Here is a 219679-nt window from a genome sequence, read left to right as displayed (position 1 = left end):
AAGGTGTAGCGCTTCTGCTCGCGCGAGCGGGCGGCCCAGATCAGGGTCTCGTGGGCGTTGGTGAACCGGGTGCCCTTGAAGTTCGGCATCGGGTTGGACTTGCGCCAGATGATGTCGTTCAGCACCCAGAAGCCGAGGTCCTGGATCGCCGCGCCGAGGCGGAAGACGTTGTGATAGGAGCCGATCACCCAGATGGAGCCTTCCGGCTTCAGCACGCGGCGGCATTCCGCCAGCCAGGCGCGGGTGAAGGCGTCGTATTCGGCGAAGCTGCCGAACTTGTCCCAGTCGTCATCGACCGCGTCGACCTTGGAGTTGTCGGGACGCAGCAGGTCGCCGCCCAGCTGGAGGTTATAGGGCGGGTCGGCGAAGACCATGTCGACGGACGCGTCGGGCAGCGAACGCAGCACCTCGATGCAGTCGCCGCGATGGATGACGTCGGTCTTGAGTTCGGACATGGAAACGCGGCCCCTACAGATCAGGCCGACAAGGTGAATCCTTACGGTTAAGGCGGAGTAACCGGTCTCGATGTGCGCCGGACGGCTGTCATCGGAATTGATCCCGCGGCGGCGGATGGGCCGGAACCGTCACACGGGCTCACGTTTTGTTACGCGCTCAGGGTCGCCTTGCCGCTCCGGGAGAGGTAAGCGGGGCGGATACACAGCGAGCGGAGCGAATCCGCCGCGCGATCACTACGGTTCAGGGGCTACTGATGACTCAGTGGGTGTACGGCTTCGGCGGCGGTTCGGCCGACGGCGATGCTTCGATGAAGAATCTTCTCGGCGGCAAGGGTGCGAACCTGGCCGAGATGTCGGCGCTGGGGCTTCCGGTCCCGCCCGGTTTCACCGTCACCACGGAAGTCTGCACCTGGTACTACGCCCACGGCGAGACCTATCCGACCGATCTGGCCGATCAGGTGAAGGCCGGTCTGGCCAAGGTCGAGGGCATTGTCGGCAAGACCTTCGGCGATGCGAAGAACCCGCTGCTGGTCTCGGTCCGCTCGGGCGCCCGCGCCTCGATGCCGGGGATGATGGACACGGTTCTGAACCTGGGCCTGAACGACGAGACGGTGGAAGGTCTGGCCGAACTGAGCGGCGACCGCCGGTTCGCCTTCGACAGCTACCGCCGCTTCATCACCATGTACTCGAACGTGGTGCTGGGCCTCGGCCATGATCACTTCGAGGAAGTGCTGGACGACCACAAGGACCGTCTGGGCGTCACCGTCGACACCGATCTGACCGCCAGGGACTGGGAAAAGGTCGTCGCCGACTACAAGCAGGTGGTCGAGCGCAACCTGGGCCATTCCTTCCCGCAGGATCCGCATGACCAGCTGTGGGGCGCCGTCGGCGCCGTCTTCGCCAGCTGGATGAACGACCGGGCCAAATTCTATCGCCGCATGCACGACATCCCCGAGAGCTGGGGCACGGCCGTGAACATCCAGTCGATGGTGTTCGGCAACATGGGCGAGACCTCGGCCACCGGCGTGGCCTTCACCCGCAACCCCTCGACCGGCGAGGCGCGCCTGTACGGCGAGTTCCTGATCAACGCCCAGGGCGAGGACGTGGTGGCGGGCATCCGCACGCCGCAGTCGCTGACCAAGGCCGGCCGCGAGGAGATGGGCGAGACGGCCCTCTCGATGGAAGAAGCCATGCCAGAGGTGTTCGGCCAGTTCGTGGACGTCGTGAACCGGCTGGAGAGCCACTATCGCGACATGCAGGACATCGAGTTCACGGTCGAGCAGGGCCGGCTCTGGATGCTGCAGACCCGCAACGGCAAGCGCACGGCCAAGTCGGCGCTGAAGATCGCGGTCGAGCTGGCCGCCGAGGGCGTGATCTCGCAGGACGAAGCGGTCAGCCGCGTCGAGCCCGCCGCCCTGGACCAGCTGCTGCACCCGACGCTGGACCCGGACGCGCCGCGCACCGTGGTGGCGCAGGGCCTGCCGGCCTCGCCCGGCGCGGCGACCGGCAAGATCGTCTTCGACGCCGATGAGGCCGAGCATCTGGCCCAGCTGGGCGAGGCGGTCATTCTGGTGCGTGAGGAAACCAGCCCGGAAGACATCCACGGGATGCACGCCGCCAAGGGCATCGTCACGGCGCGCGGCGGCATGACCAGCCACGCGGCGGTGGTCGCGCGCGGCATGGGCCGTCCCTGCGTCTGCGGCATCAACGAGATGTCGATCAACGACAAGGCCCAGACCTTCACCGCCCGTGGCCGCACCTTCAAGGCCGGTGAGATCATCACCATCGACGGCTCGAAGGGCGAGGTGCTGGACGGCGCCGTGGCCATGATCGAGCCCGAGCTGACCGGCGACTTCCAGACCCTGATGGGCTGGGCCGACAGCGTGCGCCGCCTGAACGTCCGCGCCAACGCCGAAACCCCGCTGGACGCCAAGACCGCGCGCGGCTTCGGCGCCGAGGGCATCGGCCTGTGCCGGACCGAGCACATGTTCTTTGACGACACCCGGATCGCCGCCGTGCGCGAGATGATCCTGGCGGACGACGAGGCCGGCCGTCGCGCAGCCCTGGCCAAGATCGCCCCGTTCCAGAAGGCGGACTTCGTCGAACTGTTCACGATCATGAGCGGCCTGCCGGTGACGGTGCGCCTGCTGGACCCGCCGCTGCACGAGTTCATCCCGCACACGGAAGCCGACATCGACGCCCTGGCCGCCGGTTCGGGCCTCGACGCCGCCAAGCTGAAGCGCCGGGCCAAGGAACTGCACGAGACCAACCCGATGCTGGGCCACCGCGGTTGCCGCCTCGGCGTGGCCTATCCGGAAATCTACGAGATGCAGGTCCGGGCGGTTCTGGAAGCCGCGCTGGAGGTCAAGAAAGCCTCGGGCCTCGCTCCGATCCCGGAGATCATGCACCCGCTGGTCGCCCTGGGTCTGGAGATGAAATACCTGCGCGAGCTGACCGACCGCACCGCGAAGACCGTCTTCGAGGAAGCCGGCGATACGGTCGAATATCTGGTTGGCACCATGATCGAACTGCCCCGCGCCGCCCTGCGCGCCGGGGATCTGGCCGAGTACGCCCAGTTCTTCAGCTTCGGCACCAATGACCTGACCCAGACCACGTTCGGCATCAGCCGCGACGACTCCGGCCGCTTCCTGCAGGCCTATATGGACAAGGGCATCTTCGAGACCGATCCCTTCGTCCGTCTGGATCAGGATGGCGTGGGCGACCTGATCCGCATCGCCGCCGAGCGGGGCGGGGCGGTTCGCGCTGACATCAAGATGGGCATCTGCGGCGAGCACGGCGGCGATCCGTCGTCTATCGCCTTCTGCGAGGAGGTGGGCCTGAACTACGTCAGCTGCTCGCCCTACCGCGTGCCGATCGCCCGTCTGGCCGCGGCCCAGGCCGCCCTGCATGCGCGGGCCGGGACGGAGCGCGAAAAGGATCGGTAGGCCATGACCCCCAATCGCGCCGAGGCCTTCCGCGCGCTTGCGCAGGCGGCATTGGTGATGATCGGTCTGTGGGCGCCGGGGGTCGGTTACGCGCTGTGGATCCGGGGGCAGGCGACGCCGAATGCCGAGTCAGCCGTCCCGGGCCTGTTGTGGGGCGCGGCGGCCATTCTTCCTCTGGGGATCGTGTTCGCCCTCGTGAGCAAGGGCGGCGCGAGGACCAAGGCCCTGCGCGGGGTTCAGTACGCCACTGTGGTCATCGCCGTTTGGCTGCTGTTCCTCGCGGTGAGCCAGCTCAACACCTGAGGCGTGGCTCCCTGAAATAGCCACCCTTCGGCCGCTATTAGTAAAACGGTGTATGTGCCTGCGAACGCACAGTTGAGGTCCAGTTAACGGATGGGTCTGGAACTCGTCCGTCTGCGACCCATTTTGTAATCCGCTGGATGGGGCCGGTGACCACAGAAGTCACCGCATCTAGAGGATACAGAAACAATGCGTAACATTCTTCTCGCTACTGCCGCCATTACTCTGATTGCTGCGCCCGCCATGGCTCAAGAGCCGGCTTCGCGCGTCACCGGTTCGGTCGGTTACACCCAGCTGGACGCTGACGGTGGCGACCTGGGCGCCATCACGGGCCGCGCCGGCTATGACTTCACCCGCAATTTCGGGGTCGAGGGCGAAGCCTCGATCGGGGTGAGCGACGACGACATCACCGTCGCCGGCGTTCCGGGTTCGGTCGAGCACAAGTATGACGCCGCCGCCTATGGCGTCGCCAAGCTGCCGATCAACGAGAATTTCGAGCTGTTCGGCCGTCTCGGCTACGGCACCACCCGTCTGACGGCTGAGGTCGCCGGCGTGCAGGATTCGGCCAGCACCGAGAGCATCAACTACGGCGTCGGCGGCAACTACTTCTTCGACGGCCAGAACGGCGTCCGCGCCGACTGGACCCGCCGCGACTTCCGCGGTGACGCCGGTGAAGCCGACACCTACGGCCTGAGCTTCGTGCGCCGCTTCTAAGCCGCCGCGGTCGTGAGACAGAAGGGCCCGCCGATCCGTCGGCGGGCCTTTTCTTGTTCAGGTTGAACGCGTTGTGACGTACGCGGCACACCTCGGGCGCCAAACGCCGGCGCGGACCACGGCCCTGAACAATATGGCTACGCTTCCGGCGCCGGATGGGGCAAGGAGCGCCGCCCGCCAGTCCGGCGGGAATTTCGGGGGAAATACCTTGCGTCTCTTCATCGCTGCGGCCGCCCTGGCCGCCACCACCGCCATGGCCGCTCCGGCCGCCGCCCAGTCGGTCACCCAGCCGCAACTGACCGCCTCGGCGGGCTACACCCGCTTCGCCGACGGCAGCGAGGACTGGGACGGTCACTCGGCCACCATCCGCGCCGGCGCCCGCGTCCACCGCTATTTCGGCGTTGAGGCCGAAGGCAGCCTGGGTCTCGGCTCGTCGGACATCGACGGCGTCGACATCGGCATGAACCACACCATCGCGGCCTTCGCCGTCGCCTACTGGCCGGTGTCGGAAAACACCGACGTCTACGTTCGCGCCGGCTTCGGCACGACCGAGTTCGAAGTTGAATTCGCCGGCATGAGCGTCACCGACAGCTACAGCGGCCCGGCCATCGGCATCGGCGGTCAGCACTTCTTCGACGGCAAGAACGGCGTCCGCATGGACGTGACCCGTCACGAGTATGACGAACTGGAAGGCGGCTTCGACGCCGTGTCCTTCGCCTACGTGCGCCGCTTCTGATCCCCGTGATCGGTTGAAACGACGAAGGCCCGCGGCGAGCGCCGCGGGCCTTTTTCGTGGGTCGGCCTTCGGTTCAGGCGACGCCGGGCTGCAGCGCCCACCGCATCGAGCCTTCGCCGAAGGGGCGGAAGAACAGGTCGCGGTAGTGTTCGAACACCTCGAGAATGCGCGAGGCCAGATCCTGGGCGACGGTCTCGCCCCGCTGGCGCTTCATCGCCGCCACGCACTGGACGACATCCTTCTGGTGCGCGGAACCGCCCATGCTCTTGAGCACGGTCGCGATATCCTCGGCCAACGGATCGATGGCCTTGCTCCAGGGATTGGTGTTCTGAGTCATGCGGGCGCCCCCTTGTTCTCGTACACTGACGAAACGGGTCGCAAAAACTTGCGGACGATGCAAGCGTGACCGCGATTTCGTGATGCAGGAGAATTCGGAGCCTTGGTCGGCGATCCGCGTTCCACGCGGATGAAACGATCCATCCTTCCGATCGCGGTTCTGCTGCTGGGCCTCGCCGCCTGTGACCGGGCGGGAGTGAATCCGCCCACGGAGCCCGCCAATCCCATTCAGACGACCGAGGTGGCCCCGGCCGCGCCCACGCCGCCGGGGGTCGGGCCCGCCATGCCCGGCGCGGGCCCGGCCAGCTTTGTCGGTCTCTGGGCCGGGAATGCGGCCTGGTGTGCGAACACGACCGGGCCGGAGCGGCCCATCACCATCAGCACCCTGCGCTTCGAAGGCTATGAGAACAGCTGCGCCATCACATCGCTGGATCAGGTGCAGGACGGCTATGAGCTGACCCTGGCCTGTCAGGCGGAGGGGGAGGCGACGCGCGAACGCGTGCGCCTGTCCGCGCAGGACGACGTGCTCAGGCTGACCTGGCTGAACCGCCACGATGCGGTGGTGCTGCTGGCGCGGTGTCCCGCGCCCGCAGCGACGGCGGCTCCGACGACGCCGGAGCCGGCCGGTTGATCAGTTGAACAGGAAGTTCATCACGTCGCCGTCCTTGACGACATAGGACTTGCCTTCGGCGCGCAGCTTGCCGGCCTCGCGGGCCTTGGCCTCGCCCTTGAACGCCACATAGTCCTCGAAGGCGATGGTCTCGGCGCGGATGAAGCCCTTTTCGAAGTCGGTGTGGATCACGCCGGCGGCCTGCGGAGCGGTGTCGCCGACGTGGATGGTCCAGGCGCGGGCCTCCTTCGGTCCGACGGTGAAGTAGGACTGCAGGCCCAGCAGGGCGTAGGCCTCGCGGATCAGGCGGTTCAGGCCCGGCTCGGCCAGACCCAGGGTCTCCAGGAACTCGGCCTGTTCCTCGGCGTCCAGCACGGCCAGTTCGGAATCGATCTTGGCCGAGATGACGACCGACTTGGCGTTGTCGGCGGCGGCGCGTTTGGCGACCAGATCGGACAGTTCGTTGCCCTTGTCGGCCGAGCCCTCGTCAACGTTGGCGACGTACAGGGCGGGCAGGGAGGTCAGAAGCTGCAGCATGTGCCACGCCTTCTGGTCTTCCTTGGAAATCTCGGCGACGCGGGCGGGCTTGCCGGCGCGCAGCTGCTCCAGCGCCAGGTTGATCAGACGCAGGGTGTTCTGCATCTCCTTGTCGCCGGTCTTGGCGCGCTTCTCGACGTTGGCGTAGCGCTTCTCGAGGCTTTCCAAGTCGGCCAGCATCAGTTCGGTCTCGATGATCTCGAGGTCGCTGATCGGGTCGATGCGGTTCTCGACGTGGGTGATGTCGTCGTCGACGAAGCAGCGGGCGACGAAGGCGATGGCGTCACAGTCGCGGATGTTGGCCAGGAACTGGTTGCCCAGACCCTCGCCCTTGGACGCGCCGCGCACCAGACCGGCGATGTCCACGAAGGTGATGCGCGACGGGATGATTTCCTTGGAGCCGGCGATTTCGGCCAGGGCGTTCAGGCGCGGCTCGGGCACGGCCACGTCGCCGGTGTTCGGCTCGATGGTGCAGAACGGATAGTTGGCCGCCTGGGCCGCCGCCGTCTTGGTGAGGGCGTTGAACAGGGTGGACTTGCCGACGTTGGGCAGGCCGACGATCGCGACTTTCAGGGCCATGGTGTTCTGGAGCTTTCGAGTGAGCGCGAGCCTTTAGCCGGTTCGATCCGGTTTGTCAGGCTCGCGCGTGTGCCGAAGCTCTCAGTGACCGGTCTGCGTGCCGTATTCGTTGACCGGCGGCTGGCCGATGGTTGCCTGAACCGTCACCGGCTCGGCGGCGGCGAAATTCAGGGTCAGGGGGATGGTCTGGCCTTCCGTCAGCGGATTGGCGACGGCCAGCAGCATGATGTGGTTGCCGCCGGGCTTCAGTTCGACCGCCTGCCCGGCCGGGAGGGAAAGGCCCTCCGTCAGCTCGCGCATCATCATCATATTGCTCTCCACCTTGCTCTCGTGGATCTCCACCCGCCCGGCGACGGGGGTCGAGACGCTGACCAGACGGTCGGCGGCGGTCGAGGTCAGGGTGACGTAGCAGCCGGTGGCCTGACGGCCGACGGGCGTGGGGCGGCACAGGGCGCCGGTCGCGGCGACAGCGGCCTGCGGGCCTTCCGAAGCCGCCCGGGGTTCGTTCGAACAGGCGGCCAGCAGGGCCGCGGCGGCGGCGAGGGGGATCAGGGCGCGGATCATGGTTCGGGTGTCTTTCAGGCTGTGGCAGGTCTGGAACGGAAGACGGCGCGGATCAACCGTTCGCCGACAAGCGCGACGACCAGACTGGCGCCGGTGAGGGGATAGAGCAGACAGAGGGGCAGGACGATGGCGAGGACGGCGAAGCGCAGCTTCAGCCCGTCCGGCGCCGGCGGCGCGCCGATCAAGCCCTTCGACAGCTTCGGCGGGCGACGCTTCCACCACATCATCACGCCGCTGATCGCCAGCAGCCAGACGCCGATACAGCCGGCCAGCATGACCCAGCGGTTGATGGACCCGAACTGCGTGCCCTGATGGGTGTAGATGCCCCATTCGATGGCTTTCGCTCCGGCGCCGAATTGATCGTAGCCGATGTCGGCGACGACCTTGCCCTGTGCGGGATCAATGTAGAGGGCGCGGGTGTCCTGAACGCGGGTGACCTGGGCGGTAACCGTCCAGGTCGTGGCGTCCGCCTTGGGTATGGAGACGGCGTAGGGGCGGGGCAGGCCCGCTCCGTCGCTCAGGGCGATGACCTCCGACAGGCCTGCGGAGGCCGGCGTATGGGCATGGCTGTGGGCGGGCAGGGTGACGCCCTCCATGGTCCAGCCGGCGCCCTGCGGATGGTCGGCATGCTCCGCCGTCTGCCAGGCGCCCGCCACCGGAGCGGGCGGACGGCCCAGACCGCTGGTCTTGACCGCCGTCATCACCTGATCGCCCCAGACGGCCGACCAGGGCATGCCGGTGACGGCGAGGAACAGCACCACCCCGCCGACATAGATCCCGACCAGGGCGTGCAGGTCGCGCCAGAATGGCCGACGGCGCGTGTCCGTGGAGGTCAGGGCGACCACGCCGACCTTCCGCCGGCGCGGCCACCACAGATACAGGCCCGTGGCGAACAGGACGATGGTCCATCCCGCCACGATCTCGACCAGCAGGTTCATCATCGGGCCGAACAGGGCCAGCGAATGGATGCGTTTGATGACCTCCATCACCCCGCCGTAGTCGGTCACGCCGGTCACATGGCCGGTGTGGGGATCGACGAAGACGGTGCGTTGCGCGCCGTCCGGGCGATCCACGCGGATGCGGGCCGCCTGATCCGGTTCGACGGGCAGGATGACGCTGGCCGCCCGGCCTTCCCCGACCAGGGCCGCGGCGGCCGCCCAGGCCTCGGGCGGGGCCTGATGGGTGGAGGCGGGGACCTCGATCATCCGCCGATAGACGGCGTGGTCGATCTCGTCCTTGAACAGATACAGCCCACCGGTCAGGGCCAGCAGCATCAGTACCGGCATGACCAGCAGGCCCGCATAGAAATGCCAGCGCCAGACGGCGCGGTAGGCGCCGGACAGGGTGTCCGGCGCCGCCTTCGGATGACCGCTCATCACCATGCCACCCGCACGCCGACGAAGGCCGCGCGGCCCTCGCCGGGGGTGAAGACGCTGGTGGTTGCCGTGCGGGAGTCGGTGACCGCATTGGCGTTCGAGACGTAACGTTCGTTGGTCAGGTTCCGCACGTCCGCGAACAGGGCCACGCCATTCGGCAGGTCGATGCCGGCATTGAGCGAGAGGACCGTGTAGCCGGGGTATTTCATGGTGTTGGCATAGTCGACATAGACGTCGTTCGGCGTCCACTCGACCGACGGCGCCACGAACCAGCCAGCCGAATGCTCGAACTTCAGTTCGGCCCGATAGGCGTGTTCCGGGATGATCGGCAGGCGATTGTCGCCATAGGTCGCGTCGCCGTCGAAGTGGAAGTCCGACCAGGTCCAGGTCTGGCGAAGGGTCAGGCGACCGGGCTCTCCCTCCAGCAGACGCCAGTCCAGCCCGGCCTCGACGCCCTGGTGGATGGTGTCACCGGCGTTGAAGGTCAGGGGCGGAGCATCCGGCGTCAGCGTATAGTTCAGGAACTCGCCCTCGATCCGGGCGTGATAGAGCGAAACATCATAGAGGAAGGGCCCGCGACGGCCGCGGGCGCCGATCTCGCCGGTCCAGGCCTCCTGGGCCTCCAGATCGACAAACTGCGGGATCGGGCTCTGCACCAGTTCCTGGAAAGTCGCCGGTTCGACCGAGCGGGTGACGTTGGCATAGATCTGGTCGCCGCCATCACCTTCCCACAGCAGGCCCAGCCGGGGCGAGAACCAGTCATAGTCGCGGTCCGCGCTATTGACCGGGACCAGACGATTGTCGACGTCCCGTTCGGCGCGGCCCCATGAGCCGCCGGCGACCAAGGCCAGACGGTCGGTGACGAACAGCCGGCCTTCGGCGAAGACATCCACGCCGGACGCCTTCTGCACCGTGCTGCCGATCAGGGGGCCAGTATTGCCTGAACCGATGTTGACGAAGGTCAGGGCGTCATTCTCGCCGGTGCGGAAATAGACCCCGGCGAAGGCGTCGGCGCGCAGGCCCGCGATCTGCCCGGACCAGTCCAGCCGCCCGAATGCGCCGTAGTAGCGGTAGTCGTTGTCAACGACGACCGGCACGGGGTGGTACAGCCGCTTGTCGACGACATAGACCCCGCCTTCGAAGATCAGGTCGTCGGTCAGGCGATAGCGGGTCTGTAGCGTGGCGCGGACCGATTGGACGTCCCGCCCGAAGCCCATCTGCCGGGCATAGGGCTGTTCCAGCTGCGGCGACTTCAGGGCGTCGGTCAGGCTGCGGGCGCCCGAGATCTGCTGATCCAGGGAATTGGCCTGGACGATCAGGCGCACCTCGCGGTCCTCGCCCAGTTGCCGCCCGAGGTTGACGGTCAGGCGGCGGCTGTCGGAGTCCTGATGGTCCATGAAGCCGTCGCTGCCCGCCCATGTACCGGCGGCATAGAGGTCCCAGTCGCCGTGTTCGCGGGCGATGGCGACGTGGGCCCGGCGGGTGTCGTAGGAGCCGCCCTCGATGCGGACCAGATAGTCATGGGCCGCGTTTCGCCCCGTCGGGGTCAGGATGTTGACCGCCCCGCCCAGCGCCGCGCCGCCGAACCTCAGGGCGTTGCCGCCCTTGTAGACCTCGGTGTAGCGGGCGATCAGCGGGTCGAGCTCCTGGAAGTCGCCAAAGCCGTCCGGCGCGTTGATCGGCACGCCGTCCTGCGCCAGCAGCACGCCGCGCAGGTGAAGGCTCTGGCCGATGCCGGAGCCGCGGATCGACAGGCGCACTTCCTCGCCCCAGCGACGCTGGGCGAAGACGCCGGGCACCGACCGCAGGGTGTCGGACAGGGCCAGGGCGTAGCGGTCTTCATAGCTTTCGGCGGAGACGACGGCGACGGCGCCGGGGGTGCGGCTCAGGCGCTCGCGCGCCTCGGCCACCACAGCCGGATCGTCGGGGTTGCGTTCACCGGTGACGATGACGGTGTCCAGTTCGGTCGCGGGGACCGGATCCTGGGCGAAGGCGGGGGCGGCGACGGCCGCGAGCAGCAGGGCGCAGGGCGCCGCGGAGGTCCACAGGGACATGAGGGATCAATCCTGAAACAGAGAAACGAATCCCGCGTCGCCGGATGGCGCGCGGGTTCGGGCGCGGGAGGGCGCTCCGGGTCTGGTTCAGGCGTGGGGTGGGGCGGTGGACGGCGGTCGCGGCGGACCGCGCGCGGGTGGCGGCGGGCTGGCGATCAGGGCGGTGAAGGTCGAGGCGGGGGTGACGGTCGGCGCCGGGCAGGGCTGCGGCGCCGGAGGCGTCGGCAGGACGGCGGCCGGAGCCATGACGCAGGCGGCGCATTTGGGCGGCGGGACGCTGCGGTCCGGATTGCCGTCGGCATCGACCCGGAGGGTCTGCTGCCCCTCGGCGGAGCAGAGCACCAGCGTCCAGCCCGGTCCCGAGGCGGCCATGGCCGCATAGGGCAACAGCGTCCCGAGCACGATGGCGAACGTCGCGGCCATCAAGGCCAGCGCGCGCCAGATCGACCAGGACTCTGTCTGCGGACGGGTCACATTTGAGGCTTAGCTTGCCCCGGGGCGGACGGGAAGCGGGTCTATTCGCCGCGCGCCGCCTGGCGTGGGCTGAACTTCGGGGCGGGGGCCAGACGCATGACCTCCCCCTGATAGCGCTCGTCGTCGCCGGCGAGGGCGAAGGGCAGGGCGTCGGCACAGGCGTCCAGCAGGGCCTGCAGCCAGGCCTGATCGGCCTTGGCGAAATCGCCCAGCACATGGGGCATGACCAGATGGCTCTCGCCCGGATGACCCACGCCCATGCGGCCACGGCGGAAGTCCGCGCCCAGATGGCTGATCAGGCTGCGAATGCCGTTCTGGCCCGCGGCCCCGCCGCCGGTCTTCATGCGGAAGCGGCCGGGGGCCAGGTCGATCTCGTCGTGGAAGACGATCACCTCTGACGGCTTGATCTTGTAGAAGCGCGCGGCCTCGCCGACGGCGCGGCCGCTCTCGTTCATATAGGTCTGGGGCTTCATCAGAAGCACCTTCACAGGCCCGTTGGCGGTCTGGACCTCGCCGTCACGGATGACCGACTGGAACTTGGCCTTCTCGGGACCGAACGACCAGCGGCGCGCGATCTCGTCCACCGCCATAAAGCCGATGTTGTGGCGGTTCTTCTCGTATTTCGGGCCGGGATTGCCCAGGCCGGCGACGATGATCATGGCGGTGGTCCAGACAAGGAAACGGCCCCATCCGTAAACGGAAGGGGCCGCTCCAGAAACAGTCGATCGAGGGCGATTTAGCCTTCGGTCTTTTCGCCCTCGGCGGCGTCGTCCTCGGACGATTGCTCGGTGGCGGGAACTTCGTCGGCAGCAGCCTCGGCGGCGGCGGCCTGTTCCTCGGCGATCGCTTCTTCGATCTCGTCCGCAGCCTTGGCGGCCGACGACGACTTGATCGAGGCGATCACGAAGTCACGGTCGGTGATGGTCGGCTCGACGCCCTTCGGAACCTTGATGTCCGAGAAGCGGATGGTGTCGCCCAGCTTGTGACCGGCCAGGTCGACGATCAGGTCTTCCGGGATGTGGTCGGCGCGGACCGAGATCTCGACCGAGTGACGGACGATTTCCAGCGAACCGCCCTGACGGAAGGCCTTGCACTGGTCTTCGTTGATGAAGTGAACCGGCACTTCGATCTTGATCGTCTGCTTTTCGTCGACGCGCATCAGGTCGAAGTGCAGCGGGCGGTCCGACACCGGGTCGAACTGCACGTCACGGGCGATGACCGGCTGGGTCTCGTTGCCGTACTTCAGGGTCACCAGGTGGCCCAGCAGCTTGCCGGTGTAGAGCGACTTGCGGAAGTCCTTCTCGTTCACCGAAATGGCGACGGGGGCCTTGTCGCCGCCGTACAGGATGCCGGGCACCATGCCGGCGCGACGGGCGGCGCGGGCGCCACCGGTGCCGACGCCGTCGCGGACGTCCACGTTCAGGATGATCTCGGCCATCTGGCTCGCCTCAAATAACAACAGAAACGCCGCGCCAACCAGGGCCTGCGCGGCGGGGGTGTGAACCCTCGAAATCAGGAGCGGGGGCTATTACACGCAAGCGCCCCGGTGCGCAACCGCTGTCGACTCTTTGTCGTCAGCCGCTGGTGTTCAGGGACGCGGTGGCCGAGGCGGCGGCCTCGGCTGCGACCGGCGTTTCGCTGCCGGCCACCGCGGTCGGCGCGGCGTCGACCGGCGGCGGCGGGGTGATGTTCTGGGCCGTGCAGGTCGACAGGTCGCGGGCGATGTGGCGACCGACGCAGAACATGTCCTCATAGCTGGGGCGCGAGGCCGCCAGGCATTGGAACAGCATCAGCTTGGACATGTTCAGGCAGAATTCGCTGTTCTGGTCGATCGACAGGGCGTCGGTGTTGGCGCGGAAATCCTCGCCTCCGGCGCCCAGGGCCGCCAGGGCGGCCAGCGCCAGGGAGCGGGTCACGGCCGGGGTGTAGGGCGGGCCCGAGCGCGCCGTGCCGAGCTCCAGACCGGTCCCGGCATGGGCGGCGGCGAACAGACGGGCCGATTCGTCGGCCGACGGCAGCATCTGGGCGACCGACAGGGTCTTGGCGCTCTGCAGGCGGTCTTCGCGGTTGGCGATGGCGGCGGTGGCCCAGCGACGACGGGGGTCGCGGCGCTCCTGGATGGTGTAGGCGTCGTTCTCGACCCCTTCGGCGATCGCGTGCAGGGCGGCGACGTCGCGACCCAGCGTGTCCACGATCAGGCCCGCGGCGGCGTCCGCGCCGGGCAGGGTGGCGGCCACGGCCGGGTCGGCGATGATGCGGGCGATCAGGTCCTGACGCGCGGCGGGGTCCACGCTGTAGGTGCGCACGCCCTGCACGAACTCCGGCGACTGGAGGGCCAGGATCGAGCCGTAGGCGATCATGCCGCGCGACAGCTGGGCGGGCTCATAGGCAGCGCCCTTGCGGATGGCGGCCTGGATGGATTCGGCGTCGGTGAAGCCGCCCGGCGGGATGGCGCCGACCTCGCGCATGAAGGCGACGTAGATCGAGGCGGCCTGGGCCACGCCCTCGTTCAGCGACACCGCGGGCGGCGGGGGCGGAGGCGGCGGCGGGGCCGGTTCAACTTCCTTGGCGCAGCTGGCCAGAGTGGCGGCGATCGCCAGTGCGGCGAGCGTCAGCCCGCGACGCATTTGACCCTTGAACATGACACAACCCCGGCCCGGCGCGCCCTCGGGGCGCGGATACAGAACTCCCTCTATATCGCGGGCAAAAGGGTTCTCCGAGGGTTAACGAAAGCTTGGCGGGAAGCCTTCGGATCACAAGCTGATGATGTCGGCTCACCCCGGCGAGCGATTGAGACGCTCCGTCGCCGACTGGGCAGCGGAAGGGGCCGGCGACACGACCGGCGGCTGCGGAGCGGGCCTTGCAGGGGGCGTGACGGGAGTCGCCGCCGGCGCCTGCGGAACGGGCGCAGGCGTGGGGGCAGGGGTGGGGGCAGGCGTCGGGGCGATGGTGATCCGGGGCTCATCCGGAACCACCTCAAGGCCGGACACGCGCGTGATCGGCGCGGGCTGGGCGGCGCCCCGGGCGCAGGTGGCGATGTCGCGCACGATGTGGCGGCCCAGGCAGAAGACGTCCTCATAGTTGGGCCGCGACGCCGCCAGACACTGGAACAGGTTCAGCTTGGACTCCGCCAGACAGTTCTGGCTGACCCCGTCGTTCTGCAGCGGGGAGGTCCGGGCGCTGTCTCCGCCCTGTCCCAGGGCGGCGAGCGCGGCGATGGCGAGCGCCCGCTCAACGACGGGCGGGTAGGGGCCCTCCCTGCGCCGGTCGCTGCTCAGGCCAAGACCGGTCCCGTCATGGGCGGCGGCCAGCAGGCGGGCGGAATCCGGTCCCGAGGGCAGCATGGCCTGAAGCGAGCGGGCCTTGGCGTCCTCCAGCCGACCCACGCGATTCGGCACGGTGGCCGCCGCCCAGGAGCGACGGGCGTCGGACTGGATGGCGTAGGCGTCGCTCTCGATGGCGCTGGCGGTGCGGTTCAGGGCGTCGATGTCGGTGCGAAGGGTGGCGATGATCAGGCCGGCCGCGGCGTCCGCACCCGGAAGCTGTCCGGCCCAGCGGGGGTCGGCGAGGATGTTGGCGACCAACTGGTCGCGCGCGCCGGGGTTGAGGGAATACTGGCGGACGCCGCTGACGAACTCCGGCGACTGCAGGGCCACGATGGAGGCGTAGGCGACCAGTCCGCGGGACAGCTGGACCGGATCATAGGCCGTTCCGCGACGCACGGCGTCCTGGATGCTTTCGGGCGTGTTGAAGCCCGGCTGGATCGCGGCCATGTCACGGCTGAAGGCGACATAGATGGAGGCGGCCTCGACCACCTCCTGATTCAGGGTGATGGGCGGCGGGGTGCGGGCGGCGATTTCGGCGGCGACGCGCGCGGCCTCGGCCTCGGCGGCCTTCTGGGCCGAGCTCTGGCAGCCGGCCAGAACAAGGGCGACAGCGACGGCGGCCAGTGCAAGACCGCGGCTCCGGAAGGCCGAACTCATCAGAACTCCTTGTGACAGCTGACGCCCCGCGCCACAGCTTCGGAGCCTAATGAGGCCGGATGAAGGACGTTCCCTCGATCAGTCGAAGAGTTTTGACACGGACTCTTCGTTGGCGATGCGGCGGATGGCCTCGCCGATCAGCGGGGCGACCGAAACACGACGGATCTTGGAGCAGTTCAGCACCTCGTCCGGCTGCTCGATCGAATCGGTGATGACCAGCTCCTTCAGCGGGCCGTCGTTGACGCGCTGGACCGCCGGGCCCGACAGGACGCCGTGGCTGATGTAGGCCGAGACCTCGGTCGCGCCCTTGTCGATCAGCGCCTTGGCGGCGTTCACCAGCGTGCCGCCCGAATCGACGATGTCGTCGAACAGGATGCAGCGACGGCCTTCGACATCACCGATGATGTTCATGACCTCGCTCTCGCCCGCCTTGGGGCGGCGCTTGTCGACGATGGCCAGATCGGCGTCGAGGCGCTTGGCGAGCGAGCGAGCGCGCACAACGCCGCCGACGTCGGGCGAGATGATCATCAGGTCATCGCCCTTGGGATAGTTTTCCTTGATGTCCCGGGCCAGCACCGGCGTCGCCACCAGATTGTCGGTCGGGATGTCGAAGAAGCCCTGAATCTGGCCGGCGTGCAGGTCCATGGTCAGGACACGGTCCGCGCCGGCGCGGGTGATCAGATTGGCGACCAGCTTGGCCGAGATCGGGGTCCGGCCGTCCGTCTTCCGGTCCTGCCGGGCGTAGCCGAAATAGGGAACGACCGCCGTGATGCGCCGGGCCGAGGCGCGCACCAGCGCGTCGGTCATGATCAGCATTTCCATCAGGTTGTCGTTGGCCGGGTAGCTGGTCGACTGGATGATGAAGACGTCCTCGCCGCGGACGTTCTCCTCGATCATCGCGAAGACCTCGTTGTCGGCGAAGCGCTTCACCTGGGCCTTGGTCAGGGGCATGTCCAGGTGGGCCGCGATCGCAGCGGACAGGGTCCGGTTCGAGTTGCCAGAGAGCAGCTTCATGTCCGGTCATCCTTTCGCCGTCATCGCCCGGCTGCATGCCCGCCGTGGCGTTGGCGCGCTACATATCAGGGGACGCGGGGGCCACAAGGCGCGATCGTCGCTTTTTGCAGGCTTCTTCTCGCATTGGCGCTGCGAAGTTCGCTGGTATAGAGAACGCGTCACGTTACCGGGGGCGCCGACGGGGTCGGCCCATCGGCATGCTTAAACTGAGGTCGTCCTTGTCCGCTTCGAAGATCCGCACCGGCCTTGTTCTGGCGGCCGCCGCCCTTTCGGTCCTGGTTGTTTCGGCCTGTAACGGCGGGGCCAGGCGCCCGCGCCTCGCCTATGAGGAGCGCCCGGTCGAGGCGCTGTACAACACCGGCTACCAGCGTCTGCAGTCCAAGCGCTGGGCCGACGCGGTCGACTACTTCCAGGAAGTGGAGCGTCAGCACCCGTATTCGGAATGGTCGCGTCGCGCGATCCTGATGCAGATCTACGCCTACTATCAGAACAACAATTATCAGGACGCGATCGCCGCGGCCGACCGCTTCATCGCCCTGTTCCCGGGCAATCCGAGCGCGCCCTACGCCTTCTACATGAAGGCGATCTGCAATTTCGAACAGATCACCGACGTGGGCCGTGACCAGGGCTATGCCCAGGCGGCGCTGACCGGCCTGCGCGACGTGGCCCGCCGTTACCCCGGCACCTCCTACGCCATCGACGCGACCGTGAAGATCGACATGGTCAACGATCAGCTGGCCGGCAAGGAAATGGCCATCGGCCGCTACTACCAGCGCGCCAACCAGCCGCTGGCCGCGCTCAACCGCTACAAGTCGGTGATCGACAATCAGGCCTACCAGCGTACCTCGCACACGCCGGAAGCCCTCTACCGACTGGTCGAGGTCAATCTGCAGCTGGGTCTGAAGGAAGAGGCCAACCGCAACGGTTCGGTTCTCGGCTACAACTATCCGGGCAGCCCCTGGTACGCCGAGGCCTACGCCCTGCTGACCGAAGGCGGCGCCGCCCCCGAGGTCGCCCCGACCGGCCAGCGCGAAAGCTGGCTGCGTCGTCTGATCCCGGGCTGACGTTTTCGATTTGTTCCGCTATCGTCGGGTCCGTCGACGCATATCGCGCGTCGGGTCGATTTGGAGCTTTGGCTAGATGAGCATCTGGGGCCTCGTCGCCGCAGCGGTTATCGCTGTCCAGGGCGATCCTGCTGACCGGGGTGTCGTTGAGATCAACAGCCTGTCGATTCCCTTCACGTTTGATCGGGAAGCGGTCGAACGCCTGATTCCTCGCCTGCCACAGGGAGCCAGCGTCTATTTGCAATGCATGGGCTATGGGGCGGATGGGCGGCTGACGGACTGCACTGTTGATCTGCAGCCGCAGGGGCAGGGCTTCGAGGCGGCGGTTGACGCCTTTACGAGCAGCGTTCGAGTTAATGGCGAGAGAGTTGATCTGAGCCGCGGCGATAAGGTCGGCTTGTTGTGGATTCAGCTCACTTTCTGGAATTGGAGCCAGAAGCCGTCTTCGCCATGTCGTCCTCCCGGATGCACTGGAACGCCAGCTCCTCCACCGCCTCGCGATCATTGAAGTGACGCCGGCAACATCGGCTCTCCATTTGCGCACTGTCGGCCTGCCCGGGACCGTGTTTGTCTGCTGCTCTCCGGATCCGTCTCTGGAAATGATTCGCCTTGCTTGATCCCGTCCAACGCCAGAACGGCCTGATGATCCCGCAAGGGAGCCTGCCGTGCTGACCGCGCTTTCGATCCGCGACATCGTTCTGGTGGACGTGCTGGACCTCGAGGTCCGGGACGGCCTGACCGTGCTGACCGGCGAGACCGGGGCGGGCAAGTCGATCATTCTGGACGCGCTGGGACTGGCGCTGGGCGCGCGCGGCGACGCCGGGCTGGTGCGGGCAGGGGCGAAACAGGCCAGCGCCACCGCCGTCTTCACCGCCCCTGACGACGCCGCCCTGATCGAACTGATCGCCGAGAAGGGATTCGAGGTCGCGCCAGGTGAGGACCTGATCCTGCGCCGCACCGTCGCCGCCGACGGCCGCAGCCGCGCCTTCGTCAACGACCAACCCGCCGGCGTCACCGCCCTGCGCGAGATCGGCCAGGCCCTGGTCGAGGTGCATGGCCAGCACGAGACCGTCGGACTGCTGGACTGGAAGACCCACCGCGCCCTGCTGGACGCCTATGGCGGCCTGTCGCCCCAGCTGGACGGCGTGGCTCGCGCCGCAGAGGCCCTGAAGACCGCCGAGCGCAAGGTCGCGGACCTGAAGGCCGCCGCCGCCGACGCCGCCGCCCACACCGAAGAGCTGACCCAGAACCTCGCTGATCTCGACGCGCTGGATCCCCGCGCCGATGAGGAGACCGAGCTGGCCGGCGAGCGGGCTCTGCTGGGCGCGGCGGAAAAGGCCATGGCCGATCTGACCGACGCCCGCGCCTCGCTGGGCGGGGACAAGCTGTCGCGCAATCTGTCGGCGGCCCTGCGCGCCGTCGAGCACGCCCGCACCCGCGCGGCCCAGTCGGGCGCCGAGGGCGACCATCCGCTGCTGCTCAAGCTGACCGCCGCCGCCGAGGCCATCGACCGGACGCTGGTGGAGGCCGAGGAGGCGCTGGCCTGCGTCGACGCCGCCGCCGACGCCTTCGACTTCGAGCCGGGCCGCCTGGACAAGACCGAGGAGCGGCTGTTCGCCCTGCGCGCCGCCGCCCGCAAGCTGAACACCTCGGTCGAGCTGCTGCCGACCCTGCGCGAGCGCTACCGCGAGCAACTGCGCCTGATCGAGGATGGCGCCGACGCCATCACCGCCGCCGAGCGCGAGGCCTCCGCCGCCCGCGAATCGTACGACCTGGCCGCCACCCTGCTGACCTCGGCGCGCGAGGCCGCCGCCGAGCGGCTGACGACCTCGGTGATGGAGGAACTGGGCCCGCTGAAGCTGGAGCGCGCCCGCTTCCGCGTCGCCTTCGAGCCGGTGGCCGACGGCCGTCGCGGTCCGCTGGGCGTCGAGACCGTCCGCTTCGAGATCGCCACCAACGCCGGCACACCCTTCGGCCCGCTGGACGCCATTGCGTCGGGCGGCGAATTGGCCCGCTTCGCCCTGGCCATGAAGGCGGCGCTGGCGGGGCGCGAGGACCAGCGCCAGCCGGTGATGATCTTCGACGAGGTCGATCAGGGTGTCGGCGGCGCCGTGGCCGAGGCCGTCGGCACCCGCCTGCAGCGCCTGTCCCAGGGCGCCCAGGTGCTGGTCGTCACCCACAGCCCGCAGGTCGCCGCGCGCGGCCACGCCCATTGGAAGGTGCGCAAGTCCGACACCGCCGGCCAGACGGCCACCACGGTCGATACGCTGGACGAGACGCAGCGGCTGGAGGAGATCGCCCGCATGCTGTCCGGCGCGACGATCACCGACGAAGCGCGGGCGGCGGCGCGGGCCCTGATCGGCTAACCGGCTTCGGGCGGCGGGAAGTCGTCCCAGCTCACGCCGTTGCAGACCGCCTGCGCCGAGCGGGCGACGCCGCGGCGTTGCAGGCGGGACATCCGGTCCCGGCGCAGCACCGACGCCCTCAGGTCCGCCTGATAGGGGACGATCTCCACCCCAGGCAGGCAGGCGCGGGCCATCGGCTCCTCGACGATGAACATCCGCGTTTCCGCCGTCTCGCCCTCGAACACGCCGTCCAGCGCGCGTGTTCGCGCCTCGCCCGGCAGTCGGTACAGCAGCCAGCCGGGATGGATGTCATTGCGCCGGGCGAAGGCCATCTGGCGCTGGGCGGTGCGCGAGGCGTTCACCGCCGCGACGGTCTCCCCCCGCGCCCGCGCCTCGGCGATCAGCAGGGGATCGATGCTGCCGTGCAGGCCGATGATCGCCCCGCGCTCGACGATCAGTCGCCCGGCCAGCGGCAGGAAATAGTTGGCGCAGGACGAGTTGCACTCCTCGCGCACCCGCATCGTCAGGCCCTTGCCCTCGAACCGTTCGGCGATATCCAGCGCCGGCCCGACAGAACCGCCCTGACTGGTCAGGATCACCTCGCGCGTGGTCGGCTGCAGGCGCTCGGCGACGCAGTCCGCCATGGCCTGATCGGTCTGGCCGTTCAGCACGAACACCTCGGGCGTCTGCTGACGACAGGGGACATCCAGCGCGGCCGAGGTCGAGGCGGAAACCAGCCACAGCCCGGCCGCCGCCAGGACGGCGCTGGCGATGCGATGGATCATCCCTCCCTCCGCTCAGGCTGCGCTTACGAGCAACCTAGAGGCGATCAGGGGATTCGGCCAAGCTTGACGAGAACCGGGGGCGTCAGGCCCCCTGCAGCACCTTGCGCAGGGCGGTGTGGATGTCCGGGTTGGCGGCCAGCACCTGCTTGCCGTTCTTCGGATCGCCGTCGATGTCGATGGTGGTGACCAGACCGCCGGCCTCGGTGACCAGCAGGATGCCCGCCGCCACGTCCCAGGCCTGCAGATTGCGCTCGAAGAAGGCGTCGTAGCGGCCCGCGGCGACCCAGGCGAAGTCCAGGGCGGCCGAGCCGAGGCGGCGGATGCCCGCGACCCGCTGGCCGACGGCGTGGATGTCCTTGATCGACTGGGCGTGGCCGGTCTTGCCGATGAAGGGCAGGCCGGTGCCGATCAGGCTTTCCGACAGGTCCTTGCGACCCGCCACGCGGATGCGACCGTCGTTCAGGTAGCAGCCCTTGCCCTTCTCGGCCCAGAACATCTCGTTCATGACCGGGTTATAGGTCACGGCGGCGACGATCTCGGACGAACCGTCCGGCGCGAAACGCTCCAGACCGACCGTGATCGCGAAATGCGGCATGGCGTGGATGAAGTTGGTGGTGCCGTCGATCGGGTCGACGATCCAGCGGTGCGACTTGTCGGTGCCTTCGACGAAGCCGCGCTCCTCGCCCAGGAAGCCATAGCCCGGGCGCGCCTTCATCAGCAGTTCGTACAGGGTGTCTTCCGCCTTGATGTCGGCGGCGGTGACGAAGTCGCCCGGACCCTTGCGCGAGGTCTGCAACTGGCTGACTTCACCGAAGTCGCGCAGCATCGGGCGAGCGGTCTTGCGGACCGCGTCCATCATGACGGTGAGCAGGGCGGAGGCGAGGGCCATCGGGAATCTCCTGGTCCGCGTGTCCTGAAAAGCCGGTGGCCGGACAGGCGGAGAAGTTCAAACGCTAACCGGCCCCGACGGAGCCGGTGAAGTGATTAGTGGACAGTGATTAGTGGATGAGAGCGGGGCGCCGTCAGAGCGGCGGCCAACCACTAACCACTAATCACTAACCACTGCGCGCAGCGCTTAATCAGCGCGGCGGACGTATTCGCCGGTCGTCGTGTCGACGACGATCTTCTCGCCGGCCGACATATAGGGCGGGATCATGATGCGGACGCCGTTGTTGGCGACGGCCGGCTTGTAGGACGACGAGGCGGTCTGGCCCTTCACGGTCGGCTCGGTCTCGACGACTTCCAGCGTGACCTGATCCGGCAGCGACAGACCGATCGGACGGTCCTCGTGCATTTCGATCACGACCTTCATGCCTTCCTGCAGGTAGGGGATGCGTTCGTCGCCGACCCATTCCTTCTGCAGTTCGATCTGCTCGTAGTTCTCGTCGTTCATGAAGACGAGGGTCTCGCCGCCGTCATACAGGTACGAGAAGTCCTTCTGCTCCAGCGTGACGCGCTCAACCTTGTCTTCCGAGCGGAAGCGTTCGTTCAGCTTGTTGCCGGTCTCGAGGTTCTTGGCCTCGACGTTGGCGAAGGCGCCGCCCTTGCCGGGCTTGACGTGGCTGGCCTTGGTGACGACCCACAGGCCGCCGTTGTGCTGCAGGACCATGCCGGGCTTGATGGTGTTGCCGTTAATCTTGGCCATGATGTCTCGGAAGGATTGAGGCGCAGCCCTTGCGGCGCGCGCGAACGGGCGCAGTCCCTAACGGAAGCCGGGGCTTACGGCAAGCTGGGGCGGTTCAATGCAGCGTCGCCTGCGCCTCATCCATCTTGCGGTCGAGGGTGTTCAGCACCCGCGTGCCGCCGCCGATGGGGGCGGCCAGCTTCCCGGCGTCGGGATCCAGCCTGCGGGCTTCATGGGCGAAGGCGGCGGCCAGTCCGGCGGACGCCATCGCCGCGCCGATCTGCAACAGCCGCCCGGCGGGACGCGCCGCCAGCCACAGGGCGTTCACCGCCTGCGTCGCCGCCCACAGGCCGAGCGCGGCGTTCCGGCGCGGCTGCGAGGGCGCATTCCACACCCGCACCGCCGACAGGCTGGTGGCGGAGAACACCGCAGGCACGATCATGCTCATGGGGCCGCGCGGTCGCTCCGTCACCGGGCGGGCGCCGCTGCGCAGTTCCTCCGCCGACAGGCGCGGCTTGAGGGCCTTCTGGGCGAGGAATGTCGCGGCCAGCGCGAACCCCGCCGTGACGGCCACGCCCAGCAGGACGTGGCCCATGCTCCGATCCTCGCCATTGACGAAATCCAGCGCCGCGTCCTTCGCGTCGTCGAACACATCATCGATATCGGTCATCAGCGGCTCCTCCAGCGTCCGGAGGGGAATGAGCCGGAAGGGGCGGGGGTTCCGCCCCTTCCTGAAAGCGATCAGTTCCCGGTCGCGCTCTTGTCCGGGGCGATCTCGGTCATGGCGGATTGCAGGTAGTTCTGCTCGCCCAGTTGTTCGATCAGCTTGTGCTGGGCCTCGAGGAAGTCGATGTGCTCCTCGGTGTCCGACAGGATGCGCATGGCCAGGTCGCGGCTGACGTAGTCGCGGGCGGCCTCGAACTGGGCGACGGCGGCGATCACGGTGTCGCGCGAGCCCAGCTCCAGCTGCAGGTCGGCGCCCAGGCATTCGAAGACGTTCTCGCCGATCTTCAGCTTGTGCAGGTCCTGCAGGTTCGGCAGGCCGTCGAGGAACAACACGCGCTTGATCAGCATGTCGGCGTGACGCATCTCGCCGATCGATTCGTCATAGATGATCTGGCCCAGGTGCTTCAGGCCCCAGCTTTCGAACATGCGCGCATGCAGGAAATACTGGTTCACCGCGGTGAGTTCGTTGGTCAGGATCGCGTTCAGCGTCCGGATGATCGCGGGGTCGCCCTTCATGGCATCAGTCCTCGGCAAGTCATGGGCGTCCGGAAACGGTCGCGCCTTCAGTCCCGCCGTACATAACACGTCAGAACGCCGTGTGTTCACTTGCGAACACTTATCACTACATTGAAATTGCGAGTAAAAATCGCACTCAGCAGGGGCTGAGAATGCTACTCAGCAGCCAGGGCGAAGGCCTGCTGCGTTTCCTGGATCATCTGGCGCATTTCACAGACGCATTTGGCGCACTGGGCCTGGCACTGGTGCCGGGCGAAGACCTCGCGCGGACGCGTCGCGCCCGCCTCGATGGCCGAGGCGACGTCACGCTTGCGAAGACCGTTACAGTTGCAGACGTACAAGGACGCAGAACCCACCGACTGAGAATGGTTCGCTATAGCAGGACGATTAAGGCGACTGCAAGTCGTTCGCATGCGCGGTCCGGATTGACGCGGCGCGCGCATCGTCGCACTCCCCGCCTATGGCCAAAGCACCCGTTGTTCCGCCGCGCCCGCCGTGCGCCCTGTATCTGATCACCCCGCCGGCGATCCCGGACCTGTCCGCCTTCGCGAAGACGCTGGGCGAGGCGCTGGATGCGGGCGCCGTGGCGGCGCTGCAGATCCGGCTGAAGGATGTCGATGACGCGACTGTTCTGGCCGCGGTCGAGGCGCTGCGGCCGGTGGCGCAGGCGCGCGGCGTGGCGGTGATCCTGAATGATCGGCCCGATCTGGCGAAGCGCTCGGGGTGCGACGGCGTGCATGTGGGCCAGTCGGACGCCTCCTATGACGAAGCGCGGCGCACCATGGGGCCGGACGCCATGATCGGCGTCACCTGTCACGATAGCCGCGAACTGGCCATGGACGCCGCCGAGGCGGGCGCCGACTATGTCGCCTTCGGCGCCTTCTTCCCGACCACCACCAAGGAGACGGAGCATCGGCCCGAGCCCGAAATCCTGACCATCTGGCAGGAGACGGTCGAGACGCCGTGCGTCGCCATCGGCGGGATCACGGCCGAAAACGCCGCCGGGCTGGCCCGCGCCGGGGCCGACTTCGTGGCTGTCAGCGGCGCCGTCTGGAACCACCCCAAGGGTGCGGCCGAGGCGGTTCGTCAGCTTGATCAGGTGCTTGCGACGGCCTTCTGACCTTCAGGGGATATTAGGAAGCCCCCGTCTAGGTAGTGCCGGTAAACGTTCGTTCGCCGGACCCGACCATGACCATGAGCCGCGTGCTCGACACTCAGCCCGCCGCCGTGGCCGACAAGGCGCCGCCTCCGCGCGCCTTGCCGTCGGGCCCGTCGCCGACCAGCGGCATCGGCCAGCCCATGGCGCCGGTCTTCACCGCCATGGCGGTGCTGGTGCTGACGGTCCTGTCGCTGGCCTTCGCCCGGTCCACGGATGCGGTCGCCGCCCTGTGGGGCGCGGGCGGCGTGGCGGTGGCGGTGTGGCTGCGCACCTCTCGCGGCCCCCTGTACGACATGTGTTTCGCGGGGCTGATGGTGTGCGGCCTGGCGGCGGGCAATCTGCTGGGCGGGAATACGAAGGGCTCCACCTTCCTGTTCACCATCGCCAACATGCTGGACATCTATGTCGCGGTCCTGATGGCGCGACGGTTCGCCCCCACCCTGAACCTGGCCAGCGTCGCCGGCTGCAGCCGTTTCCTGATCGCCGCCGCCATCATCGCCCCGCTGCCGGCGGCGATCCTGGTCGGCGGAACGCTCTGGTTCGGTCATGGGGCAAACTTCTTCGACACCGCCCAGACCTGGTGGTTCGGTCACGCGATCAGCATCGCCGTCATCGGCAGCTTCGGGCTGACGGTCACCCGGCGCGAGATCGTGCGGCTGCGGGCGCCGGCCAGGGCGGCCGAGGCCGTCGTCCTGCTGGGCCTGTTGCTCGTCGCCACCCTGCTGATCTTCGGCATGCAGTCGCTGCCGATCAGCTTCGTCATCCTGCCGCTGCTGCTGTTGATCGCCGTGCGTCTGCGCCTGCTGGGCGTGACGACGGCGTTGGTGATCATCGCCATCGTCGCCATCGGCGGCAGCATGATGGGGTACGGCCCCTATTCGAAGGTCTTCAACGCCACCGACCGGGCCATGATGGCCCAGTTGCTGGTTCTGTTCGGCTATCTGCCGATCCTGCTGGTCGCGGCCCTGCTGGAGGAGCGTGACCGCCTGTCGGACCGCGCCAAGGCCGGTCAGGTCCGCGCCGAGCGGGCGTCCGAGGCCAAGTCCCGCCTGCTGGCCAACGTGGCCCACGAGATCAAGAGCCCGGTCGGCGGCATCATCGGCATCGGCGAGCTGTGGCGCGCCGGCCAGCTGGGCGCCACCACCCAGACCCAGGCGGAGATGGCCGACATGCTGGTCAAGACCGCGCGGCAGGTCGAGGCGCTGGCCCATGACCTGCTGGACGTGGCCCGCGCCGAGTCCGGCGCCGTGAAGGTCGAGCTGCGCCCGACCGACGTGCCTGGCGTGCTGGATGACGTGCGTCGCGCCACCGCCCTGCGGCCCGAGGCCCAGGGCATCCGGATCGATGTGGTCAGCGAAGGCGACGGGCTGGTGGCCCTGACCGATTCCCAGCGTTTGGCCCAGGTGGTCAGCAACCTGACCTCCAATGCGGTCAAATACGGCGGGGCGGGTGGCGTCGTCACCCTGCGCGCCAGCCGCATCCATGACGGCGTCCGGGTCGAGGTCATCGACCGCGGCCCCGGCCTGTCGCCCGAGAAACAGGCCCAACTGTTCGAGCCCTTCAACCGCCTCGGTCTGGAGCGCTCCACGGTCGAGGGCCACGGCATCGGCCTGGCGCTGGCCAAGCGGCTGGTCGAGCTGCAGGGCGGGACCATTGGCGTGACCTCCACCCCGGGCGAGGGCGCGGTCTTCTGGGTCGAGCTGCCCGCCGCCTGATCCGGCGCCATTGGGGCCTTGCCGTCGCCACGCTCAGGGGTGATGGTCGCGGCATGAAAGCCCTTGTCGCGTCCGCCGCCCTCCTGACCCTCGCCGCCGCACCCGTCGCGATTGCCCAGACGGCATCGCCGCCGCCCGCGGCCCAGACCCCGCCGCCGGCCGCTGCCCCCGGCTCGGACTTCACCCGGGATCTGAACGGCGGCCCGCCGCGCCCGGCAGAGTATCTGGCTCCGGCCCCGACACCGGCGCCCGTGGTGACGCCGCCGCCCGCCGCTCCAGCCGCCGAGCCGCGCCCCGCTGTCCCGGTCGCCCCGGCCGCGCCTACTGAAACCACGCCCCGGCCGGTGCCGCGCCTGTCGACGCCTCCGATGACGGCCACGGCCCCGGCGTCGCCGAGTCCGGCCGCGCCTGTGATCGCGCCGACCCCGCGTCCTGCGGCGCCTACGCCTACGCCTGCGCCCGCCACGGTCGCGCCCGCCCCTGAGCCGGTCGCACCGCCACCGCCGCCCAGCGTCCCGACGGTCACCGTGCTGGACGCCGCGGCCCGCGCGGCCCTGCCGTTCACCGCCGAGCTGCCGTCCGGCTTCCAGATCGTCACCGGCCGCCCCGGTCCGGACTTCCGGATCTATACGATCCGTCGCGGCGAGCAGTCGTTCGTCATGGTCTATGTCGGCCCGGCCTCGCAGTTCCCGATCTATTCGGGCGAGCAGGTCGAGGCGGGCGGGCGGACCAGCGTCGTCGTCACCGAGAACGGCCAGCGCCGCGCCCTGGAGCATCTGTTCCAGCGTACGGACGCCCCGCGCGAAGTGCACATCTGGACCATGTCCCTCGACGGCGCCGATCGGGCCCTGGCGGAACGGATCGCCCAGTCGGTCGACCTGCGATAGCGATCAGGCCCGTCTCACCGGCGTGTCGGTCAGGCCCAGCCTGACCCCGCGCGCGCCGGCGAAGACCAGCACCTCCAGTCCCGGATCGGCGGCCCAGCGACGCAGGGTCGCCTGATAGGGCTCGCGCCGCCAGTCGTGGGGGCGGGCGGCGTCGCACTCGACGATCAGCCGCGCGCCGCCCTGTTCGCTGTGCAGGACGAATCCCGCCCGCGACGGCTTCCAGTTGTCGTCCAGCGCCTCGGTCAGCAGCCACAGGCAGTTGAACACCCGGCAGTCGTCGGGGCGGTCTTCATAGATCGCGCAGCCCCGCGCCTTGCTGAAGTGACGGCACCATTTGCCCGCCGGCTTGGCCAGCGCCGTCACCCCCATCAGCTTGCAGCACAGGCCGCAGTCGCCGCAGGTCTTGTCCGCTGACGACTGCGCCAAGTCCGTCAGGTCTCCGACCAGACGGCCAGTTCATTCCCGGCCGGATCGCGGAAGTGGAAGCGGCGTCCGCCCGGGAAGTCGAAGATCGGCTTCACGATCACGCCGCCCGCCGCCTCGACCTTGCCCAGCATGGCGTCGAGGTCATGGGCGTAAAGCACGGGCAGGGGCGTCTTCGTCGCCTCGGCGGCGTCGGCGTCAAAGCCGCCGTCCAGCCCTTCGTTGAAGGCCGCATACGACGGGCCATAGTCCACGAAGCTCCAGCCGAAGGCCGCCCCGTAGAAGGTCTTCACCGTCGGCAGGTCGCCGCCGGGCAGTTCGAGATAATCCAGCTTTCCGTCTTCACGCATGGGTTTGATCCTGTTCCGGGAAAGCCATCCGACCCGCCATTACTGCCGGGCTGTCCGGTCTGGCGGAAGAGGCGACCGCGACCGTCCGCCGCTTTTTCCACCGCGCCGCTTGCCAGCCGTCGGGATTCGCGCAAACCTGCAAATTGTTCGCAATCGCAAGGCTGCGCAGGATGATCATTCTGACGACAGGACAGGCCTCGCTCACCCGCCTCATGCAGGCGGATGCGCCGTCGCGGTCACAGCACCTCGCGCCGCGAAAGGTGAACGGTCAGGGCGACCAGCGCCAGCAGGCCGACACCGCCGCCCAGCCCCAGCGCGGTGGTCACGCGCCACGGTTCTGAGGCCATCATGTTCACCGGCATCTGCCAGGGCAGGAAGACGCCCTGCTTCGCCGCGGTCGCCACGACGGCGAAGAAGGTCCCGCCGATCCCGATCACCAGTCCCGGCACGAAGCTGGCGTAGCGCAGCGCGGTCCACAGCTGGACGGCGACCATCAGCAGGGCCGCGCCGAACATCATCGCCAGCACCTTGATCCACCGCGCCAGCTCCATCGGCCCGGTCGGCGCGACCGCCGGCTTGATCGCCGCCGCCAGCTTCACCGCCAGTATTGTCAGCCCCAGGGTCGCGGCGCTCATGATCGCCACCACGGCCAGCACGCAGATCGCCTTGGCGGCGTAGATCTTCCAGCGGGGCAGGGGTAGGGCCCGCAGATGGTCCCAGCTCTTGGGCCCATGCTCCATGTGCGCCACCAGCGCGGTCAGGGCCGTCACGCTCATCGGCAGCATGAAGAAGGCCCAGATGCCTGCCGCGCTGCCCAGCCACATTTCCCACGGCTGGGGCCTGTCGCCCCGTAGCACCATGAAGAAGGCGAAGACGGCGATCAGCGACGGCGCCGCGACCGCCAGCAGAGCGGCCAGCGAGCGGTTCAGCTTGCGCGCCTCGACGGAAAGAACGGTCAGCATCAGGCGGCCTCCTGCCGGGATTGGGGTTGCGAGACCTCGCGGTAGATGCCCTCAAGCGAGCGGGCGCGCGGCCCGATGGCGAAGACGTTGAGCCCGGTCTCGATCAGGGCGCGGTTCAGGGCGGCGGCCGCCGCGCGGGCGTCCTCGCCGGGCCTCAACCGGGCCACCGCCTCATCCTCCATCATCTCTAGGGTGAAACCGCGCGCGGTCGCCAGCGCCGCCGCCCGCGTCTGGTCGTCGGTCTGGAACACCACCTCAGGCGCCAGATCGGCCTTCAGCCGGTCCAGTTCGCCCTCCAGGACCAGCTTGCCGTGGCTCAGGATGCCAATGTGCGTCGCCGTCTGCTCGATCTCGCCCAGCAGATGGCTGGACAGCAGGACCGTCGCCCCGGTCCGCTCGGGCAGGGCGCGCAGGAAGCGGCGCATGTCGGCGATGCCGTCCGGGTCCAGCCCGTTGGTCGGCTCGTCGAGGATCAGCACCGGCGGCGCGCCCAGCATGGCGCGGGCCAGCCCCAGCCGCTGCCGCATGCCCAGCGAATAGTCGCTGACCCGGCGCCCGGCGTCGCCGGTCATCTCGACCACCGCCAGCACCCGGTCGATCTCGGTCCTCGGCAGGCCCAGCAGGGTGCGGGTCAGGTCGAGGTTCTCGCGCCCCGACAGATTGCCATAGAAGCCGTGCGCCTCCAGCAAGGCTCCGACCTTCCGCGCGGCGCCCAGTCGATCCCGCGCCACGTCGATCCCGTCGATCAGGGCCTGCCCGCCGGTCGGGGCGATCAGACCCAGCAGCATCTTCAGCGTCGTCGTCTTGCCCGCGCCGTTGCGGCCGAGGAAGCCATAGACGGCCTTGTCCGGCACGGTCATCGACACGGCGTCCACGGCCAGATGCCGCTTGAACCGTCTCGTAAGCGCGTGGGTCTCGATCGCGGCGGCCATTCGGCGCTCCCGTTGCGTTTAAGTCTTATTTAAAGTTGCGAAGCCTGCGTCTTTAAGTCAAGATTAAAGACAAGACAGGTTTCCAACCCGCCGGAGCGCGCCGTGAGCCAGACCGAAACCGCCCGCTTTCGCCTGATGTGCCGCCAGTTCAACTGGCTGGCGATCTTCATGGTGTGCAGCGTGGGGGCGCTGCTGGTCCTGGCCAACGGTGTCGGTCCCTTCGTCCACTGGATGCGAACCGATGCCGCCGCCTATGAGCCCCGCTATCTGAAGGGCGTGATCTGGACCGTGCCGGCCGTCTGCTACCTGTTCGGCGTCTGGGCCATCGGCTCCGCCATGGGGCAGTTGGCGAAGGGACGGCTGATCCAGCCGACCCTGTCCGATGCCCTGCGGAAGGTCGGTCTGGCGCTCGGGATCGGTGGCGTTTTCAGCGTGTTCGTGATGAGCAACCTCATACGGCTGGTCGAAGGCGGTCGCGGCGGCTACCTGCATTTCGACGTGGCGAGCATGACGCTCGGCATGATCGGCGGGGCCCTGTTCCTGCTGGGCCGAGTCATGGAACAGGCGGACCGGGTTCAGGCCGAACTCGATGAAATGATCTGATGCCCATCCGCGTCACCCTCGACCAGCTGATCGTACGCAAGGGCCTGAAGGCCCGCGACCTGGCGCAACAGGTCGGCCTCAGCGAGACCCAGCTGTCCCTGTTCCGCTCCGGCAAGGTGAAGGGCATCCGCTTCCGCACCCTGGCCAAGCTCTGCGCGGCGCTGGAGTGCAAGCCGAGCGACCTGCTGGATTACGACTTCGACGCCGCGGACCTGTTGGGGGATGAGGAGGCGTAGGGGATCACCCTGTTGCTATCGTCATCCCGGGGGCGCTCGCAGAGCGAACCCCGGGACCCAGCGGCGCGCGCGAGCGCGAAGCTGTCGGGAGCGCAGGCGCCAAGGTCGCGATTGCCAGTGTTTCGCCGCCGTCGCGGCGCCGCTGGGTCCCGACTTTCGTCGGGATGACGATAGCGGAGAGGAAAGTTCATCCCCCCGCCTCGCACTTCTCCAGCACCATCAACTGCCCCAGCGCCCGCACGCGGATCGAGCCGCCGTCACGCGCCAGTTCGAAGCTGTTCACCTCCGTCCAGCGCCGCCCTTCGCCCTCATAGGCCATGTCGGCCAGCAGCAGGATTTCGCTCTCCTGCGTCAGCCGTGTCGGCGTGCCGGTCGCCTCATAGAACTGCACCGCCGTCGGGGTGATCCGCATCCCGGTGGTGTCCTCCCGTCCGCAGTTGGCCGGATCGTCGGTCCACTGGCCCAGCAGCTTGTCGGGAAAGGTCGGGCCGGGGTTCAGCAGCAGGCCGAGGGCCAGAACGGCGGACGACAGCATCGGCGGGCTCCATCAGGGTTCAGAGGCTCGAATGCCGGGACGCCGACCCGGTTCCGTCCCCCCTCGCGTCAACCCGTCGCGGCAACCATCCGCCGCGCCGACCCATATCAAGGCCATGCACAGACGCGCCCTTCTGGCCTCCTCTCTCGCCCTGATCCCCGCCGCCGGCTGCGGCGAGACCGCCTCGGCCCTGCTGCCGCAGCGCCCCACGACCGGGCTCGATCCGACCCGGCTGGCGGCGGCCATGACGGCGGCGGAGCAACTGCCGCGCCTGCACAACGTCATCGTCGCCCGCGACGGTCAGGCGCTGGCCGAGCAGGTCTTCCGCGGCCCCGGCCTAGACACGCCGGTCAACATCAAGTCCGCCTCCAAGTCGGTGCTGGCGGCGCTGGGCGGCGTCGCCATCGGGCAGGGCGTGTTCGCCGGCGTGGACCAGCCGATCTCGGCCTTCCTCGGCGACCGCTTCCCGGCCAGTCCCGATCCGCGCCTGTCGCAGGTCACCCTCGGCCATCTGCTGTCGATGCAGGCCGGGCTGGGCTCCACCTCCGGCCCGAACTACGGCGCCTGGGTCTCCAGTCGCGACTGGGTCCGTTACGCCCTGGCCCGGCCGTTCGAGGCCGAGCCGGGCGGGCGGATGGTCTATTCGACAGGGACCTCCCACCTGCTGTCCGCCGCCCTGACCCGCGCCGCGGATCGCTCGACGCTCGCCCTGGCCCGCGACTGGCTGGGCGAACCGCTGGACATCGAGGTGCCGTCCTGGCCCGCCGATCCGCAGGGCGTCTATTTCGGCGGCAACGAGATGCGCCTGTCGCCCCGCGCCCTGCTGAAGTTCGGCGAACTCTATCGCAATGACGGGATGCACGCCGGCGTCCGCGTCCTGCCCGAGAACTGGGTGCGGGACTCGTGGAACGGGCGGGGCACGTCGCGCTGGAGCGGCAATCCCTATGGCTATGGCTGGTGGCTGCGCAGTTCAGGCCGGCACGAGGTGCGCTTCGCCTGGGGCTACGGCGGTCAGATGGTCTTCGTCGTGCCCGATCTGCGCCTGACGGTGGTGATGATCTCAGACCCGTCCCCGGTCGAACAGCGCGACGGCCACGTCGACCGGCTGCACGCCCTGCTCGACGACGGTTTCATCCCGGCGGCGGAGATCGGGGCTGGTCAGGCCTGAAGCCAGCCGTGCCGCCCGCCCCAGCGCAGCACCAGCTCCGGCCAGACTGCCGCCGGTCTCCCCGCGATCAACCGGATCCCGAACCCGTGCCCGCCCTCCTCGAACAGGTGCGCCTCGCTCTTCACCCCCGCCGCCTTCAGCGCGGACAGCAGCGACAGGCTGTTCTCCACCGGCACCGAGGCGTCATCCATGGCGTGCACCAGCATCACCGGCGGACGCCCGCTCCAGTCCATCCGCTCCAGTGAATAGCGGACGATGGCCTCGGCTGAGGGCGTCTCGCCCAGCATCTCCCGCCGCGAGCCCGCATGGACGAACGGATCGCTCATCGTCGCCACCGGATAGAGCAGGATCGACAGGTCGGGCCGCATCGACACCGCGTCCACCGCATCGACCGCCGCATAGGTCTGGTCCGTTCGCGCCGTCAGCATTCCGGCCAGGTGCCCGCCCGCAGAGGCGCCCAGCACCGCCACCCGCGCCGGGTCCAGCCCATCGGCGACGGCCCTCGCCCTGACGATCCTCAGCGCCCGCTGCGCATCCTGCAGCGACACATCCGGCCCCGCCGCCCAGCCGTCTCCCGGCAGCCGGTAGCGCAGCACGAAACAGGTGATCCCCGCCGCTGCGAACACCCGCGCGCAATCCAGCCCCTCCTTGTCCACCACCGCCCAGCGATAGCCCCCGCCGGGGATCAGCAGCAGCGAGGCGCCGTTCGGCCGCTCGGGCCGCATCACGGTCAGGATGGGATCGGTGGTGTAGCGGGCGAAGCGGTCATGGAAGGCGGGGTCGGTCGAGCGCTCGGTCACTTGCGGGGTCACGGTCACCCGCTCCCCGCCCGGCGCCGCGCCGGGCCACAGGCGGATCGTCTCGCTCGGGTCCGGCGGTGCGATCTGCGACACCGGTGTCATGGCGCGGGCTGAAAGCGGCGTCGCGGCGGCTGCGGCCAAGCCCAGCGCGCCTCTGCGGGTGGTGATCATGAGGAGGCCTCCGGAAGGGGAGGCTAGGGCGAACAAGGCCAAACCAGCAAGCGTGCTTCCTTCTCCCCTCGGGGGAGAAGGTGGCCCGGAGGGCCGGATGAGGGGGCTCTATCCGCACCGCAATTGGAAAGGGGGAAGCCGTTTCCGGCTTCCCCCTCATCCGTCTCGCTTCGCGATCCACCTTCTCCCCCAAGGGGAGAAGGGCGCCGTCAGGCCAACTCCACCGCCATCGCCACGGCTTCACCGCCGCCGATGCAGAGCGACGCCACCCCCTTCGTTCCGCCGCGCGTCTTCAACGCCGCCAGCAGGGTCGCCAGCACCCGTGCGCCCGAGGCGCCGATCGGATGCCCCAGCGCCGTCGCGCCGCCGTTGACGTTCAGCTTGTCGTGCGAAATGCCCAGCTCGCGCATGGCGATCATCGGCACCACGGCGAAGGCCTCGTTGACCTCCCACAGGTCCACGTCCTCGACCGACCAGCCGGCTTTCGCCAAGGCCTTCTGCATGGCGGGGACCGGCGCCGTCGTGAACTTGGCCGGCTCATGGGCGTGGGCGGCCTGACCGACGATGCGGGCCAGCACCGGCAGGCCCAAGGCCTTGGCCACGCTCTCTCGCGTCACCACCACGGCGGCGGCGCCGTCCGAGATCGAGGCGGAGGAGGCCGCGGTGATGGTGCCGTCCTTGGCGAAGGCGGGCTTCAGGTTGGGGATCTTGGACGGATCGGCCTTGGCGGGCTGTTCGTCCTCGCTGACCGTCACCGGGCCCTTGCGGGTCTGCACCTCGACCGGAACCACCTCGCCGCCGAAGGCGCCGCCGCTGACCGCCGCATTGGCGCGGCTCAGGCTCTCGATGGCGTAGGCGTCCTGGTCCTCGCGGGTGAACTGGTACTCATTGGCCGTGTCCTGGGCGAACGACCCCATCGGCTTGCCCGGCGAATAGGCGTCCTCCAGCCCGTCCATCATCATCGAGTCGACGATGACGTCGTGGCCGATCCGGGCGCCGCCGCGGTGCTTGTTCATCAGATAGGGGGCGCCGGTCATCGACTCCATGCCGCCCGCCACGATGATGTCGGCCGAACCGGCCTTGATCGCGTCGGCGGCCATCATCACGGCCTGCAGGCCCGAGCCGCACATCTTGTTCACGGTGGTCGCCTCGACGTGCTGGCCGAGGCCGGCGCCCAGCGCCGCCTGACGGGCCGGGGCCTGGCCCAGACCGGCGGGCAGGACGCAGCCCATGTAGATCTGCTCGACCTTCTCCGGCGCGACGCCCGCGCGCTCGACGGCGGCCTTCACCGCGACGGCGCCCAGCTCGGTGGCCTTCACGCCCGACAGGGCGCCCTGGAAGCCGCCCATCGGGGTGCGGGCGAAGGAACAGATGACGACCGGATCGGACATCGAGAGCATCCTTTATAAAAACCTTTGGCGGCCCAATCGTCGCTTTCGTCGCCGGACGCAAGCGGCTTCGTCGAGCCCGCGATCACTCTGCCGTGGACGAAGCCTCGGGAATCCAGCCGGGGCGGCGCACACGCACCGGACGCCCGTCCACGGTCAGCTGGCCCTCCAGCCGGTCCACCCGCACCAGCGCCATCGCCGCGCCGTCACGTCCGCTCAGCACCTCGCCCGCGCGCAGCTCGCCGTTCAGGATTTCCGCCCCGAAGACCGGCGCCGGGCCGTCGAACTCCAGCGGCATCATCCGGTTCTTGATCGTGCCCCGCCGCTTCATGCGCGAGGTCGTCTCCTGACCGATGAAGCACCCTTTCTGGAAGTCGATGCCGTTCAGCAGGTCGAAATTGGCCTCGATCGGATAGGTCTTGTCGGCGGGCGCATCCGCCGTCGGATCAGGCGCCCCAACGGTCAGTCGGTGCGCCTGCCAGTCGTCCTCGGATGCATTGGTCTCGACCTCGCCGCCATAGCGCCGCCCGCCCAGCGCCGGCTCGCGCGGATCGACCGCAAAGCCCTGGACCGCGCCGTTCCAGCCGACGAAAACCGGCCGCTCATCCGCTTCGACGGCGACATTGGCCCTGAGCTTGTACATCGACAGCCGCTGGATCTGGGCGTCCCGCCGCTCCGCCGCCACGTCCAGCAGCACGTCTTCGGCCTCGCCATAAATGAACAGGTCGAACAGCAGCCGCCCGGGCGGGGAGAGAAGGGCGCCGAACCGCAGCTCGCCCTCCGCCAGCGTCTCCACATCCTGCGTCAGCAGATTGTGCAGGAAGGGCCGGGCGTCCGGGCCGCTGACCCGGATCAGGGCGCGGGAGGTCAGGCGGGCGATACGGGTGCTCATGACGGGGTAGATAGGGGGCGGGGCCGCCTTCGTCACCCGTTGTAGGCGACGATCACCAGCCGCTCGGCGGGGGCGACGATCACGACCCGCCCGCCCCGGGCGCGCGCGACGAAGGAACCCGGCGTTAGCAGTAAGCGGTTGGCCCGCGCGATCTCCTCCGGATCCACCCGACACCGGAAATCTGCATAGTCCAGATAAACGCCCAGCCCCGGCTCCTGCCCGCAGTTATGCTCCCCATGGCCAGCCCAGAGCTCTGCCAACGGCGTCATTCGCCAGTCCGAATAGGTGCGTCTCATGCGGCGATCCATGGCCGGACGCCGAAGTGGAGCGACGGAACGGGTCGCCTCGTTCTCCAGCCACGCGATCCCGCCAGCCTGAACCCGTTCGGCGGACGCCCGGTCCATCCGGTAGACGATGAGGCCGGTCTCGTCCCCGCCCGGCCCCCAGCCCCAGACAACCTCCCCGGCATAGGTGATCACGGGCGCCTGCACGCCCAGCGGCAGCAGGTTCTGCCGCCACCGATACTCCAGCACGGCGGGTGTCGCGCAGGCCGCAAGCACACAGCCCGCCACAACAGCCCAGATCGTATAGCCCTTCATGTCGTTCCTCCCGGCAGCGTCACTCTGATCGCGAAGACCGCCCCTGGCGCGTGGATTTGCGGGGGGGGGTCAGGTGCAGGCGGGATGCAGCGCCTACATCCCGGCGGGCAAGCCTTCGCAGACGCCGCGCGGGGACCAGCGCCCTCCGGCGTCGAGGCATCGATCAACGGCGAAGAAAGCCCGCGCGGACCACCCGGCCCAAAGCGCGACCACGACGGCCAGCCCGCAGATGATGATGTGACGTCGTTTCATCCCTATCCCCTTGGTTCGCTGCCACTCTGCGGCGGGCTGGGGGCGGGGTCTCGTGGATTTGCCGGGGAGAACGCGTGCAGCACTTATGCGCGCGGCTTGTCATCCCGGCCGCAGCGAAGCGGAGAGCGGTGCCCCCTCTGGATGCTATCGTCATCCCGGGGGCGCTCGCAGAGCGAACCCCGGGACCCAGCGGCGCGCGAGAGCGCGACCCTGTCGGGAGCACAGGCGTCTCAACTTCGATCTTCGGTGTTTCGCCGCCGTCGCGGCGCCGCTGGGTCCCGACTTTCGTCGGGATGACGATAGCCGGGGAGGGTGCGCCTTACGCTTCCCCCACCGCGTACCGCGCCGTGATCCCGTCCGGCTGCCAGTCGTGCTGCTCCAGTCGGTCCAGCGACCGCACCACCCGCCCGACGAAGCCTTCAAAATCACCCGCCTCGACCGCCGGGCGCAGCCACTCCGTCACCACGGCCCGCGCCGGATAGGTCCCCACCGGACCCGGCACGCTCAGCGCCACCTCGATCCCCTCGGCCAGCCAGCCGGCGACCACGGCGAAGAAGCCTTCCGACGCCAGGAACTCCGTCCTGCGGATGACGAACAGGGTGATGATCCCCTCGTCGATGCCGTCCGGGCGCACGATCACGCCGCTGCGGTCCGGCCGCCAGTCGTCGTCCAGTTCGATGACGCGCCACAGGCAGAACCACACCCGGCAGGTCTGCGGCCGGATGGCGTGGACGCTGCACCCTGCGCCGTTGACGCAATAGCCGCACAGCTCGCCCGTCGGCTTGGCCAGCTCCGGCAGGTCCAGCGGGATCACCCGGCAGCACTCGACGCAGCCGCCGCATTCACGACCGGGCAGAAGGGGAAGGCTCATGCGGACCTCCTCGCCGGAAAACCGTCTTCCGTCCACAACTTGCTGCGTCCGGCCCATCATGTCCCGATGACGTGACGAGAATCCGTATACAAACGCGTCATGGCGGGCCGTTTCCCCATTCTCTACATCGCCGAGGTCGGCGCCGAAGACGCCGTGATGTCGTCCGGCGTCCTCGCCTATCTGGTCGAGGCCATGCCGCAGGCCAGCTTCACCATCGTCGGTTCCCCGGCCAGCGCCCCCCTGTTCGCCGACACCCCGCGCCTCGACAAGCTGATCGTACTGGAGCGCGAGAAGCGGCTCGATTGGCTCGGCCTGTGGAACCAGGTCCGGGCGACCAAATGGGGGCTGGTCGTCGACATGCGCGGCACCACCTTCTCGGGCAAGCTCAGCCGCCAGAAGCGCGCCGTGCGCGGCAAGGACGAGCCGGGCTTCCACAAGGTCGAACTGGCCGCCCGCGTGCTGCAGCTGGACGAGGTCCCGGCGCCACGCCTGTTCGTGTCCGACGCCACCCGCGCCTCGGTCGACGCCCTGCTGCCCCACGACGGCGCGCCCCTGCTGGTGATCGCGCCGGGCGCCGAATGGATGGGCCGCGAGTGGCCGTCCGAACGCTACGCCACCCTGGCCTCGACCCTGACCAATGACGGTCCGCTGGCCGGGGGGCGTGCGGTGGTCATCGGCACGGAGGCCGACAAGGACGCCGGCCACAACATTCGCCTGGCCATGCCGCGCCACCGCACCACCGAACTGCCGGGCCGTCTGTCGGCGGTGCAGGCGCTGGCGGTGCTGGAGCGCGCGGCCCTCTATCTGGGCGGGGACTCGATCTGGACCCAGATGGCCGTCGCCGCCGGGGCTCCCGTCGTGGCCGCCTATGGCCCGTCGGACGAGACAGTCTGCGGCCCGTGGGGCGGCGTCACCGTGCGCGGCCCCCGTTCGGTGGACGAGTTCCGCAAGATCGACCCGGGCCTCAACCAGGCCATCCTGCACATGAACGAGGTGCCCGCCGACCGGGTGCTCAAGGCGGCGAAGAAGCTGCTGGCGGAGCGCGCCGCCGCCTGACCGGCCTCAGATCAGGCCCAGCAGCCAGATCCTCAGCGGATTGGCCGGGTCGGACAGCAGCTTGGCCACCATCGCCAGACAGATGACCACCAGCAGCGGCCGGATCAGCTTCGGCCCGAAGCGCATGGCGGCGTGCGAGCCCAGCCAGCCGCCGATCACCTGACCCACGGCCATCATCAGCCCGACCAGCCACAGCACGTGTCCGCCGATGGCGAAGACCACCACCGACACGACATTGCTGGCCAGGTTCAGCGCCTTGGTGTGCGCCGTCGCCCGCGTCAGTCCCATGCCCAGCAGGGTCACGAGGGCCAGGGCGAAGAAGGAGCCGGTGCCCGGACCGAAGAAGCCGTCATAGAAGCCGATCCCGCCCGCCACCGCGCCGAAGGCGAAGGGCGTCAACCGGGCATGGACATCCTCGTCGCTGGCCTTGGGGCCGACCAGAAAATAGACGGCGATCCCGGCCAGCAGGATGGGCAGCAGCACCATCAGCCAACTGGCGTCCACGAAGGTCACGGTGAAGGCGCCCAGCGCCGCCCCGACCGCCGTCGCGATCAGCGGCCATTTCAGCAGGGCGAAGTCGATCCGCCCCTTGCGCCAGAAGGTGTACGTCGCCGCCGCCGTGCCGAAGCTGCTCTGGATCTTGTTGGTGGCGATGGCCGCCACCGGGCTGACGCCCGCCGCCAGCAGGGCCGGCACGGTGATCAGCCCGCCGCCGCCCGCAATGGCGTCCACAAATCCGGCCAACACCGCCGCGGCAAACAGCAGGGCGATGATTTCCGGCGCGAGCTCAAACATGGCGCGGCTTTACGCCGACCGTTGCGGTTTGTGCGGCCGGTTTGTGGGGATATGGATCAGTCATCCTCTTCGGGCGGCGTCCAGTTCGGGTCGTTCTCGGGAAACCAGTCCGCTGCCAGATCCAGCCACTCCGGATTGTCCTCCTCGATCAGGGCCAGCTTCCAGTCCCGCTTCCATTCCTTGATCTGCTTTTCGCGCCGGATGGCTTCGGTGACCCACCCGAAGCGCTGAAACCAGACCAGCCGGGTGCAGCCGTAGGTCTTGCTGAAGCCCTCGAAGAGTTGGGTCCGGTGTTTCCAGACGCGCGCTGTCAAGTTCGCGCTCATTCCGGTGTACAGCGTCCCGTTCCGTCCGCTGGCCATAATGTAAGTCGCGATGAAGCGGCGATGCGAAGCCATTACTGCAACCTATAGCTTTATTTCCAATTTGCTATCGTCATCCCGGGGGCGCGTAGCGAACCCCGGGACCCAGCGGCGCGCGGGAGCGCGAAGCTGTCGGGAGCGCCGGCGCTTGAACTTCGATCTTCGGTTTTTCGCCGCCGTCGCGGCGCCGCTGGGTCCCGACTTTCGTCGGGATGACGATAGCAGGGAGGGGGTAGGGGAGGGCCGATGCGACCAATTCCGACGCATCACTCTGATACCGTACTGCCTACTGCCTACTGCCTACTGCCTGCTGCCTGCTGCCTCCGCCGATAGACGGGATAGACGGCATAGACGGTGTATTTCGACAGTCTCCCCGCTTCATACCTATCATACCCAGCGTCCCTCTTTTTTCGCCGCCGCCCCCTGCCATCCGCCCCGTTTCCGACTATTCAGACCGGCCATGACCTACGACCTGATCGTTCGCGGCGGCGAAGTCGCCAATCACGCCGGACGCGGCTTCGCCGACGTCGGCATCATCGACGGCAAGATCGCCTTCATCGGGGACCTGTCGCAGGCCTCGGCGGGCGAGGTGTTCGACGCCACGGGGCTGACGGTCCTGCCGGGCGTCATCGACACCCAGGTCCACTTCCGCGAGCCGGGTCTGGAGTGGAAGGAAGACCTTGAAACCGGCTCCCGCGCAGCCGCCCTGGGCGGTGTCACCGCCGTGTTCGAGATGCCGAACACCGAGCCCAACACCACCGATCCGGCGACGCTGGAAGACAAGCTGGCCCGCGCCCGCGACCGCATGTGGACCGACCACGCCTTCTACATCGGCGGCACCCACGAGAACGCCCGTTTCCTCGGCGAGCTGGAGCGCCTGCCGGGCTGCTGCGGGATCAAGGTCTTCATGGGCGCCTCGACCGGCACCCTGCTGGTCGCCGATGACGACGGCGTGCGCGAGGTCCTGCGGCATGTGAAGCGCCGCGCCACCTTCCACTCCGAGGACGAATACCGTCTGGTCGAGCGCCGCCCGCTGGCCCGCACCGGCGACTGGACCAGCCACCCGGAGGTCCGCGACCCCGAGAGCGCCATCATGTCCACCCGCCGCCTCGTCGGGCTGGCCCGGGAGACCGGCGCTCGCATCCACGTGCTGCACGTCACCACGGCGGAAGAGGTCGAGTTCCTGGCCGGGCACAAGGATGTCGCCACCGTCGAGCTGACCCCCCAGCACCTGACGCTGGACGGGGACGAGGCCTATGACCGCCTCAAGGGTCTGGCCCAGATGAACCCGCCGATCCGCAACAACTACCACATCGCCGGCCTGTGGCGCGGGATCGAGCAGGGCATCGCCGACGTGCTGGGCTCGGACCATGCCCCGCATACGCTGGAGGAGAAGGCCCGTCCGTATCCGGCCTCGCCCTCGGGCATGCCGGGCGTCCAGACCCTGGTGCCGGTCATGCTGACCCACGTCGCCAACGGCCGTCTGACGCTGGATCGCTTCATCGACCTGACCAGCCACGGCGCCAATCGCGTCTTCGGCATCGCCGGCAAGGGCCGCATGGCCGAGGGCTATGACGCCGACCTGACCATCGTCGATCTGAAGAAGAAACACGTGCTGAAGCACGAGGACATGGCCACCCGCTCGGGCTGGACCCCGTTCGACGGCTTCGAAGCCACCGGCAAGGCCATGGCCACCATCGTTCGCGGTCGCATCGTCATGCGCGACGGCGAACTGCAGGGCACGGCCCACGGCCGTCCCGTCCGCTTCCAGGAGACCCTCGCCTGATGCAACTCTCCGAACAGATCGTCCTCGTCACCGGCGGCGCGCGCGGCGTCGGCGCCGCCGTGATCCGCGCCTTTGCCCGTCAGGGCGCGCGCGTGGTCATCAATTTCCGCGCCAGCGAGGACGCCGCCCGCGAACTGGTCGACGAGTTCCCCGAACAGGCCGTCGCCTTCCGCGCCGACGTCACCGACCGCGAGGCGGTGCACGAGATGGTCGCCCTGGCCGAGGATGTGTTCGGCTCGCCGATCACCACCGTCGTCAACAATGCGCTGGACTACAGCTTCAACGGCGACGCCCGCTCCAAGCTTGGGGACATCGACTGGTCCGAGCTGGAGGACCAGTTCGCCACCGTCGTGCGCGGCGCCCTGAACGTCATCCAGGCGACCGCCCCGGCCATGGCCGCCAACGGCTTCGGCCGGGTGGTCAACATCGGCACCAACCTGTTCCAGAACCCGGTCGTGCCCTACCACGACTACACCGCCGCCAAGGCCGCCCTGCTCAGCCTGACCCGTACGGCCTCGGCCGACCTCGGTCCGCAGGGGATCACGGTCAACATGGTCTCCGGCGGCCTGCTGCGCACCACCGACGCCAGCCGCGCGACGCCCGACGCCGTCTTCGACCTGATCGCCGGCATGACCCCGCTGCGCTCGGTCACGACCCCGGAAGAGTTCGCCGACGCCGTCCTGTTCTTCGCCTCGCCCTGGAGCCGCGCGGTGACGGGCCAGAACCTCGTCGTGGACGGAGGGCTGGTTCGGGACTAGGCCGCCCGCGCCATCGCCTGCTGACCGCCGCCGGCGATGCGGAAGCGCTGGATCAGGGTGGCCAGCTGCTCGGCCTCCTGGCTCAGGGCCTGGTTGGCGGCGGTGGTCTCCTCGACCATCGCAGCATTTTGCTGGGTGGTCTGGTCCATCTGGTTGACGGCGACATTGACCTCGACCAGCCCCACGGCCTGCTCATTGGCCGAGGCGGCGATCTCGCCGGCCAGCTGGTTGATCTTGGCCACCTGACCGATCAGGGCGGTCAGGGCGCCGCCGGTGCGGGCGACCAGCTGGGCGCCCTCGCCGACGCTGGCGCTGGAGGCGGCGATCAGCTCCTTGATCTCCTTGGCGGCTTCGGCCGAGCGCTGGGCCAGGGCCCTGACTTCCGACGCCACGACCGCGAAACCGCGACCGGCCTCGCCCGCCCGGGCGGCCTCGACCCCGGCGTTCAGGGCCAGCAGATTGGTCTGGAAGGCGATCTCGTCAATGACGCCGATGATCTCGCCGATCCGACCCGAGGTGCTCTCGATCTGCTCCATGGCGGCGGTGGTGTCGGCGATGATCCGCTCACGCTCCGTCGCGCCCTTCTGGGCCTCGTCGGTGATGTTGGCGGCGGCGCGGGCGCCCTCGGCGGTCTTCTTCACCGTGACGGTGATCTGGTCCAGTGCGGCGGCGGTCTCCTCCAGGGCGGCGGCCTGACGCTCGGTGCGGCGCGACAGGTCGTCGGTGGCGGTGCTGACCTCGGCGGTGCCCGAGCGCATGGCGCCGGTTAGGACGATGATCTCGCCCATGGTCTCCGACAGGGCGTCCATGGCGGCGTTGTAGTCGTCCTTCAGCTGGCGGCTGCGGGCGGCGAAGGTCACGTCGATGCGGTGGGTCAGGTCGCCCTGCGCCAGCGCCGACAGGCCCTTGCCCAGGGCGTCGACGACCACGGCGTCCTCCTCGGCCAGACGGGCGCGTTCGGCCTCGGAGGCGATGCGGGACTGGCGGGCGGTCTCGCGCATGCCCTCGGCCTCGCCCTCGATCTCCTTCTGGCGGATGGCGGCGTCACGGAAGGCCAGGACAGCGCGGGCGATATGGCCGATGTCGTCGCCGCGCGATGCCCACGGGGCCTCGAAGCCGGTGTCGCCCTGACGCAGACGCTCCATCCGGTCGCACAGGGCCTGCAGCGGCGAGAACATCCGCTTCGACAGCAGCAGGGCCGCGCCCAGCACCAGCAGCGCCACCACGGTGCCGCTGATCAGCAGGGCCAGCATGACGTGGTTCACCGAGGCCATGAAGTCGGCCTTGGGCACGCCGACGAACAGGACGCCGACGGTCTGGCCCGCCGCGTTCTTGATCGGGTCGTAGGCGACGAAATAGGGCTTGCCGAGGATCTCGGCGCTGCCGCGGTACGGCTTGCCGTCGCGCAGGACCGCATCGTGCACCGGCCCGGCTTTCAGTCGGGTGCCGACGGCCCGCGCGCCGTCATCCTTGACGACATTGGTGGTCACCCGCAGGTCGCCCATGAAGACGGTGGCCATGCCGCCGACCAGGGTCTTCACCCGGTCGACCGGCTCCACGAAGCCGTTCAGCGGGGTGGTTCCGACCATCAGGCGGTCGCCCTGCACGCTGAAGCCGTCGCCGTAGTCGGCCAGCACGTCCCAGGCGACGCGCATGTTGGTCTCCTGCCGTTCAGCGGCGCGCTCGCCGGCGTCCCGGGTCAGCAGCACGGCGGCCACGCCCATGAGTGAACAGGTCAGGACGCCAAGGGCGGCAATGACCATCAGGGCGGTCTTCGCGGACAGCGAGAGCGAATTGAGTTTCATGTCGAACCTGGAGACGGAGCCGGGGGAGCGGCGCTTGTTTCCCGTCAAGCACGACAAGCCTGACCATGGGGTTCACGGGCGTTTACGGTAAATCCCGTAACGCGGTGATCCGTCGCAGGGTGTTGAATCAGATCGAGAAGCTGACACCGCAGCCGCAACTGGACGCCGCGTTCGGGTTCCGCACCACGAATTGGGCTCCGGCCAGGTCATCGACGAAGGCGATCTCGGAGCCTTTGAGGAAGGGCAGGGAGACGGTGTCGACCACGGCGGCCTGACCGTCGGTCTCGATGCGGATGTCGTCGGCGTCGCCCGCCTCGATCAGCTCGAACCGGTACTGGAAGCCCGAGCAGCCGCCGCCGTCCACGGCCACGCGCAGCACGACCGGCCGGCCCTCGATCTCGCCGAGCGCCGCCAGCCGTTTGGCGGCGGTGTCGGACAGGGTCAGGCCATGCCCGCCGGTGGGGGCGGAGACGGTGAAGGCGGGGGCGGATTGGACGGTGCTCACGAGGGCCTATATGAGGCGCGCGCGGGCGTTCGCAAAGGCCCGCCCTCGCGAATGAGCCATCAACCTTGATCCAAGACCGCGCGCCCTACGCCGAATATCCCGAGCACAGCCGCGGACGGCTGTCGCCCGAGCCGATCAGTCGCACCCGCAACGCCTTCGCCCGCGACCGGGACCGGATCATCCACGCCACCGCCTTCCGCCGCCTGAAGGAGAAGACCCAGGTCTTCGTCGCGCACGAGGGCGATCACTACCGCACCCGGCTGACGCACAGCCTTGAGGTGGCGCAGATCGCCCGCTCGCTGGCCCACGCCCTGCGGCTGGACACCGATCTGGCCGAGACCATCGCCCTGGCCCACGACCTGGGCCATCCGCCTTTCGGCCATGCGGGCGAGGACGAGCTTCAGGCCTGCATGTCGGCTTGGGGCGGGTTCGACCACAACGTCCAGACCTTCCGGGTCGTGACGAAGCTGGAGGAGCGCTATCCCCAGTTCGACGGCCTGAACCTGAGCTGGGAAACCGTCGAGGGGGTGATCAAGCACAACGGACCGGTCAGCCATCGACTGGACGAGCCGTCGTGGAAGGCCATCGCCGACTATGCGCCCGGCTGGGATTTGCGGCTGGACAGCTTCGCCTCGCTGGAGGCCCAGGCCGCCGCCATCGCGGACGATATCGCCTACAACAACCACGACGTAGACGACGGGGTGCAGGCCGGCCTGTTCACCCTGAACGACCTGATGGACGTCCCTTTGATCGGGCCGGTGCTTCAGGGCGTTCGCGCCGACTGGCCGGAGATCGACGAGCGGATGACGCGGATCGAGGCCGTGCGCCGGATGATCGGGGTCATGGTCGAGGACGTGCTGGCCGAGACCGGGCGGCGGCTGGAGGCGGATGGCATCCGCTCCACCGAGGATGTCCGCACCGCCTCGCGGACCCTGGTCGCCTTCTCGCCCGCCATGCTGGCGGACCTCGGGGTGCTGAGGAAATTCCTGTTCGAGCGGATGTACCGCCACTACCGGGTCAACCGCACCCGCAGTCAGGCCCGGCGCATCCTGTCGGAGATGTTCACCCTGTTCATGGCCGAGCCGGAGACCATGCCGCCGGAGTGGTCGAAGCCCGCCCGCGACGGCGACGAGACCAAACGCGCCCGCGCCGTCTGCGACTACATCGCCGGCATGACCGACCGCTACGCCATCGAAGAGCACAAGAAGCTGTTCAGCCTCGACCTCGCGCTCGATCTGTGATTCGAAAGGATCGCTGGGACGGGTAGAGTAATGGGCCGACGCGGCCGATTCGCGTCCGGCTGAAGAGGCGCGGTCATGTCCCACGAAGATCCCTATCGTCCGAACCCGGGCCGCGACCGCGGCGCCTATACGCCGCCGACCGATGACGATCTGCCGTTTGATCGCAACGGATACGACCCGCGTCGTGGCGGGGGGCATGGTGGCGGAGGCGGCGGCAAGGCCCCGCCGCTGACCCTGATCATTTCCGGCGTCGTCCTGCTGCTGCTGATCATCGCCGTGGTGGTCTACTACCGCGCCGGTCCGCGCTCGTCCGAGGACGCCCCGCCGGCCATCGGTTCGCCCGTGGGCGAGATGAAGGGCGAGGCGCCGCAGGAAGCGCAGCCGATCGACCCGGAAGCGGGCATCGACGTCTATACCCGCGGCGAGACCCCGACCACGCCGCCCACCTTTGTGCCGCCGCCCGAGGCCGTGCAGCCGCGCCCCGCGCCGCAGCCGGTCGAGACCCCGGCCCCGACCGCGCCGCCTCCGGCCGCCACCACCCCGCCTCCGGCCAAGACCGAGCCCGCCCCGGCGCCCGCCGCCGGCGGAACCTCGGGCGTCCAGATCGGCGCCTTCTCGACCCCGGCCATCGCCGAGAGCCAGTATAACCAGATCGTCGGCCGCTATCCGTCGCTGACCCGCGGCGCCAGCCGCCGGGTGCAGGAAGTGACCTCGTCCTCGGGCTCGACCCTGTACCGCACCACCGTCACCGGCCTGAGCCGTGAACAGGCCACCAGCCTGTGCACCGCCATCAAGTCGGGCGGCGGCGACTGCATCGTGCGCTGAGGCCGGGTGACCTCGGCGGCGATCTACGGCTGTCATGGCCATCGGCTGACGGCGGAGGAGAAGGCCTTCTTCGCCGACGCCCGGCCGTGGGGCTTCATCCTGTTCCGCCGCAATGTGGACAGTCCCGACCAGCTGCGCGCCCTGACCGATGAGTTGCGCGACTGCATCGGCGGGGACGCCAATACACCTGTCCTGATCGATCAGGAGGGCGGGCGTGTTCAGCGGATGGGCCCGCCGCACTGGCCGAAATACCCGCCCGGCGCGACCTTCCTGAAGGCGACCAACGATCCGCTGGCGGCGCGCGAGCTGGCCCGGCTGGGCGGACGCCTGATGGCGCATGAGCTGAAGGATGTCGGGATCAACGTCGACTGCGCCCCGGTGCTGGACGTCCCGGTGCCGGGCGCCCACGACATCATCGGCGACCGCGCCTACGCCCGCGATCCGGAGACGGTGGCGCAGCTGGGCCGCGCCGTGGCCGAGGGGCTGCTGGCGGGCGGGGTGCTGCCGGTGATCAAGCACATGCCCGGCCATGGTCGCGCCTTCGCCGACACCCACAAGGAACTGCCGACCGTCCATGCCGATCTGGAGGCGCTGGACGGCTGGGACTTCGCCCCGTTCAAGGCCCTGTCCGACATGCCCATCGGCATGACGGCCCACATCGTCTTCACCGCCATCGACCGGAAGCATCCGGCGACCCAGTCGAAGAAGGCGATCCGGATGATCCGCGAGCGACTGGGCTTCAACGGCCTGCTGTTGTCGGATGATCTGGTCATGAACGCCCTGTCCGGCAGCCTGACCGAACGGGCCGAGAAGTCCCTGAAGGCCGGCTGCGATCTGGTCATCCACTGGAACGGCGTGCTGGACGAGATGCGGCAGGTCGCCGAGGGAACCGGCAAGCTGAAGGGCGGCGCCAAACGCCGCGCCGAGGCGGCGCTCGCCCGGATCGTCCATACGCCCGAGCCGCTGGACTACCGCGAGGCCCGCGATCGCTTCGACGCCATGCTGGCCGGACAGCTGGATGCGGCCAAGGGGCCGGATGTGGCGGAGGCGTAGATGACCTCAAGCAGCGCAAGGCGCGTTAGGTCAAAGGGATGACCGACGCCTTCCAGCCCAACCTCGATTTCGCGGCGGCCGAGCAGGTCGACACCCGCGACGCCTTCGTGGTCGATCTGGAAGGCTATGAAGGCCCGCTGCACGTGCTGCTGGCGCTGGCCCGGACGCAGAAGGTGGACCTGCTGAAGCTGTCCATCACCCGGCTGGCCGAACAGTATCTGGCCTTCGTGCATGAGGCGCGCCGCCGGAACTTCTCGCTGGCCGCCGACTATCTCGTGATGGCGTCCTGGCTGGCCTATCTGAAGTCGCGCCTGCTGCTGCCCCGCAACGAGAAGGGCAAGGCGGACGAGGTCCCGGCCGAGGAGATGGCGGCGGCCCTGGCCTTCCGCCTGCAGAAACTGGAGGCCATGCGCCGGGCGGTGGAGGCGATCCAGTCGCGGCCGCAGCTGAAGCGCGACGTCTTCACCCGCGGCGACCCCGAGGCCACCGTCATCATTCCGTCCGACCGTATCGACGCCAGCCTGTACGAGCTGATGGCGGCCTATGTGACCCAGCGGCGGCGCGAGGAGTTGCGGCGCTACAATCCCGGCCAGCGGGTCGAGGCCTTCCAGCTGGAGGCGGCCCGCGACTGGTTGCGCGAAATCCTGCCGCGCATGGAGGAGTGGACCCCGCTCCACCGCGTCGCGCCCGAAAAGTACGAGGACGAGGAGGGGCCGACGCAGGCCAGCTATACAGCCTCGACCCTGTCAGCCAGTCTGGAGCTGGTGAAGGAGGGGGCCATGGATGTGAAACAGGCCGAGGCTTTCGCCGAAATCTTCCTCAAGCGCCGCGGCAAGGGATTGCCGCTGGAACTGACCCCGAACTGATCCGATGAGCATTCAATTCGCCCCTGACGATCTGGAGATCGAGCGCCGCGTCGAGGCGCTGCTGTTCGCCGCCGCCGGTCCGTTGTCGGCGGCCGAGATCGCGCGTCGCCTGCCGGAAGGCGCGGACGTGGGCGGGGCCATCTCGGCCCTGCGCGAGCGGTACCAGAACCGGGGCGTGGAGCTGGAATGCGTGGCCGACCGCTGGCGCTTCCGCACAGCCGCCGACCTGTCCTTCATGATGACCGAGGAGCGCGAGGAGCCGCGCCGCCTGTCCAAGGCCGCGCTCGAGACCCTGGCCATCATCGCCTACCACCAGCCCTGCACCCGCGCCGAGATCGAGAGCGTGCGCGGCGTCTCCCTGTCCAAGGGGACGCTGGACCTGCTGCTGGAGATGGGCTTCGTGAAGCTGAAGGGCCGTCGTCGCACGCCGGGCCGCCCCGTCACCTACGCGACCGCCGACAGGTTCCTCGAACACTTCAGCCTCGCCAGCCTCTACGACCTGCCGGGCGTCGCCGAAATGAAGGCCGCCGGCCTGCTGGACCTCTCCATCCCCGTCGGCTTCGAAGTGCCCGACCCGACCCGTTCCGGCGACAGCGACGACGAAACGCCCCTGCTGCCGGGGGAGGAGGACTCGCCGGAGTTCGCGCAGGACTTCGTGTCGGAGGACTAAGGGCGGCAGGCTGGATTGGCGGCGGCGCTACGGTGGGGGACGCCGGAGCGGCCAAGTGGTTAGTGGATAGTGATTAGTGGTTCGATGCCGCCACCGGTCGCGCAGGACCACACCCGCCTGCAACGCCGCCATCCACTAATCACTATCCACTAGCCACTTTCCGGGCTCGCCGCCCGAAGGTGATGCATTCCGCCCAAACCCCTGCTAACCCGCTGCGATGATCGCTCGCCTTCGTCCCGTTCCGTTCGACCTCGGTCCCGTCCACTTCGTCGGCATCGGCGGCATCGGCATGAGCGGCATCGCCGAGATCATGCTCAAGATCGGCTATGCGGTGCAGGGCTCGGACGCCAAGGCCTCGGCCAATACCGAGCGGCTGGAGAAGCTGGGCGCGAAGATCTTCATCGGCCATGACGCCGCCCATGTGGGCGAGGGCGTGTCGGCGGTGGTCTATTCGACTGCGGTGAAGGCGACCAACCCCGAGATGATGGCCGCCCGCGAGCGCCGTATCCCGCTGGTCCGCCGGGCCGAGATGCTGGCCGAGCTGATGCGGCTGCAGTTCTCGATCGCGGTCGGAGGCACCCATGGCAAGACGACGACGACCTCGATGGTCGCGGCCCTGCTGGACGCCGCCGGTCTGGACCCGACGGTGGTCAACGGCGGGATCATCAACGCCTATGGCACCAACGCCAAGGTCGGCGACGGCGACTGGATCGTGGTCGAGGCCGACGAGAGCGACGGCAGCTTCCTGCGCCTGAAGTCGACGGTGGCCATCGTCACCAACATCGACCCCGAGCATCTTGACCATTACGGCGACTTCGACGGCGTCCGGAAGGCGTTCGTGGACTTCGTCGAGAACATCCCCTTCTACGGCTTCGCGGCGGTCTGTCTGGACCACCCCGAGGTCCAGCGTCTGGTCGCCTCCATCGATAACCGGCGTCTGGTCACCTATGGCCTGAACCCGCAGGCCATGGTCCGCGCCGAGAACTGCGACATGGGCCCCGACGGCTGTCGCTTCGACGTGGTCATCCAGCAGCAGGGTCTGGCCATGCTGGACGAGCCGATCCGCATCGCGGGCCTGCACCTGCCGATGGCGGGCTGGCACAATGTCTCCAACGCCCTGGCCGCCATCGCCGTGGCGCGTGAGCTGGACGTGTCGGACGAGGCGATCAAGGCCGGTCTGGCCGGCTTCGGCGGGGTGAAGCGCCGCTTCACCACCACGGGCGTGGCCAATGGCGTGCGCGTGATTGACGACTACGGCCACCACCCGGTCGAGATCGCCGCCGTGCTGAAGGCCGCCCGTCAGGTGGCCGAGGGGCGCGTCATCGCCGTGGTCCAGCCGCACCGCTACACCCGCCTGCGCGACCTGATGGAGGAGTTCTCCACCTGTTTCTCGGACGCTGACGCGGTGATCGTGGCCGACGTCTATCCGGCGGGCGAAAGCCCCATCGAGGGCGTGGACAAGCATGCGCTGGTCGACGGTATCCGCCGTTTCGGCCACCGCCATGTCCAGCCGCTGGAAAACGCCGCCGTCCTGCCGCGCGCCATCAAGGAAGAGGCGAAGCCGGGCGATCTGGTCGTCCTGCTGGGCGCCGGCGACATTACCAGCTGGGCCTACGCCCTGCCGGCGCAGCTGGAGGCGCTGGGGTGAGCTACTGGGACTTGGTCGCCCCCTATTGGGACGAGGTCCGCACGGACGAGGCGCCCGATACGTTTTCCTCGCGGCTGGCTTTGATGCCGACTGTTTCCCAGCATCTATTCACTACCCATTGGACGCAGTCTGAAGTGCTCAATGGCGGGCTTGGCCAGTTCTTTGGCAATAGCACCGGCATCCTCGCGCCAGAGGCTGTGATAGGTTTTCGGGAACTCGGCATGCTGGAAACATCCGCTGAGCTTGCAAGGGCGATGCGGATGTACGGTGAGCCGTACCCGAGAGATTGGTCGGCCCGCGAGTCGATCACGTTCCCGGTTGAGATCGAGGACCGTTTTGCGGAACTGTTGGAAACCGAGGTCGGGGGCTTCTGGGAAGCAGCCGATCGCTTCGCGATGAAGAACTCTTGATGACCTGGCGTGATACTCTCCCCGAAGTCCGCGGCAAGCTGCTGCTGAACGAGCCGCTGGGGCCGTACACCTGGTTCCGGGTGGGCGGGGCGGCGGATGCGCTGTTCATTCCGGCGGACGCCGAGGATCTGGCCAACTTCCTGAAGGCGCTGGACCCGGCTGTGCCGGTGACTGTGCTGGGCGTGGGCTCGAACGTCATTGTGCGCGACGGCGGGGTCGAAGGCGTGGTGATCCGGCTGGCCGGACGCCCGTGGGCCCAGATCACGACCGAGGGCGACACCATCACCACCGGCGCGGGCGCGCTGGACTCGATGGTGGCGAAGGCTTCCGCGAAAGCGGGCATCGGCGGGCTGGAGTTCTACGCGGGCATTCCGGGGACCATCGGCGGCGCCCTGACCATGAACGCGGGCTGCTACGGCTCGGAGACCAAGGACGTGCTGGTCTCGGCCTGGGGGCTGACCCGGTCGGGCGAGCGGGTGGACTATGCGCTGGCCGACTTCGGCTACACCTATCGTCACTCGGTCGTGCCCGAGAACGAGATCATCTGGGTCGAGGCCGTCTATCGCGGCACGCCTGCCGACCCCGAAACGGTCACGGCGAAGATCAACGAGATCTCCAGCCGCCGCGAAACCACCCAGCCGATCCGCGAGAAGACCGGCGGCTCGACCTTCAAGAACCCGGAAGGCCATTCCTCGTGGAAGCTGGTCGACGAGGCGGGCTGGCGCGGCAGGCTGCACGTCGTGAATGGCGGCGGGGCCATGTTCAGCGACCTGCACTCCAACTTCATGATCAACCCCGGCGAGGCGACCGCGGCGGACATCGAGGGCCTGGGCGAGGTCGTCCGCGCCGACGTGAAGGCGAAGACCGGGGTCCAGCTGGACTGGGAGATCAAGCGGATCGGCCGCAAGGGCTGATCCCGCTCACCCCCAATTTATCTCGCGCGGACGGGGTTCTGGTTAAGGCTTCTTAACCGTCCCCACGGCAATCGGTTGAGGGGCGCTGAAGATGCCCGGAGCCGACCATGACCCGTCCCCTTGCTGAGCTTCACGTCGCCGTCCTGATGGGCGGGCTGTCGTCCGAGCGCGAGGTCTCCCTGAGCTCCGGCAAGGGCTGCGCCGATGCGCTGGAAGGGCAGGTGGCCCGGGTCAGCCGCGTGGACGCCGGCCGTGACCTGGCCCAGGTGCTGGCCGAGCTGAAGCCGGACGTGGTGCTGAATGCCCTGCACGGCGAATGGGGCGAGGACGGCTGCGTCCAGGGCATCCTCGAGACCCTGCAGATCCCCTACACCCACTCCGGCCTGCTGGCCTCGGCCCTGACCATGGACAAGGACAAGACCAAGTCCGTCCTGCGCGCCGCGGGCGTGGTGGTGCCGGGCGGCGGCCTGTTCGACCGGCACGAGGTGGCCAGCCGCCACGTCATCCCGCCCCCCTATGTGATCAAGCCCAACGCCGAGGGCTCGTCCGTCGGGGTCTATCTGGTGCCGGAAGGCGCCAACGGCCCGCAGGCCGAGGTCGGCGCGCCCGACTGGACCTATGGCGAAGAGGTGATGGTCGAGCCCTATATCCGGGGCAAGGAACTGTGCGTCACCGTTCTGGGCGAGGCCGCGGGCCCGCGCGCCCTGACCGTCACCGACATCACCCCGGTGAAGGGCTTCTATGATTATGAGGCCAAATATTCGCCGGGCGGGTCGGTCCACAAGCTGCCGGCGGACCTGCCGCCCGCCGTCTTCGAGCGGGCGCTGCGCGAGGCGGAGTTGGCCCACAAGGCGCTTGGTTGCCGGGGCGTTAGCCGGTCCGACTTCCGTTATGACGACGTTAAGGACGATCTGGTTCTGTTGGAGGTCAACACCCAGCCCGGCATGACGCCGACTTCGCTCGTCCCCGAGCAGGCCGCGTACTGTGGACTGGAATACAAAGACCTTGTCCGGTGGATGGTGGAGGACGCCTCATGCCCGCGGTAGTTCGCGGCGGTCGGCGACAGAATTCGAGCCCGCCCCAGAAGCGCGGCGCCCCCCGGAACGGAGGGCGCGGTCGCGCGCCCCGTAACGCCTCGGCCATTCCCGGCAAGATGGCGGCCATCGGCCGTCTGGACCTGTCCCCGCGCGCGGTGATCCTCTCGATCGCGGCGGGCGTCCTGCTGCTGGGCGGGGTGCTGGCCACCGGCGCGCGGGCCGAGCGGATCAGCGCCTCGATGGGGCGCGGCGTCGACGGCCTGATGGTCGGCATGGGCTTCAAGCTGGAGAAGGTCTTCATCGAGGGCGAGAGCGCCGAGGCCACCGCCGCCATCCAGCGCGCGGTCCAGCTTCAGGCCGGCCAGCCGATCACCTCCATTGACCTGGACGCCGTGCGCGAGCGGGTCGAGGGCGTGGGCTGGGTGAAATCGGCGCGGATCGTGCGCCTGCTGCCCAACACACTGATCGTGGACGTCACCGAGCACGACCGTCTGGCGGTCTGGCAGGTCGGCGGCCGCAACCAGGTTATCGACGGCCAGGGCGCGGTCATCACCGGGGCGGACGCCGGTCGCTATCCCGAACTGCCGCTGGTGGTCGGGGTCGGCGCCGAACAGGCCGCCGCCGAAATCCTGCCGCTGATCGCCCAGCGTCCCCGCCTGATGAGCCGGGTCGAGGCGCTGGTGCGCGTGGATGAACGCCGCTGGGATTTGCGCCTGAAGGACGGCAGCCTGATCCTGCTGCCCGCCATCAACCAGGAAGCCGCCCTGATCCAGCTCGACGAGATGGACCAGCGCCGCCGGCTGCTGGAGCTGGGCTTCGCTCGCATCGATCTGAGAACCCCGGAAGAGGTCGCCGTCCGGCCCTCGTCCGGCAACGCATAAGACTAGAGGAACGGACATGGCCGGGCGGTCTGTGGACAAAACTGTTGATGGTCGCGGCGCGGCGGGGCGGACCCCGGTCGTGGCGGCGCTGGATCTCGGCCAGTCCAAGGTCGGCTGCTTCATCATGAAGCCCGAGGGTGTTCGCCACGCTGACCGCACCGTGCGGGTGGCCGGGGCAGGGCATGTCCAGTCCCGCGGCATCAAGGGCGGCGGCATCATCAGCATGGAAGAGGCCGCCCAGGCCATCGGTCATGCGGTCGAGCGCGCCGAGCGCGCCGCCGGGTCTCCGGTCTCGGGCGTGGTCGTCACCACGGCCATTGGCCAGATGGCCAGTCATCGGGTGCAGTCGCGGGTCTCGCTGAGCCAGAACCCGGTCGGCGACGCCGATCTGGCGCGCGCCATCGGCATGGCCCTGGCGCAGATCCGCCTGCCCAATCGCCGTCCGATCCACGTCCTCCCGATCACCTGGTCGGTGGACGGAGCGCGCGGCGTGCATGATCCCCGCTCGATGCGCGGCCATTCGCTGGGGCTGGACCTGCTGGTCGTGTCCATGGCCGAGAGCGCCTTCATGGCCCTGAGCCACTGTCTGGAGCTGGCGCATCTGGATCTGCAGGGCGTGGTCGCCGCGCCGGTCGCCTCGTCGCTGGCGGCGCTGGAAGACGACGAGATGGATCTCGGCTGCGTCTGTATCGACATGGGCGGCGGCGCCACCTCGGCCGCCGTTTGGGGCGGGCGCAGCCTGCTGCATATCGAATCGCTGAACGTCGGCGGCGATCACGTCACCGCCGATATCGCGCGCGGCCTGTCCACCTCGCGGGCGGGGGCCGAGCGCCTCAAGACCCTGCACGGCTCGGCCATGGCCTCGGCCAATGAAGACCGCGAGATGCTGGAGGCCCCGCCGCGCGGCGAGGACGCCTCGGCCGGACCGGTCATCGTCCCTCGCGCCATGTTGAAGACGGTCATCGCCCCGCGCGTCGAGGAGACGCTGGAGCTGCTGCGTGATCGCCTGCGCGCCGCCGGTGTCGGGCTGGAGCCCGGCGCGGGTCTGGTGCTGACCGGCGGGGCCAGCCAGCTGAACGGCGTGCGCGAGCTGGCCGTGCGGGTGTTCGACCGCCCCGTGCGACTGGGCAAGCCGCAACGCGCGCCGCACCTGGCCGACGCGGCGTCGGGGCCGGCCTTCTGCTCGGCCGCAGGTGTTCTGCTGCGGGCCGCCTATGGTCCGCGCGAGGCCGTTTCGGCCCGCAAGCTGATGTCCCGCCAGATCACCGCCGCCGATGCGCCCAAGGCCCATACGGGCGGGATTGTGGCGCGGGCCGCTGGCTGGTTGCGCGAAAACCTCTGAGCGATTCCGACTCGTCGCGAGGCTCTCATCGTCCCAACAGGGCGATAGTTTTGCCGTTTTTCCGGCGATAGCAGCGGTTTTTCTCTCCTGCGTGGCGAGAGTGTGTCCGGATTGTAACAACCGAGGTCTTGATTGGTCGCCAAGCCGCCACAATCCCTTGTGGCCGACGGCGTTGCTGCTAGCGTGGGCTTCGAAGCAGTGTCCCACGTCTCGTGGGGCGCGGCGTCTTGCATTCATTATCGGTTGGGGCCCAACACATGCTAATCAAACGCAAGTATCTCTTCGGCACTACAATCCTGGCAGGTGTCATGGCTGTGGCTGCTCCGGCTCTGGCGCAAACCGCGCCGACGTCGAGCCAGCAGCAGGACCAGCGTACGTCGCAGTCCAGCAACACCCAGGACTCCGCCGAGCTGGGCGAAGTCGTCGTCACCGGTACGCGCATCCGCAACCCGGAATACACCTCGGCCTCGGCCGTGCAGGTTCTGACCTCGGAGAACGCTGACGCCCGCGGTATCCCGGACGTCGCCCAGGCCCTGCTGAACTCGACCCTGGCCGTCAGCTCGTTCCAGCTGAACGACCAGCTGACCGGCTACGTCACCGCCGGCGGCGGCGGCACCCAGTCGGTCGCCCTGCGCGGCGCTGGCCCGCAACGCACCCTGACCCTGCTGAACGGCCGTCGCGCCGGTCCGGCCGGTACCCGCGGTCAGGTTCAGGCCTTCGACCTGGGCGTTATCCCGGGCGGCGTGCTGGAGCGCACCGAAATCCTGAAGGACGGCGCCTCGGCGATCTACGGCTCGGACGCCGTCGCCGGCGTTATCAACATCATCACCCGTCGTGACCTCGACGGCGGTTCGATGAACGCCTTCTACAGCCAGCCCTTCGAAGACGGTGGCGAGCAACTGCGCCTCGACGCCTCGTTCGGCCGGACCTTCGAGCGCGGCTACTTCAACATCGCGGCTGAATACGCCAAGACCTACATCCAGCGCCGCGGCGACCGCGACTACACCAGCTGTACGCTGGACCTGCTGCGCGACCCGATCACTGGTCAGCGCCTCGATTACATCGATCCGATTACCGGCGACTACAAGTGCTACAACCTGAACACCAACTATGTCTCGCTGCTGACCACCGGCCAGAACATCGTTCGGATGCAGCCGGGCTACACCTATCCGACCGCCCTGCAAGGCAACAACGTCCGCGCTGACCTGTCCACCGAATGGGCCCGTTTCAACCGCGCCGGCTTCCCGCTGACCTACCAGTACACCCCCAGCGATCACCCGCTGTGGCGGGAAGCTTCGGTTATCAGCCCGAACGAGCGTCAGTCGATCTTCCTGTCGGCCGGCTTCGACCTGACCGAGAATGTCGAGCTGTACGGTGAGTTCCTGTACAACAACCGCCAGTCGAGCCAGATCGGCGTGGCGCAGGTGTTCCAGAGCTTCGCCCAGCGCAACATCGTCAGCGGCGCCGGCAACTTCCTGCCGGCCTCGAACCCGAACAACCCGTTCGGCGAGAACGTGCAGACCGTCGCTCCGTACGCCTCGAGCAGCTTCCAGGACGTTGACTACTACCGCGGCGTCATCGGCCTGCGCGGCACGTTCGGCGACTGGGACTGGGACGTTTACGGCCAGTACTCGCTGTCGGACGCCGACTACAACAACGGTCCGCGTATCTACCTGGACCGCTTCCTGGCCCTGAACAGCCCGAACGTCGCCTGTACGAACACCCCGCTGGGCGGCAACGTCTCGAACTTCGACTGCTCGGCCCTGCCGGGCGGTATTCCGTGGACCAGCGCCCGCGTGCTGGCCGGCGACTTCACGGACGCCGAGCGTAACTTCCTGTTCTTCACCGAGAACAACACCACCACCTACGACCACGCCTACATCGAAGGTACGATCAGCACCCCGAGCCTGTTCACGCTGCCGGCCGGTGATGTCGGCGCCGCCTTCGGCGTCCAGTACCGCAAGGAAGAGATCGACGACACGCCGGGCGCCCAGGCCATCCTGCGCAACACCGCGCTGTACACGACCTCGGGCCGCACCGCCGGTTCGGACACGATCAAGGAAGCCTTCGCCGAGCTGGACATCCCGCTGCTGGCGAACATGCCCTGGTTCGATGACCTCCGCCTGAACCTTTCGGGCCGCCTGTCGGACTACGAGTCCTACGGCAGCAGCGAGACCTACAAGGTGGGCCTGAACTGGGCTGTCACGCCGGAAGTCCGCTTCCGCAGCAGCTACGGCACCTCGTTCCGCGCTCCGGCGCTGTACGAACAGTTCCTGGGCGCTCAGGTCGGTTACCAGGGTCAGACCATCGACCCCTGCTACAACTACCTCGAGAACGAGTCGATCGATCCGGCCGTGCTGGCGGGCTGTATCGCTGACGGCGCCAACACGACCCTCGGCGGCTCCAGCGTCGCCGTGTCGTCGGTCGGTGGTCGCGGCGTCCTGACCGCCGAAACCGCTGACAACTTCACCATCGGTTTCGTGATCACCCCGCAAACCCTGCCGATCAGCGTGGCGGTGGACTACTACGAGTTCACTGTTAACGACGCCGTCAGCCAGCTGGGCGCCACCGAAATCATCACCCGCTGCTACCAGGGCCGTACCGCCTTCTGCGACCTGTACACCCGCGTTGGTGGCACCGGCGCCGATGCCGGTCGTCTGGCCACGGTCAACAACTCGTACACCAACGTGTCCGAGCAGAATAACCGCGGTATCGACGTCCAGGCCCGCTGGTCGGAAGAGTACTCGTTCGGTCGCCTGACCATCGAGTCGGCTCACAACTTCAAGCTGGAAGACTCGGAAGTCATCGAAGGTGAAACCACCAACTTCGACGGCCGTACCTTCAACCTGGGCGGCCCGGCCTACTCGGGCAACCTGTACATGACCCTGTCGCGCGGTGACTTCTCGTACTTCTACGGGATCGACGTCATCGGCAGCGGTAGCGACGTGGCCGACCAGGGTGGCGTGATCTTCGGCAACTCGAAGTACGTCGCTCCGAACGGTGTGCTGTACGACTTCGAGACCCCGGTCTGGACGACGCACTCGGCTTCGATCCGCTACTCGAACGACGCCGGCTGGACCGCTTCGGTGGGTGTCCAGAACCTGTGGGACGAGTCGCCGCCGATCATGGGCGCCGCCAACTTCCGCGTCGGTACGGCCGCTCTGAACGGCTACGACATGCGCGGTCGTCGTCTGTCGCTGCGTATCGGCCGCCGCTTCTAAGCGAACGTCGAGACAAGGAATGGGGGCGGCTCTTCGGAGCCGCCCTTTTTCTTTGCGCGAGGATCGGGGATCGAAACGTCGGCGGGAACGCGCAAACGCCCCGGCGCCCGGGTTTTTCCCGTGAAGGTTAACGAAATTGCTGGCGACCAACCCGACTCAGACTATCCGGTAACACTCCCTTAAGCAGTTCGGGCGCTTCCTTAACGCGCTCATAACCAATGTGATTCGGCGGGGATCTCGCATTGGGACTGCAAAGGGCAGGGTCGGAATTAGGGTCGGAAAAATGTCTCTCTCGCTGGTGCGTCCGCAAGCCACGGAACTGAAGCCCCGGATCGTCGTCTTCGGCGTCGGCGGCGCAGGCGGCAACGCCGTCAACAACATGATCGACGCTGGCCTTGAAGGGGTCGAGTTCGTCGTCGCCAACACGGACGCGCAGCATCTGTCGTTCGCCAAGACCGACCGCCGCATCCAGCTGGGCGAGACCATCACCCAAGGCCTGGGCGCGGGCGCCCATCCCGAGGTCGGCATGAACGCCGCCGAGGAATCCGCCGAGGAAATCTTCGGGCACCTGGACGGCGCCCACATGGTCTTCATCACCTGCGGCATGGGCGGCGGCACCGGCACCGGCGCGGCTCCGGTCATCGCCAAATGCGCCCGTGATCGCGGCATCCTGACCGTCGGCGTCGTGACCAAGCCCTTCACCTTCGAAGGCCGTCACCGCATGCGTCTGGCCGAGGCCGGCATCGCCGAGCTGCAGCGCTATGTCGACACCCTGATCGTCATTCCGAACCAGAACCTGTTCCGCGTCGCCAACGAGCGGACGACCTTCGCCGACGCCTTCGGCATGGCCGACCAGGTCCTGCACTCGGGCGTGCGCTCGATCACCGACCTGATGATCCTGCCGGGCCTGATCAACCTCGACTTCGCCGACGTCCGCGCCGTCATGTCCGAGATGGGCAAGGCGATGATGGGCACCGGCGAGGCGACCGGCGACGACCGCGCCCTGATGGCCGCCCAGAACGCCATCGCCAACCCGCTGCTGGACGAGACCTCGCTGAAGGGCGCCAAGGCCGTGCTGGTGAACATCACCGGCGGCATGGACATGACCCTGCTGGAAGTCGACGAGGCCGCCAACGCCATCGCCGGCGAAGTGGACTCGGACGCCAACATCATCTTCGGCGCCGCCTTCGATCCGCAGCTGGAAGGCAAGATCCGCGTCTCGGTCGTGGCCACCGGCATGGAAGACATGGCCGCCGCCAAGGCCCCGCCGTCGTCGGGTTCGCAGGGCTTCGACACCCGCCGTCCGGCCCCGGCCTTCGCGCCGCGCGCTTCGGAGCCCGTGCGTTCCGAGCCGGTCCGCGCGCCCGAGCCGGTCCGCGCCCGCATGGAAGAGGCCCCGATCGTCCCGTCCTTCCAGCAGCCCGCCCAGCCGTCCTACGGCGCGGTCGCCAAGGCGCCCGAGCCCAAGCCGGAGCCGGTGATCCACGTCGCCGAGGAGCGCTCGCTGGAGCCGATCGTCGATCCGTGGGTCGAGGAGTTCGAATCCCGCCCGGCCGCCGCCGCGCCGCAGGCCCAGGGTGATCTTTACATGGACCGCGCCGCCCCCGCGCCGGAGCCGGCCCCGCGTCCCGAGCCGGCCTATGACGACGGCTATGACGACCGCGATCACCGCAAGAGCGGCTGGAGCCTGTTCGGGAAGAAGCGCCAGCAGCCGCAACCGACCTATCCGTCGAACAACGGCCGCCAGACCGAAATGCGTCACACCAGCCAGACCCAGCCGACCATCGAGCCGGAGCTGGGCCAGGCCGAGGACGATCTGGAGATCCCGTCCTTCCTGCGCCGACTGGCCAACTGATCACCGCGCATCGCTGACGAAGCCGCCCCGGAGGAGACTCCGGGGCGGCTTTGCGTTGGGGCTCAGTCGTTGATGGCCTCGACGCCCGACTGATGCAGGCGGGCGAGGTGCTCCTTCATCGTCTTCAACTGCTCCGGCGCATGGCCGCTCCAACCCATGACCTCGCCGAGGATCCGGAGACCGTCCCGGCTGCGGTAGGAGCAGGTTGGATTGCCCGGAAATTTCTGGTCGGTGAGATTGGGGTCGTCTTCCCAGGGGCCGGTGGGCTCGACCACATAGATGCGGCCGGGGCCGTCTCCGACCGCCAGTTCCGCTCCCCAGACGGCGGCATCCAGCGTGGCGGCCATGTAGACGAAGGCCGCCTTGTCACGGCTGCCGTAGTTGGAGTTGAAGCCCGGCTGGATCAGGTCGCCAACCTGAAGGGCGACCCTTGCACCATGGAAGAAGGAGGGGGTTCCCGGCGTGGCTGTCGTCGTCATGGGTACACCTTCTGAAGATGGCGGCTCTCCCGCCGAAGGCCCCGCATTCTGCGCATGAAAGGCCGTTCGCCAATTCTTGAATCCGGATTTCTTGCGCCCACATTCCAGTCAGGCGGGGGCCGCGAACTTCAGAACATGGTGTTGGCGTTCTCGGCCCTTTCAGGAACCCGTTGCAGCACGTCCCAGTGCTCGACGATCCGTCCGTCCTCGAAGCGGAAGATGTCCATTCCCGCCCAGTCGACGTCTCCGGGCCACGCCTGACGGGTGTGCAGGACCACGAGGTCGCCCTCGGCGACGGTCCGCAGGATGTGAACCCGCTTGCCGGGGTGTTCGGTCGCCATGCGTTCGAAATAGGCGATGAAGCCGTCCTTCCCGTCCGGAACACCCGGGTTATGCTGAATGTAGCGGTCCCCGACATACCGTTCGATCGCCTCGCGCGGGCGACACCGGTTGAACATCAGGTCGTAGAAAGCCTGTGCTGTCAGCGTGTTGGCGTCGGTGGACATGGGGCTCTCCGCGGTCGGCTGGCCAACGGATCGGGTCTGCCCCTGTTCCGGCATTAACGAAACAATCCGAAACCCGACTTTCATTTCGCGCTTGCGAAGGGGCCGCTAGACCGTGCGTGGGGCGAACTCCGCACGCAGAGGCGGAGGCGCAATTGAGAAGAGAGTTCGAGTTTGTCGGTCCGTAACGACCATCTTCAGAAGACGACCGTCGCGCCCGCGATCATCGCCGGCGTGGGCGTGCACACGGGCGACCGCGTGCGTCTGGCCGTGCGTCCGGCGCCGGTCGGCACGGGCATCGTCTTCGTCCGCACCGACATCACCGACCGTGACAACCGCATCCCCGTCTCGGGTGAGGCGGTCGTGGACGCCCGCCTCAACACCATGATCGAGAACGCGGCGGGCGTGCGCCTGTCGACGATCGAACACCTGATGGCCGCCTTCGCCGCCCTGGGCGTGTCGAACGCCGTGGTCGAGGTGGACGGCCCCGAGCTGCCGATCCTGGACGGTTCGGCCCTGCAGTTCGTCCAGCTGCTGGACCGCGCCGGATTCCGCAAGCAGGAAGCCCCGGTCCGCTACATCGAGATTCTGGAGCCGATCCGCGTCCAGGAAGGCGACAAGTCGGCCGTCCTGCTGCCCTGCGACCGCTATGAGATGCGGTTCGAGATCGACTTCCCGACGCCGGTCATCGGCAATCAGGTCGTGGACTTCGTCGTCGACGAGCAGACCTTCCGCGACGAGATCATGGCCGCCCGCACCTTCGGCTTCGCCCATGAGGTCGAGGCCCTGCGCAAGGCCGGTCTGGCCCGCGGCGGCAGCCTCGAGAACGCCGTGGTCATCGACGGCGACCAGATCCTGAACCCGGGCGGACTGCGCATGGAGCGCGAGTTCGTGAAGCACAAGGCGCTGGACGCCATCGGCGACCTGTACGTGCTCGGCGCCCCCCTGCTGGGCCGCTATGAGGGCGTGAAGGCCGGCCACGCGATCAACAACCTGCTGGTCCGCGAACTGCTGGCCAACCCGCAGGCGTGGCGCGAGGTCGTGCGCGTGCCTGAGATGGCGATGGCGGGCTGAAAGGCATGCGGCGCTTCGTAACGGCGCTGCTGCTTTCGCTTTTCTGCATTTCAAACGCTGCGGCGCAGACGGCGCGTGAACCGCGTCGGCTTGAGATTCCGCGCGGAGACGGCACGACCATTGATGTCGCCATCTGGGATCGGGGCGAGGGCGCTTCTGGCGCCACCTTGGTGCTGGGCGGCTCTGACTGCCTGAAGAACGAGTATCGCGGCTGGATGCCTCGGGTCATTGAGGGGGCGACGACGCGCTGGGTCATCTCCGTCGACAAGGAGGCGGCGTGGGACAACCCGGACGCCTGCGACCCGGCCTATGAGGCGGCGTCGGTCGAGCCCCGGCGGGCTCTGGATGTCATCCGGGCGATGACCTGGCTGAAACGCGACCTGTCGCTGCCGCAGACCGGAGGCTTCCACGTGATCGCAACCTCGGCGGGCGGCATGCCGGCTTGCGCCGCGGCGGGCGCGACGGAGGACGTCGGCGCGCTGGCCCTGATGAGCACTGCGGGCGGCGCCTCGTTCGAGGCCGACATGCGACAACTGACCCGCAACGCCGGACGGATCGGCGAAGAGATGGACCGGGTTCGTTCCGACCCCCGCCTTGGCCAAACCTGGCTGGGCGGCACCAATCCCGAGATCTGGTGGTGGTCGGCCCTGCCGCTGGACTGTTCTGGTCAGATGGACGGCTGGCGCGGTCCGGTGTTGATCCTGCATGGCTCCGAGGATCAGTCCTCGCCGGTGACCTCGGCCCGCCGCCTCGCCGAGGTACTGGGTGGCCGGGAGGGCGTCGAGGTCGAGTACCGGGAATTGCCCGGCGCCGGACATGACCTGTTCATCGCCGCGGAGACGAAGCCCGATGGCGGGGACGGGCTGGACATCGCGCTGGGCTGGCTGTCGGCGCGCGCGACCGACTAGGCGGCATTCGCTGTTTGACCGTGGCCGGTCCGGCCTCCAAACACGTTGGATGACCATCCGCAACATCCCCGATGACATGGCGCCCGAAGCCGTCGCGCAGGTCGACGCCATTCTGGCCACGATCCGCCGGGAGGAAGGCGTGCACATTCCGCTGGCGGTCGAGAGCGGCAGCCGGGCGTGGGGGTTTCCATCGCCGGACAGCGACTACGACGGGCGCTTCCTCTACGTGCGCCCGGCGCGGCAGGCCCTAACCATCTGGCCGCGTCGCGATGTGATCGAGACGCCTTTGGTCGGGGATATGGACGTCAACGGTTGGGATCTGTCCAAGGCCCTGCGATTGCTGCTGAAGGGCAATGCGGTCGTGGTGGAGTGGCTGCAGTCGCCGATCCTCTACACCGCCGAGCCGTGGTTCCGGGACGAGCTGCTGGCCTTTGCAGATCAGTGGCTGGATCGGGACATGGTGCTGACCCACTACCTGCATCTCGGTCGGCGGCAGAAGGTTCTGTATCTGGATGACCAGAGCGCGGTGTCGCTGAAGAAAGTGTTCTATGTCCTGCGCCCGGCGGTGGCCCTGCGCTGGTTGCGCCTGCACCCCGACAAGGCCGTCGCGCCCATGCATCTGCCGACCCTGATGGCGGAGTGCGATCCGCCGGGCGATCTCGTGGAAACGGTGGAAGAACTGCGGGCCCTGAAGGCCATGACCCGGGAAATGGGCAAGGGGACGATGCCGCCGTCGATCCTCAGCTTCATCGAGACCGAGTTCGCCGCCGCCGATCCGGGCGAGCGGTCCTTCATCCCGCGCTCCGCAGACGCGGAACGGGCCGCCGATGAGCTATTCGCGCGGGTGACCCTGCGGCTGGACGGGCTCAGCCCAGGCTGATCGCGCTCATCAGCCGCCCGAAGTCCGGCTCCCCGTTCAGGAACGCTCGGCGGTTGGAGAAGAACTGCACTTCGTCCGCGCGCGTGTCGTGCCCGGTCCATGCGGCTTCGCCCACACCCGCCTGCTCCAGACGCCACAGAACGAACGCGGGCAGGTCGAACAGGCGTTTGTCGGGGGCGGACCCGGGGATGAAGAACCGCTCGCTGCCCGGATCGTGGTGGGTGAAGCGGTCCTCGAAATCGGCGCCGACCTCATAGCTGGCCTGGGCGATGCAGGGGCCGACGACGGCGACGATGCGCGACGGCTCGGCGCCCAGGGCCTGCATGGAGGCGACGGTGGAGTGGACCACCCCGCCCAGCGCCCCCTTCCAGCCTGCGTGGGCCGCACCGACAATGCCGGCCTCCGGATCGGCGAGCAGGACCGGGGCGCAGTCGGCGGTCAGGACGCCGCAGATGACGCCGGGCGTGGCGGTGGCGACAGCGTCGCCCTCGGGGCGCTCCCCCTTCCAGCCCGCCTCGGCCACGCGGCAGACGGCGGAGTGGATCTGGTAGCAGGCGGCGATGTCGTCCGGCGTCCCGCCCATGTGGGCGGCGATGCGGCGGCGGTTCTCGGCCACGGCGGCGGGATCGTCGGTGGAGCCCAGGCCGGTGTTCAGGCTGTCATAGATCCCGCCCGACACGCCGCCGCGGCGGGTGAAGAAGCCGTGGCGGACGCCCGCGCGGTCCAGCAGGGGGTGGGTGATCGGCTCCAGCGACATGGCTATTCCTCGAAGCCCGGCACGACCAGGGTGTGCGGAGAGAAGATCGCGCAGGCCTTGAACAGGGTTCCCATCTGGTCGTCATCGGTCAGGCGGGCCAGCTGGCGCTCGATGACCGGGGCGGCGTCGGGACGGCCGGCCTTCAGCCGGTCGGCGCGGGCCTCGATGCCCAGCAGCTTCAGGAATTCGCCCTGGCCCAGGCAGCCGGTCACGCCGGCGCCCGCATGGACGGCGGCCTCCTGCACGATGGGGAAGTCGGCCCACTGGGTCAGGTCGGCCTCACCGGGCTCGGCCAGGGGATCGACCTTCTGGTGCCGCTTCAGGGCCTGCAGGGTGTCGCCGGCTTCAGCCTTGGCCCGGCCGTAGTCGATCAGCAGGGCCGCGCCGCCGGAGGCCGTCAGCAGGGTCGCCAGATCGCGGCCGAAGACGGCCTGCTGGTCGGAAATCTCGACCGTCTGGCCCGGCTCGACCTCGAAGGCCGGGCGTCTGAAGCCGCCGGTGATCCGCACCAGCCCGAACTCCAGGTCGCCGTCATCGGTGACCCCCACGCAGCGCTCAGCCCAGCCGTCCTCGGTCTTCACGAACTGGCGGGCGGGCAGGCAGTCCAGCACCTCATTGGCGATCAGGATCACCGGGGCGTCGGTCTCGATCTGCTGCAGCGATGACACCCAGCGGGGATGCACGTCGCTGTCGGCCAGCATCCGCGCCTGGGCCGCGCGCAGGGGGGCGCTGGGCTCGATCAGGATCAGGTCGACCGCCTGAAGGAAGTCGGGGGCCAGACGCGCGGCGCGCAGGGCGTCGGCCATCAGGGTGCCGTCGCCGGGACCGACCTCGACCAGCCGCACCCGTTCGGGCGCGCCCAGACGGTTCCACAGCTCGATGGCCCACAGGCCGATCAGCTCGCCGAACATCTGGCTGATCATCGGCGCGGTGATGAAGTCGCCGGTCGCGCCGAGGGCGGGGCGGGTCGCGTAATAGCCGGCCTGCGGATCGTGCAGGCAGCGGGTCATGTAGTCGGCGACCGTCATCGGCCCGGTCAGGGCGATTTCGCGCGCCAGCCGCGCCTTCAGGCTCATGACCCGGCGGGCGTCTCGGTCGCCGTATCAACAGGGGGGCGCTTCCAGGCGCGCCAGATCAGCCAGACGCCGACGATCATCATCGGCACCGACAGGATCATGCCCATGGTCAGGCCCAGCGGCAGGTTGTCGAGGCCGACATCGGGCTGACGCACCGTCTCCAGCAGGGCGCGGATCACGCCGTAACCGACCAGGAACAGGCCGGTGACATAGCCCGGCTTGCGCAGCAGGCCGCATTTCCAGACGGCGAAGGCCAGCAGGCCCAGCAGGAAGACGCCCTCGAGCCCGGCCTCATACAGCTGGCTGGGGTGGCGGACGATATCGCCGGGACCCTGGCCGAGGTACTCGCAGGTCGCGCCATAGATGTCGCGGGCGCGCTGGTTGCAGAAGTTGACGCCCCAGGGAACGGTCGTCTCGCGGCCCCAAAGCTCGCCGTTGATGAAGTTGGCCAGACGACCGAACATCAGGCCGGACGGGGCGGCGGCCAAGGCGATGTCGCCGATGGTCAGAATGCGGACCCGGGCGCGCAGGGCGAACAGGACCACCGCCAGGGTGCAGCCCAGCAGGCCGCCGTGGAAGGACATGCCGCCGTCCCACAACCGGAACAGGGCGAAATTGTCCGGCCCCATGAACAGCTGGCCGTACAGGTGGGGCTGATAGAAGAGGGCGAAGCCCAGACGGCCGCCCAGAATGATGCCGAGGGTGATCCACAGAACCAGATCGTCGAGCTGCTGGGTCGAGATCGGCGGCTTGCCGGGCGCCCACAGACGCTCGGTCTTGATGATCCGGGCGGCGTACCACCAGCCCAGAACGATGCCCGCCACATAGGCGAGGGCGTACCAGCGAATGTCCAGCGGGCCGATGCTGAACCACACCGGATTGAACTCGGGAAATTGCACGGGCGCTCCTGACGGCGTTTCCTCGGAGGGGTGGTTTAGCAAGCGTCGCCGATCCCGTCCCCGAATTTTCGGTAACGCCGCAGCGGCGCTTTCGCCGCATCCCTGACAAGGTTTCGTTCACCATATCGGGTCAGTCTTCGTTAACGATGCTCGCGCGTGCGAGTCGGAGCGCCGGAAAGCCATGCAAACCCGTAATCCCTTCCTCGATGAGTTCTCCAAACTGGCCACCGGCGCCATGGGCCTGGCCCAGACCGCAGGGGAGGAAGCCAAGACCGCCATGCGCGCCCAGGCGGACCGTTTCGTCGCCGAAATGGACCTGGTTCGCCGCGACGAATTCGATGCGCTGAAGGCGGAAGTCACGGCTTTGCGTGAGGAAATCGCCGCGCTGAAGGCCGCCAAGACGCCTCGAAAGGGAACGTCCACAGCGACTGTTCCCCCTCAGGACGCAGCCGGTTGAGCCGAATCTGCGAACCCGCCTACGGTTCCTTAACAGGGTGTGAGTCGCACCCGGGGAAGAGTTGATGGACGCCGTTCGGCCCGAAGAAATTGATACGCCCTTCGATCCGCTGGACGTTGTGGAACATGTGCTGGTGGCGGAGAATCTTCCGTTCGACCGCACGGATGAGGGCGATCTGGCCTTCTCGCTGGCCGGTGATTGGAAGGACTACGAGCTGTGGTTCGCCTGGCGTCCGGAGGGCGACTGCCTGCAGCTGTGCTGCGCCCTCGACCTGCAGGCCTCCAAGGCCCGTCGCGCCGCCGCCTATGAGCTGGTTGGCCTGATCAACCAGCGCACCTGGATGGGCCATTTCGAGGTGTGGGCCGAGGACGGCGAGATCGTCTTCCGCCACTCCCTGGCCCTGCCGCTGGGCGAGCGCCCGACCCTGGCCCAGGCCGCGTCGATGATCGACGCCGCCGTGGAAGCCGCCGACCGCTATTATCCGGCCTTCGACTTCATGATCCGTGGATCCAAAAAGCCGCAGGAGGCGATCGACGCCTGCCTGTTCGAGACGGTCGGCACCGCCTGATCCCATGACCGCTGATGTCTCCCGTGACGGCGTGGTCCTCATAGGCTGCGGCCGTCTGGGCTCGGCCATGCTGGAAGGCTGGCTGGCGACCGGTGCTGTCGCGGGGTCGGACCTGATCATTCTCAGCCCGTCGGAAAAGCCCGCTGCGGAAGCGGCGCGGGGACGCGGGGCGCGGATCAATCCGCCGCTGGACGCCCTGCGTCAGGCGAAGACGGTCGTGCTGGCGGTCAAGCCTGCGATGTGGCGTGACGCCCTGACGCCGCTGGTTTCGTACCTCAACCACGAGGTCATCATTGTCTCCGTTATGGCGGGTGTGCGCTCCGAAGATGTCTTCAATGTCTCGGGGCGCCCGGTCGCTCGCGTGATGCCGACGACGGCCGTGGCGCAGGCGCAGGGCGTGGCGGCGATCTGGTCCGACGATGCGTGGGCTCTGGAGACGGCGAAGGCGCTGTTCGAACCCGTGGCTGACGTCGCTCCACTGGACGACGAAGCCCTGATGGACGCCGCCACCGCCGTGGCCGGATCGGCGCCGGCCTTTATCTACGCCTTCGTGCAGGGACTGGCCGACGCGGGCGTGGCGCAGGGCCTGTCGCCGGAAGCGGCCGCCAGACTGGCGCGGGGCGCGCTGCGCTCGGCCGGGGCCGGTCTGGAGACGGGGGAGGGGCTGGACGCCCTGATCGCCCGCATCGCCTCGCCGGGCGGCACGACGCGGGCGGGGCTGGATGCGATGGCCGACGGCGGCGACCTGACGCGTGCGGCCGAAACCGCGGTCAGCGCTGCCGTGGCGCGGGCGAGAAGCCTTTAGCGGCCGACGACGTAGCGTCCGGCGGCCAGGTTGGAGCCGAGGCGACGATAGGCGCGGTCGGCGTCCTGCCAGGTCGAGAAGCCCCGCACATCGCTCAGGGTGTTGGAGAACCAGCTGTAGCGCACCGGCTGAACAGTGCCGTCCGCAAGGGTGATCTGGCCCTCGATGGCGGCGCCGCCGATGGAGATGCTGCGGATGGTGTCCAGACCCGGCTGGTCGACGGCCTGCTGGAAGGTCGGGCGGTTGGGCTTGAGCTCGGTCAGGACCAGATCGATCCGCGCGCCGGACAGACTGGCGTCATCGGCGAGGGCGCGCGAGACCAGCTCGGCCAGACGGTCGGCCTGCTCCTGCACCTCGCGGACGCCGAGTTCCTCGGTCTTCTCCTGAAGCTTGTCGCCGAGGGTGACATGCACCGACGGCTGGGCGGCGGCTGCGCCAGCCACGACAGCGGCGGCAGCGAAGAGAAGGATAAAGGCGAGCTTGCGCATGGCGGTCTCCGGATCGCCCCCGATCAGACCTGAAAGATGGGCGCGATAGCCCCGCTTGGCAATGCTTTAGCCGGGCATGCGGATCAGGGCGCGCAGGCCGCCCAGATCGCTGCGCTCCAGGGAGATGTCGCCGCCATGCCCGCGCGCCACGTCGCGGGCGATGGCCAGGCCCAGGCCGACGCCCTTGCGGTTCTGGTTGCGGCTCTCATCCAGTCGCGAGAAGGGGCGGAAGGCCTCCTCGTGCATGTCGTCCGGAATGCCGGGACCGTCGTCCTCGACCGCGATCTCGAAACCGCCGGAGGGCAGGGCGCGGGCGGTCAGGCGCACATGCTCGCCATGGGAGGCGGCGTTGCCGGCCAGATTGCTGATGGCGCGCTTGAAGGCGAGGGGACGCAGGGTGGCCGACAGGGCCGGCGGCGCGACGACCTCGACCTCGGCCCCGGCGCGGCGGGCGTCCTCGGCGGCGATCTCCAGCAGGTTGGGGATCGACACCTCCTGCGGCGCCTCTCCCGCCTCGCCCCGGGCGAAGGCCAGATACTCGTCGATCATGTGCTCCATCTCGTCCATGTCGCCCCGCATGGCGTCGGCGCGCTTGAACGGAGGGGCGAGGGCCAGCTCCAGACGCAACCGGGTGAGGGGCGTGCGCAGGTCGTGGCTGACCGAGGCCAGCAGGGCGGTGCGCTGGTCGATATGGCGCTGGATCCGGTCGCGCATCTCCATGAAGGCGCGGGCGGCGGCGCGGACCTCGCGGGCGCCGGAGGGCTTGTAGCGCTCGCGCGGCTCGCCCCGGCCGAAGGCCTCCGCGGCCTCGGCCAGCCTTTCGATGGCGCGGACCTGGTTGCGGATGAACAGGATGGCCACGCCCATCAGCAGGACGGTGGCGATCAGCAGCCACAGCACGAAGATGTGGGCCTGGGTGGCGACGGCGCGCTCGCGCGGGGCGATGATGCGCAGCACGCCCTGCGGCTGCTGCACGCGGACGTCGACGTAGGCGGGGTAGCGGGTTGTGTCGAACCAGACGGGCTGGTCGATGCGGTTTTTCAGCGCCTCCTCCAGCGTGCGGTCGACCACGCCCAGCGCCCCGCGCCGGGTCTCCTTTGGCAGGGTCTCGCCTTCCTGCAGGGCGATGGACAGGGACATGGAGCGCTCGGCACGCTCGGCGATGACCTCGAGATTGCGGGGCGTCGGGTCGTCGGCATAGCTCTCGGCGGCCCAGGCGATGTCGCCCGCCAGCCCGTCGGACAGGCGCGCGGTCACCGTCTGCCAGTGCATGTCGAAGAAGGCCCAGGTGACAGCCACCTGCATGACCAGCACCGGCAGGACAATGATCAGCAGCGACCGGCCCCAGAGCGAGGTCGGCAGGCGTCGCTTCAGGAAGCGCGGCCAGAGGGCGGCGGGGAGCAGCCGCATGGCCGGATCAGTCCGGCGCCAGCATGTAGCCGATGCCGCGCACCGTCTGCAGATAGCGCGGGTTCTTCGGGTCGGCTTCCAGCTTGCGGCGCAGGCGGGTGACCTGGACGTCCACGGCGCGGCCGGTGATGTCGGCGGTGTCGGGCGACAGGCTCATGCGCTCCACCGGGGCGTGGGCATGGATCGCGAGCGTCTTCAGAAGCTGGGCCTCGGCCTCGGTCAGGCGCTGGGGCTTGCCGTCCTTGAGCAGTTCCAGCCGCTCCATGTCGAAGACCGCCGGCCCGAGCTTGATCTCGCGCGGGGTCAGGGGCTTGCCGCCGGTGCGGCGAAGGATGGCGTCGATGCGCAGCGCCAGTTCGCGCGGGTCGAACGGCTTGGACATATAGTCGTCGGCGCCCCGCGACAGGCCCTCGATCCGGTCGTCCGGATCGCCCTTGGCGGTCAGCAGCAGGACGGGAGTCTTCGACGTCTCGGCCTGCGAGCGGATCCAGCTGGTCAGGTCGAAACCGCTTTCGCCCGGCATCATCACGTCCAGCACGATCAGGTCGAACTCGATCAGTTCGACCAGGCGGCGGGCGGCGGCCGCGTGGGCGGCGCCGGTGACGCGATAGCCCTCGCGGGTCAGGAATTCCTTGAGCAGTTCGCGGATGCGATCATCATCATCGACGACCAGCAGGTGACGGCCCGCGCCGGCGCCCGCGATGGGGCCCGAACGGCCATAGGCGCGCGTATCGGTCATGCGGATGCGACCTTGTGCGCGCGACAGGCGTTGACCTGAGCGATTCCGAGGGGTCTAACCCGATAAGTTTCGCGGGAGACGTTATTCAATGGCCTTCGTTCCTTTCGACGATCGTGACGGCTGGATCTGGCTGGACGGGCATTTCGTGCCCTGGCGGGACGCGAAAACGCACGTTCTGACCCATGCCCTTCACTATGGCTCGTCGGTGTTCGAGGGTGAGCGTATGTATGGCGGCGAAATCTTCAAGCTGACGCCGCATTCGGAGCGGCTGAAGCGCTCCGCCAATCTTCTTGATTTTGATCTTCCGTACAGCGTGGCCGAGATTGACGCCGCCTGCAAGGAAACCTGCGAAAAGATGGGGCTTTCGGACTGTTATGTGCGTCCGGTGGCCTTCCTGGGCTCGGAACAGGTCAGCGTGACGGCCAAGAACTCCAAGCCGCACGTCGCCATCGCCGCCTGGGAATGGCCGAGCTACTTCGATCCGGAGACCAAGGCGAAGGGGATTCGGCTGGAGTGGGCCAAGTGGCGCCGCCCGGATCCGGCCACCGCCCCGTCGGCGGCCAAGGCCGCGGGTCTCTACATGATCTGCACCATGTCCAAGACCGCCGCCGAGAAGCGCGGCTATTCGGACGCGATGATGCTGGACTGGCGCGGCTATGTGGCCGAGGCGACCGGCGCCAACGTCTTCTTCGTTCAGGATGGCGTTCTGCACACCCCGCCGATCGACGCCATCCTGGACGGCATCACCCGCCAGACCGTGATCGAGATGGCCAGGGCCAAGGGCATCGAGGTCGTGGTGCGCCACATCCGTCCGGAAGAGCTGTCGACCTTCAGCGAGTGCTTCCTGACCGGCACCGCCGCCGAGGTGACGCCGGTGAGTGAGATCGGCGAATACCGCTTCACCCCCGGCACCCTCAGCCTGGGTCTGATGGAAGACTACGGCAAGCTGGTCCGCGGCCAGCTTTAAGCCGGCACGGGCGTCCGGCGGCGCAGGCGTCTGACGATCCACCAGATCGCGCCGCCGACCAGACCGATCGGCGCCAGCAGCGAACCGACGGTGATCAGCGCCGCCAGCATGCCCATCGACAGGTGCATGGCGTTCTGGAGCGCCTTGGCCACCGGCCGGGTCGGACTGCTGGCGGCCATCATGCCGTTCTCGCGGTAGTCGATGGTCAGGCGGGCGGACTGAACCCGGCTGTTCAGTTCACGCAGGTTGATCTCCTGCGCGTTCTGCAGGCGATAGAGTTCGGCCAGTTCCCGCTCGATCTGCATCCGCTGCGCCATCGTCGCGCCCTGACGCTGCTGCAAGGTGTTGATGCGGTCCGCGAGGGTGGCGGTCGTCGCCGCGCCGGTGGCGGCTTCGTCCATGCCGCGCGTGACGTCCTCGCCCTCGGTCCGCGCCTCGTCCATGCGGCCGCCCGCGTTGGCGGCGTCCAGCGCCAGCTTGGCCCGGAAGCGGTTGATCCAGTCCGGCTGGCCCCGCAGTTCCAGATGTCCGCCGATCCTGCCGGAGGTCCAGTCGGCCTCGGCCGAGACGACCTGACAGAGCTCCGGACCCGCGGAAACGCAGGCGTATTCATGCTCGCTCATCAGCTGGGCGCCGCGCTCCTTCGGGATCGCGAGGGCGTAGGTGAAGGCGTAGGCGATGCGCGCCACCGGCATGACCGGCTCGGCGCGGATGGTCGGAACCGGAGGCGGGGCGACGCGCGCCTCACGCTCGGCATTGGCGTTGATCCGCTCGACCGCCTCTTCCATGCGTTGGGCCGGGCTGACCGGGGCCCGCACCTGAAGCTTCGGCGCGGGCGCAGCCGCCTCGGCCGCCGGCTGGGGCGGGACCGGCGCGACCGCGTTTTCGGTCCTCGATTGATAGGTATCTTCGCCTGAAACCTCGTCCGTCGCCTGACCGCAGGCGGACAAAGCCATGACGCCGGCACAGGCCAGCAGGATCGCCCTTCGCATCTTCATTCTCCCTGTCGCCGTGGAAGCACACGGTTATGCGATGGCGCATGGGGAACGGGGCGAAGTGCGGGCCGGTCGGAAGCAGAAGCTTGGCCGCAAGACGTCGAATTCAAGTCATGGTTTCCGCGCTTGCCAGATGCGACAAGCTGTCGTTCAAGGGCTGGAGGTGACCGGCGCGGCTCGCCGGTCGGGGAAGTACTGATGTTCAGCCTGCTGAATCTGCAGAGCCTGCTGGGGCTCATTGTCATCGTGGGCGCCTGCTGGGGCCTCTCCGAGAACAAGCGGGCCTTCCCCTGGAAGCTGGCGATCGGCGCGATCATCGTGCAGGCCGCGCTGGTGCTGATCCTGTTCAACCCGGCCTCGCACGGGGTGCTGACGGCGATCAACGGCGCGGTCGACGGGCTGGCCAAGGCGACCAGCGTCGGCACCAATTTCGTATTTGGTTATCTGGCCGGCGGCTCGTTCCAGCAGCCCTATTCGGTGCAGGAGCCAGGCGCCCTGTTCACCTTCGCCTTCAACGTCCTGCCGCTGATCCTCGTCATCTCGGCCCTGTCGGCCCTGCTGTGGCACTGGAAGATCCTGAAGTGGATCACCTACGGCTTCGGCATCCTGTTCCAGAAGACGATGGGACTGGGCGGGGCCTCGGCGCTGGCGGTGGCGGCCAACATCTTCCTGGGCATGATCGAGAGCCCGATCGTGATCCGCGCCTATCTGGACAAGCTGACCCGGTCGGAGCTGTTCCTGATGATGGTGGTGGGTCTGGCGACGGTGGCCGGCTCGACCATGGTGGCCTACGCCCTGATGCTGGCGCCGACCCTGACCAACGCCGCCGGGCACGTTCTGGTCGCCTCGATCATCTCGGCGCCGGCGGGCATCCTGCTGGCCCGCATCATCATTCCGGAGACCCCAGGCGAAGGCGGCGCGTTCGCCAAATATGACTCCCCCCTGAAATACGACAGCGCCATCGACGCCATCGTGAAGGGGACTTCGGACGGCCTGATGGTCGTGCTGAACATCTCGGCGGTGCTGATTGTCTTCGTGGCGCTGGTGGCGCTGGTGAACATCATGGTCGGCGCGATCTTCCCCGGCATCACCGTCGAGTGGCTGCTCAGCTGGGTCTTCGCCCCGGTCGCCTGGCTGACGGGCGTGCAATGGGCTGACGCGAGGGAGGCGGGCCTGCTGCTGGGCGTCAAGCTGACCCAGACCGAGTTCAAGGCCTTCATGGATCTGGGCGCGGTCCCGGCGGGTGAAATGAGCGAGCGGACGCGCATGCTGTTGACCTACGCCCTGTGCGGTTTCGCCAACATCGGCTCGGTGGGGATCACCGTGACCGGCCTGTCGGTGCTGATGCCCGAGCGTCGGGAAGAGGTTCTGGGACTGGTCTGGAAGGCGCTCTTCGCGGGCTTCCTCGCCACCCTGATGAGCGCGGCCATTGTCGGCGTCATGCCGAACTCCATATTCGGCTGAACCAAAAGGCGGATTCGATGAAGCTCTACACCTCGCACCGCGCCCCGAATCCCCGCCGCGTCCGCTGGGTTCTGGCCGAGAAGGGCGTCGAGGACGTGGCGCTGGTCGAACTGGACATCATGTCAGGCGAGCACCGGACGCCGGAGTACCGGGCGAAGGTGGGCGTGCCTCACGTGCCGGCGCTGGAGCTGGCGGACGGCACGACGATCTCGGAATCCATCGCCATCTGCCGCTATCTGGAGTCCGTCTATCCCGAGCCCAACCTGTTCGGTCGCGACGCCAGCGAGCAGGCCGTGATCGAGATGTGGACTCGCCGTTGCGAGTTCTATCTGGCCAATCCGATCATGCTGAACGTGCGCCATTCGCATCCGGCGCTGGCCGCGCTGGAGGCGACCCAGCTGCCGCAGGTGGCCGAGTACAACAAACTCTCGGCCGAGAAATTCATGAAGACGCTGGACCGCCGTCTGGCCGATCACGAGTTCATCGCCTCTGACCGCTTCAGCATCGCCGACGTCGTGGCGGTGGTCGGGCTCGATTTCGCGCGGCTGATCAAATACCGGCCGCCGGAGGAGTTCACCCACCTCGCCCGTTGGCTGGAGGCGAGCCGCGCCCGCCCGGCGGCGAAGGCGGGGGTCTAGCTCCGGGCCGCCAGCGTTGGCGCGACGTCCAGCGCCGTCTGCACCGCATCGTACTGCGGCTCATAGTCGATCAGCCGCTTCGCCCCGGACAGGTCGAAGGTCTGCGACCAGGCGAGGGTGGCCAGCGTATAGGGTGTAAGCACCGGCTCGGGCTTGCCGGGCAGCAGGCGGTTGAGGTTTTCGGACACGACGGACAGGGTTTGCCCCAGGAACAGGGGCAGGGGGACGATCTTCACCTCGGTCCCCAGCCGGTCGGCCAGTTTGCGCACCAGTTCGTTGAGGGGGATGGCCCGGCCGGAGGTGACGTTGATCACCTGACCGCCTGCCGTCTCGCGATGAGCGTCGGCCAGCAGGAAGGCGCGGGCGGCGTCGCGGTGGTCGGTCATCTCGACCAGCGCTCGGCCATTGCGGAACAGGGGGAAGCGGCCGGTCTTCACCAGTCGCAGCAGGCGGGGAAGCAGGACGGCGTCGTCCGGCCCGACGATGGCGCGGGGCCGCAAGGAGACAGTGCGGAAGCCCGGCGCGTCGGCGGCGCGCACCAGCCGTTCGGCCTCGCCCTTGGTGCGGGCATAGGCGTTCAACGGGCGCGGGTTGGGAACGCTGGCCTCGGTCAGGTCGGTCTGGTCGCCCCAGCGGGCGAAGATCGAGGGCGAGGATACGAAGATGAAGCCGTCGGCGCCGCCGCGCCGGGCGGCCTCAAGAAGGCGGCGGGTCAGTTCGACATTGGCGCGGTCGAATTCGGCGTCCGGCCCCCACGGACTGGACAGGCCGGCGGCGTGGAAAACCACGTCGATATCCCGACAGGCCTCGTCCGTCTGGTCCCGCAGGTCGCCGCCGAAGGGCTCGGCGCCCATGGCCCTGAGCCGCTCCAGCGCCTCCGGCTTGCGGCCTGACCCGCGCACCGAATAGCCGGCGTCCAGCAGGGCGCGGACCAGCGACAGGCCGAGGCCTCCCGTCGCCCCGGTGACCAGCGCCCGCCGGGTCACGGCTTGCTCGCCCGGGCGGCCAGCACGTCCAGCACGTCCTGCAGCTTCAGGCCGCGGGCGTGAAGCAGGACCAGCAGGTGATAGATCAGGTCGGCGGCTTCCGAGGCCAGTTCCTCGTCCGGTCCGGCGGCGCCCGCGAGCGCGGTTTCGACCCCTTCCTCACCGACCTTCTGCGCCACCCGTTTGGGTCCCTCCGCAAGCAGGCGAGCGGTCCAGCTTTCGGCCGGGTCGGCGGCGGCGCGGACGGCGATGGTCTGCTCCAGCCGGGCCAGACGGCCGACGCCGGGCGCGTCCTCGTCGCCGAAACAGCTGACGCGGTTCAGGTGGCAGGCGTTGCCGACCGGGCGGACCTTCAGCACCAGGGCGTCGCTGTCGCAGTCAGGCGTGATGGAGACGACATGCAGCCGGTCGCCCGAGGTCTCGCCCTTGCGCCAGCGCCCGCCGCGCGAGCGCGAGAAGAAGGTCGCCTCGCCGCTGTCCACCGTCTCGTCGAACGCGGCGCGATCCATGTAGGCGAGGGTCAGCACCTGCAGGGTCGCGGCGTCCTGCACCACGACCGGGATCAGGCCGTCGCCCTTGGCGAAGTCGAGGGTGTTCGGATCGATCATGGGCGCACCTCGATCCCTGACCGGATCAGGAAACTCTTGAGCTCGGGGATGGGCAAGGCCCCGGTGTGAAAGACGCTGGCCGCAAGCGCGCCCGAGACGTCAGCCTGTTCGAACACGTCGCGGAAATGCTCGGCCGATCCAGCGCCCCCCGAGGCGACCAGCGGGATGGTCAGGCGCGAACGGGCCTCGGCCAATTGGGCGACGTCATAGCCCTTGCGGACCCCGTCCTCGTCCATGCAGTTCAAGACGATCTCGCCGGCGCCGAGCCGTTGCGCCTCGACGATCCAGTCCATGGTCCGACGGCCCGCGCCCCGGCTGGCGGCGGCGTCGCCGGTGTACTGATGCACGACCCAGTCATCGCCGGACCGCTTGGAATCCACACCGACGACCACGCACTGCGAGCCCAGCCGGTCGGCCATTTCGGCGATCAGTTCGGGGCGTTCCAGCGCCGGGGAGTTGATCGACACCTTGTCCGCCCCGTGGTCGAGACACAGCGCGGCCTGCTCGACCGAGCGGATGCCGCCGGCGACGCAGAAGGGGATGTCCAGCAGCCGGGCGATGTCGCGCACCCAGCCGTAGTCGAGCGTCCGCCCCTGCGGGCTGGCGGTGATGTCGTAGAAGACCAGTTCGTCCGCGCCTTGATCCCGATAGCGCGCGGCCAGCTCGGCGGCGTCGCCCATGTCGCGGTGCCCCTCGAAGCGAACGCCCTTCACGACCCGGCCGTCCTTCACGTCGAGGCAGGGGATGATCCTTCTCGCTGTCATGCGCGGGCGGTCTCCAGCGCCTGCTCCAGCGTGAACCGGCCTTCGTAGAGCGCGCGGCCGATGATGGCGCCAGACGCGCCGACCGAGCGCGAACCGGTCAGGTCGGTCAGGTCGGCGATGCCGCCCGAAGCCTGCAACCACAGGTCGGGACGGCTCTGATGGATTTCGGCCAGCAGGTCGAGATTCGGCCCGGTCAGGGCGCCGTCGCGGCCCACGTCTGTGACCAGCAGGTGTTTCGCACTGCCGACCGGATAGCGGTCCAGCGCGGTCCAAAGATCCACCTCCGCCGCCTCGGTCCAGCCCCTGAGCGCGGGCACATAGCGATCGCCGTCCGCCTTCACGTCGATGGCCAGGGTGATGCAGTCGACGCCGAACCGCTCCAGCCAGCCCAGCACGGCGTCCGGCTGCGTCACCGCCAGAGAGCCGACCACCACCCGGCTGACCCCGGCGTCCAGCAGGCGGGCGACGTCCTCGGCGCTGCGCACCCCGCCGCCGGACTGGATGCGGATGTCGATGGCCGAGGCCAATTCGCCGATCAGCTCATGCTGCATGGCGCGTCCGGCTTCGGCGCCGTCCAGATCGACGATGTGCGCCCAGGTCGCGCCCGCCGCGCGGAAGGCCGCCAGCCGCTTGGCCGGGGCGTCATCATAGTGGGTCACCTGGTCGAACTTGCCGTGCATCAGGCGGACGCAGACGCCGCCGCGCAGGTCGATGGCCGGATAGACGATCATGCGTCGAGCTCCAGAAAGTTCTTCAGGATGCGGGCGCCGGCCTTGGCCGAGCGCTCGGGGTGAAACTGGCAGCCCCAGCGATTGGCCTGACGCACGACCGCCGGGACCACGCCGCCGTAGTCGGCGCGGGCGAGGGTGGCGGGGCCGTCGGGACAGACGAAGCCGTGGACGAAATAGGCCCAGTCGTCATCGCCGATCCCTTCCAGCAGGGGATCGGCCTCGGCCACCTCCAGCCGAGACCAGCCCATGTGCGGGACCGGCAGGGCCGGGCCGGGTTCGAGCCTGGCCACCCGGCCGGAGATCAGGCCGAGCAGGGGCGTGCCCCCACCTTCATCGCTGTCGGTGAACAGCAGCTGCTGGCCCAGACAGACGCCGAGCAGGGGGCGCGGGAAGGCGCGGATGGCTTCGGTCAGGCGGAGCTGGTCCAGACGGTTCATCGCATAGCCGGCCTGACCGACGCCGGGCAGGATCAGCCGCTCGGCCTCGGCCACATCGACGGGATCGCTGGTCAGGCGCACGGCGGCGCCCAGCCGCTCCAGCGCGAACTGGACCGAGGCGACGTTCCCCGCGCCGTAGGTGAGGATGGTGACGGACTTCACAGGACGCCCTTGGTCGACGGCACCGCTTCGCCCTCGATGCGGATGGCCTGACGCAGGGCGCGGCCGAAGCCCTTGTAGGCGGCCTCGGTCTTGTGGTGGTCGTCGTCGCCCGTGACCTTGATGTGGACGGCGGCGCCCATGGCCTCGGCCAGCGAGCGGAAGACGTGAGCCGTCAGATCGGTGCGGTATTCGCCGATGAAGGGGGTGGCGAACGTCCCCTCGAACAGCGGATAGGGCCGCCCCGACAGGTCGATGGCGACGTGCGCCTCGGCCTCGTCCATCGCCAGGATGAAACCGTAGCGGGCGATGCCGCGCCGTTCGCCCAGCGCCTGCTTCAGCGCCTGACCCAGGGCGATGGCGCTGTCTTCGATGGTGTGGTGCGGGTCGGTGTGCAGATCGCCCTCGCACGACAGGGTCAGGGAGAAACCGCCGTGCGCCGCGATCTGCTCCAGCATGTGATCGAAGAAGCCGACGCCGGTCGAGATGATGACGGGGCCGGTCGCGTCCAGATCGACGGCGCAGACGATGCGGGTTTCCTTGGTGTCGCGCACGGCCTGGCCTGTGCGGTTGGCGCGCGCCTTGGCGGGGGCGAGGTCCAGCGCGATCAGCAGGCGGTCGTTGATCTCCGTTTTGGCCGAGACCGGCAGGCGCAGGCGATCCCCGGCCTTCTCGGCGGCGACGCCATAGCGGGTCAGGGCGGTCAGCACCGCGTCCGGGTCTGACGGGCGGGCCATGAGCACCGGGCCGAAGCCGGGCTCGATGGTCATTTCGCGCGACAGGGCCTTGGTCAGTCGGTCGCGCTCACGACGCACGGCGGCCAGCCGTTCCTTCGTCTCGATCAGGCGGGACGGGTCAAGCGCCTGCAGGGCCAGCCGCACCGAGACCTCGGGCAGGGCGTAGGGCTCCAGCACCGAGGCCAGCCGCGCCAGCGCCTCCGGCTGCCCCAGCGCCGCCCCGACGCGGGCGCCGGCGAGGCCGTAGGCCATCGACAGGCTGCGCAGGACGATCAGGTTCGGCTGTTCGCCGATGACCTCGGCGGCGGAGGCGGCGTCGGCATACTCGGCCATGCCCTCGTCCACGACCAGCAGGGCGGGGGCGACGCGCGCGGCCATTTCGGCCACGGCCTCCGGCGAGCCGAGGGCGCGCAGGATGACGGCGCCGGTCGCGCCGCTTCCGGAGCGGTAGAGGGCGGCGAGCGTGCGATACGGCTCCGCATCCGGCGCCTCGACGGTCAGGCCGTCGCGGCCGGCGAGGCGGAAGACCAGCTCCAGCCCATGGGTCAGACCGCGCACCGGCAGGACCTGATCGGCGGGCAGGCCATAGACCTCGCCCATGCGGGCGACGAGGGCGCCCGGCGCGGCGGGGTAGCGATCCAGCCCCTCGCCGCCGGCGACCAGCGGCGCGAAGGGCGCGGGCAGGTTCTTCATTGGCCGGACCTCAGGTCCGCAGCGCGGGCGTGCGCTTCGAGGCCTTCCATCCGCGCCAGCTGGGCGGCGATTGGGCCGAGCGCGGCGGCGCCGGCGGCGCTTACGCACTGGACCGACATCGAGGTCATGAAGCTGGCGGTGGTGATGCCGCCCATGGTCCGCGCGCCGCCGTCGGTCGGCAGGACGTGGCTGGGCCCGGCGGCATAGTCGCCGAGGGTCTCGGCGGCATTCGGGCCGACGAAGACGGCGCCGGCGGCGGTGATCCTCGGCACCCACTGGTCGGCGTCCAGCGTCTGGATGGCCAGGTGTTCCGGGGCATAGAAGTTCGACACCTCGCAGGCCTCGGCGATGCTCTTCACCCGAATGACCCGGCCCTCGGCCAGCGCCGCGCGGGCGATGTCGGCGCGGGGCAGGGTTTCCAGCTGAAGCTCCAGCTCCTGCAACACGGCGTCGATCAGGCCCTTGCTCTCGGACACCAGAAGCACCTGGGCGTCCGGGTCGTGCTCGGCCTGGCTGAGCAGGTCGGCGGCGGCGACCACGGCGTCGGCGTCCCGGTCGGCGATGACCAGCAGTTCCGACGGGCCGGCGGGCATGTCGACGGCCGGGCCGCCGGGCAGGGCAGAGGCCTGCTTCTTGGCCTCGGCCACCCAGGCGTTGCCGGGACCGAACAGCTTGGCGACCGGTTCGATCTCGCCGTCCTCGAAGGTCGCGCCGAAGGTCAGGGCGGCGATGGCCTGGGCCCCGCCGATCAGCCAGAGCGCGTCCAGCCCCGCCTCGGCGGCGGCGACGATCATGGCCGGGTGCGGCTGGCCGTCCTTAGAGGGCGGGGTCACGGCCACGCGCCGCGCGACGCCCGCCACCTGCGCCGGGATGGCCAGCATCAGCAGGGACGAGAACAGGGGGGCGGTGCCGCCGGGCACATAGAGACCTGCGGACTCCAGCGGACGCCAGGCGATCTTCGAACGGACGCCGGGCCGGGTCTCGACCCAGTCGCTGTCGTCCGGTCGGGTCGCCTGATGGAAGATGCGGACATTCTCGGCGGCGATCTTCAGGGCGCGGGTCGCCGCCGGAGGCAGGGCCGCGCGGGCATCGGCCACGACCTGTTCGGTGATGGCGATGCGGCGTGGCGCGGCGCCGTCCAGCTTCAGGCTCCAGTCGGTGACGGCGACGCCGCCCCGGGCCTGCACGTCCTCGAAGATGGCGCGCACGCCGTCGCTGACCTGGGTTTCGGTGCGTCGCGCGGGACGGGCGAGGGCGGCGCGGCGACCGGCGGCGTCGAGCGACGACCAGTCGATGATGTTTCCAAGCAGGCCGGTCATCACATCATCTTCTCGATCGGGAGCACCAGAATGGCCGAGGCGCCGGCCCCCTTCAGCTTCTCCAGCGTCTCCCAGAAGACGGCTTCCTGACAGACGGCGTGGACGGCCACGGCGTCATCGCGGCCCGACAGGGGCATGACCGTCGGCGCGCCCGCGCCCGGCAGGATGGCGGTGATCTGGTCCAGCGCCGCGCGCGGGGCGTTCAGCATCACATACTTCGCGCCTTGCGAGGCGACGACGCCGCTCATGCGCTCGATGATGCTGTCGAGCAGCTCCGCCAGCTGAGGCTCGGGCGCGACGGGGGAGCGGATCAGGACGGCCTGGGATTCCAACACGGTGTCCCGCGCCGCCAGACCATTGGCCTCGATGGTCGCGCCGGTGGAGACCAGATCGCAGATGGCGTGGGCCAGCTTCAGCCGGGGGGCGACCTCGACCGCGCCGCGCATGGTGACGATGTCGGCGCTGACGCCCTGAGCTTCCAGATACCGTCGCAGCACGCGCGGGTAGGAGGTGGCGATCCGCTTGCCGTCCAGCGATGCGGGACCGGCGTAGTCCAGCGTCGGCGGCACGGCGATCTTCAGCGTGCATTTGCCGAAGCCCAGCGGCATGACGACCTCGGCGACCGGCCCGCCGTTGCGGCCTTCCTCCAGAACGTTCTCGCCCACGATGCCCAGATCGCAGACGCCGTCGGCGACGAAGGTCGGGATGTCGTCGTCGCGCACCCGCAGCAGGTCGATGGGATAGTTCTCGACCCGGTACAGCAGGTCGTTGTTGCCCTTCACGACGCGCAGGCCCGCGTCGCGGACCAGATCGAGGCTGCGTTCGGACAGACGGCCGGATTTCTGGACGGCGATGCGGAGCCGACCCTCAACGGTACTCATGATCTCAACTCAGGCTTTCAGTCTGTCCAGCACCAGGCGGTAGCCCTGATGCGGCATTTCTTTCAGGAACCGGGCGACGCGCACGACGGTGGTCGGGCTGGCCTGCGCCTCGGCGGCGATCTCGCGATACGACTTGCCCCCGGCGTCCAGCAGGCGGGCCACCTCCCAGCGCTCGGCGAAGGCGCGCAGCTCGGCCGGCGTGCACAGGTCGGCCAGGAAGGCATCGACCTCGTCGCGCGACTTCAGCGTCAGCAGGGCGTCGTAGAGCGCGTTGCGGGCCGGGGGGATGGTCATGGCGCGTTCCATTATGCTGTAACGCTGGAACGCGCAAGCGCCATGTTGGCCTCGGGCCCGGCGCGGCCTACTTAGGGCGAATGGCGAAACGCCCTGCTGTTCCGAAGAAAACCCTGACCGCCGCCAACCTGGCCTTCCTCGGCGAGGCGCGGCTGGCCGGGCTGTTGATGGAGGTCGCGGGCGGCGACGCCCTGTGGAAGCGCCGTCTGCGCATGGAGCTGGCGGGCGAGGTCGGGGCCCCCGATCTGGCGCTGGAGCTGGACAAGCGGCTGACCACCCTGGGCGACAGCCGGGTGCGGGTGTCCTGGCGCAAGCGCCCCGAGCTGATCCGCGACCTGCAGAGCCTGCGCCGGATGATCGTGGACCGGCTGGCCGAACTGGACGCCCGTCTGGCGTTCGACCGGATGGTGGCCTGGTTCGATCTCTATCCGGGGCTGACGGCGCGGGTGAAGGATCCGAAGGGTGAACTGGGTCTGCTGTTCGACGGCGCGACCGGTGAGCTGGCGATGCTGGCTTCAGCGCTGGGGCCGGAGGGGGCCGTGCCGATCCTGTCGGATGCGCTGGCCACCCGGCTGTCGGAATGGGCGTCGTGGATCGGGCGGGGCGTGGGCGATCTGAGCCCTGCCGTCGCCTCGGCCCTGCTGGCGGATCTGACGAAGGGCAAGCCTCGTCCGACCGGGCGGCTGGCGCTGGTGGTGCGCAAGCTGGCGGAGCGCAGCGGCGATCTGGACGCCTGGATCAGCGCCATCCCCGACGACGACCGGACCCGGCCCGAGGTCGGTTCGGTCATGGCCGCGCGTCTGGCCGCCGCCGGCCGGGCGGAGGAGGCGCGCGCCGCGCTGGACGCCTCACGACCGGCTGCGCCGCCGCCGTCGCGCTGGGGCCGCAAGCCCGAGCCCGCCCCCGCGCCGCCGGAACAGTGGCTGGAGGCCGAGATCGCCGTGCTGGAGGCCGAGGGGCGCGCGGCCGAGGCCGACGACGCCCGCTGGGCCCTGTTCGAGCGCACCCTGTCGCCGGACGCCCTGCGCGCCATCGCCGCCCGTCTGCCGGATTTCGAGGACGTGGTCGCGCTGGACCGCGCCTTCGCCCATGCCGCCGGCTATTTCGATCCGGTGAAGGGGCTGGCCTTCCTGATGACCTGGCCCGCCCTGCGCGAGGCGGCGCAGATGGTCGAGGCGCGGGGCAATGAACTGCGCGGCGGCCATGAGGACACGGCCCTGTGGGCGTCGCGGCTGGCCGCCCGCTATCCGAAGGCGGCGCTGATGCTGCTGCGCGCGCGGGCGAAGACGCTGGTCCGGCTGGGCAGCGGCATGAGCGATGAGGTCGAGGGCCTGGTCCATGAGGCCGAGAGCCTCGCGGTCGAGGCCGGCGACGACGGCCACGCCGCCTTCGTCGCCGGACTTCGCACGGACATCGGGACGGGACGCCCCCCGCGCCGCTAGCAGCCCTCGGTCGCGGGCGGCATGGGCGGCGAGGCCAGGCCGGTGTTCCAGTTCCAGCCGATCGTCCCGGTCGCCCGGCGGCGGCACATCGTCTGTTCGTGCAGTTCGAACATGCCGGGGAAGACCGCGGCCTCGAGCACCGGCTGATCGCGGAAGATCATCCAGTTGCGGCTGTCGCCATAGGGCGCCCAGTCCGGCGCATTCACAGACACCGGCTGGCCGGTGCGGACGAAGCTGGTCCAGTAGCCGACCATGGCGTCCGACAGGCGGCGCTCATCCGCCGTGCCCGGAACCTTCGGCCAGCGCGGCGGGGTGCGGTCCAGCGTGCCGAACATGTAGGGCAGTTCGCTGGCGTGGAAGGCGTGCAGACCGGCTGCCTCGGTCGCCGGATAGGCATGGTCGAACAGATAGAGGAAGGACGGATGCCCCGCCGCCGTCTGCGACCGCGCCATCCGCTCGGAGGTCCAGCCGTACAGGGCGTCCCGGCTGGTCGCCAGAATGCTCTCGCCCACGTCCGCCGACGGATAGAGGCGCAGGAAGGCGTCGGCCATGTCGCCGTAGCGCTCGCGGATCATCCGCTCATAGTCGGCGGCGCTGCCCGGCGCAGGCGGCGCCAGCATCCGCAGCGAGCGGATCTCACCGCTGTTGAACCCGGCCAGCACCGGGACCGGCGCCTGTTCGCCGCGGTCGAAGGCATCGACGATCTGGCGCGGCAGGATCTTGCCGTCGATCACGCCGAAGGTGGCGAAGCCGCCCGCGGCCGCGCGGTCGGTCAGGGTCTGGGCGTCCATGCTCCGCAGGGCGCGCAGGCTGGGCGCCTGCAGCGTGCGCGACAGGGCGGCGCCCGCATCCTGCGCCGACGGGGCGCCGAAGCGGGCCGTCGTCAGCTCGGGCGTCGAGATCATGTAGGCGCTCTGGGCGATCGCCTTGTCGAACAGGCCGCGCGCCAGCGGTGAACCCATCAGATACAGCACGCTCAGCCCGCCCGCGGACTCTCCGGCGATCGTGACATTGTCGGGATCGCCGCCGAAGCTCGCGATGTTCCGCTTTACCCACTCCAGCGCCGCGACCTGATCCATCAGGCCGTAATTGCCGGAGATGCCCAGCGGGCTCTCGGCGCTCAGGTCCGGATGGGCCAACCAGCCCAGAACGCCGAGGCGGTAGTTGATCGACACCACCACCACGCCCTCCCGGGCCAGCCGGGCGCCGTCGTAGAGCGTCTCCTTGCTGGAGCCGGTGACCAGGGCCCCGCCATGGATCCACACCATGACCGGCGCCTTGCCGGTGGTGGACGGCGTCCAGACGTTGAGGGTCAGGCAGTCCTCGCTCGTCGCCCCGATGTCCGCCGAATAGATGGTCTGGACGTGGGGCGTCGGCTGGATGCAGGCGGCGCCGTAGCGGGTGGCGTCGCGCGTCCCCGTCCAGCGCGCGGGCGGGGCGGGCGGACGCCAGCGCATCTCGCCCACCGGCGGCGCGGCGAAGGGGATGCCCTTGAAGCTGGCGATCTCGCCTTCGGTCGTCCCGCGCACGGCGCCCGCGGGGGCGGTGACGGTCTGGGCGCTGGCGGTGGCGCAGGCGGTCAGGGCGAGGGCGCTGACGGCGATCGAGAGGAGGCGTTTCATCACGCGGCCCCTTGCGCGCGCGACTTGTCCCGGCCCAGCCGGCGCGCCAGCACCAGGAAGATGGCGATGGCCACCAGATAGACGGGCGCCAGGGTGTAGAGGGCGGTGCGCAGCGAACCGAAATGGTCGCTGGCGAAGCCGACATAGGTCGGGCCGACCGCCATGCCGATGAAGTTCATCACCAGCAGCAGCAGGGCGCCGGACAGAACCCGCTTGTTCGGCGCGACCTCTTCCTGGACCAGCGCCACCGAGGACGACAGGTAGAAATAGTTCATCAGCGTCGGCCCCAGCAGGATGACCAGCGCCAGCGGCCAGTTCGGTGCCCAGAGGAAGAGCAGATAGAAGGGCAGGGCGACCGTCAGCGAGATCGCCGGCAGCAGGGCGTAGGCCGTCTTCGACCAGCGGGTGAACCGGTCGATCAGGAAGCCGGACGCCAGAATGCCGCCGCCCATGCCGAACAGGACGATCAGGGCGAACCAGATCGACAGCTCCTGCGGCGTCATCCCCAGCTCCCGCTGCAGGTACAGCGGCGTGAAGTTGCCGAAGCCGTAGGTGATGATCTGGGTCACGCCGCTGCCCAGCGCGGCCAGAAGCAGGGTCGGGTTGCGGAAGAAGTCGCCCACGGTGGCCCAGAACGGCGCCTTGGCGACGGTGGGGGCGACCCCGGCGGTCGTGGTCGAGGCGGCATCCAGGCCGCCGCGCTTCGGCTCGCGCACCAGCATCGGAGTGACGATGGCCACTGCGACGCCCAGCACGCCGATGGCGATGAAGGCCTCGCGCCAGCCGAACTCGGCGGCGATCCGGGCCCCGAACAGGACGCCCAGCGCCATGCCCAGCGGCGGCCCCAGATTGTAGAGGCCCAGCGCCAGACCGCGACGGCGCGGCGGGAAGTAGTCGGTGATGATGGCATAGGAGGGCGGCACGCCCCCGGCCTCGCCGAAGCCGACGGTCATGCGCGCCACGGCCAGCTGCGGGAAGGTCTTGGCCAGACCGCAGGCGATGGTCGCCGCGCTCCAGATGCCGCAGGCGATGGAGACGACCCAGACCCGGTTGGTCCGGTCCGCCAGCCAGCCCACCGGAATGGCGATGAAGCAGTAGAAGAATGCGAAATAGAGCCCGCCCAGCAGGCCCAGCTGGCCATCGGTGATGTTCAGCGAGTCCTGGATCGGCTTGGCCAGGATCGACAGCAGCTGCCGGTCGAGGAAGTTCAGCACATAGATGAACCACAGCACGCCCAGGGCCACCCAGGCCTTGCGGCCGACCGAGGGGCGGGCGGCGGGCGGTCCTCCGGATTCAATCGGTGTGGCGCTCATGGTTCGTTTCCTCGATGCGGGTCTTTCGCCCGTCTGTCGTTGGTTGGCCGCCGGTCAGGCGGAGGTCATTCGTTCTGGCTGTTGCGGCGCGCCTCGGCCCGGTCCCGGCAGACGCCGATGAAGCCGTGGGCCATGAAGGCGGCCATCCGTTCCTTGATGGCGTCGAAGTCGTCGGACCGGCATTTGCCGCCCGACAGGTGGTCGATCCGGCCTGTCCGGGCGAGGCTGAGGGTCAGGGCGCCGGTGACGAAGTGATAGCCCCAGAAGATATCTTCCTCGGCGGCATCCGGCATGGCCTGTTTCAGCAGGCCGATCAGGCGCAGCACGACCGGGTCGTACAGCCGGTCCATCACCTCGGCGCCCCAGGCGGGGGTGTTGTTGATCTGGGCGCTCAGGGCGCCGAAGTAGCGCCAGCCGTCGCCGCCGTTGGAATAGGTGTCCAGATCGGTGTCGAGGAAGGCGCGCAGGGCGCCCTCGACCGTCGGCCTGCCGTTCGCCGCCTTCTCATAGGCGTCCAGCGCCTCCATCCGGCGTCCGCTGGTCACCGGCGCGCGCCGCGCCATGACCTTATCGAACACCTCCTGCTTGTCGGTGAAGTAGTAATGGACCAGCGACTTGTGGACCCCGACCTTGTCGGCGATGTCCTTGATGGTGACGCCGTAGAAGCCGTGCTGTGAAAACAGCTCCTCGGCCGCGTCGAGCAGTTGCTCCAGACTTTCGGCGCGTTGTTCGGCCTTGCGGCGCGGCTTGCGGGGCGGGGTGGTCATGGCCTGAACCTCGGTCCGGTCCGGCGCATCCTCAAGGTCAGACGCCGACTCGATAATGGAGACGGCAGTCATCCTATGCGCCCCCATAGGTAGCGCGAAGCACGGTCTTGTTGATCTTTCCGGTGGCGGCTAGCGGCATGGCCTCGACCCGCACGACACGCTCCGGGATCCACCAGTCGGCGACCTGTCCCTTCAGGGAGGCCTTCAGCGCCTCGTCCCCGATGTCCTGCCCCCGCGCCGGTTCGATCACCATCAGCGGGCGTTCGCCCCATTTCGGGTCTGTCCGGCCGATGACAGCCACCAGACCGATCTCGGGCAGGGCCCCGATGATCTCCTCGATCTCGACCGGGTTGATCCACTCGCCGCCGGACTTGATCAGATCCTTGGACCGGCCCGCCAGCGTCAGGTTCCCGGCATCGTCCAGCGAGGCGAGGTCGCCGGTGTCGAACCAGCCCTCCTGATCCGTCGCGGCGGCCTCGGCGCCGAAATAGCGGTTCACGACGCTCTGGCCCTTAACCTTCAGATGGCCCACGCCGTCGCGCTGGTCAGGCAGGGGAACGCCGTCGGCGTCGGTCAGCAGCAGGTCCAGCCCCAGCGGCGGACGGCCTGAACCGCGCGCGGCGCCCGGCTGGTCAGTGCGGGGAGAGATGGCGCCCAACGGCGACAGCTCGGTCATGCCCCAGCTGGTCTGCACCGTGGCGCCGAACCGGCTCTCCATCCGCTTCAGCAGGCTGTCCGGGCAACTGGAGCCGCCGATGATGACCCGCTCAAGGCTGTGGGTCTGGCCGCCGGTGGCGTCGAGGTGATCCAGAAGGCCCAGCCAGACTGTCGGCACGCCGACGGCGACGGTGACCTGATGCCGGTCGATCAGCCGGGCCAAGCTGGCGCCGTCGGTGACCCGGCCGGGCAGGATCAGATGGGCGCCGACCGCCGGGGCGGCGAAGGGCAGGCCCCAGGCGTTGGCGTGGAACATGGGCACGGCCACCAGCACGCTGTCGTTGGCGGTCAGGGCGATGGAATCCGCCTGCAGGGCGCGCAGGGTGTGGAGGTAGTTGGAGCGGTGGGTGTAGCCGACGCCCTTGGGCGCGCCGGTGGTCCCGGAGGTGAAGCACAGGCCCGCCAGCGACCGCTCGTCGAAATCACCCCAGACGGCGGGGCGTCCGCGCTCGGCCAGCACGGTCTCGAGAGCCAGAACGTCGGTCCGGCCCGGCTCGGGCGTTTCGCCGTCCAGCAGGATCAGCCGCTCAAGCGACGGGCAGGCGTCCAGCAGGGCCTCGGCCATGTCGCGCAGGCCCGCGCCGACCGCCAGCACCTTGTCATCCGCCTTGGCCACCATGGCGGCCAGATGGGCGATGGTCAGGCGGGGATTGAGTGTGTGGCAGACCACGCCCACGCCCATGGCGGCGTACCAGACCTCGACGTGATGCTGGGTGTTCCAGGCGAGGGTGGCGATCCGGTCGCCCGGCTTCAGCCCGAGGTCCAGCAGGGCGCCGGACAGGCGGTTGGCCCGCTCCCGCAGGTCGCCGTAGCCGATGGCCATGTCGCCGTCCGGACCGCCGGCGGTGATCACCTGCGCGCGCCCGTGCCACTTGGCGCCGTGGTCCAGGAAGCGATCCACGGTCAGGGCGTAATCCTGCATGAGGCCGGGCAGAGAGGCGGTCATCCTTGGGCGGTGGTCCACATGAATACGAAAGGGGAAATGGAAGGGCGGGGCGACGACCCGAAGGCCGCCGCCCCTCGCGGTCAGAAGGTCCGCGTCAGGTTCACGCCGAACTGGCGCGGGGCGCCGGCGTAACGAAGGCCCGCGTTGACCGCGGCGATGTAGGTCTGGTCGGTGGCGTTGTGCACATAGCCGGCGACCGTCCAGTTGTCGGTCTTGTAGCTGAGCAGCAGGTTGACCAGGTTGCGGGCCTCCAGCCGGTCGCCGAGGGCCGCATTGTTGAAGATGCTGGTCCAGGCCTCGCCGATGTGGGCGTAGTCGATCCGGGGCGACAGGGTCGCGCCGTTCGCCATCTGGAAGTCGTACTGGACGCCGACGTTGAAGGTCAGCTCAGGTGCATAGCCCTGGGTGTTGCCGCCCAGGTTCAGGCAGTTCGCGGAAGCCGGACCGGTCTGCGCGTTGCAGGTTCCGGTGCGTGAGATGCGCGGATCGGCGGCGTAGAAGTCACCCAATTCCGAGTGGGACACGGCGGCGCCGACATCCACGGTCCAGTCGTTGATGCGCGCTTGGGCCGAGGCTTCGAGCCCCATCAGCACGGTTTCGTCCTGGACGTTGACGATGGAGCTGAACAGGGGCACCGCCGGATCGCCGACGATCACCTGGAAGCCCTCATAGGTCATGTAATAGGCGCCCAGCTGGGTGCGGACGCGGCCGCCGAACATCGTCGACTTCCAGCCCAGCTCGTAGTCGATCACGTCTTCCGGGCCGAACGAGCTGGCCGGGACGTAGAAGTTCGGCGCGTTCAGCCCGCCCATCTTGAAGCCGGTCGCGACGAAGCCGTACAGGAAGTTGTTGTCGTCGAGCTTGTAGTTGATGCTCAGCTTGCCGGTGGTCTTTTCGGCGGTGACCTCGTCGTTCTGCAGCAGTTGCAGTCCGAACGCCGGGTAGGTCGTGTAGACGTTCTCGTTGCGCGAGGTGCTTTCCGACCAGCGGGCGCCCAGCTGGATCTGCAGGCGGTCCGAGATGTCATAGCTGATCTGGCCGAAGACGGCCTTGGTGTCCTTCGGGGTCTCGCCGAAGATGTAGTAGTCCAGCACGCCTTCGGGGAAGCCGACGTGATAGGCGCCCTGCGGGAAGGTGGTGACCGGGAAGGTCACATGGTCCTGCTGCCAGAAGGTGCCCAGCAGCCAGGTCAGGCGCTGGTTGTCCGGCGAGACCAGGTTGAACTCCTGCGACCAAACCTCTTCCTCGACGCGGTCATAGAAGGTGTTGTTCAGCGCGCTGGTGCCGTCCAGATCGGTCGAGAAGACGCTGATGCCGTCCTGGTAGCCGGTGATCGAACGCAGGGTGACGCCGTTGTCGAAGACGTAGCTGACGTTCAGCGACACGCGGGCCGTCTCGTCCTTGCCCGAATGCGGGCCGTTGGCGGTGATCTTGAACGGATCATTGGTCGCCAGCACCGGGTCGGCCGGGTAACCGCCGAAGTCCAGATTGTTGTAGTCGCCCTTCAGCAGGACGCGCAGGGCCGGGGTCGGGGTCCACAGGAAGCTGGCGCGGACGCTGTTCGATTCCACGTCTCCGGGGCTGCCGCGATAGGGGCCGGTGATCTCGTGGAAGCTGGACCGATGCTCGCTGTTGACGGCGAAGCGGGCGGCCAGGGTGTCGGTGATCGGCAGGTTCACCGCGCCCTGGAATTTCAGGTTGTCGTAGTTGCCGACCTGACCCATCACATAGCCGTTCACGCCGGTGAAGTCCGGGTTGCGCGAGGTCACGAAGACCGCGCCGCCCGTGGCGTTGGTGCCGGCGAAGGTGCCCTGCGGACCGCGCAGCAGCTCGACGCCGCCGATGTCGTAATAGGGCTCGGCCTGGAAGTAGCCGGGGAAGACCGGCACGCCGTCGCGATAGGTGGTCACGCCCACGCCGATGGCGGTGGTCGCCTCGGACTTGCCGATGCCGCGGACGTTGAAGAAATTGCCCTGGCCGTAGTTCTGGACGGTCGTGGACGGGGCCACGAACTGCAGTTGCTCCAGCGAGAAGACCCCGCGGTCGTCCAGGCTTTCGCCGGCCAGCACGGTGGCCGCGACAGCGGTCTCCTGCAGATTGGTCGTGCGGCGTTCAGCCGTGACGACGACGTCGCCCAGCGACGTGGCCTCTTCCTGCTGATCGGTCTGTTGCGGCGCCGCGTCCTGGGCCTGGGCGGCGCCCGTCCAGAGCAGGGCGACTGCGGATGTGGTGAGCCAGAGCTTGCGCCCCATGGTCTTCCTCCCTCGGTGTTTCCTCGAGCGCTCTGACGGCGCCATGCAGTCACCGTCTCACCGATTCAGGGTCTCGTCAATCCTCACTCGCCGGCTAGTGAAGATTGACCTTTCGGCCAACATCAGCAGAGTGCGCCCACCCCGAAGCGGGGAAGAGGCGGCGCTGTCCGCAACAGGGAGACCAGCATGACCATCGATCTGAAGGGCCGCGTGGCCATCGTCACCGGCGCCGGCGGGGGGCTGGGCCGCAGTCATGCCCTGGCGCTGGCGCGGTACGGGGCGAAGGTCGTGGTCAATGATCTGCAGCCCGCGGCTTGCGAGGCGGTCGCCGCCGAGATCACAGCCGCAGGCGGGCAGGCCCTGCCGTGGGCCTGCAGCGTCACGGACCGTCCGGGCGTCTTCGCCATGGTCGAAGGCGTGATCGCCCACTGGGGCCAGATCGACATCCTGGTGAACAATGCGGGCATCCTGCGCGACAGGACATTCGCCAAGATGGACCTCGAAGATTTCGAACTGGTGCTGGACGTGCACCTGATGGGCTCGGTCAACCTGACCAAGGCGGCGTGGGATCACATGCGCGAGCAGGGCTACGGCCGGGTGATCTTCACCACCTCATCGTCGGGCCTGTACGGCAATTTCGGCCAGTCCAACTATGGCGCGGCCAAGATGGCGCTGGTCGGTCTGATGCAGACCCTGGCGCTGGAGGGCCGCAAGTTCGACATCCGGGTCAACTGCCTGGCGCCCAGCGCCGCGACGCAGATGACCGAGGGACTGTATTCCGACGACGACCTGAAGGGCCTGTCGACCGATCTGGTCAGCCCGGGGGTGGTGGCCCTGGCCAGCGAGAACGCGCCGACGCGGACCATTCTGCTGGCGGGGGCGGGCGCCTTCGAACAGGCCCACATCAGCATGACGCAGGGCATCCATCTGGGCGCCGTCGCCGACGCCGCCGACCGGATCGAAGACCAGTGGGAGCGAATCTCGGATCGCGCCTCGGAACAGGTCCCGGCGTCCGGCGCCGCCCAGTACACCCACGAGGTCAACCATCCGGACCGTGCGCGCGAAGGGGCGCTCAACGCCGCCTGACAGACCTACTGCGGCCCTGATCTGGGAGACGGCGGGCTGCCCGTCTCCCTTCGGGCCCAGCCGGAAGGCGTCGTGCCCGTGAACCGACGGAACAGCTTGTAGAACTGGGACGCGCTCAGGCCGGTCGTTTCCGTCGCTTCATACGGCGTCAGCGCGCGGCCCATCCGGTCGATCTGACGACAGGCGATGTCGATCTGCACCCGCTGGCGATCCGCCAGAGACGGCTCCTCCGGACGGCAGCGTCCGCAGGGCCGGAAGCCGGTCGCCCGCGCCTCTGCAAGGGTGTCATGCAGCCGGATGTTCTCGGACCGGGCGTGGCGCGACGGACAGGTCGGGCGGCAATAGACGCCGGTGGTGATAACCGAATACCAGAACCGGCCCTCCGCGCCGGGATCGCGGCGATACAACTGGGCGAGTCGGTTCTGGCGGCGGGCAGGGCCGTCGGGGGCGGCCAGCGCGGGGAATGAACTCATCAGAAAAAAAAGGGAGATGGGCGCGCCGATCGGGGGTGCGGGCAGACGCGCCCATCCCTTCCATCAGAGGCCGGGACGGGCCCAGGCGACCCGCACAAGGCTTCTGAAGAAAGTCGTGGCGCCCGGACGGGCGAGATCTGAAATGAACATCGGGCGTCTTCCGGGCGTCGAACAGTTCGAGGCGTCATCGCGCCTCTGAAACAGGACGCCATCGGGCGAAGCTCGCCTTACGGTCCGTCGCGTTTTTTCTTCAGAAGGCGGCGTCGAACGTCAGCCGGACCGTCAGCGGTCGCACCGGCGCGGCCTGCGGTTCCGAAAGCTGATACGGCGAGCCGATGCCGTAACGGACGCCTTGAACGTCGAAGGGATTGGAGATGCGCAGCACCGCCGCGCGCCGGTCATCGCCCAGCCGGGCCGTCAACTCGGAGCGGGTGTAACCGCCCTGCGGGACGTCCAGCATCGGGCCGACGCCGAGCCGCGATTGCCCGATGTAGCGGAAGTCCGCCCCCAGGCGCAGGGGCAGGCGGCCGATCTCGCCGGCCTCCCAGTCGAGGCTCAGCTGGGCGCCGACGGGGGCGACGTTGGGAATGTCGGTCGTGCCGCCGCCGATGGTGCTGAAGCCGGTGCGGGTCAGGCGGCTCTCGTTCAGGAAGACGCCGCCGGACAGTTCCAGCGCATCATGGGGACGCCAGGCGGCCTTCAGCGAGATGAAATGGATCTCGCCATCGCCGACATTGTCCGTGACCAGATCGCCGCCCTCGGTGACGATGTCCGCCTGCACGTCGCGCCAGTCCACCCAGCCGGCCGAGACCTCGCCCGACAGCCCGTGCCAGGCGGGGCCGGTGCGGGCGCCGACTTCCAGCAGGATGACCCGGTCGCCCTGATAGCGGGCGAAGGCGCCGTTGGCCTCGTTCACCCCGGCGGGGCGAACGGCGTGCTCGAAGCGTCCGAACAGGGTCACCGCGGGGGTCACATCCCAGCGCGCGGACAGGCTGGGGGTCAGTCTCAGGGTCGCGCCGGGCCGGTCGTCGGCGAGGCGCATGTTCACGACCACATCCTGGATGTCGCTCTCGATCCGGACCGTGGACACCCGTGCACCGATGGCGACCCGCCAGTCGGGGGCGGGGGAAAGCGCCACCTCTCCGAACGCCGCCAGTTCGGTGAACTGACGGGTCAGATCAACGGCCTGCTCCGAGATCGAGGCCATCGGCAGAAGGCGATAGCGGCGCTGAACCAGGGTCTCGCCAAAGGCGATGCTGCCCCCGCCGGACAGGGTCCAGCCGTCGTCGGCGGTAAAGTCCACCCGCGCTTCGGACGAGAAGGTCGACACGCTCTGGCGCCTGTCGATGGCGCTGGGGACGGGTTCGGCGGACTGGGTCGCGTCAAAGCGTTCGGTCAGGCGCTGATGCGAGATGCTGGTGGCCGACACCAGCGTCACCCGACCGAACTGACGCCGCGCCGTCAGGCCGACAAGGCCGAACCGGCTGTCATAGGGTTCCGCGACGCTGGTGGAGCGGGTCAGGGCGATGTCGTCCGCGGGCACGGTCTGGGAATCGTCGGCGGAAACCCTCTGGGCGGCGCCGCTCAGTTCGAAGTCCCAGCCGTTATGGAACCAGCGCAGGGCGGCGCGCCCGCCGACGGTGTCGATGGCGTCCAGACCGCTGGAGCCGCCGTCAGGGCTGTGCAGAAAGCCGCCGTCGCGACGGGTGTAGGCGACCAGCCGCGCGGCCGCATCGTCGCCAAGGCCGTGGTTCAGCACCACCGCCGCCTCATGGCTGTCGTCTCCGCCGGAGGTCAGGCCGCCGCCGACGATCAGGCGCGCGGAGGTCTCTGCGGTCAGGGGCGCGCGGGGGCGGATGCGCAGCACGCCGCCGATGGAGCCCGCGCCAAACCGCGTGCCCTGCGGACCTTCGAAGACCTCGATCCGCTGCACATCAATCAGGGCGAGGTCCGGATCGGGCGAACCGTAGCCGAGACGCAGATCGCCCAGATACTGGCCCACCGTCGCCTGCAGCGGCCCGTTCATCGCCGAGTCCGACAGGCCGCGCACGAACAGCTTGTTGCGGCCCAGGCCCTGCCGGGTCGAGTCGACCGTCGCGGACAGGTCGGCGACCGCCTCGCTGGATCCGGCGCCCTCGATCCGCTCCAGCGCGCCGGGAGCGACCAGGCTGCGCCCCGCCGCGTCCTTCAGGCCGACGGGCGGCACGGCGGTGACGACCACCTCGCTCAGAATGGCCGGCTCGACGACTGCCGGGGGCGGCGGGGATGACGGTCGCGGAGCCGCAGCCCGTGGCGCGGCCTCGATGCGATAGACGCCGTCGCCGATCCGTACGGCCCGCGCCCCCACCGGACGCAGCAGTCGCTCCAGCGCGGCCTCGGGGCTCATCCGGCCCTGCAGGGCGGGGGTCTGTCGGCCGGACAGGTCAGCGGTGATGACCACATCGATCCCGGCCTGTGCCGCCAGCCGGTTGATCGACGGCACGGCGGGCCCGGCGCGCAGGTCAAAGGTCTGCGGCGCGCCGGCCTGCGCCGTCAGCAGGCTCGCGACCGCCCAGGCGACGGCGCTCACGGCGCGGAGCGCGGTTCCAGCCGCCAGCCCTCGCCGTCCTCCACCACCGAGACGCCCAGCAGAAGCGCGATCCGCGCGCGCTGGTCGCGGGCGCCCGGACCGATTTGCAAACTGCCGCTGAACCGCCGGTCCGCGAGGGCGGGCGCGATGCTGACGCGGCGGTTCAGGGCGCGGGACAGATCCTGCGCCACGACCGACAGCCGTTCGCCGTTCCACGACAGACGCCCGTCACGCCAGTCATCAACGGCGTCGATATCGACGGGCAGGCGATCCAGACCGCGCGGGCTGGCGATCACGCTGTCGCCGGGATTCAGCACGGCGCTGCCGGCGGCGGCGTCCACGCGCACCGCGCCCTCCGACACGGCCACGCGGGCGCCGTCCTGCAGGTGGGTGACGTCGAACACCGTGCCGAGGTCCGTCAGGGTGGTGTCGCCGACCTCGACGATGAAGGGGCGGGTATCGTCATGCACGACGTCGAACAGGGCGCGGCCGCTTTCCAGCGTCACCGCGCGCGGGTCGCGGCGATCCATGGCCAGTCGGGTGCCGCCGTCCAGCATCACCTGCGATCCGTCAGCCAGAGAGATCGTGCGCTGTTCACCCGGCGCGGTCTCGACGGTCCAGGGCTGGGGGCGCTGGCTCCAGCCGATCCAGCCCAGACCCAGGGCCAGCACTCCGACCACGGCCGCGACGGCCAGGCGAGGGAGGGCGGCAGGGCGGCGGCGGGCGAACACCGGCACGAACGGGCGCGCGGGCGCCGTCTTCAGCGCTTCGACCGCATCCCCCTCGGCCTCGGCCAGGCGCCAGTAGGCCTCGCCATGACGTGGATCGGCGGCCAGCCAGGCCTCCCAGGCCTCCCACTGGTCGAAGTCGGGGTCGTTGACCCGGACCAGCCAGTCCAGGGCGTCGCGTTCGATCTTCATGTCCGTGACGGTCATCCCCATGCCTCCGGGACGCCGCCGAAGCGAATCTGCCTCATGCCTTGCCCTCCGAGAGGTCCAGAATGGCCGCATAAACCTTGCGCAGGTGCTTCTCGATCGTGCTGAGCCCCATGCCGAACTCGATCGCGAGCAGGCGCTGGGTCACGCCGTCGATGCGGTGGCGGCGGAAGATGGCGGCGGCCGGGTCGCCGATGGCCTCCAGCCGGGCCTCGACCTCGGCCAGGGTCTGGGCGGCGATCAACTTGCGCTCCGCATCGGCCGCCTCCAGCCCGTCCTCGGGCAGGTTGGCCGGGCTCTGCCAGGCGGCGTCCCGCGCGGCGGCCCGCTTGGCGCCCCGTCGGCGGTCCAGCACGGCGGTATAGACCATGCGAAGCAGATAGGCCTGCGGGTTGGCGATGGGCCCTTCGGCGTTGCGGATCTTCAGCCAGACGTCCTGAACCACATCCTCGGCGTCCGCGATGACGCCCATGGCCGAGGCGCGCCGGATCAGCGCGGGGCGCATCTCGGCGAACACCGCTTCCAGTCCCGCGGCCTGAATGTCGGCGGACGGCTCCATCCCTGCGGCCTTAGACTTCCAATCAAGGCGAAATCTGGACCATGGCGCGAAGCTTCAAAGAACGGAGTGAAGCACGGCGTCCTCAGCCACTGCGCTGTCGAAGCCGGGACCGCTGGGGACGCCCGGCGCCCAGGCGGTGACACGGCCCGCCAAGGCCTCCCGTTCCCGCACGGCGGCGATCAGGTCTTCCGCCACGCGTTGGGGGTCGATCAGGTCGAAGGCCGTCACCCAGCGGATGACGAAGACTTCGGCCCCGGCCGCCGCGCGGGCCAGCATGTAGCGCAACAGACCGCGAGGCGTGGACCCGCAGAAGGCCGCGAAGGTGCCTTCCTCAGCGACCGGGCGCGCCAGTTCCGCCGCCCACGCCTGCGGCGACAGCGTCGGCTCGCGCAGCCGCGCCAACGCATAGGTCGGCAGGGCGTCATCGGGGACCAACAGGCGCACGTCGAACAGCATAAGCTGTGCTATGAAGGGTTGCGGCGTCGCATACCTTGATTTCGGTCAATCCCGGTTTGCGTCGGCGTCCGGCCTGGACCTATTCTGGGGTCTCCCATGCTTGAACTTCGTTCACTCCCCAATGATTGCGCCAAACGGCGCAGCGAGGCCGCCTGCATCAGCTGTGGCGCGCGCGCGTTCAGCGTGTGCGGCAGCCTGCCCGCCGAGGACCTCGCGCGGCTGGACGCCATCGTTGACCGGACGGCGCTCAAGGCGGGCGAGAGCCTGACCCGCGAAGGCGATCCGGCGACCCATGTCTTCAACATCACCTCCGGATCGGTGCGGGTCTACAAACTGCTGCCCGACGGGCGCCGCCAGATCACCGGCTTCCTGTTCGCGGGCGATTTCGTCGGGCTGGCCAGCGGGTCGGACTATGCCTTCGCCGCCGAGGCGATCGAGGACGTCACCCTCTGTCGCTTCCGCAAGACCGAGTATCGCGCCCTGATCCGCGAGCTTCCGGCGCTGGAGGAGGCGCTGCTGGAGCGCGCGACCCACGAACTGGCGGCGGCGCAGAACCAGATGCTGCTGCTGGGCCGCAAGCGGGCGCAGGAGCGGATCGCCTCCTTCATCCTCGACCTGCCCGAGCGCGACCCGATCCGCCCGCAGACCGCCGGCCACGTTCGTCTGCCCATGACCCGGTCCGAGATCGCCGACTATCTGGGCCTGACCATCGAGACGGTCAGCCGCGAGCTGACCAAGCTGAAGACCGCGGGGGTGATCCGCCTGCTGTCGCTGCATGAGCTGCTGGTGGTCCAGCCCGGACGGCTGCGCGAGATCGCCGACGGGCTCGACTAGGCCGCTTCGGGGCGGCTCTCCGGAGCCAGCCTCACCCGACCGTCCGCCTCCATCCCGTCGACCCGGACCCGCAGATCGCAGATGTCCATGGGGGCGGGGCGGTGGCTGATCAGGATCAGACCCTGTTTGCGGGACGCCAGCCGTCGATCGAGCGCAGCCAGCACGCGGGCCTCGGTGTCGGCGTCCAGTCCCTCGGTCGGCTCGTCCAGCACCAGCCAGGGCGCGTCCCTCAGCAGGGCGCGGGCCAGACCCAGTCGCCGCCGCTCGCCGCCCGACAGGCGCTCGCCGTTCGGACCGACGGCCATGTCCAGTCCGGCGGGGTCAGCGCGCACCCGATCCGCCAGTCGCGCGTCCTCCAGCGCCGCCCACAGCGCCGCGTCATCGGCGGGCCCCGCCAGAAGCAGGTTGTCGCGAAGGCTGGCGTCGAGCAGGCGCACATCCTGTGCGGCGTAGGCGAACAGTTCGCGGCGGGCCTCGGGCGCGATCCGGACGATATCGACGCCGCCCAGAAGGGCTTCATCCGGGATCGCCGCCCGCAGGCCGCACAGCCGCTCGATCAGGCTGGTCTTCCCGGCGCCCGAGGGGCCATGCAGGCCCAGCCGCAGGGGCGGGGCCAGCGGCGGCGCCTGACACAAGGCCAGGCCGCCCAGGGCGATGCTCGCGCTTGCCGGCGTCTCGCCTCGCAAAGGGCGTTCGGTCGGCAGGGCGGCGTCCAGACGGTCCAGCGCCTCCGCGGCCCGACCGTTGAGATGCAGGGCGCCGGTCAGTCCGGCGGCGGACTCGATTGCCATGACGGCGGCCAGCAGCGCCAGGGCGATCATCGGCAGGCCGGCGCCCTGTACGGTAAACGCCACGGCCATGACCGCCAGCGCGGTGGACGCCGCCGACCAGGCGGCGATCCAGCCGCCGGCCCGGGTCAGGCGCACCTGCGCCCGGTCAAGCGCGGCGCCGGCCTCGGCCACCTCTCGCACGGCCCAGCCGTCCAACCCGTAGGCCTTCAATTCGGGGGCCGCGGCTTCCAGCGCCGACAGGCGGTCCTTCAGCGCGCCCATGGCGGCCTGCAACTCCCGCCCGGCGGGGGCGGACAGGGTGCGGGCGATCAGGACAGCCCCGCCGCAGGTGACGGCGACGGCTGCGCCCAGGGCCAGTGCGGTCCAGGGGCTGGCGAGGGCGGCCAGGGCGACCGATGACGCCAGCCCGGCGCCGAGACTCCACGGCGCGGACCGACGCACGAACAGGGTCTGGACGGCGTCCACGTCCTGCACCAGCCGCGACGACGCCTCGCCGGATGACAGGCCCAGCGCGCGCTCGACGGGGGCGTGGGCGAGGGCGTCGAACAACTGCGGCCGCAGCCGCGCCAGCGCCCGCAGCGCGGCGTCGTGCCCGGCGACCCGCTCGATATAGCGGGCTCCGGTCCTCAGGATGGCCAGCAGGCGGATGATGGCGCTGGGCATCATGTAGTTGAAGGCGTGGGCCGCCGCCGCGCCGGCCATGCCCGCCAGCGCCGCACCGGTCAGGAACCAGCCCGACAGGCCCAGCAGGCAGACGGCGGCGACCGACACGACGGCGCCCGCGGCGGCGGCCAGTCTCAGCCGGTCCCTCTGGGCCCGGCGCTGGTCGGCGATCAGGTCGCGAATGTTCATCGGGGCGCTCACAGCCGCACCACCTTGTCGGCGAGGGCGGCCACGGCTTCGGAATGGGTGGCGATCAGGGTCGTGCGCCCCTGCGCCGCCGTACGGATGACCTCCAGCATGGCCTGTTCGGCGGCGGGATCCAGGTTGGCGGTGGGCTCGTCCAGCAGCAGGATCGGGGCGCGCTTCAGCACCGCGCGGGCCAGTCCCAGCCGTCGCCGCTCGCCGCCCGACAGGCCGCCGCCACGCTCGTCGATCGGGCGGTCCAGATCAGCCGTCAGCCCTGCCGTGCGTGCGGCCATCGCCAGACGACCCGGACAGGCGGTCGGATCGGCGACGGCGATGTTCTGGCCCAGTGTGCCCGGCACGACCACCGGCGCCTGTCCGGCCCAGGCGATCCGGCCCGCGAAGCCGCCGCTTTCGGTCAGTCGCGCGACGCCGACCTCGACCTCGCCGGCGCTCAGCGGAGCCATGCCCAGAAGCAGATGCAGCAGGCTGGACTTGCCGGCGCCGCTGGCGCCCAGCAGGGCCACGGTCTCGCCGGGCGCGACCTCGAGATTGAAGCCCTCCAGCACCGGCGCGGCGCCCGCCTCATAACGGATGGCGACGTCGCGGAAGCGGATGGCCGGGGCCAGATCGCCCGGCTCGGGCATGACCCTGGCCACGACATCCGGCGTCTTCAGCGATGGGGCGGCGGCCTCGGCGGCCTGCCGGTCGTGATAGGCGGCGGCCAGACGGCGCAGGGGCTGATAGACCTCCGGCGCCAGCGCCAGCACGAAGAAGGCCTGCGCCAGCGTCAGCTGCTCCGGCACAGGGAAGGGCAGCAGGCCCAGCAGGTTGAAGCCGCAATAGACGGCGATCAGGGCCACCGCGAGGGCCGAGAAGAACTCCAGCACGCCGGAGGAGACGAAGGCGATGCGCAGCACGCGGTTGGTGCGTTTCTCCAGCTCGTCGGCCGTGCGGGCGATCTCGGCGGTGGTGCGGGGCGCGGCGCCGAAGGCCAGGACGGCGGGCAGGGCGCGCACCCGGTCGATGAACAGGCCGCCCAGCCGTTCCAGCGTCTCGAACTGGCGACGGCTCTCGCGCGCCGCGGCGGTTCCCGCCAGCGCCATGCCGCAGATGAAGGGGAACAGGGTGAAGACCAGCACGCCCGCCGCCACCGGACTGGCGACCGCGGCCGCGGCGATGATCAGCAGGGGCGACAGGGCCGCTGCCAGACGCAGCGGGGCGAAGCGGGAGAAATAGCCGTCCAGCGCCTCGACGCCTTCGACCATCGCCGTCAGCCGGTCAGTGGAACGGCGCCCCTGTCCGAACAGATCGGCCAGCAGCCGCTCCCGCGCGTCGCCCTTCACCACCTGGCCCATGCGGGCGCCGACGGTGACGGCGGCCTGCCCCAGCAGCGCCCGCAGCAACAGGCTGCCTACGGCCAGTCCCAGCCCGGGCAGGGCCGCGGTCAGGGAGATCGAGAAGCCGGAGACCATCCACGCCAGCCCGGCCGCGAAGCCCACGGCAGGAACCACATCGGCCACGGCCAGCAGTCCGGCCAGTCCCGCCAGCCGTCGCCAGGGGCGGGCGGCGCGCTTCAGCCAGACGGCCGGAGTCTCGTCGGGGATCGGGGTGGCGGTCATCGTCTTACTCCACGCCCCGGTTGGCTTCGAAGCGACGCGACACGGCGCCGCTGGACGAAACGTCCAAGGACAAGCGGTCCACTTAAATTACCGCCTGCGCGGGAGCTTTGATCGAAATCAAGGCGGGTGGCGCGCCGGAAATCTACGCCACGATCAAACACCGGTCGTCGTGCCCGGTGCGCCGGAGCAACGCCATGATCGACCTAGCGGTCGTCGACCTATCCAGGCTGCAGTTCGCGCTGACAGCCCTCTACCACTTCCTCTTCGTGCCCCTGACCCTGGGGCTGTCGTTCATGCTGGTCATCATGGAGTCGATCTATGTGATGACCCGCCGGCCGATCTGGCGAACCATCACCCGCTTCTGGGGCGTGCTGTTCGGCATCAACTTCGCCCTGGGCGTCGCTACCGGCATCACCATGGAGTTCCAGTTCGGGATGAACTGGAGCTACTACAGCCACTACGTCGGCGACATCTTCGGGGCCCCGCTGGCCATCGAAGGGCTGATGGCCTTCTTCCTGGAGGCCACTTTCGTCGGGCTGATGTTCTTCGGCTGGGACAAGCTGAAGCCGCACGCCCACCTGTTCGTCACCTTCATGGTGGCGCTGGGCACCAATCTGTCGGCCCTGTGGATCCTGATCGCCAACGGCTGGATGCAGAACCCGGTTGGCGGGGGCTTCAATCCGGACACCATGCGGATGGAAGTCACCGACTTCATGGCCGTGCTGTTCAACCCGGTCGCCCAGGCCAAGTTCGTGCACACGGTCAGCGCCGGCTATGTCTGCGCCGCCGTCTTCGTGCTGGGCGTCTCGGCCTTCTACCTGCTGCGGGGCAAGCACGTCGGCTTCGCCAAGCGGTCGATGACTGTCGCCGCCGCCTTCGGCCTGGCCGCCTCTCTCTCCGTCGTCGTGCTGGGCGACCAGTCCGGCTATGCGCTGACCGATAACCAGAAAATGAAGCTGGCGGCGCTCGAGGCCATGTGGCGCACCGAGCCGGCGCCCGCCGGCCTGACCCTGGTCGGCATTCCCAGCATGAAGGACCGTGAAACCCACTACGGCGTGCATGTGCCGTGGGTCATGGGCCTGATCGCCACCCGCACTATCGACAAGCCGGTGGAGGGCATCTTCGAGCTGGTCGCCACCGCCGAGACGCGGATCGAGTCCGGCGTCATCGCCTACGGCGCGCTGGAGCAGGTGAAGGCCAATCCGCACGACCCCGTCGCCCGCGCCCTGTTCGAACTTCACCGCCGCGATCTGGGCTACGGCCTGCTGCTGAAGCGTCACGTCGCCGATCCGCGTCAGGCCTCGCCGGAGCTGATCCACCAGACCGCCTGGGAGACGGTGCCGAACGTGCCGGTACTGTTCTGGACCTTCCGCGTCATGGCCGGGATCGGCATGTTCATGATCGCCCTGTTCGGGACCGCCTTCGTCCTGTGCACCCTGCGCAGGCACGATACGAAATGGTTCCTGCGGCTGGCCCTGTTCGCCATGCCCCTGCCGTGGGTGGCCATCGAGTTCGGCTGGATCCTGGCCGAGTTCGGTCGCCAGCCCTGGGCGGTGGAAGGCGTTCTGCCGACCTTCCTCGGCGCCTCCAGCCTGACCGTGCCCCAGCTGTGGGCCACCATCGTCGGCTTCACCGTCCTGTACGGCGCCCTCGCGGTCGTCGAGGTGCGGCTGATCCTCCACGCCATCAAGAAGGGGCCGTTCCACGAGCAGGAAACCTTCGGCGCGACCGACCCCGAACAGCCCGGCGAGCGCGTCCCCGCGCCGGCCGTGGCCTGATCCAGACCTTCAGGACATCCGATCATGGAACTTCCTCTCGACTTCGCCACACTCCGCGTCATCTGGTGGGGACTGCTCGGCGTGCTGCTGATCGCCTTCGCCCTGACGGACGGGTTCGACCTCGGCGTCGGCGCCCTGCTGCCCTTCGTCGCAAAGACGGACGAAGAGCGCCGCATGGTCATCAACACCGTCGGCGCCACCTGGGAAGGCAACCAGGTGTGGTTCATCCTCGGCGGCGGCGCGATCTTCGCCGCCTGGCCCTTCGTCTATGCCGTCAGCTTCTCCGGCTTCTACCTGGCCATGTTCCTGGTGCTGTCGGCGCTGATCCTGAGGCCGGTGTCGTTCAAATACCGCTCCAAGCGCGCCTCGAAGGGCTGGCGCACGATGTGGGACTGGGGCCTGTTCATCGGCGGCTTCGTTCCGGCGCTGGTGTTCGGCGTGGCGGTCGGAAACGTCCTGCTGGGCGCGCCCTTCCACCTCGATGCCGACCTGCGCAGCTTCTATGACGGCAGCCTGCTGGGCCTGTTCACCCCCTTCAGCCTGGTCGCCGGCCTGCTGTCGGTCTGCATGCTGGTGCTGCACGGCGCGGCCTGGCTGTCGGTCAAGGCCGAGGGCGGGCCGGTGATGGAGCGCGCCCGCCTGTACGGCACGATCGCCGGCGTTCTGGCGCTGGTCCTGTTCGCGGTCGGCGGCCTGTTCATCGCCTTTGGCGACATGGGCTACCGGATCACCGGCGCCCTGGACCCGAGCGGCTTCTCCAACCCCCTGCGTACGACGGTCGAGGCCGCACCCGGCGCCTGGCTGGACAACTACAGCCGCTATCCGTGGATGCTGATCGCGCCGGCCCTGGGCTTCCTCGGCGCGCTGGCCGGACTGATCGGCATGTGGCGCCGGTCCGCGCCGCTGGCCTTCGGCGGCTCCTCGGCCTCGGCCGTCGGGATCATCTCGACCGTGGGCCTGTCGATGTTCCCCTTCATCCTGCCCAGCTCGATCCACCCGCAGTCCAGCCTGACCGTCTGGAACGCGTCGTCCAGCCACCTGACGCTGTTCATCATGCTGATCTGCACGGCGATCTTCCTGCCGCTGATCCTTCTCTACACCGCCTGGGTCTACCGGGTGCTGTGGGGCCGGACCTCGACCGCGGCCCTCAAGACCAACCCCGACCTGTACTGACCCCGAGGAGTTTGAATCGATGTGGTATTTCTCCTGGATCCTCGGCCTCGGTCTGGCGGTGGGCTTCGGCGTGCTGAACGGCCTGTGGCACGAGTTTCACCTGTTTGACGAAGGCGACGCCGGCCTGTCCACTCCTGACGAGTCGAAAGAGGGCGATGTTCCCCTCTAGTCCCACGGGCCTGACCACGCGCGAGCTCATAGAGCGCTACGACGCCCACGCCCCGCGCTATACCTCCTACCCGACGGCGGCCCAGTTCACGCCTGCCGTCGGCGCCGGGGACTGGGGCCGCTGGCTGGAGGTCGTCGATCCGGATCGCGCCGTCTCCCTGTATCTGCACATCCCCTTCTGCAAGCGGCTGTGCTGGTACTGCGGGTGCAATACCCGGGCGGTGAACCGCGAGAGTGTGATCACCAGCTATGTCGACCTGCTGCTGCGCGAGGCCGATCTGGTCGTCGCGAGGATGGGGCGGCGGCCCCGGGTCGGCTCGATCCATTTCGGCGGCGGCACCCCGAACATGCTGCCCCCGGCCGAGCTGGAGCGGTTGCATGCGGGCCTCGCCTCCCGCTTCGACCTGACCGACTGTTTCGAGGTCGCGGCCGAGCTGGATCCCGAAGTCCTCACCGAGGACTGGATCGAGGCGGCGGGCCGGATCGGCCTGAGTCGCGCCAGCCTGGGCGTCCAGGACCTGTCGCCCGAGGTGCAGGCGGCGGTGAACCGGCCCGAGCGCTTCGAGACCATCCAGTGGGCGGTCGCGGCTCTGCGCGAGCAGGGCGTGACGTCCATCAATCTCGACCTGATGTACGGCCTGCCGTTGCAGACGATCGAGCATGTGGTCTCCACCCTGGGCCTGGTCACGACGCTGAGCCCGGAACGGATCGCCCTGTTCGGCTACGCCCACGTCCCGTGGATGAAGTCGCATCAGAAGCTGATCCGCGATGAGGACCTGCCCGGCGCGGAGACCCGGTTCGCCCAGAGCCAGGCGGCGACCCGTTACCTGACCGGCAAGGGCTGGCGCGCCATCGGTCTGGATCATTTCGCCCTGCCGCATGACTCGCTGGCGGCGGCCGACCGGGCAGGGCGGCTGCATCGCAATTTTCAGGGCTACACGACCGACGCGGCCGAGGTGCTGATCGGTCTGGGCGCGTCGGCCATCAGTCATGCGCCGGGCGGCTATGCCCAGAACCACACCGTCGAACGCGACTGGCGCGCCGCCGTGGAACGGGGCGAACTGCCGATCGCCCGCGGGGTCGCCCTGACCGGTCGGGACGCCTTCATCGGCGAGATCATCGCACGGCTGATGTGCGACTTCGCCGTCGATGTGCCGGCGATTGCCCGCAAGCGGGGGCGGGATGAGAGCGAGGTCGCCGGCGCCTGGCCGCTGCTGCGTCGATTCCGCAGGGATGGGCTGGTGCAGGTCGAGGAGGGCAGGGTGCAGATCACCCCGCTCGGGCGCCCGTTCGTGCGGGCGGTCTGCGCCGCCTTCGATCCCGACGCCGCCCGCATCCAGCAACGCCACGCGCGGGTCGTTTGAATGGACAAAATGTCCTACCGGTCAAGGGTTTGCGCTGGATCAAGGTGACGGATCAGGGGAGGGCGCATCACCCTTTCAAGACGCCCGCCAACGGCCGCATGAGGCGACCCCGGGCGTCGGGGATGAAAGAGATGAAGTTCAGAACCCTGGTCCTCGCCGCCGCCGCGGCCACCGCCTTCGCCGCTCCGGCGATGGCTCAGGCCACGACCGCCTGGGAGGCTCCGCGCAAGGGTGACTGGCTGGTCACCGGCCGCGTCACCGATGTCTTCTCGGGCGCCGACAACGCCATCGTGACCGCCGCTGGCGCCGACAGCGGCCTGCATGTGGACGTGGGCGACAGCGTCATGCCGACGCTCGGCTTCACCTACTTCCTGACTGACCACTTTGCGATCGAGGGCATCCTCGGCACGACGCAGCACGAAATCCGGGCGCACGGCGGCGGGACCGACGTGGCGGTGCACGAGACCTGGGTCCTGCCGCCGGTGGTCACCCTGCAGTACCGTCCGCTGACCGGCGGTCGCGTCAGCCCCTATGTCGGCGCGGGCGTGAACTACATGCTGTTCTACAGCGGTGACGACAAGAACGGCTTCACCGTCGATCTGGACGACGGCTTCGGCTACGCCCTGCAGGCAGGCGCGGACATCGGCATCCAGGGGGCGTGGAGCCTGAACGTCGACGTGAAGAAGATCTGGTTCAACACCGACGCCAGCGTCAATGACGGAGCCCTGCGCAGCGACGTGGACCTCGATCCGTGGGTCGTCTCGCTGGGCGTCAGCCGCAAGTTCTGACGGCGAAAGACCGGGTTCGCATCGGCGGACCCGGTTTCACCGGTCGTGAGCACCTCATCTCTGGAGATTGCGAGTGATTATCGCTATTGAGGCGGCATGTTCGACTTCGCCTCCCCGCGACGCGTCCCCCGATCCTTCGGCGTCTGACGACCATGTCCGCGGTCTCCTTCAGCACGACGGAATCGCCGGCGCCTCGACCCCGGGCCAGGGCGCGGCTCCGGGGCGGTCGTGCCTTGGCCTATGCGCTGGCGGCGGCGGGCCATGCGGGGCTTCTGGTGCTGATCAGCCTTCAGGTCGCGCCACCGTCTGACGGCGGGGCGGCGCCAGTCGTCAACCTGACGATGGAGCCGTCGCCGCGCTTCGATTCCGAGACTCCGCCGGCCGCCGCCTCCACCGCGGATCAGGCGGCTCAGACCAGGGCCGTCCCGCAGCCGGTCGCCGCGCCCCTGCGCCTGCGCGAGACGACCTCGACCCTGCCGTCCGAGATCATCGTGCCCCGGCCGGTCCAGTTGGCCAGCCCGACTCCGCGTGTTCAGGATGCGCGTGAAGCCGGAGACCAACAGGGCGTGGCGCGCAGCACCGAGGGACAGGGTTCCGGCGTCGCCTCGACCCAGAGCTCCATCGCCGGCGCCACGCAGGGCGGCGGGGGGCGAACGCTCGGCGCCGCGGCCGCCGCCGATACGGATGTCTATTTCGCCAGGGTTCTGGCCTGGATCGAGCGGCACAAACGCCATCCGGGCGACGCGCAGGGCGTGGTCACCGTCAGCTTCCGGGTGGATCGCCGGGGGCGGGTCAGCGGCCTTCGTCTGGTGCGCTCCAGCGGCGTGCGCGCCCTGGACCGTGCGGCGCTGGACCAGATCACCTCGACCCAGCCCTTCCCGCGTCCCGACGCCGGCGCGCAATGGGCGACGCGCGAGTTCACGGTCAATATCGACTACCGCACCCGCCGGGCCGGCTAGAGGGTCTCGAGGAAGGCGACGAGGTCGTCGATCTCTTCATTGGTGAGGTCCAGCGGCTCCAGCATCGGGTCCGTCTTCGGGAACAGGGGATCGTTCTCCTGTCCGGCCTGCGGACGCGGATGGGCCCCGCCCGCGTTATAAAAGCGGACGATGCCCTCCATGATCGGGAACAGGCCATTGTGCATCCACGGGCCGGTGCGCGAAACGCTGAGCAGGCTGGGCGTGCGGAAAGCGCCGACGTCGGCGGCCTGGCCGGTCACCTCATAGCGCCCCAGATCTTCACGCTCGCGGCCATAGAAGGTCAGGCCCAGATTGTGGAACCGGCCGTCGCTGAACACAGGGCCGCTGTGGCAGCTGGCGCAGGACGCCTTGGTGCGGAACAGGTGCAGGCCGCGCAACTGCTGATCACTCAGGGCCCGCCGCTCGCCGCCGATGAACCGGCGCCAGCGGCCCTGCCCGGGACGCAGGTTGCGCTGGAAGGCCGCCAGCGCCTTGGCGATCCGGTCGATGGTCACCGCCTCGTCGCCGAAGGCTTTGCGGAAGTCCTCGGCATAGGCGGGATCGGCGGCGATGCGCGCCTCGATCTCGGGCAGGGCGCCGGCCATCTCCAGCGGATCGACAATGGGGTGCAGGCTCTGCGCCTCCAGCGTATCGGCCCGCCCGTCCCAGAATAGGATTGGCATCCAGGCCGAGGCGGCCACCGACGGCGAGTTGCGTCGTCCGCGCTGGCGGTCATGGCCGAAGGAGGTGCGCAGGCCGTCGGCGAAGGCCATCTCCTGCGCGTGACAGGAGGCGCAGGCGATCTGACCCGAGGCGGACAGGCGCGGATCGTCGAACAGCCGCTGGCCCAGCGCCGCCTTCTCGCGTGTAGTCGGATTGTCCGCCGGGGCGGGCGCCGGGGGCAGGGCGCCCAGCTCATTGAAGACTGCGCCCGCTCTCAGCAGCGGCGCGGGCCAGGTCTCGGGCGCGCCCGCATAGGCCGTCCGCAGCTCTTCCGTCGTGGGGTTTTCCGACAGGATGACGCGAACCGGCGCATCCCCGTCCTCGGCCCGTACGCCGTCAAACGCCCAAGCCCCGGCGATCGCGCAGATCGCCAGGGTCAGGGCCGTCGGGAAGGCGTGTCGGAAGACGTGTCTCAATAGCGGAATTTCACCGAGATCCAGGCGTTGCGCCCCAGCTGGTAGGGTTGGGTGGTCGACTCGTAGTCCTGATCGAGGACGGTGTTGAACACATTGTTGATCCGGGCGTCCACGCTGACCGTGCCGTAGGGCGTGCGGGCGACTTCCGCCTCGAGGCCCAGGTTCACATCGACGGAGTCGGCGAACTGCACCTTGTCGAAGACGTCGTAGTTGGTCCCGCCCACATTGATGTTCGCGCCGGTGTCCGCGACCACCTCGATGCCTTCACGATAGCGGGCGTTGACGTTGGTGCGGATCCGGCCGTCCAGCCAGCGCGCGCTCCAGTCGGCGTTCAGGATGAACGGCGAGGAGTAGTCCTCGATCTGGTTGTCCGACAGGGCGTACAGCATGTCGACGACCTGGCCCTGGTAGTAGACCATCACGCCCGACAGCTCGACGTCGTCGGCCACGTCGAACAGACCGATGTTGCTCGCGTCGGTGTGCGAGAAATTGGTGCTCAGGCTGATGCTGTGGTCGTCGCCGATCGGGCGCGTGTATTCCAGCGACAGCCCCTTGTAGCTGCGCTCGCCGTCATTGGTGCCGTAGTAGACGCTCCGGGTCGCGGTCGTGCCGGTTTCCTTGTCGTAGATCTCGGTGAAACGGACCGACCGGGAGATCTGGTCACGACCTTCGCGGATGATGCCCTTGACCCGGTACTGACCGCCGATCCACGCCATCGGCCCGGTGACGGCCAGGGTCGCCTCGTCCGTATAGGGGGTGTCGAGGCCCAGGCCCGAGTAGCGGTTGCTGTCGGTGTGGTTGGTCAGCACCCAGTTGTCGCTCCAGCGACGCTCGGTTCCGACGATGGTCGGCGTACGGGTGTAGTTGCGCGTGACGCCCGCGCCTTCGCGCAGGGCGTAGCCGACGAAGGCGCGGTTGTAGTAGCGGCCCACCGCGCCGGTGACGTTGATCCCGGCCCAGGGCAGGTCGCGCGACACCGACAGGCGCGGCGCGATGTTGTGGTTGTCCAGGAAGGTCTCGTGATCGTAGCGCAGACCGGCGCGGACATCGAAGCCGGCCAGGGCGAACGCATACTCTCCCCACAGCGCATAGGACCCGATGTCGGCGTTGGCGTCGAAGGCGCCGTAGCGGAGCTGGGTCGTCAGGGCGTAGGCGCCGTTGCGGCAGGCCAGGCTTTCGCCGGTGGTGCAGACGGTGTTGACGTTGATGTTGGTCGTCAGGTGCGAGATCAGCTCCTGCGGGCGCGCGCGGTGGGCGTCGACGTGCGAGATGGCGAAGCCGCCGGACAGGACGCCGATGCCGAACGGCTGTTCCCAGTCGCCGTCCAGGGTGATCACCTGCTGGTCCTGATGGAAGTCGCCCGCCGCGCCGATGGTGCAGGACGTGCCCAGCGAGCAGCCCGTCATCCCCGGCGCCGAGCTGGAGATGTTGTAGGTGCCCCAGGGGGCTTCGCGGTCGTTGTTGGTGTCGCTGTAGCTGAGATCCAGGCTCCAGATCGCATTGCCGCGCGTGCCGTCCAGCCCGATGCGGGTGGTCAGGCCGCCGCCGTTCGAGACGATCTGGTTGTCATAGGCCGTATTGGTCTGACGCGCTTCGCTCTCATACGGGGAGTAGTTGATCTGGCCGGTCAGCTGGATGGCGTCCGTGAGATCATACTCGCCCTTCAGCAGGTAGTTTTCGGACTTGCTGCGTTGGCCTCAGGAACCCCAGGTCGCGTAGTTGTTGCCCGGGAAGTTGGTGACCGTGGCGTTGGTCTGGTTGTAGCCGGCGAGCAGACGCAGGCGCTCGTTCACGGGCAGGTCGACGTTGAAGCCGAAACGCTCCTTCTCGAACTCGGGCGAGGCCGGCGGGTTGGCGCCGAAGCCTTCGCGGGCGATGTCCGACATGCGGTACTCGGCCATGCCGTCGCTGGTCAGGCCGTAATAGCTCTGGAAGCCGAAGGTGCGGGCCGGGGCGCGTGTGGTGATCTGGACGACGCCGCCCTGGAAGTCGCCGTAGCGGGCCGAGATGTTGGAATCCAGCACCTTCACCTCGCCGATCAGGCTGGTGTCGACCCAGTGGGTCTGGGCCGAGGCCGCGGCCACGCCCGTGCCGGTGAAGTCGCCCGGATTGGCGTCGTCATCGTAGCCGTAGTTGTTCACGCCCACGCCGTCGATGATGAACAGGTTGTCGTTCACCGAACCGCCCGAGATCGACAGGGCTTCCGGGCGCAGGTCCTGCAGGGTTTCGCGGGTGGCGTTGCCCGCCGAGTTGCTGAACTGCGCGGTCGGCAGGATGCGCAGGATGCTGTTCACATCGCCCGATCCCGGGGCGCGGTCCTGGATCGCTTCGAAGTTCAGGGTGGTGGTTCCGGACTCGCTGCCCGAGCCATAGACCAGCGCGGCGGGCGGCGGGTTGGTGCGGTCATCCACGACCACCGTCGGAACGGCCTGGGTCACCGGCTCGACGGCCTGCGCCGCGGCGACGCCTGCCTGGGCCATCAGGGCGACTGCCGCCACTGACGAAAGAAGATGACGCATGGCCATGGAACTGCACCCCTTGATCAGAAGGCGCGTGGGTTAACTCCGATCACATGAATCTGCAACTCATTATCAGTAACGACGTTTCGCGCGCGGCTGCGAGGGCTCGCAAGGGGGCGAGCAGCGGTCTCGGTGGGGCGGGGGGGGGCAGCCTCGGCCCGGCGGTTCCAAAGGGGGTGATGGATGGCCGCCGGGCCTCAGCGCACGAAGCGCGGGTCTCTCGAGACAGGAGAGCGGAGACCCGTGTTGGTCGGACGGCTTGTGTGTCGCAGGTCGCCGCCCGTTTGAATTTCATACGGGAAACCAACGGCCTTGAGAGCCTTAACTTTAGTTATAGAGCCTGGGCTGGTCAGAGCGTCCAGCTGAACGCCAGGGACATCGACGGGCCGGCCTGACCCAGCTGAAGCAGCCGGTCGCGGCCGCCCTCACGCGCCTGATCGATGGTGTCGGTCAGATTGGAGCCGGTCAGGACGACCCGCATCCGGTCGGTCAGGGCCCAACTGGCCTGGGCGTCCAGATAGCCGGCCGGGGCGACGATGAAGCTGGACACGCCGCCGCCCTGCATGTCCGCCTCCGACCGGAAGGCGGAGCGCCAGGACCAGGACAGGTTCACCGCCAGCCGGTCCCGTTCGTAGAAGGGGCTGACCGACCAGGACAGGTCCGAGACGCCAAGCAGGGGCTCCCTCGATCCCTTGATGCGGCTGTCGGTCCAGGTCGCGCTGGCCCAGACGCCGAAGCCGCCGCCGAACCGGCGATGCAGCCCCACCTCCAGCCCGTCCACCATAGCGCGGCCGACATTGCGGGGTCGGGACATCATCACTTCGGCCTGCACCGGCGGCCCCGCCCGGGTCTCGAAGGTCAACAGCTCGGGCGCCGCGCGCATCTGGACGAAGTCGTCGATGGTCTTATGGAACGCCGCCACGCTCAGGGCGCCCCGTGGCAGGGTCAGCTCCCACGACAGATCCAGATTGGTGGCGATGTAGGGCGTCAGTTCCGGGTTGCCGCCCACCCCGCTGAAGATGATGCCGGGAGTGGGACTGTCGATCTCGGCCTGGCCCCGGTCATAGATGGCCGACACCAGCACGCTGGCGGGCACGGTGGCCGAGCGCAGATCGGCCAGCGACGGGCGGGTGATCGAGCGCGAGGCGGCGAGGCGCAACAGGCTGTGCTCACCCAGATCGATCGTCAGATTGGCGCTGGGCAGCCAGACGCTGTGCGAACCCGCCGCGGTCACCGGACGCACCTCGGCCAGCCCGCCCGCCATGCCCAGGATGGAGCCGTCCACCTCGGTCCGGGTCTCCACAAGACGCAGCCCGACATGGCCCGACACCGGCCAGCGCAGGTCCGACCCGTCCATGTCCAGCCTCACATAGGCCGCCGCCACCCGTTCCCGCACGGCATAGGAGTTCTGCAGGTCCGTGCCGGTCGGCTGCACATCGCCGGGCCGGAAGACAATGTCGTCGCGCTCGCCCGGCAGGAAGAAGATCTCGCGCACCCGATCAAAGTCCACCCTGGCCCAGGGCGTCGAGCGCTGGACAATCAGGTCGCTGAACACGTCCGACGGCGTCCGGCTGTCGTAGGCGTCCGGCGACAGGGCGGCGCCGGGCCGAAGCGTCGCCTGACGATCGCGGCGCTGGTAGTCGCGGCTGCGGTCGCTGAACTGGCCGCCGATCCGCAAGGCCGCAAGCCGCACCGGACCCAGCGACAGATCCAGCGGGCGACGCGCGTGCAGCACCGCGGTCAGGTCGTCGTCCCGCGACTCCACCGCCCGCACGGCCAGTTTGGGCGGCAGCAGCAGGGTCGGATCGGTCAGGTCCAGATCGGTGGTCAGGCGCAACACCCGCCGCTGATCCGCCGCCTCGCCCAGATCGAAGGCATAGCGCACCCCCACCGGCGTCTGGGCCGAGATCCGCTCCAGCGGCGTGTCCAGCACGGAGCGCGCCACCGACACGCTGATCCGGGGCTCGAGCCGCCAGTCGCCGAACCGGGCGCGCGCGCCCGCCGACACCGCCAGATTGAGGTGGGCCTGATCGGAAATCTCGGTGTTGTTGTCGATCCGTCCGCCGGTGACCTCGCCGCCCGTGACCACCCCGTTGCGGACCAGGACGCTGGAGCCGGGCTGGGTCAGGCGCTCACCGAAGCCATAGACCAGCCGGTCCTCGCGGATGGCGTTGTCGAACGTCGACGCCAGTGCATCCACGTCCAGCAGGAGGTCCGGCGACACCCGCCAGTCCGCGCCGAGGAAGGCGCTGCGCCGTCGCCGGTCCTCCCGCTCGACGGTGGTGCGCACGTCGCTGGGGGCGATGACGGTGGTCCCGCCGATCTCCACCTCGCCATAGCGCTGGATCTGGAAGCGGTCGTAGCGGACCGAGCGCTCCTCCTGCGAGACGCCCGCCACGACGCCCAGATTTCCATCCGACGACACGGCCCGTCCGGCCATCGACAACTCGGCGCCAGGGCGTCCGGTCCGGGCCTCGATCTCGCCGCCCCCGCGCAGGGTCAGGAAGGGGGCGTCGTCCAGACCGCCCACGGTTTCTATATCGATGTTGGAGCCGATGCCGCCGTCGATCATGTCGGGCGTGGCGCTCTTGGACAGGGTCGCCCCCGCCAGCAGGTCCGGCGACAGGGCGCGGAATCGGAACTGCCGCCCGCTCTGGGTCGAGTTGCGGATGTTCTCATTGAACGCCACCGGGGCGCCGTTCAGGGTCACCGACTGGAACAGGGGGCCCAGGCCGCGGACGCTGACGAACTGGCCCTCGCCGACCTCGCGCTCGACCGCCACGCCCGGCGCGCGCTGCAGGGCCTCGGCCAGGTTGGCGGCGGGAAGGTCGCCGATCCGCCCGGCGGTGACCACGTCCGAGATGATGTCCGCATCCCGCTTGCGCGCCAGCGCCTCGTCGATCTGGTCCGACAGCCGTCCCACCACGATGACCGGCGACAGTTCGGTGGGCTCTTCAGGCGGCGGGGGAGGGGACGGCGCCGCGCGCGTCACAGGCCGGGCCTCGACCCAGACCCGCACCCCGCGTTCCCCAATGAAGCGTCGACGCAGGGGCGTGCCCTGCAGCATCCGGTCCAGCGCCTGCCGCCAGGTCATTCGCCCGCGCACCGCCTGTGTCCGCACCGCCGGGCCGGAACTGCGCACGAAGGCCAGGTCGCAGTCGGCGGCGGCGCAGAGCTGCAGAAGGGCGGCCGAGGCGTCCTGGGCAGGAATGTCGAAGCTCTGAAGCGGCGCGGTCTGGGCCTGCGCCGGGCTGACCATCAGCGTCAGCGCCGCCACCACGCAGGGTACGCCCGGCGCGACGAAGGCCGACAACGGTCGGGCGGGCGGGTGCAAGCTTCGGAAGCCCTGTCAGGTGGCGATGCGACGAGGCCGTGTCCTTATCGTGTCGGCGTGACAGGTCTGCGATGCCCCTAGTCGGCGCGGATCAGGGCGCGGCCGTCGGCCGTCTGCCGGACGCTGACCGGCAGCAGGGCGTCGACCCGTTCGATCAGGGGGGCGTCCCCCTCCAGCGGCAGGATGGCGGTCACCCGCAGGTCGCCCGATCCGGCGTCCGTCAGCACCAGGGGACGTTCAGAGTAGCGCGACAGGGCGGCCACCACCTCGGACAGCGGCGCGTCCTGGAAGATCAGGCGGCGCTTGCGCCAGGCGGTGGCGGTGTCGAGATCGGCGCGCGCCTTGCGCACGACCGGCGCGCCGGGGCGATAGCGGGCCTCGTCACCGGGCGTCAGGGCCAGGCCGGTCGTCAGGGCGTCCGGGCGGGCCGCGTCGCGATCCGCGATCACCACCCGGCCTTCCAGCAACGAGACCACGGCCCCGTCCGCTTCCAGCGTCGTCACGAAGCGGGTGCCGGTGACGATGACGTTGCGGTCCTGCAGGCTGACCTGGAACGGATGCTCCGCGTCGTGCGCCACCTCGAAATAGGCCGCGCCGCGCTCCAGCGTCACCCGCCGCACATCGTCCGACAGGGCGACCCGGATGGCCGATCCGGCGTCCAGCGTCACCTTCGATCCATCGGCCAGCACCACATCGCTGATCTGGCCGGGCGCGCTTTCGTAGAGGCGGCTGCGCTCGGGCATCAGGCCCAGGGCCATGACCCCGCCGACGACGGCGGCTGTGACCAGTCCGCCCGCCAGCACGTACCGGCGCGAGGCGGCGGGCTTGCGCTGACGCCGGCGGAGCCGGGCCAGCTCGGTTTCGAACACCGCATGCAGCGGCTCCAGCGCGGCGCGCTGCATCTTGGCCGTCTCATAGCGATCCAGATTGTCCGGGTCGGTGTCGAGCCAGTCCAGGAAGCGGGCCTGGTCGCGCGGGCTCACCTCCGGCCGGCCCATGCGGGCCAGCCAGTCCTCGGCCGTTTCCGGCCGACGGGTGAACAGGGCGGTCAGGCGGTCGATCATGGACGGGCGAAACTCTCTCGTGACGGCATGCCGCGCCTCGCGATGAAGGCGGCCTCAGAACACACAACGACGGCGACGACCAACACCTCAGTCCTCCGTCGATTTCTTCAGTTGGCGGAGCGCTTCGGCGATGTATTTCTCGACCATGCTGACCGAGACGCCCAGCTTCTGGGCGATCTGGCGATAGGTCTGGCTTTCGAAGCGGTTCAACAGGAAGGCCTCGCGCGTGCGGGGCGGCAGGGCGCGGATCACCGCGGCGGCGGCGGCCAGGTTCTGGCGCCCGATCAGCCGCTCGTCGGCCCGGCGCTCCTCGCTGGCCAGCGCGCGGGGGCCGGCGTCCAGATCGTGGATATCCTCGGCGATGTGGCGGCGGGAATCCCGTCCGGCGGCCTTCCATCGGTCGTTGCGAATGTTGCGGGCGATGACGAACAGCAGGGGGCGGGCGTCGGGGGCGGTCAGGTCGTGCCCGGCCCGATGGAAGCGGACGAAGGCCTCCTGCACCACGTCCTCGGCGTCGCCGGTCGCCTCTCCCTTGCGCTGCAGATAGGCGATGATGTCGCGGCGCAGGCCGGTGACGGCCTCTGCCTGTCGCGCGTCGTCCCGCGTCGGACGCGCGAAGACGCCCCCTCCACCGGAGGGGGCGTCCGCACGGGCTGTGGTCCCGGGGATCAGGAGACAGCCCGTGTGCTGGTGCAGGCGTGGCGCAAGGTCAGAAGTCCATGCGCATGCCGAAGCTGACCCGACGGCCCGACATCTCGTCCATCACCGGGAAGGACGGATCCATGGTGTAGCCCGAGGTCCGCTCGTCCGTGAGGTTGATGGCCTCCAGGTTCAGCTGGATGTTGTCCGTCAGGTTGTAGCTGACCGAGACGTCCGTCTGGCCGTAGGCGTCGCGGGTGATCGGGTACATTTCGTAGCCGATGCCTTCGACGTAGGCGTCCTTGTAGTTGTAGGACGCGCGGGCCTGGAAGCGGTCGTTCTCGTAGAACAGGGTGACGTTGTAGGTGTTGTCGGCCAGACCGATCGGCGGGGTCGGAACGCCGATGGTCGACGAGCCGGTCAGCGAGCTGTCCAGCATCGTGTAGTTGGCGTTGATCCCGAAGCCTTCCAGCGGCTCCCAGAACATGCCGAACGGAACAACGGCGACCAGTTCGACGCCGCTGACGTCGTACGAACCCGGCTCGTTGATCGGGCTGTAGACGTCGAAGTCGTAGACGCCGTTCACGGTGCCGTTGGCGTTGTAGACGGTGACGTCCTCGACCGTGCCGGTCAGGGCCTGGCGCACCACGCCCTCGATGGTCTTCGAGAAGTAGGACACGGCCAGCAGGCCGCCCTCGGGCAGGTATTTCTCCAGACCCAGTTCCCACTGCTTGGCGTAGGTCGGCTTCAGGTTGGGATTGCCGTCCGTGAAGCGGAAGGAGCTCCAGCTGGCGGTGCGCTTGTAGGCCAGGTTGGTCAGCGACGGACGGATCAGGGTCTCCGAGGCCGCGCCGCGGAAGACGATGCTGTCGGTCAGTTCGGCGGTGAAGTTCAGGCTCGGCAGGAACTTGTCATAACCACCGTCGCTCGACACCGGCTCCGGGGTGAAGGTGGTGCCGCCGGTCGGGGTCTGGATCTGGTGATAGCCCGACGAGGTGACCGAGGTGTCGACGTAACGGACGCCGGTGTTGACGCTGACCGGCACGGAACCGATGTCGAAGTCCAGATTGGCCATGGCGTAGCCGGCCAGAACCTCCTCCGAGACCTCATAGTATTCGCCCGGGTTGAACGGGGTCGAGAAGCCGGCGTAGCGGAAGGTGCGACGGGCGTAGTCGTTCGACACCTGGCTCCAGTTCAGGTCGCGAATGGTGTAGCCGCCGCCCGGAGCCAGCTCGCTGCTGGGGGTCAGCACGCTGTCCGACAGGCGACGGGTGTTCAGCCAGGCCGTGCTGCCCGCCGTCGGTCCCTGGATGTTCAGCGTGCCGTACTGACGCTCGGTGCTCCTGTCGGTGTAGCGCAGGCCCATCTGGACGCTGGTCAGGGCCGGGAAGGCCTCCAGCGCGAAATGCTGGGTGAAGTCGAGCTGGCCGGCGTACTTGTCGTCGGTGATGTGCTCCAGCGAGGTCTCGTAGGCCTCGAACAGATAGCTGTCGAACGAGCTGTACATGTCGAAGCCGCCCGAGGTGGCGCTCGGGATGGTCTCGCCGCCGTTGGCCGTCCAGCGGGTGCGCGACGGGGCATAGGCCACGTGCTTCAGGTTCGACGAGTCCAGCGTCTTCTCGGCGCCCGAATAGCCGATCATGGCGCTCAGCTCCCAGCTGTCGCCGCTCCAGTCCAGTGTGCCGGCGAACTGGGAGTAATCGGTCTCGTTGATGCGCTCCTTGCTCAGCATCTCGTGCTGGGTGGCGGTGTAGGAGACGTCGCGCAGCACCACGATGCCGTAGTCGGCCAGGGTGGTGTCGTCATACTCGTGGATGGTCTCCAGCGTGCTGCGGCTGGACGCCGAATAGGCGGCGGCGTCGTACTCGTCCTCGGTCGTCTCATAGCCGCCGACCATGGCGTCGAAAGTCAGGCTGAGGTTGGACGACGGACGGTATTGCAGCGACAGGGTGCCGCCCCACTGGTCCTGCTCGGTCATGTACATCCGGTCACCCACCTTGTCCTGGAAGATGATGCGGTTGGTGATGGCGGTGTTGTTGCGGTCCGCGACCGGAATGATGATGCCGGCGTCACGCTCCAGAACGGCCAGCGCCTGCGTTCCGCGCGCGCCGGTGGAGGTGGCGAGGAAGCGCGACATCGGACGGAAGTTGATGCCCGAGTTGGAGTCGGTGCGGTTCGAGCGCTGGGCGGTCGAGAAGGAGACCAGCGCGCCGAAATTGCCCCAGGTGTCGCTGGCCAGGAAGGAAACCTTCGGGTCGATCTCATCCGAGATCGAGTTGTGCGAGCCCTCGACCGAGGCGACCAGCTGGCGGTCGCGATAGTCGAACGGGCGGGCGGTCGAGATGTCGACGGTGCCGGCGATGCCGCCTTCCTCATCCGAGGCGCGGGGCGACTTCTGGACGACGACCTGCTGGATGATCTCCGAGGCGAAGATGTTCAGCTCGACCTCGCGGCCGCCGCTGCCCGACGCCGTGGCCAGGTTGTTGATGCTGACGAAGGTGAAGTCGGCGGGCAGGCCGCGAACGCTGACCCGGCTGCCCAGACCGCGGTTGCGCTCGATGGTCACGCCGGGGATGCGCTGCAGCGCCTCGGCCAGGTTCTGTTCCGGGAAGTTGGCGACGTCGGTGGCGACGATGGCGTCCGAGAAGCCGACGTTGTCGCGCTTGATGTCGATCGCCTGCTCAAGGCTGCGCTGGTAGCTGCCGCCGGTGACGATGACCTCGTCCAGCGTGGCGGCCTCTTCCTGCGGCGCGGCGGCGGTCTGGGCCGAGGCGGCGCCGGCGCTCATCAGGCTGATCGCGGCGGCGCCGCCCATCAGCAGGGCCATGCGGCCGGTGCGGGCCTGGCCGCGATAAAGGGTCGATCCGGTCACTTCGAAATCTCCGCTGGGTCGCTGTTTGACGTCGGCGGCCGCCGTCGGATCAGTCCGTCCGGCATGCGCCCCCGTGGCCCTCAACGACCCCGCGAAGGGAGCCCTCAATGTGTGACAGCAGGTTTCATTCAAACTTCACGGCGGTGTCGCGTTCGGCCGCCGGGCGGGCCCGGGCGAGGGCCGCCTGCACCTCGGCGCGGGCCGCTTCCATGTCGCGCTGGAAGGCGTCTGAGCGCTGCTCGGCCCCATAGATGATCGTGCCCGACAGGATGCCCGCCTCGGCCGCGCTGTAGCTGTGCGAGCCGCAGATGTAGCGGCTCTCGGCGAACTCCCGGCCCCGGGCGTAGAGGATATCCGCCCGTTGCGGCGCCAGCTCCGCCAGGATCATCGCCACATGCATCCCGTGCGCCGAATGGCCGGACGGATAGTCGGGGTTGCCGGCCAGATGGTCGGTCTTCGCCTCGCAGATCGGCAGGTCCGTGCCGATGTAGGGACGCTGCGTGCCCCAGTGATCCTTGGCCACGCCGACGACGGAGCGGTCATTGCCCGACCGCGCCAGAAGGGCGGACAGGATCGGCGCCTCGGCCTCGGTCAGCTCGACGCCCAAGGCGCCGGCGAAATGGTGGAACATGGTTCCGCGCACGTCGTCGATGGCCAGGGTCCAGCGCGCCGTGCCTTCCAGCGCCCGGGTTTCGCGGAAAATCTCGGCATTGGCGCGGTCGCGCGGCGAGCCCGGCTCCGGCGGCGGCGCCAAGGCCACCGTCAGGTCCGGCCGGTCCTCCCGCGCCAGATAGCCGCGCTCCGGCGCGCCGGCGGTCATCTCGATCATCAGCTCGTCGCAGCGCGCCGCCGCCCGCACCGGATTGCAGGCCGCCGCCGTGCCGCCGGTCAGCCGCACCTCATAGGTCGGGAAGCGCGGGTCGGCCCACATGTAGTCGGTGGAGATGTACTGGGCGCCGCTGAACAGGGCGGCGCTGCGGCGGGTGACGTCCCCGGCGCGGGCCTCCGCGGTGTCGGCGTCGGCGCGGGTGCGGACCACGAAGCCCGCCTCCACCGCGGCCCGGATGCGCGCCTGCTCGGCCACCGGATCGTTCAGGGTCAGATAGGCGGCGGCGGGAGACGCCTCGTCCGTGTTCACGAACATCGCCCGGCCTTCCAGCGAAACCCGGTCTCCGCGATAGCTGGCGACCTTCTCCGGACCTTCATCCAGTGCGAAGAAGACCTTGCCGCGCGCCTCGCCCAGCGTCGGCCATCCGCCGGCCAGCACGCCCTCGCGCAGGGTCCGGTGCGATCCGCGCACCTGATCCGGCGTGATCAGCCCATCGTCGCCGAAGACCGACCGGATCTCGGCGTCCAGCGCGTCCCAGGCGGCCGCATCGAAGTCCAGCAGCGCGGTCCCGCCGGGCATCGAGGGGCGACCAGTCTTGGCGTTCAGCATGATCAGGATCGGCGCATGCTCCGGATGGGCGCGCGACCAGTCGCGCACCTCCGTCAGGCACTCCACGAAGGTCAGGCACGAGCTGCGGAAGTCGACGTCCGGCATGTGCAGAACCTTGAAGCCCGGCCGCGACATGGCCTCCGTGAAGGCCGGGCTGAGCGCGGCGCCGCCGCCCAGCGCCGTGCGAGGGCGGGCGAAACGACCACCCTGCGGGTCATGCAGCACGTCGATTTCCAGCTGCCGCGCGCCCGCGTCCAGTTGCAGGTTCAGGGCGCGGTGGCCGTAGTCCAGTCCGATGGCGGCGGGGTTGGCGGCGGTCATCGCCGACAGTTCGTTGCCCGGGATCGCCAGCTTGTAGCTGTTGTGCGTGCCGACCGCCTGCAGGTCGTTCAGTCGGAGCGAATGATCCATCCAGGCGGTCGCGCAAGCGTCGCCGCCCGCCGCGCGCACATCGGCGGCGCCGGGGATGCAGGTCGGATCCGAAGCGCCCGTCATCAGGACGGCCAAGAGGGTGAACATCGTGCGCTCCTTCAACTTCGATGGCGGCCCTCCTAGCCACGCTCCGTGAAGGATCAATGTCGCTCTAGCGGGCCACCCTCAGCGTCACCCCGACCGTTCGCGGCCGCAGGGGCGTCGTCGCCAGCGCCTCTGGCAACCTGAACGGATCACCGAACGAGAAGGTGTTGGCGGCGGTGTTGAACGGGTTTTCGACAAAGGCCGTCACGGCCCAGCGGTCGGACTGCAGGCCCGTCGATATCCGCCCGGTGACATAGTCGCCCATCCGGTATCGACGCTCGGCGTCGAAGGTCAGACGAGAGTCCCCGACATAGTTCACACTGCCTTCGACGATGCCCTCCAGCCCCCAGCCGACCGGCCCTCGCCAGACGGCGTTCACATTGGCCGAGACCGACGGCACGCCGGGCAGACCCGCATCGCCGCGCGAGTTGAAGCTGGGACTGGGGCGGGTGATGCGCGGGTCCGCCAGCAGGGCGTTGGCGCGGATCTCCAGCCCCGGCGTCGGCTTCCAGTTGGTCTCGATCTCGATGCCCTGATTGGCCCCGTCGCCGACATTGACCGCATAGGCCAGGCCGCTGGGCAGGAACTGGTCGCTCTGGATGTCGCGCCAGTCGGTGAAGAAGGCCGCGACGCGGGCCTGGACCCGTCCGTCGTGAAGCAGGGCCTTGGTCCCGATCTCATAGTTCCACAGCGTGTCTCCGTCGTACTCGCGCGTGGGATTGCGCGGTCCGCCGGCGAAGGTCTGGGACAGCGGGCCGGCGGTGTTGAAGCCCCCGATCCGGTGCCCCTGGCTGATCAGGGCATAGACGCTGATCTGCTCGCTGGCCTGATAGTCGAGGCCCAGACGCGGCGAGAAGCCCGTGACCCGGTTCCGACCGTCGAAGCGTCGGTCGTTCGCCTCCTGCCGCACATCGGAGCGGGCCTCATAGTCGAACACGTAAAGGCGGCCGCCGCCCGTCAGTCGAAGGTCGGGCGTCAGCTGCCAGGAGGCCTCGCCGAACAGGGCGACCTCCTCGAGCTGATCCGCCCTCTGCTCCGCATAGGGTGTCCAGACGACGGGCCAGAGGGCATGCACCTCGGTGTCGGACCGCGTGTCGCTCATCGACATGAACCCGCCCAGCAGCCAGTCAAACCCGTCCACAGGGCGCGAACGGAACGAGACCTCTCCGACCAGCAGGTCGATGCCCTTCGTCTCGTCCAGCGCCCCGATGCGACCGTTCGAGCCGAACTGGCGCAGGGCGGTCGAGGCGTCGTAGCGGCTGCGGAAGTCGTGATCGACCCAGGCCAGGGAGGCGTCGAACCGTCCCCAGCCGCCGCGTCCGCGCAGGTTCACCGCCGCCTGCCGGAAGTCATTGGCGTGCGGCTCACGCACCAGATTGGCCCGTCTCAGTCCGCCCAGGGTGCGATAGACATAGTGGGTGTCCTCGGTATCGATCGACTGGCGTACGCCGCTGATATTCAGCGTCCAGTCCGGGGCCAGTTGAAGGGACGCCGCCAGCCGCCCGCCGCGTCGCGACGAGGCGTTCACCCGGCGCAGGCTCAGGCTCACATCGTCGATATAGCCGTCCAGCGTCTCCTCGTAGATCACCGCGCGCACCGCGCCGACACCCTCCGGCAGGGGCAGGTTCAGCACGGCGGAATAGTCGCTGTTGCCGCCGCCGCCCTCGGTGGCCGAGCGGGTGGCGGATACCTCCAGCGCGGGGGCCAGCGGATGGGGCCGCCGGGTGACGATCCGCACCACGCCGCCGATGGGGCCGGTGCCGTACAGGGCGCCCTGTGGTCCCCGCAGGATTTCCACCCGGTCGATGTCCACCAGCTTCAGGTCCGGGTCCGGCGCGCTGTAGGTGATGGGCGCCTGGTTCAGGTACAGCCCCACCGTCGACTGGGTCTGGCCGGTGAAGGCGCCGTCGGACATGCCGCGCAGCAGGATCTTGTTCCGGCCCGAGCCCAGATTGGTCACGGTCATGCCCGCGACCAGCGCGCTGAGGCCATGGGCGTCGATCGCGCCGGCGGTGTCGATCTGCTCCCCCGACAGGGCGGTGACGGGCAGGGCGGCGCTCAGCGGCGAGTCCGGACGCCGTTCGGCGGTCACGATCACATCGCTGAGCTCGGAGGCCGCATCGAGATCGGCTGCAGCAGGCGGCGGAGCCGACGGAGGCGAGGAGGGCGGTCGTCCGGGCGGGGCAGGCGCGGGAGCCGGTTCGGCCCGGCGGATGATGACCGCGCCGCTACGGGTGATCGTCGCCCGGCACCCGCTGCCTGCCAGCAGCCGGTCCAGCGCCTGCTCCAGCGTCATGGCGCCCGTCAGGCCATGGGTCGCGCCGCGACAGGCGGACAGGTCGCCGCCCAGCGAAAACCGCCCCTGCAGCGCCAGATCAAACAGCGCCCCTTCAAGGCGTTGCGGCGGAATGTGAAGGTTCAGGCGCTGGTCCGGGCGCGCCTCGGCCGGCGCGGTGGCCAGCAGCGCCGTCGCGCTCGCGAACAGGCCCAGGCTGATCGGCCCGTGGCGTCCCCGTTTTCGGATCGTCGAAAGTTCAGCGCCCGTCACGCCCGGTCAAATCCACCCTGTCGGGGGATCGGGAGACCTGGACCGGAGCCAGTTCGCGCAACTGTTCCAGCATGATCGCCTCGTCGCCCACCCGCAGGACTCCGGTGAACCGGATCTCCCGCGCCGATGCGGCGACATTAACCGGTTTGCCGAAGTAACGCGACAGATCGTCGCCCACCTGCGCGAGCGAGGCGTCGCGATAGAGAAGGACGCCGTTGCGCCAGGCCGAAGCGTCGGCGGGATCGACCCGGCTGCGGACCGCCGGCGCGTTTCCGACCTGCTCGACCCTCTGACCGGCGGTCAGTCGCAGCGGCGCCTGACCCTCGGCGGGGGTGACGGCGACGACGCCCCGCTCGACGCTGACCGAGAACCGGTCCTCGTGGCTGATCACATTGAAGGCGGTGCCCAGCACCTGCACGCTGTGGCGGTCGGCGGTGATCACGAACGGCCTTTGGACATCGTGCGCAACGTCGAAGGCGGCCTCGCCGTCGGCCAGCGTCACCTCGCGCCGCCCCGGCTTCAGCCGGACACTCAGGTCCGAATGCCGGTTCATGTGGATGGTCGAGCCGTCCGCCAGCTGCACCGTCCGCGGCGCGTCACCGGTGGTGTAGGTCACCGTTTCGCCGGCCGTGAACATCGGCCAGACGCCGACGGCCAGAGCGACCGCCGCGGCGATCCCGACCGCCGGGTAAAGCCAGTTCAGCCTCCGGGCGGGGCGCTTGACGGGGAAGTCCTCATTGGCCGGCAGGATCGATGCGGGAACCTCGTCCAGTTCGACCCACAGCTGTTCGACGCGGTCATAGGCCAGCCGATGGGCGTCATCCGCCTCCAGCCAGTCCTGGAACGCCAGCCACTCCGCCTCGGACGCATCGGCGCCGTTCAGGCGGACGAACCACCCTTGCGCCTGTTCGTCGATGTCGGGGTGAAGGGTCATCTGTCCGTTTGCCGATCCGGAGCCGTTCCGAACGGCCCTCTGAGGTGAGACGTCGCCGCGTCGGCGCCACCTCCAGTTAAAGTCGAAAAGTCTGAAATTCCGGCGCGCATCAGGGCGGGGTCCGTGCGGCCAGAAGCTTCAGGGCCTCCATCATGTGCTTCTCGACGGAGCTTTTCGAGATCTCCAGCCGGGCGGCCACCTCGGCATAGCTTAACCCGTCAAACTTGTGCATCCGGAATATGGCTGCAGTCTTGCGGGGCAGGGTTTCCAGCGCGGCGACCAGCGCCGCCAGCCGCTCGCGGCCGGCCACGACGGCCTCGGCGCTCGGCGCGTCGTCGATGTCCTCGGTCAGGCCCGCGACCTGGGTCGTGTCGCGCCATGCGCCGTCCCGCGCCGCGGTTCTCAGGCTGGAGCGCCGCCGGTCCATCAGCAGGTTGGACGCCAGCTTGTAGAGAAAGGCCCGCGGGTCGCGCACCTCGGTCTCCGGATCGACCCTGGACGCCTTCAGATACAGGTCCTGCAGCAGATCCTCGACATCGGCCGACCCGCCCAGACGCGCGCGCAGGAACCGCGCCAGCGCATCTCGCTGCTCGAAATAGGCGTCGGTCAGGGAAGGCGTCGGCGGCGCAGTCAACTCCGTGCGGCCCTCCCGACCCCGCGATCCCGGATGCGCCGGGCCTCCTGCCTCCCCCGAAGCAGGTCCGTCCGTCATGCCGCGCAGATTCTTTTGAGGCAAGCGCCCGAGGGCGCCGTCTTACCCGAAGAGAGCGTGCAGTCCCCCACATGCGCGCGACCTCACGCCCGGCTCCGGTTCCTGATCGGGGTCGGGCGGTCTGCATCAGGAGGGTAGTGCGATGAAGGCTTCGGCATTCGGATCGGCCTGTTCGGGCGAGCGACCGCTCGCTGCGCGGATCGCGCATGTTTGACCTCTGGCGCTCGGGCTTCGTTCGCAAGCCGCTTTCCCACATTCTCGAACCGGGCGGCCTGAAGGCGGCGGACATCGTCTGGCTGCCGGAAGGGCAGCGCTCGTTCCAGTACTCCGCCGATCCGTTCGGCATCGAGCGGGACGGCGTGCTGACGGTCTTCGTCGAGGCCTTCGACTACCGCGTCCGGCGCGGCGAGATCCATTACGTCCAGTACGACGCCGACAATGCCGTGATCGGGCAGGGCGTGGCCCTCGCCGAGGCCTTCCACCTGTCCTACCCCAGCCTGATCGAGGACGGCGGCGAACTCTATATGCTGCCGGAAGGCTACAAGAGCGGCGGTCTCACCCTGTATCGCTGCGTCCGCTTCCCCGACCAGTGGGAGCCGGCGCATCGTCTGATGGACGTCCCCGCCATCGACGCCACCGTGGTCCGCTCCGGCGGGCGCTGGTGGATGTTCTACGCCCTGCCGGGCGACCAGGACCGCGCCATGCGCGAACTTCACATCGCCTGGGCCGACAGCCTGACCGGCCCCTGGACGCCCCATGCCGGCAACCCGGTGCGCGCCTGCCCCAGGGGCTCGCGTCCGGGCGGTTCGGCCTTTGAACAGGACGGCGTCCTGCACCTGCCGGTTCAGGACTGCGCCGAGGGCTACGGCCGACGCGTTCGTCTGCTGCGCATCGATGAACTGACCCCCGACCGCTTCGCCGCCACCGAGGTGCGCCGGTTCGAACCGGACGGCGTTCTGGACGGTTATACGGACGGGCTGCACACCCTGTCGGGCTTTGGAAACATCACCTGCGTCGACGTGAAAAGCCTGACGCATTCGCCGTTTGAGGGTCGGATCAAGGCACAGTACAAGCTGCGGCGCCTGTTCGGGTTGAACGGCCCGAGCAGGAGCTCCGCCAGAAATGAAGATCGCCGTCGTCATGCCTCGGGGCAGTTTGATGGAGCGGGGGCGCACCAACTCCATGGAGACGGTCGCCGCGGTCCTGAACGCGCGCAGCCGCTACAGAGACGACATTCGAATCATCTGTGACGCCGGTGCGTTGGATCCGGCCCTGCCGGGGCTCGTGACCGTGCCCGCCGGTCTGGGCAAGAACGCCCGCACCCGCGCGGTCGCCGCCCTGTTGCGCGACTTCGGCCCGGATATCGTCGAGTACCATCAGCAACTGGGCCCCGCCGCCGAGCTGGCCAGCGGGCTGCCCGGTCCGATCCACGTCCTGTATCGCCACACCCGCATCAAGCCGCCGGGCAATCCGTTCGAGCGCTTCCGCTACCGCGCGCGCCTGCGGGCGTTCGACCATCTGCTGTTCGTCAGCGAGGCCGCCACCGAGGAGTTTCGCGCTGACTACCCCCGCTTCGGCGGTTCGGTCTCGGCGGTCTGCAATCCCATCGACGTCGAGGACTGGCGGGGTGACGTCGAGGATCGCGATCCGCTGATCCTGTTCGTCGGCCGGGCCATGCAGGAGAAGGGGCTGGACGCCTTCTGCGCGGCGCTGGCCACGGTGCTGGATCGTCATCCCGACTGGCGCGGCGCCCTGATGCTGGGCGACTGGGAGAAGCACGAGGCCTGGGCCGCGCCTCATGTCCGGGCGCTGGACCGTTTCGGCGATCGCGTTCAGGTGCACCGCTCGGCCCCCATCGCCAAGGTCATCGAACTGACCCGCCGCGCCGCCATCGCCGTCACCCCCTCGCGGGTGGCCGAGGCGCTGGGGCTGACCGCGCTGGAGGCCCATGCCGGGGGCGCGGCCCTGGTGTCGTCCGGCCGCGGCGGCCTGCGCGAGGCCAGCGGCGACCATGCGCTCTACGTCGATCCGCCCGAGGCGCCCGGTCTGGCCGAGGCCATGCTGCGGCTGGTCGAGGATCCCGCCCTTCGCCTGTCGATGGCCCGCGCGGGCCAGGCGCACGTCATCGCCATCCACAGCCCCGTCGTCCGGACCGGCCAACTGGACGATCTTCGCGCACGACTGCTGGACCAACGCAGCGTCGGCTCTGTCTCTGGCCAACCGACCCGCTCCCCCGCATGATCGGCCGGTCGCCGGTTTCACCCATGTTTGATCGAGGCACGCCATGGGCGGACGCACCTTTCTGACCAACCTCTTCTTCGGCAAGGAAGCCGCCGCCCGGCGGGCTGTGGCGAAGACGAAGTCGATCCGCGACCTGCCGGACCGCAAGCTGCTGGCCGAGGCCTACATCCCGGCCTTCGCGGCGGATGGCGGGCGCATCCTGTGGGTCGGCTGCCGCGCCTATACCGCCACCGACTACGCCGCCCTGGAGACGCAGGGCGCCGAGGTCTGGACCACGGACATCGACCCGGCCGCCGCGCGCTGGGGCCGAGAGGGCCGTCACCGCACCGGCGACCTGTGCGAGATCGATCAGGTCTTCCCCGACCTCACCTTCGATGCTGTGATCTGCAATGGCGTTCTCGGTTTCGGCGTCGATGAGGTCGAGGCCCAGCGCCGCGCCTTCGCCGCCATGGCCGCCATCCTGCGCCCCGGCGGGCGGCTGCTGCTGGGCTGGAACAACGACAAGATCGCCGATCCTGTCGCCGCCGGCCTGCCTGACGAGTGGTTCGTCGCCGCCGACCACGCGGGCCAGCCCGCCCGCGTCCGCTTCGACGCCGTCACCCACGTCTATGACAGCCTGATCCGCCGCTAGGCCGGTCGCGCCGTCGACTTGCGGGGGATCAGGGTCGGCGCCGCTCGCGAGATCGGATCGCCATGCGTGTCCGGCCCCTCGATCAGCAGCTCCAGCGCCCTTGCCGCCACCTGATCGAACGGGATGCGGACGGTGGTCAGCGGCGTCGGCAGGTGGCTGACGATCGGGATGTCATTGTAGCCGACCACGGACACCTCGCCCGGTACGTTCAGTCCGGCCTGGGTCAGGGCCGACACCGCGCCGATGGCGGTGTTGTCATTGACGGCGAAGATGGCGGTCGGCCGCTCCGACAGGGCGATCAGCTGGCGCGCGGCCCGGTGTCCGCCCTCCAGGCCGAAGGTCGAGGGCACGACCCATTCGGGCCGGACCTCGATCCCGGCCTCGGCCATCGCCTGCCGATAGCCCTCGACGCGGCCGACGGCGTTCGAGGCGTCCGCCGGTCCGGCGATCAGGCCGATCCGCCTGTGCCCCAGGTCGATCAGATGTCGGGTCGCCAGAAAGCCTCCCAGCCGGTCGTCGCCGACGGAGGAGGGGTGAATGTCATCCGTCCGCAGGGCCAGCACGAAGCGCACGCCGTGGGCCGCCAGCCGCTCGGCGAAGCCGTCGCCGATTCGCGCCGTCGCCAGCACCAGACCGTCCACGCCCCGGGCCAGCAGCATGTCCACGGCCCGCTGGTTTGCGGCCGGATCATCGTCCGTGGTGGCCACGATGGTGAAGCGTTGATGCCGTCCGGCCGCCTTCGCCAGGGCCTCATAGAGCATGGCCATGACAGTGTCGGTCAGGCGCGGCACGATGACGCCGATCATCCCGGTCGAGCCCCGGCGCAGATTGGCCGCCGACACGTCGCGGACATAGCCCAGCTCGGCCGCAACCCGCCGCACCAGCTGCGCCGTCTCGCTGTTCGAGGGACGGGCGCGCTCGTCCAGGAAGCGGGAGACGCTGCTCTTCGACACGCCGGTCGCCCGCGCGATGTCGAGGATGGTCACGCGACCGTTGTCCCCCCTGGTGTCCGTCATCGTTCGCCCGGCGCTCCCTGCGCGACATCTCGACGCCGGGCTTGACGCCCCTTGAGTCGAATGTAAAGTGGGAACGTTCCCGGCATCGTTCCCATTCAGTGATGCCCATAAGAAACTCCAGAGAGGATTTCCCCATGAGCGTCATGGATCTGCGCGGCCTCAGCCCGGCTCCGGTCACCGTCTTCACCCGTGATGGCGAGGTCGACTACGCCGCCAACGCCCAGCTGGCCAAATGGCTAGTGTCGATCGAGGGCGTGAAGAGTCTGGTCATCCTCGGCCACGCCGGCGAGGGCACCTTCCTGACCGTTGAAGAGCGCCTGAAGCTGATCGAAACCTATGCCGAGGCCGTGGACGGCGCCGTGCCGATCATCGCCGGCATCACCGGCGAAGGCACCAAGGTCGCCGCCGAGGAAGCCAAGGCCTCGAAGGCCGCCGGCGCCACCGGCGCCCTGGTCTATCCGAACCACGGCTGGCTGCGTTTCGGCTTCCAGAAGGGCGCCCCGCAGGACCGCTACAAGGCGATCTGGCAAGAGTCCGGCCTTGAATGCATCCTGTTCCAGTACCCGGACGCCACCAAGGCTTCCTACGATCTGCAGACCCAGATCGACATCGCCACGCAGGACGGCGTCGTCGCCACCAAGAACGGCGTGCGCAACATGAAGCGCTGGTACACCGAGATTCCCGAGCTGAAGAAGGCTGCGCCCGAGCTGCAGGTCCTGTCGTGCCATGACGAATGGCTGCTGCCGACCATGTTCGACGTTGACGGCCTGCTGGTCGGCTACGGCAACATCGCGCCGGAACTGCTGGTCAAGCTGATCGAGGCCGGCAAGGCGCAGGACTATCCGGAAGCCCGCCGCATCTTCGAGCAGCTGCTGCCGGTGACCAAGGCCGTCTATCACCGCGGTTCGCACATGGAGGGCACCGTCGCCCTGAAGCTGGGCCTCGTGAAGCGCGGTGTGCTCGACCACGCCACCATCCGCGAGCCGCTCAAGAACCTGGGCGAAGCCGCCGAGAAGGAAATCTTCGCCGCCTTCGACGCCGCCGGCATCGGTCCGGTCTCGGCCTCGGCGATCGCCGCCGAATAATCCGGATGTCCCCGCGTCGAAAGGCGCGGGGACCTTCCGCATTCAGGGAGGTGCCGCACCGGCCCTGAAACGCGTATCACCGCATCGATGGCCCCTCAGAAGAGTCACGGTGCAAGGGAAGAAACAGCCAGGCGTCGTCGGTCGGGGGACCGACGCGCCCGAAAGGAATGTCATGTCGCACCGTGACGCCGTGGACGCAGCCAAGCCCGTCCCCGCTACGACAACGATCCCGAAGCGGTCGTTCTTGAGCAAGCTCGCCCTCGCAGGGCCCGCCTTCATCGCCGGCGCCTGGCAGTTCGGCCCGGGCAACCTGGCCTCGGCCATCGAGGCCGGCAGCGCCTTCGGTTATGCCCTGATCTGGGTGATCATCGTCTCGACCATCCTGATGATCTTTTTCACCGACATGAGCGTGCGGGTCGGCATCGCCTCGCCCTATTCGATGATCGGCACGATCAAGCACACCCTCGGCAAACCCGTGGGCGTCCTGGCCGGCTTCGGGGTCTTCTTCATCACCCTGTGCTTCTCGGTCGGCAACGCAGCCGGTTCCGGCCTGGCCCTGTCGATGCTGTTCGGCGGCAATGCGATCCTGTGGACCCTGGCCGTCACCCTGGCGGTCGCCTTCATCCTGTTGGTCCGCAACGTCTACAAGACCATCGAGCGGGTGCTGCTCTGTCTGGTGATCCTCATGTCACTGGGCTTCATCGCCAGCGCCTTCATGGCCCGCCCGGACTGGGCCGCCAGCCTGGCCGGCAGCCTGCCCAGCTTCCCGCCGGGCGCCGAACTTCTGATCGTGGCGCTCGTCGGCACCAATTTCTCGATCAACGCGGCCTTCTTCACCAGCTACGCCACCAAGGCCCGCAAGGTGCGCGCGGACCAGTACGCCGACACCACTGTCGGCGACACCATCCCGGGCATTGTGGCGCCGGGCATCATGACGGCGCTGGTCATCATGGTCGCCGCCGCCGTGCTGGGTCACACCGGCCAGCGCGTGGAGACCCTGCCGCAGCTCGCCGGGGTGTTCGAGCCGCTCGCCGGACAGGTCGGCTACTACGTCTTCGTCACCGGCTTCTTCGCCGCCGCCTTCTCCTCGATGCTGGCCAACGCCACCGCGGGCGGCACCCTGCTGTCCGACGGCCTCGGCTGGGGCGGATCGTTCGACGATGTGCGCACCAAGCTGCTGGTCGGCTGCGTCCTGACCTTCGGCCTGCTGGTCGTCGCCTTCGCGCCGGGTTCGCGGGTCCAGCTGATCATCCTGGCCCAGGCCATGACGGTTCTGGTCGCCCCGCTGCTCGGCGTGCTGCTGGTCCTGATGGCCAACAACAAGCTGCTCGGCGCCCTGCGCAACAAGTGGTGGCAGAACGTCTTCGGCGGCCTTGGCCTGATCTCGATCTTCGCCACCAGCATCCTGCTGGTCCTGACCCTGACGGGTGTGGTCGCGCGCTGACGCGACCCCCCGCGCCCCGCTCCTCCCCGGAGTTCCCCGCCGGATCGTGACGACCGGCGGGGAGGGCGCAACGCACAGACCCCCGAAGGAGACCCCCATGACGGTTCACACCGACCGGCGCGCCCTGCGCCGTGGGCGCAGCCTCGCCCATTCCCTTTCCTGTCTGACGATCCCGGCCCTCATGGCCATCGGCGCTCCGGCCCTCGCGCAGGAAGCCCCCGCCACCGCCGAGCCCCAGCCCTATCCCCGCAACGCCATCGGCGTCGGCCCCGTCATCGGCGGCTATGGCGAGGCGCGCTGGGCCGAGGACTGGTCCGCCCTGCGCGATCCCGAACGCCGCAAGGACGTCTGGGACCGGCTGAAATACATCCCCCTGTCCGATGACGGCGACGTCTGGCTCAGCCTGTCCGGCGAGATGCGCGCCCGCACCGCCCTGACCACCAGCCCGGGCCTGCAGGACCGGCCGGACCAGCGCCTCGACACCCTGCGCCTCGTCGGCGGCGCGGACCTGCGCGTCGGTCGTCACCTGCGCTTCTTCGGCGAGGTCGCCCACGGCAACGCCGGCGGCGACAACTACGGCAGTCCGGTCGGGGCCATCCGCAACGACCTCGCCGTCACCCAGGCCTTCGTCGATGTCATGGGCGAGATCGGCGGCTATGAGGTCGGCGCCCGCTACGGTCGCCAGTTCTTCCTCGACGGCTCGCCCTATCTGGTCAGCACCCGCAACGGCGCGACCATCCTGATGCCCCACAACGGCGTAAGGGCCTGGGTTCGCGGCCAGAACTGGCGCGCCGACGCCTTTGATCTGCGCCCGACCCTGTTCGGGACCGGCGACGCCTCCGACGATCGCAGCGACAAGGGCCGTCGCTTCAGCGGGGTGAACCTCAGCACCCGCGTTCCGTCCGACTGGGTCGCCGGTTCGCGCCTCTTCTTCGATCCCTTCATCTGGCGCCAGACCATGGACGCCCGCCGCTGGGGCCCGGTCACCGCACACGAGGAACGCAACTATGTCGGCGCCCGCCTGTGGGGACAGGCTGGTCCGGTCCAGATGGACTGGTCCGTCGCCCATCAGACCGGCGACTTCGGCGGTCGCGACATCGAGGCGCTGAACGTCTTCACCAACCAGAGCATGGCGGTGGGCGAGGGGGCGAACGCCCCGCGCGTGAGCCTGCGGGTCGACTACGGCTCGGGCGGCGGCGCCTATGACGGCGGGACCATCCGCAACGCCGTGACGCCGATGGGCGTGCCGATCTTCTACAGCTACCAGAACGTCTTCAACCCGGTGAACATGATCGCCGTGGTGCCGGGCGTCACCGTCCGGCGCGGCAAGACCGCCGTCACCGGCGAGGTCCAGCTGACCTGGCGCGCGTCCGAGCGTGACGCCGTCTATCGCGCCACCGACCTGCCCTATGCGGGCACGGAAGCCGTGGACGGCACGCGCGTGGGCGAGGTCTGGCGCTTCCAGGTCGTGCACAACCTGTCGCCTCGCGTCAGCCTGCTGGGCCGCTACGAACATCTGGCCGCCGGCGAGGTGCTGCGCGACGCCGGCTATACGAACTCGGACTATCTGACCGCCTGGGTGAACCTGCGGTTCTAAGCCCGATCAGCGCGGCTGGACGGTGGTGTAGTGGATCAGGTCAAAGCGGATCTGCACATTGATCGTGCAGTCCGCGCCGGCCACGCCCTTCAGCGCCTCGGCCAGCCGCGCGCCCAGCTCGCGCGCGAACGCCTCGTCCCGATGCGGCTTGGGCAGCATGGACAGGCTCAGGAAGACATGGCTGTGCAGGAAGTCGGCGACTCGATGCGCCCGGCCCTTGCATACGCCCGAAGCCGTGTCGAAGTCGCCGATCACCGTCTGGATCGCCTGCAGGGTCTCGACCGGCGCCAGGGTCTGGTCAGCGGAGTAATAGAGATCGGCCTGCGGCATCGGGGGCTCCGTATATGAGGCTCGCCCACTTCAACGCACACGCCCCGGTCGGGACGCTTCAACGGCGGGCGAAGGGGGGCGGTGGCGGACAGAGAGGGATTCGAACCCTCGGTACGCTTTCACGTACACACGCTTTCCAAGCGTGCGCGATCGACCACTCCGCCACCTGTCCGTTTCCACGACGCGTCGTAGAGCGCCGGACGGTCCATCCGGCGAGGGGCGCTGATTAGAACAGTCAGACCCCCTCGGCAAGCGCCTGTTTAGGCCCCATATGGGCGAAGAACGATTTGTCCGGAGTTCTCCCATGCTCTCGCAGAAGACCACCCTGCCCACCGCCGCCGCCGCCCTGCCGGGCCGAGACACGCCCCTGCACACCGACGAGGTCCATTTCGTCACCGGTCGCCCGCTGAAAGGGCCGTATCCGGAGGGCTTCCAGACCGCCATTTTCGGCATGGGCTGTTTCTGGGGCGTCGAGCGCATCTTCTGGCAGCTGCCGGGCGTCTGGGTGACCTCGGTCGGCTACACCGGCGGCCTCACGCCCAATCCGACCTATGAGGAGACCTGCACCGGCCTCACCGGCCATACCGAGGTGGTCAAGGTCGTCTTCAATCCGGCGGAGATCAGCTACGGCGAACTGCTGAAGGCCTTCTGGGAAAACCACGACCCGACCCAGGGCATGCGTCAGGGCAATGACATCGGCACCACCTACCGTTCGGCCATCTATTATCTGAATGATGCGCAGAAAGCCGAGGCCGAGGCCTCGCGCGACGCCTATCAGGCCGCCCTCGACAAGGCCGGGCGCGGTCAGATCACCACTGAGATCACCGAGGCCGGGCCCTACTATTTCGCCGAGGACTACCATCAGGGCTATCTGGCCAAGAACCCGGCCGGCTACTGCGGCATCGGCGGCACCGGCGTGGTCTGCCCGATCGGCATCGGCGTTTCGGCCCCCGAGGCCGTCTGACCATGGACAGGGCAGGGATAGGCAAGGTCTGCCTGGCCCTGCCCGGGGCCACGCTGGACCACCCGTTCGGCGACGACCACGACGCCTATCGCATCGGCGGCAAGATGTTCGTCATGGTCGGCGGCGAGGGCGGGGTGTCCTTCAAGGTCTCCGACATCGCCTATGAGGTGCTGACGGAGGAGGGCCGCGCCCGCCCGGCGCCCTATCTGGCCCGCGCCAAATGGGTGAACCTGCCCGATCCTGCCGCCTGGCCCGACGACGAACTGGCCGACCATTTCGCCATCGCCCATTCGATCGTCGCGGCGAAGCTGACGCGGAAGCAGCGGGCGGAGCTGGGGCTGGGCTAGGCCGCTCACGCACCCTTTCGCGAAACGACGATTTTTGAATTTGTCGAAATCGCAAAGCGGTGGTCTCCTTCGCCTCTCGGGGGAGACACATCATGCTCATCAGACACACTGCGCTTCTCGCGGCCTGCGCCCTTGGCCTCGCCGCCTGCCAGCCCGCGCCGGAGACGGCCGCCGTCGCCGAGGGGCCGCGGGTGATCGCCGCCACCGATATCGAGGCGGGCCGCTATCTGGTTCTCACCGGGGGCTGCAATGACTGCCATACGCGGGGCTATCCCCAGAGCGGCGGCAACGTGCCGGAAAGCGAGTGGCTGACGGGGACCGGCATGGGTTTCCATGGCCCGTGGGGCACCAGCTATCCTCATAACCTGCGCCTGACCGTGGCCGGAATGAGCGAGGACGACTGGGTCGAGATGCTGAACACCCGCGAGGCCCTGCCGCCCATGCCCTGGCCCAGCGTCCGCGCCATGAACGACGCCGACAAGCGGGCGATCTACCGCTACATCAAATCCCTGCCGCTGGCGGGCGAACCGGCGCCGACGGCGTTGCCGCCCGGACAGATCCCGACCACCCCCTATGAAAACATGACGCCGGTGATGCCGGGGGCCTAGCGCGCCTTCTCCCCGGCGATCCAGCGATCCATCCGCTCGTCCAGCAGGGCCATCGGCAGCGGGCCGTCGACCAGCAGGGCGTCGTGGAAGCGGCGCACGTCGAAGCGGTCGCCCAGCTCCGTCTCCGCCCGCGTTCGGATGGCGCGCAGGCGAATCTCACCCACCTTGTAGGCCGTCGCCTGACCCGGCCAGCCGATGTAGCGCTGCAGCTCGGTCTCGATGTTGTGCGGGGCCAGGGCCGAGTTGTCGCGGAAGCAGGCGCGGGCCTGTTCGATGTCCCAGCCCAGCCAGTGAATCCCGGTGTCCGCCACCAGACGGCAGGCGCGCCACATCTCGTAGCTGAGGCGACCAAACCGCTCATAGGGCGTGCGGTAGAAATTCATCTCCTCGCCCAGGAACTCGGCGTACAGGCCCCAGCCCTCAACGAAGGCGGTCACATCCACGCTGCGGCGGAAATAGGGGCCTTCCTCGGCCTCCTGCTGCAGGGCGATCTGCAGGTGGTGGCCGGGCACCGCCTCATGCAGGGTCAGGGCCGGCAGTTCGTACAGCGGGCGCTGGTCCAGCTTGCCGGTGTTGACCATGTAGCCGCCGGCGATGCCGTTCTCCATCGAGCCGGGGAAGTAGCGGCCGGTGGTGTAGTTGGCCTCGATCTCCAGCGGCACGGGACGCACGCCGTACGGGGTGCGCGGCAGGGTGCCGAACAGGGCAGGCAGGCCGTCGTCCGACCGCTTGGCCATCTCCGAGGCCTTCTCCAGCAGCTGCTCCCGGCTGGTGGCGTAGAACTGCGGATCGGTGCGCAGGAAGTTCAGGAAGCTGGCGAAATCGCCGGTCCAGCCCGCGGCCCGCATCTCGGTGTCCATCCGCGCCCGGATGCGCGCCACCTCCTGCAGACCCAGCTGGTGCACCTCGTCCGGGGTCATGTCGGTGGTGGTGTAGCCACGCACCAGGAAGGCGTAGAGCTCACGCCCGCCGGGTCGGTGCGCCAGGCCCAGGGTCTCGGGCGCGCGGGGCAGATAGTCCTCACGCAGGAAGCGCGCCCACTCCCGCCGCTCGGGCATGATGCGGTCGGCGACCACGGCCCGGGCGCGGGCGGTCAGGGCCGCCTGCTGCTCGGCCGGGATCGAGGCGGGCAGGGCGGCGAACGGCTTCAGCAGCGGATCGGCCTCCGGCGTCAGCGCCGCCTCCGGGTCGATCAGGGTCAGGGCGTTCTCGACGATGGAGCGGGGCTGGACCAGTCCGCTCTCCAGTCCCCGCTGCGCCGCCGCCCTCTGGTCGCTGTAGAAGCGCGGCAGGCCTTCCAGCCGGGCGATGTAGAGCTCGGCGTCCTGCGCATTGGTGATCCGCGTCACCGCCGCCAGATAGCCCGCCGTCTGGCCCGGCCCGCCCTCGGAGCTGAAGGCGTCGATGCGGCCGGTGTCCAGCGGGATGCGATCCCGCGCGCGCTGGATGACATAGGTCAGGAAGGCGTGGTTCAACCGGTCGTCCGGCGTCAGCGTCGCCGCGTCCAGCGCCGCCAGCCGGTCGGCGAATCCCTTCAGCACCGGCTCCTGCGCGACCTCGAAGGCGCGGGAGGCGTCGGGCAGCCGGCCCTGCGCGGTCCGGTCGCCCTCCATCCCGGCCGTGATCGGATCGACCGACCGCAGATAGGCCTCATAGTCGGTCAGGATACGCGCCAGCGCCGCGTCCTCCGCATGCCGAACGACCGGCGTCGGCGTCGGCGTCTGCGCCAGGGCGACGGGCGCGGCGCAGACGGCCAGCAGGGCCGCGGCCGAGGCGGCGAGAATGGTCTTCTTCATTTGGGGGCTCCCTCCCGGATCCGGGGGCGGACTGCACCGGAGCGGAGCCTTTACGTCAACCGCAGAAGGCGAAGAACCGTTCGACCCGGTCGCCCGAGCCCGGCTGGGGCGCGTAGGCGTGCCGCTCTCCGCCTTGCCACAGCGCCAGCCAGCCGACGCGGCGGAAACGCTGGAAGACAGGGTCGCCGGCCTTGGCCTCGGCGGTCAGGAACAGGCCGTCATTCAGCTCCGAAGGCTCGGACAGGGCCGGGTAACGCTCGGTGTCGCCGCCTGATTCCAGATGAAACTCGGCGTCGGCGCCTTCAGGGGCCAGGGCGCTCAACGCCAGTCGCCCGGTGTTCTTCCCGCATTCCATGCCGATCCGCAGATCATCGCTTTCTTCCAGCCCGTAGGCCAGCAGCGCCGCGTCGCCGTCCTGATGGAAGAACCAGTCATAGCCGTCCACCGGCGCGGGCGAGCCTGACGCGGCGACGGTCAGGCCCATGCCCGGCTGGGAGGTCGTGCCGCACGCCGCCAGAGCCAGTGTCAGGCTGGACAGCACGAGCAGGGCAGGGGCGCGCATGGAAACCTCCGGATCAGCCGGAGCAAAGTTCCGCGAACCGGCGCAGCTTGGCAAGATGGGCGGCGGGCACCTCGACGGTTCTGCGCTGGTCACCCACAGCCACGCCCAGCGGGCCGCCGGCGGCGAAGGCGGCAAAGACCGGGTGATCGGTGCGCAGGGCCAGCTTCAGGCTGCCGCCCCGCCCGGCCTGGGCCTCGGCGACGGCGGCGGCGCTTCCGGCCGTGATCCGCGCCATGCCGGGCGTCGCCTGCTCCCCGCCATAGACGGTCAGCCGTGCGACATTGCTGCCGGGCTCGCACTCCAGCGTCGAGCGCAGGTTGGCGGTGTCCGGCACCTCATTGGCCAGCACCACGGGCGTGTCGTCGCTGTACAGGGTCCAGGTCCAGGCGGCCTCGGACGGCGCCGGCGCCGCATTCTGCGGCCACAGGGCGAGGGCCGCGGCGGCGGCCAGGATGGCGATCATGGGTTCAGCCCCCGCTGAATTGTTTCCGACCCTAAGACGTGGTCAGACGTGATCGGTTCCGCAATAGGCGAAGAAGCGATCAATCAGCGCCCGCTCCGCGGCGGTCGCCGTCAGCTGGAACTGTCCGGCCTCGCCCTCGACGGTCAGTCGGCCCGTGCGGGCCATGGCCTGCATGGTCGGGTCACGCAGGGAGATACGGGCCTCGTCCTCCATCCCGCCGGTCATCGGGTCGATGGCCGCCTCGGTCAGGGAGGCGCGCATCAGGCGGGGGCTGGCGGGCTGGACGTCGCCATAGACGATCGCCTGCGCGCGACCGGGCTCGCAGGTCATCATCAGCGCCAGCTGGTCCGAATTCTCGACGCCATAGGCCAGCTTGGCCATGGCGCCCTCATTGCTGAGATGCCAGCCCATGCCCGGCTGCCCGGCCTCCACATTGGTGGCGCTGGACTGCGCGGCGAAGGCGATCAAGCCCAGGGCGGCGACGGCGGGGATGGCGAACTTCAACATGGACAAACACTCACCTCTGATCGGCAAACGTTGATGTCCGTTAAGAGTTCACGGCTCAGCTGAACGCTGGCTGACGAAATTGGCGCAGGAGCCCAGGCGGGCGGGGGCTGCAGCTCGGAAAGTGGCTAGTGGCTAGTGGCTAGTGACTAGCGGTTCGATGTGGCCCGGTGCGGAGATCGACCGGGAACCGGTCGTTCAACCGCCACCCACTAATCACTAGCCACTAGCCACTTTCCGGCCCCCGTCAGAGCCGGTTGGCCGCCACCCGCCACCGGCCGATCAGAACGGCGAGAACCGCTCCACCAGCGACTGGGCGGCCGGGGTGGCCTGCATGCGGCTGATGTCGCCACGGCCGCCGTAGCTGATGCGGGCCTCGGCGATCTGGGTGTGGTTGATCGTGTTGGCGGCCGAGATGTCCTCGGGGCGCACGATGCCGGCGACGGTCAGTTCGCGCACTTCGCGGTTGGTGCGCACTTCCTGCCGACCCTGGATGATCAGGTTGCCGTTGGGCAGCACGTCCGACACCACGGCGGCGATGGTCAGGCTGACCTTCTCGGCCCGGTTCACCGAACCGTTGCCCGAGGCGTTGGACTCGCCCTCCATGCCGACCATGTTGGCCGGGTCGAAGCCGCCCGGGAAGGCCCGGCCGATGCTGCTTTCCAGCCCGAAGAAGTTGGTCACCCCGCCCGAGGCCGAGTTGGTGCGGCTGCGGTTGGTCGAGTTGTTGGTCTGGGCGCGGTCGTCGATGTCAATGTTGACCGTCAGGATGTCGCCGACGCGGCGGGCGCGCTGGTCCCCGAAGAAGGTGCGGGCGCCCGTGCGCCACAGGCTGTTGGCGCTGGCGGCGCGGTCGGCGCGCTGCTGCTCGGCCGAGGGCAGATAGACCTGATGGGCGGGCACCATGGCCGCCGGGTAGTTGATGGCCGACAGGTCGGGGCCGCGCACGGCCTCGATGGCGGTCGAACAGGCGCCCAGCGACAGGGCGGACAGGGCGGCGGCGGTCAGGATCACGGCTTTACGCATGGGACTTTCCCCTATCGGGCGGCGAACTGTTGGGTGCGGGCGTTCTGGGCGGCGGGACCGGCGATGGCCCGGCCGGGCCCGGTGGCCACGGTGTCGATGACGCGGTTGGATTGCAGGTTGCGGACCGCCAGCGGCTGGCCTTCCGCGGCATTGCCCTCGGCCCGGCCGGTGATGGTCAGGCGGACGCCGCCGGTCTCGTAGATCACTTCGACCATGTCGTTGCGGCTGATCACCCGCTGGCCCGGAACGGCGCGAGCGGGGGCGGCGTAACCGGCCGGAGCGACCATCGCGGGCGCGGCGGAGGCGGCTCCGCCCGGCGCCATGCCGGCGTCGCGCACGACGACGCGGCGCAACCCGGTCGGATTTGCCCAGTGCAGTCCCGCCTGACGCGCCAGGCTCTGCAGCTGGCCGGCCTCGAACACGATCGAGGGGCCGGCGCGACGACCGACGACCACATTGGCCGCGCCGTCCGCGCCGTCGAAGATGTCGCCCAGGGTGACCTGGCCGTCGGAGTCCACCGGATTGGCCTTCAGCGTCACCGGGCCGGCGAGGGCAGGCCCCGCGAGCGCCAGCGTCAGGGCGCTGACGGCGGCCAGGATCAGGGACTTCACGACTTCACCTGCGCGCTGACCGACAGCATCTGGTCGGCGGTGGTGATGACCTTGGAGTTCATCTCATAGGCCCGCTGGGCGATGATCAGGGCCGAGATTTCCGACACCGCGTCGACGTTCGAGGACTCGGTGAACTTGTGAAGGATGTCGCCGTAGCCGATCTCGCCGGGGGCTCCGACGTTGGCCGGGCCCGACGCCGCCGTCTCCAGCAGCAGGTTGTCGCCGATGGCTTCCAGGCCCGCCTCGTTGAAGAAGGTCGCCAGCTCCAGCTGCCCGACCACCTGCGGGGCGGTATTGCCGTCCGTGAAGACCTGCACCTGGCCGGACTTGGAGATCTGAACGTCGACCGTGTCCTGCGGGATGTTGATGTTCGGCTGCACCGCATAGCCGTCGTCGGTGACCAGCTGGCCTTCGCCATTGATCGAGAAATTGCCGGCGCGGGTGTAGGCGGTCTCGCCCGACGGCATCAGGATCTGGAAATAGCCCTGACCGTCGATGGCCATGTCATACCGGCCGCCGGTCAGTTGCGGCGTGCCCTGTTCGGTGATGCGATAGACCGCGCCGGCCTTCACACCGGCGCCGATCTGGATGCCGGTCGGGACGACCGTGCCCTGGGTCGAGGACTGCGCGCCCATGCGTTCCAGGTTGTGGTAGAGGAGATCCTGGAACTCTGCCCGTTGGCGCTTGTAGCCAATGGTGTTCATGTTCGCGATGTTGTTGGAGATGACCTCCACGTTCAGCTGCTGGGCTTCCATGCCCGAAGCTGCGGTTCTGAGTGCGCGCATGTCTCAGTCCTCCCTTACGAAGCCCGGCCCAGACGCTCGACGGAGCGACGGGACAGGTCGGTGGTGTTCTCGATCATCCGGGTCACGCTCTCGTAGGCGCGCTGGATCTCGATCAGGTTGGTGATCTCGAGGATCGAATTGACGTTGGAGCCTTCCAGCATCCCCTGACGCACCCGGGCGTCGGTGGCTTCCATGGCCGCGGCGTTGGAGGCGTTGCGGTACAGGCCGTCGCCGCTCTTCTCGAGCGCGCCCAGGCTGTCGAAGCGAACGACCGTCAGGCGGCCGACGACCTCGTCCTCCTGGCTGATGGTGCCGTCGGCGCCGACCGAGATCGGGCCGCGCTGCGGGTCCACGATGATCTCGCCGCCGTCGCCCAGCACCGCCTTGCCCTGTTTGGTGGTCAGGCGGCCGGTCGGGTCCAGGGTGAAGCCGCCGTCACGGGTGTAGGCCTGGCCGGCGCCGTCCTGCACGGTGAAGAAGGCGCCTTCGCCCTCGATGGCGAAGTCCAGCGAGCGGCCGGTTTGCGACAGCGCACCCTGGCCGAAGTCGCGGCCCACGCCGTTGTCCAGCACGAAGCTGACGCCGGGACGCACGAAGGCGTTGCGGGCCCGCTCGCCGACTTCCTCGCCGACCATCAGCTGCTCGACCTTGAAGCCGGTCGTGTCCGCGTTGGCGATGTTGTTGGCGACGATGTCCAGCTCGCGCCGAAGCGTCATCTGGCGGGACAGTCCAACATAGGCGGCGTTTTCCACGGGCGGCTCCTTTCGCCCTTCGCCGTCGCAACGGTCGTGCCAACAGGGTTAATTCAGTCGTGGTGGGGGTTTCAGCGGCAAAGCTGCATTTGGCACCCGGCAGGATTTGCCGATCGTAAACGGCTCGTTAACCAAAACAGGTCGATTTTGGAGCCTGAGATTCTCGGGGCGCGGGGCGCATGCTGAAGCTGGGCAAGAAGAAGGACGCGGACGCCAACCTGCCCGCCGTCACGGACGGCGAGGGCGGTGAAGGCGAGGGCGCGCCCGCCAAGAAGAAAATTCCCCTGCTGTTCATCATCATCCCCGCCGCCGTCGTCCTGCTCGGCGGAGGCGGCGCGGCCGCCTTCATGCTGATGCAGCCCAAGCCCGCCGCCGCCGAGGGCGAGCATGGCGAGGCCGCCGGCGACCACGGCGAGAAAAAGGGCGGCGACCACGGCAAGAAGTCCGAGAAGAAGGGCGGCGATCACGGCGGCGGCGCGGAAGGCGAGGCCAACCCCGCGCTCGGCGTGATCAGCGAAGGCCCCGATGGCGTCACCTTCTTCACCCTCCCGGACCTGCTGGTGAACATCCAGGCCGAGAACGGTCGCCCGTCCAACATGAAGCTCAAGCTGACGCTCGAGATGCAGGACCCCGAGGTGGCCTACAAGCTCCAGGGTGAGATGCCGCGCCTGAACGACATGTTCCAGGGCTTCCTGCGCGAACTGCGCCCCGAGGATCTGGCCGGATCCGCCGGCAGCTTCCAACTGCGCGCCGAGATCCTGCGCCGCGTCAATCTGGTCGCCGCGCCGGGCAAGGTCGACGCCGTCCTGATCGAAGAAATGCTGGTGCAGTAGCCCATGACGGACGCCGCCTTCGCCGATGAGAATGATCCGTTCGCCGAGCCGCTGGCCGACGAGCGTCCCATCGCGACCGAACGCGTCCTGAACCAGGACGAGATCGACAGCCTGCTGGGCTTCGATCTGGGCGACGACGACGGCAACGAGCGTTCGGGCATCCGGGCGATCATCAACTCGGCTCTGGTCTCCTACGAGCGTCTGCCGATGCTCGAGATCGTCTTCGACCGCCTCGTGCGGCTGATGACGACGTCCCTGCGCAACTTCACCTCGGACAACGTCGAGGTCAGCCTCGACAACATCTCCTCGATCCGCTTCGGCGACTATCTGAACTCCATCCCCCTGCCGGCCATCCTCGCGGTCTTCCGCGCCGAGGAGCTCGACAACTACGGGATGCTGACGGTCGATTCGAACCTGATCTATTCGATCGTCGACGTGCTGCTGGGCGGCCGCCGGGGCACCGCCGCCCTGCGCATCGAGGGCCGGCCCTACACCACCATCGAGCGGGTTCTGGTCCAGCGGATGGTCGAGGTCGTGCTGGCCGACGCCCGCGCCGCCTTCGAGCCCCTGACCCCGGTTCACTTCAACCTGGACCGGCTGGAGACCAACCCGCGCTTCGCCGCCATCGCGCGTCCCGCGAACGCGGCGATCCTGGTCAAGCTGCGCATCGACATGGAAGACCGCGGCGGCCGCATCGAGCTGCTGCTGCCCTACGCCACGCTCGAACCCATCCGGAAGATGCTGCTGCAGCAGTTCATGGGTGAGAAGTTCGGCCGCGACAACATCTGGGAAGGCCACCTGGCCACCGAGCTCTGGACCACGGAGACCGAGGTCCGCGCCGTGCTGGACGAGCAGCAGCTGCCGCTGTCGCAGGTGCTCGACTTCAAGGTCGGCGACACCCTGATGCTGAACGTCAATCCGGACTCGCCGATCTCTGTGCGGGCCGGGTCCATTCCGCTGACCGTCGGCAAGATGGGCCGCAAGGGCCAGCACATCGCCGTGCGGGTCGAGGCCCCGGTGAATGTCGAGGCCGCCTCCAGTCTGGTGAAGGGAAAACGCTGATGACCGGCATGATTCTGGACGGCATCCTGATGCTGCTGCTGGTCGCGGCCCTGGGCTACGGCGTGCGGCTGGAGCGCAAGCTCAGCGCCCTGCGCGCGGGGCAGCAGGCCTTCGCCTCGGCGGTGACCGAGCTGAACGCCGCCGCCGGTCGCGCCGAGGCCGCCCTGGCCTCCCTGCGCGCCTCCGGTCAGGAAACCGACCTCCTGCACGACCGCATCATCAAGGCCCGTGAGGTCAAGACCCAGCTCGAGACCCTGATCGCCCGCGGCGGCGAATATGTCCCGGCGCGTTCGGTCGAGCCCCGCACGGAGGCCCGTCCGGAGATTCGCGCCGCCGCTCCGGCGCCCCGGCCCGCCCCGGTCGCCGCCCCGGTCTCCGAGGACGACGCCCGGGCCGCCCGCATGCAGGCGCTGGCCGAACGCATCCAGGGCATGGCCGCTCCGGCCCGCCCCTCGGCCGCCGCCGGCAATGTCCACGCCATCCTCGGCGCCATGACCCGGCACGGGGCCGCTAACCAGTCTGCGAAGCAAAGCCTCAACCAGGCGCGGCGCAATCTGGACGACGACATCTTCGCCGCCTGACCCCTCTTCACCGACCCGAGTAGCTCACCATGGCCAGGATCCCGCGCCTTCTGCCCCTGATCGCCGTCGCCATTGGCGGCGTGGTGGTCATCCGCGCCATCGGCGTCGCGCCGGGCCTGTTCGAGGGCGCCAAGGCCTGGGCCGAGGAAGCCGCCGCGACGCCTGCCGCTTCTGCCGCGGCCCCCGCCGCCGTCTGCGCCCTGTCGCCCGAGCAACTGGCCCAGCAGGCCGGCATCTCCCCCGCCGAGCTGCGCATCATCCAGTCGCTGTCGTCGCGCCGGGCCGAGCTGGACGCCCGCGACACCGACATGGCCTCCATGCTGCCCCTGCTGACCGCCGCCGAGCAGAAGCTGGACGCCCGCGTTCAGGCCCTCGAGGCCGTGAAGCGTGAGGTCGCCGCCATGCTGGGTCAGGTCGACGAGAAGCAGAAGGCCGAGAACGACCGTCTGGTCGCCGTCTATTCGGCCATGCGTCCGCGCGAGGCCGCCCGCGTCTTCGCCACGCTCGATGATGATGTCCGTCTGCCGGTCGCCGCCGCCATGCGCCCGCGCACCCTGGCCGCTGTCATGGCCCAGATGGAGCCGGCCGCCGCCCGTGAGCTGACCGAGAAGCTGGCCCGCCGCTTCGCCGCCCAGCAGGAACTGGCCGCCCGCGCCGCGCGCGCCGCCAATGACACGCCGGCGCCCGAGGCCGCCGCTGCTCCGGCCGCCGCCGTTCCGACGCCCCAGCCTGCAGCCGCCGCGCCGGCCGCCCAGCCGCCCGCGCCGCGTCCCGCCGCCCAGCGTCCGCCGGCTCGCCGCCCCGCTGCACCCGCGCGCACGCCTGCCCGCACCCCGGCCCCCGAGGCCACCGGCGAACGTCCCTACCAGCCCGCCGCCCCGGCCGCCGCGACCCCGAACCAGCCGCGCCAGTCGGTGCAGTAGGGAATAGTTCCTCCCCCGACGGGGGAGGGGGACCATCCGAAGGATGGTGGAGGGGTGTCAGCGGCAGCCGCCATCACCCCTCCGTCACGGCGCGAAGCCGCGCCGCGCCACCTCCCCCAACGGGGGAGGAATGGCCCTACTCGATATCCTCGTTCAGCAGGCCGACCTTGTCGAAGCCGTTGCTCTTCAGGCCGTTCATCACCGCCATGAAGCGGTCGTAGCGGACCTCCGGCTGGGCGCGGATGAAGACCCGTTCGGCGTGGCATTCCGCGCCCCGGCCCGTGGCGGCGCAGACGTCGGACGCCAGACGGTCCATGCTGGTCTCGCGGTCGGCCAGGAACAGCTTCCCGTCCTCCTGCACGCTCACATAGACCGGCTCCTTCGGCTTCTCGCCAACGGGCGGCGCCTTGGGCGGCGGTAGATCCAGCTTCAGCGACACCGTCGCGATCGGCGCCGCGACCATGAAGATGATCAGCAGCACCAGCATGATGTCGACGAACGGCGTGACGTTGATCTCGGCGTTCTGCTCGACCGTGGCCTCACCCTGTCCGGCGGGACCTGAAACCCTTGCACCCATAGCCAATCCTCCCTGTCAGCCGGCGCGCCATTGCGTCGGCAAGGCCAAGCTGGCGGGATGCAGCGGGCGGTTTCAGGGCCGGAAGGAGCGCTGAATTGCGGCGGGCAGGGCGCGCCGTTCAGTGATCGACCAGTTCGCGCGCCCGGCCGATCAGGGTCAGCCGCTCGGGCGCGCCGGGAACCAGCTCGGTCAGGTCCGGGTCCGGACCGCTCCACACGGTCAGGGCGCCGGTCTCCGCCCGCCAGCCCGCGCCCCGGCCCGTGTCGTCGAAGAAGACCAGCGCGCCGCCCAGCAGGCTGCTGCGGGATCCCGTCAGGTCCAGCGCGAAGCGCAGCCCCTGGCCTTGATCGGCGGGCAGGCCCCGGTCGCCGGGGCGGTGGCGCAGCAGCACGGGCGCGCCCTCCGGCGCCAGTCCCTCCTGCCGCAGCAGGGCTTCGGCGAAGGCGAGGATTTCGGGGGTGGGGACGGCCTCGGAGAACGCCGCCTGATCGCGCCAGTCGACCTCGGCGCCCGGCAACGGCGGCGGCGGCGCACCCTCGTGCGGCGACCGCCGGCGCGGCCTGACCGCATTGTCCCTGTCCAGATCAATCGTCCCCATACGGAGACCTTACGACGCTGTAATGCTGCGCCGCAAGATTGTCATAATTGCCGCTGTTTCAGCCCGCGGCGTGGATCCAGCCGGTGATCGACAGGCGCGGGGTCCGGGCCAGACGGGTCACCATCGAAACGGCGTGGGTCTGGGGTACGGAGAACAGGTTCAGGGCGTTGAAGGCGGGGATATAGCCCTCGGCCACATGGCCGTCGTCGTCCAGGAACATCAGCACGCCGCCCCAGTCCGCCCGCCAGACGGGGGTGAGGTTCAGCACATAGGCGTACAGACGCCGCTCGTTCGGGTTCTCGTCCCCGTGGGCCGTCAGGAAATGGCCCGGCAGGTAGCGGGTCGCCATGACGTCGGCGAAGGCCAGCCGGTCGTCTCCGGTCACCTTGGCCACGAAGTCGAGGAAGGCGGGACCGTTGATGAAGTCGTGGACTGCCGACAGGGCGGCGGGCATCGCGCGCCCGGCCCGCAGTTCGGCCGAGATGCGCAGGGTGTCGAAGATGTACTGCAGGCTGTCTGTGCTCGATTCGGCCAGCGACCGCTCCAGCTCCGCCCGCTCCTGCGGCGACAGCGCCTCCAGATCCTTCACGCTGATGTCCAGGTCCTCGCCCTCGCGGACGTGGATCGAGCGGGTCCAGTCCTCGGCGCCCTGCAGGCGGTCGTGAAGGCCCTGGGCCGACGCCGGGGTCAGGATGCCGGGGATATGCAGCCGTCCGTTTCCCTTGAAGACAGGGCTGTAGGCCGCGGGACGGTGCGCCGGGTTGAGAAGGAGGGGGGCAGGGCCGGCCAAGAACGCCTCGGATGATGAGCGCGCCCAAAGGCGATCCTGGGGGCGGCTCTGCAAGTTAAACTTTGGAAATCCGACGCATGGCCGATCCTGCGAAGCGTGGCTTCACCGCGGGCGGAGTAGGGCTGAACTGTGGTGCTGATGGGGCGGCGCGGGCGGCTGCAGCCATGAAAAAGGGCCGCCTCCCGGAGGAAGCGGCCCTGATCCGTGCGAACCGGCGAAAAGCCTATTCGATGTCTTCGTTCAGCAGGCCGACCTTGAAGAAGCCGTTGGCCTGCAGGGTGTTCATCACTTCCATGAACTGGTTGTAGGTCACTTCGGCCTGGGCGCGGACGAACACGCGCTCTTCCTGGCAGGGCTGGGCTTCCAGGGCGGCGCAGACGTCCTGCGGCAGGGTCGCGATCGTGGTCGGGCGTTCCGCGATGTACAGGTCGCCGCCTTCCTGGATCGAGATGTAGACCGGGTCCTTCTTCGGGGTGCCCGGGGGCGGCGGAACCGCCGGCGGCAGGTCGAGGCGGATCGAAACGGTGGCCATCGGGGCCGCGACCATGAAGATGATCAGCAGCACCAGCATGATGTCGACGAACGGCGTGACGTTGATCTCGGAATTCTGCTCGATCGTGCCGGCCTTGCTGCCGGGACCGGAAAGTTTGGCGCCCATCGGTGGGTGTCTCCATCAGGCCCGGCGCATTCCGCGGCGAGCGTCACTGAAAGCTTCGGTTCGTGTCTTGGCGTCCCGAAACCGGCTTGTAAAGCGGCTTCGACGTCACAGAGGTTCCCGGGCGCCGCTTTACGCCCCGAATACGCTCTTCAGGCGAACCCGGTCAGCCCTTCGCGAGCTTGAGGAACCGGTCCTTCAGCGCCGCGTCGGTCTTGAAGGCGCCAGTGAAGCGGGTGGTGATGGTCGAAACGTGGCGATGGTGGACGCCGCGCGTCGTCATGCACTGATGCTCGGCGTCGATCAGAATCGCCACGCCCTGCGGCGCCAGGCTTGATTCGATGGCGTCGGCGATCTGGTTGGTCAGCACTTCCTGCGTCTGCAGGCGGCGGGAATAGATCTCGACCACGCGGGCCAGCTTCGAGATGCCGACCACCTTCTCGTTCGGGATATAGGCGACATAGGCCTTGCCGATGAACGGGGCCATGTGGTGCTCGCAGTGGCTCTCCACCTCGATGTCGCGCAGCAGGACCATGTCCTCATAGCCCTGCACGTCCTCGAAGATACGGCCCAGCTCCTTGGAGGCGTCGGCGTCATAGCCGTCGAACCATTCACCATAGGCGTCCACCACGCGGCGCGGCGTGTCGATCAGGCCGGGACGGTCCGGATTGTCGCCGGCCCAGGCCAGCAGGGTGCGGACGGCCTTCAGGGCCTCCTCGCGCGACGGGCGTTCCACCTGATCATTGTCGCCGACGAGGGCAGGGGTGACGGGGCTGACGCTCATGAACTCAATCCAGACGGGGCGAAGGCGGAATATGTAGTATTCCACATATTCCGTGCTTTGGTGGTCGGCGCGTACCGACTATGAGGCCGCTATATGGGACGGAGCCTCCGTCCCGCAAGAAAACCCGCTGAAGACTTTCTCATGCCGCTGACGATCCACGACACCCTGCACCGCGAAAAGCGCGTGTTCACGCCGCGAGACGAGAACCGGGTGACGCTCTACGTCTGTGGCCCGACGGTCTATGACTTCGCCCATATCGGCAACGCCCGCCCGCCTGTCGTCTTCGACGTCCTCGTCCGCCTGCTGCGCCGGACCTACGGGGCCGACAAGGTGATCTACGCCCGCAACGTCACCGACGTGGACGACAAGATCAACGCCAAGGCCTTCAAGGAAGGCGTGCCGATCAGCGAGATCACCGCCCGCTACGAGGCCGCCTATCTGGAGGACATGGGGCGTCTGAACGTCTCGCCGCCGGACCTCGCCCCGCACGTCACCGATCACATGGACGCCATCGTCGCCCAGATCCAGGCGATCATCGACCACGGCTGCGCCTACGCCGCCGAGGGCCACGTCCTGTTCGACGTCTCGTCCTACGAGACCTACGGCAGGCTGTCGGGCCGCAATCTGGACGACATGATTGCCGGCGCCCGCGTCGAGGTGGCCCCCTACAAGAAGAACCCGCACGACTTCGTCTTGTGGAAGCCGTCGAAGGAAAACGAGCCGTCCTGGCCCTCGCCCTGGGGCGACGGCCGTCCCGGCTGGCACATCGAATGCTCGGCCATGATCGAGGCCAACCTCGGCCTGCCGATCGACATCCACGGCGGCGGCATCGACCTGGTCTTCCCGCACCATGAGAACGAGATCGCCCAGGGCGTCTGCGCCCACGGTCACGCCCATGGCGAGGACGCCCACGCCGAATACGCCCGCTACTGGATGCACAACGGCTTCCTGACGCTGGACGGCGAGAAGATGTCCAAGTCGCTGGGCAACATCCTGCTGCCCCACGCCCTGCTGGAGAAACTGCCGGGCGAGGTGATCCGCTGGTCGCTGCTCTCGGCCCACTATCGCCAGCCGCTGGACTGGAACGAGGGTCTGCTGGAACAGAGCCGCAAGTCGCTGGATCGCCTCTATGGCGCCCTGCACCGCGCCGCCGCCGTCGAGGCCGGGCCGGATGATCTGCCGGCCGACTTCCTCAAGGCCATCGAGGATGACCTGAACACCCCCGGCGCCTTCGCCGCCCTGTTCGCCCTGTCCAGCGAGATCGAGCGCGGCATGACCGCCGGCGACCACGCCGCCGTCGCCGCCGCCAAGGGCCAGCTTCTGGCCTGCGCCGCCGTCCTGGGCGTGCTCCAGAACGATCCGGCGGGCTGGCTGGAAGGCGAGGTTTCCGACGATCTCCGCACCGAGGTCGAGGCCCTGCTGGAGCAACGCGCCGCCGCCCGCGCCGCAAAGGACTGGCCCGAGGCCGACCGCATCCGCGACCGCCTGAATGCGCTCAACGTCGTGGTCATGGACGGCCCCACCGGCGCGACCTGGCGGGTGAAGGGCTGACGCTTCCGCCGGTTGCATCCGCAACGCGCTCCGGCTAGCCCTTGGATGACCGCCTGCGGTCGTCGGGGGATTTTCAATGTCAGCCTTTTTCCGTGCGGCTCGCGCCGCCTGCATCCTTGTGCTTGCTCTCACGGCCAGCGCCTGCGTTTCCGCGTCGATGGATCGGGAGACCCGTTTCACGGCGGACTCGCCGACGGCCTTCCTGGTCGTGGCCAGCCCGCCGTCGCACTACGCCTCGAGCGCCGATCTCCGTCAGGTCGACATGGCGGGCGGCCGCTGGGTCGGGCGGGACATCACCTTCAACGGCTCGGCCCTGTTCGGGGATCGGGTCAACAACGAGCAGAACGAGACCATCTGGCTCACTTTCCGTGAAGTTCCGGCGGGCGACTATGCGGTGATCGCCCTGTGGACCACCGACGGAATCCGGGAGGCGCGGGCCTGTCTCGGCCCGCAGGGCGCGCCGGTCTACAACCTGCGTCCGGGAACCATCACCATCCTGCGGACCGACCATCTGTTCCGGAATGCGCCGACCGGCATCGCCGCCTTCCGTCCCAGTGACCGGCGCGTGCTGGATCGCCTCGAAGCCGTCCGGGGCGGCTGGCCTCATGTGCAGGGGGAGCCGGTCTTCGCGCAGGAGGTTGCCACGCTTGACTATGAGGACGGTGGGATCGGCTGGTTCAGCACCTGCACCCCCGCCTCGACCTTCACGCGGCGCGAGCCCGGCGTCCGGGGACCGGTGAAGGTGATCAAGTAATCCGCTTCACGCTGACCGGATCACTGGCCGGGAAGGTCTCCTCGACGCCCTCGTCGACCAGCGCCTCCTGCCGGTCCTCGGAATCGAGCGCCTTTTCCAGCTGGTCCGGCTTGCCCTTGATCGGGCGGGCGCGCTTGGCGTGCGGGGTCTCCGGATCGCAGTCCTCGCGGGTCGTATGGGGCTCGGATTGAGTCGTCATCGTCTCTCTCCTCAGTCTTGCGGCTTGTCTTCGTCGCCGTCCGGGCCGTAGCCCAGTTCGGTGATGTCGTCGTCGGACAGGCGTTTGGCCTCCCAGTGGGCGGCGCTGGCCTGGGCCCCGCGCTCATTCTCCATCAGGCCGGCGTAGACCAGCTCGACCTCGTCGGCGCCGCGCTGGCCGCTGCTCTCGCCGTCGATCTCGGTCAGCCGTTCGCCGTCCACGCCCAGCAGGGCGTCGGCCTCCGCCTCGATACCCGAGGCGCCGAGTTCATCGTCGATATCGTCCAGATCGTCCTCGTCGAAGTCGTCCTCGTCGGAGTCTCCGTCCGCCTGGGTGACATCCAGAACCGGATCCGCCTCGTCCAGCAGGAAGTCACCGTCCCCCTCGTCGTCGAGGTGGGTTTCGTCAAAGGCTTCAGACTGTTCCTGGTCGTCCCGGTAGTCGTCGAGTTCGGGCATTTTCGCCTCCCTGATGTCTCAGGAAGACAACGGTTCCGTTCAGGCGGCGTTCCACCCGTCGGCGACGACCCGGTCCAGCGCCTCGCGCAGCCGGCCGATCACCTCCGGCCAGCCGTTGACGGCCTGGCGCACGAAGATCTTCGTCTCGGGATAGAAGACGTAGTGATCCGTGGTCAGCAGGTGCCAGTCGTCCGGCGCGACCACCATCCAGGTCCGCGCCCGCGCCGCCGCCGCGATATTGGTCCCGGCGATGCCCGGCCCCAGCACCACGTCGCAGGCCATCGACAGGGCGGCCACATCCTCCAGATCGTCCTTCAGGTTGATCGGCGGCGTCCAGATGTAGACCCCGGCCGCCTCGGCGGCTTCCAGATCGGCCGACACGTCGCCGCACTGCAGGTTGATCATCACACAGCCCGGCGTCCGCAGGATCGGCTCCCACAGCTGGAAGCCGGCGGCGAAGAAGGCCGCGCGCGCGCCGGTCATCACCAGACTCTTCCAGTGCAGCCCGACCTTCAGCCCCTCGGGCAGCTTGGCCAGTTCGCCCTTCCAGTATTCGACCTTCTCGGGGGAGGGGACGATATAGGCGCGCGGTCCGGGGAAGCTTTCCACCGTGGGGCGATACACCGCCATCAGGCTGGCGATCGGGACCCAGAAGTCCATCTTCGCCTCGGTCTTCGCGATCTCCTCGACGAAGGGGACGTAGCGGGTCAGCCGTCCCTCCAGTCGCACGGCGCGGTGCCCGCCCACGATGGCCTGCGGGAAGGCCCGCTGGAACAGGCCGACCATCCGCTGCTCGACCGCCAGATAGACCTGCCCCTCCGGCCCGACCGCATCGATCAGGTCCTGCAGGCAGTTGGAGAAGACCAGTTCGTCCGCGATGCCCTGCTCGCCGACCACCAGCACCCGCTTGCCCGCGACGTCGTCCGTCTTCGGGTTCCAGCGCGGCGCGTCCACCGCCACCTGCATGGCGTCGGGCAGGTTGGGGTCCAGCCGCACCTCATAGGCCTCGAAGGCCTCCGGGATCATCGCCTGGCCCATCTTCATCAGGGCCAGCGCCATGTTCATCATGGCCACTTCATAGCTCGTCTCGGCGCCCGGCATGGCGGCGGCCATGTCTTCCATCGCGCCCTTGATGTCGCCCAGCGGGCGGCGGACGTTGGCGCGGTTGTAGCGGGCCTTGGCGAAGTCCGGGTCCAGCCGCAGCGCCTCCTCGAAGAAGGTCAGGGCCTCGTTCAGCCGTCCCTCGTCGTTCAGCACCGTGCCGAGGGTGTTCCACAGCACCGCGTTGTCGCTTTCGATCTCCAGCATCGGCCGGAGCAGTTCAACCGCGTCATTGTACCGGTTCTGGTCACGCAGCACGCAGGCCAGGTTGTTGACGGCCTCCACATGCCCCGGATTGGCGGCCAGATATTTGATCAGCAGCTTCTCGGCGATGTCGAGGTAGCCGAGCCTCTGCGCCAGACGGCCCAGGTCGTGGGCGATGTCGGTCTCGTCCGGCAGCAGTTGCAGCGCCGCCTCATAGGCATGGATGGCCGGGCCGAACTGGTTCAGCTTCTCCTGACAGATGGCCAGCACATGCCAGCCGACGCCCATCGTCTCGTCGTGGTTCAGCGCCGCCAGCGCCCTTTGGGTCGCCTTCTCGAAATCGCCGACCCGGATCGCCGCCACTGACAGTTTCAGCAGTTCCAGCGCCTTCTTCTGCGCCTTGACCGATTTCGCACGGGCGAGGGATCGCGACAGCTTGCGGATCGCTTCGGGGGACGCGGCGTCGCCGGCGAGGCCCTGCGCGGCCGGAGCCGGGGCGTGGGCGGCGGTGTCGTCAATGGTCTGGGCGGCGGACATGGGGGCTCGACGGCTCGAAACGCGATGCGGTTAGGGGATAAGACGCCCCTGCCTCACAAGAGATGGTTAACCACGTCTGTTTAACGTGCGTTGGTCCCCGGCTTCCTAAAAACCCATGCCGGGCCCTGAGGGAAAGACGCCCATATGCCGTTGAAGCTGTCGCTCAAGCCGGGCGAGAAATTCGTCCTGAACGGAGCCGTCGTCCAGAACGGCGACCGTCGGGGCGTGCTCATCCTTCAGAACAAGGCCAGCGTCCTGCGCGAGAAGGACATCATGCAGCAGGCGGAGGCCACGACGCCCGCCAAGCGCATCTATTTCCCCGTCATGATGATGTACCTGGACGAGGCTTCGGCCCCCAAGGTCTATGACGAGTTCGCGCGCCGCCTGACCGAGTTCATGGGCGCCTCGCGCAATCCGGACGTCCTGTCCGAATGCGTCGCGGCGTCGCGGCACGTCATGGCCCGGGAATACTACAAGGCCCTGATGTCGGCCCGCAAACTGGTGGATTACGAGGAAGGTCTGGCGAATGTCGCTTCAGGCATACAAGACCGCAGCCACGCGGGCTGAATCCCCTCGCGAGGCGGAATACCGGCTGTTCGGGCAGGTCACCCGGGCGCTCATGCACGCCTCGACGGTGGATCCGTCCGACGTGAAGACCCGCATCGAGGCGCTGGACTGGAACCGGCGCCTGTGGTCGGCGCTGGCCACCGATTGCTCGGACCCCGGCAACGCCATGGCCATGGGCCTGCGCGCCCAGATCATCTCGATCAGCCTGTTCGTCGGCCGTCACTCGTCGGAGATCATGCGCGGCGACAATGATTTCGAGACCCTGATCGAGATCAACAAATCCATCATGCAGGGCCTCGCCGGCCCCGGCCAGCAGGCGGCCTGACCCACAAATTCTCCCTCCGCGTCCGGGGGAGGGTGGCTGAGCCGCAGGCGAAGCCGGGTGGGGAGGGCTAGGCGAAGCAGCGCCAGTCTCGCCCGGCCGCCCCCACCCTGTCGTCGTTGCGCGCCGACATCCCTCCCCGGGCGGGGAGGGAGAACGTTCGCATACTCCTCGCCGGGCCCGGCCAATTCTGCCCACCGGCAGTCCCTGCGCGACTTCCTTCCAATAAATTCAACTGGTTATCCCGGCCCGATCCTTGCGTGGGCGTGCGCGAACCAGAACCGGTTCTAGGGCCAGAAGGCCCTTCACAACCGACCAGAATGGAAGGAACTACCCGATGGTTATGTCGGTCAACACCAACGTGGGCGCTCAAGTGGCGCTCCAGAACCTGAACGCGACCAACGCCCAGCTGGCGACGACGCAGAGCCGCATCAACACCGGCCTGAAGATTTCGTCGGCGAAGGACAACGGGGCCATCTGGGCTATCGCCCAGGGCCAACGTGCCGACATCGGTGCGCTGAACGCGGTGAAACAGTCCCTCGATCGTGGCGTCGCCGCGACCGATGTGGCCATGGCGGCGGGCGAGACGGTCTCCGACCTCTTGCTGCAGATGAAGGAGAAAGCTCTCGCGGCGACTGACAAGTCGCTCAAGACCGCGGCCCGCGCCGCCCTGAACGAGGACTTCAAGGCCCTTCGTGACCAGATCGCCTCTGTGACCAACAACGCCACCTTCAACGGGGTCAACCTGCTGGAGACCGGCGCGGACGGTTTCACGGCCCTGGCCAACGCCGAGGGCACCGCGACCCTCACGGTCCCGGCTGAAGTCATGGCTCTGGGCAGCACCACGGTTACGGTCACGACGACGCAATCGATCGACACCATGACCAAGGCGAACTCGGCCCTCACGGCCGTGAACGCCTCCATCGACAACGTTTCCGGCGCCCTGGCGCGTCTGGGCACCAAGTCGAAGGCGCTGACCACCCACCTGACGTTCGTCGGCAAGCTGTCGGACGCGCTGGAATCGGGGGTCGGTAATCTGGTCGACGCCGATCTGGCGAAGGAAAGCGCCAAGCTCCAGGCCCTGCAGACGAAGCAGCAGCTGGGGGTGCAGGCCCTGTCCATCGCCAACCAGACGCCGCAGCTGGTCCTGTCGCTGTTCCGCGGCTGATTTCACACCAGGTTCTCGCAGGCGCCGGGGAGGGTCACCTCTCCGGCGTCTCGCGTTTCGGGCTCTAGGTGAACAGGCCCGTCAGGGCGTTCCACAGTTCCGCCGGCCAGCTCACCAGCCAGTCCCAGACCGGCAGCAAATAGGGGGCGACCCAGCCCCAGGCCAGCCAGATCACCACGCCCGCCGTCGCCACTAGGGCCACCGCGGCCCAGGCGATCAGCACGGCGATCCCGTCGCGCTGCAGCAGGCCGAAGCCGAACATCGACATGATGAAGGACGGGATGAAGTTTCCACCGGGGATCGGCAGCATCAGAACCGCCGCCAGCAGCACGATGGCCGCGCCGATCAGGATTTCCGACAGCTCACTGGTCATCACCGACAGGCGCGGACGGGCCAGCCGTTCGACCTTGCGCAGCGGGCTCAGCACCTTGGCCACCGCCTCGCGATAGGTGGCCCGCTCGATCGCCCGCGCCAGCAGCCAGCGCGGCATCCACAGCTGGTCGCGACGCGTCACCAGTTGCAGGCCGATCAGCAGCATCGGCGCGCCCAGCACCGTCGTCGTGCCGGGGACAGCGCCGAACACCATGTTCAGCAGGCCGAAGAACAGCAGCGTCGCGCCGAAACCGCGCTCCCCGAACGCATTGATCAGCTCGCCGATGTACAGCTTCGGGTCGTCCTTCAGCCCGATGTCCTCGATCACCTGCGAGAACGGGCGTGTGTCGGCCTGATAGTCGTAGTCGGGCATCGGCTGACGGGCGTTCCGGGGGGAGAAGCGGCGGGAAGGTCTGATCTAGGCGCGGCTCTGCCGTTACGCCACTTAAGAAACGTCCATGCGACATCGCGGGTTCAGAAGAGGTGGCCGAACCAGCGCAGTCCGTGCTCCACCGCCGCCACGATCAGGGCCCAGGCCAGGAACAGGACCGCCACGGTCGCGCCGGTCAGCAGCCAGCCGATCAGCACCGCCAGCCCGTCCCTCTGCATCACCCCCAGCGAGAAAAAGCCGATCGCGACCGCGGGCAACAGGTTGCCGCCCCAGATCGGCAGCACCAGCACGACCGACAGGAACAGGCAGGCCAGTCCGATCAGGCCCTGACCCAACCCTCCGGTCAGGATGTAAAGCCGCGGCCGCGCCAGCCGTTCGGTGAAGTGCAGGGGTTTGAGAAGCCGCCGGCTCAGCTTGCGGAAGGTCTGTCGGTTGACCGACGCCCGTCCGGCCCAGCCCGGAATCCACAGCGTGTCCCGCCCCAGCGCCAACTCCATTGACAGAAGCACCAGCGGCGCGCCCGTGAGCGTCGTCCCGCCCGGCGGCCAGGGCAGCATGTTGATCAGGGCGAAGAAGAACATCACCGGCCCGAAGGCCCGGTCTCCGAACGCCTCGACGATCTCGCCCAGCGTCAGTCTGGACCCGTCGCGCGCGCCCAGCATCTCCACCACGTCCGAAAACGCGCGCGGCCGCCCGGTCGAGGTTTCGGTCAGGGTCATGGGGCGAAGCTAGGAGCGTCGCCCGGGCGCGTCGACCCGCTTCGCCTGACATGCGTCGTCAGGACTTCACGTGCTCCGGCTTTCCCTTGCGCTTCGTGTGCGCAAGGTCTTCCAGCTGCGTCTCGGTCATCGACTCGGCCATCGATTTCGATGCGCCCTTCAGCTTCGACTTCGGCGTGTCGCCGCGCTTGGCGCTCAGGGCGGCGCCGGCGGCCTTCTGCTGGGCGGCGGATTTTGCGGGCATCGGGCGCTCCTTCTGATCGCAGAACCGGAGCGCCGGCCCGGGGTTCCAGTCCGTTAGCCATACCCGTCAAGCGAGGGTTTATCTCCGTTTGCCACAACTCCCGGCGGTCATGGGGGAAGCGGCATGAAACTGATCACCTTGGGCGCGCTGGTTTTCGGCGGCACCCTGATCGTGGCGACTCCGGTCGCGGTGTTCGGCCTTCCGTCCACCGTGACCTTCAGCCCCCTGAAGCCCAACCCGGACATCCCCACTTTCGCCGAGGCCGTCGCCGCGTCGAATGATGTCCAGGCCGACGAGGGGGAGGGCGCCGCCGGCCGCAACGAGATTCGCCGCGCCGTCATCCAGCGCGCCCGGGCCCTGCGCGCCGCACCCTGCAACGCCGGCGCAAAGACGGCCTATCTCGCTGCCGTCTCCGCCTACAGCGTGGCCAAGATGGAGGCCGTTCGGGCGGGCGAGGAGGATCAGTGGCAGACGGCGCTGGACGACCAGTTCGGCCAGGTCACGGACCAGCAGGTCATGGACGGCTTCGTGACCATGCGCGAATCCGGTCAGGCGATGATGGCCGGCGCGCGCCAGGGCTGGCTGGGCCGCATGGTGCGCAACAACGATGAGGCCGGCGCGTCCGACTGGGACGAGCCCAGCGCCTGTGAACGCCAGCAGGCCGGAGAGGTGCTGCCGCCGCTCAAGCTGGAGCACCCCCACGCCCGGCCCCGGCCGGCGCCGGTGTCGAGCGAGCGCGAAAATCAGGCGACCCTGCTCCGGGTCGCGCGGGAAGCCGCCAACAACGCCCTCGACAAGGACCCGTGCTCGGCGGACGGACGCCGGGCAATGCTTTCGGGGCTGAGCTATTATTATGAAATGCGCCACAGCCGCCGGAGCTTCTGGCCGAAAGACGCCGGACCCGACCGCTACATCGACGGGCGGGTCACCTCCCTGATCCGGCGGGGCAAGCTTCAGCACAGCGAACTGCCGCGCTGGGTGGCGCTGGCGGCGCCGGGCGTGGCCGCGACCTCCGGCGTGGCCGGGCCGGTCTGCCGCGACGGTCGCTAGGGCGAAATCCTCAGCGATGACGCGAGCGTGACGGAGCCAATCCCGCGCGCCGCCGGTTCGGTTATGCCCAGCTTCCGACCCCCTGATCGCCTTTTGCGGGAACGGCTCGTGGCTTTCGTCATTGAACCTTTGCCGGCGAGTGGACCGGCAAGTGAGGGAAACAAGACATGCGGACCATGATCCTGATCTCGGGAGCGCTCGCGCTCGGCCTGGCGGCGTGCGGCCAGGGTGGCGGTGAAGCGAAGACGGATGCGGCAGGAGGCGGTGCGCCGTCGGCGGCCGAAATGCTGAACGGTCCCAAGCCCGGGCTCTGGAGAGTGACCACCGAAATGTCCGGCATGCCCGCCGGCGCCCCGGCCATGGCGCCGGTCGAGACCTGCATCCAGACCGCCAGCTTCGAGGCCCCGGCCGGCAATCAGGCGCCCGGCGCCGAATGCACCAACCAGCCCTTCACCCGCGACGGCGACGCCATGGTCTCCAGCTCGACCTGCACCGTCCAGGGCATCAAGGCCGACAGCACCATCCGCGTCACCGGCGACTTCAACAGCCGCTATGTGATGACGGTCAACACGAAGATGGACCCGGCTCCGGCCCCGAACATGGCCGAGACCACCGTCACCATGACGGGCGAACGCCTGGGCGACTGTCCGGCCGCCTGATCGCGGACGGCCTGACGCCAAAGGAAAGGCCCGCCCCGGTCATCCGGAGCGGGCCTTTTTCATGCCGACCGGGACGATCAGCCCAGCAGTTCGCGTCCGATCAGGAAGCGCCGGATTTCGTTGGTGCCCGCGCCGATGTCGTACAGCTTGGCGTCGCGGACCAGCCGCTCGACCGGCCACTCCTTGGTGTAGCCGGCGCCGCCCAGGGCCTGCACGGCCTCCAGCGAGACCTTCACCGCATTCTCGGACGCCAGCAGGATCGCCCCCGCCGCGTCATAGCGGGTGGTCTTGCCCGCATCGCAGGCGCGCGCCACGGCATAGACGTAGGTCCGGGCGCTGTTCAGGGCCACGTACATATCGGCCACCTTGGCCTGCATCAGCTGGAAGCTGCCGATGGCCTTGCCGAACTGCTTGCGGTCGCGGACATAGGGCAGAACCACGTCCAGCGCCGCCTGCATGATCCCCAGCGGGCCGCCCGACAGCACGGTGCGCTCATAGTCCAGGCCGCTCATCAGGACCCCGGCGCCGCCGCCGACCGGACCCATGACGTTCTCTTCCGGAACCTCGCAGTCCTCGAACACCAGCTCGGCCGTGTCCGAGCCGCGCATGCCCATCTTGTCCAGCTTCTTGGAGACCGAAAACCCCTTCATCCCCTTCTCGATCAGGAAGGTGGTGACCCCGCCATTGCCTTCGCCGGTGCGGGCATAGACGACCAGGGTGTCGGCGGTGGGGGAGTTGGTGATCCAGAATTTCGTGCCGTTCAGGACGTAGCGGTCGCCCTTCTTCTCGGCGCGGGTGCGCATCGACATCACGTCCGAGCCCGACCCGGCCTCCGACATGGCCAGGGACCCCAGATGCTCGCCCAAGATCAGCTTGGGCAGGTATTTCTGCTTCTGCTCCGGGGTGCCCCAGCGGCGGATCTGGTTGACGCACAGGTTCGAGTGGGCGCCGTAGCTCAGGCCGATCGAGGCCGAGGCGCGCGAGACTTCCTCCATCGCCACGACGTGCTCGAGGTAGCCCATGCCCAGGCCGCCGTACTCTTCCTCGACGGTGATCCCGTGCAGGCCCAGCTCGCCCATCTCGGGCCACAGGTCGCGGGCGAACTCGTTCTTTTCGTCGATCTCGGCGGCGCGCGGCGCCAGCCGGTCGGCGGCCCAGCGGGCGGTGACGTCGCGGATGGCGTCAGCGTTTTCGCCGAGGCCGAATTCCATGGATTGGGGCGCGAAGGGAATGCTCATGCACGGCGAGGTAGCCCATTCCTCCCCCAAGCGAAAGCGTAGGGGGAGGGGGACCGTCCGACGCCGCAGGCGGCGGAGGGTGGAGGGGCTATTTCGACGACGCGGTCATAGCGAGACCGCCGGGCCAAGGTCGATCTAACCCGCGTCGCCGTCCCGCTTCGCCGCCTTGCGGTACAGGTTCCAGGCCGAAACCCCCACGCAGACCGCCGCGATCAGGGCCAGCACCCAGGCGATCATCGTGAAATCATTCAGCGGCGACTGGTCGGTCATCGCCTTGCGGAAGGCGGCGGCCGAGGCGGCGCAGGCGAACAGGCCCAGACCGCCCATGATCATGTAGGGGCCGGTCTCGATCCAGTCGAAGCGCCGCGGCGTCGCCGGCTCGACCTCGTGACGCAGCACGGACAGCGGCAGGTCGTCATCGAACAGGACGGTTTCGGTCGCGTCCGCCTCATCACCCGCGCGCTGTTCCGGCGCCCAGACCTCGCGGCCCGGCTCCTGGAAGTCCGCCTCCACCGCCGGGGTCAGTTCCAGCGGCGGGAAGGGGGAGGGCGCGGGCGCCGACACGAACAGGGGCGGCGGGGCGTCGGCGGCCGTGGTGAAGACGGGGATCTGCACCGGCGGCGGGACCAGCGCGACCGGGGCTTCGACCTCGGCCGCTTCCGTCTGCGCGGAGGCAGGTGCTTCCGGCTCGGGCTGCGCCTCCGGCTCCGGCTCCGCGCTCGGGAAGCCGGGCAGCGGGCCGGCCATCGAGACGGCATAGGCCGAGTATCGCTGAAGCTGGGCCGCAACGAGCGGCGACGGGGCGGGCGCGGACTCTGGCTCGGGCGTGGCCTCGTCTACGGGCTCCGGCGCGGGCTCCGGGGTCGACTCTACCTCGGGCGCGACCACAGGCTCCGCCTCGGGCGCGACGACAATCGGCTCGGCCGTTTCAGCCACGACCGCCGGCTCCGCCTCGACCGTTTCCGGCTCGTGCGGCTCGCCCAGCAGGGTCGCCACGGCGGCGGCGCGGCTCAGGTTCGGAATGATGACCGGCGCGGGCTCTTCCACCACGGCTTCGGCAGGCGCCTCGACCGGCGTCTCGACCGGAGGAGGGGGCAGGGGCGCGGCCAGCAGGTCGGACAGGGTCACCGGCGCGGACGGATCCGCCACGAACAGCGCCCGCTCCGCCGCCCGGCGACGCAGGGCCGCATCGGCCGCCAGCGTCTCGGGCCAGCCGATCAGTGCGTCCGCCGCCTGTCCGGCCTGGCCTTCATTGAGCCGTTTCAGCACGTCCGAGGCCAGGAAGCGGTCCACGCCCACCGACACTGCGAAACTGGCCAAGGCGTCGAACTGGTGCGCGTTCAGCTCGGCCTCGACCTGTTCGTTCAGCGCCTTCACGACCGGCAGCAGGTCGTACTGCAGCAGCAGTTCGGCGTCCGCCTCGCCCACCGTCAGCCCCTCGCGGGCCGAGGCGGTGTGGCCATAGCCGATCACCCAGCGCCCGTCGTCGCGCTGCACGGCGCGCGGCCGGAAGCTCTCGAAGCTCTTGATGAGCACGATCCCCGCGCGGGAGACCTTCAGACGGGGCCTGTTCGTATCAAGCACAGGGGTGTGTTCCAGATCGGGACGGACGCATTCGCTTACGGGGAGAACCCGCAAGAGCCGCGCCGCTCGATCCTCGTCAGAGCAGGACGAGGGTCGCGAGGCCCAGGAAGATCAGGAAACCGAAGAAGTCTGTCGTCGCTGTGACGAAGACGGCCGAGGACACCGCCGGGTCGAATTTGAACTTCGACAGGGTCAGGGGTGTCAGCACCCCCACCGAGGCCGCGACCAGCAGGTTCAGCACCATGGCCGCCCCGATGACCAGACCGATCTTCCAGTCCTCGTCGCGGAACCAGAAGGCCGTCGCCAGCCCGATCAGCGGCGCCAGCACCAGCCCATTGGCCAGTCCCACCACCAGCTCGCGCCAGAAGGTGCGCGGGGCGTTCGAGCTGTTCAGCTCGCGGGTCGCCAGCGCGCGCACGGTCACGGTCAGGGCCTGCGTCCCCGCATTGCCGCCGATGGCCGACACGATGGGCATCAGCACCGCCAGCGCGACGATCGCCTGGATGGTCCCCTCGAACCAGCCGATGACGCTGGCGCCAAGGGTGGCCGTCGCCAGATTGATCGCCAGCCAGGGCACCCGGCTGCGCACGATCTCCGGCACGGACGAGCCGCGGTCCTCGTCGGCCACGCCGGCCAGACGCAGGATGTCCTCGCGGTTCTCCTCCTGGATGATGTTGACGATGTCATCGACGGTGATCTGCCCGACCAGCCGGCCCGCCGAGTCGATGACCGGCGCCGAGATCAGGTGATATTTCTCGAAGATGTAGGCGACCTCTTCCTGGTCCTGGTCGACGGTGATCTCGTTCACCGGCTCCATGATGTCCAGCAGGGTCGTCGCGCGCGGGCTGCGCAGCAGCTGGCTCACCGCCACCCCGCCGATCGGCCGGTTCACCGGATCGACCACATAGATGTCGAAGAACAGCTCGGGCAGTTCCTCGCCCTGCTTGCGGATGTGGTCGATGGTGTCGCCGACGTTCCAGAACTGCGGCGCGGCCATCACCTCGCGCTGCATCAGACGGCCGGCGGAGTCCTCCTCATAGCCCAGCGAGCTTTCGATCGCCGCGCGATCAACCTCGGGCATGGCGGCCAGCACCTTCTCGCGCTGGTCGTCCTCCAGATCCTCCACGACCGCCGCGGCGTCGTCCGAATCCAGCTCCTGCAGGGCCTCGGCCAGCGTCCCGTGCGGCACGCGCTCCAGCACCTCTTCGCGGATGCCGTCGTCCAGCTCGGGCAGGGTCTCGGCCAGCAGCTCCGGCGGCAGCCACAGGGTCACCACCGACCGGTGCTCGGCGGTCAGGAAGCCCATCAGGTCGGCTACGTCGGCGGGGTGCAGGTCTTCCAGCAGCGACCGCAGCTTCAGTCCGTCGCCGTCATCGGCGGCGTCGACCACCTTGGCCACGAAGGCGGGCGTCAGGACATAGTCGTCGTCCAGCGCGATGTGTTCGATGTCGTCTTCAGGCGCATGGGGGGCAGTTGCGGTATCGCTCACGCTGCGGCCTCCCTCGTTGTCCCAAACCAGCCTTAGCCGATGATTCGCCTTGATAAGTCAGGCGCTGGCAGGAGCGCCCGGTGGATCATTGTCTGTCCACCATGGGCTGGCCACGGTCAAGATGACCGGAGCCGTTTCCGGCCGAAAGCGTCAATGTCAGGGGAGACCGGAAGTCACGCCGATAAAGCAGGGCCGGATCGGCGTGACTTTCGAGAGGGTCCGGCGTCGCAGGGTCTCCCGCTTCGCCTCATTCCGATGGTTCGTCCTGCCCGGCCAGAAGACCGAGGAAGGATGGTGCGGTCGAGAAGACTCGAACTTCCACGGGTTGCCCCACAGCGACCTCAACGCTGCGCGTCTACCAATTCCGCCACGACCGCTCGCATCGGAGGGCGGCTGATAGCGGAGGTCGCGGGGAAAGGGAAGGGGGGATGAGGCGGCGAATGTTAAACCGCTACGCCGCGCCAGCCATGAAGTCGTAAACGTCTGCCGGTCGGGTCACCGTAATGGCGATCCTGTCCTCGCGAATTTCGATTTCGCCGCGCGCCACCGGATGGTTGTTGGCCAAAATCCACACTTCATCATGTTCAGAAGCGTCGAGGGGGATGACGGCCCCCCGGCCCATTTTCAGCAGCTGGCTCATGGGCAGCACGGAGCGCCCCAGGACGACCGAGATCTCGACATCGACGGATTCGATCTGGCTCACGGGGGACTCTGATACTGAAGGTGATACGGCGGAGTGGTCTTGCATGGGGCTCCTGATCCCCACATTGGAGCCATCATGCTTTCCCAGTCCTTAAGCGCCAGCTCAGCGAAACTCCTGCGTGCCGACGGCAAACCCGTCGAATGGGCGGTCTCGTCCGGCTATGTCGACTACCCCGAGGCCGTCGCCGCCATGGAGGCCCGCGCCGCCGCCATCGCCGCCGGTGAGGCGAACGAGCTGATCTGGCTGCTGGAGCATCCGCCCCTCTACACGGCGGGGGTCTCCTCGAAGGACGAGGACCTGCTCGACGCCGGCCGCTTCCCGGTCCACCGCTCGGGGCGCGGCGGCCAGTTCACCTACCACGGCCCCGGCCAGCGGGTGGCCTATGTGATGCTGGACCTGAACGCGCGCGGCAAGGACGTCCGCGCCCTCGTCCGAGGCCTCGAACAGTGGATCATCGGCGCCCTCAATGAGTTCAACGTCCCCGCCGATGTGCGCGAGGGCCGCGTCGGCGTCTGGGTCGAACGCAAGGGGCCGGGCTGGAGCCGCGAGGACAAGATCGCCGCCATCGGCGTCAAGGTCCGCAAATGGGTCAGCTTCCACGGCATCAGCCTGAACGTCGAACCCGACCTCACCCACTTCGGCGGCATCGTCCCCTGCGGCATCCAGGAACACGGCGTCACCAGCCTGGTCGATCTCGGCGTCCCGGCGACGATGGACGAAGCCGACGAAGCCCTGAAGGTCAGCTTCCGCCGGGTGTTCGGGGACGTGCAGGCGGGGTCGGCGCCGGCCTGAACCCCGGTCCCGGGTTCCCGCCGGACGGCAGGAACCCTTGGTCCCGGTCCCTAGACCCGAACGCCGACGACATCCGCCGCCAGACGGCCCAGCCGGTCCATGTCATCGTCGGACAGCCTGACGTTCAGCGCCGCCACATTCTCCTCCAAGCGGGTCCGGCGACGCGTGCCGGGGATGGGGATGGCCGTCACGCCCAGGCGATGCGCCTGACCATGGAGCCAGCCGAGCGCGACCTGCGCCGGGGTGACGCCGATCTCCGCTGCAATCGCCTCCACGGTCTTCACAAGCTGGGCGTTCCGATCCGCAGTTTCGGTCGCGAAGCGCGGGAAGTGGTGGCGCGCGTCATCCGAGGACAGGGCGGCGGTGAAGTTGCTGGCCGTCAATAGGCCGCGGCCCAGCGGCGCGAATGGCACGATCGCCACCCCCAGTTCGGCGGCCAGCGGCGCGACCTCGGCCTCGATGTCCCGGCTGAACAGCGACCATTCGGACTGCAGGGCGGCGATGGGATGGATGGCGTGGGCCTCGCGCAGTTCGTCCGCGCTCACCTCGGACAGGCCCAGGGTCCTTACCTTTCCAGCCTTCACCAGTTCCGCCATTGCGCCCACCGACTCCGCCAGTGGAGTCTCCTGATCGCGCCGGTGCATGTAGTAGAGGTCGATCACCTCGGCGCCGAGGCGCTGCAGCGAGTTGTCGACCGCCTGACGAATGAACTCGGGACGGTTGCTCAGGCCCCAGTCGTTCGGGTTCTCCGGCGTGCGCACATAGCCGAACTTCGTCGCGATGAAGGCCCGCCCACGGGCGTGACGCAGGGCTTCGCCAAGGAAGCGCTCATTGTCGCCCAGACCATACATGTCGGCCGTATCGAACAGGGTGACGCCGAGCTCGAGAGCGCGGTCCAGCGTCGCCCGGGCCTCTGCATCGTCGGTCTGGCCATAGAATTCACTCATGCCCATACAGCCTAGGCCCTGGGCGCCGACCAGCGGTCCGTCCTTGCCGAGCCGGACCTGCGAAATGGGGAAAGTTGGGTTCGTCATCGGGGTCTCCTGAAACATGACGAACGGGTCTATAAGTCTGGACCATGGTCCATGGTCAAGGAGGTGGTCTTGCTGATTTCCGAGTTCGCGCGCGCGGCGGGTCTGTCGCCGGATACGGTGCGCTTCTACGTGGCCAAGGGCCTTCTCATCCCTGAGCGAAGCAGCAAGGGCGGGGGTAATCCGTACCAGATCTTCTCGGCCGAAGACCTGACCACTGCGCGGATGATCCGCCTGCAACAGTCGCTGGGCTATTCGCTGCGGGAGATCGGAAGCCTGAACGCCGAATACCGCGCGGGCGGCGGCGGCGACCAACGCACGGCGGAGGTCCTGCGTCTGCAGATCGCGCGCCTTCTCGAGAAGCGGAGCGAGCTCGACGCCGCGCTCGGCTTCCTGCAGGGCAAGCTCGCCTGGGTGGAGGCGGGACGCCCCGGCGACGTCCCGCAGCTTGAAGACTACCTCTGCTGATCCGCTGACGCCCTCATCCGGCGCAGCCCCTCCTGCCGCGAGACCACCGGCGCATAGCCCAGCTCGGTCCGCGCCCTGGAAATGTCCAGCGTCACCTCCACCGCCGAGGCGGCGAAGCCCTGCAGGGTCAGGGGCACGGGCTTGCGCCCGCCGGTCAGAGTTCCGGCCAGATCGCCCACGGCCGCCACGGCCCGCACCACCGCGCGCGGAACCGTCTTCTCCGGCGCGGGAACACCCTGTGTCTCCAGCAAGGCGCTGATCATCGTCCGGAAGGCGACGGGTTCGCCGTCCGACAGGAAATAGACCTCGCCGCCACGACCCCGCCGCAGGGCCAGATCGATCCCGTGGCACAGGTTTTCGATGTGGGTGGTCGAGGTCCGGTAGCCGCCGCCGTCGATCCAGGCCAGCTGACCGGACCGCGCCGCCTCGACCAGTTGGGGCAGGGCGGTGGTGTCGTCCTCTCCCCAGACGAAGCGGGGCCTCACCACCATGACAGCCAGCCCCCCGCCGTTCAGGGCCAGGGCGTTCCGTTCGGCGGCGATCTTGCTGCGCGAATAGGCGCCGGCCGGACGACGCGGGAAGGGCGTTTCCTCCGTCACTCCGCACAGAGGGCGGCCGTCGGCGAGGACGGATTCCGTGCTCAGATGGACGGCGCGCGTCACCCCCGCCGCGCGGGCGGCGGCGAAGGTCCGGCGCGTCCCGTCGGCGTTGGTCCGCATCTGGGCGGCGCTACCGTGGCCGTGGTCCGTATCAGCGGCGGCGTGGATCAGGGCGTCGCAGCCGACCATGGCCTCGGTCAGATCATCGATCAGCAGGTCGCCGATCACCGGGACGGCGCCCATCGCCAACGCTTTCGCGGCGGCCTCGGGCGTGCGGACCAGCGCGACCAATTCCACATCTTGGCGGGTGAAGAAGCGGATCAGGTTGCGCCCGACATAACCGCCGGCGCCGGTCAGGAAGAGGCGCGTCGGGCGTGCGTGTTCGGTCGCCGCCGCGAAGGCGGCGTCGGGGTGCGGGGTCGTCATGGTGCTATCCTTTGGGGAAGGGGTGTTGAGGCGGGGGACGCTGCCGCTCAGGGCGCGGGGTCAGTCTCCGCCAGCCATTCGATCTCGGTGATGATCCGGCTTCGGTCGGCGTCGTTGAACCGGTGGAAGTCCAGGATTTCGAGGAATTTCAGCCCTTCCACGGCCAGATAGGCCAGCAGGGCGCCGCGCGGAGCCTTCGAGGTCTGCAGAATGCGGTCGATCACCTCGGCCTGGTTCGCCTGCATCTTGGCGCGCAGGCCGGGATCCAGAATCAGGGCCGCGCTCAGGTTCAGCGCCACCGGGCGGAAGTCCTCGGGCGGGGCCTCGGCGGCGCCGCGAATCCGGCTGCGGATGGTCGGGCTGTCGTCCGGCCGCGCCTCGGCCTCCAGCGCCGCGTGATGGGCCTTGTCCGCCGCGAAGGCGCGGTCGACGACGGCCTCGATCAGCGCCTGCTTGGACTTGAAGTCGTACAGCACCGTGGCCTTGCCGACGCCCGCCTCCCGCGCGACCGCGTCCAGCGTCAGATGGGCTGCGCCGTCCCGCGCCACCACCCGTTCGGCGGCGTCGAGAATGAGCGTCTGATCAATGAGGCGTTTTCGGCCCATCTTCAAATCCATTTATAACCGACCGGTCGGTTATAAACGATGCGGCCTCCGATGTAAACTCGCCCTCAGGCGCCGGCCTCACCCGCGCCAGTTCGTCCGGGGCGAAGTCGTCCACCGCGACCACCGCCGCCACGGCGTCGTCCGCCGCCTTCAGACGCTCCACATCCGCCGCCGTCAGCACGCCCTTCGCCAGCGCGTCGTCGCGGTCGCGGATGCGGGCCCGCTTCATCGCGTCGTGCAGGGGCTGGGTGTCGACCACCAGGCCGAAGGCCGTCTCCAGCCGTCCGACCGCCTCGTCGCCGATATAGACGTTCTCGGTGAGCCGGTCCCGCGTCGGCGACGGCTCCATGATCAGGCGGGCGCAGGCGCGCACCGTCGTGTCGCGCGGCCCCGACCGGATCACGCCGAACGGCAGGGTCAGCACCCGCAGCAGCCAGGCCGCCGGGCGGTTGGGGAAGTTGTCGAGGATCTCCTTCAACCGCCGCTCGATGGTCAGGAAGCCGTCGGCCATCACATAGTCCAGCAGCGGCCGGTCCGCCGCCTGCTGGCCCTCGTCCTCCCAGCGCTTCAGCGCCGCGCTCATCAGATACAGCTCCGACAGGATGTCGCCGAACCGCGCCGACAGCATTTCCTGCCGCTTCAGCGATCCGCCCATGGTCAGCAGGGCCATGTCCGAGGCCAGGGCGAAGGCCGCCGCATAGCGGCCCATCCGCCGGTAGTGCCGCCGCGCCGGGCTGGACGCCGGGGCCGCGCCGAAGGCCCCGTCGCTCCAGGCGCTGACGAAGGCGCGGCGCGCCGTCCTCAGGCTGTGCACCACATGGGTCCAGAAGACGGCGTCGAACGTCGCCAGCCCGCGGTTCACATCCTCGTCCGCCAGCGCCCCCATCTCCTTCAGGATGAAGGGATGGGCCCGGATCGCCCCCTGACCGAAGACGATCAGGCTGCGGGTCAGGATGTTGGCACCCTCGACCGTGATCCCCACGGGCACCGAGCGATAGAAGCCGCCCAGATAGTTGTTCGGCCCGTCGATCACCGCCTTGCCGGCGTGGACGTCCATGGCGTCATTGGCGGCGGTCCGCATCCGCTCGGTCGCGCCGTGCTTCATGATGGCCGAGATGACCGACGGATGGTGGCCCAGCGCCAGTCCCGAACAGGTCAGCCGCCGCGCCGCGTCCAGCAGATACGCGTTGGCGGCGATGCGGGCGAGCCGCTCCTGCACCCCCTCGAACTCGCCGATGGGAATGCGGAACTGCTGGCGCACCCGGGCATAGGCGCCGGTGGTCCGGGCCGCCAGCGCCGCCCCCGCCGCCGACAGGGAGGGCAGGGAGATGCCGCGTCCCGCCGCCAGCGCGGCGTTCAGCATCATCCAGCCCTGACCGATCCGCTCCGGCCCGCCCAGAATGGCGTCCAGCGGCAGGAAGACGTCATGGCCCTCGTTCGGCCCGTTCAGGAAGGCCTGCATGGCCGGGATGTGCCGCCGCCCGATCTCCACCCCCGGGGTGTCGGTCGGGATCAGGGCGACGGTGATGCCCAGATCCTCCTCGCCGCCCAGCAGGCCGTCCGGATCGCGCAGCTTGAACGCGAGCCCCAGCACCGTCGCGATCGGGCCCAGGGTGATGTAGCGCTTGCGCCAGCTCAGCCGCATCCCCAGCACCTTTCGGCCCTGATACTCGCCCTCGCAGACCACGCCCTCGTCGGTCATGGAGGCGGCGTCCGAGCCCGCTTCCGGACTGGTCAGGCCGAAGGCCGGAATGTCCTGTCCATTGGCCAGTCGCGGCAGCCAGCGCTCCCGCTGCGCCTCCGTGCCGAACTTCATCAGCAGCTCGCCCGGCCCCAGCGAGTTGGGCACCATCACCGTCACCGCGGCGGTCACCGACCGGCTGGAAATCTTCCGCACCACCTCCGAATGGGCGTAGGGCGAGAACTCCAGCCCGCCATAGGCTTTCGGAATGATCATCCCGAGGAATTTGCCCCGCTTGATGAAGGCCCAGACCTCATCGGACAGGTCCATGTCCTCCCAGTTGATCTTCCAGTCGTCCAGCATCCCGCACAGGGTCTCGACCGGTCCGTCGAGGAAGGCCTGCTCCTCTGCCGTCAGGGTCGCGGGCGGCACGTCCAGCAGGGCGTCCCAGTCGGGCGCCCCGGTGAACAGCTCGGCGTCCCACCACACATCCCCCGCCTCGATCGCCTCCGCCTCGGTCGCCGACATCTCGGGCAGGACGCTCTTGGCCCAGGCATAGAGGGGGCGGGACAGGGTTTGGCGGCGCAGGTCGGTCGGGGTCATCATCACTCCGGATACAGGGTCGGAGGGACAACGATCCGGGGCAGGGGAGGGTTCAGGGGCGCGTCTCGTCGCCGCTGTCCGGCTTTCGCCTGCCCCGCCAAAGCAGCGCCGCGACCGCCGTCAGAACCCCGAGCCCCGCGCCGCCCAGCAGGGCGCGATACAGGACCGGGACGTCATCCCCTTCGCTCTCGCCGCCACGCGCTTCCACGAAGGGCGGGTGCGGGAGAGTTTCCGGGGCCGGCGCCGGGGGCGCGAGAGGATCAGGCTTGGGCTGCGGCGGATCGGGCGGAAAGGGTGGCTTTCCAGCCAGCACCCGCAGCACCGCAAGCGACATCCGGTCCCCGCTCTCGAACATGAAGGCGCCGGAGCAGCCCCGCCGCAGCACCATGAAGCGCGCCCCGGACATTGAAATATGGTTCAGCTCCCGCAGGCCGATCAGATAGCGCCCGTCCGGCATTTCGTCCGGGTAGCCATAGGTGGCGGCATCCCATTCCACGCGGAAACGGCGCGGCGCCTCGCCGGCGGCGACCCGCTCCACGGTCACGTCGAAATAGGCGCCGTCGACACGCGGCATGTTGCGCCCGATTTCGGGGTCGCGCGCGGTCATCTCGCGGATCCACCGACGATGACTGTCGCTCAGTGTGCGGCGATAGCCGCTGACCTCTCCGATCACGACCGTATCCGCGTAGCGGATATGTTCGACCTGTAGCGGGGTGTGCACCACGCACGCCTGCGCCGTCATCGGCGCGGCGACACAGGCGAGGCTGAGGGCCAGAACCGCCGGGGCATGCCGCATTCAGGTCCGCCTTCCGCGAGAGAGGCGGGCAGGGTGGCGGGAAAAGCCTGACAACCGGTTTCTCCCGCCGGTCAGACTCAGGCGGCCGGAATCCGCGCGATCACCTTGATCTCGAAGTCGAACCCGGCCAGCCAGGTCACGCCCACGGCGGTCCAGTTCGGATAGGGCTTGGTCTCGAACACCCGGTTCTTCACCGCCATCACGGTCTTGAGCTGGGCCTCCGGATCGGTGTGGAAGGTGGTCATGTCGACGATGTCGTCCAACGTCGCGCCCGCCGCGCCCAGCACCGCCTTCAGGTTCTCGAACGCCCGCTCGACCTGGCCTTCAAAGGTCGGCTCGGGCGAGCCGTCCTCGCGGCTGCCCACCTGTCCGGAAACGAACAGCAGGTCGCCCGACCGGATGGCGGCGGAATAGCCGTGCTTCTCGTACAGGGCGTGGCGGTTGGGCGGGAAGACGGCAGTGCGGGTCATGGGGGGCTCTCGTATTTGCTCGGGGGGCGGAACGCGCTTAGATACGTCCCGTATGTGAATACGTATGACATACGCCGCGTATGTCAATGGAGACGAGTCATGGTCGGTCGGCGGTCACGGGCGGAAATGATCGAGGACACCCGGGCGAAGCTGATCGCCGCGGGGCGCAAGGCGTTCGCCCGGCAGGGCTATGCCGCCGCCTCGATGGACGAGCTGACGGCGACGGCGGGGCTGACCCGCGGCGCCCTCTATCACCACTTCGGCGACAAGCGCGGCCTGCTGCAGGCGGTGGTGGACCAGATCGACACCGAAATGGCCCTGGCCGCCCGCGACGCCGCCGCCTCGGCCCCTACGCCCTGGGACCGGCTGCTGCTGGAGGGCGAGGCCTATATCGAGATGGCCCTGCGGCCCGAGGTCCAGCGCATCGTCCTGCTGGACGGCCCGGCGGTGCTCGGCGACCCCTCCCGCTGGCCCAGCCAGCATGGCTGCCTGCAGGCCACCGTCCAGGCGCTGGAGGAACTGATCGCCGAGGGCGTGGTGGTCCCGGTCGATACCGAGGCCGCCGCCCGCCTGCTCAACGGCGCCGCCCTCAATGCCGCCCTCTGGGTCGCCGGCGAGCCCGACCCGCAGGCCGTCCTCCCGCGCGCCATCGAGGCCTTCCGCATCCTCGCCGGAGGCTTCCGGGCCCGGGGCCGGCCGGTATAGGGTCGGACGACCTTCCTCCCCCGAAAGGCCTCCCCATGCCCAAGCCGACGAAGAAGACCCTGCCCAAGGACTTCCGCGACCGGCTCGAGGCCGGCGACCTCGAGGCCCTCAAGGCCGTGTTCGACGGCTGCCTGCTCGAGGCGCGCGGCGGCTCCTCGAAACAGACCGCCCTGGCCTTCAATGACGCGCTCGAGGCCCTGATCCGCTGGCTGGTCGGGCAGGGGGCGGATGTGGAGGCGCGGGATGCGTATCAGCGCACGCCGCTGCACGCCCACGCCGGAAGCTGGAACGGCAAGGTCGCCCTGCTGCTCGAACTGGGCGCCGATCCCCATGCGGTGGACTATCAGGGCGACACCCCGCTGCACGTCGCCGCCAAGGCCGGCCGGGATGAGGCCGTGCGCGCCCTGCTGGCGGCCGGCGCGAGAGCCGGTGCGCTGAACAGGGCGCAGATGACCCCGCTGGCGGCCGGGCTGCAGCAATGCAGCAACATCCAGATCGAGGCGATGGCCGACATCGCCGAACAGCTTCTGGGCGCCGCCCCGTCCGCCCCGCCGAAGCCCGCCGGGCTGGGCGGCCTGCTGAAACGCGTCTTCCCCGCGCGTGGAACCGCTGTGGCGGACCTGACGAAGCTGCAAGGCTACGTCACCCGGATCGGCGAGAATTTCGAGTTCCACCGCGCCCGCTTCAATCCCGAGTTTCTCGACGCCACCAGCGCCGCGCTGGACCGCCTCTATGTCCTGTTCGACACCCCGCCGGTCCCGCGCCGGGTGATGCACGACGGCCGCTCGCCCATCGTCGCCACCGGCAAGCGCTGGCAGGACCGTCAGTCCGAGCTGTGGGAGCTGCTGGTCCCCTCCGGCGGCCCCGCCGCGACCGTCCAGGGCGAGGTCATCCGCATCGCCGGCCGCATCGCCGACGAGATCGACCGCAACGGCGGCGCCAACTGGGACGCCGACTTCCGCGCCATGGGCCAGGCCTTCCTCAGCCACATCGCCTCGGGCGCGCCCCTGCCGCAGGCCGATCAGACCCGCGCCGCCGAGCTGATCCTCCGCGCCCGCACCCTCGACGGCGTGGGCGAGGGACTGTGCGAGCTGTCGGTCGAATGGGTGCGGCTGAACCCCGATCCGGTTCCGCTGCCGACGCCGGACTACGGTCGCTGAGGCGCGTCGGCGCGGATCGTCCGGGGGCAGGCCCGCGCGTCCGGTTCCGCCGCCGCCGGCCCCCGCCCGCAGGTAGAGCCCTTGCATCCGGTCGATCCATACGCTCAAGCTTCACCATTCAGGTGATGTGGCGTGGAGTGACGGGATGCTCAGGGTTCTGGTCGCGGCGGGGCTCCTGCTGATCGCATCGGCGCAGACGGCAATTGCCGCCCCGGCGCCGTCGCCCGACCCGGCCTTCCAGCAGTCGCTGGAGCGGCTGGCGGCGGACCTGACCATCCCGGGGCTCGCCTATGCGGTGGTCGAGCGCGGCGTGGTGACGACGACCGGCGCCGTCGCCGGGCCGGGCGATGCGCCGCTGGATGCCGACACGCCCCTGCGCTTCGCCTCGGTCACCAAGGCCCTGGCCGGGGTGCTGCTGATGCAGGCGGTCGAGCGCGGCGAACTGGATCTGGACGCCCCGGCCTCCCGCTGGATTCCGGCCCTGTCCGACCGGCCGGACATCACCGTCCGTCATCTGGCCGCCCATGTCTCCGAGGGCGTTCCGGGCACGGCCTTCGTCTATGGCACGACCCGCTATTCGAGGCTGGGAGCGGTGGTCGCGGCGACCCATGGGCAGGACAGTTTCGCCGACGCCCTGCGCGCGGGCATTGTCGAGCCCGCCGGCATGACCTGGCGTGACAGTCCCCACCTCGGCGCCCATGCGGGCTTCGTCTCCACTGTGTCGGACATGGGCCGCTTCGTCGCCGCCCTGCAGACCGGCCGGCTGGTCCGCCGCGACACCTTCGACCGTCTGGTCCAGCCCTATGTGACCGCCGCCGGCGTCCCCCAGCCCGTCGGCCTCGGCTGGTTCGCCCAGCCGATCGGCGGCGCGCAGGTCGTCTGGAGCTTCGGTCAGGACGACCCCGACCATTCCAGCGCCCTTGTCCTGATGCTGCCGGACCGCGATCTGGCGCTGGTCCTGCTGGCCAACACCGACGAACTGTCCAACCCCTTCCGCCTGCTCAGCGGCGATGTGCGGACCTCGCCCTTCGCCACCGCCTTCCTCGACGCCTACGCCCCGGACGTCGCCGCCGGGATCACCGCCCGCGACCGCCGCGTGCAGGACCTGCTGGTCGCCGCCTGGGCCGAGGACCTGCCCCGCGCCGAGGCGGCCCTGACCGACATCCGCGCCATGGGGCCGCCGTCCGGCGACGACTTCGCCCTGCACTATGTCGCCTCGCATCTGAACGGGCCCGAGACCGCGGACTTCTTCGCCGGGGTGGATCAGGCGATGCGCGCCGCCCATCCCACGGATCGCTGGGTCCTGCTCTTCTCCGCCGAGCTCAACGCCGCCTCGGGGCGCACCCCGGACGCGATCCAGACCTACGAAGCCCTGCTGGCCCTGCCCAATCAGGAGGCGGACGGCCTGTGGCGGCTGTTCCGGGCATGGAGCTATCGCGGTCTGGCCGATCTGGTCGCCCCGACAGACCCGGTCCGGGCGCTGACCTATGTCGATCAGGGCCTCGAGACCGGCGTGCGCGGCGAAACCCGCGAACAACTCGAGCAACTGCGCGGAACCCTGTCCGCAACGCGCTAACCACACGCGAAAGTTGACAATCTGGCCGTGAGTGCCGACCGTGCCCGTACAGTGTGGTGGCTGTACAGGAGACGCTTATGACCCGGATCGCGGTCGTGGATGATGACCATGAGGTCCTGGACTTCATGGCGACGGTGCTGGGACAGGCCGGGCATGACGTGGTCAAGGCCCACGACGGCCTGTCCACCCTCGCCCTGGTCGAGCAGTACAACATCGACCTGATGGTCCTCGACATCCTGATGCCGAACCGGGACGGGCTGGAGACCATCATGACCCTCCGGCGGGACGGGAAGACCTTCCCGATCCTGGCCATCTCCGCTGGCGGCATGCTGGACGGGGGCTATCTGCTGCAGACCGCCAAAACCTTCGGCGCCGAGGCGACCCTGCTCAAGCCGTTCACGGCGGAGACGCTGACCCGCCAGGTCGAAAGCCTGCTGACGGCCGCCTGAGACACGTCGGTCAGGCGACATTGTCGGGCAATTGTTGGCCAAAAACAGGCGCTTTTTCTTTGCGGCTCCGCTGAAACCCGACTCGGTGTTTCGGCCTTCTCTTCGCATGCCGCCGCTCAAGCCCCCGTCTGAAGTCCGCGCCGAACTCTCGGAACTGATCGCCGCCGCGATCGCCGAGACGGATGACACGCGCCGTCAGGGGCTGCTGGTCCTGGCCGACCACTGGTCCGCCATCCTGCGCCGCCGCAAGGCCGCCGAGGAGGAGGGCGGCGGGATGCAGGCCGGGATCTGACGCTTGGCCCCGGATGGAACAGCGGCGTCTTCTGTCGGTTAACGGACACATGTCCCATGACGCCCGAACGCCCGATCAACTCGCCGAGGAAGCCGCCCTTCACGCCGTCTGGCGTCGGCGTTTCCATCACGAGGTCCGCATTGCCGACCATACGGGTATCCTGACCCGCATCCTGCTCGACAACGGGGTGCCACAGGAGACCATCGACCGGGCCATCACCGACGAACGGGCACGGCGCGGTCTGGACTGACCAACTGAACGCACCGCGAGCCCGACGCGCGGGCGTCGGGCTCGACAGGCTTCGGCCGGAGCGACGGGGGCGGTCGTCCGGCCAAAGTACACACGCTTACTCGGGGGCGTAGGCCTCATTGGTCTGGCCCTGGCCCTGACGGCGCGGGCCGTTCGAGGCCGTCGGCGCGGGCGAGGCGGCGGGGCTGGCGGCGGCGGGGCTGGCGGCCGCCGGGGCCGGGGTGCGCTGCGACGCAGCCGAGCCGGTCAGGCCACCGGTCAGGCCGCCGTTGCTGACGCCGGCCGAGCCGCTGACATTGCCCGAGGCGTCCCGTCCGGCGACGCTGGCCGAACCCGAGACATCGCCCTGGCCGCCGGCCGAAGCGGAATTCGCGGTCGAGCCGACCGTCGAGACGGCCGCATCTCCGGTGGCGCGACCCCGTTCGGCGGCCGCGGCGGCGGTGCGTTCGGCCCGGGCGCGGACCCGCTCGGCGCGGCGTTCGGCGTTGGCGCGGGCGCGTTCGGTGCGGGCGACGGCGCTGTCGACGCGGTCACGGGCGAAGTCGCTGTCCAGTCCACTGTTCAGCCCACCGGTCAGGCCGCCCGAACCGGCGCCGTTCAGCGAACCGCCGATCCCGCCGACCGAGCCTCCGATCGACCCGCCCAGATTGCCGCCCAGTCCGCCCGCGATCTGGGCGTTGGCGGCGCCGGCGGTCAGGGTCAGGGCGAAGGCGGCGGCGGTGATCATCAGGGTCTTGCGCATCGTATCTCTCCTGCGAAAGGTCCGGGCGAAATCGCCCTCGCAGGGTCCAACGACGGTTCGGTCCGGATTCATCCCGGCCCTTCAGAAAAGTTCTGAAAAAAGTTCAGCGGGCCAGCTGGCCCCGCGCCCCGACCGCCGCCGGAGCGGTTCTCAGCGCCGTCCCGACCACGCCCCGGCCATAGACCGGATCGGTTCCCGCCGCGCCCGCGTCCGTCGCCGTCCGGGCCAGCGCCTCCACATCCCCGCCGTTCCTTACCAGCAGTCCGGCCACCAGAGGCGCGGCGAACGAGGCGCCCCTGACATTGACCCAGCCCCGGCCTCCCGCCGCGGCCATGTCGGCGCCCGGGGCGGCGAAGTCGACCTGCGGCCCGCGCCCGGCCTCGGGCAGCACCCGGTTGCGCCCATTCACCGCCGTCACCCCGATCACCCCCGGATAGCTGGCCGGGAACAGGGGCGGGGCGGCGGGGCCGTCATTGCCCACCGCCGCCACCACCGTCATCCCCCGCTGGCGGGCGCGGGCCACGGCGGTCTCGACCAGCGCATTGCGCGGCCCGACCAGGCTGATGTTGACCACCCGCACATTCTGTCCCGACAGCCAGCTCAGCGCCTGCGCCACCGCCGTCGCCGATCCGCCCGTCGAGGCCCCGCCATAGACATCCGCCGCATACAGGCCGGCTCCCGGCGCGGCGCTGTGAAAGCCCTGCGCCCGCCCGACCAGCAGCGAGGCCACCGCCGTCCCGTGCGGGGCGGGCCACGCCGCGCCGACGAAGCCCCGCGTCTGCACGCTCGCCCCCGCCAGCGCCGGATGGGTCGCGTCCACGCCCGTGTCTATCAGTCCGATCCTCAGCCCGCCGCCCTGCATCGGAAGGGGCGCCGGCGTCCCGGCCCCTCCCGTCGTCGCGGTCGTCGCCCCGCCGATCTCTCCGCCCATCTCCCCGGCAGGCGCATGCACATGGTTGAAGGCGTAGTCGCCCTGCGGATCCAGCGCCTCCAGCCGCGCCATCGCCCGGGCCAGCGACAGACGCCGGGGCGGGGCCAGCACCGTCGTGGTCAGGTCCAGCTCGTCGAGCCTTTCCTCGCGCACCACGGTGAAGCCCTCGGCCAGCGCCGCCTCGCGCGCGGCCGGGCTTATCGCCACCGCCACGATCTCGGCCCTGACGGCGGGCCAGCCGTCCGGAGCCAGTTCCAGCGCCCCATCCGAGCGCCGCACCAGATCGCGGAAGCGGGACGGCGCCTCCACCGCCGCGCCCAGCCGGTCGCGCACCTGTCCGCCCAGCCGCTCCACCTCTCCGGGCAGGCGCCCGGGCAGGTCGCCGATGCCGTCCGGCAGGGAGGGCAGTTGTCCGCCGCCCGGCAGGCCGACGACCTGCGCCTGCGCGGGCGCCGCCAGACCGGCTCCGGACAAGGCCGCGCCGCACAGCATCAGGATCAGGAAACGGGGCTTCATCGGTGCCTCCAACGCATCAATCGAATGAAAGGCCATTGGCGATGGCCCGACAATGGATGAAACGTCAGGGCCGGGACGTTTCATCCCGCATGACCGGAGTTTGCCCTTGGACGACTTTCAGACGGAGCTGGTGCAGTTGTTGCCCCGCCTGCGCCGGTTCGCGCGCGCCGTCTCCCGCTCCGACGCCGACGCGCAGGACCTGGTCCAGGCCACGGTCGAGCGGGCGCTGGTCAAGCGTTCCGGCTGGACGCCCGGCACGCGTCTGGACAGCTGGGCCTTCACCATCATGAGACGCCTCCACATCGACGACGCCCGGTCGAAGACGCGCTGGGGCAAGGTCCTGACGCCGGAGGACGAATTCACCCCCAATGTCGCGGACGCGGCCCAGGCGGGCGAGGCCCTGCGCGCCGACGCCCTGGCGGTGCAGGCCGCCGTGCGCGCCCTGCCGGACGACCAGCGACTGGCCGTGGCCCTGGTCCTCATCGACGGCCTGTCCTACGCCGAGGCCGCCGCCGTGCTGGGCGTCCCGGCGGGCACCCTGACCAGTCGTCTGGTGCGTGGCCGCCAGACCCTTCTCCAGACCCTGGCCGAACAGGGAGTGACCGCATGACCCCCCAAGAAAATTCGTTCGACGATGAAACCCTGATGCGCCGCGTCGACGGCGAGCTGACGCCCGAACAGGGCGCGGCCATCGACGCCGCCGCCGCGACCGATCCGGTGCTGGCGGATCGTCTCGCGGCCCTGCGCGGCCTGCGCACCCTGACGCGCGAGGCCTTCCCGGCGCAGGCCGACCCCCGTGACGACGCCCTGGCCGTCCTGATCGCGGGTCCGCCCGTCGCCGCCGGCGCCCCCTCATGGACCGCCCGTCTCAAGGCCGCCTTCGCCCCGTCGCTCCTGCCCGTCTGGGCCGCCGGCGCCGCCGCCGCCTTCGTGCTGGGCTTGATGGTCGGCGGTCCCGGCAGCTCCACCGGCTTCGTGGTCGGGCCGCAGGGCCAGATCGCCGACGCGACCCTGACCCGCGTGCTGGACCAACGGCTGGCCGGGCAGGGCGCCGATGCGGACGGCCGCGCCGTCGGCCTGACCTTCCGGGATGATCAGGGCCGCTGGTGCCGCACCTTCAGCGCAGGCGACGCCGGGGTCGCTGGTCTGGCCTGCCGTCAGGACGACCGCTGGGCCGTTCAGGCGCTGGCGCCCTTCACCGCCACTGGCCCCGACGCCATCCGCACCGCCTCCGCCGACATCCCGGCGCCGGTTCTCGCTGCGGTGGACGCCGCCCAGGCCGGGGACGTTCTGGATGCCGCCGCCGAGGCGCGGGCGCGGGACGCGGGCTGGCGCTGAGGGCCGGCAAAGCTTTGCCTTACAGGCATTTAACTGGCCGCCCGCATCGACGCCCGGCACAACCGGATCAGCCCCGGCATTCGGGGATGTGCCTGTGGAGTGAAGCGTATGCGTATCGGTGGACTGGTGATGGCGGCGGCCCTGACGGGGATCGGCCTGACGGGGTGCGCGACGGCCCGCTATCCGACGATGACCGGCCCGTCCCCGACCGAACTGGCCGGCATGACCTGCGCCCAGTTGGCCGCGGAACAGGCCGTCGTGGATCGCACCGAGCGTCAGATCGCCGAGATCGCCGCCAACGGCCGCGCCGCCGACGGTTCCAGCCCGGTCCTGTATTCGACGGCCCGCGCCGACGCCGACCGCGCCATCCAGACCCGTCGCGCCGCCCTGTCCGAGGCCGCCGCCGCCCGGGGCTGTTCGCGCTGAGCCATCCTAATCTGTTCGGCCAGGGCCTTGATCCGGAAGGGTAAGGTCTTCCGGACAGCGACCTGAACCATCACCCCTCCCGAGGCGTGGGAGAATAGGGGGATGAAAGCGGCCGATCAGAACAGCCCCAGGAGCGAACGCCGGATCCGCCGCGAGGAAGTGCGGCTTGAGATGGCCTTCCACTTTGATGGCGGCGATCCCGATGTGACCCTCGATTCCATCGAGGAGGGCATGGCGAGCGCGGCGGGCGAGGGGCGGGTGGACGATTTCGGTCGCCTCGGCCGCGCCGGCATGATCGCCCTGCGCTTCTGGCAGGCGCGTCGCCGTCATCACGGCAAGCCGGTGGTCAGCGCGACCGCCGCCCCGCCGCCCGAACCGGAACCTGAGCCGGAGCCCGAACCGGCCCCGCCGCTCAAGCTCAGCCCCGCCCAGACGCCGCCCGAGGCCCTGCCCAATGGCGAGCCCTGGCGCACCTGGCTGTTTCTGGGCGGGCGTGGCGCGGGCAAGACCCAGGCGGGCGCCGAATGGCTGGCCGATCAGGCCGAGGCCCTCGGACCGGGCGGTCGCCTCGCCCTGGTCGGCCCGACCCATCACGATGTGCGCGAGGTGATGATCGAGGGCGTCTCGGGCATCCGCAACCTGCCGCGCTGGACCGACGCCACCCGCCCGAAGTTCGAGAGCTCGCGCCGTCGCCTGACCTTCGCCAACGGCTGCATGGCCTACGCCTTCTCGGCCGAGGATCCCGACAGCCTGCGCGGCCCGCAGTTCTCCGCCGCCTGGGCCGACGAATTCTGCGCCTGGCGCCCCACCGGCGCCCGCGGCGCGGCGGAGACGCTCGCCCTGCTGCGGATGGGGCTGCGGCTGCCGGGGGCTTTATCCTCGGGCCGCGGACCGTCGGCCCCTTCGGGAACCTCCCGACCCGACGCGGCCATTATGTTGGGCCGCGGTCAGAAGGCTCCGCCTTCTCGACCCGACGCGGCCGGGCGCTTCGCGCAGACTCACCTCTCCACCGAAGGTGGGGAGGGGGACCATCCGGAGCCTGCGACGGATGGTGGAGGGGTTTCGGGGGCTCAAGCAGCGAGCGACCGCGTCGCGAGCGTCAGCCCCGGGAGAAGCGCTGACGTCAGACATCCGCCCCGACTTCTCGTCACCACCACCCCGCGCCCCATGCGCGCCCTGGTCCGCCTCAAGGACGAGGACTCCTGCGCCCTGACCCATGCGGGCAGCGCCGACAACGCCGCCCATCTGGCCCCCGGCTTCATCGAAGGTCTCCGCGACCTGTACGGCGGCACCCGCCGCGAGGCGCAGGAGCTGGAAGGCAAGATCGTCGACCTCGACGGGGCCCTGTTCACGGCGGAAATGATGGCGCGGGCGCGAAGTCCTGATCCCTCAAGGGGAGAAGGAGGGCCGCCCTCAAGTCGTCCGAAGGACGGTAGGGCCACTTATGAAAGGATCATCGTCGCCGTCGACCCGCCCGCCACGGCGTCCGGGGACGCCTGCGGCATCATCGCGGCCGCCTCGCGTCGTCGCCCCGACGGGGTGCGCGAGGCGGTGGTGCTGGCCGACCGCTCGGCCCATGGTCTGTCGCCCGAGGAATGGGCCCGCCGCGCCGTGGCGCTCGCGCGCGAGGTCAACGCCTCCTGCATCGTGGCTGAGGTCAACCAGGGCGGCGACATGGTCTCGTCTGTGCTCAAGGCCGTCGATCGTCCGCTTCCGGTCCGCACCGTGCGCGCGACGAAGGGCAAGATGCTGCGCGCCGAACCGGTCGCCGCCCTCTACGAACAGGGCCGGGTCAAACACGCCGGGATGTTCGACGCCCTGGAGGAGGAGTTGATGCTGCTCGGCGCCGAGCTGGGCGAAGGCTCCCTGGACCGCGCGGACGCCCTCGTCTGGGCCGTCACCGACCTGCTGATCGACCGCCCCGGCGAGCGCGGACCGAGGATCCGGCAGCTGTGACGTGCTGTGCGGCGTATTGCCCGGATGCGGACGAACCGGTCGTCTCCGTCCCCCTCCGGGGTTGTCGGACCCCTTGCGGATACGCTTTAAACCCTTCGCCTTTCCCATCGGACTGCTGGAGCCCGAGACGATGACCCGTACCCTTTCCCTCGCCGCAGCGGCGGCCGCCGCCCTCAGCCTGGTCGCCGGCGCCGCCGTCGCGCAGGACTTCCGCGCCCTGGCCCGTCAGGATCTGCAGGCCGCCCATGACGAACTGGCCGCCAACCACCCGGCCGCGGTCGTCGCCGGTCAGGCCAGCACCGATTTCCGCGGCTGGCTGGACACCGGCCTGCGCGAGTCGCTGGAGATGGCGGGTCGCGCCGGCAGCGGCGACGCCCATGCCTATCTGCTGCGCTACTACGCCGCCGGCTTCCGCGATTCGAATATCTCCATCTATCCGACCTACGAAGGCCTCGGCCCCTATTTCGGCACGTCCTGGGCGGGCTTCACCACCGGCTGGCGCGGCGGCAAATATGTCGTCACCTACGTCAAGCCGGGCGTGCGCGGCTCCAGCGTTCCGCGCGTCGGCGACACTGTGGTGTCCTGCAACGCCACCCCGATCGACGAGTTCGCCCGCGCCAAGCTGGATCGCTGGGAAGGCAATCTGGACACCGAGGCCGGCCGCGTTTCGTCGGCCCCCTACCTGACCTGGAACCGCAACAACCCGTTCGTGAACGGCGTGCCTTCGGTCTGTGAGTTCCAGACCGGCAACCGTCGCGCCCGCGCCATCAACCTGCAGCCCGTGCCGCTGGTCGCCGGTGATCTGGAAGCCGCCTACCGCGCCACCGTCTACACCGCCCCGGCGACCCCGCTGTCGATCGAGACGGTCAATGGCCGTCCGTGGATCAACGTCCACTCCTTCGCCGACACGGCGGGCTGGGACGCCTTCGAGAGCCAGGTCGAAAGCCAGGCGGCCACCCTGCGCGGCCCGCAGGGCTTCGTGCTGGACCTGCGCGGCGCCGGCGGCTCGGGGGCGCTGAACTCGGCCGCCCGCGGCTATGGCCTGGCCAACCTGATCTGGAGCGAGGCCTTCACCGCCAGCCGTCAACCGGCGGCCGGGGCCATCACCTATCGCGCCACCCAGGGCAACCGTGACTGGTTCGCCACCGCTCTGGGCCTGATGAACGCCGATCCGCGCTACGCCGCCCAGGCTCCGGCTCTGGTGACCCAGATGCAGGAGATCGTCGCCGGCTTCGACGCCGCCATCGCGGCCGGCCAGCCGACCTTCCAGCTGCAGGGCCGCGCCGTCGCCGCCGACACCGGTGCGCCGAACCCGGTGCAGGGCCCGGTCGTGGTGCTGGTGGACGGCGGCTGCTCGGGCGGTTGTCTGGACACCCTGGACCTGGTCTCCAAGCTGCCGAACGTCCGCATCGTCGGCGCCTCGACCGCCACGGACTCGATCTTCATCGAGCAGACCACCCGTCGCCTGCCGTCGAACTACGCCGAGCTGAGCTACGGTCACAAGGCCTGGACCGAGCGTCCGCGCGCCAACAACACCGCCTATGTCCCGGCCGCCGGCCTGACCTACACCGGCGACCCGGTCGACGAGACCGCCGTCCGCGCCTGGGTCGGCACGCTGTTCGGCGGCTGATCGCCGGACGCTGACTGACTGACACGAGGGGCCGGGCGGGAGACTGTCCGGCCCTTTGCCTTCCGCCCCCTCGCTTCCTATCTCGGATCCATGACCGACACCCATCGCTCCCCCTCCGGATATGACCTGACGCCGCCGACCGAAGCCGAGCGCGAGCGGCTGGAGTCGGACCTGACGGCCGAGGAGGCCCGGGTCCTGCTGTCCCACGGCACCGAGGCGCCCTTCTGCGGCGTCCTGCTGGGCGAGAAGCGGGCCGGGGTCTTCTGCTGCCGCGAGTGCGGCCTGCCCCTGTTCCGGGCGACGACCAAGTTCGAGAGCGGCACCGGCTGGCCCAGCTTCACCCAGCCGGTGGATGAGGCCCACGTCCGCGCCATCACCGACACCAGCTACGGCATGGTGCGGACCGAGACGGTCTGCGCCCGCTGCGGCGGCCATCAGGGCCACGTCTTCCCCGACGGCCCGCCGCCCACCGGCCTGCGCTACTGCATCAACTCGGTGGCGCTGGAGTTCGTGCCCGAAGGCCAGCCTCTGCGCGACCCTTTGCACCGGGGTGACGGAACGGCCTGACCTTCGCCGCAATCGGGGTTAGGCTACAGTCAGTACAGGGAGTGAGTGGATGATCATTTCGGCCCTTGCCTTCGCGGCGGTGCTCGCCGCCGGCGATCCCGACGAGGTGGTGACCACCGCGCCCGCCACGGTCGTGGACCTGACGGCTTCGGCCCGGCCGGTCGCGCCCAGCGCGGAAGGCGCGGCCCGGCAGGCCGTGGAGCAGCAGGCGCACGGCCTGACCACGGACCAGCAGATCGACCGCTGGATCTCCAGCCGCAATCCCGAGGCCGTCCCCTACGCCTCGGACGACCTCCGCGAGCCCGAGCCCGAGCGGCGGGTGCGGGGCGAACTGATCGCCGGGATCGGCACCGGCGGCTACCGCGACTACGGCGTGTCGATGACTATGCCCTTGGGCGAGACCGGCGCCCTCGGCTTCAGCTACCGCAAGGTCGAGAACGGCTATGGCTACGGCTATGGTTACGGTCCCTACGGGCTCGACCACGGCTATCCCTATTTCAACGACAGCGGCTACGCCTTCCCGGGTCGCCGCGACCCGGAGGCGGCGCTGGAGCATGAGCGCCGGCTGTCCCGGCCCGGCGGGCTTCCCCGCGGGAGCCTGTCGCCCTTCCCGTCGGTCGGGAGCCGCTTCTGAGATCAGGGCCCGGTCCGGCGACCGGGCCCTTTCTCCATCAGGCCTTCCGCCGCCCCAGTGACGCCAGCACGGGCAGGACGATCAGGGTCAGCAGGGTGGCCGTGGTCAGGCCGCCGATGACGACCGTGGCCAGCGGCTTCTGGACCTCGGCTCCCGGACCCCAGGCGAAGGCCATCGGGATGAAGCCCAGCACCGCCACCAGCGCCGTGGTCAGCACCGCCCGCAGGCGGCTGACCGCGCCGTTCAGGGCGGCCTGAAGCGGGGGCTCGCCGTCGGCCAGCCGGTGCTGGATCGCCTGCATCAGGACGAGGCCGTTCAGGGTGGCCACGCCTGACACGGCGATGAAGCCGACCGCCGCCGAGATCGACAGGGGCATGCCCCTCGCCGCCAGCGCCAGCGCCCCGCCGACAAGGGCCAGCGGGACCCCGGCGAAGACCAGGGCCGCGTCCCGGAGCGAGCGCAGGGCCAGCAGCAGCAGGCCGCCGATGGTCAGGAAGACCAAGGGCACGATCAGGGCCAGTCGGGTCGAGGCCCGCTCGAGGTTCTCGAACTGGCCGCCCCAGTCGAACCAGCCGCCCGCCGGGGGCTGGACCGCGGCCATCTCGCGCCGGGCCTCGGCGACGAAGCCGCCCAGATCGCGGCCCCGGACATTGGCCTGCACGATGATCCGGCGCTTGCCGTTCTCGCGGCTGATCTGGTTCGGCCCCTCGGCGGCCTCGAAGCGGGCGACCGAGGACAGGGGGACGGTCGGGGCGCCCGGCTCGGACTCCTCGGGCATGACCGGCAGTTGGGCCATGACCGACGGGTCATTGCGCAGGTCGTCGTCGAGGCGGACGACCACGTCGAAGCGGCGGTCGCCCTCCATCACCCGACCCGCCGCCTGACCGGCCAGACCGATAGCCAGGGCGTCGGCGGCGTCGGAGGCGTGGATGCCCTGCGCCGCCGCGATGGTGCGGTCCACCCGGGCGGTCAGGGTCGGCTGGCCCGAGACCTGTTCGACCCGCACGTCGGCGGCCCCGTCGATGCGGCGCAGCACGGCGGCGACCTGTTCGGCGGTGCGGCTCATGGTCTCGAAGTCGTCGCCATAGACCTTGACCGCCACGTCCGATCGGACCCCGGCGATCAACTCGTTGAAGCGCATCTGGATCGGCTGGGTGAACTCATAGTTCTGGCCCGGGAGGTGGTTGAGGGCCTCCTCCATCCGGGCGACCAGCTCGGCCTTGGGCAGGGACGGGTCGGGCCAGTCCTTGCGGTCCTTGAGCATGACGAAGGTGTCCGAGATGGACGGCGGCATGGGGTCCGAGGCCACCTCGGCGGTGCCGGTGCGTGTGAAGACCCGTTCGACCTCGGGCATGGCCTTCAGCGTCGTCTCGACGCGGAACTGCATGGCGTGCGACTGCTCCAGCGAGGTCGAGGGGACCCGCAGGGCCTGCACGAGGATGTCGCCCTCATCCAGCTGGGGCACGAACTCGCTCCCCAGCGTGGCGAAGGTGAGGGCGCCCGCCGCCAGAGCGCCGACTGCGCCGCCGATGACCAGACGCGGCCGTTGAAGGGCCTTGTCCAGCAGGGGGGCGTAGCGGTCACGGACGGCGCGGCTGAGCTTCGTCTCGCCGTCCTCATGGCCGGCCTTCGGTTCGCGCACCCAGATGGCGGTCAGGGCCGGGACGAAGGTGAAGCTGAGGATGAAGGCTCCGGCCAGCGCCAGCATGACGGTGGCGGCCATGGGGCCGAACATCTTGCCCTCGACGCCCTCGAACATCAGCAGGGGGGCGTAGACCAGCAGGATGATGGCCTGACCGAAGGCGGCGGGGCGAGCCATTTCGCGGGCCGCCGCCGCGGCGACGGCCAGCCGCTGGTTCAGTGTCAGGGCGGCCCCGAGGCGCTGACGTTCCAGCGACAGGCGGCGCAGGGTGTTCTCGACCACCACAACGGCGCCGTCGACGATCAGACCGAAGTCCAGCGCCCCGAGGCTGAGCAGGTTGGCGCTGATGCCGAAGCGGTTCATCGCCGCCGCCGCGAACAGGAAGCTGAGCGGGATGACCAGAGCCGTGATGACGGCGGCCCGGACGTTGCCGAGCGCCAGGAAGAGGACGGCGATGACCAGCGCGGCGCCGAGGACGAGGTTGTGCTCGACCGTGCCGATGGTGGCCTCGACCAGCGCCGTGCGGTCCAGCACCGGGCGGATGATGACGCCGGGGGGCAGGCTGGGCTGGATGGCCTCCAGCTTCTCTCCGACCCGCCTGGCGACCTCGCGAGAGTTCTCCCCCTGCAGCATCAGGGCGGCGCCCAGAACGGTCTCGTGGCCGTCGGTGCTGGCCGAGCCGAGGCGGGGGGCGCGGCCGATCTCGACCACGGCCACGTCGGAGACCCGGACCACCTGACCGTTGCGGTTCAGGATCGGGGTGGCGGCCAGTTCCTCCAGCGTGCGGATGCGGGCGTCGGCGCGGACGATCCACGCCTCGCCGGCCTTGTTGACGTAGCCGGCGCCGGCGATGCGGTTGGCGTGCTCCAGCGCCTGCACCAGCTGGACCAGACCCACGCCATAGGCGGCGAGACGGGCAGGGTCCGGATGGACGGCGTATTCCTTCACATAGCCGCCTTGCACATCGATGCCGGCGACGCCCTCGACCCCGCGCAGTTGCGGGGCGACGATCCAGTCCTGAACCGTGCGGAGGTAGGTGGCCTTCTCGGCGTCGGTGGTCAGCCGCTCGCCCTCAGGAGTGACGTAGGCCGTCCCCTCGTTGGCGGCGGGGCCGGTCAGCTCCAGCGTCCAAATGAAGACCTCGCCCAGACCGGTGACGACCGGCCCCATGGTGGGCGTCAGCCCCTCGGACAGGTCCTCGCGGGCGTCCTGAAGTCGCTCGTTGACCAGATTGCGGGCGAACCAGATGTCGGTGCGGTCGGTGAAGACGGCGGTGATCTGGGAGAAGCCGTGGCGGGACAGGGAGCGGGTCTCGACCAGACCCGGCATGCCGCTGAGGGCGGTCTCCAGCGGGAAGGTGACCTGCCGCTCGACCTCCTCCGGACCCAGGGCGGGGGCGACGGTGGTGATCTGGACCTGCCGGTTGGTGATGTCCGGCACGGCGTCGATGGGCAGGCGGACGAGCTCGCGCACGCCCACGGCGGCCCACAGGACGGCGAGGACGATGATCAGCCAGCGGTGACGGACGGCGGCGTCGATGATGCGGTTCAGCATGGTCAGTGTCCGTGCTCCGCCTCGCCCTTGGCCAGTTCGGCCTTGAGCACGAAGGCGCCGGTCCCGGCGATGCGCTCTGACCCGGTCAGGCCCGACAGGATCTCGGTGCGGCCCCCGGCGGTGGCGCCGGTGGTCACGGGCAGGGCGCGGAAGCCGTCGCCGTCGCGGACGAAGACGGAGGGAACGCCCTCGACCGTCTGCACGGCCTCGGTGGGGACGGTCAGGCCGTTTCCGCCGCCGACAGGCAGGCGGGCGGACAGGACGGTGCCCGGCGCAGGTGCGGCGCCGGTGGCGGCGGCCCGGACCGTGGCGGTGCCGCCCTGCGCGGCAGGGGCGACGGCGACCACTACGGCCTCCAGCCGGACGCCGTCGGCGGTTTCGGCGCTGAGTCGTGAGCCGGGAGCCAGCAGTCGGGCGGCGGCGGGCGGAGCGTCGAAGACCAGCTCAGCGCGGCCGGTGTCGGCGATCTCGGCCACCTGGAGCGCTTCCTGATGCAGGACCACGCCGGGCGCGGCGATCAGGCGGGTGACGACGCCATCCGACGGGCTGCGAACGACCACGACGCCGTCACTGCCGGGATTGCCGAAGGCGGCGACGCGGGCGCGGGCGGCGCGCAGCCGGGCCTCGGCGGATCGTGCCTCGGCGCGGGTCACGTCCAGCCGGGCGCGGGGCATGTAACCGCGCTCGAACAGGGCCTCGTCGCGGGCCAAGGCGGCATGGGCGGCCTCGGCCTCGGCGGCGGCGGTGTCGGCGTCCGCCCGGGCGGCGGCGCCTTCCGGACTGCGCAGGGTGACCAGCACGGTTCCGCGCCGGACGCGGGCGCCGGGGCCGACGTGGACGGCGGTGACGGTTCCGGCCAGCGGGGCGTCGACGCGGGCCTGTGCGCCCGGCGCGATGGCGACGTGGCCGGGCAGGCGCAGTTCGGAGCCGCCGCCGCGCTGCGGGGCGGTCAGGACGACGCCGGCGGCGGCCGCGTCCTGCTCGCTGAGGGCGACGAAGCCTTCGGGGGCCTCTTCGTCGGAATGGCCTTCCTCGGCGTGGGCGTCGTTGGCGGGGGCGGGCGAATCGAACAGGCGGGCGGCGCCGAATCCGATTCCGAGCGCGGCGATGACGGCGGCGCCGGTCATCAGCCAGTGTTTGCGGGTAGCCATGGGTATCCTCGGTAGGCCCGCGGGCGCGCTCGCGAAGGCGCGGACCGGCGCGGGCCGGATGTCTGATCAGGATGAGGGGAGGCGCACGGCGGTCAGCCGCGCGGGATCAGACCCGTGGAGGGCGTTCGAGGCCGTAGGCGGCCTGTAGCGGGGCGCCGGGCGAGGAGGCCCAGCGCAGGGCGTCGTGCGACGGGGCCGGCAGGCTGAGCGGCGCGGCCGGGGTGTGGGGCGAGGCGACGTGCGGGGCGTGGCAGCAGCCATGGCCACAGGCGCCGACGCAATGCTCGCAGGCGGGATCCTCGCAGGGTGGGGCGAGGGGAGAGGCCGTCGCGGCCTGAACAGCCTGAACCGACGTCTCGACCGGCTCGACACAGGCCACCGCCGCGGCGGCGGGCCAGACGGCGCCCATGGCGAACAGCATCACGGCCAGAAGGCCGAGGCGGTTCATCAGCAGTTGCGCGCGCCGGAGCATGGGGCGGGAGTTAGCACGAACTTGCGACAGAGTCGCGGGCGGGGTGTCGCAGACTCTCACGTTGCTATCGTCATCCCGGACAAGCGCTCGCGTAGCGGGCGCGCGATCCGGGACCCAGCGGCGCGCGTGAGCGCGAAGCTGTCAGGAGCGCCGGTGTTTCAGCTTTCGATCTTCAGTGTTTCGCCGCCGTCGCGGCGCCGCTGGGTCCCGGCCTTCGCCGGGATGACGATAGCGAAGGGGAAAGTGCGGCCCGGAAAAGCAAAAAGCCCGATCCGTGAGGATCGGGCTCTTGTCTCAGAATGGTGCCGCCGGGGGGAATCGAACCCACGACCTCAGCCTTACCAAGGATGCGCTCTACCACTGAGCTACGGCGGCCTCGTTCCGAGGAAGCGGCCCTATAGCCAACGTCGCGGCGGGGGCCAAGCCCTATTTCCATTCCGATGCGAAAAGTTTGTCCGGAGGGCTCGCGTCGCGGGCGGCGCGCGGTGGACAAGGTTCGCGTTAACGGTGTCTGCACCTTGCGCGAGCGGGCGGTGCGGGCTCTGATCCGACTCATGGACAAGCCCGTGACCCACACGCCCGACGTCGCCGCCGCGCCCGAGGGGCTGCCCGCCGCCGCGCCCGCGCCGGTGAAGGGCGAGGTCGTTGCACCGTCCGGCGCCGCCGTCGAGGCGGAACGGGCCAAGGCCGAGAAGGCCCTGCGGCTGGCCAAGGCGCTGCGGGACAATCTGCGCCGTCGCAAGGTCGCGGCGAAGCCTGCAAGACCGAGCAACTGAAGTTCATCGGGCGCGACGTTCGGGCGGCCTTTCACAGACCCCGTCGACCGCGCTAGATAGTCGACCCGCCGGAGCCCCCCGCTCCGGACTGCAAGAGACGACATGGACAGCATCGCCATCACCGGCGGCGCCCAGCTGAACGGCATCATCCCCGTCAGCGGCGCCAAGAATTCCGCCCTCAAGCTGATGGCCGCCTCGATCCTGACGGATCAGCCGCTGCTGCTGACCAATATGCCGCGTCTGGCGGACACGAAATTCCTGGGCAAGCTGCTGCAGGCGCTGGGCGTCGAGGTGACCGAGCGCGACGGGGCGAACGGGCAGGAGACCCTGTTCGACGGCCGCACCATCAGCTCGACCTTCGCCCCCTATGATCTGGTTCGCCAGATGCGGGCGTCGTTTAACGTGCTGGGGCCGTTGCTGGCGCGCACGGGCGAAGCCAAGGTCTCGCTGCCGGGCGGCTGCACCATCGGCGCGCGTCCGGTGGACCTGCACCTGCAGGCGCTGACCGCGCTGGGCGCAGAGATCGAGCTGGATGAGGGCTATGTGACCGCCCGGGCGCCGCGCGGACTGCAGGGCGCCGAGATCGAGTTTCCGTTCGTCTCGGTCGGCGCGACCGAGCACGCCCTGCTGGCCGCCGTGATGGCCAACGGGACGACGGTGCTGCGCAAGGCCGCGCGGGAGCCGGAGATCGGCGACCTGGCCCGCTGCCTGACCGCCATGGGCGCGAAGATCGAGGGCATCGACACCGATGTGCTGACCATCACCGGCGTGACCTCGCTGGGCGGGGCCGAGTGGTCGGTGATTCCCGACCGGATCGAGATGGGCTCCTATGCCGTCGCCGCCGCCATGGCCGGGGGCGAGGTGCGCCTGACCAAGGCCCGGCCCGAGCTGATGACCGCCCTGACCGAGAAGATGGTCGCCGCGGGCGTCGAGATCAGCCCGACCGAGGACGGGGTGATCGTGAAGCGCGATCCCAAGCAGCGGCTGCGCGCGGTGGATCTGGAGACCGAGGTCTATCCGGGCTTCGCCACCGATCTGCAGGCGCAGTTCATGACGCTGATGACGACGGCGGAGGGCGAAAGCACCATCCGCGAGACCATCTTCGAGAACCGCTTCATGCACGCGCCGGAGCTGGCGCGGCTGGGCGCGGACATCCACGTCGGCGCGGGCGAGGCGATCGTGCGCGGCGTCGAGGTGCTGCACGGCGCGCCGGTGATGGCGACCGACCTGCGGGCCTCGGTGAGTCTGGTCATCGCCGGACTTGTCGCGCAGGGTGAGACCACGGTCGGCCGCGTCTATCATCTGGATCGCGGTTTCGAGCGTTTGGAAGAGAAGCTGGGCGCCTGTGGCGCGAACATCCGGCGGATCACGGGCGAGACGCATGAGCACTGAGGCCAACGGCGCGGCGGAGGACAAGGCGATCAAGTCGCCCATGGAGCCCCTGCGCCTGCTGGCCGAGGACGCCGACGACCTGCACATCATCTCGGTGGCCCTGCAGGACGCGATCATGCGTCCGGTGGACATTGTCTGGGAGCGCGGCGCGCGCCTGCTGACCGTGACCCTGAGCCGGTTCTGCTGGGAGTGCGGCGGGACGCGGGTGATGGCGGCCATGCAGTTCGGCGACGTGATCGCGGTGAAGAGCCGCCGCCTGCCGCGCGGGCCGGAGCATGCGCTGGAATTGCTGGCCATGCATTTCGAGCCGGGCGAGGCGCCGGGCGGGCGGATCATCATGATGTTCGCCGGCGGCGGCGACCTGCGGGTCGATGTGGAATGCCTGGACGCGGTGCTGACCGACCTGTCGGAGCGTTGGCCCGCGAAGATGGCGCCGACCCATCTGGAAGGGTCGCTGGAAGCGGCCCTGGCGGAGGCGGGCCCCCAGTGAGCGACCATCGGCTGACGTCCATCGAACTGGACCCCGTGTCCCTGCCGGCGGCCTCGGCCGAGATCGAGCACGAGCGGCGGGTGGCGATCTTCGATCTGGTGGAGAAGAACAGCTTCGAGCCCGCGGGCGCGGCGGCCGGCCCCTATGCGCTGAAGCTGTCGTCGCAGGACGGGCGGCTGGTGTTCGACATCGCCGGGCCGCAGTTCAGCAAGGCGCACGGCCTGTCGATGTCGCCGCTGAACAAGACCATCAAGGACTATATCGACATCTGCGACAGCTATTACGAAGTGCTGCGCGGGACGGACGTGTCCAAGATCGAGGCCGTCGACATGGGCCGACGCGGCCTGCACAACGACGGGGCCGAACTGCTGAAGTCGCGGCTGGACGGCAAGATCACCGTCGACCACGAGACGGCGCGGCGGCTGTTCACCCTGGTGACGGCGCTGTATCGGCGCTGAGTTGAGGCAGCAGTAAGCAGGCAGCAGTAAGCAGGGGCTTCCCGGCTTGAGGCTGCTGTTCGGGCTTCCCTTCTGAGTCCTGCTGCCTGCTCACTGCTGCCTTCGGCTCGACTATCCCGCCTTTTTCGGGCATATGGCCGCTCCTTCGACGTGCGCTGCCGCCCGGCGCGCGTCGTTTACTCGTATCCAACGGGCGTGAGAGGCCGCATGGCTAAGGAAGAACTGCTCGAGTTTCCCGGCGTCGTCAGCGAACTGCTGCCGAACGCGACGTTCCGCGTGACGCTCGAGAACGACCACGAAATCATCGCCCACACCGCGGGCAAGATGCGCAAGAACCGCATCCGCGTGCTGGCCGGCGACAAGGTGCTGGTCGAGATGACCCCCTATGACCTGACCAAGGGTCGTATCACCTACCGCTTCAAGTAAGGGACGCGCGCGTTGTCGCGTCCTGAGCTTGTGCTGGCTTCGGCCAGCCCGCGCCGCGTGGAACTGCTGGCGCTGGTCGGGATCACGCCCGACCGAATCGAACCCGCCGATATCGACGAGACCCCGCTGGCCGGCGAGACGCCGCCGCGGCTGGCCGCACGGCTGGCCATCGGCAAGGCGGGCGTGGTCGCCGAGCGCGCGCCGGAGGCCGTCGTGCTGGCCGCCGACACCGTGGTGTCCGTGGGCCGCCGCTTCCTGGAAAAGGCCGCCGACGAGGCGGAGTGCGTGCGCTTCCTGAAGCTGCTCTCGGGGCGGGGGCACCGGGTCTATACCGGCGTGGCCGTGGCTGCCGGCGGACAGGTGCGCCATCGGGTCGTGGAGACCCGTGTGACCTTCAAGGTGCTGTCCGACGCCGAAATCAACGCCTACGTCGCCTCGGGCGAGTGGAAGGGCAAGGCCGGGGGCTATGGCATCCAGGGCCGGGCCGGGGCCTTCGTGACCCGACTGGTCGGCAGCTATCCGGCCGTGATGGGCCTGCCGCTGTATGAGAGCGTCAATCTGCTGACCGGTATGGGCTACAGGCCGTGACGCTGGAGGTCTTCCTCGACGATACGCCCGGCGAGCTGAGGGCGGTGGTCGAACGGAACGGCCGCGCCGAACACATTCTTATGGAGCGCGCCGACGAGGCCCCGCAGACGCGCGTGGGCGCGCGGTCTGTGGCGCGGGTCAAACAGGCGGCGCCGGGGCTGAAGGGCGTCTTTGTCGATCTGGGTGGGGGCCACGAGGCCTTCATGCCGGTGAAGGGCGACACGCCCGGCGTCGGGACCAAGGTCGAGGTGGAGATCACCGCGGGCGCACGCGAGCAGAAGGCGCCGGTCGCGCGCCGGATCGGGGGCGGGGAGGGGGAGGTCCGTCTGCTGTCCGCCGCGCCCTCTCTTACGGATTCGCTGGAGCGGCTGGCGCCCGGCGCGGAGATTATCAGCGGACGCGAGGCGATCGAGGCCGGCTGGCGGGCGGTGGACGAGGCGCACAGCCCGGCGGCCCTGCCGGGCGGGCTGGTCCATGTGCAGCGGACCCGGGCGATGATCACGGTCGATGTGGACCTGAACGCCCATGACATGGGCCGCGCCCGGCCCAGGGACGAGACGAATCGTCTGGCCCTGAAGGAGGCGGCGCGGCTGATCCGGCTGAATCGCTGGGGCGGGCTGGTCGCCGTCGACCTGATCGGGACGCAGCTGGACGGGGCGGTGATTCTGAAGGCGACGAAGGCGGCGTTCGGGAGCGATCCGGCGGTCGTGATCGGGCCGGTGAATCGGTTCGGCGTGCTGATGCTGTCGTTGCCGTGGCGTGACCCTCCGCTGGAGGAGGTGCTTTACGCCGATGCGGGGGTGCGACGTTTCCGCCCGGCCCAGCTGGCGCAGGAGGCGGCCCGACGTTTGCGGTTCGCCTTATTGGAGAATACCGGACGGGCGCGGGTGGTCCTGACCTGCGGGCCGGAGCTGGCGGGGCGGGTCGGCCCCCTGGTGGCGGAACTGGGGCCGCGAGCCCATCTGAAGGTCGACGCCGCGGCGGGGGTCGGCGTGTTTTCAATCGAGGCCGAGTGACCATGGCGACCTGTCCGATCTGCACGCGCGCGCCCGCGGATCCCAAATACAAGCCCTTCTGCTCCAAACGCTGCGCGGACGTGGACCTGCAGCGCTGGTTCACGGGCGGCTACGCCATTCCGGTGCGAGACGACGAGCCCACGGACGACGCGGAACGCAGCCCTTTCAAAGAAGACTGAGAGAGGCGCTTGCCACCGGGGAACGGCTTGTCTATAGACCCCGCTCCTCGCTGCAAAAGCGTTGGCCCGGGTAGCTCAGTTGGTAGAGCAGCGGATTGAAAATCCGCGTGTCGGTGGTTCGAATCCGCCCCCGGGCACCATCTTCCTGGAAGATGGCCTGATCCCTGATCATCCCCCTCAGTATTAGCGCGTAGCGACCCGATTAGTCGGAGCCACGACGACGTGCGTCCGGCGCGGGCCGCGGCGGATTGTCTTTCCGTTCGCCGCGACCGCTGTTTGGTGTGATCAACCCCTGTTCATACAGATTAACAGGACATTCGATCCCGGTTGCGGGACAACCATGGAATGAAATTGCATGGTGCGGTGCAATATTCCAAAAACATGATCCGGACACCCCGCAAAAGGGTCGTTCTTTCTGTCCGACCATCACGAAATTGACGCTTTCAACCTGAAACTTCTTCAACGAACGCGCGTGCTCTCCCCCGAGGGGAAAAGCGGCGTTGCGCACTTGACGCTCTGTTATGCGTTCGCCAAAGGAGCTTGACCGCTTTCCTTTGCGAGCGGCCGGAAGGGGATGGGAAAACGGTTTCCCAGAGCCTGCCGACACCGCCCCGGACGCCTTCAGGCAACCGGAAGCGTTCAGGAGGCGTTCCGCAAATCGGGGTTCTGTGAGCTCCGGTCCAGCGGACGACATTTTCAATCGGGGGCGAGCCGCCCAAATGGCCCGCTCCCTGGGTTCCACGAGTCAGACCAAAGCAGGAACTGGCGAACTATGTTCGATATGAAAAAGACCAACATCCTTCTGGCCATGGCCGGCGCCGCCGTCCTGATGGCCGGTTCGCCGGTCCTCGCGCAGGACACCACCACCGCCGCCCCGGTTGATCCGGCTGCCGCGACCGCGCCGGCTGACGCCGCCGCCACCACCACCCCGGCCGTCACCCCGACCACCGAGCCGACCACCGACGCCGCCGCTGAAGAGCCGGCTGCCGAAGGCGGCAAGATGACCGTCGCCTCGATGTTCCTGCACGCGGACATCGTCGTTAAGGTCGTCATGATCGGCCTGGTTCTGGCCTCGGTCTTCTCGTGGACCCTGCTGCTGATCAAGCTGTTCGAGTTTGGCTCGCTGAACCGCACCACCGACCGCTTCCTGGAATCGTTCCGCCAGGCCCGCACCATCGCTGACATGCGCAAGGTCGCGACCTCGGAAGAGTTCGACGGCAACCCGCTGGCCGACATGGCCGCCGCGGCCACCGACGAAATCGAGCTGTCGCGTCAGGCCGGCCTGTCGGTCACCGGTGATCACCGTGACTCGGCCCTGCTGCGCGCCCAGACCGCTGTCGCCGCCGTTCAGTCGGGTCTGTCGAAGCGCCTGTCGGGCGGCCAGCAGTTCCTGGCCTCGACCGGTTCGACCGGTCCGTTCGTCGGTCTGTTCGGCACCGTGTACGGCATCATGAACTCGTTCATCGGTATCGCGAACACCAACACGACCAACCTGGCCGTCGTGGCCCCGGGTATCGCCGAGGCCCTGCTGGCCACCGGTATCGGTCTGTTCGCCGCTATCCCGGCGGTGGTCTTCTACAACTACTTCAACACGCGCATCGCGGCCTACGGCACCCGTTCGGACGGCTTCAACGCTGAACTGATCAACGCGATCTCGCGTCAGCTCGACAAGGGAGCGTAAGACGCATGGCCGCCAAACTCTCAGGCGGCGGCGGCAAGGGCGTCACTGAGCAGAATTCTGACATCAACGTTACGCCTTTCGTTGATATCATGCTGGTTCTGCTCATCATCTTCATGGTGGCGGCTCCGCTCGCCACCGTGTCGGTGGAAGTGAAACTGCCGGCCGCGGTCGCGAAAGCTGCGCCGAACCCGCCGAAGCCGTTCTACGTTTCGGTCCAGAACGACGGGCGCGCCTACATCGGTGACGAAGAGGTGGATATCACCTCGGTCGGATCGGTGCTGGCCCAGCAGATCGGCAACAAGGCTCCGTCGGATGAGCGGATCTTCATTCGTGGGGATCAGAACACCCGATACGGTGACTTCATGCAGGTCATGAATTCGCTCCAGGATCACGGTTTCTACAGCGTGGCCCTGGTCGGCGAAGACCAGTCGCTGCAGTAGGAGACGGTGAAACATGACTGAAGCAGTTGAATATCACCGCAGCCGGTATGACGCGCCGCGCAAGAAGGGCTTCATGGGGGTTCCCCCCATGGTGCTCATCGCCAGCCTGGCCGTCGTCTCCCTCCTCTTCACCCTGCTGGCGATCTATTTCGTCAACATGCAGTTCAAGCTGAGGGAAATCCGGTACACCGACGAGTCGGTGGAAGTGGAGCTCATCGAACCGATCGAGGAGCCGCCGCCCCCGCCGCCGCCGCCGCCGCCGCCGACCAACGAGCCCCCGCCGCCCAAGCTGCAGGTGCGCGTCCCGGCCGTGATCCCGACCAACGTTCCGGTGCCGCCGGTGGAAACCCCGCCGACGCCGAAGGAACTGCGGATCGACAATCCGGGTCCCCCGGTGATCACCCCGACCCCGCCGCAACCGGCCCCCGTGCCGGCCCCGCCGCGGCCGTCGGTCATCACCAACCCGGCCTGGGCTCGCCAGGCTCCGGGTGAGTTCCCCGAACGCGCCATGGCGCGTGGGATCGAAAGCGGCACCGTGCGCCTCAGCTGTGCGGTGCAGTCCAACGGCAATCTGACCGACTGCCGTGTCGTGTCGGAAACCCCGTCGGGCGCCGGCTTCGGACAGGCGGCTCTGGCCGCGGCCCGTCGCTCGCGCGTCACGCCGGGCACCGTTGACGGCGCCGCCGTCGGTGCTCGCGTCGAGTGGACGCAGCGTTACCAGCAAGCTGACTGATCTCCGTATCAGTCTGTTCGCGAACGCCCCGGAGGAAACTCCGGGGCGTTTTCGTTTGGGCGACTTGAGGGGCGACGGGCTCAGGCGGGATGTCGCGCGCCAGATGCGGGGCTCCGGTTCGACGGGCTTTGGCGGACGGCCGGGCGAGCGCTTCTCCCCTAGCGACCCGTCACCAATCCCCCGCGTCGATCACCCTAGCCCTCTTGCCCCGGAGCCTTCCAGCGGGGATGACGTTCTTTCCGGCCAAGCTGATGCGGAGAGACCCGATGAAACGCCCCGTCCTGATCACCCTGCTGGCGGCCACCGCCCTGTCCGGCGGAGTGGCGGCCTGCGCCTACAACGACACCCTGGGCCGCAACCAGTTCCTGATCGTCGATGACAGCGCCCTGACCCAGCAGGCGGACGCCGCCTGGGCCGAGACGCTGCGGACGCAGCGGCAGTCGACCGACGCCGCCGCCCTGAACCGCATCCGCACCGTTGGCGGCAGGATTGTGCAGGCGGCGGGCCTGACGGACCGGCGCTGGGAGTACGCCCTGTTCGTCAGCGACGCGCCGAACGCCTTCGTCCTGCCGTCGGGCAAGATCGGGGTGACGACCAGCCTGCTGGCGCTGGTGCGCAATGACGACCAGCTGGCCGCCGTGCTGGGCCATGAGGTCGGCCACGTCGTCGCCCGCCACGCCGCCGAGCGCTATTCGACCAGCGCCGCGACCGGGCTGGTGCTGAGCGGGGTGCAGGGCGCCGCCGGGGACTATGGACAGGCGGCGGGCGCCATCGGCGGCCTGGGCGCCCAGCTGGGCGTGCTGCTGCCCTTCTCGCGCCGGGATGAGCTGGAGGCTGACCGTCTGGGCGTCGACTACATGCAGCGCGCGGGATACCGCCCCGCCGAATCCATCGCCCTGTGGCGGCTGATGGCGCAGCAACGGCAGGGCGCGACCCCCGAGTTCGCGTCGACACACCCGTCGGACACGACCCGCATCGCCCAGCTGGAGCAGTATATCGCCAGCCGGGGCTGGTAGAGGCGGGTATTGCGGCGCCCCGATGGTCGGGCGGCGAGCCCGGAAAGTGGTTAGTGGACAGTGGTTAGTGGATGACCGGGACCTGGGCTCGTGGGCGCGGGTCGCGGTCCGAGCCACCCACTAACCACTAATCACCAATCACTTTCCGGGCTCCGTCCCGGAAGGCGTCGCACATCGCGTCAATTCCTCCTTGATCCCCCGGAGCGACGCAGCTAAAGACGCCGCTCGCGCGGATATGTGCAGCCTTAGCTCAGTTGGTTAGAGCGCCGGTTTGTGGAGCCGGAGGTCCTCAGTTCAAACCTGAGAGGCTGTACCATCGCCTTCCACGCTTTCTCCCAGAAACAGTGTTGCTGTCTGCCCCGCGGTCTGCGCGTGGGAAGTGACTGGTGATTGGTGATTAGTGGATGGCCGGCAGCGAGCGACCGCACGGTCCGCGCCGCCCTTCCGCCGGCAGCCAAGGCCAGGCTCCGGGTGCTTGCAGTGGCTCACTGTGCTCTTGTCAGCGGAAGGGCGGCGCAGGCTGTGCCGCTGCACCCTGTGAGCCATCCACTAATCACCAATCACCAATCACTTGCCCGGCGCCGGCCCGACCGCGCTAAGCTCCGGCCTATGAGCAACCCCGCCGCACAGCCCCTCTGGGATCCCCGTCAGTACCGCCGGTTCGAGGCCGAGCGGGATCGGCCGGCGCTGGATCTGTTGTTGCGGCTGCCGGGCGATCTGGAGCCGCGCGCCATCGTCGATCTGGGGTGCGGGGCGGGGCAGCACGCGGCGCTGCTGAAGCGGCGGCATCCGGGGGCGACGGTGACCGGGCTGGATTCCAGCGCGGCCATGCTGGAGCAGGCGAGGGCGCTGGGGGCGGATGTGCGCTGGGTTCAGGCCGATCTGGCGACGTGGACGCCCTTGGGGGAGCCTGACGAGGCGCCGGACCTGATCTTCGCCAACGCCTCGCTGCAGTGGCTGCCGGACCATCGGGCGCTGCTGCGGCGGCTGACCGGGCTGCTGGCGCCGGGCGGGGTGATCGCGGTGCAGATGCCCTTGTCGTGGGACACCCTGCATTACCGGGTCATGCGCCGGGTGAGGGGCGAGGGGCCGTGGGCCGACCGGCTGGAGGAGCGCGAGACCATCCAGGCGCTGCTGGACCCGGCCGACTATTACGACGTGCTGGCCGAGCGGTGTGAGGACATCGACATCTGGTCCACCACCTATCTGCACGCCCTGACCGGCGAGCACCCGGTGCTGGAGTGGATGAAGGGGACGGCGTTGCGGCCGCATCTGACGGCGCTGCAGGATGACCCGGCTATGCGGGACGCCTGGCTTTCGGCGCTTTCCGACGGCCTTTCGGCGGCGTTTCCGCCGCGTCCGGACGGGGTGACGCTGCTGCCGTTTCCGCGGCTGTTCCTGATTGCTCGGCGACGAGCTTTCGACGCCGCAGGCCGGTGACGGGGCCGTCCAGGGTGGCCAGTTCGGCGGTCATGGCGCGGTAGCCGGCCTCGACGGCGGGGGCGTAGGCCTTCCAGTCGCGGATATCGACGCCGTCGGGCGTGGGCTGGACCAGAAGATCGACCACGCCGCGCGAGCGCTCGACCTCGGCGTCCGAGGTCAGGGTCGCCGAGCGCATCATGATGGAGACGATGGGCGGGCCACGACGCCAGGCGCCGGTCGCCAGCAGGCGCCAGACGGAGGGCGGATGCTCGATCAGCTGCGGATCGACGCCGCGCGCCTGCGACATGTCGATGCCGATGACCGGGCCGGCGTTCATCTGGCGCATGACCTCGGCGGGCAGGTTGTTCAGCACCGCCCCGTCCACCAGCACCTGACGGTCGAGGACCACGGGCGGCAGCAGGCCCGGGATGGCGATGGTGGCGCGCATGGCCCGGCGCATGGAGCCCCGGCGGTGCACATCGACCCGGCCCGAGGTCAGATTGGTCGAGACGCAGAAGAAGGGCAGCAGCAGGTCGGCCAGATCGGTCTCGCCGTAGGCGGCCTGGAGCAGTTTATCGACCTTCTTCGCCCGGCTCATGGCCAGCATGGGGAAGGTGATGTCGCTGAGCGGGTCGCTGTCGACGAAGGAGCGTTTGATGCGGTCCTCCAACTCGTCCAGCGTCCAGCCCATGGCGGGACCGGCGGCGACGACGGCGCCCATGGAGGCGCCGCCGACGAAGTCGATGGGCACGCCGGCCTCCTGCAGGGCGCGCAGGGCGCCGATGTGAGCATAGGCCCGGGCCCCGCCGCCGGACAGGACCACGCCCACGGCCGTGCCGGTGATGACGCGGGCGATGCGGTCGGCGTCGGCCTGATCGCCCTCCATCGCCTGGAACCAGCGGCCCGGCTGGACCGCATCGATCCAGACAGAGGTGTTGTGCGGCCGGGCCATGCGCGGATCGCGCAGCAGGATCAGGTCGGTGCGGCGCTGGGCGTCGGGCACGCCGGCATGGGGCAGGGGGCGGTTGGGCGGGGCCAGCAGGCACTGGCCGACGACGAACAGCCGGTCCACCTGACGCGCGCACAGGGCGGCCCAGGCGGGCTCGTCGGCCTCGGCGACATAGAGGACGAAATCGTGGGCGTCCTCGACCCGGCTGAACCATTCGCTGGCGGAGGACAGGGCCGAGTGGTCGATGACCTGGCAGGTGAAGCCGCCGGCCTCGATGGCGGCGGCGACGCGCTCGACGAAGGCGCGGATGGGGCGGGGGCGGGCCGAGAGGAAGCCGAAGACGCTGGGCTCGCCGCCGCCGGAGCGGCGATCGCGGGCGCGCTGGATCATCAGGCGCGACAGCTCGACCATCAGGTCCGGCTCGGTGCGGGCGGCCTCGAAGAAGGCGTCGCGCGGCAGGGCCAGCACCTCGGAATCGCGCAGGGCCACGACGTCGGCGGTGTGCGGACTGCCGGCCAGCATGGCCATCTCGCCGGCAGGCTCGCCCGGGCGGATGACGCCGACGAACTGGGGCGGCTGGTCGTTGTGCTCGCTACGGAAGACGCCCAGCCGGCCGGCGCGCAGCAGGTAGAGGGTGTCGGCGGGATCGCCCTCGCCAAACAGGGTCTCGCCGCCCGTCAGCGCGAACCAGCTGGCCGGGGTGTTGCGTCCGCTCTCGAAGATGCGGTGCAGGGCGTCGGAGAGCCGGTCGGATCGGGCGGGGGGCATGGGATGAGGGAGTAGGGCTTAGGGATTGGGGATTAGGGGCGAGCGGTGTCGCCGAGCAGGTCGGCCAGCCGGTGAAGCTGATCGCTATAACGTCTCCAGCAGTCGCTTTCGATTTCCGGAAGCAAGGCGCTGGCCTCGGACCATGTCATCTGCTGCCCCTTGGCGATCCAATCCGTTCCGGTCTGCCGGGCATCAAGGCCGCCAAGATAATAGACCGCCATTCCGGTGACATAGCGGATTTCAGTCTCCTCCACCTCTCCCGCCGTCAGGGCCGCCATAGAAACGGCGTAGCAGCGGAAGTCGCGTTCGATCGTTGCGTCCGACGAACCGGAGAGATTGTCAGGCCCCGAGATCGTCAGAAGAGTGGCGATGGCAAGGCTGATCACGAACGAGCTCCACGGTAACGGATCGACCATAGCGCGTTCCGTTGCGGCGGCGAGCCCATAGTCACCAGGCGCCGAGTTCGCGCAGCTCCCGCGCCAGATCGTCGGGGAGGTCGGTGGCGTCGGCGGTTGTCAGGTCGATCGGGGCGTCCCTGGCCTCGAGGTAACGCCAGCCCTGGAAGGGGCGGCGGGCGAGGGGGGCGGTGCGGATGACGCGGGGCTCCAGGGTGATCTCGCAGCGGCTCTGGCCGCCTTCGCCCAGCGTGCTGATGTCGAGGATCGGCTGGCGGCACAGAACCGAGCCCTTGATGACCCAGTAGAGGGAGCCGCCGTCCTCCATCTCGGTCGCGCGCTTGGGCGTCATGCGGGTGTGGACGATGAGCGGCTGGCCCTTGGCGGCGCGGGATTCCAGCCACTCGACCTCGGAGACGCCGACGCAGAGCTTGATCATGTGCAGGGGCATGGGGCTGGATATGGGCCGGTGCGTGACTCGGCGCCAGCGGGGATGTGAGGTGATTGGTGGTTGGTGATTGGTGATTGTCTGGGGCGGGCGCCGGGGCGGTCGAGGCAGGCGCCGGTGTTGAAGCCATCAATCACCAATCACCAGTCACCAATCACCCTTCCGGGCTCCGTCGTTCGCCACTTTTCCGCGAACCTTCGCCGCTGTTCTGGTGACCGACGTTAATGTGGTTCTCAGTAGTTTCCCTGTGAAGACAAGGGGTTCTTGCACGCGTAAACGCTGCCGCAACGGAAGGCGGCGCTATGTACGGACTGATCAGCCGGATGACGGCCCGGGCGGGCCAGAGGGACGCGCTGACGGCGATCCTGCTTGAGCGCGTGGCGCTGGGGATGCCCGGCTGCCTCAGCTACATTGTCGCCCACGACCCCGCCGACGCCGAGGCGATCTGGGTCACTGAAACCTGGATCAGCGAGGACGCCCACCGCGATGCGCTGGCGGACGAGGCGGTGAAGGCCGTGCTGCGTCAGGGGCTGCCGCTGATCGCGACCTTCGAAGACGCGACGGTGACCACGCCGGTGGGCGGGCTGGGGATCGGGTGATCTGACCCGGAAGCCCTCCCCCTCGAGGGGAAGGGGCTCACTCGGCGGGCGTGACCACCGCCAGCACCACGCCGTCGCCGACCTGGTCGCCGACCTGGACCGAGACGCTTTCGACCACGCCGTCGAACGGGGCGATCAGGGCGTGCTCCATCTTCATGGCTTCCAGCACCACGATAGGTGCGCCCTTGGCGACGGTGTCGCCCGCGACCGCCGGAGCGGCGACGATCTTGCCCGGCATGGGGGCGCGGAGGGAGCCGTCGGACGCGGGGCCGGAGGCGGCGCCGGCTGCGTAGACGGGACGCTCGAAGGCGAAGGTGTCGCCGTCCTCGAAGAAGACCCACTTGCCGTCGAAGACGTTGACCCAGTCCGTCAGGTTGGTCTGGTCATCCGGATAGTCGACCACCATCGGAGCGCCATTCATGACGGCGCGGATCTGACGACGGCGACCACCATTCAGGCGGAAGCCCGCATTGTCGTAGACCGCCCATGGCGACCAGCCGTCACGATCAAAATCCGGGCTCGCGATGCGCATCGCCGCGACTGCCTTGGCATGGTCTGACGGCTCTCCGACCCGGAGCAGAGCGTCTGACTCCGCCGCGATGAACCCGGTGTCCACGTCGCCCGCGATGAAGCGCGGATGCTCCAGACAGCGGACGAGGAAGCCCGCATTGGTCTTGACCGGCCAGACCTCGACGTCGGCGCAGGCGTCGGCCAGATCGGCGGCGGCGTCCTCGCGGGTGTCGGCGTGGACGATCAGCTTGGCGATCATTGGATCGTAGAACTGGCTGACCTCGCCGCCCTGCATGACCCCGGTGTCGACGCGGGCGTCCTCGGGCATGACGAAGTGGTCGAGTCGTCCGATCGACGGCAGGAAGCCGTTGGCCGGGTCCTCGGCGTAGAGGCGGGCCTCCATGGCCCAGCCGTTGATGCCGATGTCTTCCTGCTTCAGCGGGATGGGCTCGCCCGCGGCGATGCGGAACTGCCATTCCACGAGGTCCACGCCGGTGATGGCCTCGGTGACCGGGTGTTCGACCTGCAGCCGGGTATTCATCTCCATGAACCAGATGCGGTCGGCCTTCAGGCCGTTCGAGGCGTCGGCGATGAACTCGATGGTGCCGGCGCCCTGGTAGTTCACGGCCTTGGCCGCGCGGACGGCGGCGGCGGTGACGGCCTCGCGCGTCGCCTCATCCATGCCGGGGGCCGGGGCCTCCTCGATGACCTTCTGGTGGCGGCGCTGCAGCGAGCAGTCGCGCTCGTTCAGGTGGACGACCGTGCCGTGGCTGTCGCCGAAGACCTGCACCTCGATGTGGCGCGGGCGGGTGATGTAGCTTTCGATCAGGACGCGCGGGTCGCCGAAGGAGGACTGGCCCTCGCGGCGGGCCGAGGCCAGGCCGTCGGCGAAGTCCTCGGCGCGATCCACCTTCTTCATGCCCTTGCCGCCGCCGCCGGCGACGGCCTTGATCAGGACGGGGAAGCCGATCTTGCTGGCCTCGGCGGTCAGGGTTTCGTCCGACTGGTCCTCGCCCTGATAGCCCGGGGTGACGGGCACGCCCGCCTCGATCATCAGCTTTTTCGCGGCGTCCTTCAGGCCCATGGCGCGGATCGATTCCGGCTTCGGTCCGATCCAGATGATGCCCGCGGCGGCCACGGCCTCGGCGAAGTCGGCGTTCTCGGACAGGAAGCCGTAGCCGGGGTGGATGGCCTCGGCGCCCGTATCCTTGGCGGCCTGCAGCACCTTTTCGGCGACCAGATAGGACTCGCGGGCGGCGGCCGGGCCGATCAGCACGGCCTCATCGGCCTCGCGCACATGCAGGGCGTCGGCGTCCGCCTCGGAATAGACGGCGATGGTGCGAATCCCCATCGCGCGGGCGGTGCGGAAGACGCGGCAGGCGATCTCGCCACGGTTGGCGACAAGGACGGATTTGAACATGGCGCGGTTGTAGTGCGGCACGGGCGGCGGCGCCACATCCGGATGCAGCGCGGATGGCAAGTGATTGGTGGTTAGTGATTAGTGGTTCGATGCCGCGAGCGCTGGCGCCGATGCGGCAGGCGCCGGCGCCGGCGCCGAAGCCGCCATCCACTAATCACCAATCACTAATCACTTTCCGGGCTCCGACTTCACAGGACGAAGCGCTGCCCCCCTGAGCCTACTCAGCCCACTTGGGCGCGCGTTTTTCAAGGAAGGCGGCGACGCCTTCCTGGCCTTCTTCGGAGACGCGGGCGCGGGCGATGCGTTTGGCGGTCTCGTCCAGCAGGCCGGTGTCGATCTTGCCGTGGCCGGCGACGTAATGGACCAGACGCTTGGCGTCGCCCATGGCGCCCGGCGCGTTGGCCGAGAGGCTGTCGGTCAGCATGGAGATGAATTCGTCCACCGAGCCCTCCGGCAGGACCAGATCGATCAGGCCCGCGTGGGCGGCGTAGTCGGCGTCGAAGATGTTGGCGGTCAGGAACAGCTGGCGCGCGCGGCGCGGGCCGATGGCCTCGACCACATACGGGGCGATGGTCGCGGGGATCAGGCCCAGCTTGACCTCGGAGAAGGCGAAACGGGCGCCCTCGACGGCCACGGCCATGTCGCAGGCGGCCACGATGCCGGCGCCGCCGCCCATGGCCGAGCCCTCGACGATGGCGCAGGTCAGGGCCGGGACGTCGTGCAGGGCCTTGAGCATCTTCGCCAGACCCATGGCGTCGTCGCGGTTGTCGCTCTCGGACCAGCCGGCCGCGTCCTTCATCCAGCCCAGGTCGGCGCCCGCGCTGAAGGTGCCGCCCGCGCCGCGGATGAAGACCAGACGCACCTTGTCGGCGCCGTGCAGGGTCTCGAAGGCTTCGCGCAGGGCGCCGATGACGGCGGCGTCGAAGGCGTTGCGCTTGGCCGGGCGGTTGATGGTGACGAAGACCACGCCGTCGGCGGTGGCGTCGATCTGGACCAGATCATCGTTCGCGTCCGGCGCCGGATCGGCCAGCAGCGGATGGGCGATGCTGTTGATCTCGGCCGCCTCGGCGTCGGTGATGTCGAGGGCGTCTTCGGGCTGGGTTTCGGTGGGCTTCTTGTCGGTCATGAGTGTTCCAACGTTTGAAACGTGATCCTTCTCCCCTCGGGGAGAAGGCGGCCCGCGCGGCGGGTCGGATGAGGGCGCCAGCTTTGGCGTATGCGTCCGGAATAGCGGACCGGACGGGGCCGCGCGACCCCTCATCCGTCAGGCTAGGTGGCTACCCCGCGCAGCGGGCGTAGCGGACGGCCTGCGGGCGGGCGTCGCCTTCAATGTTCAGCCATTCGCCGCCGTCGGAGCTGCGCCAGATGACCATCTGGATCTCGCGATCGCCGTCCGAGGACTGGTTCTCCACGAACACGTGCAGGGAGCCGCCGTCCAGGAAGCGGGCCGACTTCAGGGTCGAGGTGTCCTCATAGCCGATGATCTGGCGGTCGGTGACCGTCAGGGCCGTGCCGCTTTCGTCGCGCTGGCAGGCCTCGACGCTGAGATCCCAACGGCCGTGGAAGTCGGCGGGGAAAATCACCGGGGTGTCGACCGGCGGCGCGAAGGCCGTGAGCAGCAGGGCGGCGAACGGGGCGGTCATCATGGACGGTTACTCCGGACTGACGGGGAAGACCTTTGCAATACGCGCGAAGCCGGCTTCGGATGCGCCCGGACCGACATCACATCCGGAACACGCCGAAGGTCGTCTCCGGGATCGGGGCGTTCAGCGAGGCGGAGATGGCGAGGCCGAGGACGTCGCGGGTCTGGGCCGGGTCGATGACGCCGTCGTCCCACAGGCGGGCGGAGGCGTAATACGGATTGCCCTCATCCTCGTATTTCTGGCGCACCGGCGCCTTGAAGGCTTCGGCCTGTTCGGGCGTCCAGCTGTCGGCGTCGCGGTGGACGGTGGCCAGAACCGATGCGGCCTGTTCGCCGCCCATCACCGAGATCCGGCTGTTGGGCCAGGTGAAGAGGAAGCGCGGGCTGTAGGCGCGGCCGCACATGCCGTAGTTGCCGGCGCCGAAGCTGCCGCCGATCAGGACGGTGAATTTGGGCACCTCGGCGCTGGCCACGGCGGTGACCAGCTTGGCGCCGTGCTTGGCGATGCCCTCGGCCTCGTATTTGCCGCCGACCATGAAGCCCGAGATGTTCTGCAGGAACAGCAGGGGAATCTTCCGCTTGCAGGCCAGTTCGATGAAGTGGGCGCCCTTCTGGGCGCTCTCCGAGAACAGGACGCCGTTGTTGGCGAGGATGGCGACCGGATAGCCCCAGATGCGGGCAAAGCCGCAGACGAGGCTGGTTCCGTAGAGCGCCTTGAACTCGTCCAGCTCGGAGCCGTCGACGATGCGGGCGATGACCTCGCGCACGTCATAGGGGGCGCGGACGTCATCGGGGATGATGCCGTAAAGCTGTTCGGCGGGCAGGGCGGGGGCGCGCGGCTCGCGCATGTCCAGATCCACCTTCTTGATGGTGTTCAGATTGCCGACGATGGAGCGGACGATCTCCAGCGCGTGCTCGTCATTCTCGGCGACATGGTCGACGACACCGGACTTGCGGCCGTGGGTCTCGGCGCCGCCCAGCTCCTCGGCCGAGATGACCTCGCCGGTGGCGGCCTTCACCAGCGGCGGGCCGGCGAGGAAGATGGTGCCCTGATTGCGGACGATGACGGTCTCGTCCGACATGGCCGGGACATAGGCGCCGCCCGCGGTGCACGAGCCCATGACGCAGGCGATCTGGGGGATCGACTTCGCCGACATCCGGGCCTGGTTGAAGAAGATGCGGCCGAAGTGGTCGCGGTCGGGGAAGACCTCGGCCTGGTGCGGCAGGTTGGCCCCGCCGGAATCGACCAGATAGACGCAGGGCAGGTTGTTCTGCTCGGCGATCTCCTGCGCGCGCAGGTGCTTCTTCACCGTCATCGGGAAGTAGGCGCCGCCCTTCACGGTCGGATCGTTGGCGACGATCATGACCTCGCGGCCCGAGACCCGGCCGACGCCGCAGATCATGCCCGCGCCCGGCGCCTCGTCATTGTACATGCCCCCGGCCGCCAGCTGGCCGACCTCGAGGAAGGGGGAGCCGGGGTCCAGCAGACGCTCGACCCGGTCCCGCGGCAGCAGCTTGCCGCGCGAGACGTGGCGCTCGCGGCTGGCGTCGGAGCCGCCGCGCCCGGCCTTTTCGACCTTCGCATACAGTTCGTCGCGCAGGGCGCGGTTGTGGGCGTCCAGCGCCTTGAAGGCGGCGGACGAGGTGTCGATGGCGGAGGTCAGCTTCGGCATGGGGTGAGGTTTAGGCGTTGCATCGCGCCCTTGTCCACCAGACCCGGCGGCGCCAGATCAGGGGGCGGACGACGGTCGTCCCGAAGGAGCCTCCCATGAGCAAGATCGCCTTTATCGTCGGCAGCCTGCGCAAGGGCTCGCTCAACCGGTTGACGGCCGAGGCCCTGATCCGGTCGGCGCCCGAGGGGATGGAAGGGCAGATCGTCGAGATCGGCGACCTGCCGCTGTACAATCCCGATCTGGAAACGGACGCGCCCGCCGCCTGGACCCGGTTCCGCGACGAGATGCGCGGCGTGGACGGCGTTGTCTTCGTGACGCCCGAGTACAACCGCTCGGTTCCGAGTGCGCTGAAGAACGCCATCGACGTGGGCTCGCGCCCGTATGGCCACAGCATCTGGTCGGGCAAGCCCGCGGCCGTCGTCACGGTGTCGCCCGGCGCCATCGGCGGGTTTGGGGCCAACCATCACCTGCGCCAGTCGCTGGTCTTCCTCGACATGCCGACCCTGCAACAGCCCGAGGCCTATATCGGCAATGCGGGCGAGCTGTTCGATGAAAACGGCGAGGTGAAGGTGGAGGGGACGAAGGCGTTCCTGACCACCATCATGGCGGCGTTCGGCAAGCTGGTGGCGAAGCACGGCTGAGCCGGTCAGAAGGAGGGCTTATGCCTCCCATCCCCAAACCCGGTTGACCCGGCGCGAGGGGCGTGGCCTGTGCCGCGTCCCATGATCGCCCTGAACGACAAGACCCGCGCCACCCTGAAGGAACTGCTGAATCTCGCCTGGCCGGTGGTGCTGGCGCGGATCGGCATCATGACCATGGGGCTGACCGACGCGATCGTGGTCGGCCACTATGCGTCGCGCGAGCTGGCCTTCCATTCGCTGGCCTGGGCCCCGTCGTCGGTGGTGCTGACGACCGCGGTGGGCCTGATGATGGGGGTGCAGATCGTCACCGCCCGCCTGCGCGGCGAGGGGCGGCACAGTGAAATCGGCGCGGTGCTGCGCCGGGGCATGGTCTATGCGCTGCAGATCGGGATCGCCGCGATGCTGGCGCTGGCCGTGTTCGGCCCGTGGGTGATGAACAACGTCAGCTTCGAGGAAGGCCTCGGCGCCGGAGCGTCCGGCCCGCTGGTGGTCTTCGCCCTGTCGATGCCCTTCTACCTGATCTCGGTGGCGGGCCAGTTCTTCCTCGAAGGCCTGTCCAAGCCCAAGCCCGGAATGTGGGCCATGTGGGTGGCGAACGGGGTCAACATCGGCCTGAACCTGCTGCTGGTGCCTGACATTCTGGGGATCGGCGTGGACGGCGCCATCGCCTCGGCCTGGGCGACGTTCGGCGCGCGTCTGGCGTTGGCGGTGTTTCTGGTCGTCTACATCCTGCGACTGCCCGAGGCGAAGAGCTGGAATCTGTGGACCAAGCCCGCCCGGGATCGCGAGACCGAGCGGGAGCAGGTCAAGGTCGGTCTGGGCGCGGGCGCGTCCAACTTCATCGAGGTCGGCGCCTTCGCGGCCATGACGGTGATCGCGGGCCTGCTGGGCACGAACGAGACGGCCAGCTGGGCCATTGTGATCAATATGTCGGCCATCGTCTTCATGCTGCCGATGGGCCTGTCGTCGGCGACGGCGGTGCTGGTCGGCCGGGCCTATGGCGCACAGGACCGCGAGGGCGTGCTGCGCGCGGGCTTCGCTGGGATCGGGGTGGTGACGGTGCTGGCGCTGCTGGTGGCCCTGATCATCTGGCCGACGGCGGACCTGCTGGTGCGGGCCTATACGGTCGATCCGGCCCTGATCGCCATCGCCGGACCGGCGCTGGTGCTGGCCACCCTGTTCTTCGTGGCCGACGGCATCCAGGTCGTCGCGGCGCAGGCCAACCGCGCCGCGGGCGACGTCTGGTGGCCGACGATCATGCATTTCGTCTCGTACGGCGCGATCATGATGCCGCTGGGCTGGGTGCTGGCGCACCGGATCGGCGTGGACGGTCTGGTCTGGGCGGTGATCATCGCCAGCCTGGTGTCGGGCGCCCTGCTGACCGGGCGGTTCGTGCGGGTGGCGCGGCGGCTGGCCTAGAGGGCCAGCGGCGGCTCTCCCGCCTTCTCCAGCGCGCGGCGGTAGATGGCGTGGAAGACATTCCACAGCGCCGCCGCGATCAGGCCGACGAACAGGCTGTCCGCCACGAACAGCGCCCACATCGCCGGACCTTCTCCGCTGAGGATCATGCCGAGGTTCATCAGCTCGTGCAGGACCAACAGGGGCAGGAAGACGACGAAATAGAGCGCCATGCCGGGAAAGAGCACGGGCAGACTCTTCCGGATCGAGGCGAGGAAGCGCATCCGGCGGTCGCCCAGCGCCACGCCGACCCGCCAGCCGGCCAGCAGCACCTGCAGGATCGAGCCGAGCAGGAAGAGGCCGATCCCGGCAAGCGCCGCGCCCGCCTGACCGAGGGCGTCCGCGCTGGTCCACGGCTTGAGGGCGCCCTGGCCGAAGTCGAGGGCGAGGAAGACGATGATGACGGGAATGAAGGCTGTGATGGTCCTGAGCCCGACGGCGCCGGTCACGCGCCGGTCGCCGCCGCTGTGGATGAAGCGGCTGAGCCAGAGGCCGACGATGAGCAGGGCGGCGAACTTCACATAGCCGAAGCCGGTCCGGGCGGGATGGGTGGCGAGCGCCTCGGCCTGCCCAAGGCCTTCGAACATGCCGATTCGCCACTCGATGATGTGCTGGACGAACTCGACGACGGGCGGGATCAGGAAGATCAGCGGGAATGCGAGCGCGAATCTGAAGCCGACGCCATAGCTGGATTTGATATCAGACCACATGGGAGCCCCCTCCGATCCAGCGAGGTTGCGCGCGCAATGCGCGCGGCGGCAAGTTAAGTCGCGGTAAGGATGTGAGGGCGATGCGCCGGGCCTGTCTGCCAAGGTGACGAGTCCCCATTCGCCCTCTATATCCGTCGCCTCCCCAAGACCTACGGAACATCATGGCCCGCATCCTTATCACCTCGGCGCTGCCCTACATCAACGGCATCAAGCATCTGGGGAATCTGGCGGGCTCGATGCTGCCGGCGGACGTGTGGGCGCGGTTCAAGCGCGGGCAGGGGCATGACGTCCTCTACATCTGCGCCACCGACGAGCACGGCACCCCGGCCGAGCTGGCCGCCGCCGCCGCCGGGCAGGACGTCCGCACCTATTGCGATGAGCAGCACGAAATCCAGAAGAAGGCCGGTGAAGCCTTCGGCCTGAGCTACGACTGGTTCGGCCGGTCGTCGAACGAACCGAACCGACGCCTGACCCAGCACTTTGCGAAGGTGCTGGAGGAGAAGGGGCTGATCGAGGAGCGGGTCGACCGGATGATCTATTCGATCGACGACGCCCGCTTCCTGCCGGACCGCTATGTCGAGGGCACCTGCCCGCACTGCGGCCATGTCGGCGCGCGCGGCGACCAGTGCGACAACTGCGGCCGCCTGCTGGACCCGACCGATCTGATTGATCCCTATTCGTCGGTTTCGGGGTCCAAGAACCTCGAGGTGCGCGACACCCGTCACCTGTATCTGCTGCAGACCAAGGTCGAGCAGCCGATCCGCGACTGGGTCGGCACCAAGACCGACTGGCAGACGCTGGCCAAGTCCATCGCCTACAAGCACCTCGATGAAGGCCTGATCGACCGGGGCATCACCCGCGACCTGAAGTGGGGCGTGCCGGTGGTCGGTCCCGACGGCGGACCGCGTCCGGGCATGGAGGGCAAGGTCTTCTACGTCTGGTTCGACGCCCCCATCGAATACATCGGCGCGACCGAGGAATGGGCCGACGCCAAGGGCGGCGACTGGCGCAGCTGGTGGCGCACCGACGAAGGCGCCGACGACGTCCGCTACGTCCAGTTCATGGGCAAGGACAACGTCGCCTTCCACACCGTCAGCTTCCCGGCGACGATCATCGGCTCGGGCGAGCCCTGGAAGATGGTCGACCAGCTGAAGGCCTTTAACTGGCTGAACTGGTACGGCGGGAAATTCTCGACCAGCCAGAAGCGCGGCGTCTTCATGGATCAGGCGCTGGAGCTGCTGCCCGCCGACTACTGGCGGTGGCACCTGACGGCCTATGGGCCGGAGCATTCCGACGCGGCCTTCACCTGGGAGCAGTTCCAGTCGACGACGAACAAGGACCTGGCCGACGTGCTGGGCAATTTCGTCAACCGGATCGTGAAGTTCACCGAGTCGAAGTTCGGTGGGGTGGCGCCGCAGGGCGGGGCGCTGACGGACGTGGATCAGGACTTCCTGAAGCAGATCCGCGACGGCGTGGCCGAGGCCACCGCCAATCTGGACGACATGGAATTCCGCAAGGCGGCGCAGTCGATCCGCGCTGTCTGGGTGCTGGGCAATGAGTATCTGCAGGTCGCGGCGCCCTGGACGGCGTTCAAGACCGATGTGGAGCGGGCCGAGACCGCGACGCGTCTGGCGCTGAATCTGGTCGCCCTGTTCGCCCGTCTGGCCGCCCCGATCATCCCGGCCTCGGCCGAGAAGATCGCGGCCACCGTGGGCTCAACCGACCTGTCGTGGCCTTCGGCGAACGAGGACCTGTTCAACCTGCTGCCCGTCGGCCAGCCGGTCGCCGCCGCCAGCGTCCTGTTCGCCAAGGTCGAGGACGAACAGGTGGCGGAGTGGTCGGAACGCTTTGGCGGGGCCGAAGGCTGAACCACGAACCGCCAGGCTGAACCGGCGTTCAGAGGGGGTTCCAGAGGAGTCGCGTGATGCTGTTCGCCGTTCTGCTGTCTGTCGTCGCTGTCGCCGGTCAGGAGCCGCCGCGGGATTGTGCGAGGCCGAGCGGTCATCTGGAGACCGTCGCCTGCTACGGCGAACGGCGCGAGCAGGTGGAGGCCGACCAACGGGCGGTCCTGTCGCGGATCAATCAATGGCTGGACCGGCTTCCGGCGGAGGGCGGGGTCAATCCGCAGCAGGCGAAGCAGTCGCTCGACCAGGCGCAGACGCACTGGGCCGCTTTTGTCGCGGCCGATTGCCGGGCGGGCGAGGCCCTGTTCGGGGAAGGCAACGCCTTCGCCCTGGACTCGCTGGACTGCGAGATCACCCACTATCAGGACCGCAACCGGCAGCTCGCCGCCTTCGAGGCGCGTTACGGCGGCGCGTAGCAGCCGATCTGTGGGGAGCCCAGGTTCGTTTTCGGCGTTCAGCCTTGACCGTGGCGGCCGGTGTTTCGCCGCCGTCGCGGCGCCGCTGGGTCCCGGCCTTCGCCGGGATGACGATAGCGGTCAACAACGGGGATCATCTCAGTGTTCAGCGTTCTCGCCCTTTCCGCCGCCCTGACCGCCGCGCCGCAGGTCAGCCAGCCGTCGTTCAACTGTGCGCGCGCCTCGACCCCGGCTGAGCACGCCATCTGCGCCGATCCCCGGCTTGGGCGGCTGGATCGGGGGCTGGCCGATCGTTACGTCGAGGTTCGTCGGGCCATGACCCCGCCGATGCGCGAGGCCCTGACGCGGGACCAGCGGTGGTTCCTCGGCGCGCGGGACGAGTGGCAGGAGAACAGCACGCGCGGCGGCTTCCGCGACTTCCCCAATCTGTCCGACCGTATGGATGACCGGATCGCCTTTCTGGACCGCCTGCGGACCACCCCCGCGACCCATATTCAGGGCGTCTGGCGCAATGCGGCCGGAGAGATCGAAATCCGCACGCTGGAGAAGGGACAGGTGTCGGTCGACATCGGCGCCGCCCATCCGGTCAACGCCCGCTGGCTCTGCAATGTGTCGGGGCGGGGGCAGGTCGGAGATCGCGTCATCACGATTGACGGCGGCGACGGCTGGCGCATCCGCCTGTCGCTGTATCAGGGCTATCTGAAGGTCGAGGAGCTGGCGCCCGGCGGACAGGGCGGTTCGCGTCCCTACTGCGGCGCCAACGGCCATCTGGGCGAGGCCTATTTCCTGACGCGGTAAAAGGCGCTCAGCCCTCGATCACGTGCGGCACGAAGCGCGCCGTGTTGCCGGTGATCAGCCCGGCTTCGCGGATGCCCATGCCGACGGCGGCGCCGTCGACGATCCAGCTGCCGATCACCGGGCGATGGCCATCGAAGTCGGGCAGGTCGTAGAGGCGCTGCCAGACGTAGCCCTCGTCGCCGTAGTCGCCGCCGGTGGCCTCAGCGACCTTGCCGTCCTTCACGATGGAGATGTTGGCCCCCTCGCGCGCCAGGATCGGCTTGCGGGCGTGGTCGCCCGGCAGGGGCTCGAACGAGGCCTCCAGCAGGTTCGGATGGTTGGGGAACAGGTCCCACAGGATCGGCAGCAGGGCCTTGTTCGACCAGATCATCTTCCAGATCGGTTCGATCCAGAGATTGGGGGCATGGGCGATGCGCGAGCCGTAGCCCTCGCTGACCAGCCATTCCCACGGATAGAGATGGTACAGGGCCTTGATCGGATTGCCGGTTGGGTCGGCGAAACGGAGGCCGGTCCATTCGATGCGATGGATCGGCACGGGCAGGCTCTGGACGCCGCCCTCGCGGGCCAGATCAGCCATGTAGGCGACGGTGACGGCGTCCTCAGCCGCGCCTTCCTCGGCCCAGGTGAAGTGGACGGGCTGGGGCAGGGCGGGGCCGATCTCGCGCCAGCGGGCGATCAGGGCGTCATGCAGGCTGTTGAACTGGTCCCGACCGGGGAAGACCGCTTCCAGCCAGTCCCACTGGACGACCGCCGCCTCCAGCAGGGAGGTGGGGGTGTCGCAGTTGAACTCGAACATCTTCGGCGGCGAGACGCCGTCATAGCCGAGGTCGAACCGGCCGTAGTTCAGCGCCGGCGGCTCCTCGTCCCACGCCTTGCGGATCAGGGGGACGGCGAAATCCGGGATGCCGAAGCGACCGAACAGGTTCTGGTCGATGATGTGCTGACCGGCGGTCAGGCACAGCTGGTACAGCTCCTCGGTCGCCTGCTCGATCTGGCGGATCTGGCGGCGGTCGAAGCGGTAGCAGGCGGTCTCGTTCCAGTAAGGCTGGTCGGCGGCGGTGTGCCAGACGAGGCCGAGGGCCTCGACCCGCTCGCGCCAGTCGGGACGGGGCGTCAGCGTCTGACGGAGCATCAGCCGCCCGCGGTGCCGCGCGCGGTGGCGCCGAAGCCCCGGCTGCTTTCCGGGGCGGTGTAGCTGCCGCCGCTGGCGCGCTGGCCATAGGCCGTGCGGGCCAGGGCCGCGGCCCCGAAATACCAGAGCGCCGCCGAACCCGCGCCGCCGCCCGAGCGATGGCAGTTCTCGTCCGGGATCCGCTTGCCGTCCGCATCGGTGCAGATGCGGGTCGAGGCCTGCTGCTGCGCCGGCTGCTGCTGGCAGGCCGTGATCGACAGGGCCGCCGCTACGCCCGTCGCGAACGACAGGTGCCGGACGGCGGACTGCAGCGGGGTCTTCGACGGGCTCTTCGATAGGCTTTGGGTCATGCTCAGGTGGCGGGAACCGTGATCGGGGGCGGCAGGTCGGCGGGCGTGGCGCCCGGCTGGGTCAGGCACAACTGACGTTTAGAGCCTTCCGCCTCGGCGCGGCAGAATTTCTGCACCTCTTCCGGCTTGATCTGCAGGAAGGCGGGGATGGCGGCGTTGTGCTGGGCCAGGTTGTGGGTGCGGACCACGGTGGCGCGGTAGCCGTCCCAGATCATGTGCAGGGCCACGTACAGGACGATGACCAGACCGACGTAGCCGATCCAGCGGAAGCGGTGCAGCAGCTTGGCGATATAGGTCGCCGCCACGCCCATCAGGCCGATCGAGAGCACCAGACCGAAGACCATGATCCACGGATGCTCGTGCGCGGCGCCGGCGACGGCCAGCACATTGTCCAGCGACATGGTGATGTCGGCGATCATGATCTGGACCAGGGCGGCGCCGAAGGTCTTGCGCTTCAGGCCCAGCTCCTCGGGCGACGGACCGGTGCCGTGCTCGATGCTCATGGCCAGCTCGAGTTCCTTCTCGGCCTCGGCCTGGTCGTGGGTCGCCTGCTCGCGCAGTTCGCGCCACATCTTCCAGCAGACCCACAGCAGCAGGAAGCCGCCGGCCAGCAGCAGGCCGATCAGGCCCATCAGCCAGCCGGTGACCAGCGCGAATCCGATGCGCATGACCACGGCGGCCACGAGACCGATCATGATCGCCTTCTTGCGCTGTTCCTGCGGCAGGGCGGCGGCGGCCAGACCCACGGCCACGGCGTTATCGCCGGCCAGCACGAGATCCATCATGACCACCTGACCGAGGGCGGTCAGCTGGGAGCCGAGTTCGGGAGAAGAGAGGAATTCCATTCGCGCTCTCTAGCCTCCCTGCGACATTCTGTCAGCCGGTCAGCCGCCCTGTTTTCGCGCGGCCTCATAAAGGGCGATGGCGGCGGCGTTGGAGACGTTCAGGCTCTCGAATCCGCCGGGCATGGGAATCTTCGCCATGGCCTCGCAATGTTCGGCCACCAGACGGCGTACGCCGTCGCCCTCGGAGCCCATGACGATGACGGTCGGCTGGGCGTCCAGCGCCTGTTCCAGCGTCAGCTCGGCCGAGCCGTCCATGCCGATGGCCCGCCAGCCCATGTCGGACAGCTTCTCCAGCGCGCGGGACAGATTCGTCACCCGGGCGCAGGGCAGGCGTTCGGTGGCGCCGGCGGAGGCCTTGGCCAGCGCGCCGGCGAGGGCGGGGGAGTGACGATCCTGCACGACGATCCCCTTCGCGCCGAAGGCCAGGGCCGAGCGGAAGATGGCGCCGACGTTCTGGGGGTCGGTCAGCTGGTCCAGCATGACGATGACGCCGGATGCGTCCTCGGCGATGTCTTCCAGCGCCACGCCTTCCAGCGGGGCGACCTTGAAGGCCATGCCCTGATGCACCGCGCCGGCGGGCAGCATGCGGGCGAGGGCGGGGCCGTCGATGATCTCGGCGCGGTGGCCGTTGGGGGCCAGACGGTCGCGCTCGATTTCTTCCGCGCGGTCGGCGGTGACCAGCAGCCGGCCCATCCCCTTGCGGGCGGGGTTGGCGAGGGCGGCCAGAACCGGGTGGCGGCCCCACAGCCAGTTGTCGGCGTCGACCTTGTTCCCCCGCGGAGCGCGGTTACCCGAATGGCCGCCGGAATCACTCCGGGGCGCCGAAGGGCGTTCGGGGCTCCAGTCGCCGCGATTATTTCCTTTGGCCCCTTGCGGGCCGGAACCGCTCAAACGCCCGCCGGGCTTGCCGGAGGGGGCCGTTTTCTTGCCCGATTTCCGGTCATTGCGTTCTGAAATTCTCGACACTATAAGACGCCCTCCGATTTGGAGCCCTGAGGGCTTTCGGGTCTGGCGGCGGCTTCTAAAGCAGCCATCGCAGGATCACGAGGGCCTTTGTTGCGAAGTTGATCGAAAGGTCGCCCTCGCGAGGTATCCGACGGTTTGAAAAGCGCGCTGGGGGAATGTCCCGAGCGGCAAAGGGGGGGGACTGTAAATCCCCTGCGTAAGCTTCGCAGGTTCGAGTCCTGCTTCCCCCACCACGCGCTTTCGAAACGACGGACCGGACCCCATATCGGGTCGGCTGCGGAGGTCCTTCAGGCCCGACGCAGTCTCCGCGCGGGTATAGTACAATGGTAGTACAGCAGCCTTCCAAGCTGAATATGTCGGTTCGATTCCGTCTACCCGCTCCAAGGTTTTGAAAGCAGACAGCGCCCCCATCCCCATGCTGGGCCAGGGCCATCAGGAGTTTGGCCATGGCCAAGGAAAAGTTCGAACGCACCAAGCCGCACTGCAACATCGGCACGATCG

General features: G+C 69.0%; 223 protein-coding genes, 7 tRNA genes and 2 pseudogenes (1 of these 232 cut by a window edge). 106 read left to right on the top strand and 126 right to left on the bottom strand.

Translation table 11 applies throughout. The features are described 5' to 3' along the window. Nucleotides 1-455, bottom strand: partial view of a site-specific DNA-methyltransferase gene (locus tag ACFQQC_RS10860; protein WP_376862412.1) — the start only. Its footprint begins 625 nt before the window's first position; only the first 455 of its 1080 coding nucleotides appear in the window; its start codon is at nt 453-455; the stop codon falls past the left edge of the window. Between the two features lie 254 nt (nt 456-709). Here ACFQQC_RS10860 and ppdK point away from each other — a divergent pair, with 254 nt between their 5' ends. From ppdK to ACFQQC_RS10840, 4 genes are all read left to right on the top strand, one after another. After that, nucleotides 710-3400, top strand: a complete 2691-nt coding sequence (gene ppdK / locus ACFQQC_RS10855) for a pyruvate, phosphate dikinase (RefSeq protein WP_376862411.1) — start codon at nt 710-712, stop codon at nt 3398-3400. 3 nt (nt 3401-3403) lie between these two features. Then, on the top strand, nt 3404-3703 hold the full coding sequence (locus tag ACFQQC_RS10850; RefSeq protein WP_376862410.1) for a hypothetical protein: 300 nt from the start codon (nt 3404-3406) through the stop codon (nt 3701-3703). 186 nt (nt 3704-3889) lie between these two features. Then, entirely contained in the window at nt 3890-4414 is a 525-nt protein-coding gene (locus tag ACFQQC_RS10845) for a porin family protein (protein WP_376862409.1), read from the top strand. A gap of 208 nt (nt 4415-4622) precedes the next feature. Further along, entirely contained in the window at nt 4623-5150 is a 528-nt protein-coding gene (locus tag ACFQQC_RS10840) for an outer membrane beta-barrel protein (RefSeq protein WP_376862408.1), read from the top strand. Between the two features lie 73 nt (nt 5151-5223). Here the strand turns inward: ACFQQC_RS10840 and ACFQQC_RS10835 are convergent, their stop codons facing one another. Then, nucleotides 5224-5487: a hypothetical protein gene (locus ACFQQC_RS10835; RefSeq protein ID WP_376862407.1), complete on the bottom strand. Its 264-nt coding sequence runs from the start codon at nt 5485-5487 to the stop codon at nt 5224-5226. A gap of 129 nt (nt 5488-5616) precedes the next feature. On the opposite strand from ACFQQC_RS10835, the gene ACFQQC_RS10830 reads away from it, so the two are divergent. Then, nucleotides 5617-6117: a hypothetical protein gene (locus tag ACFQQC_RS10830; protein ID WP_376862406.1), complete on the top strand. Its 501-nt coding sequence runs from the start codon at nt 5617-5619 to the stop codon at nt 6115-6117. Here the strand turns inward: ACFQQC_RS10830 and ychF are convergent, their stop codons facing one another. The 10 genes from ychF to ACFQQC_RS10780 form a co-directional block, all read right to left on the bottom strand. Continuing rightward, nucleotides 6118-7212, bottom strand: a complete 1095-nt coding sequence (gene ychF, locus ACFQQC_RS10825; protein WP_376862405.1) for a redox-regulated ATPase YchF — start codon at nt 7210-7212, stop codon at nt 6118-6120. It abuts the gene before it with no gap. 81 nt (nt 7213-7293) lie between these two features. Beyond that, nucleotides 7294-7776, bottom strand: coding sequence for a copper chaperone PCu(A)C (locus ACFQQC_RS10820; protein ID WP_376862404.1), 483 nt, complete (start codon nt 7774-7776; stop codon nt 7294-7296). A gap of 14 nt (nt 7777-7790) precedes the next feature. After that, nucleotides 7791-9152 (bottom strand): PepSY-associated TM helix domain-containing protein, encoded by a 1362-nt coding sequence (locus ACFQQC_RS10815; protein WP_376862403.1) that lies wholly within the window; start codon nt 9150-9152, stop codon nt 7791-7793. Next, nucleotides 9152-11206, bottom strand: coding sequence for a TonB-dependent receptor family protein (locus tag ACFQQC_RS10810; protein WP_376862402.1), 2055 nt, complete (start codon nt 11204-11206; stop codon nt 9152-9154). Before ACFQQC_RS10810 ends, ACFQQC_RS10815 begins: the two co-directional genes overlap by 1 nt. An 87-nt stretch (nt 11207-11293) precedes the next feature. Then, a complete protein-coding gene (locus ACFQQC_RS10805) occupies nt 11294-11680 on the bottom strand; it encodes a hypothetical protein (protein WP_376862401.1) in 387 nt (128 codons plus the stop codon). A 41-nt stretch (nt 11681-11721) separates the two neighbouring features. Continuing rightward, nucleotides 11722-12339, bottom strand: coding sequence for an aminoacyl-tRNA hydrolase (pth, locus tag ACFQQC_RS10800; protein ID WP_376862400.1), 618 nt, complete (start codon nt 12337-12339; stop codon nt 11722-11724). A gap of 77 nt (nt 12340-12416) precedes the next feature. Continuing rightward, complete coding sequence (locus tag ACFQQC_RS10795; RefSeq protein WP_376862399.1) at nt 12417-13118, bottom strand: 50S ribosomal protein L25/general stress protein Ctc; 702 nt, start codon at nt 13116-13118, stop codon at nt 12417-12419. A gap of 136 nt (nt 13119-13254) precedes the next feature. Then, a complete protein-coding gene (locus ACFQQC_RS10790; protein ID WP_376862398.1) occupies nt 13255-14322 on the bottom strand; it encodes a hypothetical protein in 1068 nt (355 codons plus the stop codon). 132 nt (nt 14323-14454) lie between these two features. Further along, complete coding sequence (locus ACFQQC_RS10785; RefSeq protein WP_376862397.1) at nt 14455-15663, bottom strand: hypothetical protein; 1209 nt, start codon at nt 15661-15663, stop codon at nt 14455-14457. 78 nt (nt 15664-15741) lie between these two features. Beyond that, on the bottom strand, nt 15742-16677 hold the full coding sequence (locus ACFQQC_RS10780; protein WP_376862396.1) for a ribose-phosphate pyrophosphokinase: 936 nt from the start codon (nt 16675-16677) through the stop codon (nt 15742-15744). Nucleotides 16678-16874: 197 nt separating this feature from the next. On the opposite strand from ACFQQC_RS10780, the gene ACFQQC_RS10775 reads away from it, so the two are divergent. The 3 genes from ACFQQC_RS10775 to recN all read left to right on the top strand — a co-directional run bounded on the left by ACFQQC_RS10775 (nt 16875) and on the right by recN (nt 20107). Then, on the top strand, nt 16875-17741 hold the full coding sequence (locus ACFQQC_RS10775; protein WP_376862395.1) for an outer membrane protein assembly factor BamD: 867 nt from the start codon (nt 16875-16877) through the stop codon (nt 17739-17741). A gap of 76 nt (nt 17742-17817) precedes the next feature. Then, nucleotides 17818-18249, top strand: coding sequence for a hypothetical protein (locus ACFQQC_RS10770; RefSeq protein WP_376862394.1), 432 nt, complete (start codon nt 17818-17820; stop codon nt 18247-18249). Nucleotides 18250-18406: 157 nt separating this feature from the next. Then, nucleotides 18407-20107 (top strand): DNA repair protein RecN, encoded by a 1701-nt coding sequence (gene recN, locus ACFQQC_RS10765; protein ID WP_376862393.1) that lies wholly within the window; start codon nt 18407-18409, stop codon nt 20105-20107. On the opposite strand, the gene ACFQQC_RS10760 is transcribed toward recN, so the two are convergent. The 6 genes from ACFQQC_RS10760 to ACFQQC_RS10735 form a co-directional block, all read right to left on the bottom strand. Next, on the bottom strand, nt 20104-20871 hold the full coding sequence (locus ACFQQC_RS10760; protein ID WP_376862392.1) for a hypothetical protein: 768 nt from the start codon (nt 20869-20871) through the stop codon (nt 20104-20106). The genes recN and ACFQQC_RS10760 overlap by 4 nt on opposite strands. Nucleotides 20872-20953: 82 nt before the next feature. Further along, nucleotides 20954-21760, bottom strand: coding sequence for an inositol monophosphatase family protein (locus ACFQQC_RS10755; RefSeq protein WP_376862391.1), 807 nt, complete (start codon nt 21758-21760; stop codon nt 20954-20956). A 186-nt stretch (nt 21761-21946) separates the two neighbouring features. After that, nucleotides 21947-22516, bottom strand: a complete 570-nt coding sequence (gene efp, locus ACFQQC_RS10750) for an elongation factor P (RefSeq protein WP_376862390.1) — start codon at nt 22514-22516, stop codon at nt 21947-21949. 94 nt (nt 22517-22610) lie between these two features. Beyond that, a complete protein-coding gene (locus tag ACFQQC_RS10745) occupies nt 22611-23165 on the bottom strand; it encodes a tryptophan-rich sensory protein (RefSeq protein WP_376862389.1) in 555 nt (184 codons plus the stop codon). A 71-nt stretch (nt 23166-23236) separates the two neighbouring features. Continuing rightward, nucleotides 23237-23737 carry a bacterioferritin gene (gene bfr, locus ACFQQC_RS10740; RefSeq protein ID WP_376862388.1) on the bottom strand — a complete coding sequence of 167 codons (501 nt, stop codon included), beginning with the start codon at nt 23735-23737 and terminating at the stop codon, nt 23237-23239. Between the two features lie 155 nt (nt 23738-23892). Beyond that, a complete protein-coding gene (locus ACFQQC_RS10735) occupies nt 23893-24078 on the bottom strand; it encodes a bacterioferritin-associated ferredoxin (RefSeq protein WP_376862387.1) in 186 nt (61 codons plus the stop codon). 119 nt (nt 24079-24197) lie between these two features. Between ACFQQC_RS10735 and thiE the strand changes: the two genes are divergently transcribed. The 3 genes from thiE to ACFQQC_RS10720 all read left to right on the top strand — a co-directional run bounded on the left by thiE (nt 24198) and on the right by ACFQQC_RS10720 (nt 27498). After that, a complete protein-coding gene (gene thiE, locus ACFQQC_RS10730; RefSeq protein ID WP_376862386.1) occupies nt 24198-24857 on the top strand; it encodes a thiamine phosphate synthase in 660 nt (219 codons plus the stop codon). A gap of 68 nt (nt 24858-24925) precedes the next feature. Continuing rightward, the gene (locus tag ACFQQC_RS10725) at nt 24926-26611 is read left to right on the top strand and encodes an ATP-binding protein (protein WP_376862385.1); all 1686 of its coding nucleotides are present in this window, start codon (nt 24926-24928) and stop codon (nt 26609-26611) included. A 53-nt stretch (nt 26612-26664) separates the two neighbouring features. Continuing rightward, the gene (locus ACFQQC_RS10720) at nt 26665-27498 is read left to right on the top strand and encodes a hypothetical protein (protein WP_376862384.1); all 834 of its coding nucleotides are present in this window, start codon (nt 26665-26667) and stop codon (nt 27496-27498) included. 3 nt (nt 27499-27501) lie between these two features. On the opposite strand, the gene ACFQQC_RS10715 is transcribed toward ACFQQC_RS10720, so the two are convergent. Genes ACFQQC_RS10715 through ACFQQC_RS10695 form a run of 5 tightly spaced genes read right to left on the bottom strand, consistent with a single transcriptional unit; the run spans nt 27502 to nt 30165 of the window. After that, nucleotides 27502-27924: a YkgJ family cysteine cluster protein gene (locus ACFQQC_RS10715; protein WP_376862383.1), complete on the bottom strand. Its 423-nt coding sequence runs from the start codon at nt 27922-27924 to the stop codon at nt 27502-27504. 5 nt (nt 27925-27929) lie between these two features. Then, complete coding sequence (locus ACFQQC_RS10710; RefSeq protein ID WP_376862382.1) at nt 27930-28271, bottom strand: VOC family protein; 342 nt, start codon at nt 28269-28271, stop codon at nt 27930-27932. Continuing rightward, nucleotides 28264-28449 (bottom strand): hypothetical protein, encoded by a 186-nt coding sequence (locus ACFQQC_RS10705; protein ID WP_376862381.1) that lies wholly within the window; start codon nt 28447-28449, stop codon nt 28264-28266. The genes ACFQQC_RS10710 and ACFQQC_RS10705 overlap by 8 nt, the downstream gene beginning before the upstream one ends. Before the next feature lie 58 nt (nt 28450-28507). Continuing rightward, a complete protein-coding gene (locus tag ACFQQC_RS10700) occupies nt 28508-29233 on the bottom strand; it encodes an ABC transporter permease (RefSeq protein WP_376862380.1) in 726 nt (241 codons plus the stop codon). After that, a complete protein-coding gene (locus ACFQQC_RS10695) occupies nt 29233-30165 on the bottom strand; it encodes an ABC transporter ATP-binding protein (RefSeq protein WP_376862379.1) in 933 nt (310 codons plus the stop codon). The genes ACFQQC_RS10700 and ACFQQC_RS10695 overlap by 1 nt, the downstream gene beginning before the upstream one ends. Nucleotides 30166-30267: 102 nt before the next feature. On the opposite strand from ACFQQC_RS10695, the gene ACFQQC_RS10690 reads away from it, so the two are divergent. Together ACFQQC_RS10690 and ACFQQC_RS10685 are read left to right on the top strand one after the other, a co-directional pair. Beyond that, nucleotides 30268-30768 carry a DUF2975 domain-containing protein gene (locus tag ACFQQC_RS10690; RefSeq protein ID WP_376862378.1) on the top strand — a complete coding sequence of 167 codons (501 nt, stop codon included), beginning with the start codon at nt 30268-30270 and terminating at the stop codon, nt 30766-30768. Further along, complete coding sequence (locus tag ACFQQC_RS10685; RefSeq protein WP_376862377.1) at nt 30768-31004, top strand: helix-turn-helix domain-containing protein; 237 nt, start codon at nt 30768-30770, stop codon at nt 31002-31004. Before ACFQQC_RS10690 ends, ACFQQC_RS10685 begins: the two co-directional genes overlap by 1 nt. 187 nt (nt 31005-31191) lie before the next feature. Here ACFQQC_RS10685 and ACFQQC_RS10680 read toward each other — a convergent pair whose 3' ends face one another. Further along, entirely contained in the window at nt 31192-31539 is a 348-nt protein-coding gene (locus tag ACFQQC_RS10680; protein ID WP_376862376.1) for a hypothetical protein, read from the bottom strand. A gap of 115 nt (nt 31540-31654) precedes the next feature. Here ACFQQC_RS10680 and ACFQQC_RS10675 point away from each other — a divergent pair, with 115 nt between their 5' ends. After that, nucleotides 31655-32707 (top strand): serine hydrolase domain-containing protein, encoded by a 1053-nt coding sequence (locus tag ACFQQC_RS10675; RefSeq protein ID WP_376862375.1) that lies wholly within the window; start codon nt 31655-31657, stop codon nt 32705-32707. On the opposite strand, the gene ACFQQC_RS10670 is transcribed toward ACFQQC_RS10675, so the two are convergent. From ACFQQC_RS10670 to ACFQQC_RS10650, 5 genes are all read right to left on the bottom strand, one after another. Next, nucleotides 32698-33678 carry an alpha/beta hydrolase gene (locus ACFQQC_RS10670; protein WP_376862374.1) on the bottom strand — a complete coding sequence of 327 codons (981 nt, stop codon included), beginning with the start codon at nt 33676-33678 and terminating at the stop codon, nt 32698-32700. The two genes, ACFQQC_RS10675 and ACFQQC_RS10670, sit on opposite strands and share 10 nt — an antisense overlap. 209 nt (nt 33679-33887) lie before the next feature. Continuing rightward, nucleotides 33888-35078 carry a thiolase family protein gene (locus ACFQQC_RS10665; RefSeq protein WP_376862373.1) on the bottom strand — a complete coding sequence of 397 codons (1191 nt, stop codon included), beginning with the start codon at nt 35076-35078 and terminating at the stop codon, nt 33888-33890. 73 nt (nt 35079-35151) lie between these two features. After that, entirely contained in the window at nt 35152-35958 is an 807-nt protein-coding gene (locus ACFQQC_RS10660; RefSeq protein WP_376862372.1) for a YgfZ/GcvT domain-containing protein, read from the bottom strand. A gap of 32 nt (nt 35959-35990) precedes the next feature. Then, on the bottom strand, nt 35991-36557 hold the full coding sequence (locus ACFQQC_RS10655; RefSeq protein ID WP_376862371.1) for a hypothetical protein: 567 nt from the start codon (nt 36555-36557) through the stop codon (nt 35991-35993). 571 nt (nt 36558-37128) lie between these two features. Continuing rightward, nucleotides 37129-37680 (bottom strand): hypothetical protein, encoded by a 552-nt coding sequence (locus ACFQQC_RS10650; RefSeq protein WP_376862370.1) that lies wholly within the window; start codon nt 37678-37680, stop codon nt 37129-37131. Between the two features lie 99 nt (nt 37681-37779). Here ACFQQC_RS10650 and ACFQQC_RS10645 point away from each other — a divergent pair, with 99 nt between their 5' ends. Further along, entirely contained in the window at nt 37780-38736 is a 957-nt protein-coding gene (locus tag ACFQQC_RS10645) for a glycosyltransferase family 9 protein (protein WP_376862369.1), read from the top strand. A gap of 6 nt (nt 38737-38742) precedes the next feature. Here the strand turns inward: ACFQQC_RS10645 and ACFQQC_RS10640 are convergent, their stop codons facing one another. Together ACFQQC_RS10640 and ACFQQC_RS10635 are read right to left on the bottom strand one after the other, a co-directional pair. Then, entirely contained in the window at nt 38743-39531 is a 789-nt protein-coding gene (locus ACFQQC_RS10640) for a TSUP family transporter (protein WP_376862368.1), read from the bottom strand. 56 nt (nt 39532-39587) lie between these two features. Further along, nucleotides 39588-39893: a GIY-YIG nuclease family protein gene (locus tag ACFQQC_RS10635; protein ID WP_376862678.1), complete on the bottom strand. Its 306-nt coding sequence runs from the start codon at nt 39891-39893 to the stop codon at nt 39588-39590. Nucleotides 39894-40353: 460 nt separating this feature from the next. On the opposite strand from ACFQQC_RS10635, the gene ACFQQC_RS10630 reads away from it, so the two are divergent. Both ACFQQC_RS10630 and ACFQQC_RS10625 read left to right on the top strand, forming a co-directional pair. After that, nucleotides 40354-41679 (top strand): dihydroorotase, encoded by a 1326-nt coding sequence (locus ACFQQC_RS10630; protein ID WP_376862367.1) that lies wholly within the window; start codon nt 40354-40356, stop codon nt 41677-41679. After that, nucleotides 41679-42437 (top strand): 3-oxoacyl-ACP reductase, encoded by a 759-nt coding sequence (locus tag ACFQQC_RS10625; protein WP_376862366.1) that lies wholly within the window; start codon nt 41679-41681, stop codon nt 42435-42437. Before ACFQQC_RS10630 ends, ACFQQC_RS10625 begins: the two co-directional genes overlap by 1 nt. On the opposite strand, the gene ACFQQC_RS10620 is transcribed toward ACFQQC_RS10625, so the two are convergent. Further along, on the bottom strand, nt 42434-44242 hold the full coding sequence (locus tag ACFQQC_RS10620) for a methyl-accepting chemotaxis protein (RefSeq protein ID WP_376862365.1): 1809 nt from the start codon (nt 44240-44242) through the stop codon (nt 42434-42436). The genes ACFQQC_RS10625 and ACFQQC_RS10620 overlap by 4 nt on opposite strands. 127 nt (nt 44243-44369) lie before the next feature. After that, nucleotides 44370-44747 carry a HesB/IscA family protein gene (locus ACFQQC_RS10615; RefSeq protein ID WP_376862364.1) on the bottom strand — a complete coding sequence of 126 codons (378 nt, stop codon included), beginning with the start codon at nt 44745-44747 and terminating at the stop codon, nt 44370-44372. 65 nt (nt 44748-44812) lie between these two features. Between ACFQQC_RS10615 and ACFQQC_RS10610 the strand changes: the two genes are divergently transcribed. The 13 genes from ACFQQC_RS10610 to ftsZ all read left to right on the top strand — a co-directional run bounded on the left by ACFQQC_RS10610 (nt 44813) and on the right by ftsZ (nt 60710). Beyond that, entirely contained in the window at nt 44813-45988 is a 1176-nt protein-coding gene (locus ACFQQC_RS10610) for a deoxyguanosinetriphosphate triphosphohydrolase (protein ID WP_376862363.1), read from the top strand. A 75-nt stretch (nt 45989-46063) separates the two neighbouring features. Next, nucleotides 46064-46813 carry an SPOR domain-containing protein gene (locus ACFQQC_RS10605; protein ID WP_376862362.1) on the top strand — a complete coding sequence of 250 codons (750 nt, stop codon included), beginning with the start codon at nt 46064-46066 and terminating at the stop codon, nt 46811-46813. A 6-nt stretch (nt 46814-46819) separates the two neighbouring features. Next, a complete protein-coding gene (gene nagZ / locus ACFQQC_RS10600) occupies nt 46820-47866 on the top strand; it encodes a beta-N-acetylhexosaminidase (RefSeq protein WP_376862361.1) in 1047 nt (348 codons plus the stop codon). Between the two features lie 38 nt (nt 47867-47904). Then, nucleotides 47905-48732 carry a ScpA family protein gene (locus ACFQQC_RS10595; protein ID WP_331045858.1) on the top strand — a complete coding sequence of 276 codons (828 nt, stop codon included), beginning with the start codon at nt 47905-47907 and terminating at the stop codon, nt 48730-48732. Between the two features lie 4 nt (nt 48733-48736). Further along, on the top strand, nt 48737-49402 hold the full coding sequence (gene scpB, locus ACFQQC_RS10590) for an SMC-Scp complex subunit ScpB (RefSeq protein WP_376862360.1): 666 nt from the start codon (nt 48737-48739) through the stop codon (nt 49400-49402). A 217-nt stretch (nt 49403-49619) separates the two neighbouring features. Further along, complete coding sequence (gene murC / locus ACFQQC_RS10585; RefSeq protein ID WP_376862359.1) at nt 49620-51050, top strand: UDP-N-acetylmuramate--L-alanine ligase; 1431 nt, start codon at nt 49620-49622, stop codon at nt 51048-51050. Next, on the top strand, nt 51047-51460 hold the full coding sequence (locus tag ACFQQC_RS10580) for a DUF4375 domain-containing protein (RefSeq protein WP_376862358.1): 414 nt from the start codon (nt 51047-51049) through the stop codon (nt 51458-51460). The genes murC and ACFQQC_RS10580 overlap by 4 nt, the downstream gene beginning before the upstream one ends. Beyond that, on the top strand, nt 51460-52374 hold the full coding sequence (murB, locus tag ACFQQC_RS10575) for a UDP-N-acetylmuramate dehydrogenase (protein WP_376862357.1): 915 nt from the start codon (nt 51460-51462) through the stop codon (nt 52372-52374). Before ACFQQC_RS10580 ends, murB begins: the two co-directional genes overlap by 1 nt. Nucleotides 52375-52481: 107 nt before the next feature. Then, nucleotides 52482-53420, top strand: coding sequence for a D-alanine--D-alanine ligase (locus ACFQQC_RS10570; RefSeq protein WP_376862356.1), 939 nt, complete (start codon nt 52482-52484; stop codon nt 53418-53420). Next, nucleotides 53408-54292 carry a cell division protein FtsQ/DivIB gene (locus ACFQQC_RS10565; RefSeq protein WP_376862355.1) on the top strand — a complete coding sequence of 295 codons (885 nt, stop codon included), beginning with the start codon at nt 53408-53410 and terminating at the stop codon, nt 54290-54292. The genes ACFQQC_RS10570 and ACFQQC_RS10565 overlap by 13 nt, the downstream gene beginning before the upstream one ends. Nucleotides 54293-54308: 16 nt before the next feature. After that, on the top strand, nt 54309-55634 hold the full coding sequence (ftsA, locus tag ACFQQC_RS10560) for a cell division protein FtsA (RefSeq protein WP_376862354.1): 1326 nt from the start codon (nt 54309-54311) through the stop codon (nt 55632-55634). Nucleotides 55635-55891: 257 nt separating this feature from the next. Next, nucleotides 55892-58855 (top strand): TonB-dependent receptor plug domain-containing protein, encoded by a 2964-nt coding sequence (locus tag ACFQQC_RS10555; RefSeq protein WP_376862353.1) that lies wholly within the window; start codon nt 55892-55894, stop codon nt 58853-58855. Between the two features lie 283 nt (nt 58856-59138). Then, entirely contained in the window at nt 59139-60710 is a 1572-nt protein-coding gene (ftsZ, locus tag ACFQQC_RS10550) for a cell division protein FtsZ (protein WP_376862352.1), read from the top strand. A 62-nt stretch (nt 60711-60772) separates the two neighbouring features. Here ftsZ and arr read toward each other — a convergent pair whose 3' ends face one another. Further along, complete coding sequence (arr, locus tag ACFQQC_RS10545) at nt 60773-61189, bottom strand: NAD(+)--rifampin ADP-ribosyltransferase (protein WP_376862351.1); 417 nt, start codon at nt 61187-61189, stop codon at nt 60773-60775. A 128-nt stretch (nt 61190-61317) separates the two neighbouring features. Beyond that, nucleotides 61318-61695 (bottom strand): nuclear transport factor 2 family protein, encoded by a 378-nt coding sequence (locus tag ACFQQC_RS10540; RefSeq protein ID WP_376862350.1) that lies wholly within the window; start codon nt 61693-61695, stop codon nt 61318-61320. Nucleotides 61696-61866: 171 nt separating this feature from the next. Between ACFQQC_RS10540 and lpxC the strand changes: the two genes are divergently transcribed. The 3 genes from lpxC to ACFQQC_RS10525 are packed head-to-tail and all read left to right on the top strand — an operon-like array spanning nt 61867 to nt 64554. After that, nucleotides 61867-62766: a UDP-3-O-acyl-N-acetylglucosamine deacetylase gene (lpxC, locus tag ACFQQC_RS10535; protein ID WP_376862349.1), complete on the top strand. Its 900-nt coding sequence runs from the start codon at nt 61867-61869 to the stop codon at nt 62764-62766. Nucleotides 62767-62771: 5 nt separating this feature from the next. Next, complete coding sequence (locus tag ACFQQC_RS10530; RefSeq protein WP_376862348.1) at nt 62772-63674, top strand: alpha/beta hydrolase; 903 nt, start codon at nt 62772-62774, stop codon at nt 63672-63674. A gap of 49 nt (nt 63675-63723) precedes the next feature. Then, nucleotides 63724-64554: a DNA polymerase beta superfamily protein gene (locus ACFQQC_RS10525; RefSeq protein WP_376862347.1), complete on the top strand. Its 831-nt coding sequence runs from the start codon at nt 63724-63726 to the stop codon at nt 64552-64554. On the opposite strand, the gene pgeF is transcribed toward ACFQQC_RS10525, so the two are convergent. Genes pgeF through lgt form a run of 3 tightly spaced genes read right to left on the bottom strand, consistent with a single transcriptional unit; the run spans nt 64541 to nt 67286 of the window. Continuing rightward, the gene (gene pgeF, locus ACFQQC_RS10520; RefSeq protein ID WP_376862346.1) at nt 64541-65311 is read right to left on the bottom strand and encodes a peptidoglycan editing factor PgeF; all 771 of its coding nucleotides are present in this window, start codon (nt 65309-65311) and stop codon (nt 64541-64543) included. The two genes, ACFQQC_RS10525 and pgeF, sit on opposite strands and share 14 nt — an antisense overlap. Nucleotides 65312-65313: 2 nt before the next feature. After that, a complete protein-coding gene (locus ACFQQC_RS10515; RefSeq protein WP_376862345.1) occupies nt 65314-66387 on the bottom strand; it encodes a class I SAM-dependent methyltransferase in 1074 nt (357 codons plus the stop codon). After that, entirely contained in the window at nt 66384-67286 is a 903-nt protein-coding gene (gene lgt / locus ACFQQC_RS10510; RefSeq protein ID WP_376862344.1) for a prolipoprotein diacylglyceryl transferase, read from the bottom strand. The genes ACFQQC_RS10515 and lgt overlap by 4 nt, the downstream gene beginning before the upstream one ends. 181 nt (nt 67287-67467) lie before the next feature. Between lgt and ACFQQC_RS10505 the strand changes: the two genes are divergently transcribed. The 3 genes from ACFQQC_RS10505 (at nt 67468) to ACFQQC_RS10495 (ending at nt 69116) form a co-directional block, all read left to right on the top strand. Further along, nucleotides 67468-67743, top strand: a complete 276-nt coding sequence (locus ACFQQC_RS10505) for an accessory factor UbiK family protein (protein ID WP_376862343.1) — start codon at nt 67468-67470, stop codon at nt 67741-67743. Nucleotides 67744-67807: 64 nt separating this feature from the next. Continuing rightward, nucleotides 67808-68311 (top strand): YbjN domain-containing protein, encoded by a 504-nt coding sequence (locus tag ACFQQC_RS10500; RefSeq protein WP_376862342.1) that lies wholly within the window; start codon nt 67808-67810, stop codon nt 68309-68311. A 4-nt stretch (nt 68312-68315) separates the two neighbouring features. Beyond that, entirely contained in the window at nt 68316-69116 is an 801-nt protein-coding gene (locus tag ACFQQC_RS10495) for a pyrroline-5-carboxylate reductase family protein (RefSeq protein WP_376862341.1), read from the top strand. Here the strand turns inward: ACFQQC_RS10495 and ACFQQC_RS10490 are convergent. The 3 genes from ACFQQC_RS10490 to ACFQQC_RS10480 all read right to left on the bottom strand — a co-directional run bounded on the left by ACFQQC_RS10490 (nt 69113) and on the right by ACFQQC_RS10480 (nt 71753). Beyond that, nucleotides 69113-69604 carry a hypothetical protein gene (locus tag ACFQQC_RS10490; RefSeq protein WP_376862340.1) on the bottom strand — a complete coding sequence of 164 codons (492 nt, stop codon included), beginning with the start codon at nt 69602-69604 and terminating at the stop codon, nt 69113-69115. The two genes, ACFQQC_RS10495 and ACFQQC_RS10490, sit on opposite strands and share 4 nt — an antisense overlap. 66 nt (nt 69605-69670) lie before the next feature. Then, nucleotides 69671-71014, bottom strand: a complete 1344-nt coding sequence (locus ACFQQC_RS10485) for an ATP-binding protein (protein ID WP_376862339.1) — start codon at nt 71012-71014, stop codon at nt 69671-69673. A 7-nt stretch (nt 71015-71021) separates the two neighbouring features. Further along, nucleotides 71022-71753 carry a response regulator gene (locus ACFQQC_RS10480; protein ID WP_376862338.1) on the bottom strand — a complete coding sequence of 244 codons (732 nt, stop codon included), beginning with the start codon at nt 71751-71753 and terminating at the stop codon, nt 71022-71024. An 88-nt stretch (nt 71754-71841) separates the two neighbouring features. Between ACFQQC_RS10480 and ACFQQC_RS10475 the strand changes: the two genes are divergently transcribed. Beyond that, nucleotides 71842-72720 carry a branched-chain amino acid aminotransferase gene (locus ACFQQC_RS10475; RefSeq protein WP_376862337.1) on the top strand — a complete coding sequence of 293 codons (879 nt, stop codon included), beginning with the start codon at nt 71842-71844 and terminating at the stop codon, nt 72718-72720. Here ACFQQC_RS10475 and ACFQQC_RS10470 read toward each other — a convergent pair. Next, nucleotides 72717-73712 carry a DUF4349 domain-containing protein gene (locus tag ACFQQC_RS10470; protein WP_376862336.1) on the bottom strand — a complete coding sequence of 332 codons (996 nt, stop codon included), beginning with the start codon at nt 73710-73712 and terminating at the stop codon, nt 72717-72719. The genes ACFQQC_RS10475 and ACFQQC_RS10470 overlap by 4 nt on opposite strands. 201 nt (nt 73713-73913) lie before the next feature. On the opposite strand from ACFQQC_RS10470, the gene ACFQQC_RS10465 reads away from it, so the two are divergent. Both ACFQQC_RS10465 and ACFQQC_RS10460 read left to right on the top strand, forming a co-directional pair. Next, nucleotides 73914-75179, top strand: coding sequence for a NupC/NupG family nucleoside CNT transporter (locus ACFQQC_RS10465; RefSeq protein WP_376862335.1), 1266 nt, complete (start codon nt 73914-73916; stop codon nt 75177-75179). A 17-nt stretch (nt 75180-75196) separates the two neighbouring features. Then, a complete protein-coding gene (locus ACFQQC_RS10460; RefSeq protein ID WP_376862334.1) occupies nt 75197-75817 on the top strand; it encodes a glutathione S-transferase family protein in 621 nt (206 codons plus the stop codon). Here the strand turns inward: ACFQQC_RS10460 and ACFQQC_RS10455 are convergent. The 10 genes and pseudogenes from ACFQQC_RS10455 to ACFQQC_RS10410 all read right to left on the bottom strand — a co-directional run bounded on the left by ACFQQC_RS10455 (nt 75814) and on the right by ACFQQC_RS10410 (nt 83426). Beyond that, nucleotides 75814-76803, bottom strand: a complete 990-nt coding sequence (locus ACFQQC_RS10455) for an NAD-dependent epimerase/dehydratase family protein (protein ID WP_376862333.1) — start codon at nt 76801-76803, stop codon at nt 75814-75816. The genes ACFQQC_RS10460 and ACFQQC_RS10455 overlap by 4 nt on opposite strands. Continuing rightward, a complete protein-coding gene (hisIE, locus tag ACFQQC_RS10450) occupies nt 76800-77411 on the bottom strand; it encodes a bifunctional phosphoribosyl-AMP cyclohydrolase/phosphoribosyl-ATP diphosphatase HisIE (RefSeq protein ID WP_376862332.1) in 612 nt (203 codons plus the stop codon). Before hisIE ends, ACFQQC_RS10455 begins: the two co-directional genes overlap by 4 nt. Next, nucleotides 77408-78175: an imidazole glycerol phosphate synthase subunit HisF gene (gene hisF, locus ACFQQC_RS10445; RefSeq protein WP_376862331.1), complete on the bottom strand. Its 768-nt coding sequence runs from the start codon at nt 78173-78175 to the stop codon at nt 77408-77410. The genes hisIE and hisF overlap by 4 nt, the downstream gene beginning before the upstream one ends. Further along, nucleotides 78172-78906 (bottom strand): 1-(5-phosphoribosyl)-5-[(5-phosphoribosylamino)methylideneamino] imidazole-4-carboxamide isomerase, encoded by a 735-nt coding sequence (locus tag ACFQQC_RS10440; RefSeq protein WP_376862330.1) that lies wholly within the window; start codon nt 78904-78906, stop codon nt 78172-78174. The genes hisF and ACFQQC_RS10440 overlap by 4 nt, the downstream gene beginning before the upstream one ends. Further along, the gene (hisH, locus tag ACFQQC_RS10435) at nt 78903-79505 is read right to left on the bottom strand and encodes an imidazole glycerol phosphate synthase subunit HisH (protein ID WP_376862329.1); all 603 of its coding nucleotides are present in this window, start codon (nt 79503-79505) and stop codon (nt 78903-78905) included. The genes ACFQQC_RS10440 and hisH overlap by 4 nt, the downstream gene beginning before the upstream one ends. Next, nucleotides 79502-80104 carry an imidazoleglycerol-phosphate dehydratase HisB gene (gene hisB, locus ACFQQC_RS10430; RefSeq protein WP_376862677.1) on the bottom strand — a complete coding sequence of 201 codons (603 nt, stop codon included), beginning with the start codon at nt 80102-80104 and terminating at the stop codon, nt 79502-79504. Before hisB ends, hisH begins: the two co-directional genes overlap by 4 nt. A 180-nt stretch (nt 80105-80284) precedes the next feature. After that, nucleotides 80285-80839: pseudogene (locus ACFQQC_RS10425) on the bottom strand (aminotransferase class I/II-fold pyridoxal phosphate-dependent enzyme); the annotation flags it as partial. Nucleotides 80840-80928: 89 nt separating this feature from the next. After that, complete coding sequence (gene hisD, locus ACFQQC_RS10420; RefSeq protein WP_376862328.1) at nt 80929-82251, bottom strand: histidinol dehydrogenase; 1323 nt, start codon at nt 82249-82251, stop codon at nt 80929-80931. Continuing rightward, nucleotides 82251-83132: an ATP phosphoribosyltransferase gene (gene hisG / locus ACFQQC_RS10415; protein ID WP_376862327.1), complete on the bottom strand. Its 882-nt coding sequence runs from the start codon at nt 83130-83132 to the stop codon at nt 82251-82253. Before hisG ends, hisD begins: the two co-directional genes overlap by 1 nt. Nucleotides 83133-83141: 9 nt before the next feature. Beyond that, nucleotides 83142-83426: a YerC/YecD family TrpR-related protein gene (locus tag ACFQQC_RS10410; protein WP_376862326.1), complete on the bottom strand. Its 285-nt coding sequence runs from the start codon at nt 83424-83426 to the stop codon at nt 83142-83144. An 80-nt stretch (nt 83427-83506) separates the two neighbouring features. Here ACFQQC_RS10410 and ACFQQC_RS10405 point away from each other — a divergent pair, with 80 nt between their 5' ends. Continuing rightward, complete coding sequence (locus ACFQQC_RS10405; protein WP_376862325.1) at nt 83507-84868, top strand: DUF6880 family protein; 1362 nt, start codon at nt 83507-83509, stop codon at nt 84866-84868. On the opposite strand, the gene ACFQQC_RS10400 is transcribed toward ACFQQC_RS10405, so the two are convergent. The 5 genes from ACFQQC_RS10400 to ACFQQC_RS10380 form a co-directional block, all read right to left on the bottom strand. Next, nucleotides 84865-86490: a carboxylesterase/lipase family protein gene (locus ACFQQC_RS10400; protein WP_376862324.1), complete on the bottom strand. Its 1626-nt coding sequence runs from the start codon at nt 86488-86490 to the stop codon at nt 84865-84867. The genes ACFQQC_RS10405 and ACFQQC_RS10400 overlap by 4 nt on opposite strands. Further along, nucleotides 86490-87803, bottom strand: coding sequence for a spinster family MFS transporter (locus ACFQQC_RS10395; RefSeq protein WP_376862323.1), 1314 nt, complete (start codon nt 87801-87803; stop codon nt 86490-86492). The genes ACFQQC_RS10400 and ACFQQC_RS10395 overlap by 1 nt, the downstream gene beginning before the upstream one ends. A 65-nt stretch (nt 87804-87868) precedes the next feature. Beyond that, a complete protein-coding gene (locus ACFQQC_RS10390) occupies nt 87869-88570 on the bottom strand; it encodes a TetR/AcrR family transcriptional regulator (protein WP_376862676.1) in 702 nt (233 codons plus the stop codon). Between the two features lie 73 nt (nt 88571-88643). Next, nucleotides 88644-90233 (bottom strand): AMP-binding protein, encoded by a 1590-nt coding sequence (locus ACFQQC_RS10385; protein WP_376862322.1) that lies wholly within the window; start codon nt 90231-90233, stop codon nt 88644-88646. Nucleotides 90234-90313: 80 nt separating this feature from the next. Next, the gene (locus ACFQQC_RS10380; RefSeq protein ID WP_376862321.1) at nt 90314-92485 is read right to left on the bottom strand and encodes a TonB-dependent receptor; all 2172 of its coding nucleotides are present in this window, start codon (nt 92483-92485) and stop codon (nt 90314-90316) included. 186 nt (nt 92486-92671) lie between these two features. On the opposite strand from ACFQQC_RS10380, the gene ACFQQC_RS10375 reads away from it, so the two are divergent. Next, a complete protein-coding gene (locus ACFQQC_RS10375; protein ID WP_376862320.1) occupies nt 92672-93571 on the top strand; it encodes an SDR family NAD(P)-dependent oxidoreductase in 900 nt (299 codons plus the stop codon). Nucleotides 93572-93576: 5 nt separating this feature from the next. Here ACFQQC_RS10375 and ACFQQC_RS10370 read toward each other — a convergent pair whose 3' ends face one another. From ACFQQC_RS10370 to ACFQQC_RS10350, 5 genes are all read right to left on the bottom strand, one after another. Continuing rightward, the gene (locus tag ACFQQC_RS10370; protein WP_376862319.1) at nt 93577-94044 is read right to left on the bottom strand and encodes an Ada metal-binding domain-containing protein; all 468 of its coding nucleotides are present in this window, start codon (nt 94042-94044) and stop codon (nt 93577-93579) included. Nucleotides 94045-94294: 250 nt separating this feature from the next. After that, nucleotides 94295-96613, bottom strand: coding sequence for a TonB-dependent receptor domain-containing protein (locus ACFQQC_RS10365; RefSeq protein WP_376862318.1), 2319 nt, complete (start codon nt 96611-96613; stop codon nt 94295-94297). Next, nucleotides 96610-97548, bottom strand: a complete 939-nt coding sequence (locus tag ACFQQC_RS10360; RefSeq protein ID WP_376862317.1) for a FecR family protein — start codon at nt 97546-97548, stop codon at nt 96610-96612. Before ACFQQC_RS10360 ends, ACFQQC_RS10365 begins: the two co-directional genes overlap by 4 nt. A 37-nt stretch (nt 97549-97585) precedes the next feature. Next, nucleotides 97586-98107, bottom strand: coding sequence for an RNA polymerase sigma factor (locus ACFQQC_RS10355; RefSeq protein ID WP_376862316.1), 522 nt, complete (start codon nt 98105-98107; stop codon nt 97586-97588). A 54-nt stretch (nt 98108-98161) separates the two neighbouring features. Then, the gene (locus ACFQQC_RS10350; protein ID WP_376862315.1) at nt 98162-98563 is read right to left on the bottom strand and encodes a hypothetical protein; all 402 of its coding nucleotides are present in this window, start codon (nt 98561-98563) and stop codon (nt 98162-98164) included. Nucleotides 98564-98659: 96 nt separating this feature from the next. On the opposite strand from ACFQQC_RS10350, the gene ACFQQC_RS10345 reads away from it, so the two are divergent. Continuing rightward, nucleotides 98660-99397, top strand: a complete 738-nt coding sequence (locus tag ACFQQC_RS10345) for a cyclic nucleotide-binding domain-containing protein (protein WP_376862314.1) — start codon at nt 98660-98662, stop codon at nt 99395-99397. On the opposite strand, the gene ACFQQC_RS10340 is transcribed toward ACFQQC_RS10345, so the two are convergent. Both ACFQQC_RS10340 and cydD read right to left on the bottom strand, forming a co-directional pair. Next, nucleotides 99394-101040: an ATP-binding cassette domain-containing protein gene (locus ACFQQC_RS10340; protein ID WP_376862313.1), complete on the bottom strand. Its 1647-nt coding sequence runs from the start codon at nt 101038-101040 to the stop codon at nt 99394-99396. The genes ACFQQC_RS10345 and ACFQQC_RS10340 overlap by 4 nt on opposite strands. Nucleotides 101041-101048: 8 nt before the next feature. After that, complete coding sequence (gene cydD, locus ACFQQC_RS10335) at nt 101049-102656, bottom strand: thiol reductant ABC exporter subunit CydD (protein WP_376862312.1); 1608 nt, start codon at nt 102654-102656, stop codon at nt 101049-101051. 197 nt (nt 102657-102853) lie between these two features. Between cydD and ACFQQC_RS10330 the strand changes: the two genes are divergently transcribed. The 6 genes from ACFQQC_RS10330 (at nt 102854) to ACFQQC_RS10305 (ending at nt 108886) form a co-directional block, all read left to right on the top strand. After that, nucleotides 102854-104434, top strand: a complete 1581-nt coding sequence (locus ACFQQC_RS10330) for a cytochrome ubiquinol oxidase subunit I (RefSeq protein WP_376862675.1) — start codon at nt 102854-102856, stop codon at nt 104432-104434. 24 nt (nt 104435-104458) lie between these two features. After that, on the top strand, nt 104459-105607 hold the full coding sequence (gene cydB, locus ACFQQC_RS10325; protein ID WP_376862311.1) for a cytochrome d ubiquinol oxidase subunit II: 1149 nt from the start codon (nt 104459-104461) through the stop codon (nt 105605-105607). 19 nt (nt 105608-105626) lie between these two features. Then, a complete protein-coding gene (gene cydX / locus ACFQQC_RS10320) occupies nt 105627-105776 on the top strand; it encodes a cytochrome bd-I oxidase subunit CydX (RefSeq protein ID WP_376862310.1) in 150 nt (49 codons plus the stop codon). Continuing rightward, a complete protein-coding gene (hemN, locus tag ACFQQC_RS10315; RefSeq protein WP_376862309.1) occupies nt 105763-107139 on the top strand; it encodes an oxygen-independent coproporphyrinogen III oxidase in 1377 nt (458 codons plus the stop codon). Before cydX ends, hemN begins: the two co-directional genes overlap by 14 nt. 122 nt (nt 107140-107261) lie before the next feature. Continuing rightward, nucleotides 107262-107927 (top strand): OmpW family protein, encoded by a 666-nt coding sequence (locus ACFQQC_RS10310; protein WP_376862308.1) that lies wholly within the window; start codon nt 107262-107264, stop codon nt 107925-107927. 233 nt (nt 107928-108160) lie between these two features. Continuing rightward, nucleotides 108161-108886: an energy transducer TonB gene (locus tag ACFQQC_RS10305; protein WP_376862307.1), complete on the top strand. Its 726-nt coding sequence runs from the start codon at nt 108161-108163 to the stop codon at nt 108884-108886. Here the strand turns inward: ACFQQC_RS10305 and ACFQQC_RS10300 are convergent. From ACFQQC_RS10300 to ACFQQC_RS10250, 11 genes are all read right to left on the bottom strand, one after another. After that, nucleotides 108883-110025 (bottom strand): cytochrome-c peroxidase, encoded by a 1143-nt coding sequence (locus ACFQQC_RS10300; protein WP_376862306.1) that lies wholly within the window; start codon nt 110023-110025, stop codon nt 108883-108885. The genes ACFQQC_RS10305 and ACFQQC_RS10300 overlap by 4 nt on opposite strands. Then, entirely contained in the window at nt 110022-111431 is a 1410-nt protein-coding gene (locus ACFQQC_RS10295; RefSeq protein ID WP_376862305.1) for a hypothetical protein, read from the bottom strand. The genes ACFQQC_RS10300 and ACFQQC_RS10295 overlap by 4 nt, the downstream gene beginning before the upstream one ends. A 291-nt stretch (nt 111432-111722) precedes the next feature. Next, the gene (locus ACFQQC_RS10290; RefSeq protein WP_376862304.1) at nt 111723-112544 is read right to left on the bottom strand and encodes a hypothetical protein; all 822 of its coding nucleotides are present in this window, start codon (nt 112542-112544) and stop codon (nt 111723-111725) included. A 349-nt stretch (nt 112545-112893) separates the two neighbouring features. Then, nucleotides 112894-115878, bottom strand: a complete 2985-nt coding sequence (locus ACFQQC_RS10285; RefSeq protein WP_376862303.1) for a TonB-dependent receptor — start codon at nt 115876-115878, stop codon at nt 112894-112896. Nucleotides 115879-115955: 77 nt separating this feature from the next. Then, on the bottom strand, nt 115956-116942 hold the full coding sequence (locus ACFQQC_RS10280) for a FecR family protein (protein ID WP_376862302.1): 987 nt from the start codon (nt 116940-116942) through the stop codon (nt 115956-115958). Nucleotides 116943-117029: 87 nt separating this feature from the next. Further along, the gene (locus ACFQQC_RS10275; protein WP_376862674.1) at nt 117030-117509 is read right to left on the bottom strand and encodes an RNA polymerase sigma factor; all 480 of its coding nucleotides are present in this window, start codon (nt 117507-117509) and stop codon (nt 117030-117032) included. Nucleotides 117510-117651: 142 nt separating this feature from the next. Further along, a complete protein-coding gene (locus ACFQQC_RS10270; protein WP_376862301.1) occupies nt 117652-120453 on the bottom strand; it encodes a TonB-dependent receptor in 2802 nt (933 codons plus the stop codon). 124 nt (nt 120454-120577) lie between these two features. After that, the gene (locus tag ACFQQC_RS10265) at nt 120578-122410 is read right to left on the bottom strand and encodes a Ca2+-dependent phosphoinositide-specific phospholipase C (protein WP_376862300.1); all 1833 of its coding nucleotides are present in this window, start codon (nt 122408-122410) and stop codon (nt 120578-120580) included. 64 nt (nt 122411-122474) lie between these two features. Beyond that, nucleotides 122475-124955 carry a TonB-dependent receptor domain-containing protein gene (locus tag ACFQQC_RS10260; RefSeq protein ID WP_376862299.1) on the bottom strand — a complete coding sequence of 827 codons (2481 nt, stop codon included), beginning with the start codon at nt 124953-124955 and terminating at the stop codon, nt 122475-122477. Then, on the bottom strand, nt 124942-125889 hold the full coding sequence (locus ACFQQC_RS10255; protein WP_376862298.1) for a FecR family protein: 948 nt from the start codon (nt 125887-125889) through the stop codon (nt 124942-124944). Before ACFQQC_RS10255 ends, ACFQQC_RS10260 begins: the two co-directional genes overlap by 14 nt. A 109-nt stretch (nt 125890-125998) precedes the next feature. Next, entirely contained in the window at nt 125999-126523 is a 525-nt protein-coding gene (locus ACFQQC_RS10250; RefSeq protein WP_376862297.1) for an RNA polymerase sigma factor, read from the bottom strand. 284 nt (nt 126524-126807) lie between these two features. Between ACFQQC_RS10250 and ACFQQC_RS10245 the strand changes: the two genes are divergently transcribed. Genes ACFQQC_RS10245 through ACFQQC_RS10235 form a run of 3 tightly spaced genes read left to right on the top strand, consistent with a single transcriptional unit; the run spans nt 126808 to nt 129473 of the window. Then, on the top strand, nt 126808-127851 hold the full coding sequence (locus ACFQQC_RS10245; protein ID WP_376862296.1) for a hypothetical protein: 1044 nt from the start codon (nt 126808-126810) through the stop codon (nt 127849-127851). Continuing rightward, nucleotides 127742-128842, top strand: coding sequence for a glycosyltransferase family 4 protein (locus ACFQQC_RS10240; RefSeq protein WP_376862673.1), 1101 nt, complete (start codon nt 127742-127744; stop codon nt 128840-128842). Before ACFQQC_RS10245 ends, ACFQQC_RS10240 begins: the two co-directional genes overlap by 110 nt. A gap of 43 nt (nt 128843-128885) precedes the next feature. Further along, the gene (locus ACFQQC_RS10235; protein ID WP_376862295.1) at nt 128886-129473 is read left to right on the top strand and encodes a class I SAM-dependent methyltransferase; all 588 of its coding nucleotides are present in this window, start codon (nt 128886-128888) and stop codon (nt 129471-129473) included. Here the strand turns inward: ACFQQC_RS10235 and ACFQQC_RS10230 are convergent. After that, nucleotides 129470-130489 (bottom strand): LacI family DNA-binding transcriptional regulator, encoded by a 1020-nt coding sequence (locus ACFQQC_RS10230; RefSeq protein ID WP_376862294.1) that lies wholly within the window; start codon nt 130487-130489, stop codon nt 129470-129472. The two genes, ACFQQC_RS10235 and ACFQQC_RS10230, sit on opposite strands and share 4 nt — an antisense overlap. Nucleotides 130490-130623: 134 nt before the next feature. Here ACFQQC_RS10230 and ACFQQC_RS10225 point away from each other — a divergent pair, with 134 nt between their 5' ends. The 3 genes from ACFQQC_RS10225 (at nt 130624) to ACFQQC_RS10215 (ending at nt 134615) form a co-directional block, all read left to right on the top strand. Further along, complete coding sequence (locus ACFQQC_RS10225; protein WP_376862293.1) at nt 130624-131574, top strand: dihydrodipicolinate synthase family protein; 951 nt, start codon at nt 130624-130626, stop codon at nt 131572-131574. 244 nt (nt 131575-131818) lie between these two features. Further along, nucleotides 131819-133018: an Nramp family divalent metal transporter gene (locus tag ACFQQC_RS10220; RefSeq protein WP_376862292.1), complete on the top strand. Its 1200-nt coding sequence runs from the start codon at nt 131819-131821 to the stop codon at nt 133016-133018. A gap of 97 nt (nt 133019-133115) precedes the next feature. After that, nucleotides 133116-134615 (top strand): alginate export family protein, encoded by a 1500-nt coding sequence (locus ACFQQC_RS10215; protein ID WP_376862291.1) that lies wholly within the window; start codon nt 133116-133118, stop codon nt 134613-134615. 6 nt (nt 134616-134621) lie between these two features. On the opposite strand, the gene ACFQQC_RS10210 is transcribed toward ACFQQC_RS10215, so the two are convergent. Both ACFQQC_RS10210 and ACFQQC_RS10205 read right to left on the bottom strand, forming a co-directional pair. Beyond that, complete coding sequence (locus ACFQQC_RS10210; protein WP_376862290.1) at nt 134622-134945, bottom strand: hypothetical protein; 324 nt, start codon at nt 134943-134945, stop codon at nt 134622-134624. A gap of 82 nt (nt 134946-135027) precedes the next feature. Beyond that, nucleotides 135028-135117: transfer RNA gene (locus ACFQQC_RS10205), tRNA-Ser, on the bottom strand. 132 nt (nt 135118-135249) lie between these two features. On the opposite strand from ACFQQC_RS10205, the gene msrA reads away from it, so the two are divergent. The 3 genes from msrA (at nt 135250) to ACFQQC_RS10190 (ending at nt 136864) form a co-directional block, all read left to right on the top strand. After that, nucleotides 135250-135909: a peptide-methionine (S)-S-oxide reductase MsrA gene (gene msrA, locus ACFQQC_RS10200; protein ID WP_376862289.1), complete on the top strand. Its 660-nt coding sequence runs from the start codon at nt 135250-135252 to the stop codon at nt 135907-135909. A gap of 2 nt (nt 135910-135911) precedes the next feature. Next, nucleotides 135912-136256 (top strand): MmcQ/YjbR family DNA-binding protein, encoded by a 345-nt coding sequence (locus ACFQQC_RS10195; protein WP_376862288.1) that lies wholly within the window; start codon nt 135912-135914, stop codon nt 136254-136256. A 92-nt stretch (nt 136257-136348) separates the two neighbouring features. Further along, entirely contained in the window at nt 136349-136864 is a 516-nt protein-coding gene (locus ACFQQC_RS10190) for a cytochrome C (protein ID WP_376862287.1), read from the top strand. Here ACFQQC_RS10190 and ACFQQC_RS10185 read toward each other — a convergent pair. From ACFQQC_RS10185 to flgF, 8 genes are all read right to left on the bottom strand, one after another. After that, nucleotides 136861-138660, bottom strand: a complete 1800-nt coding sequence (locus ACFQQC_RS10185) for a DUF885 domain-containing protein (protein WP_376862286.1) — start codon at nt 138658-138660, stop codon at nt 136861-136863. The two genes, ACFQQC_RS10190 and ACFQQC_RS10185, sit on opposite strands and share 4 nt — an antisense overlap. Nucleotides 138661-138715: 55 nt before the next feature. Then, nucleotides 138716-139222 carry a hypothetical protein gene (locus ACFQQC_RS10180; protein ID WP_376862285.1) on the bottom strand — a complete coding sequence of 169 codons (507 nt, stop codon included), beginning with the start codon at nt 139220-139222 and terminating at the stop codon, nt 138716-138718. Between the two features lie 13 nt (nt 139223-139235). Continuing rightward, a complete protein-coding gene (locus ACFQQC_RS10175; protein WP_376862284.1) occupies nt 139236-139685 on the bottom strand; it encodes a hypothetical protein in 450 nt (149 codons plus the stop codon). 42 nt (nt 139686-139727) lie between these two features. Beyond that, a complete protein-coding gene (locus tag ACFQQC_RS10170) occupies nt 139728-140192 on the bottom strand; it encodes a hypothetical protein (protein ID WP_376862283.1) in 465 nt (154 codons plus the stop codon). Nucleotides 140193-140471: 279 nt separating this feature from the next. Then, nucleotides 140472-141215, bottom strand: a complete 744-nt coding sequence (gene flgH, locus ACFQQC_RS10165; RefSeq protein ID WP_376862282.1) for a flagellar basal body L-ring protein FlgH — start codon at nt 141213-141215, stop codon at nt 140472-140474. 11 nt (nt 141216-141226) lie between these two features. Further along, nucleotides 141227-141826, bottom strand: a complete 600-nt coding sequence (locus ACFQQC_RS10160) for a flagella basal body P-ring formation protein FlgA (protein ID WP_376862281.1) — start codon at nt 141824-141826, stop codon at nt 141227-141229. After that, nucleotides 141823-142611 (bottom strand): flagellar basal-body rod protein FlgG, encoded by a 789-nt coding sequence (flgG, locus tag ACFQQC_RS10155; RefSeq protein ID WP_376862280.1) that lies wholly within the window; start codon nt 142609-142611, stop codon nt 141823-141825. Before flgG ends, ACFQQC_RS10160 begins: the two co-directional genes overlap by 4 nt. A gap of 14 nt (nt 142612-142625) precedes the next feature. Next, on the bottom strand, nt 142626-143363 hold the full coding sequence (gene flgF, locus ACFQQC_RS10150) for a flagellar basal-body rod protein FlgF (RefSeq protein ID WP_376862278.1): 738 nt from the start codon (nt 143361-143363) through the stop codon (nt 142626-142628). A gap of 179 nt (nt 143364-143542) precedes the next feature. Between flgF and ACFQQC_RS10145 the strand changes: the two genes are divergently transcribed. From ACFQQC_RS10145 to ACFQQC_RS10130, 4 genes are read left to right on the top strand one after another with little or no spacing between them, the layout of a single operon-like run. Continuing rightward, nucleotides 143543-144196 carry a flagellar basal body-associated FliL family protein gene (locus tag ACFQQC_RS10145; protein WP_376862276.1) on the top strand — a complete coding sequence of 218 codons (654 nt, stop codon included), beginning with the start codon at nt 143543-143545 and terminating at the stop codon, nt 144194-144196. 3 nt (nt 144197-144199) lie between these two features. Continuing rightward, entirely contained in the window at nt 144200-145258 is a 1059-nt protein-coding gene (gene fliM, locus ACFQQC_RS10140; RefSeq protein ID WP_376862274.1) for a flagellar motor switch protein FliM, read from the top strand. Beyond that, nucleotides 145258-145839: a DUF6468 domain-containing protein gene (locus ACFQQC_RS10135; RefSeq protein ID WP_376862272.1), complete on the top strand. Its 582-nt coding sequence runs from the start codon at nt 145258-145260 to the stop codon at nt 145837-145839. Before fliM ends, ACFQQC_RS10135 begins: the two co-directional genes overlap by 1 nt. Nucleotides 145840-145868: 29 nt before the next feature. After that, on the top strand, nt 145869-146762 hold the full coding sequence (locus ACFQQC_RS10130; protein WP_376862270.1) for a MotE family protein: 894 nt from the start codon (nt 145869-145871) through the stop codon (nt 146760-146762). Nucleotides 146763-146898: 136 nt separating this feature from the next. On the opposite strand, the gene ACFQQC_RS10125 is transcribed toward ACFQQC_RS10130, so the two are convergent. From ACFQQC_RS10125 to folE, 5 genes are all read right to left on the bottom strand, one after another. Beyond that, nucleotides 146899-147339, bottom strand: coding sequence for an ExbD/TolR family protein (locus ACFQQC_RS10125; RefSeq protein ID WP_376862268.1), 441 nt, complete (start codon nt 147337-147339; stop codon nt 146899-146901). A gap of 118 nt (nt 147340-147457) precedes the next feature. Beyond that, nucleotides 147458-147937, bottom strand: a complete 480-nt coding sequence (locus tag ACFQQC_RS10120) for a hypothetical protein (RefSeq protein WP_376862266.1) — start codon at nt 147935-147937, stop codon at nt 147458-147460. Between the two features lie 58 nt (nt 147938-147995). Further along, a complete protein-coding gene (locus tag ACFQQC_RS10115; RefSeq protein WP_376862264.1) occupies nt 147996-148727 on the bottom strand; it encodes a 2OG-Fe(II) oxygenase in 732 nt (243 codons plus the stop codon). 223 nt (nt 148728-148950) lie between these two features. Then, nucleotides 148951-149385 (bottom strand): biopolymer transporter ExbD, encoded by a 435-nt coding sequence (locus ACFQQC_RS10110; protein ID WP_376862262.1) that lies wholly within the window; start codon nt 149383-149385, stop codon nt 148951-148953. A 163-nt stretch (nt 149386-149548) separates the two neighbouring features. Then, a complete protein-coding gene (gene folE, locus ACFQQC_RS10105) occupies nt 149549-150166 on the bottom strand; it encodes a GTP cyclohydrolase I FolE (RefSeq protein ID WP_376862260.1) in 618 nt (205 codons plus the stop codon). 141 nt (nt 150167-150307) lie between these two features. On the opposite strand from folE, the gene cysS reads away from it, so the two are divergent. Further along, nucleotides 150308-151717, top strand: a complete 1410-nt coding sequence (gene cysS / locus ACFQQC_RS10100; RefSeq protein WP_376862258.1) for a cysteine--tRNA ligase — start codon at nt 150308-150310, stop codon at nt 151715-151717. A 76-nt stretch (nt 151718-151793) separates the two neighbouring features. Further along, on the top strand, nt 151794-152471 hold the full coding sequence (locus ACFQQC_RS10095; RefSeq protein ID WP_376862256.1) for a hypothetical protein: 678 nt from the start codon (nt 151794-151796) through the stop codon (nt 152469-152471). Here ACFQQC_RS10095 and ACFQQC_RS10090 read toward each other — a convergent pair. The 3 genes from ACFQQC_RS10090 to ACFQQC_RS10080 are packed head-to-tail and all read right to left on the bottom strand — an operon-like array spanning nt 152464 to nt 154970. After that, nucleotides 152464-152670 carry a hypothetical protein gene (locus ACFQQC_RS10090; protein WP_376862254.1) on the bottom strand — a complete coding sequence of 69 codons (207 nt, stop codon included), beginning with the start codon at nt 152668-152670 and terminating at the stop codon, nt 152464-152466. The two genes, ACFQQC_RS10095 and ACFQQC_RS10090, sit on opposite strands and share 8 nt — an antisense overlap. Nucleotides 152671-152681: 11 nt before the next feature. After that, a complete protein-coding gene (locus tag ACFQQC_RS10085; RefSeq protein WP_376862252.1) occupies nt 152682-153128 on the bottom strand; it encodes a hypothetical protein in 447 nt (148 codons plus the stop codon). A gap of 39 nt (nt 153129-153167) precedes the next feature. After that, a complete protein-coding gene (locus ACFQQC_RS10080) occupies nt 153168-154970 on the bottom strand; it encodes a tetratricopeptide repeat protein (protein WP_376862250.1) in 1803 nt (600 codons plus the stop codon). 144 nt (nt 154971-155114) lie between these two features. Here ACFQQC_RS10080 and flbT point away from each other — a divergent pair, with 144 nt between their 5' ends. The 3 genes from flbT (at nt 155115) to ACFQQC_RS10065 (ending at nt 157027) form a co-directional block, all read left to right on the top strand. After that, entirely contained in the window at nt 155115-155537 is a 423-nt protein-coding gene (gene flbT, locus ACFQQC_RS10075; protein WP_376862248.1) for a flagellar biosynthesis repressor FlbT, read from the top strand. Further along, complete coding sequence (gene flaF / locus ACFQQC_RS10070) at nt 155497-155862, top strand: flagellar biosynthesis regulator FlaF (RefSeq protein WP_376862246.1); 366 nt, start codon at nt 155497-155499, stop codon at nt 155860-155862. Before flbT ends, flaF begins: the two co-directional genes overlap by 41 nt. 334 nt (nt 155863-156196) lie before the next feature. After that, nucleotides 156197-157027, top strand: a complete 831-nt coding sequence (locus ACFQQC_RS10065; protein ID WP_376862244.1) for a flagellin — start codon at nt 156197-156199, stop codon at nt 157025-157027. Between the two features lie 64 nt (nt 157028-157091). Here the strand turns inward: ACFQQC_RS10065 and ACFQQC_RS10060 are convergent, their stop codons facing one another. From ACFQQC_RS10060 to ACFQQC_RS10050, 3 genes are all read right to left on the bottom strand, one after another. Further along, on the bottom strand, nt 157092-157772 hold the full coding sequence (locus ACFQQC_RS10060; protein WP_376862242.1) for an exopolysaccharide biosynthesis protein: 681 nt from the start codon (nt 157770-157772) through the stop codon (nt 157092-157094). Between the two features lie 101 nt (nt 157773-157873). Next, nucleotides 157874-158509, bottom strand: a complete 636-nt coding sequence (locus ACFQQC_RS10055; RefSeq protein ID WP_376862240.1) for an exopolysaccharide biosynthesis protein — start codon at nt 158507-158509, stop codon at nt 157874-157876. Nucleotides 158510-158567: 58 nt separating this feature from the next. Next, complete coding sequence (locus ACFQQC_RS10050) at nt 158568-158753, bottom strand: DUF3008 family protein (protein WP_376862238.1); 186 nt, start codon at nt 158751-158753, stop codon at nt 158568-158570. Between the two features lie 123 nt (nt 158754-158876). Between ACFQQC_RS10050 and ACFQQC_RS10045 the strand changes: the two genes are divergently transcribed. Both ACFQQC_RS10045 and ACFQQC_RS10040 read left to right on the top strand, forming a co-directional pair. Next, entirely contained in the window at nt 158877-159803 is a 927-nt protein-coding gene (locus ACFQQC_RS10045) for a hypothetical protein (protein ID WP_376862236.1), read from the top strand. 167 nt (nt 159804-159970) lie between these two features. Further along, nucleotides 159971-160462, top strand: a complete 492-nt coding sequence (locus ACFQQC_RS10040; protein WP_376862234.1) for a DUF3617 domain-containing protein — start codon at nt 159971-159973, stop codon at nt 160460-160462. Nucleotides 160463-160539: 77 nt separating this feature from the next. Here ACFQQC_RS10040 and ACFQQC_RS10035 read toward each other — a convergent pair whose 3' ends face one another. From ACFQQC_RS10035 to ACFQQC_RS10015, 5 genes are all read right to left on the bottom strand, one after another. Beyond that, nucleotides 160540-161700 carry an isovaleryl-CoA dehydrogenase gene (locus tag ACFQQC_RS10035; RefSeq protein WP_376862232.1) on the bottom strand — a complete coding sequence of 387 codons (1161 nt, stop codon included), beginning with the start codon at nt 161698-161700 and terminating at the stop codon, nt 160540-160542. A 135-nt stretch (nt 161701-161835) separates the two neighbouring features. Next, a complete protein-coding gene (locus ACFQQC_RS10030; protein WP_376862230.1) occupies nt 161836-163284 on the bottom strand; it encodes a glycoside hydrolase family protein in 1449 nt (482 codons plus the stop codon). 76 nt (nt 163285-163360) lie between these two features. Then, complete coding sequence (gene mgtE / locus ACFQQC_RS10025) at nt 163361-164773, bottom strand: magnesium transporter (RefSeq protein ID WP_376862228.1); 1413 nt, start codon at nt 164771-164773, stop codon at nt 163361-163363. A 292-nt stretch (nt 164774-165065) separates the two neighbouring features. Then, nucleotides 165066-165150, bottom strand: a tRNA-Leu gene (locus ACFQQC_RS10020). 74 nt (nt 165151-165224) lie between these two features. Then, on the bottom strand, nt 165225-165521 hold the full coding sequence (locus tag ACFQQC_RS10015; protein WP_376862226.1) for a FliM/FliN family flagellar motor switch protein: 297 nt from the start codon (nt 165519-165521) through the stop codon (nt 165225-165227). A gap of 30 nt (nt 165522-165551) precedes the next feature. On the opposite strand from ACFQQC_RS10015, the gene lipB reads away from it, so the two are divergent. Continuing rightward, nucleotides 165552-166268, top strand: a complete 717-nt coding sequence (gene lipB, locus ACFQQC_RS10010; RefSeq protein WP_376862224.1) for a lipoyl(octanoyl) transferase LipB — start codon at nt 165552-165554, stop codon at nt 166266-166268. Nucleotides 166269-166318: 50 nt separating this feature from the next. Here the strand turns inward: lipB and ACFQQC_RS10005 are convergent, their stop codons facing one another. Continuing rightward, nucleotides 166319-167302, bottom strand: a complete 984-nt coding sequence (locus ACFQQC_RS10005) for an aldo/keto reductase (RefSeq protein WP_376862222.1) — start codon at nt 167300-167302, stop codon at nt 166319-166321. Between the two features lie 51 nt (nt 167303-167353). Between ACFQQC_RS10005 and ACFQQC_RS10000 the strand changes: the two genes are divergently transcribed. Then, nucleotides 167354-167767 (top strand): MerR family transcriptional regulator, encoded by a 414-nt coding sequence (locus ACFQQC_RS10000; RefSeq protein WP_376862220.1) that lies wholly within the window; start codon nt 167354-167356, stop codon nt 167765-167767. On the opposite strand, the gene ACFQQC_RS09995 is transcribed toward ACFQQC_RS10000, so the two are convergent. The 5 genes from ACFQQC_RS09995 to ACFQQC_RS09975 form a co-directional block, all read right to left on the bottom strand. After that, nucleotides 167755-168792, bottom strand: coding sequence for an NAD-dependent epimerase/dehydratase family protein (locus ACFQQC_RS09995; protein WP_376862218.1), 1038 nt, complete (start codon nt 168790-168792; stop codon nt 167755-167757). The genes ACFQQC_RS10000 and ACFQQC_RS09995 overlap by 13 nt on opposite strands. A 47-nt stretch (nt 168793-168839) precedes the next feature. After that, nucleotides 168840-169397, bottom strand: a complete 558-nt coding sequence (locus ACFQQC_RS09990; RefSeq protein WP_376862216.1) for a TetR/AcrR family transcriptional regulator — start codon at nt 169395-169397, stop codon at nt 168840-168842. Next, complete coding sequence (locus tag ACFQQC_RS09985; RefSeq protein ID WP_376862214.1) at nt 169375-171681, bottom strand: acyl-CoA dehydrogenase; 2307 nt, start codon at nt 171679-171681, stop codon at nt 169375-169377. Before ACFQQC_RS09985 ends, ACFQQC_RS09990 begins: the two co-directional genes overlap by 23 nt. A 52-nt stretch (nt 171682-171733) precedes the next feature. Then, the gene (locus tag ACFQQC_RS09980) at nt 171734-172477 is read right to left on the bottom strand and encodes a hypothetical protein (protein WP_376862212.1); all 744 of its coding nucleotides are present in this window, start codon (nt 172475-172477) and stop codon (nt 171734-171736) included. Between the two features lie 77 nt (nt 172478-172554). Next, the gene (locus ACFQQC_RS09975) at nt 172555-172947 is read right to left on the bottom strand and encodes a RidA family protein (protein ID WP_376862210.1); all 393 of its coding nucleotides are present in this window, start codon (nt 172945-172947) and stop codon (nt 172555-172557) included. A 99-nt stretch (nt 172948-173046) separates the two neighbouring features. On the opposite strand from ACFQQC_RS09975, the gene ACFQQC_RS09970 reads away from it, so the two are divergent. The 6 genes from ACFQQC_RS09970 to ACFQQC_RS09945 all read left to right on the top strand — a co-directional run bounded on the left by ACFQQC_RS09970 (nt 173047) and on the right by ACFQQC_RS09945 (nt 177379). Further along, complete coding sequence (locus tag ACFQQC_RS09970) at nt 173047-173652, top strand: TetR/AcrR family transcriptional regulator (RefSeq protein WP_376862208.1); 606 nt, start codon at nt 173047-173049, stop codon at nt 173650-173652. A 35-nt stretch (nt 173653-173687) separates the two neighbouring features. Then, nucleotides 173688-174812 (top strand): ankyrin repeat domain-containing protein, encoded by a 1125-nt coding sequence (locus ACFQQC_RS09965; protein WP_376862206.1) that lies wholly within the window; start codon nt 173688-173690, stop codon nt 174810-174812. Nucleotides 174813-174957: 145 nt separating this feature from the next. Next, a complete protein-coding gene (locus tag ACFQQC_RS09960) occupies nt 174958-176388 on the top strand; it encodes a serine hydrolase domain-containing protein (RefSeq protein ID WP_376862204.1) in 1431 nt (476 codons plus the stop codon). Nucleotides 176389-176465: 77 nt separating this feature from the next. After that, the gene (locus ACFQQC_RS09955; protein WP_376862202.1) at nt 176466-176837 is read left to right on the top strand and encodes a response regulator transcription factor; all 372 of its coding nucleotides are present in this window, start codon (nt 176466-176468) and stop codon (nt 176835-176837) included. 106 nt (nt 176838-176943) lie between these two features. After that, nucleotides 176944-177129, top strand: a complete 186-nt coding sequence (locus ACFQQC_RS09950; protein ID WP_376862200.1) for a hypothetical protein — start codon at nt 176944-176946, stop codon at nt 177127-177129. Between the two features lie 49 nt (nt 177130-177178). Then, nucleotides 177179-177379 (top strand): hypothetical protein, encoded by a 201-nt coding sequence (locus tag ACFQQC_RS09945; protein WP_376862198.1) that lies wholly within the window; start codon nt 177179-177181, stop codon nt 177377-177379. A gap of 96 nt (nt 177380-177475) precedes the next feature. Here the strand turns inward: ACFQQC_RS09945 and ACFQQC_RS09940 are convergent, their stop codons facing one another. Next, the gene (locus ACFQQC_RS09940; protein WP_376862196.1) at nt 177476-178120 is read right to left on the bottom strand and encodes a hypothetical protein; all 645 of its coding nucleotides are present in this window, start codon (nt 178118-178120) and stop codon (nt 177476-177478) included. Between the two features lie 103 nt (nt 178121-178223). Then, nucleotides 178224-179567, bottom strand: coding sequence for a S8 family serine peptidase (locus ACFQQC_RS09935; RefSeq protein ID WP_376862194.1), 1344 nt, complete (start codon nt 179565-179567; stop codon nt 178224-178226). A gap of 106 nt (nt 179568-179673) precedes the next feature. Here ACFQQC_RS09935 and ACFQQC_RS09930 point away from each other — a divergent pair, with 106 nt between their 5' ends. The 7 genes from ACFQQC_RS09930 to ACFQQC_RS09900 all read left to right on the top strand — a co-directional run bounded on the left by ACFQQC_RS09930 (nt 179674) and on the right by ACFQQC_RS09900 (nt 186118). Then, nucleotides 179674-180177 (top strand): RNA polymerase sigma factor, encoded by a 504-nt coding sequence (locus ACFQQC_RS09930; RefSeq protein WP_376862192.1) that lies wholly within the window; start codon nt 179674-179676, stop codon nt 180175-180177. Continuing rightward, nucleotides 180174-180905, top strand: a complete 732-nt coding sequence (locus tag ACFQQC_RS09925) for a hypothetical protein (RefSeq protein ID WP_376862190.1) — start codon at nt 180174-180176, stop codon at nt 180903-180905. The genes ACFQQC_RS09930 and ACFQQC_RS09925 overlap by 4 nt, the downstream gene beginning before the upstream one ends. Nucleotides 180906-181013: 108 nt before the next feature. Beyond that, on the top strand, nt 181014-181331 hold the full coding sequence (locus ACFQQC_RS09920) for a hypothetical protein (RefSeq protein ID WP_376862188.1): 318 nt from the start codon (nt 181014-181016) through the stop codon (nt 181329-181331). Between the two features lie 102 nt (nt 181332-181433). After that, nucleotides 181434-183287, top strand: a complete 1854-nt coding sequence (locus ACFQQC_RS09915) for a terminase large subunit domain-containing protein (protein ID WP_376862186.1) — start codon at nt 181434-181436, stop codon at nt 183285-183287. Nucleotides 183288-183417: 130 nt separating this feature from the next. After that, nucleotides 183418-184917, top strand: a complete 1500-nt coding sequence (locus ACFQQC_RS09910) for a hypothetical protein (protein WP_376862184.1) — start codon at nt 183418-183420, stop codon at nt 184915-184917. 90 nt (nt 184918-185007) lie between these two features. Then, entirely contained in the window at nt 185008-185484 is a 477-nt protein-coding gene (msrB, locus tag ACFQQC_RS09905; protein WP_376862182.1) for a peptide-methionine (R)-S-oxide reductase MsrB, read from the top strand. 49 nt (nt 185485-185533) lie between these two features. Next, nucleotides 185534-186118, top strand: coding sequence for a hypothetical protein (locus tag ACFQQC_RS09900; protein ID WP_376862180.1), 585 nt, complete (start codon nt 185534-185536; stop codon nt 186116-186118). A gap of 37 nt (nt 186119-186155) precedes the next feature. On the opposite strand, the gene ACFQQC_RS09895 is transcribed toward ACFQQC_RS09900, so the two are convergent. The 4 genes from ACFQQC_RS09895 to ACFQQC_RS09880 form a co-directional block, all read right to left on the bottom strand. Beyond that, entirely contained in the window at nt 186156-189314 is a 3159-nt protein-coding gene (locus tag ACFQQC_RS09895) for an efflux RND transporter permease subunit (protein WP_376862178.1), read from the bottom strand. Between the two features lie 2 nt (nt 189315-189316). Next, entirely contained in the window at nt 189317-190465 is a 1149-nt protein-coding gene (locus ACFQQC_RS09890; protein WP_376862176.1) for an efflux RND transporter periplasmic adaptor subunit, read from the bottom strand. A 106-nt stretch (nt 190466-190571) separates the two neighbouring features. Next, a complete protein-coding gene (locus ACFQQC_RS09885; protein WP_376862174.1) occupies nt 190572-190913 on the bottom strand; it encodes a hypothetical protein in 342 nt (113 codons plus the stop codon). A gap of 324 nt (nt 190914-191237) precedes the next feature. Then, nucleotides 191238-191312, bottom strand: a tRNA-Thr gene (locus ACFQQC_RS09880). A 179-nt stretch (nt 191313-191491) separates the two neighbouring features. Between ACFQQC_RS09880 and ACFQQC_RS09875 the strand changes: the two genes are divergently transcribed. The 15 genes and pseudogenes from ACFQQC_RS09875 to ACFQQC_RS09805 form a co-directional block, all read left to right on the top strand. After that, the gene (locus ACFQQC_RS09875; protein ID WP_376862172.1) at nt 191492-191713 is read left to right on the top strand and encodes a hypothetical protein; all 222 of its coding nucleotides are present in this window, start codon (nt 191492-191494) and stop codon (nt 191711-191713) included. A 102-nt stretch (nt 191714-191815) separates the two neighbouring features. Then, nucleotides 191816-193105: a UDP-N-acetylglucosamine 1-carboxyvinyltransferase gene (gene murA / locus ACFQQC_RS09870; RefSeq protein WP_376862170.1), complete on the top strand. Its 1290-nt coding sequence runs from the start codon at nt 191816-191818 to the stop codon at nt 193103-193105. Beyond that, entirely contained in the window at nt 193095-193595 is a 501-nt protein-coding gene (locus ACFQQC_RS09865; protein WP_376862168.1) for a DUF2948 family protein, read from the top strand. Before murA ends, ACFQQC_RS09865 begins: the two co-directional genes overlap by 11 nt. Further along, nucleotides 193592-194053 carry a UPF0262 family protein gene (locus ACFQQC_RS09860; protein WP_376862167.1) on the top strand — a complete coding sequence of 154 codons (462 nt, stop codon included), beginning with the start codon at nt 193592-193594 and terminating at the stop codon, nt 194051-194053. Before ACFQQC_RS09865 ends, ACFQQC_RS09860 begins: the two co-directional genes overlap by 4 nt. A gap of 207 nt (nt 194054-194260) precedes the next feature. Further along, entirely contained in the window at nt 194261-194479 is a 219-nt protein-coding gene (infA, locus tag ACFQQC_RS09855) for a translation initiation factor IF-1 (protein ID WP_003164348.1), read from the top strand. Nucleotides 194480-194491: 12 nt separating this feature from the next. Further along, on the top strand, nt 194492-195067 hold the full coding sequence (locus ACFQQC_RS09850) for a Maf family protein (protein ID WP_376862165.1): 576 nt from the start codon (nt 194492-194494) through the stop codon (nt 195065-195067). Continuing rightward, the gene (locus ACFQQC_RS09845; RefSeq protein ID WP_376862163.1) at nt 195064-196083 is read left to right on the top strand and encodes a ribonuclease E/G; all 1020 of its coding nucleotides are present in this window, start codon (nt 195064-195066) and stop codon (nt 196081-196083) included. The genes ACFQQC_RS09850 and ACFQQC_RS09845 overlap by 4 nt, the downstream gene beginning before the upstream one ends. A gap of 2 nt (nt 196084-196085) precedes the next feature. Next, on the top strand, nt 196086-196262 hold the full coding sequence (locus ACFQQC_RS09840) for a DNA gyrase inhibitor YacG (protein ID WP_376862672.1): 177 nt from the start codon (nt 196086-196088) through the stop codon (nt 196260-196262). A 64-nt stretch (nt 196263-196326) separates the two neighbouring features. Then, a tRNA-Phe gene (locus tag ACFQQC_RS09835) sits at nt 196327-196402 on the top strand. 632 nt (nt 196403-197034) lie between these two features. Then, a complete protein-coding gene (gene exbB, locus ACFQQC_RS09830) occupies nt 197035-197943 on the top strand; it encodes a tonB-system energizer ExbB (protein ID WP_376862162.1) in 909 nt (302 codons plus the stop codon). 5 nt (nt 197944-197948) lie between these two features. Continuing rightward, complete coding sequence (locus tag ACFQQC_RS09825) at nt 197949-198383, top strand: biopolymer transporter ExbD (RefSeq protein ID WP_376862160.1); 435 nt, start codon at nt 197949-197951, stop codon at nt 198381-198383. A gap of 13 nt (nt 198384-198396) precedes the next feature. Next, nucleotides 198397-199116 carry a TonB family protein gene (locus ACFQQC_RS09820; protein WP_376862158.1) on the top strand — a complete coding sequence of 240 codons (720 nt, stop codon included), beginning with the start codon at nt 198397-198399 and terminating at the stop codon, nt 199114-199116. A 266-nt stretch (nt 199117-199382) separates the two neighbouring features. After that, complete coding sequence (locus ACFQQC_RS09815) at nt 199383-200132, top strand: M48 family metallopeptidase (RefSeq protein WP_376862156.1); 750 nt, start codon at nt 199383-199385, stop codon at nt 200130-200132. Nucleotides 200133-200371: 239 nt separating this feature from the next. Next, a tRNA-His gene (locus ACFQQC_RS09810) sits at nt 200372-200448 on the top strand. Between the two features lie 293 nt (nt 200449-200741). Next, nucleotides 200742-201182: pseudogene (locus ACFQQC_RS09805) on the top strand (methyltransferase domain-containing protein); the annotation flags it as partial. 247 nt (nt 201183-201429) lie between these two features. Here ACFQQC_RS09805 and ACFQQC_RS09800 read toward each other — a convergent pair. The 3 genes from ACFQQC_RS09800 to ACFQQC_RS09790 all read right to left on the bottom strand — a co-directional run bounded on the left by ACFQQC_RS09800 (nt 201430) and on the right by ACFQQC_RS09790 (nt 204117). Beyond that, the gene (locus ACFQQC_RS09800) at nt 201430-203271 is read right to left on the bottom strand and encodes a patatin-like phospholipase family protein (RefSeq protein WP_376862154.1); all 1842 of its coding nucleotides are present in this window, start codon (nt 203269-203271) and stop codon (nt 201430-201432) included. Between the two features lie 32 nt (nt 203272-203303). Further along, nucleotides 203304-203657, bottom strand: coding sequence for a hypothetical protein (locus ACFQQC_RS09795; protein ID WP_376862152.1), 354 nt, complete (start codon nt 203655-203657; stop codon nt 203304-203306). Between the two features lie 61 nt (nt 203658-203718). Then, on the bottom strand, nt 203719-204117 hold the full coding sequence (locus ACFQQC_RS09790) for a DUF1489 family protein (RefSeq protein ID WP_376862150.1): 399 nt from the start codon (nt 204115-204117) through the stop codon (nt 203719-203721). Between the two features lie 299 nt (nt 204118-204416). Between ACFQQC_RS09790 and ACFQQC_RS09785 the strand changes: the two genes are divergently transcribed. Then, a complete protein-coding gene (locus ACFQQC_RS09785; RefSeq protein WP_376862148.1) occupies nt 204417-204713 on the top strand; it encodes a putative quinol monooxygenase in 297 nt (98 codons plus the stop codon). 37 nt (nt 204714-204750) lie between these two features. Here ACFQQC_RS09785 and ACFQQC_RS09780 read toward each other — a convergent pair whose 3' ends face one another. The 4 genes from ACFQQC_RS09780 to ACFQQC_RS09765 form a co-directional block, all read right to left on the bottom strand. Continuing rightward, a complete protein-coding gene (locus ACFQQC_RS09780) occupies nt 204751-206643 on the bottom strand; it encodes an acetyl/propionyl/methylcrotonyl-CoA carboxylase subunit alpha (RefSeq protein WP_376862671.1) in 1893 nt (630 codons plus the stop codon). A gap of 217 nt (nt 206644-206860) precedes the next feature. Further along, the gene (locus ACFQQC_RS09775; protein ID WP_376862146.1) at nt 206861-207769 is read right to left on the bottom strand and encodes an enoyl-CoA hydratase-related protein; all 909 of its coding nucleotides are present in this window, start codon (nt 207767-207769) and stop codon (nt 206861-206863) included. A gap of 151 nt (nt 207770-207920) precedes the next feature. Further along, nucleotides 207921-208289: a hypothetical protein gene (locus ACFQQC_RS09770; protein WP_376862144.1), complete on the bottom strand. Its 369-nt coding sequence runs from the start codon at nt 208287-208289 to the stop codon at nt 207921-207923. 76 nt (nt 208290-208365) lie between these two features. Further along, nucleotides 208366-209958 carry a carboxyl transferase domain-containing protein gene (locus tag ACFQQC_RS09765; protein WP_376862142.1) on the bottom strand — a complete coding sequence of 531 codons (1593 nt, stop codon included), beginning with the start codon at nt 209956-209958 and terminating at the stop codon, nt 208366-208368. Between the two features lie 95 nt (nt 209959-210053). On the opposite strand from ACFQQC_RS09765, the gene ACFQQC_RS09760 reads away from it, so the two are divergent. Further along, complete coding sequence (locus tag ACFQQC_RS09760) at nt 210054-210599, top strand: NADPH-dependent FMN reductase (RefSeq protein ID WP_376862141.1); 546 nt, start codon at nt 210054-210056, stop codon at nt 210597-210599. A gap of 69 nt (nt 210600-210668) precedes the next feature. Continuing rightward, nucleotides 210669-212018: an MATE family efflux transporter gene (locus ACFQQC_RS09755; RefSeq protein ID WP_376862139.1), complete on the top strand. Its 1350-nt coding sequence runs from the start codon at nt 210669-210671 to the stop codon at nt 212016-212018. Here ACFQQC_RS09755 and ACFQQC_RS09750 read toward each other — a convergent pair. Continuing rightward, nucleotides 212015-212767: a hypothetical protein gene (locus ACFQQC_RS09750; protein ID WP_376862137.1), complete on the bottom strand. Its 753-nt coding sequence runs from the start codon at nt 212765-212767 to the stop codon at nt 212015-212017. The genes ACFQQC_RS09755 and ACFQQC_RS09750 overlap by 4 nt on opposite strands. Nucleotides 212768-212928: 161 nt before the next feature. Between ACFQQC_RS09750 and metG the strand changes: the two genes are divergently transcribed. From metG to ACFQQC_RS09735, 3 genes are all read left to right on the top strand, one after another. After that, nucleotides 212929-214635: a methionine--tRNA ligase gene (metG, locus tag ACFQQC_RS09745; RefSeq protein ID WP_376862135.1), complete on the top strand. Its 1707-nt coding sequence runs from the start codon at nt 212929-212931 to the stop codon at nt 214633-214635. Nucleotides 214636-214691: 56 nt separating this feature from the next. Then, nucleotides 214692-215087, top strand: coding sequence for a lysozyme inhibitor LprI family protein (locus ACFQQC_RS09740; protein ID WP_376862134.1), 396 nt, complete (start codon nt 214692-214694; stop codon nt 215085-215087). Nucleotides 215088-215228: 141 nt separating this feature from the next. After that, on the top strand, nt 215229-215885 hold the full coding sequence (locus tag ACFQQC_RS09735) for a lysozyme inhibitor LprI family protein (RefSeq protein WP_376862132.1): 657 nt from the start codon (nt 215229-215231) through the stop codon (nt 215883-215885). 7 nt (nt 215886-215892) lie between these two features. On the opposite strand, the gene ACFQQC_RS09730 is transcribed toward ACFQQC_RS09735, so the two are convergent. The 4 genes from ACFQQC_RS09730 to rlmB are packed head-to-tail and all read right to left on the bottom strand — an operon-like array spanning nt 215893 to nt 219103. After that, a complete protein-coding gene (locus tag ACFQQC_RS09730) occupies nt 215893-217017 on the bottom strand; it encodes a glutathionylspermidine synthase family protein (RefSeq protein ID WP_376862130.1) in 1125 nt (374 codons plus the stop codon). Then, complete coding sequence (locus tag ACFQQC_RS09725; protein WP_376862128.1) at nt 217017-217367, bottom strand: hypothetical protein; 351 nt, start codon at nt 217365-217367, stop codon at nt 217017-217019. The genes ACFQQC_RS09730 and ACFQQC_RS09725 overlap by 1 nt, the downstream gene beginning before the upstream one ends. A gap of 2 nt (nt 217368-217369) precedes the next feature. Continuing rightward, on the bottom strand, nt 217370-218212 hold the full coding sequence (locus ACFQQC_RS09720) for a TerC family protein (protein WP_376862126.1): 843 nt from the start codon (nt 218210-218212) through the stop codon (nt 217370-217372). A gap of 39 nt (nt 218213-218251) precedes the next feature. Next, the gene (gene rlmB / locus ACFQQC_RS09715; RefSeq protein ID WP_376862124.1) at nt 218252-219103 is read right to left on the bottom strand and encodes a 23S rRNA (guanosine(2251)-2'-O)-methyltransferase RlmB; all 852 of its coding nucleotides are present in this window, start codon (nt 219101-219103) and stop codon (nt 218252-218254) included. A 224-nt stretch (nt 219104-219327) separates the two neighbouring features. Here rlmB and ACFQQC_RS09710 point away from each other — a divergent pair. Both ACFQQC_RS09710 and ACFQQC_RS09705 read left to right on the top strand, forming a co-directional pair. Further along, nucleotides 219328-219411 (top strand) — tRNA-Tyr (locus ACFQQC_RS09710). A gap of 76 nt (nt 219412-219487) precedes the next feature. After that, nucleotides 219488-219561 (top strand) — tRNA-Gly (locus ACFQQC_RS09705). The last annotated feature ends 118 nt before the right edge of the window (nt 219562-219679 follow it).

The organism is Brevundimonas sp. GCM10030266, assembly GCF_042666595.1.
In the GTDB taxonomy this organism is placed as follows: Bacteria; Pseudomonadota; Alphaproteobacteria; order Caulobacterales; family Caulobacteraceae; genus Brevundimonas.
Note: the sequence above shows the minus strand (reverse complement) of the source record. Positions and strands in the feature narration are given on the sequence as shown.

Bases quoted from the DNA above. Each gene is read 5' to 3' on its own strand.
- ppdK (WP_376862411.1), top strand. From the start codon at position 710: ATGACTCAGTGGGTGTACGGCTTCGGCGGCGGTTCGGCCGACGGCGAT.
- ACFQQC_RS10850 (WP_376862410.1), top strand. From the start codon at position 3,404: ATGACCCCCAATCGCGCCGAGGCCTTCCGCGCGCTTGCGCAGGCGGCA.
- ACFQQC_RS10845 (WP_376862409.1), top strand. From the start codon at position 3,890: ATGCGTAACATTCTTCTCGCTACTGCCGCCATTACTCTGATTGCTGCG.
- ACFQQC_RS10835 (WP_376862407.1), bottom strand. From the start codon at position 5,487: ATGACTCAGAACACCAATCCCTGGAGCAAGGCCATCGATCCGTTGGCC.
- ACFQQC_RS10830 (WP_376862406.1), top strand. From the start codon at position 5,617: ATGAAACGATCCATCCTTCCGATCGCGGTTCTGCTGCTGGGCCTCGCC.
- ychF (WP_376862405.1), bottom strand. From the start codon at position 7,212: ATGGCCCTGAAAGTCGCGATCGTCGGCCTGCCCAACGTCGGCAAGTCC.
- ACFQQC_RS10820 (WP_376862404.1), bottom strand. From the start codon at position 7,776: ATGATCCGCGCCCTGATCCCCCTCGCCGCCGCCGCGGCCCTGCTGGCC.
- ACFQQC_RS10815 (WP_376862403.1), bottom strand. From the start codon at position 9,152: ATGAGCGGTCATCCGAAGGCGGCGCCGGACACCCTGTCCGGCGCCTAC.
- ACFQQC_RS10810 (WP_376862402.1), bottom strand. From the start codon at position 11,206: ATGTCCCTGTGGACCTCCGCGGCGCCCTGCGCCCTGCTGCTCGCGGCC.
- pth (WP_376862400.1), bottom strand. From the start codon at position 12,339: ATGATCATCGTCGCCGGCCTGGGCAATCCCGGCCCGAAATACGAGAAG.
- ACFQQC_RS10795 (WP_376862399.1), bottom strand. From the start codon at position 13,118: ATGGCCGAGATCATCCTGAACGTGGACGTCCGCGACGGCGTCGGCACC.
- ACFQQC_RS10790 (WP_376862398.1), bottom strand. From the start codon at position 14,322: ATGTTCAAGGGTCAAATGCGTCGCGGGCTGACGCTCGCCGCACTGGCG.
- ACFQQC_RS10785 (WP_376862397.1), bottom strand. From the start codon at position 15,663: ATGAGTTCGGCCTTCCGGAGCCGCGGTCTTGCACTGGCCGCCGTCGCT.
- ACFQQC_RS10780 (WP_376862396.1), bottom strand. From the start codon at position 16,677: ATGAAGCTGCTCTCTGGCAACTCGAACCGGACCCTGTCCGCTGCGATC.
- ACFQQC_RS10775 (WP_376862395.1), top strand. From the start codon at position 16,875: ATGCTTAAACTGAGGTCGTCCTTGTCCGCTTCGAAGATCCGCACCGGC.
- ACFQQC_RS10770 (WP_376862394.1), top strand. From the start codon at position 17,818: ATGAGCATCTGGGGCCTCGTCGCCGCAGCGGTTATCGCTGTCCAGGGC.
- ACFQQC_RS10760 (WP_376862392.1), bottom strand. From the start codon at position 20,871: ATGATCCATCGCATCGCCAGCGCCGTCCTGGCGGCGGCCGGGCTGTGG.
- ACFQQC_RS10755 (WP_376862391.1), bottom strand. From the start codon at position 21,760: ATGGCCCTCGCCTCCGCCCTGCTCACCGTCATGATGGACGCGGTCCGC.
- efp (WP_376862390.1), bottom strand. From the start codon at position 22,516: ATGGCCAAGATTAACGGCAACACCATCAAGCCCGGCATGGTCCTGCAG.
- ACFQQC_RS10745 (WP_376862389.1), bottom strand. From the start codon at position 23,165: ATGACCGATATCGATGATGTGTTCGACGACGCGAAGGACGCGGCGCTG.
- bfr (WP_376862388.1), bottom strand. From the start codon at position 23,737: ATGAAGGGCGACCCCGCGATCATCCGGACGCTGAACGCGATCCTGACC.
- thiE (WP_376862386.1), top strand. From the start codon at position 24,198: ATGGCCAAAGCACCCGTTGTTCCGCCGCGCCCGCCGTGCGCCCTGTAT.
- ACFQQC_RS10725 (WP_376862385.1), top strand. From the start codon at position 24,926: ATGACCATGAGCCGCGTGCTCGACACTCAGCCCGCCGCCGTGGCCGAC.
- ACFQQC_RS10720 (WP_376862384.1), top strand. From the start codon at position 26,665: ATGAAAGCCCTTGTCGCGTCCGCCGCCCTCCTGACCCTCGCCGCCGCA.
- ACFQQC_RS10710 (WP_376862382.1), bottom strand. From the start codon at position 28,271: ATGCGTGAAGACGGAAAGCTGGATTATCTCGAACTGCCCGGCGGCGAC.
- ACFQQC_RS10705 (WP_376862381.1), bottom strand. From the start codon at position 28,449: ATGATCATCCTGCGCAGCCTTGCGATTGCGAACAATTTGCAGGTTTGC.
- ACFQQC_RS10700 (WP_376862380.1), bottom strand. From the start codon at position 29,233: ATGCTGACCGTTCTTTCCGTCGAGGCGCGCAAGCTGAACCGCTCGCTG.
- ACFQQC_RS10695 (WP_376862379.1), bottom strand. From the start codon at position 30,165: ATGGCCGCCGCGATCGAGACCCACGCGCTTACGAGACGGTTCAAGCGG.
- ACFQQC_RS10685 (WP_376862377.1), top strand. From the start codon at position 30,768: ATGCCCATCCGCGTCACCCTCGACCAGCTGATCGTACGCAAGGGCCTG.
- ACFQQC_RS10680 (WP_376862376.1), bottom strand. From the start codon at position 31,539: ATGCTGTCGTCCGCCGTTCTGGCCCTCGGCCTGCTGCTGAACCCCGGC.
- ACFQQC_RS10675 (WP_376862375.1), top strand. From the start codon at position 31,655: ATGCACAGACGCGCCCTTCTGGCCTCCTCTCTCGCCCTGATCCCCGCC.
- ACFQQC_RS10670 (WP_376862374.1), bottom strand. From the start codon at position 33,678: ATGATCACCACCCGCAGAGGCGCGCTGGGCTTGGCCGCAGCCGCCGCG.
- ACFQQC_RS10665 (WP_376862373.1), bottom strand. From the start codon at position 35,078: ATGCTCTCGATGTCCGATCCGGTCGTCATCTGTTCCTTCGCCCGCACC.
- ACFQQC_RS10660 (WP_376862372.1), bottom strand. From the start codon at position 35,958: ATGAGCACCCGTATCGCCCGCCTGACCTCCCGCGCCCTGATCCGGGTC.
- ACFQQC_RS10655 (WP_376862371.1), bottom strand. From the start codon at position 36,557: ATGAAGGGCTATACGATCTGGGCTGTTGTGGCGGGCTGTGTGCTTGCG.
- ACFQQC_RS10650 (WP_376862370.1), bottom strand. From the start codon at position 37,680: ATGAGCCTTCCCCTTCTGCCCGGTCGTGAATGCGGCGGCTGCGTCGAG.
- ACFQQC_RS10645 (WP_376862369.1), top strand. From the start codon at position 37,780: ATGGCGGGCCGTTTCCCCATTCTCTACATCGCCGAGGTCGGCGCCGAA.
- ACFQQC_RS10640 (WP_376862368.1), bottom strand. From the start codon at position 39,531: ATGTTTGAGCTCGCGCCGGAAATCATCGCCCTGCTGTTTGCCGCGGCG.
- ACFQQC_RS10635 (WP_376862678.1), bottom strand. From the start codon at position 39,893: ATGGCCAGCGGACGGAACGGGACGCTGTACACCGGAATGAGCGCGAAC.
- ACFQQC_RS10630 (WP_376862367.1), top strand. From the start codon at position 40,354: ATGACCTACGACCTGATCGTTCGCGGCGGCGAAGTCGCCAATCACGCC.
- ACFQQC_RS10625 (WP_376862366.1), top strand. From the start codon at position 41,679: ATGCAACTCTCCGAACAGATCGTCCTCGTCACCGGCGGCGCGCGCGGC.
- ACFQQC_RS10620 (WP_376862365.1), bottom strand. From the start codon at position 44,242: ATGAAACTCAATTCGCTCTCGCTGTCCGCGAAGACCGCCCTGATGGTC.
- ACFQQC_RS10605 (WP_376862362.1), top strand. From the start codon at position 46,064: ATGTCCCACGAAGATCCCTATCGTCCGAACCCGGGCCGCGACCGCGGC.
- ACFQQC_RS10595 (WP_331045858.1), top strand. From the start codon at position 47,905: ATGACCGACGCCTTCCAGCCCAACCTCGATTTCGCGGCGGCCGAGCAG.
- scpB (WP_376862360.1), top strand. From the start codon at position 48,737: ATGAGCATTCAATTCGCCCCTGACGATCTGGAGATCGAGCGCCGCGTC.
- murC (WP_376862359.1), top strand. From the start codon at position 49,620: ATGATCGCTCGCCTTCGTCCCGTTCCGTTCGACCTCGGTCCCGTCCAC.
- murB (WP_376862357.1), top strand. From the start codon at position 51,460: ATGACCTGGCGTGATACTCTCCCCGAAGTCCGCGGCAAGCTGCTGCTG.
- ACFQQC_RS10570 (WP_376862356.1), top strand. From the start codon at position 52,482: ATGACCCGTCCCCTTGCTGAGCTTCACGTCGCCGTCCTGATGGGCGGG.
- ACFQQC_RS10565 (WP_376862355.1), top strand. From the start codon at position 53,408: ATGCCCGCGGTAGTTCGCGGCGGTCGGCGACAGAATTCGAGCCCGCCC.
- ftsA (WP_376862354.1), top strand. From the start codon at position 54,309: ATGGCCGGGCGGTCTGTGGACAAAACTGTTGATGGTCGCGGCGCGGCG.
- ACFQQC_RS10555 (WP_376862353.1), top strand. From the start codon at position 55,892: ATGCTAATCAAACGCAAGTATCTCTTCGGCACTACAATCCTGGCAGGT.
- ftsZ (WP_376862352.1), top strand. From the start codon at position 59,139: ATGTCTCTCTCGCTGGTGCGTCCGCAAGCCACGGAACTGAAGCCCCGG.
- arr (WP_376862351.1), bottom strand. From the start codon at position 61,189: ATGACGACGACAGCCACGCCGGGAACCCCCTCCTTCTTCCATGGTGCA.
- ACFQQC_RS10540 (WP_376862350.1), bottom strand. From the start codon at position 61,695: ATGTCCACCGACGCCAACACGCTGACAGCACAGGCTTTCTACGACCTG.
- ACFQQC_RS10530 (WP_376862348.1), top strand. From the start codon at position 62,772: ATGCGGCGCTTCGTAACGGCGCTGCTGCTTTCGCTTTTCTGCATTTCA.
- ACFQQC_RS10525 (WP_376862347.1), top strand. From the start codon at position 63,724: ATGACCATCCGCAACATCCCCGATGACATGGCGCCCGAAGCCGTCGCG.
- pgeF (WP_376862346.1), bottom strand. From the start codon at position 65,311: ATGTCGCTGGAGCCGATCACCCACCCCCTGCTGGACCGCGCGGGCGTC.
- ACFQQC_RS10515 (WP_376862345.1), bottom strand. From the start codon at position 66,387: ATGAGCCTGAAGGCGCGGCTGGCGCGCGAAATCGCCCTGACCGGGCCG.
- ACFQQC_RS10505 (WP_376862343.1), top strand. From the start codon at position 67,468: ATGCAAACCCGTAATCCCTTCCTCGATGAGTTCTCCAAACTGGCCACC.
- ACFQQC_RS10500 (WP_376862342.1), top strand. From the start codon at position 67,808: ATGGACGCCGTTCGGCCCGAAGAAATTGATACGCCCTTCGATCCGCTG.
- ACFQQC_RS10495 (WP_376862341.1), top strand. From the start codon at position 68,316: ATGACCGCTGATGTCTCCCGTGACGGCGTGGTCCTCATAGGCTGCGGC.
- ACFQQC_RS10490 (WP_376862340.1), bottom strand. From the start codon at position 69,604: ATGCGCAAGCTCGCCTTTATCCTTCTCTTCGCTGCCGCCGCTGTCGTG.
- ACFQQC_RS10485 (WP_376862339.1), bottom strand. From the start codon at position 71,014: ATGCGGCTGCTCCCCGCCGCCCTCTGGCCGCGCTTCCTGAAGCGACGC.
- ACFQQC_RS10480 (WP_376862338.1), bottom strand. From the start codon at position 71,753: ATGACCGATACGCGCGCCTATGGCCGTTCGGGCCCCATCGCGGGCGCC.
- ACFQQC_RS10475 (WP_376862337.1), top strand. From the start codon at position 71,842: ATGGCCTTCGTTCCTTTCGACGATCGTGACGGCTGGATCTGGCTGGAC.
- ACFQQC_RS10470 (WP_376862336.1), bottom strand. From the start codon at position 73,712: ATGCGAAGGGCGATCCTGCTGGCCTGTGCCGGCGTCATGGCTTTGTCC.
- ACFQQC_RS10465 (WP_376862335.1), top strand. From the start codon at position 73,914: ATGTTCAGCCTGCTGAATCTGCAGAGCCTGCTGGGGCTCATTGTCATC.
- ACFQQC_RS10460 (WP_376862334.1), top strand. From the start codon at position 75,197: ATGAAGCTCTACACCTCGCACCGCGCCCCGAATCCCCGCCGCGTCCGC.
- hisIE (WP_376862332.1), bottom strand. From the start codon at position 77,411: ATGATCGATCCGAACACCCTCGACTTCGCCAAGGGCGACGGCCTGATC.
- hisF (WP_376862331.1), bottom strand. From the start codon at position 78,175: ATGACAGCGAGAAGGATCATCCCCTGCCTCGACGTGAAGGACGGCCGG.
- ACFQQC_RS10440 (WP_376862330.1), bottom strand. From the start codon at position 78,906: ATGATCGTCTATCCGGCCATCGACCTGCGCGGCGGCGTCTGCGTCCGC.
- hisD (WP_376862328.1), bottom strand. From the start codon at position 82,251: ATGACCGGCCTGCTTGGAAACATCATCGACTGGTCGTCGCTCGACGCC.
- hisG (WP_376862327.1), bottom strand. From the start codon at position 83,132: ATGAGTACCGTTGAGGGTCGGCTCCGCATCGCCGTCCAGAAATCCGGC.
- ACFQQC_RS10410 (WP_376862326.1), bottom strand. From the start codon at position 83,426: ATGACCATCCCCCCGGCCCGCAACGCGCTCTACGACGCCCTGCTGACG.
- ACFQQC_RS10405 (WP_376862325.1), top strand. From the start codon at position 83,507: ATGGCGAAACGCCCTGCTGTTCCGAAGAAAACCCTGACCGCCGCCAAC.
- ACFQQC_RS10400 (WP_376862324.1), bottom strand. From the start codon at position 86,490: ATGAAACGCCTCCTCTCGATCGCCGTCAGCGCCCTCGCCCTGACCGCC.
- ACFQQC_RS10395 (WP_376862323.1), bottom strand. From the start codon at position 87,803: ATGAGCGCCACACCGATTGAATCCGGAGGACCGCCCGCCGCCCGCCCC.
- ACFQQC_RS10390 (WP_376862676.1), bottom strand. From the start codon at position 88,570: ATGACCACCCCGCCCCGCAAGCCGCGCCGCAAGGCCGAACAACGCGCC.
- ACFQQC_RS10385 (WP_376862322.1), bottom strand. From the start codon at position 90,233: ATGACCGCCTCTCTGCCCGGCCTCATGCAGGATTACGCCCTGACCGTG.
- ACFQQC_RS10380 (WP_376862321.1), bottom strand. From the start codon at position 92,485: ATGGGGCGCAAGCTCTGGCTCACCACATCCGCAGTCGCCCTGCTCTGG.
- ACFQQC_RS10375 (WP_376862320.1), top strand. From the start codon at position 92,672: ATGACCATCGATCTGAAGGGCCGCGTGGCCATCGTCACCGGCGCCGGC.
- ACFQQC_RS10370 (WP_376862319.1), bottom strand. From the start codon at position 94,044: ATGAGTTCATTCCCCGCGCTGGCCGCCCCCGACGGCCCTGCCCGCCGC.
- ACFQQC_RS10360 (WP_376862317.1), bottom strand. From the start codon at position 97,548: ATGACCGTCACGGACATGAAGATCGAACGCGACGCCCTGGACTGGCTG.
- ACFQQC_RS10355 (WP_376862316.1), bottom strand. From the start codon at position 98,107: ATGGAGCCGTCCGCCGACATTCAGGCCGCGGGACTGGAAGCGGTGTTC.
- ACFQQC_RS10350 (WP_376862315.1), bottom strand. From the start codon at position 98,563: ATGCTGTTCGACGTGCGCCTGTTGGTCCCCGATGACGCCCTGCCGACC.
- ACFQQC_RS10345 (WP_376862314.1), top strand. From the start codon at position 98,660: ATGCTTGAACTTCGTTCACTCCCCAATGATTGCGCCAAACGGCGCAGC.
- ACFQQC_RS10340 (WP_376862313.1), bottom strand. From the start codon at position 101,040: ATGAACATTCGCGACCTGATCGCCGACCAGCGCCGGGCCCAGAGGGAC.
- cydD (WP_376862312.1), bottom strand. From the start codon at position 102,656: ATGACCGCCACCCCGATCCCCGACGAGACTCCGGCCGTCTGGCTGAAG.
- cydB (WP_376862311.1), top strand. From the start codon at position 104,459: ATGGAACTTCCTCTCGACTTCGCCACACTCCGCGTCATCTGGTGGGGA.
- cydX (WP_376862310.1), top strand. From the start codon at position 105,627: ATGTGGTATTTCTCCTGGATCCTCGGCCTCGGTCTGGCGGTGGGCTTC.
- hemN (WP_376862309.1), top strand. From the start codon at position 105,763: ATGTTCCCCTCTAGTCCCACGGGCCTGACCACGCGCGAGCTCATAGAG.
- ACFQQC_RS10310 (WP_376862308.1), top strand. From the start codon at position 107,262: ATGAAAGAGATGAAGTTCAGAACCCTGGTCCTCGCCGCCGCCGCGGCC.
- ACFQQC_RS10295 (WP_376862305.1), bottom strand. From the start codon at position 111,431: ATGACGGGCTGCTCGCTGGGCACGTCCTGCACCATCGGCGCGGCGGGC.
- ACFQQC_RS10290 (WP_376862304.1), bottom strand. From the start codon at position 112,544: ATGCGTCATCTTCTTTCGTCAGTGGCGGCAGTCGCCCTGATGGCCCAG.
- ACFQQC_RS10280 (WP_376862302.1), bottom strand. From the start codon at position 116,942: ATGATCGACCGCCTGACCGCCCTGTTCACCCGTCGGCCGGAAACGGCC.
- ACFQQC_RS10265 (WP_376862300.1), bottom strand. From the start codon at position 122,410: ATGTTCACCCTCTTGGCCGTCCTGATGACGGGCGCTTCGGATCCGACC.
- ACFQQC_RS10255 (WP_376862298.1), bottom strand. From the start codon at position 125,889: ATGACCCTTCACCCCGACATCGACGAACAGGCGCAAGGGTGGTTCGTC.
- ACFQQC_RS10245 (WP_376862296.1), top strand. From the start codon at position 126,808: ATGTTTGACCTCTGGCGCTCGGGCTTCGTTCGCAAGCCGCTTTCCCAC.
- ACFQQC_RS10240 (WP_376862673.1), top strand. From the start codon at position 127,742: ATGCCTCGGGGCAGTTTGATGGAGCGGGGGCGCACCAACTCCATGGAG.
- ACFQQC_RS10235 (WP_376862295.1), top strand. From the start codon at position 128,886: ATGGGCGGACGCACCTTTCTGACCAACCTCTTCTTCGGCAAGGAAGCC.
- ACFQQC_RS10230 (WP_376862294.1), bottom strand. From the start codon at position 130,489: ATGACGGACACCAGGGGGGACAACGGTCGCGTGACCATCCTCGACATC.
- ACFQQC_RS10225 (WP_376862293.1), top strand. From the start codon at position 130,624: ATGAGCGTCATGGATCTGCGCGGCCTCAGCCCGGCTCCGGTCACCGTC.
- ACFQQC_RS10215 (WP_376862291.1), top strand. From the start codon at position 133,116: ATGACGGTTCACACCGACCGGCGCGCCCTGCGCCGTGGGCGCAGCCTC.
- ACFQQC_RS10210 (WP_376862290.1), bottom strand. From the start codon at position 134,945: ATGCCGCAGGCCGATCTCTATTACTCCGCTGACCAGACCCTGGCGCCG.
- msrA (WP_376862289.1), top strand. From the start codon at position 135,250: ATGCTCTCGCAGAAGACCACCCTGCCCACCGCCGCCGCCGCCCTGCCG.
- ACFQQC_RS10195 (WP_376862288.1), top strand. From the start codon at position 135,912: ATGGACAGGGCAGGGATAGGCAAGGTCTGCCTGGCCCTGCCCGGGGCC.
- ACFQQC_RS10190 (WP_376862287.1), top strand. From the start codon at position 136,349: ATGCTCATCAGACACACTGCGCTTCTCGCGGCCTGCGCCCTTGGCCTC.
- ACFQQC_RS10185 (WP_376862286.1), bottom strand. From the start codon at position 138,660: ATGAAGAAGACCATTCTCGCCGCCTCGGCCGCGGCCCTGCTGGCCGTC.
- ACFQQC_RS10180 (WP_376862285.1), bottom strand. From the start codon at position 139,222: ATGCGCGCCCCTGCCCTGCTCGTGCTGTCCAGCCTGACACTGGCTCTG.
- ACFQQC_RS10175 (WP_376862284.1), bottom strand. From the start codon at position 139,685: ATGATCGCCATCCTGGCCGCCGCCGCGGCCCTCGCCCTGTGGCCGCAG.
- ACFQQC_RS10170 (WP_376862283.1), bottom strand. From the start codon at position 140,192: ATGTTGAAGTTCGCCATCCCCGCCGTCGCCGCCCTGGGCTTGATCGCC.
- flgH (WP_376862282.1), bottom strand. From the start codon at position 141,215: ATGCGTAAAGCCGTGATCCTGACCGCCGCCGCCCTGTCCGCCCTGTCG.
- flgG (WP_376862280.1), bottom strand. From the start codon at position 142,611: ATGCGCGCACTCAGAACCGCAGCTTCGGGCATGGAAGCCCAGCAGCTG.
- ACFQQC_RS10145 (WP_376862276.1), top strand. From the start codon at position 143,543: ATGCTGAAGCTGGGCAAGAAGAAGGACGCGGACGCCAACCTGCCCGCC.
- fliM (WP_376862274.1), top strand. From the start codon at position 144,200: ATGACGGACGCCGCCTTCGCCGATGAGAATGATCCGTTCGCCGAGCCG.
- ACFQQC_RS10135 (WP_376862272.1), top strand. From the start codon at position 145,258: ATGACCGGCATGATTCTGGACGGCATCCTGATGCTGCTGCTGGTCGCG.
- ACFQQC_RS10130 (WP_376862270.1), top strand. From the start codon at position 145,869: ATGGCCAGGATCCCGCGCCTTCTGCCCCTGATCGCCGTCGCCATTGGC.
- ACFQQC_RS10125 (WP_376862268.1), bottom strand. From the start codon at position 147,339: ATGGGTGCAAGGGTTTCAGGTCCCGCCGGACAGGGTGAGGCCACGGTC.
- ACFQQC_RS10120 (WP_376862266.1), bottom strand. From the start codon at position 147,937: ATGGGGACGATTGATCTGGACAGGGACAATGCGGTCAGGCCGCGCCGG.
- ACFQQC_RS10110 (WP_376862262.1), bottom strand. From the start codon at position 149,385: ATGGGCGCCAAACTTTCCGGTCCCGGCAGCAAGGCCGGCACGATCGAG.
- folE (WP_376862260.1), bottom strand. From the start codon at position 150,166: ATGAGCGTCAGCCCCGTCACCCCTGCCCTCGTCGGCGACAATGATCAG.
- cysS (WP_376862258.1), top strand. From the start codon at position 150,308: ATGCCGCTGACGATCCACGACACCCTGCACCGCGAAAAGCGCGTGTTC.
- ACFQQC_RS10095 (WP_376862256.1), top strand. From the start codon at position 151,794: ATGTCAGCCTTTTTCCGTGCGGCTCGCGCCGCCTGCATCCTTGTGCTT.
- ACFQQC_RS10090 (WP_376862254.1), bottom strand. From the start codon at position 152,670: ATGACGACTCAATCCGAGCCCCATACGACCCGCGAGGACTGCGATCCG.
- ACFQQC_RS10085 (WP_376862252.1), bottom strand. From the start codon at position 153,128: ATGCCCGAACTCGACGACTACCGGGACGACCAGGAACAGTCTGAAGCC.
- ACFQQC_RS10080 (WP_376862250.1), bottom strand. From the start codon at position 154,970: ATGTCCGCCGCCCAGACCATTGACGACACCGCCGCCCACGCCCCGGCT.
- flbT (WP_376862248.1), top strand. From the start codon at position 155,115: ATGCCGTTGAAGCTGTCGCTCAAGCCGGGCGAGAAATTCGTCCTGAAC.
- flaF (WP_376862246.1), top strand. From the start codon at position 155,497: ATGTCGCTTCAGGCATACAAGACCGCAGCCACGCGGGCTGAATCCCCT.
- ACFQQC_RS10065 (WP_376862244.1), top strand. From the start codon at position 156,197: ATGGTTATGTCGGTCAACACCAACGTGGGCGCTCAAGTGGCGCTCCAG.
- ACFQQC_RS10060 (WP_376862242.1), bottom strand. From the start codon at position 157,772: ATGCCCGACTACGACTATCAGGCCGACACACGCCCGTTCTCGCAGGTG.
- ACFQQC_RS10055 (WP_376862240.1), bottom strand. From the start codon at position 158,509: ATGACCCTGACCGAAACCTCGACCGGGCGGCCGCGCGCGTTTTCGGAC.
- ACFQQC_RS10050 (WP_376862238.1), bottom strand. From the start codon at position 158,753: ATGCCCGCAAAATCCGCCGCCCAGCAGAAGGCCGCCGGCGCCGCCCTG.
- ACFQQC_RS10045 (WP_376862236.1), top strand. From the start codon at position 158,877: ATGAAACTGATCACCTTGGGCGCGCTGGTTTTCGGCGGCACCCTGATC.
- ACFQQC_RS10040 (WP_376862234.1), top strand. From the start codon at position 159,971: ATGCGGACCATGATCCTGATCTCGGGAGCGCTCGCGCTCGGCCTGGCG.
- ACFQQC_RS10035 (WP_376862232.1), bottom strand. From the start codon at position 161,700: ATGAGCATTCCCTTCGCGCCCCAATCCATGGAATTCGGCCTCGGCGAA.
- ACFQQC_RS10015 (WP_376862226.1), bottom strand. From the start codon at position 165,521: ATGCAAGACCACTCCGCCGTATCACCTTCAGTATCAGAGTCCCCCGTG.
- lipB (WP_376862224.1), top strand. From the start codon at position 165,552: ATGCTTTCCCAGTCCTTAAGCGCCAGCTCAGCGAAACTCCTGCGTGCC.
- ACFQQC_RS10005 (WP_376862222.1), bottom strand. From the start codon at position 167,302: ATGACGAACCCAACTTTCCCCATTTCGCAGGTCCGGCTCGGCAAGGAC.
- ACFQQC_RS10000 (WP_376862220.1), top strand. From the start codon at position 167,354: ATGGTCAAGGAGGTGGTCTTGCTGATTTCCGAGTTCGCGCGCGCGGCG.
- ACFQQC_RS09995 (WP_376862218.1), bottom strand. From the start codon at position 168,792: ATGACGACCCCGCACCCCGACGCCGCCTTCGCGGCGGCGACCGAACAC.
- ACFQQC_RS09990 (WP_376862216.1), bottom strand. From the start codon at position 169,397: ATGGGCCGAAAACGCCTCATTGATCAGACGCTCATTCTCGACGCCGCC.
- ACFQQC_RS09985 (WP_376862214.1), bottom strand. From the start codon at position 171,681: ATGACCCCGACCGACCTGCGCCGCCAAACCCTGTCCCGCCCCCTCTAT.
- ACFQQC_RS09980 (WP_376862212.1), bottom strand. From the start codon at position 172,477: ATGCGGCATGCCCCGGCGGTTCTGGCCCTCAGCCTCGCCTGTGTCGCC.
- ACFQQC_RS09975 (WP_376862210.1), bottom strand. From the start codon at position 172,947: ATGACCCGCACTGCCGTCTTCCCGCCCAACCGCCACGCCCTGTACGAG.
- ACFQQC_RS09970 (WP_376862208.1), top strand. From the start codon at position 173,047: ATGGTCGGTCGGCGGTCACGGGCGGAAATGATCGAGGACACCCGGGCG.
- ACFQQC_RS09965 (WP_376862206.1), top strand. From the start codon at position 173,688: ATGCCCAAGCCGACGAAGAAGACCCTGCCCAAGGACTTCCGCGACCGG.
- ACFQQC_RS09960 (WP_376862204.1), top strand. From the start codon at position 174,958: ATGCTCAGGGTTCTGGTCGCGGCGGGGCTCCTGCTGATCGCATCGGCG.
- ACFQQC_RS09955 (WP_376862202.1), top strand. From the start codon at position 176,466: ATGACCCGGATCGCGGTCGTGGATGATGACCATGAGGTCCTGGACTTC.
- ACFQQC_RS09950 (WP_376862200.1), top strand. From the start codon at position 176,944: ATGCCGCCGCTCAAGCCCCCGTCTGAAGTCCGCGCCGAACTCTCGGAA.
- ACFQQC_RS09945 (WP_376862198.1), top strand. From the start codon at position 177,179: ATGTCCCATGACGCCCGAACGCCCGATCAACTCGCCGAGGAAGCCGCC.
- ACFQQC_RS09940 (WP_376862196.1), bottom strand. From the start codon at position 178,120: ATGCGCAAGACCCTGATGATCACCGCCGCCGCCTTCGCCCTGACCCTG.
- ACFQQC_RS09935 (WP_376862194.1), bottom strand. From the start codon at position 179,567: ATGAAGCCCCGTTTCCTGATCCTGATGCTGTGCGGCGCGGCCTTGTCC.
- ACFQQC_RS09925 (WP_376862190.1), top strand. From the start codon at position 180,174: ATGACCCCCCAAGAAAATTCGTTCGACGATGAAACCCTGATGCGCCGC.
- ACFQQC_RS09920 (WP_376862188.1), top strand. From the start codon at position 181,014: ATGCGTATCGGTGGACTGGTGATGGCGGCGGCCCTGACGGGGATCGGC.
- ACFQQC_RS09915 (WP_376862186.1), top strand. From the start codon at position 181,434: ATGAAAGCGGCCGATCAGAACAGCCCCAGGAGCGAACGCCGGATCCGC.
- ACFQQC_RS09910 (WP_376862184.1), top strand. From the start codon at position 183,418: ATGACCCGTACCCTTTCCCTCGCCGCAGCGGCGGCCGCCGCCCTCAGC.
- msrB (WP_376862182.1), top strand. From the start codon at position 185,008: ATGACCGACACCCATCGCTCCCCCTCCGGATATGACCTGACGCCGCCG.
- ACFQQC_RS09900 (WP_376862180.1), top strand. From the start codon at position 185,534: ATGATCATTTCGGCCCTTGCCTTCGCGGCGGTGCTCGCCGCCGGCGAT.
- ACFQQC_RS09895 (WP_376862178.1), bottom strand. From the start codon at position 189,314: ATGCTGAACCGCATCATCGACGCCGCCGTCCGTCACCGCTGGCTGATC.
- ACFQQC_RS09890 (WP_376862176.1), bottom strand. From the start codon at position 190,465: ATGGCTACCCGCAAACACTGGCTGATGACCGGCGCCGCCGTCATCGCC.
- ACFQQC_RS09885 (WP_376862174.1), bottom strand. From the start codon at position 190,913: ATGAACCGCCTCGGCCTTCTGGCCGTGATGCTGTTCGCCATGGGCGCC.
- ACFQQC_RS09875 (WP_376862172.1), top strand. From the start codon at position 191,492: ATGGACAAGCCCGTGACCCACACGCCCGACGTCGCCGCCGCGCCCGAG.
- murA (WP_376862170.1), top strand. From the start codon at position 191,816: ATGGACAGCATCGCCATCACCGGCGGCGCCCAGCTGAACGGCATCATC.
- ACFQQC_RS09865 (WP_376862168.1), top strand. From the start codon at position 193,095: ATGAGCACTGAGGCCAACGGCGCGGCGGAGGACAAGGCGATCAAGTCG.
- infA (WP_003164348.1), top strand. From the start codon at position 194,261: ATGGCTAAGGAAGAACTGCTCGAGTTTCCCGGCGTCGTCAGCGAACTG.
- ACFQQC_RS09840 (WP_376862672.1), top strand. From the start codon at position 196,086: ATGGCGACCTGTCCGATCTGCACGCGCGCGCCCGCGGATCCCAAATAC.
- exbB (WP_376862162.1), top strand. From the start codon at position 197,035: ATGTTCGATATGAAAAAGACCAACATCCTTCTGGCCATGGCCGGCGCC.
- ACFQQC_RS09825 (WP_376862160.1), top strand. From the start codon at position 197,949: ATGGCCGCCAAACTCTCAGGCGGCGGCGGCAAGGGCGTCACTGAGCAG.
- ACFQQC_RS09820 (WP_376862158.1), top strand. From the start codon at position 198,397: ATGACTGAAGCAGTTGAATATCACCGCAGCCGGTATGACGCGCCGCGC.
- ACFQQC_RS09815 (WP_376862156.1), top strand. From the start codon at position 199,383: ATGAAACGCCCCGTCCTGATCACCCTGCTGGCGGCCACCGCCCTGTCC.
- ACFQQC_RS09800 (WP_376862154.1), bottom strand. From the start codon at position 203,271: ATGCCCCCCGCCCGATCCGACCGGCTCTCCGACGCCCTGCACCGCATC.
- ACFQQC_RS09790 (WP_376862150.1), bottom strand. From the start codon at position 204,117: ATGCCCCTGCACATGATCAAGCTCTGCGTCGGCGTCTCCGAGGTCGAG.
- ACFQQC_RS09785 (WP_376862148.1), top strand. From the start codon at position 204,417: ATGTACGGACTGATCAGCCGGATGACGGCCCGGGCGGGCCAGAGGGAC.
- ACFQQC_RS09780 (WP_376862671.1), bottom strand. From the start codon at position 206,643: ATGTTCAAATCCGTCCTTGTCGCCAACCGTGGCGAGATCGCCTGCCGC.
- ACFQQC_RS09775 (WP_376862146.1), bottom strand. From the start codon at position 207,769: ATGACCGACAAGAAGCCCACCGAAACCCAGCCCGAAGACGCCCTCGAC.
- ACFQQC_RS09770 (WP_376862144.1), bottom strand. From the start codon at position 208,289: ATGATGACCGCCCCGTTCGCCGCCCTGCTGCTCACGGCCTTCGCGCCG.
- ACFQQC_RS09765 (WP_376862142.1), bottom strand. From the start codon at position 209,958: ATGCCGAAGCTGACCTCCGCCATCGACACCTCGTCCGCCGCCTTCAAG.
- ACFQQC_RS09760 (WP_376862141.1), top strand. From the start codon at position 210,054: ATGAGCAAGATCGCCTTTATCGTCGGCAGCCTGCGCAAGGGCTCGCTC.
- ACFQQC_RS09750 (WP_376862137.1), bottom strand. From the start codon at position 212,767: ATGTGGTCTGATATCAAATCCAGCTATGGCGTCGGCTTCAGATTCGCG.
- metG (WP_376862135.1), top strand. From the start codon at position 212,929: ATGGCCCGCATCCTTATCACCTCGGCGCTGCCCTACATCAACGGCATC.
- ACFQQC_RS09740 (WP_376862134.1), top strand. From the start codon at position 214,692: ATGCTGTTCGCCGTTCTGCTGTCTGTCGTCGCTGTCGCCGGTCAGGAG.
- ACFQQC_RS09730 (WP_376862130.1), bottom strand. From the start codon at position 217,017: ATGCTCCGTCAGACGCTGACGCCCCGTCCCGACTGGCGCGAGCGGGTC.
- ACFQQC_RS09725 (WP_376862128.1), bottom strand. From the start codon at position 217,367: ATGACCCAAAGCCTATCGAAGAGCCCGTCGAAGACCCCGCTGCAGTCC.
- ACFQQC_RS09720 (WP_376862126.1), bottom strand. From the start codon at position 218,212: ATGGAATTCCTCTCTTCTCCCGAACTCGGCTCCCAGCTGACCGCCCTC.